Raw genomic sequence first — 161,625 nt, forward strand, 5'->3', positions numbered from 1 at the left:
CTCGCGGCTTGCGCCGCTGCACTTCCATCAAACGCCCACACTTATCGGCTGTTAATTTTTAAAGAACCTGTTCTGCCCTGCCTTTATTTCAGCAGCGCTGCGAAGCGTTTTGTTCGTCAGCAGCAGAGAAACGAGATTATGAGGCGTTTTTTTGTCGCCGTCAACAACTTTGTTCAAACTTCTCAACAAACTTGCGTGACGCTTACTGCAAAAAACCACCTCGACATCCCAACCAAAAATTCCGGACTCATCAGCGTCAAGCGCTTCGATCAACCTTCTTTTTCAGCCCCGTCTCGCGACGGGAGCCGAACTATAGCAAAGACCGTTTCGACTTGGCAAGCGGTTCCGCAAAACTTTTTGCGAAAAAGAAAAACGGCCCGCACATGGCCGGCCGTTTCTCGAATTCCGTCTTGTTGTTTTCTTGTCGTTTATCGGTGATATCCCGTTACCAACTCGACTTCATTTTTCGATCCTAGAAAAACCGCCACACGCTGATGCAGCTTTTCCGGCTGAATATCGAGGATGCGCTGCTCGCCATTCGTCGCGGCACCACCCGCTTGCTCGACCAGCATCGCCATCGGATTAGCTTCGTACATCAAACGCAGCTTGCCCGGCTTGTCCGGTTCACGTGCATCGGCCGGATACATGAAGATGCCGCCGCGGTTCAGGATGCGATGCACGTCCGCCACCATCGAGGCGATCCAACGCATGTTGAAATCCTTGCCGCGCGGGCCGGTGGTGCCGGCCAGCATTTCATCGACGTAACGCTTGACGGGCGGATACCAATGACGTGCATTCGAGGCGTTGATGGCAAATTCCTTAGTGTCGGCCGGGATCTGCATGTCGCGCTGCGTCATCACCCATGCGCCCATTTCGCGATCCAGCGTAAAGGAGTGCACGCCGTTTCCGGTCGTCAACACGAGCACCGTTTGCGGACCGTACAACGCATAGCCGGCCACGACCTGTTGCGCGCCCGGCTGCAGGAAATGCTCTTCCTTCGGCGTCGTCGTGCCGTCCGGCGCCTTCAGTACGGAGAAAATCGTGCCGATCGAGACGTTGACGTCGATATTGCTGGAGCCGTCCAGCGGATCGAACAGCAGCAGGTATTCGCCTTTCGGATAGCGATTCGGGATCGGATGGATGGTTTCCATTTCTTCCGATGCCATCGCCGCCAGATGGCCGCCCCACTCATTGGCTTCCAGCAGGATCTGGTTGGAAATGACGTCCAGCTTCTTCTGCACTTCGCCCTGCACGTTCTCGCTGCCCGCCGTGCCGAGCACGTCGCCCAGCGCCCCCTTGCCGACCGAATGGCTGATGGTCTTGCAGGCACGCGCCACGACCTCGATCAGCAGGCGCAATTCGGACGGAATGTTCTTGTGCTCGCGCTGCTCTTCGATCAGATACTGCGTAAGACTGATGCGTTTCATGTTTTCCTTTTTCTTCGTCAAATAGTTACGGCCCGCGCTCACGCACCGGCCAGCGACTTCGTAATCACTTCCTTCAAATCCTTGGACAGCTTGGTGCTGTCCGCCACGCGCTTGAGCGCCGCATGCATCTTTTCGCGCAGTGCCGGCGCATACTTGCGCCAGCGGTCGAGACTGCGCGCCAGACGGGCCGCCACCTGCGGATTGAGTGCATCGAGCGCCAGGACCTGCTCCGCCCAGAATTCATAGCCGCTGCCATCGGTTGCGTGGAAGCGGGATGGATTGCCGTTGCAGAAGCTGAAGATCAGGCTGCGCGCCCGATTCGGATTCTTCAGCGAGAATGCCGGATGCTTCATCAGCTCGCGGACAGCCGCCACGTCGGTCGTGCGGGCCATCGCCTGCAGCGAGAACCATTTGTCGATCACCAGCGGCTCCTGCTCGAAATCGCTGTAGAAGCGTGCCAGTGCCGCGGCCCTGCTCGCCGCCCGGCTGTTCGCCAACGCTGCCAACGCCGCCATGCGGTCGGTCATGTTGTTGGCATTGTCATACTGTTTTTGCATCAACGCATGGACTTCGGCGTCGTCGAGCTCCCCAAGATAGGACAGCGACAAATTACGCAATGCGCGTTTGCCGGCCGATGCCGCATCTGGACTGTACGGTCCATTCACCGCATTATCGCGATAGGCATTCAGCAACGCCGGCCGCAACGAATTTGCCAGCGACTGGCGCAGGAAACGCCGTGCTGCATGAATCGCCTGCGGATCGATGACATCCATCTGTTCTGCAACGACGGTTTCAGCCGGCAGATTCAGCGCCGTTTCGCGGAAAGCCGGATCGAGCGTGTCGTCCTTCAACGTGGCCGAGAAACTTTCTGCCAGCGCGTCATCCACCTGCAAATCGTCGCCCGATTGCGCCAGCGAGGTCAGCGCCAGCAAACGGCGCATGGCCAGACGCTGACCGGCTTCCCAGCGATTGAAGGCATCGCTGTCGTGCGCCATCAGGAACGCCAGCTCGTCATCGGTATAGTCGTATTCCAGCACCACCGGCGCAGAAAAATTGCGCAGGATCGACGGCACCGGTTTTTCCATCACGTTGCGGAACAGGAATGTCTGCGAACGCTCTTTCAGTTCCAGCACGACCGTCGTTGGCTGCTCTGTCGAATCACCCAGCGACAAGGGCATGTCGCGCCCTTTGCCATCCAGCAAACCGACCGAGACCGGAATCAGGAACGGCCGCTTTTCCTCCTGGCCGGCCGTCGGCGCACAGCTTTGCACCAGCGTCATTTCATAGGTGTACGCATCGGCGTCGTAGCGCGTCGTAACGGACACGCGCGGCGTGCCGGCCTGATCGTACCAGCGCTCGAATTGCGCCAGCTCACGGCGGTTGGCATCGGCCATCGCCGCACGGAAATCGTCGCAGGTGACGGCCTGTCCGTCGTGCCGCTCGAAATACAGATCCATGCCCTTGCGGAAGCCATCGCGGCCGAACAGCGTCTGGTACATACGCACAACTTCAGCACCCTTTTCGTAAATCGTGACCGTATAGAAGTTGCTGATCTCGACGAAGGAATCAGGCCGTACCGGATGCGCCATCGGGCCTGCGTCTTCCGGGAACTGCGCCTGCCGCAGCACGCGTACATCGTCGATGCGCTTGACCGCACGGCCGCTGTCGGTGCCGATCATGTCGGCCGAGAATTCCTGGTCGCGGAAAACCGTCAGACCTTCCTTCAGCGACAGCTGGAACCAGTCGCGGCAGGTGACGCGGTTGCCGGTCCAGTTGTGGAAATATTCGTGGCCGACCACGGCTTCGATGTTGGCGTAATCGACGTCGGTCGCGATGCGCGGATTGGCCAGCACGTATTTCGTGTTGAAGATGTTCAGACCCTTGTTTTCCATCGCGCCCATGTTGAAGTCGCCGACGGCGACGATCATGAAGCGGTCGAGATCCAGTTCCAAGCCGAAGCGCTTTTCATCCCAGCGAATACTGTTGATCAGCGAATCCATTGCATGCTGCGTCTTGTCCAGATTGCCTTCCTCGACCCAGACCTGCAGCAACGCCTCGCGGCCGGACTGCAGCTTGATACGCTCTTCCTGACAGACCAGATCGCCGGCAACCAGCGCGAACAGATAGGACGGCTTCTTGAACGGATCTTCCCACAGCGCGTAATGGCGGCCGTCACCCAGGTCGCCCTGTTCGATCAGGTTGCCATTGGACAGCAGCACCGGGTATTTGCGCTTGTCGGCGCGCAGCATGACCTTGTACTTCGCCATCACATCCGGACGATCGGGGAAATAGGTGATCTTGCGGAAGCCTTCTGCCTCGCATTGCGTAAAGAAATTGCCGTTCGAGACGTACAGCCCCATCAGCGAGGTATTGCGGTCCGGCCGGATCAGCGTTTCGATTTCCAGCACGACGTCGTCCGGCGCGGACGGAATGCGCAGCACGCCCTGCTCCAGCTGATAAGCGCGTTTGGTCAATATCTTGCCGTTCATGCGCAATTGCACCAGCTCGACCTCATCGCCGTACAGCGTCAACGTGCGGTCCGCAACGGCGTGATTGCGTTCGAACACGATGCGGGTCGCTACGCGCGTCGCAGCCGGGTCGAGATCGAAACCCATCTCGACGGTGCTGACCCAATGGCTTGGCGGTGTGTAGTCTTTACGGTAAATCGCGGCGGGGGTATCGGTGCGCATGGGAACGGTCTCGCAATGGCGTGAGCAAAATGGCATTTTACCCAAACGCCGGGATTGAAAACGGAATCAGCCAGTCTGACGCAAGCGGCGGCAAGCCTGCATTAGGACTATTGCAATAGCGATCGGTTCGCTCGCGGATACGGCTTTCCTGTGGGTTACAAAATGTAACGGCAGATTTTCGCAATACGGCTATGCTAGTCGTATTGCACAAGGAGATGGTAATGCGACGCTGGTTATGGATGGCAACGATATTGTCGAGTCTGCTGTTGAGCGGCTGTGCGTCGTTTGTACGCAGCGACGTGGTGGCCTTCCACGACTGGCCGGCCGAGATGCCGAACAAGGTCTATGTTTTCGACCGCACGCCTGAGCAACAGAACAATCTGGAATACCAGAGTTACGAAAATCTGGTACGCGCCGAATTGACCCGACTGGGCTTCGTCGAAGCGCAAAATCCGCGCGCTGCAATCCTCAAGGTGTCGATGCATTACAGCATCAATGGCCGCGACGTGCGCGTCGTGGAGCCGGTCGTCGATCCTTACTGGCCGTATGGCTACGGTTATCCCTACTACCCATGGCGCGGCTATTACAGCCCCTATTATTACGATCCGTTCTGGTACGGCCCGCCGGTCACGCAATACCGCGAGGTGCAATATCAGGTCTTCAGTCGCCAGTTGAACGTGCTGATCACACGGGTCAGGGATGGCAAGAAGCTGTACGACGTGACGGTGGACAGCGACGGTGGCAACGGCTCGCTGGCGTTTGCGATGCCTTACATGGTCAAGAGCGCCTTTTCGGAGTTCCCGGGCCGCAGCGGCGTGCCGCACCGCGTGAAACTGGAAATTACCGACAAGCCGGCAGCGGCGAACGACAAGGTGCAAACGGAACCGGCCTCGGCCAGCGCCCCGGCAAACAACTGATCGCAAACCGATTCCGGAAAGAAGAAGAACGAAACGGCGGCCTGCACATGCAAGCCGCCGTTTTCATTTCAACCGGGCCAGCCGGATTTGTCCAGCAGGTTCAGGTGTAATAAGCCAACGAACCGAACGTCACCGCCACAACCATCAGCACGGCAAACGCCAGCAGCAGCAACAACCGGCCGAACTTCGGTGAACCATCGGCACCGGACGGCTGCTCTTCCGGATGCTGCATCGGGTTTTCTTCGACAGGCATATCGGCTTTCTGCATCATGCGCTCCTCAGGGAATCAGAATGGTCGAGCCGGTGGTCTTGCGCGCTTCCAGATCGCGATGCGCCTGCGCTGCATCCTGCAACGCATAGCGCTGGTTGACCTCAATACCGATCTTGCCGCCTTCCACCATGCCGAACAGTTCTGCTGCCATCATCTCCAGATCGTCACGCCGGGCGGTATAGCTGAACACCGATGGCCGCGTGATGAACAGCGAGCCGCGCGATGCAAGCTCATTCAGGCTGAACGGCGGCACCGGACCGGAAGCACTGCCGTAGCTGACCATCATACCCAGCGGCGACAGGCAATCGAGCGAATCGGTGAACGTGTCCTTGCCGACCGAATCGTAGACGACCGGTACGCCTTCGCCGTTGGTGATTTCCTTCACGCGCTCGACGAAATTCTCCTTGCGGTAGTTGATCACGTGCACGCAGCCGTGCCGCTTCGCCAGTTCGGCCTTTTCGTCGGAACCGACGGTACCGATCATCGTTACGCCGAGCGCACGCGCCCACTGGCAGGCGATCAGCCCGACGCCGCCGGCTGCCGCATGGAACAGGATCGTCTCGCCGCCCTGCAGACGGAAGGTGCGACGGAACAGGTACTGGACGGTCAGCCCCTGCAGCATCATGCCGGCCGCGATGTCGAAATCGATGGACTTCGGCAGTTTGACGAGAATCTTTGCCGGCACCGTGCGCCACTGCGCATACGCGCCCGGCGGATGGCCGGCATACGCGACGCGATCGCCTGGACGGATGTGCGTGACATCCGGCCCGACCGCATCGACCACACCAGCACCTTCCATGCCGATACCGCCCGGCAGCGACTGCTTGTACAGGCCGGTGCGGAAATAAACATCGATGTAGTTCAAGCCGCAGGCCGCCTGCCGCACCAGCGCCTCGCCCGGCCCCGGCGGCGGCACGTCGACATCGACGTACTCCATCACCTCGGGACCGCCGTTCCTTTCTATCCTGATCGCTTTCATGAAGATCTCGCTTTCCAGAAATCGTGCCGGCACACATTCTGACCGAATCAGAAGGTTCCCGGATAGGCCCCGCCGTCGATCAGCAGATTCTGACCCGTAATGTAGCCGGCATGCGCACTGCACAGGAAGGCGCAAGCAGCACCGAACTCGTCGGGCGTGCCGAAACGCTTGGCCGGGATCGCATTGCGCCGCTTGTCGCCGACTTCTTCAATCGACTTCCCGGTCGCCTGCGAGGCGGACGAAAAGATCGCGGCCAGCCGATCGGTATCGAAGGCACCCGGCAGCAGGTTGTTGATCGTCACGTTATGCGCGACCGTGCGGCGCGCGAGTCCCGCGACAAAACCGGTCAGGCCGGAACGCGCGCCGTTCGACAAACCCAGCGTATCGATCGGCGCCTTCACCGCGCTTGACGTGATGTTGACGATACGGCCGAAGCGCCGCGCGATCATGCCATCGACAGTCGCCTTGATCAGCTCTATCGGCGTCAGCATGTTGGCATTCAGCGCCGCGATCCAGTCGTCGCGCGACCAGTCACGGAAATCGCCCTGCTTCGGTCCAGCGGCGTTGGTGACGAGAATATCCGGCTGCGGACAGGCAGCCAGCACCTGCGCACAACCGTATCCCAAGCCACGGCTGGCGCCACAGACCAGCGCCGTCTTTCCTCGTATGCCAAAATCCATCGTCGTCTCCTAGGTCTTTTTCTTCGATAGCAGATAAATGCCGCACAGCACCAGCACGGTGCCGGCGATCTGGATGCCGGTAATCGGCTCGCCGAGAATCCATGCAGCGAGAAACAAGATGGACACCGGCCCGATCATGCCCGCCTGCGATGCAGTCGGTGCGCCGATGCGCTGCACGGCGATCATCGTCAGGAACACCGGCAGCACCGTACAGAAAAACGCATTGAATGCCGACAGTCCGTAGACCGCCATCGGCTGTACCAGCATGCTCGCCGGCCGCAACAGAAAGAACTGCAGAATGCAGACTACGCTGGATACGCACATCGCATAGGCAACCAGCCGCATCGTGCCGACGCGCTTGAGCAATTCGCCCGACAGCAGCAGATACCACGCATAGGAAAGCGCAGCGCCCAGTACGAAAGCGCTGCCAAGTGCGACGTTGGCCCCACCCAGTCGTGCGTCGTGCACGAAGACCAGTACGGTACCCGCATATGAAATCGCAAGCGCCGTCCATTCCAACACGCTGATTTTCTTCTTCAGCAGGAAGACTGAAATCAGCAGCACGAAGGACGGCGTCAGAAACAGAATCAGGCGTTCCAGGCCAGCCGTGATGTACTGCAGGCCGAGAAAATCGAGAAAGCTGGAAAGGTAGTAGCCGAGCAGGCCAAGCAGCACGATCTGCCCGCGCTCGCGCCCGGTCAAAGGCAGTGATTGCCGCGCCTGCCAGAATGCAATCGCGGCGAAGAACGGCAGCGAAAACAGCATGCGGAATGCGATCAGCGTGACGGCATCGACGTCATAACGGTAGATCAGCTTGGCGACAATTGCCTTGGCGGAAAACAGCACGGCACCGGAAATGGCAATGGCTAGGCCGACCAGTAATTGTCTGCGTGCGGAAGAAGAGGAAGGATCGGCCATGCGGCGATTGTAGCGGCAGCCGGATTTCCCGGCTGGAAGCCGCCAACAGCGCCGAAAACAGCCGGAAAACGTCAGGTCAGAACAGATGACCGAGCTTGATCGCCTTGGTCGTCAGATAGCGTTCGTTGTGCGGATTGCGCGTGACGATCAGCGGCACGCGCTCGATGACCTTCAATCCCAGTTGCTCCAGCGCGGTGATCTTGCGCGGATTATTCGTCATCAGGCGCAGCGCCGAAATGCCGAGATGCTGCAGCATCGGTTGGCACAGCTTGTAGTTGCGCTGGTCAGCCTTGAAACCGAGCTGTTCGTTGGCTTCCACCGTATCGGCGCCGGCATCCTGTAATTGATAGGCGCGGATCTTGTTGACGAGGCCGATGCCGCGTCCTTCCTGACGCAGGTAGAACAGCGCGCCGCGCCCTTCTTCAGCGATCATCCGCAGCGCCGCTTCCAGTTGCGGGCCGCAATCGCAGCGCAGGCTGAACAATGCATCGCCGGTCAGGCATTCGGAATGGATACGCGACAGCACCGGTTCGCCGTCGGCGACGTCACCCAGCGTGATGGCGACATGCTCCTTGCCCGTTCCCGGCTCGACGAATGCGTGCAGCCTGAACGTCGCCCACGGCATCGGCAGATTGCACGAAGCGACGTAGTCGAGTTCAGATCCGGGGATATCCGCACTGGCGGCGGGGGCAAGGCTGGGTTTCATGGCGCAACGATATCATCATCAATCAAGGGCCGCCGAACGACGCGCCGCTACCGAAAAGTCGATTCCGGCAGCGACGCATTTTTGGCGAAAGACGAAGGATATCAGGCCGGCAGCAATTCGTTGATAGCCTTGTTTGTCTGTTCCAGCGCTTTTTCGACACCGACCGCGCCCATCGCCAGGCCTTCGCTGTGAATGAAGGTCACATCCTTCAGGCCGATAAAGCCCAGCACGGCGCGCAGATAGGTTTCATGGAAATCCATCGCTGCCGCCGGTCCCTGGCTGTAGACGCCGCCGCGCGCGGTGAAGATATAAACTTTCTTGCCGTTCAGCAGGCCGACCGGACCGTTCTCGCCGTATTTGAACGTCACGCCGGCACGCGCCACCTGATCAATCCAGGCTTTCAGGCCCGATGTGATCGAGAAGTTGTACATCGGTGCGCCAATGACGATGACGTCGGCATCGAACAGTTCCTGCACCAGCGTTTCGGACAGTTTGACGATCTCGCTCTGCTCGGCGCTGCGCTGCTCCGGCGCGGTGAAGAAGGCGCCCAGCGTCGTCTCGGTCAGATGCGGCGGCGGATTGATCGCGAGGTCGCGCTCGACGACGACGGCGCCGGCTTCCCTGGCTTTCCATTTGGCGATGAAGTCGCCGGTCACCTTGCGCGAGATGGAATCGTTACGGCGCACACTGCTGTTGATGTGAAGAATCTTGGTCATGATGGGCTCGCTTTCTTTCTCTGTTGCTTCCGTTGATGTTTGCCGCGTCTGGATCGACCGGCATTCCTTGTTCAAACACATTGCTGTGTCGTTGCAAGCATCGTAGGCCAGGTTTAATATTCAGAAAACCCACTTTATTTAACTCATTAGTATCGATTTTTTAGATATGAGAGATCCCGGCCTTCCTACACTGGACCAGCTGCGCGTCTTCGTCGCTGTCATCGACTGCGGCAGTTTTTCGCGGGCAGCAACGGAATTGCACCGTACGCAATCAGTCATCAGTTACACGATTGCCAACCTCGAAGCGCAATTGAACGTCGCCCTGTTCGATCGCAGCAAGCGCAAGCCGACGCTGACCGAAGCCGGCAAGGCGCTGCTGGCCGACGCGCGTACCGTCGGCATGAAGATCGATGCAATGCGCGCCCGCGCGAAGATGATGTCGCTCGGGCTGGAAGCGGAAGTATCGATCGTGGTGGATGTGATGTTTCCGAACTGTCAGCTGGTGCAGGCGCTGAAAGCCTTCCAGCAGGAATTTCCGACGGTCGGCCTGCGCCTGCGCATCGAAGCGCTGGGCGCGGTCAAGCATCTGGTCAGCGAGCGCATCTGCCAGATCGGCATCGCCGGCCCGATGCTGGATTTCCCCGACATCTTCCAGGCCCAGCAACTGGGCTACATCACGATGATTCCGGTCGCCGCGCCATCGCATCCGCTGGGGCAGATGCAAGGCGTCATTCCGACCGAAGTAGCGCGCGACTACACGCAACTGGTGCTGACCGATCGCAGCCAGCTGACGGCGGGGCAGAATTTCGGCGTGGTCGCGCTACGCGACTGGCGGCTCGGCGACCTAGGTGCCAAGCACATGCTGCTGCTGAATGGATTGGGATGGGGATCAATGCCGGAAGAAATGGTACGCGCCGACGTCAAGGAAGGCCGGCTGGTGCATCTGCAACTGGAACATTTGACTGCCGGCCAGTATTCGCTGCACATGATCAATCGTACTGACGACGCTCCCGGTCCGGCAGGACGCTGGCTGATGCGCTACTTCCTCGATCACGCGGCGGACCTGTCGGCCGCGCTTCCCGCCGACATGCAGCCGCGCCGGCGCGGCTGAAGAAGCGAAACCGAATCAGCGACTATCCGAGAATTGCATCGGCGCTATCGATGCATGGAAAACAAGATGCGGCGGTACATGCACGACAAGGCACGCAGGCAACACGCACGATACCGCCGGACTTTATCGCTTCAGGATGGAACCCAAAACGCCGCGGATGATTTCGCGTCCCACCGTCGAGCCTATCGTGCGCGCCGCCGATTTCATCATCGATTCGACGACGGTATCGCTGCGACGGCTTTTGCTGCGTCCGGTACGGCTGCCGGTACCGTTGCCGAACACACTACCCAGCATGTCGCCGAAACCCTCATCGGATTCATCGTCCTGCGAAGCGGAACGGCCGCCTTTAGCCGACGATGCATCTGCATCGGCATCCTTGTCCGCCATTTTTCCCGCCACGCGACCGCGCAGTTTTTCGTAAGCCGATTCGCGGTCGACGGCCTTGTCGTAGATACCCGCCACTACCGATTTGGCCTTCAACGCATCGCGTTCGGCTTCGGTCAGCGGACCGATCTGCGAAAGCGGCGGCAACACGAAAGCACGCTCGACGATGGACGGCCGTCCTTTTTCATCCAGGAAGGAAACCAGCGCCTCGCCGACGCCCAGATCGGTGATAGCCTGTGCGGTATCGAGCTTGGGATTCGGACGGAAGGTCTCGGCTGCCGCCTGCACCGCCTTCTGGTCGCGCGGCGTGTAGGCGCGCAGGGCATGCTGCACACGATTGCCAAGCTGGCCCAGCACCGTATCGGGAATATCGAGCGGATTCTGCGTGACGAAATAGACGCCGACGCCTTTCGAGCGGATCAGCCGCACGACCTGCTCGATCTTCTGCAGCAGCGGCTTCGGCGCTTCGGCAAACAGCAGGTGCGCCTCGTCGAAAAAGAACACCAGCTTCGGTTTCTCGAGATCGCCGACTTCCGGCAGATGCTCGAACAGTTCCGACAGCATCCACAGCAGGAAGGTGGAATACAGCCTCGGCGCATTCATCAGCTTGTCGGCCGTCAAAATGTTGACGACGCCGCGTCCGTTCGCATCGGTCTGCAGCAGATCGTCGATGTTCAGCATCGGCTCGCCAAAAAACTTGTCGCCGCCCTGCTCGTCGATGCCGATCAGCGCGCGCTGGATCGCGCCGATGCTGGCGGCGGAAATGTTGCCGTATTCGGTCTTGAATTGCGCCGCGTTGTCGCCGACGTGCTGCAGCATCGCGCGCAGGTCTTTCGTATCGAGCAGCAGCAGACCGTTGTCGTCGGCGATCTTGAAAACCAGTTGCAGCACGCCCTGCTGCGTATCGTTCAGATTCAGCATGCGCGCCAGCAGCAGCGGCCCGAGATCGGAAATCGTCGCGCGCACCGGATGGCCCTGTTCGCCGTACACGTCCCAGAACGAGACCGGCGCGCCGTGCCATTCGGGCTCCGGCAGACCCAGCATGTCCAGCCGTTCCTTGATGCGCACATTGGATGCGCCGGCCTTGCCGATACCGGACAGATCGCCTTTGACGTCAGCCATGAAGACCGGCACGCCGATATCCGACAATTGCTGCGCCAGCGTCTGCAGCGTTACCGTCTTGCCAGTGCCGGTGGCCCCGGTGATGCAGCCGTGGCGATTTGCCAGCGCCGGCAGCAGATGCAGTTCCTGTTCCTTGTTCTTGGCGATCAGCAGTGGGTTCGGCATGGTCTCATCCGTGTCGGATAGGTGGTTAGTGAGGCATTTCGCCTCATTTTGGCAGGCAGGCGATATGTTAAAATCGCGGTCTCATTATAGCCAAGAGTGGCTGATAAAAATCGTCGATGGCAAGGCGTGCCGGCGCAGACAGCAAGCATGGTCGGCAGGCTGGCGCAACGCCGCAAGCAGCGATTTTTTTTACCGGCCACGTAACTCATCTGGAAAGAAATTCGTCATGGCAGGACACAGCAAATGGGCCAATATCCAGCATCGTAAAGGCCGTCAGGATGAAAGACGCGGCAAGATCTGGACCCGTTTGATCAAGGAAATCACCGTTGCCGCACGCATGGGCGGCGGCGATCCGGCATCCAACCCGCGCCTGCGCCTGGCCGTCGACAAGGCCTTCGACGCCAATATGCCGAAAGACAACGTCACGCGTGCGATCCAGCGCGGTACCGGCACGCTCGATGGCGTCAACTATGAAGAAATCCGTTACGAAGGCTACGGCATCAACGGCGCCGCCATCATCGTCGACTGCATGACCGACAACCGCGTGCGCACGGTGGCGGAAGTACGCCATGCCTTCTCCAAGTTCGGCGGCAACATGGGCACCGAAGGCTCGGTCGCCTTCCTGTTCAACCATGTCGGCCAGTTCCTGTTCGCGCCGGGCACCGATGAAGAAAAACTGATGGAAGCCGCGCTCGAAGCCGGCGCCGAAGACGTGGCAACGGATGAGGAAGGCGGCATCGAAGTGCTGTGCCCGCCGAATGATTTCGCTACCGTCAAGGATGCGCTGGAAGCGGCCGGCTTCAAGGCCGAAGTGGCCGAAGTCGTGATGAAGCCGTCGACCGAAACCGTGTTCGAAGGCGACGACGCCGTGCGCATGCAGAAACTGCTGGACGCACTGGAAAACCTGGACGACGTACAGGAGATTTATACGAACGCCGTCATCAACGAAGCATGAAAACGGTGCAATAGAAAGCGGACAGGTTCCGCTTTTTTCTTGTATCGCATCCTTGCAGACGGCTTTTTAAACAACGCGCGGCATGCACGCCGCTTCGATCAGGCAGCAAACATCTCATGAAAATTCTGGTAGTCGGCTCAGGCGGCCGCGAACACGCCCTCGCATGGAAACTGGCGCAATCCGAACGCATCCAGATGGTCTATGTCGCACCCGGCAACGGCGGCACGGCACTGGACGGCCGCCTGGAAAACGTCGCGATCACCGATCCGGCCGCGCTGGCCGAGTTCGCGAAGAAGGAAAACATCGCGCTGACCGTGGTCGGCCCGGAAACCCCGCTGGCCGCCGGCATCGTCAACATCTTCCGCGACAACGGCCTGAAGATCTTTGGCCCCACGCGCGAAGCCGCACAACTGGAAAGCTCCAAGGATTTCGCCAAGGCCTTCATGAAGCGCCACGACATCCCGACCGCCGAATACCAGACCTTCTCCGATTTGCAGGCCGCGCACGACTATATCGACGCCAAGGGCGCACCCATCGTGATCAAGGCCGACGGCCTGGCTGCCGGCAAGGGCGTGGTGGTCGCGATGTCGCGTTCGGAAGCACATGCGGCAGTCGACATGATGCTGTCGGACAACAAGCTGGGCGACGCCGGCGCGCGCGTCGTCATCGAGGAATTCCTCGACGGCGAGGAAGCCAGCTTCATCGTCATGGTCGACGGCAAGAACATCCTGCCGCTGGCGACCAGCCAGGATCACAAGCGCCTGCTGGACGACGATGAAGGCCCGAACACCGGCGGCATGGGCGCCTATTCGCCGGCGCCCATCGTCACACCATCGCTGCATGCGCGCGTGATGCGCGAAATCATCCAGCCGACCGTGCAGGGCATGCACAAGGACGGCATTCCGTTCACCGGCTTCCTGTACGCCGGCCTGATGATCGACGACAAGGGCAATCCGAAGACGCTGGAATTCAACTGCCGCATGGGCGATCCGGAAACGCAGCCGATCATGTCGCGCCTGAAGACAGATCTGGTCGCCGTGATGGAACATGCCGTCAACGGCACGCTGGACAGCATCGAACTCGAATGGGATCGCCGCACCGCGCTGGGCGTCGTGATGGCCGCGCACGGTTATCCGGAATCGCCGCGCAAGGGCGACCTGATCACCGGCATCGCCGCCGAAACGCCGGACAGCGTGACCTTCCACGCCGGCACCGTGCTGGAAGGCGAAAAGCTGAAGACTTCCGGCGGCCGCGTGTTGTGCGTGGTCGGCCTCGGCGACAGCGTGAAGATGGCGCAGAAAAAAGCCTACGAAGCAGTCGACCAGATCCATTTCGACGGCATGCAGTTCCGCCGCGACATCGGTTGGCGCGCGCTGAAGCGTCCTTGATGCGGTCTTGATGCAGTCTGATGCACGCCACTCGCTTCTTCGCTGCATGATTCGTCGTTTTCTGCCACGCGTCGCACCGCTTCTGCTGCTGACGCTGCAAACGACGATGGTGCATGCAGCGGACGATGCAACGGTGGGCGATACAAAAAGAGGCCGCACCGCCTTCGCCAAATGCGCAAGCTGCCATGAAGTCGGCCGCGCGGCGCATGGCGGTTTCGGCCCGCAGCTGAACGGCATCGTCGGCCGGCAGGCGGGCGCCACCAGCGATTTCCGTTATTCGGCCGCGATGAAGCAGGCCGGCTTCGTCTGGACAGAAGACAAGTTGCGCGCCTTTCTCAAATCGCCCGACGATGTCGTGCCCGGCAACAAGATGCGTTTCTGGGGATTACGCAGCGACCGCGAAATCGACGATCTGCTCGCCTATCTGCGCACCTTTCCGCCGCTGCCACCGCGCAAACCGCGCAAGCACTAAGACGGCGCCTCCCGCGAACGCACATGGCGCAGAGTAAAATCCGCTGAACCCACCATCCAGATATCCATGACTTCTCCTGATACTGCCGCCGTACGCAACTATCTGCAGGGCCTGCAGACACGCATCGTCGTCGGGCTGGAACAGGCCGACGGCAAACCCTTCCTGACCGACAGCTGGCAGCGTCCCGAGGGCGGCGGCGGCATTTCGCGCATCATCGAGGAAGGCAATGTGTTCGAACGCGGCGGCGTCGGTTTCTCGCATGTGCTGGGCAGCAACCTGCCACCGTCGGCAGCCGCCAACCGGCCGGAACTCGCCGGTCGCAACTGGGAAGCGATGGGCGTGTCGCTGGTGCTGCATCCGCGCAATCCGTATGCGCCGACCGTGCACATGAACGTGCGCTGCTTCGTCGCCACGAAAGAAGGGGCGGAAGCCGTCTGGTGGTTCGGCGGCGGCATGGACCTGACGCCGTATTACGGTTTCGACGAAGACGCGCAGCATTTCCATCGCATCTGCCGCGATGCATTGCAGCCCTTCGGCGACGATCTGTACCCACGCTACAAGAAGTGGTGCGACGACTATTTCTACCTGAAGCATCGCAAGGAACCGCGCGGCGTCGGCGGCATCTTCTTCGACGACCTGAACGATGGCGGCTTCGACCGCTGCTTCGCCTTGCAGCGCAGCGTCGGCGATGCCTTTCTCGATGCCTATCGGCCCATCCTGCAGCGCCGCAAGGACGCGTCCTACGGCGAACGCGAACGCGATTTCCAGGCTTACCGCCGCGGCCGCTATGTCGAATTCAACCTGGTCTTCGATCGCGGCACGCTGTTCGGCCTGCAGTCGGGCGGCCGCACCGAATCCATCCTGATGTCGATGCCGCCCATCGTCAAATGGCGTTACGACTGGCAGCCGGAAGCCGGAAGCGCGGAAGCGCGGCTGTATTCCGATTTCCTGATTCACCGCGACTGGATCTGACGTGACGCAGACATCCCATCGCCGCTGCATCGTGCTGCTCGGCGGCAGCTTCGATCCGGTACACAACGGCCATGTCGCACTGGCCGATTACTTCGTGCGCTTGCTGCAACCGGACGAACTGCGCATCATCCCGGCCGGCAATCCATGGCAGAAACACGGCCTGCAGGCTTCGGCCAGCGATCGCGTAGCCATGGTGCAACGCGCATTCAATACGCAAAGTGTGCCGATCCTCATCGACCGCCAGGAAATCGAACGCGACAGTGCCACCTACACCATCGACACGCTGCGTGCGGTACGCGCGGAGTTGGGCGAGGATATTTCTCTCGTATTCTTGATCGGCGCCGATCAGTTGCAGCATCTGAATACCTGGCAACAATGGGAACAGATGTTCGACTATGCGCACATCTGCGCCGCCTCGCGCCCGGGTTTCGCCATCGATGCCGGCCATGTGCCGCAAGACGTGACCCAGCAGTTCGTAACCCGCGCCGGCACGCCGGACCGGATACGTGCCACACCGCACGGCCTGGCCTATCTCGCGACGGATCTGGAAGTCGACATTTCCGCCACGGCAATCCGCGCCGCCCTGCAGCGCGGCGAACGCCCTGATACTCTGGCCCCGGCCGGGGTGCTAGACTATATCGAACAACATCATCTCTACAGAAACTAATGGATATCAAGAAACTGCAAGCTCTGGTCATCGACGCGCTGGAAGACGTCAAGGCACAAGACATCAAACTGTTCGACACCGTGCACATGACCAGCCTGTTCGACCGGCTCGTGGTGGCATCGGGTACCTCGAACCGCCAGACCAAGGCGCTCGCCGCATCGGTACGTGACAAGGTCAAATCCAACGGCGGTGATATCGTCAGCATCGAAGGCGAAGACACCGGCGAATGGGTGCTGGTCGATCTGGGCGACATGATCGTCCACATCATGCAGCCGGCCATCCGCGCCTACTACCGCCTGGAAGAAATCTGGGGCGACAAGGAAGTCAGCCTGAGCGTGGCAAAGCGCGGTGCGAAGGAAGAAACGGCAGCCAAGAAAACCGCACGCAAATCGGCGGCAAAGGAAGACACGGAATCGGCGGCAAAGCGCAAGGCACCAACAAAGCCCGCCGCGAAGAAAACCCCTGCCAAGAAAGCTGCAACCAAAACAACAGACGCACCGGCAAAAAAGGCAATTGCGAAGAAAGTCGCAGTCAAGGCACCGGCCAAGAGTGCAGCAAAAAGTGCAGCCAAATCTGCAGTGAAGCCAGCAGGCAAGACCGTCGCGAAAAAAGCGACAACAAAAACGGCAGCGAAAGCGCCGGCAAAAAAAGCCGCCAAGAAGTAATCGGTAAACTGAATCGTCAACCTGATCGGATGTTTCCATGCAGTTGGTAATCGCGGCAGTCGGCCACAAGATGCCCGCGTGGATAGAAAGCGGCTTCGGCGAGTATGCGAAGCGCATGCCGCCTGACTGCCGCATCGTCCTGAAGGAAATCAAGCCGATCGAACGCTCCGGCAGCAAAACCGCCGAGACGGCGATGGCGCTGGAGCGGACCAAGATCGAAGCAGCCGTGCCAAAAGGCGCACGCATCGTCGCGCTGGACGAGCGCGGCAAGGATCTGACTTCGGTGCAACTGGCGCAGCATCTGACGCAATGGCAACAGGACGGCCGCGACGTCGTCTTCGTCATCGGCGGTGCCGACGGCCTCGATCCTGAATTCAAGCGCAATGCCGACATGCTGGTGCGTCTTTCCAGCCTGACGATGCCGCATGGCATGGTACGCGTGCTGCTGGCGGAACAACTGTACCGCGCATGGTCGATCACGCAGAACCATCCGTATCACCGTGTGTAGACGCGCGGCACGAAATACACGGAATGCACAGACGGACGAAACAGCGCACGCAGCCGACATGAACCCATGAAGCCGATCCAGCAGAAAATCTATCTCGCCTCCAAAAGCCCGCGCCGCCGCGAGCTGCTGCGCCAGATCGGCATCGATTTCGAATTGCTGTTGCTGCGCGATCAGACGCCACGCGGCCCGGAAGTCAGCGAAGAAGTATTGCCGAACGAGCGCGCCGAAGACTACGTTGCCCGCGTGACGCTGGAAAAGGCGCAGTTCGCGCAAAAGACGATGTGGTGGCGCAAGCTGCCGTCGCGCCCTATTCTTGCCGCCGATACCACCGTCGTGCTGGACGGCCGCATTCTCGGCAAACCGGCCGACGAAGCCGAGGCAATCGAAATGATGCGCGCACTTTCCGGCCGCACGCACCAGGTGCTGACGCACGTCGCCGTGCTGCACGAGGATCGCACCCATCAACTCACGCAACGCTCCGATGTCGCCTTCGCGACGCTGTCGGATGTCACGATACGCGCCTATTGCGCGACCGCCGAGCCCTACGACAAGGCCGGTGGCTACGGCATTCAGGGCCAGGCCGCGCTGTTCATCCAGGATATTGCCGGCAGCTATTCGGGCATCATGGGGCTGCCGCTGTACGAAACCGGACAATTATTGAAGCAGGCTGGCCTGCACATCCTATGAGCGAAGTCATTCTCGTCAACGTCACCCCGCAGGAAACCCGCGTTGCCCTCGTGCTGCAGGGCGCGGTACAGGAACTGCATGTCGAACGCACGCTGTCGCGCGGCATGGCGGGCAACATCTATGTCGGCAAGGTCGTGCGCGTGCTGCCCGGCATGCAGTCGGCCTTCGTCGATATCGGCCTGGAACGCGCCGCCTTCCTGCACGTGGCCGATATCTGGGATGCGCGGCCGCACGCCGGTCCGCCGTCGTCGCCGCTGCCGATCGAGCGCATGCTGCACGACGGCCAGACCATCACCGTGCAGGTCATCAAGGACCCGATCGGCACCAAGGGCGCACGGCTGTCGACACAGATTTCGATCGCCGGCCGCATGCTGGTCTACCTGCCGCAGGAATCGCACATCGGCATTTCGCAGCGCATCGAGAACGAAGCCGAACGCGAAATGCTGCGCGAAAAGGTGCAGAACCTGATGCAGCCCGGCGAAAAAGGCGGCTTCATCATCCGCACGATGGCGGAAGACGCCTCCGACGCCGACCTGCAATCCGACATCGAATACCTGCGCAAGACCTGGAGCAACATCACGCAGATGGCAAAAACGCGCCCGGCGCCGTCGCTGCTGTATCAGGATCTGGATCTGGCGCAACGCGTGATGCGCGATTTCGTCAACGACCAGACCGCGATCATCCAGGTCGACTCGCGCGAGAATTTCCTGAAACTGAAGGCATTCGCCGAAATCTACACGCCGTCGGTATTGTCGAAACTCGTGCACTACCCGGGCGAGCGCCCGCTGTTCGACCTGTACGGCGTCGAGGAAGAAATCCAGCGCGCGCTGGGACGCCGCGTCGACCTGAAATCCGGCGGCTACCTGATCGTCGACCAGACCGAGGCGATGACGACGATAGACGTCAACACCGGCAGCTTCGTCAACGGCCGAAATTTCGACGACACGATCTTCAAGACCAATCTCGAAGCCTCGCACGCGATCGCGCGGCAGCTACGGTTGCGCAATCTGGGCGGCATCGTCATCCTCGATTTCATCGACATGGAAAACGAGGACCACAAGACCGCCGTGCTGAACGAACTGAACCGCGCGCTCGCGCGCGACCGCACCAAGGTATCGGTATCGGGGTTCTCCGCGCTGGGCTTGGTGGAAATGACGCGCAAGCGCACGCGCGAATCGCTGGCGCACATCCTGTGCGAACCCTGCCCCGCCTGCGGCGGCAAGGGCCAGGTAAAGACCGCGCGCACTATCTGCTATGAAATCCTGCGCGAGCTGACGCGCGAAGCCAAGCAGTTCAATCCGCGCGAATTCCGCATCCTCGCTTCGCAGGTCGTCATCGACATGTTCCTCGAGGAAGAATCGCAGCATCTGGCGATGCTGAGCGACTTCCTCGGCAAGCCGATCTCGCTGCAGGTGGAAACCGTCTATCACCAGGAACAGTACGATGTGATTCTGCTGTAATCACGTTCCGCTGTATTTCTTCTATATCTCTGCTGCATCCCGATGCAGCAACAATCAAGCTATCTGAAAGCACGCCATGGCAAAGAAAGAAGAACTGGATGAGGAAACCCTCGCACTGATCAACTGGTGCATCGAGGTGGAAGGCTTTCTGGTGGCCGGCGGTGCGACCGTCGCACAAGCGCAGGAACATATCGAGGAACAGATCGAATGGTTCACCGACCTGTTCTATGACGGCCTGACGCCTGAAGAAGCGGCGAAGGAAGCGCTGGCTTGAGCATTCAAGAACCTGAGCAGTGGAAGACGAACGCAATCCATTCTGATCGGCCTGCCATTCATTCCGAAAACGGCTTCACCCTCTCCCCATTGGCTTGCCGGCAGACAGCGAAGCCGTAGTCGTACCGGAAATCAGTCGGGCTCTTTCGCAAACTGCAGGTGATACAGATTGGCGTACACACCGTTCTGCTCCAGCAGCTGCTGATGCGATCCCGTTTCAACGATGCCACCCTCGGCCAGCACGACGATGCGATCCGCGCGCTCGATGGTCGACAGGCGGTGCGCAATCACCAGCGTGGTCCGGCCGCGCATCAATTCATCCAGCGCCGCCTGCACTGCACGTTCGGACTCCGTATCCAGTGCCGACGTCGCTTCGTCCAGAATCAGGATAGGCGCATCCTTGTAGATCGCACGCGCGATCGCCAGGCGCTGACGCTGTCCTCCCGACAGGCGGCCGCCGTTGTCGCCGATCATCGTCTCCAATCCTTCCGGCAATCCGGCGATCACGTCTTCCAGATGCGCCGCCTTCGCCGCCGCCACGATGCGCGCATGATCCGGCTGCGGATCGCCGTAGGCGATGTTGGCCGCTACCGTGTCGTCGAACAGCACGACATGCTGGTTGACCATCGCGATCTGGCGACGCAGGCTGGGTAGCGCGATGCCGGCGATCGATTCGCCGTCCAGCCGGATTTCGCCTTCCGTCACCGGATAGAAGCCCGGCACCAGATTCACCAGCGTCGATTTGCCGCCGCCGGACATACCGACGAAAGCGACCGTCTCGCCCGGCATCACGGTCAGGTTGATGTCATGCAGCGCACGCTGCTGATGGCCCGGATAGGAGAAACCGAGATTGACGAATTCCAGCTTGCCGGCGGCACGCTGCGTCAGTTCACGACCATCGGTACGTTCCGGCCGCTCGTCGATCAGGCCGAACACCGCTTCGGCCGCCGTCAGGCCGCGCTGCAGCGGGCCGTTGACCTCGGCAATGCTCTTCAGCGGCGACAGCATCATCAACATCGCCGTGATGAAGGCGACGAAGCCACCGACCGTGGTCTGGTTCTGGCCGGACTGAATCAGCGCGATGACGATGACGATGGCGACCGCGCACGACGCCATGATCTGCGTCAGCGGCGTGGTGGCCGCCAGCGACGTCACCATGCGCATCGTGTAGCCGCGCAGCTTGTCGGCGCGCTTCTCGAAACGGCTGCGTTCGTATTCCTGGCCGCCGAAGATCTTGATGACCTGGCTGGCGCGCGCCGTTTCCTCGATCACCTGCGTCAGCTCGCCATTCACCTTCTGGTACTCGCGCGTCAGCCGGCGCACGCGCTTGCCGGTCAGGCGCACGACGGTGGCGATCAGCGGCAGCAGGATCAGCGCCACCACCGTCAGCCGCCAGTTCAGCCACAGCAGATAGGCCAGCAGGCCAAAGACCGTCAGCGTGTCGCGGATCAGCGGCACCAGGATCTTGGTGATCATCTCGATTACCTGCTGCACCTCGAACATCATCGAATTGATGACGCGACCGACCGGATGGCCGTTGTAGAAATTCAGCGGCACGTCCAGCATGCGGTTGAACATCTGCTGCCGCAGCGTGCTCAGCAGGCGCGACGTGATCCACGTCATCGTGTAGTTGGTGGCGAAGGTGGAAATCCCGCGGATGACAAAGATGCCGATGATGGCGACCGGCACCAGCCACAGCGAGAAGCTCGGCTTGCCGGTGAAACCCTTGTCCAGCAAGGGGCGCAGAATCGCGGGGAACATCGGTTCGGTGCCGGCGGTGATGATCATGCCGACGAAAGCCAGCAGCAGGCGGCCCTTGTAGGGCTTCAGCATGCCGAGCAGGCGTTTGATGTGTGCGGGTAACTTCATGGCTTGCGCCTCTCCGTGCGGTCCGTCATGGCGCGGACTCCGTGATTGATATGCATGTCGATGCGCTGGTTCGTATATTTCGTATGTTTCTTGTGCTTCGCATGACGCTTATGCTGTGCGCTCATTCGTAGGCGATCTGCACGTTCTGCTCCGAATACAGATCGATGAGCTTCTGCCGCGTCGTATCGTCGGGGTTGATGCGCCATTGATCGCCCAGGCGCAATTCCGATACACCCTTGGGATTGCTGTACTGCACGATCACCGGGCTGCCGTCCGGCCGCGCCGCAGCCTGCAGCGTCGCCATCAAGGCATTGACGTCGGCCGTGGCCTGCAGCGAGATGTTGATCGACTTCGCGTACTGGATGCGCGCGGCAGCGATGTCCATCACCTTCTCGGCCGTGATGCGCAAGCCGCCGGAGAAGCGGTCTTCCGACACCTTGCCCTGCACCGCGAGGAATTCATCTTCCTTGAACAGGTGACGATTGGCGTCGTAGACCTCGTTGTAGACGGTGACTTCCACCGGTCCGCTGCCATCGTCCAGCGTGGCGATCACCATGCGGCCGCGCTGCGTCATCTGCACGCGCATGCCGGCGATCACACCGCCAATCAGGCGCGGCTCGCGCGACGGCTGCAGATCGGACAAGCGGGTTCTTATAAAGCGACGCACTTCCGGCGCGTAGTAATTGAACGGATGGCCGGACAGATAGAAGCCGAGCGCCGCCTTTTCTTCCGACAATTTCTGCTTCTCGCTCCACGGCGTCGCCTTCACATAATCCGGCGGCGCTTCGTCGCCATCGTCGCCGCCGAACAGGCTGACCTGGTTGGCGGCGGCTTCGGCCTGCTCCGCACATTCCATCGCAAAGCCGACCGATGCCAGCAGGATCGCGCGATCGACGCCGAAGCAGTCGAAGGCGCCGCCGCGAATCAGCGATTCGATGGTGCGGCGGTTGATCTGCTTCTTGTCGACGCGCTTGCAGAAATCGAACAGATCGGTGAACGGTTTTTCCTGGCGCGCGACGATGATCGCATCGATTGCGCCCTTGCCAGAACCTTTGACGGCGCCGAGGCCGTAGCGAATCTGCGTTGCCTTCTTGCCTGCCTCGCCGACCGGTGTGAAGCGGTAATCGGATTGGTTCACGTCCGGCGGCAGCATCGTCAGGCCGCAGATATCGATCGCATCCTCGACCAGGATCTTCACCTTGTCGGTGTCGTCCATCGCGAGCGACATGTTGGCTGCCATGAACGCGGCCGGATGATGCGCCTTCAGGTAGGCGGTGTGATACGACAGCAGTGCGTAAGCGGCAGCGTGCGACTTGTTGAAGCCGTAGCCGGCGAACTTCTCCATCAGGTCGAAGATTTCGTCGGCCTTGTCGGCAGACAGATCGTTCTTCGCCGCGCCTTCGCGGAACAGTTCGCGATGCTTGGCCATTTCTTCGGCCTTCTTCTTGCCCATCGCGCGGCGCAGCAAGTCGGCGCCGCCCAGCGAATAACCGCCGATCACCTGTGCCATCTGCATCACCTGTTCCTGATAGACCATGATGCCGTAGGTTTCGGACAGGATGCTTTCGGTACGCGGATCGGGATACTCGAACTTCTCGCCGTGCTTACGTCGGCAGAAATCCGGAATCAGGTCCATCGGACCCGGACGGTACAGCGCCACCAGCGCGATGATGTCCTCGAAGCGGTCGGGCCGCGCATCCTTCAGCATGCCTTGCATGCCGCGGCTTTCAAGCTGGAACACGGCGACCGTCTTGGCCTTGGTCAGCAGTTCGTAGGAAGGGCGATCGTCAAGCGGCAGTTTCGCCAGATCGAAATCGGCCATCGCCGGATCGAGCTGCTTGATGTAGCGCACCGCGCGATCGAGGATCGTCAGCGTGGTCAAACCCAGAAAGTCGAACTTGACGAGGCCGACCGCCTCGACGTCGTCCTTGTCGTACTGCGAGACGACGCCGGCGTCGCCGCCCTGCGTGTACAACGGGCAGAAATCGGTCAGCTTGCCCGGCGCGATCAGCACGCCGCCGGCGTGCATGCCGATGTTGCGTGCGATACCTTCGACCTGCTGCGCCAGATCGAGCAGCTGCTTGACCTCTTCTTCCTTCTCCATGCGCTCGGCCAGCATCGGTTCTTCCTTGATCGCATCGGCGATCGTGACCTGCTTGCCGGGCTTGAACGGAATCAGTTTGGAGAGACCGTCGCAGAACGTGTAATTGAAATCGAGCACGCGGCCGACGTCGCGCACCGCGCCCTTGGCCGCCATCGTACCGAAGGTTGCGATCTGCGACACCGCTTCCTTGCCGTAGCGATCCTTCACATACTGGATCACGCGATCACGGCCTTCCTGGCAGAAATCGATATCGAAGTCGGGCATCGATACGCGTTCCGGATTCAGGAAGCGTTCGAACAGCAGGTTGTACTTGAGCGGATCGAGATCGGTAATCAGCAAGGAATACGCTACCAGCGAACCGGCGCCGGAACCGCGGCCCGGCCCGACCGGCACACCGTTGTTCTTCGCCCACTGGATGAAATCGGCCACGATCAGGAAGTAGCCGGGGAATTTCATCTTGATGATGGTGTCGGTCTCGAAGTGCAGGCGCTCGACGTAGCGCGGCCGCTGCTTCTCGCGTTCGGCCGGATCAGGATACAGATGTTCGAGCCGCGCTTCGAGTCCACGCTCGGCTTCCTGCACGAGAAATTCGTCGATCGACACGCCGTTCGGCGTCGGGAAGTTCGGCAGTTGCGGCTTGCCCAGCGTCAGCACCAGATTGCAGCGCTTGGCGATTTCGACCGAATTGCGCAGCGCATTCGGCATGTCGGCGAACAGTTCGGCCATTTCGGCCTGCGTCAGGAAACGCTGCTGCTCGTTGAAACGCTTGACGCGGCGCGGGTTGGCGAGAATCTCGCCTTCGGAAATGCAGGTACGCGCCTCGTGCGCGGTGAATTCCTCGGCCGACAGGAATTGCACCGGATGCGTGGCGACCACCGGCAGATTCAGCTTGGCGGCCAGTGCGACAGCCTGACGCACGTGGGCCTCCATGTTCGGCTGCCCGGCGCGCTGCACCTCGATGTAGAAATGGCCGGGAAACAGCTCGGCCCAGCGTTGCGCCGCACGTTCGGCGCCAGCCGCATTGCCGTTGTCGATGGCGATGCCGACGTCGCCGAAATGCGCGCCGGACAGCACGATCAGGCCCTTCTGCTCCTGCCGTGCAATTTCTTCCAGCCACTCCGGCCGGATTTCGGCGCGGCCGCGGTGGATATTCGTCAGCCAGGCGCGCGACAGCAGATCGCACAACTGCAGATAGCCGCCATGATTTTTCACCAGCAGCAACAGGCGGAAGGGCTTGTCGCGGTCGTTGTCGTTACTGATCCAGACGTCGCAGCCGACCACCGGCTTGATGCCGCGACCGCGCGCTTCCTTGTAGAACTTGACCATGCCGAACAGGTTGGCCAGGTCGGTGATCGCCAGCGCCGGCTGGCCGTCCTTCGCCGCGGCGTCGATCACGTCGTCGATACGCGTCAGACCGTCGACGATCGAGTATTCGGAATGCAGGCGGAGGTGGATGAATTGCGGGTCTGTCATGGCCGGTATTCTACCGCGATGCCCTCGCGATCCGGCATGCCGGCGCCGGCAAAGTTTATAATGGCGGCTTGCCCTTGCAGACCGGCGATGCCGCTATTGGCCGCATCCCAACCGTTATCCAAATCGCAAGGGCGGTCATCCGAAATACGCGCCATGCAAGCAACTTCCTCATTCGTCAACATCGCTGCCTACAAATTCGTCACCTTCGACGATACGGCGGAAATGCGCCCTGCCTTCCTGGAACAATGCCAATCGCTCGGACTGAAAGGCACGGTGCTGCTGAGCCCGGAAGGCATCAACCTGTTCCTGGCCGGCACGCGTGCAGCGATCGACGGTTTCCTGTCCTGGCTGCGCAGCGACGTGCGCTTTGCCGACATCGAAGTCAAGGAAAGCCTGTCCGACGATCAACCGTTCAACAAGATGCTGGTCAAGCTCAAGCGCGAAATCATCACGATGAAGCATCCGCTGATCAAGCCGGAGGAAGGCCGCGCACCGGCCGTCGACGCGAAGACACTGAAGTGCTGGCTCGACCAAGGCCACGACGACGACGGCAAACCGGTGGTGATGATGGATACGCGCAATGCGTTCGAAGTTGACGTCGGCACCTTCGACAACACGCTGGATTACCGTATCGAGAAATTCAGCGAATTCCCGGACGTTGTCGCGAAGCACAAGGAAGAACTGAACGACAAGACCGTCGTCACCTTCTGCACCGGCGGCATCCGCTGCGAGAAAGCCGCGATCCATATGAAGAACGTCGGTTACGACAGCGTGTATCAGCTGGAAGGCGGCATCCTGAAATACTTCGAGGAAGTCGGCGGCGCGCATTACACCGGCGACTGCTTCGTCTTCGATCACCGCACGGCGTTGAATCCGCAGCTGGAGCCGAGCAGCGTGCCGCTCACCTGCCCTGCATGCAAGAGCGTCGTATCGCCGCGCGAGCAGCTGTCGCCGGCATTCGTTGCAGGAAAATCCTGCCCGCATTGCTGCGACTAAGAAATAAGTAAGCGCTTAGCAAACATGAATCGGCAACGCATAGCGTTGTGCAACCCGATGTTCAAACGTACAACAACCGCATAATCAACGCACCACCAACGCATAACCAGCGAGACACACACCATGATCAATATCGGCGACATCAAGGTCGACAACAGCCTGCCCTTCGTGCTGTTCGGCGGCATCAACGTGCTGGAATCGCGCGATTTGGCGATGCAATCCTGCGAAGAATACGTGCGCGTGACGAGCAAGCTCGGCATTTCCTATGTGTTCAAAGCTTCGTTCGACAAGGCGAATCGCTCTTCCATCCATTCGTACCGCGGCCCCGGCCTGGAAGAAGGTATGCGCATCTTCGAAGACGTGAAGAAAGCCTTCGGCGTGCCGGTGATCACCGACGTGCACGAGCCGTATCAGGCCGCTACCGTTGCGGAAGTCGTCGACGTGCTGCAACTGCCAGCCTTCCTCGCGCGCCAGACCGATCTGGTCACCGCGCTGGCGAAGACCGGCCGCGTGATCAACATCAAGAAGCCGCAGTTCCTCAGCCCATCGCAGATGCGCAACATCGTCGACAAATTCCGCGAAGCCGGCAACGAACAGCTGATCCTGTGCGACCGCGGCAGCAATTTCGGCTACGACAATCTCGTGGTCGACATGCTCGGCTTCGGCGTCATGAAGAAAACCTGCGACAACCTGCCGGTGATCTTCGACGTCACGCACGCGCTGCAGCAGCGCGATCCGGGCGGCGCGGCCTCCGGCGGCCGCCGCGAACAAGTGCTGGACCTGGCGCGCGCCGGCATGGGCGTCGGGCTGGCCGGCCTGTTCCTCGAAGCACACCCCGATCCGAACGTGGCGAAATGCGACGGCCCGAGCGCGCTGCCGCTGGCAAAGCTGGAATCCTTCCTCGGCCAGTTGAAAGCGCTGGACGATCTGGTAAAGTCCTTCCCGGTGCTCGATATCGAAGCCTGACCCTCACACCGGCCGGCTGCATGCCGCTAGACGGATGATCGAGGGAACAATATAGTGGCAACGTTACCTTGACCATCCGGCTTCGGCCGCATGTGGATCGTGGCACCATGCTGCTGGACGATTTCCTTGACGATTGCCAGTCCCAGTCCGGTGCCGGGCGTATTGCTGCCGAGAATACGGTAGTACGGCAGGAAGATGTTCTGCATTTCCGCATCAGGAATCGATGCGCCGTCGTTCTCCACGCTCCACGCGATCGCATCGCGTCCGGATACCACCCGGACGACGATTTCGCCATCGGGCGAACCATACTGCGACGCATTTTCAATCAGGTTCTGCAACAAGCGCTGCAGCGTATACGGCGCGCCCCAGACCACGTCATCCTCCCCCGCTTCGAGCGCTACGTTCTGTCCGCGCCGCGTGATCAGCGGCTCATGCGCCGCAATCGTCTCGCAACTGATGCTGTTGAGCGATACTTTCTGGAATTTCTCCTTGCCGGTCTTCGCCGTAATCCTGCTTAACGCGAGCAACTGTTCGACCAGGTTGATCGTGCGGCGCAATCCCTGCAAGGCATCTGCCAGCGACTTTTCGCGTTCCTGCTGCGTTTCCGCATGCTGAATGTTTTCCAGATGCAGTTGCAAGGCAGCAATCGGCGTGCGAATTTCATGTGCAGCCGCATTCAGGAAGCGCTGCTCGCGGTCGAACGCATCCTTCACGCGCGACAGAAGATCGTTCAATTCCTGCACGATGGGCGCCAGTTCGTGAGGCGTCTTTTCAAGTTTTATCGGCTCCAGCGATTCCGGCTTCCGACGTGAAATCCGCGAAGCCAGTTCGCGCAACGGCCGCATGTTGATGAGCAGAATCAGGTTTGCCACCAGCAGCATGACGACACCGCCAATCAGATGCGGTATGCCGATGGCCAAACTGATGCCGTTCACCATTTCCCGCCTGACGGCATCCTTTTCTCCAGTGAGAATCCAGACATCGCCAGACGGCAAGGAAAAAGTGTGCCAGGTGGAGTTTCCTGCCTGATGGGTGCCGAAGCCCGGCTTGAAAGGCGCAAGAACCGTATCGGGGGCGGATTCGGAACGTGCCAGCAACATACCGTCCTTGTCCCAGACCTGAAAGGCGACCTTGGTTTCGTAATGGTGTCCGTAAGGATGCGGATTGTCGTCATGCGTTTTTTCCAGCGCTGACGGCAAGGTAATGACGATGGGATGGCTGATCGTGGCATGCTCCACCTGGCGCGCCACCAGCGCCTCCACCACGCGGGCGGACGTAGCTAAACGCGCGCTAAGCAATTCGTCCGATTCGCGTATGGCAAGGTGGCGAGCGACAAGACCGACGCCGCCGAAGATGACGAGCATCGCCAGTAGCGTCCAGCCAATCACGCGACGGCGTATCGAATAGCTGCCCTGCTTCATTCTTCCACCTGGCCAAGCCGGTAACCGACGCCGCGTATCGTCTTGATTACCTGCGGCGCAATTTTCTTGCGGATGTGATGCACGTGCACATCGATCGTATTGCTCTCGACACCCTCGCCCCATCCATACAGCGATTCTTCCAGCTGGGTACGGTTGAACACACGTTGCGGATTTTCCGCGAGATGCTTGAGCAGCATGAATTCGCGCCGGACCAGTTCGACCGGATGGTCGTCCCACAGCACCGAAAAGCTGGCAAGGTCCAGCGTCAACCTGCCCGCCTGCAGGCGGTTGCCGGTGGCACCGCTGCGACGGCGCTCGATGACGCGCACGCGCGCCAGCAACTCCGCCAGTTCGAACGGCTTGACCAGGTAGTCGTCAGCGCCCAGGTCTAGACCCAGGATGCGATCCTCGATGCCGTCGCGCGCGGAGAGGATCAGGACCGGCAGCATGTTGCCCGCGCCGCGCACGTTGCGCAGCACATCGGCACCATCCATCTTCGGCAGTCCCATGTCGAGAATGGCGAGGTCGAATGCGTTGTCGGCCAACGCATGCACCGCGCTGCGGCCATCGGCCACGTGTTCCACGGTGTGATGCATCTTCTCCAGCGCCAGCTTCAGGCCGGACACCAGCAGGGGATCATCCTCGACCAGCAGTATTCGCAATTAGGCTCTCCAATCATCCCTTGCGCTTGGCGGCGATCTTGTCCAGCAACTGATTGATTTCGCCGCGACGACCGGCATCGGCATCTTCACGCCCTTTGCGCGGCGCGGCCTGCAGCGCCTTGCGCAATGCACGCTCGGCGCCGTCCAGATCGCCTTCGCGGAACAGATAGTCACCGTAGAAATAATTCGAATCGATACCGTCCGGATTGATTTCCAGCCCCTTCTTCAGGTATTCGAGCGCTTTCTTGTTGTCGCCGAAACCGATCGGCCAGCCCGGCACCTGATAATACAGCGAACCAAGACTGGTATAGGCGGAACCGCCGAGCGCCTTCGGATCGATTTCCAACGCCTGCTCCAGCGATTTTTTTGCGCTCTTGACGGACGACAAGGCACCAAGGCCGCCCTTGGCACCGGCATAACTGGCTTCGACGATACCGTGCCAGATCAGCGCTTCTGCATGGTTCGGATTCTGCGCAACAACCTGGTCGGCTTCCTTGATCAGTTGCTCGAATTGCTTTTCCTGCTGGTCTTTCGGTGTCTGATATTTGATTTGCGCCCACTCATGCTGCAGCTTGGCGACGTCTTCGTCGACGCCAGCAAACGCCGTGGCGGACAGCAGCGCCGACGCACAGACAGCTGCGAAGGCGAATCGGGAGAATTGTGCAATACGGTTCATGTGTTCCTCGCTTTTGAAAAGATGATTGCCTATTCCGGCAAATGCTTGCGGATAATGCCGAGCTGGCCACGGATCGCCCTTTCCGGCAAACCCGGGAAGACGCGATTGACGAAAACAAAGAAAGACTCCTTGCCGCCCAATGTACGTTCACGCGCACTGCCGTTCAGGAAATCGACGAAGGCATGCGCGACATCCTCGGGCGTATCTTCCGCGGTTTTCAATTCGCGATTCATCGCGACGGCGGCATCGCCATTGATTGCGGTACGCGTGGCGCGTGGCGCGAAATAACGTACGTCGATCGTCGTATCCACCAGCTCGCGCCGCAACGCCTGCGAAAATCCGTACAGACCCGACTTGCTGGCGCAATAGGCCGCATAACCGGGAAAACCGATACCGCCCATCACCGAACCGATATTGACGATCTGCGCGCGTGCCGCACGCTTCAGCAGCGGGATCAGCGCGCGCGACAGCAGCATGGGCGCAATCAGATTGATTTCCATCATGCTGCGAATGACGTCGGGAGATTGCGTTTCGAACGCATGGAAGTCGTTGCTGCCGGCGTTATTGACCAGCAGGTCGATGCCACCAAGCGTGTCGCCGATCCGGACGATGCGCTCCAGCGTGGCGGATTGCGTCAGATCGCCGTCGACGATATATACCTTGTCGGCATCGAGTTGCGACCGCAGCGTTTCCAGCGCCGCCCGGTTGCGTCCCACGAGTATCAGATGCGCACATTGCGCCATGAGTGCCTTGGCGATTTCCTGGCCGATGCCGCCGGCGGCGCCGGTCAGTACCGCCCGATAGTTTTTCGAAGCAGCCATCATTTCCCTCCCTTGCCTGCCTGTGCCTTGCTGGGCAGGCTTCTGAAGATGTCGCCGTACAGCCTGTAGATCATGCTTGCGCAATGCACGACCGCTTCCTTGTCGCGCTCCTCTTCCAGCCGGTTCATCAGGTTGGCGAAAAACTGCACGTGTTCGAGGTCAAGACTGCCATGCGAATTCAGATAACTGAACGCCGCCGGCGGCAGACCGAGCACGGTCTGAATTGTTGCAGCAGCGTTGCTGGCCAGTGCGGTGCTCGTGCCTTCCAGCACATGCACCATGCCGAAGAAACCGACCGGATTGCGGCGGTCGATCTGGTGATAGGCATAGGCCACCATGGTCTCGGTTGCCGGATGCGGCATCGATTCGCGTACGCGATCGGCATCGCTGCCGCAGGCAGCGATGTCCGAGAGAACCCACTCTTCATGACCAAGCTCTTCCTCGATGTATTCCGCAATCGCGGTACGCAACCATTCATGTCGGCCATCGAGCCGGCTACCGCATGCCATCAGCAGCGGCACCGTATGCCGCACATGGTGATAAGCCTGCGTCAGAAAGGCGATGTACTGGCCGACGACGATGTCGCCACGCAATGCGTCCTGGATCACAGGAATCGAAAACAGCTGCTGCCGTTCCGCTTCCGTCTTCTGTTTCAAGATGTCGAAAAATTGCACGTCATGCTCCTGACTGGTCGAACAGTGGCAGCACCTGTTGCTCGTAGCGCTGCCAGATGGCCTGCCGGCGCAGGCGACCGTTTGCGGTCGCCAGTCCTTCGGCAGGGGAAAACGGGGCCACGGCCATCCAGCGCGCAATGCGTGCATAGTCGGGCAAGATGGAATTGGCAGTTGCCACCGCAGCCTGCATCGTGTGCGCATCGATGCGCGGCGACGCCGGCACGACCAGTGCCGCCAGCCACGGTTGCGCATCACCAAATACGATCGCCTGCGCAAAGGCGCCCGTACCCAGCAGAACCGATTCCGGCCACTCGGGCGATACGTTGCGGCCGTAACCGGTGATCAGCACATCCTTCTTGCGGCCGTCGATGAACAGATAACCTTCGTCGTCGAGATGGCCGATGTCGCCGGTCGGCAGCCATTGCGACGAGCTGCACGGCTGGCCGAGGTAATGCGTAGGTGGCATGCCGCTGACCTCGATCTCGCCGTCGGCGGCGATGCGCACCTTGCGATTCGACAGCGGCCTGCCGACGCTGCCGGCACGCTCTGCGCCGGGCAGATTCAACGCGACCACGGACGCGCATTCGGACAGGCCGTAACCTTCGTAGACAGGAAAGCCCTTGCGACGCGCCGCTTCGATCAAGCCCTGTGGCGTGCGTGCGCCGCCGACCGCGACGAACTTCAGCGATGCGATCCGCTCATCCTGCGGCTGCGCATACGCGACCATCGCCTGCAGCATCTGCGGCAACACGATGATGCTTTCAGCGCGATGGCGGCCGATCGCATCGAGGCAAGCCGACGCATCGAACCCACTGGCGCCATGCAGGCCGACTTCGGCCAGCGGTGGGCAGATCGTCTCGGCACCCGCCAGCAGCGCGGTATAGACACCCGCAATATTTTCCAGCAGCACGGCCAGCGGCAGCAGACAGAGATGTCGCCGGATGCCGAATGCGCCCAGTTCCGCATGCAACGCATGCGCGACGTCCCACTGCTGCGCCGCCTCAAGGCAGACACCTTTCGGCGCCGATGTCGTGCCGGAGGTGAACGTGATTTTCTGCACACCGTGCAAGGCAATCGCCGCGACGGCATCGGGACGTTCACACAAAGCCAGGCCGTGTTGCGCCACGACGCGCGTGAAACCCAGTTGCGCGGCCTGCTCCGGTTTTGCACAGTAGATTGCCTGCACGCCGGCACTCGCGATCACGTGCATCCATTGCTGCGGCGTGAAGAAAAGCGGCAGCGGAATCAGCGTGATGCCCAGTTCCTGTGTCGCCAGATCGATTGCAATCCAGTCTGGCGTGTTGTCGGCCAGAAGAGCGACCGGCGCGTCAGGCTGCGTGCGCGCCAGCAAGGCGTTGCGTTGTGCATCGATGCGCTGGCGAAATTCCGCCTGACGCAGAGAAAGGCCACTGCCGCTGATGCATACGCGATCGGCCATGTTGTGATCAAACCAGTTCTGCATAGCCGCTGCGAATGTCGCCGAACATGACGCTCGGACGGGTTGCGTAATAAGTTCCCCAGCTCTTGCCGCCATCCGTCAGACGCGCAGGATCGGCAACGCACAGCACATGCGGCTCCAGGCGTAACCGGGTAAAGGAATTCAGCAGGGCCGGCGTCGCGGTAAAGGCGACCCAGACCAGTCCCTGTTCGTGCAGATAGCGCGTCATGCCGACGATCAGCGCACGCGCCGCACCGACATGGCAGGCAGCCAGATTGCCGACTTCGACGATGTGTTGGCGGCAGACCGGCGTGCGCACGTGCGCGGCAATCGCATTTTCGAGCGGCGCATCCAGGTACTGTTCAAGAAAGGTCCGACCGTTGCGCGCCAGCGAATAGCCCATCGCCGCGATCCAGTTGCCGTCGGTGCCGCGGCAACCGATCAGCATGTCGCAAAAAGTATGGACCTGCGCGCCGTAGTTCTTCAGGAATACGGCGGCAATGTAATTCTGCAGGGAGAGTCGATCAGGATGGTCGCGCCCTATCCATTCGGCGCGGTGATGATCGTGACGTGTTTCGGCAGGTTTTCCTTCCGTGCCAGGGCCGGAAAATGCGGGACATTGCATGGCCATTCGATACCTCCACGGTATTGCGAGTGGCTGCAGATTAGAAGGTGAAAATTAAGCGGACATTAATTGAAGATGGCATTGATATGACATGCGCGCCGCCACTTGCCATTTAGCCAATTCGAACCGTACCACGAATGCGACCGATATGACTGCAGCCATCACACGTGCAATGCGCGTGATGACTGCAAAGATGGTCATCAGATCAGACCAGATCGAACACCAGCACTTCCGCCGAATGCCCATCGGCGATGTCGACCGATGCCGCATCGACTATCTTCAGCGCATCGCCAGCCTTCAGCACCACGCCGTTGACTTCTGCCTCGCCGCGCGCAATGTGCACATAGGCGCGACGTCCTTCCGCCAACGGCAGCGATGCGCTTTCCGCACCGTCGAACAGGCCGACATAGACCTTCGCATCCTGATGGATCAGCACCGAACCGTCGGCGGCATCCGGGCTGGCGATCAGGCGCAGGCGACCGCGCTTCTGTTCCGCAGGAAAGTTCTTTTCCTCGTAGCTCGGCGCAATGCCGTTCGCCGCCGGCTGAATCCAGATCTGCAGCAAGTGCGTTCCGTTTTCCTGTGACGGATTGAATTCCGAATGCTGCACGCCGGTGCCTGCGCTCATGCGCTGCACGTCGCCCGGACGAATCGTGCTGCCGGTGCCCATGCTGTCGCGATGCGCCACCTCGCCCTCCAGCACGTAGGTGATGATTTCCATGTCGCGATGGCCGTGCGTGCCGAAACCGGCACCGGCCGCGATACGGTCGTCGTTGATCACGCGCAGCGGGCCGAAACCCATGTGGTCCGGGTCGTAGTAATCGGCAAACGAGAATGAATGATGGGAATCGAGCCAGCCGTGGTTGGCGTGGCCGCGGTCTTCGCTTTTGCGGACTTCGAGCATGATGTTGTCCTTTCCGTGAGTTTTATTGTGTAACTGGGTTCCACTATAGACGCGCAAAGACAAATGAATAAGGGCATAATTCAGGGCAACTTATTCAAATATTTTGAATATTTAAATTTCCGCCATGAACCTCACGCTGGAAGCCATTCGCATTCTCGACACGATAGACCGCAAGGGCAGCTTCGGCGCGGCCGCCGTCGCACTCGATCGCGTGCCGTCGGCGCTGACCTACAGTGTGCGCAAACTGGAGGAAGATCTCGACGTGCTGCTGTTCGACCGGCGCGGCCATCGCGCCAAGCTGACGCCGGCCGGCCAGGAGCTGCTGAATGAAGGCCGCCACCTGCTGCGCGCCGCCGCCGAGCTGGAACAGCGCGTCAAGCGTACCGCCACCGGCTGGGAAGTCGAACTGCGCATCGTGCTCGACGCCCTCATCCCGTTCGAGCGGATGATGCCGCTGATCCGCGAATTCGACAGCCAGAATGCCGGTACGCGGCTGCGCTTTTCGACTGAAGTAATGTCCGGCGTCTGGGAAAAGCTGCTCGACGGCGAGGCCGATCTTGCCATCGGCGCATCGTATGACGGCCCGGAACTGATACGCGGCAGCAGCGGCTTCCGGGTACGGCCGCTGGGCGAGGTCGAATGGGTATTCGCCGTCGCGCCGGATCATCCGCTGGCCGCCCTGCCCGATCCCCTGCCGGCCGCGCTCGTGCAGCAGCACCGCGCCGTCGCGGTCGGCGACAGCGGCCGCATGCTGCCCGGCGTGACGGCCGGCCTGCTGACCGGCCAATCGACGCTGACGGTACCGACCGTGTGCGACAAGCTGGCGGCGCAACTGGCCGGCCTCGGCTGCGGCTACCTGCCGCGCAAATGGGCCGAACCGCATCTGGCGTCCGGCGCGCTGGTGGAAAAACAAACGGATGCAGTCAAACCCGGCGGCACGCCGCAATATGCGTGGCGCACCGACGGCCGCGGCAAGTGCCTGAAGTGGTTCCTGACCAGGCTGGCCGAACCGCATGTCCAGCAGATGCTGCTAGGGGCAGATGCAATGAAAAAAACAGGTAAGCGATGACTCACTCGATATCCCCCTCTTCCGGTTACATCGGCCGTTTCGCACCGTCGCCTAGCGGTCCGTTGCATGCCGGCTCGCTGGTCGCCGCGATGGCCAGCTATCTGGATGCGCGTACGCATGGCGGCCGCTGGCTGGTGCGCATCGAAGACATCGACGAAGCGCGTACCGTAGCCGGTGCAGCGGAAGCGATCCTGCATGCGCTGCAGGTATTCGGCATGCAGCATGATGGCGAGATTGTGGTGCAGAGCCAGCGCAAGGAACGGTATCAGGCCGCGTTCGACCGCTTGAACGGCTACACGTATCCATGCGGCTGCACGCGCCGCGAAATCGCCGATTCGCGACTCGGACTCGAACCCAGATTCGCCGCCGATGGTGCCGCCATCTATCCGGGCACCTGCCGCCACGGCCTCGCGCCGGGACGTACAGCACGTGCATTGCGTCTGCGCGTGCCGGACGTCGGCCAGCCGGATGAAACGATCGTCTTCGACGACCGCTGGCTCGGACCACAGACGCAACATCTGGCGACCGAAGTCGGCGATTTCGTGCTGAAACGCGCGGACGGCTTCTGGGCCTATCAACTGGCTGTCGTCGTCGACGACGCTGAACAGGGCGTGACGCATATCGTGCGCGGTACCGATCTGCTGGATTCGACCGGGCGGCAGATTTATCTGCAGCATTTGCTCGGCTATCCGACACTGTCTTATCTGCACGTGCCCGTCGTCGTCAACCAGATGGGAGAAAAGCTGTCGAAGCAAACCGGCGCGGCTGCGCTCGACCTGAACGATGCCGTCGGCGAATTGTTGCGCGCGGCGCGCTTTCTGCAACTCGCCGTGGAACGGACCGACTCGGTCGCGCATTTCTGGGACCAAGCGTTGGCCGCCTGGTCGCTACGCTTCGCTCGCGCGTGATGGAAATACGCTACTGGTAAGCCAGTTCCAGCTGCGCAATATCGAGTTTCCCCATCGTCATCATTGCCTGCATGGCACGCGTCACGCGTTCGCTGTCTGCATCGGCGAGCATCTCCATCATGCGACGCGGCACGATCTGCCACGACACGCCAAACTTGTCCTTCAGCCAGCCGCACCGGCCTTCGCTGCCGCCGGCCGACAGGCGTGTCCACAGCTCATCGACTTCGCGCTGATCGGCGCAATCCACGCTCAATGAAATCGCCTCGGTGAAAGGAAATTGCGGACCGCCGTTCAACGCGATGAATTGCTGCCCTTCGAGTTCGAACAGGATGGTCAGCACCTGCTCCTTCCGCTCGGGAACCGCATCGCCGTAATGCAGGATCTGCACGATGCGCGAATGCTTGAAGATACTCAGATAATGGCCGACCGCCTCTTCCGCGTTGAAATCGAACCACAGGCAGGGCGTGATTTTCTGTCTGTCCGTCATGTCAGTCTCCTTCGCAACAACAAGAACAGAAGGAAGCGAGACGATGCCGACATCGGCTTCTCATCGCCCCGGCTTTCCGAATGTCTTCGATAGCGGATACGCATCGACGTTCAAAAGCGTACCGCCAATAAAAAAGGGCACTTGCGTGCCCTTGCTCTCCCTTAGCGCTTGCCGCCCAACAGCGCGGCGACTTTCTGTTTCTGCGGCTTGATCGACGATTTGTTCTCCGCCGGTTTCGCTTCGCTTGCCGCCTCCGACGACGGCACGTAAGGCTGCGTGAAGAACGGGTCCAACGGTTGCTTGCGCGGTGCGGCGTAGGCGCCGCGTGCGCCCGGCGTATAGCTGTGGCTGCTATGCGTGTTGTGTGTACCGAGTGCTCCCTGATTGTTGCGGCTGCGGCCTTCTCCACGTCCGTCATCGCGATCGCGTTCACGGCGTCCGCCGCGTTCCGCTCCGCGATCACGGCCGCTGCGCGGCACGAAACCCGTCAGTTCGACCGGCACCAGTTTCTGCTTGGTCAGCTTTTCGATGTCGGCCAGCAGACGCGCATCCTTTTCCGAACACAACGACAGCGCATCGCCGGTTGCGCCGGCACGGCCGGTGCGGCCGATGCGGTGCACATAGTCTTCCGCGTTGTACGGCAGATCGAAGTTGATCACGCACGGCAGTTCGGCGATGTCGAGACCGCGCGCGGCGACGTCGGTCGCGACCAGCACTTCGACGCCGCCGGCCTTGAACTGCTCCAGCGCCTGCATGCGTTCCGACTGCGATTTGTCGCCGTGGATGGCCGATGCCTTGACGCCTTCGGCAACCAGATGACGCGCCAGGCGCGACGCGCCGATCTTGGTGTTCGAGAACACGATCACCTGCTTCAGGTTGCGCTCGCGAATCAGGTGCGAGACGGCATCGCGCTTGGCTTCCTCTTCGACCTTGTAGATGATCTGCGTGACGTTTTCGTTGGTCGCGTTGCTGCGCGCGACTTCGATCGTCACCGGATTCTTCAGGAAACTGCCGGCCAGCTTCTTGATCTCCGGCGAGAAGGTCGCGGAGAACATCAGGTTCTGGCGCTGCTTCGGCAGCAGGTTGATGATGCGTTGCAGGTCGGGCAGGAAGCCCATGTCGAGCATGCGGTCGGCTTCGTCCATGACCAGCATCTGCACTTGGCCAAGGTTGATGTTTTTCTGTTCCACGTGGTCCAGCAGGCGGCCTGGCGTGGCGATGACAATTTCAACGCCACCTTTCAGGATCACGGTCTGCGGCTTCATGTCCATGCCGCCAAACACCACAGTCGAACGCAGCGGCGTGTGCTGGGCGTAGGCTTTCACGTTGTCGGCCACTTGGTCGGCCAGCTCGCGCGTCGGCGTCAGGATCAACGCGCGCACCGGATGGCGCGCCGGCGAGGCGCTGGTATTCGCATGCGCCATCAGCAGCTGGATGATGGGCAGCGAGAAACCGGCGGTCTTGCCGGTGCCGGTCTGCGCCGCGCCCATCACGTCGCGCCCCTTCAGCACCACGGGAATGGCCTCGGCCTGAATCGGCGTCGGATGCACGTAACCCTGGTCGCTCAAGGCGCGCAGGATTTCCGGCGCAAGACCGAAATCCTGGAAACGAACGGTAGGTGCGGTAGATGGTGCAGATTGGTTGTCGGACATGGTGGTCGGCAGGTCCTGCCGCAGTGCAGGCGGGCGGATAAAAGGTGCAGCGGTGCCGCAGCGTCTTCCGCGAAGACCCGGTTTCTTTCAGATAGTGATTGGCTCGATGACGGCGAGGGAAATGCCCGGCCGCGACCGGGAGGAAAATCCGATGCGACGCTTCATTCCCGGCCGCCGCGGCCCCGCCTCGACGGAAAGCCGACATTATACGCCCGAAGCATAAAATCCGTGATTTATCAACGATTTGCAGGCAAACGGAAGCCGGCTGGCCGCAACCCGGAGGGCGCCCGGCTTCAGCGGCGGATCAGCGTCAGCGTATAGCGTGACGAGGTTCCCTTGCGCGCGGCGGCCCGGGTCAGGTAGACACGCACCGTATAGTCGCCGGCCAGCGCCACTTCATGCGTCCAGTGCGTCTCGCCTTCGATCATGCCGACATACAGCGCCGTTTCACTGCCGGGCGGCAACACATTGAACGCGGTGGAAGAAGCTGCAGACGCCTTCAATTCCACGTCCAGGGTATCGCCGGCTTCCAGATGGGCGACGTAATCCTGCACATCGCGCTGCGTGCCCTTCAACTTGCCGAGCAACTGCACCGGCGCGTCGTGCGATAGCGCGACCTCGGCAGCGGGAACGGCTTCCTGCGCAAGCGCGGCCGGCAGCAAAACCGGCAGACACAGTGCCAACAGGCACAGCACCAGCGAATAAAACCGCAGACAAAATGGCGCATATAGCGGCGGCAGATTGTGGGTTGCAGGCATGTTCGTGCGCATGCTCACATTCATGTTCGTCTCGCTTCGGATGAATTCAGCTCAGGGAAGCAGACGATAGCATGCGCCGCATCGCACCTCGCGGCATCACACCAACACCATCACACCACGCCTTGCCGCATCAGGCGTGGCGCACCGCCGCGCGATGCACGAATACCGCGCCATGCTCATCCGGCCCGCGTTCTTCCATCGCGATTTCGGCACGGATGAACGACATCGCAATGCGCAACGCCTTCTGCCGCGCATCGTAGGCGGAACGCTCGGTACGGCTGATCGTGCACGCGCGCGGCGAGGCGCCGCCATCGCGCCAGAAACGGAAACCGCCGCGCCACTGGCCAGACGCGAATCCCCAGTTCTGCTCTTCCACGAACACCTCGATCCGGTAGCCGCAATACTCGATGGCGGACATCTGGCTTTTCTCCTTGCATGCAATGAATGCCGGCAACGCAGGCCGACGCAAAGTGGCGAGTATATCCATATATGTATTTCAACTACATAATGATTTCGATCCCCGGACAGGCATTTCTTTTTATCCGCCGATAAATGCCGCTTATGAAGCAAGGCAAAAAATGCTGCAAGCGTTGCCCAATCATGGATTGGGCTTCAACTGCTGTGCATAGGTACGACATAGACACGCCGTGTATGGGTAATGGCCACATTCATGGCCGGATTTCACAGGCACGGAACATGCATAAGCAAACGTGTCATCCCATGTGTTCGCATCAAATACGTGCATCACTGTTTCGCGATGCGGGAAAATTTTCCCTCCCGGAAATTCCACGCAATTCCTCAAGGAAACGAAACGTCATCAGGTAACGTTTTCTTACAAATTGTCGCGGCAGTGTCTGATTCGCCCGACACGCATCGTTCGGTATCGTGAACGTACGGTGAAGCAATGGCGCAATCCGCTCCATCTCGCCGCCGATCAATGAAAAGGGAGAAGCCAAATGCCGCAACCACGTGTTCTTCTCGTCACCTCGGAAGCAGTGCCGCTGGTCAAGACCGGCGGCCTGGCAGACGTCATCGGCGCATTGGCTGCATCGTTATCGACATCCTATGTGGACGTCACCATCCTGATTCCAGGCTATCCGTCGGCCGTGCGCAATGCGCTGGGCGTGAAGAAGATCGCCGATCTCCCTGCACTGCCGGGCGGCGATGCCGAACTCTTTCTGGGCACGATGCCGGATACCGGCGTCAAGGTGCTGCTGCTGCGTTCGCCGCTGTTCGACCGGCGCACCGCCAATCCCTACGTCGACCACAGCGGCCACGAACTGGACGACAACGCGATCGCCTTCGCCTCGCTGGCGCACGCTGCCGTGCGCATCTGCGCCGGCCGCGCCAACTATCCGGTGCCGCACGTCGTGCAGGCCAACGACTGGCATGCCGGCCTGATCGCCGCACTGCTGAAGCTGGAAAACATCACCGACATCGGTTCCGTGATGACGATCCACAACCTCGCGTTCCAAGGCAACTATCCGGTCGAGATAGCGCCGCAAATCGGCATCCCGCAGGACATGATCACCGAAGACGGCATGGAATTCTGGGGCAAGATGAGCTATCTGAAGGCCGGCATCGCCTGGTCCGACTGCATCACCACCGTCAGTAAAACGTATGCGAAGGAAATCCTGACCGAGCGTTTCGGCTACGGCATGCAGGACATGCTGAACCGCCGCCGCCACGTGCTGCACGCGATTCCGAATGCCGTCGATCTCGATGTCTGGCATCCCGAATCGGACAAGATGATCAAGCGCAATTTCAGCGTCGACGATCTGGCCGGCAAATCCGCCTGCAAGCGCGATCTGCAGAAACAGTTCGGCCTGCCGATCCAGCAGTTCACGCCGCTGATGACAATCGGCAGCCGCATCACGCACCAGAAGATGGCAGATCTGATCCTGGCCGCGATGCCGCGCATCCTGCACGAACATCCGCATCTGCAAATCGCCGTGCTGGGCTGCGGCGAACCGCAATACGAAGAACAGTTCCACCAGCTGGCCGAACAGCATCCGGACCGCATTGGTGTCTTCATCGGCTACGACGAGCGGCGCGCACACGCGCTGCATGCCGGCGCCGACATCCTGCTGCACCCGACCCGCTTCGAGCCGTTCGGCCTGACGCCGCTCTATTCGATGCTGTACGGCACCATCCCCGTCGCCTCGCGCGTCGGCGGCCTGTGCGACACCATCGTCGATGCCGGTCGGGACTACCTGCCGGTTTCCGAAGCCAACGGCATCCTGTTCGACGGCGAGGAAACCGACGATCTGGTCGATGCGATCGCGCACGCGCTGCACCTGTATATGCGCCCGGCCGTCTGGCAATCGATGCAGCGCCGCGCGATGCAGGGCAACTATTCGTGGAGCGGTCCGGCCGCGCAATACATCCAGCTCTACGCGAAGATCGCACCGCTGCCGGCACGGCAGCTCTTTCTCGATCTGCTCAAGCCGCGCGCGAGCAAGCAACAGACCGTCGTGAATCCGTCCCACTACAAACTCATCGCATGAGGGGAACAGACGTACCGCAAACGGCACGCATCATGAAGGCAACGGCGACGATGACGACCATCGCCGCCGGTTGCGTTCGTGCGCGCTGCCGTACATGCACGTGCAGCAGATGCAACGCATGCCTGCATGCAGACAACGTTTCCCGCGACACAGCTTCACTGCTTTCCTTGCAGTTTTCTTCACCACGCACCGCACTGCTCTGATCATGGACAGCCAGGCCGTTCCGGGCTTGCGCCCGCCGCGAATCCATTGCATTGCCGCCGAAGACATCGTTCGCACCGCCGGCTGGCAACCCCTGCTCGTGCGCGTGGCGGCAATGGAATTCGACACCATCCTGCTGGCCGGCCATGCCCTCGCATCGTTTGCCGGCGAACAGGACGGCGACAGTGCGCTCACGCGCTTCGCAGGCGCATGCCGCGAAACCGGCTTGCGCCTGCTGCTCGATCTGGAACTGGACCGCTTCCCTATCGCGCACCATTGCTTCACACACCACGAGGAAAACTTCTTCCTGCCGGAACACGATACGCATGCACTGCCCGATCCGCGCTTCAGCGCGGCGCCACACGACGATCGCCATGCGCAACTGCGCATGGACGCGCCTGGCATGCAGCTCGCCACGCATTACTGGCAGACGCAACTGTCGCAATGGCTGGCAGCCGGCGTCGGCGGTTTCCGCTGCCTCGGCATCGCGCGCATGGCGCCTTCGCTGTGGCAGACGCTGATCGCGCACGCCCGCTCGACCGCCGGTGACACAGCCTTCCTCGCGTGGACGCCCGGCTGCACGCCGGAGCAACTGGCCGCGATCGCCGGCTGCGGCTTCGACGCCGTGTTCTCGTCCGATGCGTGGTGGGACTATCACGCCAGCTGGTTCGCCGAAGAGAACCGGCGGCTGTCGGCCGTGGCGCCCGTCATCGCCGTGCCTGAAGATCCGGCCGGCGGCCGCCTGATCCATCGCCTGCATCTGGACGACGCCGAAAGCGCGCGCCGCGCCTGCCTGCGCGCGCTACAGGTCGCCGCATTGGCTGGCGACGGCATCCTGCTGACCGAAGGATTCGCCTTCGGCGCCGACGCCGCGCTCGGCGAATTGCATCAGGACGCGCGCTGGCGCGAACAGCCGCTGTTCGACCTGACGCAGGAGATCGCAGCCGTCAACCATCGCCTGCATCGCCATGCAGACAACCTGCGCCAGCCGCTGCAGCAATTGTCCGCGCCGCATGCCGACATCGCGCTGCTGCTGCGGCAGAGCGAACCGTTCGCCTCGTCCCCCGCCGAACTGGCGATCGTCAATGCCGATACGCATCAGGAGCGGCACATCTCCGCCGCGCTGCTGCGCGAACGGCTGAGCGGCTGGGCGCTGCCGCTGCAACCGATGCAGCAGGGCGCCACGCTCACGCCGTCGGAAGTGCAGATGCACGAACTGCAGCCGGCGCGGCCCATCGTGCTGTCGACCGGCGGAAAAACCGCGACATTGCGCGAGACGCTGCGCGCCGCAAAGGCCCCGCGCATTGCCATCGAACACATCACGCCGGTCGTCGATCACGGCCGCTTCGTCGCCAAGCGCATCGCCGGCGATCCGGTTGCCGTCGAAGCCGACATCTTCGGCGACGGCCACGACAAGCTGGCCGCCGCCGTGCTGTGGCGCGCCGCCGACGACGAGACATGGCAGGAAGCGGCGATGATGCCGATCGGCAACGATCGCTGGCGCGCCATGCTGCCGCTGCAACGCATCGGCCGTCATCTGTTCGCCGTGTTCGCGTGGCGCGACGATTTCGCCACCTTCCGCGACGAACTGGAAAAGAAGCTGAAGGCCGGGCTCGACGTCACGCTGGAAATCCGCGAAGGCTGCCAGCTGATCGAAAAAACGGCAGCGCCGCATACGGGCACGCATGCGGATGCATTGAAGAAACTGCTGAAACAGCTGCCTGCAAAATCGTCCGTCAAAAAGAAAGCGGACGATGCCGAACACACGCTTGCACTGCTGCTGTCGGCCGATACGGCACAACTGATGCAGGCTGCCGATCTGCGCGCCTTCGGCACGCGCAGCGACGAATACTGCATCGATGCGGAACGGCGCGAAGCCGCCTTCGCCAGCTGGTACGAATTGTTTCCGCGTTCGCAGAGCGGCGATCCGTCGCGCCACGGCACTTTCGACGACGTGATCCGTCGCCTGCCAGCCGTGCGCGACATGGGCTTCGACACGTTGTACTTTCCGCCCATTCATCCGATCGGCAGCAAGAATAAAAAAGGAAAGAACAACAGCCTGACGCCATCGCCCGACGATCCCGGCAGCCCGTATGCGATCGGCTCCGAACTCGGCGGCCACGATGCAATTCATCCGCAACTCGGCACGCTGCAGGATTTCCGCCGGCTGCTGGTGGCCGCCGCCGAACACGGCATGGAAATCGCGCTCGATTTCGCGATCCAGTGTTCGCCCGATCATCCGTGGCTGAAGGAGCATCCGGGCTGGTTCGCGTGGCGGCCAGACGGCTCGATCCGCTACGCGGAAAACCCGCCGAAGAAATACGAAGACATCGTCAACGTCGATTTCTATGCGGCGAACGAAGACGATCCGGCAGTGCCCGACCTGTGGCTGGCTCTGCGCGACGTCGTGCTGCTGTGGGTGCGCGAAGGCGTGCGCGTGTTCCGCGTCGACAATCCGCACACGAAACCGCTGCCGTTCTGGGAATGGATGATCGACGACGTGCGGTCCCGCGCGCCGGACGTGATCTTCCTGTCGGAAGCCTTCACGCGGCCCAAGCCGATGTATCGCCTCGCCAAGGTCGGCTTCTCGCAGTCGTACACGTATTTCACGTGGCGCCACGGCAAGCAGGAATTCATCGATTACCTGAATGAAATGACGATGGGCGAACCGCGCGATTTCTTCCGCCCGCATTTCTTCGTCAACACGCCGGACATCAATCCGGTCTTCCTGCAACGCTCCGGCCGGCCCGGCTTTCTGATCCGTGCCGCATTGGCAACGACGCTTTCCGGATTGTGGGGCATGTACAGCGGATTCGAACTGTGCGAGGCGCAGGCGGTCACAGGGAAAGAGGAATATCTGGATTCGGAGAAATACGAAATCCGCGCGTGGGACTGGAGTCGCCCCGGCAACATCGTGCGCGAGATCGCGATGCTCAATCGCATCCGTCGCGCCAATCCAGCGCTGCACACGCATCTGGGCGTGCGTTTCCATGACGCATCCAGCGACGCGATTCTGTATTTCGCCAAGTTCACGCGCGATCTGCAGAGCGGCGACGACGAGCGTTTCGGCGACAACGCGCTGCTGGTGGCGATCAACCTCGATCCGTTCCACGCGCACGATGCCACGATCGACGTGCCACTGTGGCGCTTCGGCCTACCGGACGACGGCGCCGTGCACGTCGAGGAACTGACCAGCGATGCGCATTTCGTCTGGCACGGCAGGCAGCAGCAGATCCGGCTTGATCCGCAGCAACAGCCGTTCGCAATCTGGCGCATCCGCCCCGGCTGAAACCGCGACCGCAACACGCGCCATCGCAATACGGCGGCGCGACAGCAATACCGAGCAGACAGGGAAAGAACAATGACCGATCCGCGCACTGCACAACTTGCCGAACAGGACGCTGCCGAACCGTCAGTCCGCTTCACCGACGATCCGCTGTGGTACAAGGACGCGGTCGTCTACCAGCTGCACATCAAGTCCTTCTTCGATGCGAACAACGACGGTGTCGGCGATTTCGCCGGCCTGATCGACAAGCTCGATTACATCGCGCAGCTCGGCGTCAACACGATCTGGGTACTGCCCTTCTATCCTTCGCCGCGCCGCGACGACGGCTACGACATTGCCGCCTACATCGGCGTGCATCCGGATTACGGCACGATGGAAGACGCACGCCGCTTCATTGATGAAGCGCATGCGCGCGGCCTGCGCGTGATCACCGAACTGGTGGTCAACCATACGTCCGATCAGCATCCGTGGTTCCAGCGCGCGCGCAATGCGCCGCCGGGTTCGCCCGAACGCAATTTCTACGTGTGGGCCGACACCGACGTCGGCTACGACGGCACGCGCATCATCTTCTGCGATACCGAGAAATCCAACTGGACCTGGGACCCAATCGCCAACGCCTATTTCTGGCATCGCTTCTATTCGCACCAGCCCGACCTGAACTACGACAATCCGGAAGTGCTGAAGGCCGTGCTCGAAGTGATGGATTACTGGCTGGACATGGGCGTGGACGGCCTGCGCCTCGACGCCGTGCCCTACCTGATCGAACGCGAAGGCACGACCAACGAAAACCTGCCGGAGACGCACGCGATCCTGAAGACGATACGCGCGCACATGGACCGGAAATATCCGGACCGCATGCTGCTGGCCGAAGCCAACATGTGGCCGGAAGACGTGCAGCAGTATTTCGGCGACGACGACGAATGCCACATGGCCTTCCACTTCCCGTTGATGCCGCGCATGTACATGGCGCTGGCGCAGGAAGACCGTTTTCCGATCACCGACATCCTGCGGCAGACGCCGGACATCCCGGAAGACTGCCAATGGGCCATCTTCCTGCGCAACCACGACGAGCTGACGCTGGAAATGGTGACCGACCGCGAACGCGATTACCTGTGGAACCACTACGCGTCGGACAAGCGCGCGCGCATCAACCTCGGCATCCGCCGCCGCCTCGCGCCGCTGCTGGAACACGACCGCCGCCGCATCGAACTGCTGCACAGCTTTCTGCTGTCGATGCCGGGCACGCCGGTCATGTATTACGGCGACGAAATCGGCATGGGCGACAACATCCACCTCGGCGACCGCGACGGCGTACGCACGCCGATGCAATGGACGTCGGACCGCAACGGCGGCTTCTCGCGCGTCAATCCGCAGGCGCTGGTGCTGCCGCCCATCATGGATCCGATCTACGGCTTCCAGGCCAACAACGTCGAAGCGCAGCACAGTGATCCGTATTCGCTGCTGAACTGGATGCGGCGCATGCTGCAGGTGCGCGGCAAGCATCGCTCGTTCGGTCGCGGCACGCTGAAACTGATCTACCCGACCAATCGCAAGATCCTCGCCTACCTGCGCGAACATGAAGACGCGGACGGCAACTGCGAAACCATCCTGTGCGTGGCCAACGTCTCGCACGCGGCGCAGGCGGTCGAGATCGACCTTTCCGTCTTCAACGGCCGTGTGCCCGTCGAACTGCTGGGCGGCACCGCCTTCCCGCCTATCGGCCAACTGCCCTACCTGCTGACGCTGCCGCCGTTCGGCTTCTACTGGTTCATCCTCGCCAACGAATCAAGCATGCCGGCCTGGTATGTGCAGCCGGCGCAACCGCTGCCCGACTACCGCACGCTGGTGCTGCCGCAGGGCGCGCCGGATCTGGTGCGCGGCGCGGCGCGCATGACGCTCGAATACGACACGCTGCCGCACTACCTGTCGCTGCGCCGCTGGTACGCCGGCAAGCAGAAGCGGATCGAATCGGTGCACATCGCGCTCGCCACCACGCTGCCGATGCCGCCCGGCAAGCTGCCGATGATGCTGACCGAACTGGTGGTCGATGCCGACCGCAACGACGACCGCTACTTCCTGCCGCTCGGCGTCTACGCCGATGCCGACGACGGCGCCGCTTCCGGCCTGCCGCAGCAGCTGGCGCTGGCGCGTGTGCGGCGCGACCGCCGCGTCGGCATGCTGACCGATGCCTTTTCGCTGGATGCGTTCGCCTTGCGCATCTACGAACTGATACGCGGGCAGGCGAGCATCGAGACCGACGACGGCCGCATCGTCTGCAGCACCACGCCGCTGATGGAAAAGGTCACGCTGCCGGAACAATGCGACGTGCGCCGCATGACGGTCGAGCAGTCCAACAGCTCGCTGACGATCGCCGACACCGTCGTCGTCAAGGTGATCCGCCATCTGACCGCCGGCATCCATCCCGAACTGGAAATCGGCCGCGTGCTGACCGCGCGCGGCTATGCCAATGCGCCGACCATCCTCGGCGACATGACGCGCATCGGCCGCGACGGCACGCCGCACACGCTGATCGTGCTGCAGGGCTTCATCCACAGCCAGGGCGACGCCTGGCGCTGGACGCTGGATACGCTGGCACGCGCCGCGCAGCAGGCCGACGGCGTAAATGGCGATACGGGTACGACGGGTGCGCCTGCGGGCATTACCGCAACTGCGGCCGGAATTGTCGCAGTAACCGCCGCAGCACCCGGGACATCCGTGCCTGCAAACACAAACACGTCCGCCGAAACGCCGGAAATGGCCGAGATGGCCGATCCCATCATCGACCTGCTGCAGTTCGCCGCCACGCTCGGCAAGCGGCTGGCGGAACTGCATGCGGTGCTGGCGCAGGAATGCGACGACCCCGACTTCAAGCCGGAACACGCCACCGAAGAAGACTGCAAGCGCCTCGCGCACAACATCAAGCAGCAGCTGGAACGCGCGCTGGTGCTGCTGCACGAAAACGATGCGCTGGATGCGGACTTCTCCGCGATGGCCGCCAAGCTGTATCAGCAGAAGGATGCGCTGTCCGCGCTGGTCGATCGCCTCGCCGCACAGGCGGTCGGCATGCTGCGCACGCGTATCCATGGCGATTTCCACCTAGGCCAGGTGCTGGTCGCATCGGGCGATGTCTATCTGCTCGATTTCGAAGGCGAACCGCAGCGTTCGCTGGCGCAGCGGCGCGAGAAAAACAGCCCGTGGCGCGACGTCGCTGGCCTGCTGCGCTCCTACGACTACGCCGCCTATTTCTCGGCCAACAGCGGGCCTTCCGATCTCGGCGAAATCGCGCTGGCGCGCCGCCAGAAGATCCTGCAGCGCTACGTGCCCGAATCGCGCGCCGCCTTCCTCGATGCCTATACCGCCATCGCTCCCGACGCCACCGCTTCCGACGTGCTGCTGGACCTGTTCACGCTGGAGAAGACGGCTTACGAAGTCTGCTACGAAGCGGCCAACCGCCCGACCTGGCTGCCGGTGCCGCTGCGCGGCCTGACCGAACTGGCCGATCGCCTGTTGCAGAAAGACCAGCAAAAAGGATGAAGATGCCTGACGTATTCCCCGCGGCGCCGTCGGCAGTTTCCGCTGCCCATGCCGCATCCGCCATCGACGATGCCGTCCTCGCGACAATGCAGGGACGGCTCGCCGATCCGTTCGCCTTTCTCGGCCCGCACAGAAATGGCGATGTGATCGAAGTGCGCAGCTACCAGCCCGGCGCGATCGCCGTGCGGCTGCACACGAAGCAAGGCTGTCACGCGCTCGAACAGATTGCCGATACCGGCGTGTTCGTCGGCGCGCTATGCAAGGCCGCGCATGACATTCCGCCCTACACCTTGCAGATCGACTGGCAACATGCCGACGGCGACATCGCCACGTTCGAAACCGAAGACCCGTATGCGTTCGGCCTGCTGCTCGGCGATCTCGATCTGCATCTGATCGCCGAAGGCCGCCATCGCGAACTGGGCCGCTGCCTGGGCGCATTGCCGATGACGGTGGAGGGCGTGGCCGGTACGCGCTTCGCGGTGTGGGCGCCGAATGCGCGACGCGTATCGGTGGTCGGCGATTTCAATGCATGGGACGGCCGACGTCATCCGATGCGCCTGCGCGCGCCGGCCGGCGTATGGGAAATCTTCATTCCGCGCCTCGCTGCCGGCGAGCGCTACAAGTACGAACTGCTGGATGCGCACGGCCGCCTGCTGCCGCTAAAGGCCGATCCGGTTGCGCGCGCCACGGAGCTGCCGCCATCGACCGCATCCGTCGTCGCACCGGCCGCGCCGTTTCGCTGGAGCGACGACGCGTGGATGAAGACGCGCGCCGAACTGCCGAGTCTTTCGGCGCCGCTGTCCATCTACGAAGTGCATGCCGGTTCCTGGCTGCGCATTCCGGAAGAAGAAAACCGCAGTCTCGACTGGCACGAGCTGGGCGACCGCCTGATTCCATATGCGCTCGAAATGGGCTTCACGCATCTGGAATTCCTGCCGATCATGGAGCATCCGTTCGCCGGTTCATGGGGCTACCAGCCGCTGTCGCAATTCGCGCCGAGCGCACGCTTCGGCACGCCGGCCGCCTTCGCCAACTTCGTCGACCGCTGCCACAACGCCGGGCTCGGCGTGATCCTCGACTGGGTGCCGGCGCACTTCCCGTCCGACGCGCACGGCCTCGCGCATTTCGACGGCAGCGCGCTGTACGAACACGCCGATCCACGCGAAGGTTTTCATCAGGACTGGAACACGCTGATCTACAACCTCGGCCGCAACGAAGTGCGCGGCTTCCTGATCGCGTCCGCGCTGGAGTGGCTGGAACATTTCCACGTCGACGGCCTGCGCGTCGATGCCGTGGCGTCGATGCTGTACCGCGACTACAGCCGCAAGGAAGGCGAGTGGGTGCCGAACATCTACGGCGGCCGCGAAAATCTCGAATCGGTCGCCTTCCTCAAGGAACTGAATGACACCATCGCCGCGCGCTGTCCCGGCGCCTTGATGATCGCCGAGGAATCGACCGCATGGCCGGGCGTCACCGCGCCTGTGAAGAACGGCGGCCTCGGCTTCACCTACAAGTGGAACATGGGCTGGATGCACGACACGCTGCGCTACGTCAGCCACGATCCCATCCATCGCCGCTATCACCACCACGACATGACCTTCGGCATGGTGTACGCCTATTCCGAACATTTCGTGCTGCCGATCTCGCATGACGAAGTGGTGCACGGCAAGGGTTCGCTATACGGCAAGATGCCGGGCGACGACTGGCAGAAGCTGGCGAACCTGCGTTCCTATCTCGGCTTCATGTGGACGCATCCGGGCAAGAAGCTGCTGTTCATGGGCAGCGAATTCGGCCAGCTCGGCGAATGGAATCACGATGCTTCGCCGGAATGGCACCTGCTCGACGATCCACGCCACCGCGGCGTGCAGCGCCTGGTGCGCGACCTGAACCGGTTGTATGTCGAGGAGCCGGCGCTGCACGAAAGCGATGGTGAACCGGCCGGCTTCCGCTGGCTGGTCGGCGACGACGCGGCCAACAGCGTCTACGCCTTCCTGCGCCTGAGCGCGAACGCGGCGCCGCTGCTGATCGTCGTCAACATGACGCCGGTGCCGCGCAGCGGCTATCGCATCGGCCTGCCCGATCTGGTCGGCGATACAGGCGATGTAACGCACGCGACAGCCTGGGAAGAAGTGCTCAACACCGACGCCGCCGTCTACGGCGGCAGCAATCTCGGCAACGAAGGGCGCGTGACCGCGACCGATCAAGCGGCGCATGGCCATCCGCAATCGGTCGTGCTGACGCTACCGCCGCTGTCCACGCTCGTCTTCAGAAAGCATGCCTGACATGACTACCCACGCCAGCCACAGCCAGCACACCCAGCAATACCGCACGCGCATCCAGACCGGCAGTCCGTATCCACTCGGCGCCACCAGCGATAGCCACGGCACCAACTTCGCCGTGTTTTCCGCGCATGCCGATCGCATCGAACTGTGCCTGTTCGACGCCGGCGGCCGCCACGAAATCGCGCGCCACGTGCTGCCCGAATGCACGGATGAAGTCTGGCACGGCTATCTGCCCGACGTGCAGCCCGGCCAGCTGTACGGCTATCGCGCCTACGGCCCCTACCAGCCGGAGCACGGCCATCGCTTCAATCCGAACAAGCTGCTGATCGATCCGTATGCAAAACGGCTGCACGGCCAGTTGCGCTGGACCGATGCGCTGTACGGCTACCGCGTGGGCGGCACGCGCGGCGATCTCAGCTTCGACCGCCGCGATAGCGCGCCGGCCATGCCTAAGTGTGTGGTGGTCGACGACAACTTCCACTGGGGTCACGACACGCCACTGAACAAACCCTGGGACCGCACCGTCATCTACGAAGCGCACATCAAGGGCATGACGATGCGCGCCGAATGGATTCCGGCCAACGAACGCGGCACCTTCGCCGCGCTGGCCGATCCGGACGTGATCGATCATCTGGTCAAGCTCGGCATCACCGCGATCGAACTGCTGCCGGTGCACGCCAACGTGCAGGATCGCCGCCTGCTGGAAAAAGGCCTGCGCAATTACTGGGGCTACAACACGCTGTCCTACTTCGCGCCGGAACCGTCGTATCTGTCCGACGGTTCACTCAACGAAATGCGCCGCGCCATCCATCAGCTGCACGCAGCCGGCATCGAAGTCATTCTCGACGTCGTCTACAACCACACTGCCGAGGAAAGCGAGCTCGGCCCGACTCTGTCGTTCCGCGGTCTCGACAACTGCAGCTACTACCGCCTGCTGCCTGATCGCCTGCGCCACTGCATCAACGACACCGGCTGCGGCAACACGGTCAATCTGTCGCATCCGCGCGTGATCCAGCTGGTGATGGATTCGCTGCGCTACTGGGTGCAATCGTTCCACGTCGACGGCTTCCGTTTCGATCTCGGCGTCACGCTGGGACGCGAAATCCACGGCTTCGATCCCGGCTGTGGTTTCTTCGATGCCTTGCGGCAGGACCCGGTGCTGGCGCAAACCAAGCTGATTTCCGAACCGTGGGACATCGGGCCCGGCGGCTACCAGATCGGCAACCATCCGGCCGGCTTCGCCGAATGGAACGGCCGCTTCCGCGACGACGTGCGCCGCTTCTGGAAGGGCGACGCCGAGATGCGCGGCGCGCTGGCCGCACGCCTGCTCGGCTCGGCCGATCTGTTCGCGCATCACCGCCGGCGACCATGGGCCTCGGTCAACTTCGTCACTGCGCACGACGGCTTCACGCTGCAGGATCTGGTCAGCTACAACGACAAGCACAACGAAAGCAACGGCGAAGACAACCGCGACGGCGGCAACGACAACGAGAGCTTCAACTGGGGCGCCGAAGGCCCGACCGACGACGCAGGCATCCTCGTCACGCGCGAGAAGGTCAAGCGCGCAATGCTGATGACGCTGTTCTTCTCGAACGGCACGCCGATGCTGCTGGCCGGCGACGAATTCGGCCGCACACAGGACGGCAACAACAACGCCTACTGTCACGACGACGAACTGTCGTGGCTGAACTGGGAACAGGCGGAAAGCGAAGCCGGCCAATCGCTGCTTGCCTTCGTCACGCGCTGCATCGCGGCACGCGCCGAACGGCCCACGCTGCATGCCGCGCACTTCTACACCGGCGAGACGGAAATCCTGCCCGGCCTGCCGGATACGGACTGGTTCGACGAAAGCGGTACGCCGATGGATCAGGAAAACTGGGATTACGCCGAAGGCCGCCTGCTGGCGCTGCGCCGCGTCGCGCGCGCCGAACACAAGCGTGGCAAGGAAGGCGAAGTATCGGCCACGCTGCTGCTGGTCAACGGCCATTCGGAAGACCGCGAGTTCGTCCTGCCGGAACCACAGCTCGGCTGGAGCGTGCTGATCGATGCTGCAGACAGTGCCGCCGAAGCCACCCATGCCTCGCCCAACCATCCACCGCGCAAGCCGGAAGGTGGCCGCATCACCGTCGCCTCGCACAGCGCCATGCTGCTGGTAGCCGATCATGTCGAACTCTGAATCGTATTTTCAACCTTCACTTTTTGAGCCTGCGCTTTTCAAGCCAACATTCGGCGCGCAACTGCGCGCGGACGGCCATACGCGCTTCCGCCTGTGGGCACCGAGCGCGCGCGCGGCCAATGTCCTGATCGACAACGCCGCGCTGCCGATGCAGTCGCTGCCGCACGGCTGGTACGAGGCGACGATACGCTGCGGCGCCGGCACGCGTTACCGCTATGAAGTGATAGCCGAAGACGGCGCGATCCTCGCCGTTGCCGACCCCGCCTCGCGCGCACAGGCCGGTGACGTTCACGACGAAAGCGTGGTCGTCGATCCGCACGGCTACCGCTGGCTCTATCCGCTGTGGCGCGGCCGCCCGTGGCACGAGACGGTGCTGTACGAACTGCACGTCGGCATCATGGGCGGCTTCGAAGGCGTCACGCGCCAGTTGCCGGCGCTGGCCGAACTCGGCATCACTGCCATCGAACTGATGCCGGTTGCCGATTTCCCCGGCGCGCGCAACTGGGGCTACGACGGCGTGCTGCCGTATGCACCCGATGCATCGTACGGTTCACCCGAACAGCTGAAGGCGCTGATCGATACCGCGCACGGCCTCGGCATGATGGTCTTCCTCGACGTCGTCTACAACCACCTCGGGCCGGAGGGCAACTACCTCGGCGCGTACGCAAAGGATTTCTTCCGCGACGACATCCACACACCGTGGGGACAGGCGATCGATTTCCGCCGCCGCGAAGTGCGCGACTTCTTCACCGAGAACGCGCTGTACTGGCTGACCGAGTACCGCTTCGACGGCCTGCGCTTCGATGCCGTGCACGCGATCAGCGAACAGGACTGGCTGCAGGAAGTCGGCGCGCGCGTGCGGCAAGCCATCGGCAAGGAAATGCACAACGCGCGCCACGTGCATCTGGTGCTGGAACACGATGGCAACGCGGCGCACCTGCTGGCCGGCGCCGACGGCCCGACGGCCGATGCCCCCTTCGATGCACAATGGAACGACGACGGTCATCACGTGCTGCACGTACTGCTGACCGGCGAACGCGAACACTACTATCAGGATTACTGCGAGCAGCCGGCAGCACGGCTGGCGCGCTGCCTGGCCGAAGGTTTCGTCTATCAGGGCGAATGCTCGCCGCTGCGACATGGCGAACCGCGCGGCGAACCGAGCGCGGATCTGCCGCCGTCGGCCTTCGTGCTGTTCCTGCAGAATCACGACCAGACCGGCAACCGCGCCTTCGGCGAACGGCTGACCACGCTGGCGCGGCCGTCAGCACTGCGCGCAGCGATGGCGCTGGTGCTGCTGTCGCCGCAGATTCCGCTGCTGTTCATGGGCGAGGAAATCGGCGCCACGCAACCCTTTCTGTACTTCACCAGCTACGGCCAGGCATCGCTGGCCGACGCCGTGCGCCACGGCCGACGCCAGGAATTCGCCGGCTTCGCCGCGTTTGCCGACGAACAGGCGCGCGAACGCATTCCCGATCCGAACGATGTGCAAACCTTTGCGACATCCATCCCTACTGCCGACGATCGTGCTGGCGAATGGCATGCGTGGATGCATGCGCTGCTGGCGATACGCCATGCGCAACTGATGCCGCGCCTCGAAGGCTGCCATTCGCTCGGTGCCTGCGTATTGGAAAACGATGCGGGAAACGAGGAACATGCAGCCGCCGTCGCCGCGCGCTGGCAGCTGGCCGACGGCACCGTGCTGGCGGTCGCCATCAATCTCGCAGAGACAGACGTCAATGTGAAACTCGACGCCATCGCGAAGACCGGCGGCGCCGACCTGCTGTTCGAAACGTCCGGCACGCTGGCCGCGCTCGGCCGCGACTGCCTGCCTGCCGATTCCTTCATTGCCCTGCTGGAGCCTGCCGCATGAGCGCACAAGCCGACCGCCTCGCTGCTCGACAAGAAACATACGACGACGCCCCCGCCAGCGAGGCACTGCATCGCCTCGCGCAAGCCGCCGGCCTGTCGGTCGAGTGGACGGACGCCTTCGGCCATCGCCAGCTGGTACCGGCCGGCACGCTGCGCAAGGTGCTAGCGGCATTGCAACTCGACTGCAGCGACGATGCCGCCTGCGAGGCATCGGTGGCAACGCTGGCGGAGGAAGACCGGCAGCTGGCGATTCCGCCGCTGATCACTGCGGAGCTCGGGCAGAACATCGTGCTGTTGCCGCATGCGCAGGTGCATGGCCACCCTTACCGTCTGCATTTCGAGGACGGCGGCATCGCGGACGGCACCGTCTCCGGCGATACCGGCCAGCCGGCGCACCTGCCGGCGGTCGACCGCATCGGCTATCACCGCCTGTATATCGGCGCACCCGACGGCGAACAGCACAGCGTAACGCTGGCGGTCGCGCCGCCGCGCTGCTTCAGCGTCGCCGATGCCTGCGGCGATGCAGATGCACATCCGCATCTGTGGGCGCTGGCCGCGCAGCTGTATTCGCTGCGCAAGGACGGCGACGCGGCAAACCACAGTGCCGCAGAGAGCGCAAAGACGGCAGAGGCCGCGAAGGTTGCAGACACCGGCTTCGGCGATTTCTCCGCACTGGAAACGCTTGTGCAGTCGGCTGCCGCACACGGCGCATCGGCGATCGCGATCAGTCCGGTGCATGCGATGTTCAGCGCCAATCCTTATCACTACAGTCCGTACGGCCCGTCGAGCCGGCTGTTCTTCAACGTGTGGCACATCGATCCGGCTGCCGTCAGCGGCGCACAGGCATTGGCCGATGCGATTGCACGGCTCGACATTGAAGAGGAACGGCAGCGATTGCAAGCCTGCGAACTGATCGACTGGCCGGCAGCCGCACGCTGGAAGCTGGCCGTGCTGCGCGACCTGTTCGACCGCTACGACATCCGCAGCGACGACTGGAAAGAGTTCGAGACCTTCCGCCTCGAAGGCGGTGTCGCGCTGGAAGACCATGCACGCTTCGAAGCGCTGCATGCGACGATGCGCGCGCAAGGGGTCGAAGGCAGCTGGCGCGACTGGCCCACGCAGTTCCACGATCCGCGAGGCGACGCCGTCGCCTCGTTTGCCGAAGCGCAGGACAACGAAGTGATGTTCCACGCCTTCCTGCAATGGCAGGCGGCACGCGGCTTGCGCCATGCGCAGCGCGCTGCGCGCGACGCCGGCATGAAGATCGGCCTGATCACCGATCTGGCGGTCGGCGCCGAAAGCGGCGGCAGCCAGGCATGGAGCCGTCAGCACCAGATGCTGACCGGATTGTCCGTCGGCGCGCCACCCGATCTGCTCGGACCGCGCGGACAGAACTGGGGACTGGCCGCCTTCTCGCCGCGTGCGCTGCGGCAGTACGGTTATCAGGCCTACATCGAAATGCTGCGCGCCGCCTTCCATTACGCCGGCGGCGTACGCATCGACCACATCCTCGGCCTGCAGCGCCTGTGGCTGGTGCCGGAAGGGATGGACGGCACGCACGGCGTCTACCTGCGTTATCCGCGCGAAGACCTGATGCGCCTGATCGCGCTGGAAAGCCATCGCTACAAGGCGATCGTGATCGGCGAGGATCTCGGCACCGTGCCGCCGGGCTTCGGCGAATCGCTGGCCGAAGCCGGACTGATGGGCATACGCGTACTGTGGTTCGAACGCGAAGGCGATCGCTTTCGTCCGCCGTCGCACTGGTCATCGCACGCGATCGCCACTACCGATACGCACGATCTGCCGACGATCGCCGGCTGGTGGCAGGCACGCGACGTCACGTGGCGCGCGAAGCTCGATCTGCTGGCCGCCAATGCCAGCGCCGAGCACGAATACGCGGCACGCGCGCACGAACGCTGGATGCTCACGCATGCGCTGAACGAAGCACTTCCCGAGGTTTTTCCAGATACGCAAGTCGACGGCAATGCATCGCAGCCACCCTTGAACGCCATCCTGCGCTTCGTCGGCATGACGCCGGCACCGCTGGTGATCGTGCCGCTGGAAGACGTGCTCGGCCTCGACGAACAACCGAACCTGCCCGGCACCATCGACACGCATCCGAACTGGCGCCGCCGCCTGCCGCTGCCGGTGGCGACGATGCTGGATGGCGAAGTGGCGCAACGGCTGAATGTGCTCGCCGACGCGCGCCGGCAAAAAGAAGAAGAGTACAGAGAACAGAAAAGACAATCGGGAGAAAAAAACCGATGAGCATTCCCCGCGCCACCGCGCGCCTGCAGTTGCACAAGGATTTCACGCTGGACGATGCCTCCGGCGTCGTCGATTACTACGCGGCGCTCGGCATCAGCCATCTATACCTGTCGCCCATCCTGACGGCGCGGCCCGGTTCCACGCACGGCTACGACATCGTCGACCCGACGCGCATCAATCCCGAACTCGGCGGCGAACCGGCGCTGCGGCGTCTGATGCAAAAACTGCGCGGCGCGCGCATGGGCCTGATCGTCGACATCGTGCCCAACCACATGGGCGTCGGCGGCGCCGACAATCCGTGGTGGCTGCACGTGCTCGAATGGGGACGCCACAGTCGCTACGCGCGCTGGTTCGACATCGACTGGAATTCGCCGGACCCGATGTTGCGCGGCAAGATACTGCTGCCCTTCCTCGGCGACCAGTACGCGCAGACGCTGCGCTCCGGCGACCTGCAATTGCACTTCGATGCAGAAAGCGGCCAGCTTTATCTCGGCTACTTTGCGCACCGCTTTCCGCTGGCGCCGTGGACCTACGGCCTCGTGCTGCGCCACGGCGGCACGGCGATCCACGCGGCCACTGCCGGCTTCTCCGAAATCGATCCCAACAATGACGACGCCTGCGAGCGCCACGAACAGCGCTGCACGATATTACGCAACATCGCGCGCAGCGGCGAAGATATGGCCGCAATCGCGCAGGCGCTGACCGCATTCGCACCCGACGTGCAAGGCGGCGTCAGCCGGCTGCATCGCCTGCTGGAGCGACAGAACTATCGACTGACCTGGTGGCGCAACGCGGCAGAGGAAATCAACTGGCGCCGCTTCTTCGAAGTCAGCGACCTGGCCGGCATCCGCGTCGAACTCGACGACGTGTTCGACGCCACGCACGCGCTGATCCTGCGGCTGTATGAAGAAGGCCTGATCGACGGCGTGCGCATCGACCATGTCGACGGCCTGGCCGATCCGATCGCCTATTGCAGAAAGCTGCGCACCGCGTTGACTGCACTTGTCCCGAAGCGGCCGGCCGATGCGCCGGACGCGCATCCCTACATCGTCGTCGAAAAAATCCTGATGCACGGCGAAACGCTACGCACCGACTGGGCCATCGACGGCACCACCGGCTACGATTTCATGGAACAGGTCGGCGCACTGCTGCACGACGACAGCGGCGCCGCTTCGCTGGGCAAGATGTGGGCAGAACTGACCGGCGACAGCGACAACTTCGCCGCGCACGTCGCCAACGCGCGCCGCCAGTTGCTGCGTGAGAATTTCGTCGGCGAATTCGCCGCGCTGACGCGCGCCGTGCACGCAGTAGCGCGCACCGAACTCGACACCCGCGACATTTCGCAGGCGGCAATCGCACGCGTGCTGACCGAACTGCTGGTCGCCTTCCCCGTCTACCGCACCTACTGGTCGGAAGACGGTCGCAGCGATACCGACCGCGACGTCATCGAGCGTGCGCTCAACGAAGCGCGCCGCAATCTCGCCTCGCAGGATCTGTCGCTGCTCGACACGCTGATCATGCTGTTCGATACCGCCAACATCGATCCCGACGCCAGCGCCGATGCGCCGGAGCTACGCCGCCTTGCGGTGCGCCGCTTCGAGCAGCTGACGCCACCGCTGGCCGCCAAGTCGGTGGAAGACACCGTGTTCTATCGCTACGGCCGCCTGCTGTCACGCAACGAAGTCGGCGGCGATCCCGAATACTTCTCGTCGACTATCGACGATTTCCATGCGTTCAATCAGCAGCATGCCGCGCACTTCCCACATGCGCTGCTGGCGACCGCCACGCACGACCACAAGCGCGGCGAGGATGTGCGCGCGCGGCTGGCCGTGCTGAGCGAAATCACCGACGAATGGGAAGAAGCCGTACGCCGCTGGAAGCGCCTGCACACCGATCTGCGTGTGCGGCTACCGACCGAAGACGAGACGGTGGAACTGGTCGCACCGGCGCTCGACGCCGAAATCATGCTGTACCAGACGATCTTCGGCGCATGGCCGCCCGAACTGCGTGCCGACGACGTCGACGGCCTGCAGCGCTATGCGGAACGGCTGGCCGCATGGCAGCAAAAGGCGCTACGCGAAGCCAAGCGCCATTCGAGCTGGGCGATGCCGAACGACGATTACGAACAGGCTTGCCGCGGTTTCCTGATGGCGCTGTTCGACCGCGAAAAGAGCAGCGCCTTTCTCGACGAGATGGTCGAATGGGTGGAACGCACCGCCAGCGCCAGCATCGCCAACAGCCTGACGCAGACGCTGCTGCGCCTGACGTCTCCCGGTGTACCGGATCTGTATCAGGGCACCGAATTCTGGGACTTCAGCCTCGTCGACCCCGACAATCGCCGCCCGGTCGATTATGCGGCGCGCCGCCTGCTGCTGGCGGAAGCGTCCGACCTGCGCGACCTGCTCGATACCGATCCGCGCATCGGCGCACAACAGGCGCAGTCGAAGCACAAACTGATGCGACAGCTGAAGCAGCCGCTGATCCGCACCGCACTTGCACTGCGCGCCCGCGCACCCGATCTTTTTGCGCAGGGCGAATACATTCCGCTGCGCGCCGAAGGGCCGTTGGCCGAGCACGTCGTTGCCTTCGCAAGGCGATATCGGGGACATACGGTGGTAACAGCCGCGCTGCGCTGGAATCTGCTGCTGGTCGGCCCGGATCTGGCGCTGAAGGACGACGGCGAGCCGACGACGATCATGCTGCCGGACCTGCTGGCCGCCAGCATCGATCTGCTGTCGGGCCGCCGCCTCGCCGCAACGGCGCAACTCGATATCGCCGAGCTGTTTGCCGTACTGCCGGTGGCATTGCTCGATACGGGCACACTGGTATCGCACTGACGATCGGCCATCGGCAAGGCACATGGAGCCCTCACCGGCGCCAGCACCATCGAAGCCGGTAGCGCAAGGCAGGCGCATCAACAATCACTCCCAGCTGTCATCAAGGCGTCGGTTGGTTTGCGCCGTGCCTTGGTAAAGCCAGGACACGGCACGCCGGATCAATGACCGACAGGAATCGGATTGTCGACAATCGACTGGTTAAACGCATTAAACAATTCGTGTTCGCCCGAACCCGGGTTGTCACGCAACGCCGCGATCGCATCGACGTACACCTCGATCCGGTCGCTTTCCAGTCCGCGCATGGTCGCTGCAATGAAATCGGGCAGAGGCATGGCGCGCGGATCGCCGCTCTTGTGGATCAGATCGGTATCGACCCATGGCGGCGCGATCTCGATGACGCTTACACTGCTGTTGCGCAATGCAAAGCGTTGCGACAAGGCATAAGAGTGAATCGCCGCCTTGGTCGCGGAATACACGGCGTTGGTCGCAATCGGCACAAACGCCAGCACCGACGAATTATGGATAACCACCGCATCCAGTTGCTGTTTCAGGTGCGGCAGCAATGCTGCCGTCATGCGAACCGGGCCAAGGAAATTCGTTGCGACCGTTGCCAATACGCTGGCTTCATCCACGTCGCCTGCCGCATCGTCGAACGGCATGATGCCGGCGTTGTTGAACACGACATTCAATTTGGGAAAGTCGGCAATCAGCTGGGCTGCCACCGCCTTGATTTGTTTCGGGTCCTGGATGTCGAGTTCGATGCTGCGCATCCCCGGATTGGCTTTGGTAACTTCATCGAGCAGGGCCTTGCGGCGGCCACTGATGATGACCTGGTTGCCGCGCTTGTGGAATTCTTCCGCGATGCCGCGACCGATACCGGAAGCACCGCCAGTGATGAAGATGGTGTTTTGTGTGAGTTTCATGATGGTCCTTGGGTTGATGAAGTGAATTGAACAGCCTTCATTGTGCCGACCAGTTGATTATCCCTTATGACATAAAAACCTCGTTTTAGGACATTCCATGATATCGATATAAAACCAAACATCCCCATGAAACCTAGGCAGATAGATGTTTCACACAGTTATTCGCCAAAGTCCTAAAATGCGTTTTTTATGGAAAATAACTGCGGGAGCGCTTCGTGAGCAAACGTATCGGACTGGTGATCTATCCCGGCTTTCAGGCTCTGGATCTGGCGGCACTGACCGTGTTTGAATTTGCCAATCTGCTGAAGGGGGAGACGGCGTATGAATTTGCCGCGCTGTCACTGGAAGGCGGGGCGGTCCAAAGCTCGGTTGGCGTCGTGGTCGAGAGTCAGGCAATCGGATGGGGGGCATACGATACATTGATGATTGCTGGCGCAACGACCCTGCCTCCCTCCTACCCGGAACTGGAAGCCAAGCTGGTGGAGGCTGCCAGAGCAACCCGTCGTATCGCCAGCATCTGCACCGGGTCCTTCATCCTTGCCAATACCGGCTTGTTGAACGGCAAGCGCGCCACCACGCATTGGGTGCACGGCCGGCATATGCAGGAAAAGTATCCCGACATCCAGGTTGACGAAGAGAAGATTTTCGTCAAAGACGGCAACGTCTGGTCTTCAGCCGGCGTGACCGCCTGCATCGATCTGGCACTGGCATTGGTCGAAGCGGATCTCGGTGCCGAGATTGCCAAGAAGATCGCACGCATGATGATCGTTTATCACAAACGAACTGGCGGACAATCGCAATTCTCTGCGTTGAGTGATCTGGAGCCAAGCTCGGATCGCATCAAGGATGCCCTGCGTTTTGCCAGGGAGAACCTGCATAAGGATTTGACCGTGGACGACCTGGCCGAGCACGTGCACTGGAGTCCGCGCCATTTCAGCCGGGTATTTCAAACGCAAACGGGCATGGCCCCGGCCAAGGCCATCGAAAAGATGCGCATCGAGGCGGCACAGGCATTAATCGAGGATGGCCACTCATCGATCGGCCGTATTGCCGTGCTGGCAGGATTCGGCGACGAGGAAAGGATGCGTCGCGCTTTCTTGCGTACGCTTGGCCAGCCGCCGAAGGTATTCGTGCACCAGGTGAGAACGCGGAATGACAACGTGTACCTGAATTAATACAGGAACTGCGCAGCAAACGGGGCCATCTGCGAACCTGCCGCAGTCAAATCTTGCGTTGCTGCAGACCTTTTTCGTGACATGCCGCGGCATGCACCACCAAAAACCTCAGAGAGAAAATTCCGTTGGCAGCAGGCATCTTCCGTGCATCTGCCGCACATTTCTTGCGCATTGTTTCATTTCGCGCCTGCATTTCCTACAGCCGACTGCGGCGTTCGCCTATAGAGCGTCGGTCGGTGCTTTCCTAACATGATCCGACATTCCGCATGAGCTTCATCCATCGCGGATCGCGGGCGTTGTCGCCGCGCCCTTCATTTCACTCACCTCACTTCAGGAGACCGGACATGGCCAACAATCAAGGCAACAACCAGAGCGGCAATGCAGGCAGCACGAGCAATCGCGGATTCGCGTCGATGGACCCCGACAAGCAGCGCGCCATCGCCGCTCAGGGCGGACGCGCCGCGCATGCCAGCGGCAACGCCCATCAGTTCACGCCGGCCGAAGCCAGCGCGGCAGGCCGCAAGGGCGGCACCGCCAGCCACAGCAATCGCGCCGCCAAGCTCGGCAGCAGCGCCAACAGCACGCGCGGCATCGAGCAGCAGGAGAAATCGGGCGGCATGAGCCACAAGGAAAAATGAGCGCTGCCGATTGCGCGTCGGCGAGAGCCGGTCGTCTGCGCGGATGTGACGAGTGTCGTCCGGCAAACACCGTCATGGCCACACACTTTAGTACGCGAATACCGGCACGAATGTCGACCAGCAGTCGGTAGCCGATCGTCGACAGATACAGAAATGCCCGCAATCGCGGGCATTCTTTTTCATGCAACTGATGTACGGCAGACGTCCGGCATTTCCGAACGAAGCATCATGCCGCGTCAGCTCTTCTTGCTGCTCTGATTGCCGGACTTCTGCGACGAAGAACCGGAATTCTTGTTGCTGCTGCCAGTGCCGGCATTGCTTCCCATGTTGCTGCTTTTGCTGCCCTGGTTGGAGGCCTGACCATGCTGCTGGCTTTTCTGATTTTGCTGGTTCTGCTGTTGCTGGTTGCCCATGATGTTCTCCTTTATCGAAGAGTGGTTGCATTGCGGCCGGTGCGTCGCTCACATGCCTGTCGCAACGCACCGCCGAACAGTCATCTTCCGTGCAAGCGCGTCATCTGCGTATAGGCACATTCCGAATTTGAGGTAGGAATCCCTTTCTCGTTTCCCTCTACTTTTTGTGTTTTCTTGTCATCCGGCATCGCCGATGCACGCCTTGGCGCCGTGCACGCATTGATGTGCCACTTATGTGCGTCGTTTCACAGACTGCAGCACACGATGAACTTAAGGTAGTGATTCCAGTGGTGCTCCCTTCGATGCTTTCTTTTCACGCAATGCGCGTCATACAGGCATGCAGATTCTGATCGTCGAACATTTCCCCGTCGTGCGGGCCGGCATACGGCAGTGGCTGTCTTCGGAACCTGACCTGAACATCGTCGGCGAAACGTCCTCCGCCCGAGACGGCGTGCGCATGACCGACCAGTTGCGGCCGGACGTCGTGCTGCTGGACATCACGCCGCCGCGCCGCAACGGCTACGAAGCGCTGCTCGCTTTCAAGGAACGGTGGCAACGCCTGCCGGTGCTGGTCATCAACGGCAGGCCTGAGCATTTCTACACGGTGCAACTGATGAGCAGCGGCGCGGCCGGCTGCTTTCCGGCAGACGGTTCCGGCGAGGAACTGGTGCGCGCGATCCGCACCGTCGCCGGCGGCCGGCTGTACCTGGGCACGATGGCTCCAGCCGGCACCGACGACACAAGCAATGCCGAACAGCTGCAACTGCAGAGGGAGCTTGACGGAAAGCCGCGCGCACTGCACGAGAAGCTGAACCCGCGCGAATACGAAATCTTCCTCAGCGTCTGCCGCGGCGAGCGGCTGACGCAAACTGCGGACCGGCTGTCGCTCAGCCTCTCCACCGTCAATCGCTATCGCAAGCAGGTGCTGGCCAAGATCGGCGTCAACGATATCCCCGGCCTGATCCGCTATGCGGTACATCAGGGCATAGACAGTACGCAATATTGAGCTGAAATGCCCTGCGGAATCTTTGCCTTCCAAAAACTTTGTTGAGGCACAATGGTCAGTATGGGTAAGCCCATGCATTGAACAGGAACAGCAGATGCCTCGACACGATTCCGCATCACCGGCCCGCATCGGCGGGCTCGACATCGGCGGCACCAAGATGGCGGCCACTGTCGCCGACCGCAACGGCCCGCTGGCGCGCGTGACTGCGCCGACCGCCAAGACCGGCACCAACCGCGCGCCGGCGGAACAGGCGATCGCCCTGCTGCGCGACGCATGCCGCCGCGCCGGCATGCAGTTCGACGAACTCGATCATATCGGCGTCAGTTCCTGCGGACCGTTCGTTCGCCGGCACGGCATGATCGAGCTGGTCACGCCGAATATCTGCGGCGGCCTCGGCAAACGCGGCGAGCTGCCGAACGACTGGACCTCCGTGCCGCTGGAGGAAGTGTTGCGCGGGCAATTTGCCGACGTGCGCATCTGCAACGATTGCGTTGCCGCACTGTCCGCCGAACGAGCCTTCGGCCGGCTGCAAGGCGAAGACAATTGCGCTTACGTGACGTGGAGCACCGGCATCGGCTTCGGCCTGTGCGTGGACGGCAGGCCGCTGCACGGCAAGAACGGCAATGCGGGCCACGCCGGCCACATGCTGCTGACCGATCAATCCGACGCGCAATGCGGCTGCGGCAATTTCGGCGATACCGAAGCGCTGGCATCCGGCCAGAATCTGGAAATACGCTACCGGCGTTCCCCCGAAGAACTGTTCAACGCGGCGCGCGACGGCGACCAACAGGCGCGTGCCGCAGTCGCCGACGCCGCGCGCTGGTTCGGCCGCGCGCTTTACAACGTGACGGCCACGCTCGATATCGCCAAATTCGCCATCGGCGGCGCCATCTGGCATTACCACGGCGACTGGCTGGAACCGCTGGTGCGCAACGAACTGTGTTCGCATCTGCCGGCGCTGACATCCGGCGTATCGCTGCACGAACCCGGACTGGATTCGCTGGTGGCCGACATCGGTGCCTTGTATCAGGTCATGCCGGAAGACTGGTACGAACACTGGCGTACGCAACGTCCCTGGCAGCGCGCGCTGCTGCAAGGCAAGGACGAGGATTGACGATTACCGCAGGCGTGTGGACGGTATGACGATGTTCTGGCGATGTCATGCAGCAAGCCGCATCGCTTCGCACTTCGATGATCGTCGAAACCATATGCACATGCCCGCGAAACTGCACGCATCTTGTCGCAAGCCAGACAATCTTTAATCGTCTGTCTTGCGGCATGCACGGACAGGTTGTATCCGTGTTGATTTCTCCCCCACCTTCACTTGCGCCGCCATGGCGTGGCCGCCATCTCATCCGTCCACGCGATTCTTTCCATACGATTTTTTAGGCGTCAGCACTGCGCATTCGCATAGCCGGACACGAATTCGCGCATCTCCCCAGTCGCCGGATCGTAGACGTGGCGGCGTATCTTGCCGATGTCGCCGCCATAGACATGGATGCTGATCGAGACGCGATCGTCGTACAGGTTGGAAACACGATGGATGTCGCCGGCGGCCGGTGACAGCATCTCCACGTCGCCCGGACGCAATACCGTCTCGCCCAGACTGCGCATCGCCGCGCCGCCTTCATTTGCGGCGGCCGGAACGACAGCCGGCGCATAGCGCTCGCTGCGTTCCGCGCCGCGCAGCATGCCGATCAATCCCCATACCGTATGGTCGTGCACCGGCGTCTTCTGGCCCGGTCCCCAGACGAAACTGACGATGGAAAAGCGCTCAGCCGCATCGACGTGCAGCAGATATTGTCGATAGAACTGCGCATCGGGCCGGGCGTATTGAGGCGGCAGCCAATCGTCGCCTGCCACCAGTTCGCGCAGCAGGACGCTGCCTTCACGCAACACACGCTCCTCATCCGCGCCGGTTCCGGCCTTCATTTCGCCCGCTTTTTCGGTCGCGTTTTCCGCCAGCAACGCCTCGAAACCGGCGATCGTCAGCTGCAATCCCTCCAGACCCATTTCCGCCTCCTTTCGCACTGATATGACAGCTTGACACCACAAATACATACCACTAATATATCAGTCATACACAGTCATCGCCACCCATTCGAGGAGATCCATCATGATGAGCGAACGCCAGCGGAAATTCCGCGAACAATACAAGGCTGACATCAGCCCCCTTTACAACGGCCTGCTGCACATTACCGTCATGTACGGCGTCGGCATCGCCGCCATCTGGTATTGCCTGACCCAACTGGAGAATGCACGCTGGGAATGGCTGGTCGTGCTGCCGGTCTTCATCGCCGGCAACTTTGTCGAATGGGCAATGCACCGCTACGTCATGCATCGCCGCATCGACGTCTTCGCCCTGCGCGCGATCTACGAGCGCCACACACGCCAGCATCATCAGTACTTCACCGACAACGAGGTGACGATCGATTCCACGCGCGAATTCCGTATTGTTTTCTTTCCGTGGCGCGTGCTGGCCACGCTGGGTGTCGGCGGCCTGACGCTGGGCTACATCGCGTCCGTGGTCATCAATACCAACGCCGGCTACATCCTGTTCATCACGATGGTTGCGCAGTACCTGATCTACGAGACCTTCCATTACTGCTGCCACGTGCATGACAACTGGTTCGTGCGCAACATCCCCTTCATCAACACGATCCGCCGCCACCACACCGCGCATCACAATCTCGGCATCATGATGAAGTACAACATGAACCTCACCTTCCCGATCGCCGACTGGGCGATGGGCACTACCGACCTCGATCGCGGACTGGTCGGCCATCTGTTTAACGGCTACAGCGAAAAGCATGTGAAGGAAGAACTGAAGCCGATCATCCAGCGTTTCCGCAACGACGATTCGCGCGTGACGCTGGACGGGCCGGAACTGACTCAGGAAGAGGACGAAACGCTGAATCGCGGCCTCGTCCTGTAACAAAAAAACGGCCGACGATGCATCGCACCGTCGGCCGTTTTTTTTCCGTCAACCGGTTTAGTCCAGAGTGAGCGTCGCCTTGGCGAAGGATTCGATGTTGTCGAGCAGGCTGTCCAGCGCCTTGCCGGCGCCCTCGACATCCCCCTTCGCAATCGCACCGGCCACGTTCGCATGCAGGCGCGCCATCTCCGGCAGATCGGCCGCCTGCTTGTAGTGGAAATACCAGAAGCGGCGCGACAACCCGTGCATCAATCGCATCGCGCCTTCCGCGAATTCGTTGCGGGCGGACAGCAACGTCATTTCATTGAACTCGCGATCGGAACGCATGAACGTCACATCGTCATTGGTTTTCGAGGCCAGCATGAATTCGTCGTGCAGACGCGAAAAGATCGCCCTCTCCTCCAGAGTCGCACGGCGTGCGGCGCTGCGGCAGATCAGGCGCTCGACCTCGCGCCGCGTTTCCAGCAGCTTCAGTTGCTTCTTCAGATCGATTTCCGGCACCAGCAGGCCGCGCTGCGGCAACACCAGCAGCAGATGCTCGCGCGCCAGCCGCTGGATGGCTTCGCGGATCGGCGTGCGGCCGATGTCCAGCATTTCGCTCAGCGTCAGTTCGGAGATCACGGAACCGGGCGGAATACGCAGCGTGATGATCGCTTCTTCCAGCTGTTCGTATGCGAGATCGGTCAGCTTCGGCTTGGCTGCACGATGGCCGGCTGCGCCGCGTGCGGGAGTTGTTTTCTTTACGGATGGTTTCTGCGTCGTTTTTTTCGCAACGGTTTTTTTAGACGTGGCCATGTAGGAAATGGATCTATGTGTTGGGTATATGACTGATGTATCCGTATCGCAGATATGGACGAACGATTGAATTTTAAATGTATATCTCAAATATGGCGCATCTTTTTCATCGAGGAGCAGCAACATGAAACATGACGTCGCCTTTGCGGGCACAAACGGCAGCGCAATCGATCTCGTCGCGCTGCACGGCATACAGGGCACCCGCGCCAGCTGGCAGAAGGTGCTGCCGCCGCTATCACCAGACATGGCCGGCATGCACTGGGTCCTGCCCAATCTGCGCGGTCGTGCCGATGCATGGCGCGGCCAAGGTGTGCGGGACTACACGCTGGAAAAGTTTGCCGGAGACGTCTGCGACGTCATCGCGACCCACGTCTACGCGCCGCGCTTCGTGCTGGCCGGCTGGAGCATGGGCACATCGGTCGCACTGGCGACCTTCGACATGCTGCGCCGCGCCGGCCGGCCGCTGCCGGCTGCGTTGATCCTGATGTCCGGCAGCCCGGTACTGCAACAGGTGCAATGGTTCGGACGCGGCGACAGCAATGGCAGCGAAGACAACGACGGTGCGCTGCTACAGGAAATCGCCACACGCGAACAGCGGCTCGGCCTGCGCGAACCGGCCGACCGCAACGCCGTCGCCTGGACCTGGCAGGCGATACGCGACACCGACCAGCGCGCACTGCTGGCCTCCGTCGACGTTCCCGTACTCGTGCTGCATGGCACCGACGACGAGGATTCGCCGTATGCGCATGCAGGCCTGCTGGCCGACGGCCTGCCGAATGCGCGCCTGGTCCGCATCGATGGCGGCCGGCATGCGCTGCTTGCAGAACACACCGAACGCGTCGCCACCGAAATCCATACCTTTCTCTCGCAACATCAACTCACAGGAGCACCCCATGAGAATGCATGACCAGATTCATTTCTGTCCGCCCGCCCGCGTCGTCATCGGCTGCGGCAGCCGCCGCCAGTTGCCCGCCCTGCTGGCCCGGCTCGGCTATCGCCTCGGCGTGCTCGTCACCGACGCCTTCTTCAGCGGACAGACGCCGTGGGTGCGCGAATACACGGAAGCCGCCGCCGCACTCGGCATCGAGACCGTCGTCTTCGACGGCGGCCTGCCGGACCCGACCACCACACTATGCGACGACGCCACACGCGATGTGCGCGCGCGTCTCGGCGGCCGCCGCGCCGACCATGTGATCGCGCTCGGCGGCGGCAGCAACATCGATCTCGCCAAGGCAATGTGCGTGACCCTGCCCGAAGGACGGCCGGTCGACGAATTCAAGGGCGCGATGCCGGCTGCGCCGCTCGCACTGCCGCTGATCGCGCTGCCGACTACCGCCGGCACCGGCTCCGAAGCCACGCCCGGCGCGATCCTGATCGATCCGGAAAACGCCACCAAGATCGCCGTGATGGACAACGCACTGCGCCCGGCGATTGCATTGATCGATCCCGAATACACCTACACCTGCCCGCCGCGCGTGACCGCCGATTCCGGCGTCGATGCGCTGACGCATGCAGTCGAGTCCTACCTCACGCTGGATTCGTTTGACTTCGCGCGCGACGGCAATCCCGATCCCGGCTACAGCGGCCGCTCGTCGCTGACGATGCTGTTCGCGCGCGAAGCAATCGCGCTGTGCGCACGCCACCTGCTGCGCTGCTACCACGACGGCAGCGACCAGGAAGCACGCGTCGGCATGACCTACGCCAGCCACTACGCCGCGCTCTCTTACGGCAGCGCCGGCCTGAACGCGGTGCACGGCATCGCCTACGCAGTGGCTGGCCTGACGCACAAGACGCACGGCACGACCAATGCCGTGATGCTGCCCTATGTGCTGGATGCATTGCGCGAGACGCGCACGGCCGAAATGCTGGACGTTGCCCGTCTATTCGGCATCGACGAGCCGGATGAACACCGCGCCGTGCTGCTGTTGCCGGCCGTCATGCGCGATCTGGTCGCACAGCTCGGCATCCCGGCCAACCTGAAGGATTTCGGCATTGCCCGCGAAGAACTGCCGCGCCTGACGGAAGACGCGTTGGCCGTCACGCGGCTGGCCAAGGCATTCCCGGTACCGGATGTGGCGGCCACCTACGCCGGCATCGTGCAGCGCGCATGGGACGGCACGCTGGCCGCCGACCAACAATCCCGTGCGGAACCGGAAAAGAAACGGGCTTGAGAAGAATTGGCGGACGACATTGCACGGCTGCAAGCGTGCAAGTTGAAAGACAAAGCATAGAAAGCCGAAGCGTAAAGCGCTGTCGTGAAAAACGACGGCGCAAGAAGATGCAAAGCGCTTATGCAGGCACGAGGCAGACGCGAAGTCGGCATAAAGCAACATTGCGCGATGTCGCCGTGCAACACGAATTTCGCCGGCATTAAACCCGGCGGGCGAATGGTCGAAATGGCCTAGCGGACGTGCCGATTCGACGTACAACCATTGAAAAATATTAATGAATACTTTTTGTGTTCATGTAATATATTAGTTGAAGGTGGACCACCACCTCGCCTGCAGTACCCACAAGAAACGGGACAAAACGAGACGCAAGCCGGCAACAGCATGACTGAACCGGCGACCAAAAGGAGACAGGAAATGAACGCACCCAACATGGCCATGCGCCATGCAAACGTCGCCGCGCGGCTGGAACGGCTGCCGATGACGAGTTATCAGCGCTGGCTTTTTTCCATCATTGCCACCGCCTGGTTTTTCGATTCGATGGACCTCGGCATCATGACCTTCGTGCTCGGCTCGATCAAGACCGAGTTCGGTCTGTCGACCGCGCAGGCCGGCATGCTCGCTTCCTCCAGCTTTGTCGGCATGTTCTTCGGTGCGGCGATTGCCGGCATGCTGGCCGACAGGTTCGGCCGCAAGCCGGTATTCCAGTGGAGCATGGTGTTCTGGGGCGTCGGCAGCCTGCTGTGCGGCTTTGCGCAAAACGTCGAGCAGTTGATGATCTTCCGCGTGCTGCTCGGCTTCGGCATGGGCATGGAATTTCCGATCGGCCTGTCGATGGTGTCGGAAATCGTGCCGGCAAAAAGCCGCGGCCGTTACGTCGCCGTGCTTGAAGGCTTCTGGCCGCTCGGCTTCATCGCCGCCGGCATCGTCGCCTGGGTCGCACTGCCGCACATCGGCTGGCGCGGCATCTTCATCGCGCTCGCGATACCGGCCGTGTTCGTCTTCATCGTACGGCGCTTCGTGCCCGAATCGCCGCGCTGGCTGGAAAGCATGGGCCGCGTCGAGCAGGCCGATGCCGTCACCGCAGGCATCGAACGTCACGTCATGGCTGCCAGCGGTGCGCCGTTGCCGGCTGCCGGTATCGGCACGCCGCCCCAACCGGCAGACCGCCGCGCGCTGTTCGCCGAACTGTGGCGAGGCGCGTACGCAAAGCGCACCGTGATGCTGTGGGCGCTGTGGTTCTTCGCGCTGCTCGGCTACTACGGACTGACGACGTGGCTGGGCGCATTGCTGCAGCAGGCCGGCTACGAAGTGACGAAGTCCGTCACCTACACGATCTACATTTCGCTGGCCGGCATTCCAGGCTTCATCTTCTCGGCATGGCTGCTGGAAGTGTGGGGCCGCAAGGGCACCTGCGTGCTGATGCTGGTCGGCAGCGCGGTTTCAGCTTATGTCTACGGCCACGTCGCCACGGCGCAGGCGCCGGTCGCTCAGTTGATCGGTGCCGGCCTGTGCATGCAGTTCTTCCTGTTCGGCATGTGGTCGGTGCTGTATGCATACACGCCGGAACTGTATCCGACGCGTTCGCGTGCCACCGGCTCCGGCTTCGCATCGTCCGTCGGCCGTTTCGGCTCGCTGCTCGGCCCGTTCGCAGTCGGCGTGATCCTGCCGGTCACCGGTCACAGCGGCGTGTTCACGCTGGGCGCACTGTCGTTCGCGGCAGCGGCATTGGTCGTCATCGTGATGGGTGTGGAAACTAAGGGCAAGTCGCTGGAGGAAGTGTCGTTCTGATTTCCGATGCATGGCTGCCCGTATCCGAACGATGCGGGCAGCGCAAACAGGAACGTCAGCCGAGCTTGCGCCGACTTTCGTGTTCGCCCACGCGGCGCGCGAAATCGCAGGCGCCGGCCGACAGGCAGTCGATAGCCTCGGCAGTCGCGATCGCATCGCCCGATGCGATCGCCTCGGCCACATCGGCGTGATGACGGGCGCTGGTGCGCAGCATGTCGAACTGGCGAAAATAGCAGAACCAGAAACGGCGCGACAAACCCTGAATCAACAGCAGGCTGCCTTCGGTGAATTCATTGCGCGCGCAACGGCGCGACAGATCGTTGAACAGTTTGTCGGTACGGATGAACAGCAGTTCGTCTCCGGCGTCGGCGGCCTTGCGGAAATCCGCGGCAAGCGCGGCGAAACGCGCACGCTGCTCATCGGTTGTGCGACGCGCAGCGCTGCAGAAGGCCAGGCGTTCCAGTTCCTGCCGTACCTCCAGCAAACGCAATTGTGCGAACGCATCGATGTCGGTGATGCGGATGCCTTTCTTCGGCCGTACGACCAGCAGATGTTCCACCGCCAGTCGCCGCACCGCCTCGCGTACCGGTCCGCGTCCGAGTCCGCTCAGTTCACTCAGGTAGGCTTCGCTGACGACCGAACCGGGCTGCAGCTCCATCGTCACGATGGCTTCTTCCAGTCGACGATAGGCGCGTTCCGATGCACTCTCCTGCAGACCGGCGGCAACCGGCAGCGTCGTCGTCGATGCCTGCGCATCCATTGCCGGCAATCGCTTGCGGCGTAGCGGTGCGAAAAAATCCGTCAGGGCCTCCATGCTGCGTTCGAACTGCTCCTTTCCTTTGCTTCTTTTGTTTTCTTTATGCACAGCGCGCATTGATCCAGGCGGCAATGCCTTCCAGCGACCGGAAATCGTCGCAGGAACGGCTTTCGATGCCGCCGACCTTTTCGGCTTCATCGTATTCGGCAAACATCTTCGCCAGATTCTTGCCTGCGCCGACTTCCAGCACCACATTTGCGCCGCGTTCGACAACATTCTGCATGCAGGCCAGCCAATCCACCGGCTGCGCCAGTTGCGCCGCCAGCGTATCGGCAATGGCGGCAGCCGTCGACGTCGGACAACCGTCGACGCCGGCCAGTACGGCGACATCCGGCACTCGCAGCGGCGACGCCAGCACGGCGGCGCGGAAAGGCGCAACCGCATCGCGCATCAATGGCGTATGCGACGGCACCGCCACGTCCAGAAGTTGATGCCAGACGCCCTGTCGTTCCAATGCCTGTGCCGCCTGGCCGAGATCGCCGCGCCTGCCGCCGAGAATCATGTGATCGTCGGCGACGACGATCGCCTCGGCCAGTCGATATTCCCTGCACAGCGCGACAGTTTCGTCACGGCGCAAGCCCTTGACGGCCATCAGGCCGCCGTCAGGCGGCGCAACAGCATCCATGCATTCGGCACGCTGCGACACGATATGCGCAAGCCCTGCCGCCGTCCACGCGCCTGCACAGCCATAGGCCGCCATCTCGCCGGCGCTGTAGCCGGCGAACAGCAAGGGCTGCGGCACCATGGGCGACAGTGCCACCCAGTTCGCGACCGCCGCGGCGCACACCAGCAATTGTCCGTTACGATTGGAGAACAGGTCATCGCCACGATCATTACCGCTACGCGCCAGCGCGACGACGTCGATGCCCGCTGCCGTCGAATACGCATCCAGCCATTCTGCCGCAGTAGCCGACTGCAGCGCCAGATCGAACATCGCCGGATGCTGCGCCCCTTGGCCCGGGCAGACTATCGCCAGCGCTGCCATCCATCCCCCGACAAAATACGGTCGACCAGCAGCGTCGCCGCCAGCAGATCGGCACTGCCGCCCGGACTCAGTCTTCTTCTGACGAAGGCATCATGAATCGCACGCGCGCGCACCACCCAGTTCTCGCGCAAGACACCGCCGGCGGCCAGGAATTCGCGCGCCGCGCGATGCGCATAGGCAAGCCCCGGTGCATGGCCGCGATGCAGCAGGTTGGTATCGTCCAGCACGGCGAGGATCGCAAAGAATGCCTGCATGCGTGCCGCTCGTTCGCTGGCACCGTGTTCGCGCGCATGACGTAACGCCGGCAGGCCGACATCGAACACGTGCGGAAAACCCATCGCCGCTTCGCCGCGCGCACCACCTACCGCATAGCGGCGACAGGCGCAGCTGCCGTGCGAAGCATCGTCGGCGAGACTGTCCATGCGCTTGATGTCGTCCGACCACTGGCAAACGACGGTCGCAGACAGACTGCCGGCACCGCCGCCCTGCTCCCAGCGACCGGCCGCCGCACACAGGATGCCGAGATTGAAAATCGCGCCGCGATGTGTATTGACGCCGGCGGTCGCGCACAGCATGCGCCGTTCGGCATCGATGCCGAGTGCGCGCAGACGATCGAACGATGCGCCGGCGGCGCCGGCCAGATAGATCGTCGCGAAATAGCGGCGCAACGAAAACAGGCTGCGCACGAAGGTGGCGGCATCCATGTCGTCATGGCTGCCGGTGTCGATCTTGCTGACGAGGCCGGGCTTTGGATACAGGCACAGCTCGTCGTGCAGCGCGCGCAGCGCCAGCATGCTGATCTCGCGCGAACGACGCACCATGCCTTTCCACGCGTTCCGTGTACGCAATGCGCAGGCGATGCGGGGCACGCCGCTGTCCGCGACCGCCTCCGGCAGTCCACGCTGTATGTGATGAATGGCAGTCCAGTCCATATCCGGCAATGCCGCGACGCGCGCCGTATCCAGCCAGGCGTGCGCATGGCGACGCGAGATAGGCGAAAGCGGTGGCGTATTCGTCATGCAGGTTCCGCAGTGCGCACACGCTCGGTCACGTCGTATGCGGCGGTACGGCCGCCGCGCTGCGTACCCAGTTCAGCGCGCCGGTCCACGCCACCGGCCGGACGCTTCAGCGCCGCATCGAGACAGACGTCCAGCGGTTCGCGCCAGATGTCTTCCACGCAGCCGAGCGCAACGAAGTTGGCGACACCGGGGCCGAGAATGGACGTCGTGCGGCACAGTTCTTCCAACTCTTCCAGCGGCAGCTTGGTCACACGCGACATCGCCGGCAGCGCCATCACGCGGATCTGCGCATCTTCGACCGCATAGGTTTCGTCGGCCAGCATGCCGAGCGCGAGGAAGCCGCCGCTGACCGCTTCGCTGTAGACGACGCTGATCAAGCGATGCCCGCGCTGGCGCGCGACAGCGAAGCATTTTGCCAAGTGTGCAAGGCAGGCGTTGTTGCCGATCAGTTCGTCGAAGCGCGACAGTTGCTGCCCCTGCGTATCGACCAGCGCGAGGATGGGCCGGCCCGGATGTTCACGCACGACGGTGAGCACGCGCGCGGCCAGCTTCATCGCCAGCTGTGCACCGATGGCAGCATGATCGGTGGTGCCGACGACGGCGACAGTACGACCGCCGATGTTGCCACTGCCGTGCAGCACGCCGTCTTCCAGCCTCACGTCATGGCCGCCGGGGAACAGGCGGTCGCACAGGGTTTTCCAGTCAAGCATGATTGTTCTCCCGCGCTGCGTCGGCAATGCCGGTAAAGGTATCGATATCCATCAGCGGCACCCGTTGCGGCTCGGCGATGCCACGTGCCTGCCAGATCTGCGTCGCATCGCGACAGTCTGCGTAACGCTGCAGACGCTGCTGCAGCAGCGCGTGTTCCTGCTCCACCGCTTCCAGCGACAGCGGGCGCGGATGGCCAAGCCGGCGCTGAGCGGCGCTGCGGAATGCTGCCACGTCGTCGGGCACGATGTCGTCGGCATCGCCCATGATGTAACGGTGCTTGCCGCCCATCGTGCGCCACACCAGCGCGCGGTCGCGTGCATCGAATTCCTCGACGCCGTGCGCGGCCTCGATCACTTCCGGACCGGAAACGGCGAGCCGCCCCTCTTCCGAAATGATCACGTAATCACAGCACTTGGAAACGATGCCAAGGCCGCCGTAGCAACCATTGCCACCACCGATCAACACGATGACCGGCACGCCGGCCGCACGCGTATCGAATACGGCACGCTGGATTTCAGAGATGGCGGTCAGCCCCGCATTGGCTTCGTGCAGGCGCACGCCGCCGGTATCGAGCAGCAGCAATACCCCTGCTGGATGCTTGTCTGCCACACTTTGTGCGGCGCGCTGCAACAGGCCGACAATCTTGGCGCCATGCACTTCGCCGACCGAGCCACCCATGAAAGCGGGCTCCTGCGCAGCAATCAATATCGGTGCATTGCCGAGAAGGCCCTCGCCGATGACGACACCATCATCCAAAGCGACCGGCTGACCCAGCATCGGCAGATGCGGACTGACGCGGCGCTCCGACGGCGGCATGATTTCGCGGAAACTGCCGGCGTCGAGCAATGCTGCAATACGCTGTCGTGCCGTGCGTTCCAGATAGCTGCCGGCCGGGGCTCGCACCGCGCCGTCGCGTACATCCATGCAAGCGCTCATGCCCGGCCTCCGCATTCCTCGACTGCCTGCATCAGGCGCAGGCTAACGACGGCCGGCGTCGCACCCGCGTCGTTGATCGTAACGACGACGTCGCCGAGACGATAGCGTTCGGCAAACGCGCCGACTACCGCCTCCCAGGTTTCATCGAAGCCGTGCACCGAGGTGCTGATGACGAAGCGCACCTTGCCGTCCAGCTGCTGCGGTTCGAACAGTACTTCCAGGTTGCCCGAGCCCACCACACCGACGATGCCGGTCTGTATCGCACCGTGCTTGCCGGCGAACGGGCCGAGTTCGAAATTCAATGTCTGCATGCGACTATCCTCACCAGTTGCGGAACCTGCTCGGCGGCGCATACAGGCCGTCCGACCAGCGGACCAGATCCTTCATCGACCGCGCGGCGAGCAGATCGCGCGTGGCCATCGAAACGTCGATGCCGAGGTCTTCCGGCAACTGCACGATGCCGCGCATGCGCAGCTCGGCGACCTTTTCACGATCGCGCCCGAGGCCGACCGGCGTGAAGCCGGCCACGCCGCGTACCGCCTGTTCGCGCTCGGCCGGATTGGCGCAGCGGTGCAGGTGCGCGATACCTTCCTCGGTGACGAGATGCGTGACGTCGTCGCCATAGACCATCACCGGCGGCAGTTCGAGCGACAGTTCCTGCTGCAGTTGCCAGGCATCGAGCTTTTCGGTGAAGGTCGGCTGCATCTTGTCGCGGAAGGTTTCCACCATCTGCACCACCAGCTTGCGGCCGCGCGGCATCGTCGCGCCGGTCGCTTCCGCCGCTTCGCGCCCGGCCTTCAGCCAAGCATGGCTGGCGTGCCGCCGCGCGCGCGATTCGGAACCGAAGTTGGGCGCGCCGCCGAAGCCGGCGATGCGGTTCAGCGTCGCCGTCGAACTGTTGCCCTGCGTATCGATCTGCAAGGTCGAGCCGATAAAGAGATCGGCGTAGTGGCCGGCGATCTGGCAGAACACGCGGTTCGAGCGCATGCTGCCGTCCGGCCCGTCGAAGAAGACGTCGGGCCGCGCGCGCAGGTAATCCTCCATGCCGAGTTCGGAGCCGGCGCAGTGGATGCCGCGCACGAAGCCGGATTCGATTGCGGGAATCAATGTCGGGCACGGGTTGACCGTCATGTAGCTGCAAATCTTGCCGCGCAGGCCCAGCGATTCGGCATAAGTCGGCAGGACCAGCTCGATGGCGGCAGTGTCGAAGCCGATGCCGTGATTGAGACGATTCACCTCGTATGGCATGTACAGACCCTTGATGACCATCATCGCCATCAGAATCTGCGTCTCGCTGATCTGCGCCGGATCGCGTGTGAAGATCGGTTCGATGTAATGCGGCTTCGGCGCCTGCACGACGTAGGAAACCCAGCCGGCCGGCACGTCGATGCGCGGCACTTCGTCGACGATCTCGTTGACCTGCGCGATCAGGATGCCGTTCTTGAAGGCGGTCGCCTCGGCCGAGGCCGGTGTGTCCTCGGTGTTGGGACCGGTGTACAGGTTGCCGTGATGGTCGGCGCTCTGCGCGGCGATCAATGTCACGCGCGGCGTCAGGTCCATGAAGTAGCGGCCGTACAGTTCGAGGTAGGTATGGATGCCGCCGATGCTGACACGACCCGCCTTGATCAGCCGCGCCAGCCGCACGCCCTGTTCGCCCGAATAGCAGAAGTCCAGTTTGGACGCGATGCCGCGCTCGAATACGTCGAGCTGCGACGCCAGCGCGATGTTCGACTGCACGATGTGCAGGTCGCGCACGACAGTCGGGTCCAGCTTCGCCAGTTCCTGCGACAGAAAATCCGCATGCTTCTGGTTGTTGCCCTCGACGCAGATGCGGTCCCCCGATTCGATCACCGCGCGCAGCAGCGGCAGCAGCGCATCCTTGTCCACCAGCTTGCCGTTCGCATACGGTGCGCCGCGCTGCAGGCGCGCCGCCGTGTTGCGCTTCAGCGTATCCCAGTGCACGCCTTCGCCATGATTCATGTCCCGCTTCATGCCGTCACCTCGACGATCGCTTTACGCTTCGGCAGGATGCGCGAGATGATCGGCCAGAACAGCGTGAGCAACGCCAGCGTGCTGATGGTGCCGACCAGATAGTTGGACCACAGAATGCTCATGCCGCCGTGCGACAGCATCATCGTCTGGCGGAATGCATCCTCGGCACGGTCGCCCAGCACCATCGCCAGGATCATCGGCGCAAGCGGATAGTCGAGCTTCTTCAACACGTAGCCGAGCACGCCGAAGGCGACCATCAGCCAGACGTCGAACATCGCGCTGTGTACCGCATACGCGCCGATCGCGCACAGCAGGATGATGACCGGCGCGACGATCGAAAACGGAATGCGCAGGATGGCAGCGAACAGCGGCACCGTCGACAGCACGACAATCAGGCCGGCGATATTGCCGAGATACATACTGGCAATCAAACCCCAGACGAAATCGGCCTGATCAGTGAACAGCATCGGTCCCGGCTGCAAACCCCATACCATCAGGCCGCCGAGCAGCACGGCTGCAGTGGCCGAACCCGGAATGCCAAGCGCCAGCATCGGCAGCAACGCCATCGTGCCGGATGCGTGCGCAGCGGTTTCCGGCGCCAGCACGCCTTCCATGCTGCCCTTGCCGAACTTCTCCTTTTCCTTCGAAAAGCGTTGCGCGATGCCATAGCCCATGAACGATGCCGCCGTCGCACCGCCCGGCGTCACGCCCAGCCACGCGCCAACGACGAAGCTGCGGATCAGCGTGGCCCAGTAGCGCGGCAACTGCATCCAGGTTTGCAGCACCACCTTCAGATTGATACCGGCGGATTTGCCGCGGAAGGCCAGCCCTTCTTCCATCGTCAGCAGGATTTCACCTATGCCGAACAGGCCGATGACGACGATCAGGAAATCGACGCCGCGCAGCAGGTCGGACATGCCGAACGTCAGACGCAGGCCGCCGGTGATCGTATCCATGCCGACGGTGGCCAGCGCGAAGCCGAGCATCATCACGATCAGCGTCTTGAACGGCGAGCCCTTGCTCATGCCGACGAAGCTGCAGAACGTCAGCAGATAGACCGCGAAGAATTCCGGCGGGCCGAACTGCAGCGCGAACTTCGCCACCATCGGCGCGAGAAAGGTGATCAGGATCACCGAAAAGAATGCGCCGACGAACGAGCCGGAAAACGCCGTCGTCAATGCCTCCCCGGCATGCCCTTTCTGTGCCATCGGATAACCGTCGAAGGTGGTCGCCACCGACCACGGTTCGCCCGGAATGTTGAACAGGATGGAGGTAATTGCACCGCCGAACAGCGCGCCCCAGTACAGGCAGGACAGCAGGATGATGCCGGCGGTCGGCGTCATCGAAAACGTCAACGGCAGCAGGATCGCCACACCGTTCGGACCGCCCAGGCCCGGCAGCACGCCGATCAGAATGCCCAGGACCACGCCGACAAACATCAGCAGGATGTGGTTCATGGTGAGCGCCACCGAGAACCCGTGCATCAGATAACCGATTTCTTCCACGAATGTCTCCTTTGCGGCATGCGCCGCATATCGGTCTTTAAGTCGTTACGTCGGGTTCAGTAGCCCAGCGCGGCCTCGATCGGGCCTTTCGCCAATGGAACCAGGAACTGGATTTCGAACAGCCAGAACGTCACAGCCGTCACCGAGCCCGCCACCAGCACACAACGCAACCAGCCGTAATGGCCGAGCTTGCGCATGAAGCCGGCGATCAGCCCAAAGGCCGCCACGTAGATACCGAGGTAGTCGGTCGCCACGACGAACAGTACGATCGGCAGCAGGACCTGCAGTACCGGTTTCAGCTGTTCCCGTGTGACGAACGGCTCCGCGTCATCCGCGTCGCGATTCGTGCGCCATGCCTCCACCGCGACGCCAAGCGCCGCGACGCACAGGATGATGCCGATACGCAGCGGGAAATAACCGGATTGCGGGCCGCGCGGCCCCCATCCGGAACCGATCTCCAGGCTGCTCCAGATGACGACCCCGCCGATTGCGAAGAACAGCAATGCGCAGGCCAGTTCGGCGGCGGCGCGCTTGACGAGCACCGCCCCCCTTTCTTCGTTCTGCTCGTTCATTGCCGTCTCCTCAACGCTTCTCGATGAAGCCCGCCTTGTCCAGCAATTCGTGGTGCAGCTTGGCATCCTGCTCCAGGAATTTCTGGAAGGCGTCGCCAGTCAGGAATTTTTCCTTCAGCGCATTGCGCTGCAGATAATCCTTCCATTCCTGCGTCGCCACGACCTTCTTCATCTGATCCACATAGAAGGCCACCTGATCCGGTTTCACACCGAGCGGCATGTGCACGCTGCGCAGCATCAGGTAGGTGACGTCCAGCCCCTGCGACTTGCAGGTTGGAATGCTGGACCACGATTCCGTCTTCGTCAGCAGCGTGGTCTGCTTCATCGGCTCGTCGTCGAATACGCACAGCGGGCGCAGCTGCCCTGCACGCCATTGCGAGACTGCCTCCACCGGATTGTTCACGCTGGCGTCGATATGCTTGCCGACCAACTGCGTGGCGACGTCGCCGCCGCCCTTGTAGGGGATGTAGTTGAACTTGACGCCAGCCGCGCGCTCGATCGACGCGACGACCAGGTTGTCTTCGCGACGCGAGCCGGCGCCGCCGAAGCTGATCTTGCCCGGCTCCTTCTTCGCCGCAGCCAGGAATTCGCCAACCGTCTTGTAAGGCGATTCCGCGTTGACCCACAGCACGAACTCGTCCATTGCCAGGTTCGCCACCGGCGTCATGTCCTTCCAGCTGAACGGGATGTTGGCCGTCAGCGGCAGCATGTACATGTGCGAGGCCGACAGCAGGATCTTGTTCGGGTCGCCATTGCTCATCTTGACGTCGATGAAGCCTTCGGCACCGCCCGCTCCACCTTTCGGCATCACCACATAAGGCTTGGGCGACAGCTTGTATTTGACGACGATGCTGGAAATCAGCCGTGCCATCTGATCGGTGCCGCTGCCGCTGCCAGAAGGCAGTGTCATTTCGACCGCTTTGGTTGGTTCCCAGGCGAGCGCGGCGCTGGATGCCAGCATGGTGACCGCGAAGGCGGCGCACGCACTGGCGGCGTGTCTGCGTGTAAACATGGAATTGTCTCCTTTGTAGTGAGCCGCGTCCGCTTTCCCGGCAGCGCGACATGGGGCGATCTCCGCGCCCGTTGTTATAATCCACTAATATATTAGTTGTGTCAATCAACTTCGAATATTTTTATTTCGGCTGTTTTTTGATGAGTCATCGCCTGATAACGAATGCCGGCAACCGCATTCGCTACCGGAATGGACCGCAGCCACACCAGCCGGAAACACAGTGGAAATTCAGGCAGAAGCTGAGCGCCATCCAGTCCGAAGCCGGCTCCACGCCGTGCCAAAGGTGGGCATAGATCGAGCGAACATGGCCTCGCATGCCAACGCGGATTCCGAGCGCCCGCAACCTTCTTCTCCGCCAGTTGTCGCAGTGCTAGAGTGTCGTTGCGGCAGTCATCTTGTTTTACCCACCTCTCAAGGAGACAGGCATGAGCAAGGCAAATGGCGAAAAAGCTTCTCTGCTGGCAAGTTATCTGATCGAGGAACAATTGCGCGTGCTCCCCGTGGCTGCCGCGATGATCCTGCAACCGATAGACGGCGATTTCGAGCGGCATGCCGGAGAAAGCCTGCTGCTGCGCCGCAAGCGCACGACGCTGCGCACCGGTTCCGGCGGCAATATCGCGATGGAATATGCCGAACCCGGCACCGAACTGGATTTCCAGGGTTCGATCCGCACGCTGCGGGAAAACCCGCAGCAGAAGATCAGCTATCTGCGCGTGGTCGTCAGCAATGCGCTGCTGGCCGTGGGGCTGTTCCTGCGAGAGCATCAGATGGCCGAAATCCGCATTCCCGAGATCCAGTTTCTCGGTCATGTCGTCGATGCCATCCAGAATGCCAATATCTTCGACATCAATGACGGCTACATGCCGGCCGCCAGTTTCGACGACCTGATCATCGACAAGAGCCTGAACGGCAGGCCGCTTTTCGGCGACAGCAATACGCAAGGTTTTATGGAATTCGGCGACGCCATTGCCCTGTTGCAATGGCTGGCGCACTATCTGCGCGGCGAACGGAATTTCGTCAGTGGCGGGGATGCCGGCTGAGACGGCCTTTGCCGAGCCGCGCCGGCAACGCGCGGAAGTGAAGAAACAGGAGAGAAGCCGCCCGCAATGTCGGGCAGTTTTTTTACGACTAGCGGGAAGGTGACGGTGCCGCCACTGGTGCGGCAAACTTGCCCTGGTCCGGCTGCGCGGTCTTCGACGCCAACGCGCGGTTTTTTTCCGCCAGTGCCTTGATCAAACCATCGATACCGGACTGGCGAATTTGTTCGGCAAAGCTTTGCCGGTACGCCTGCACCATCCATACGCCCAGTACGTTGACGTCGTAGACCTTCCAGCCATCATCGTGCCTGATCAGCCGATAACCGAAATCGACCGGCTCACCGCGCGAATTGGTCGCATGTGCGCTGACGACGACGTCGGTCTCATCCGGCGCGGCACGCAGCGGATCGTAGCTGATCTTCTGGTCGCGCACCTGCGCCAGCGCACTCGCATAGGTATGCATCAGCAGCGCACGGAATTCGTCCTGCAACTGCTGGCGCTGCTGCGGCGTGGCCTGTCGCCAGTACGGGCCGGTCGCCAGCGACGTCGTGCGCGTGAAATCCAGGTGGGGCACGATCTTCTGCTCGACGAGACGCCGGATGCTCTCCAGGTCGCCGCGCTGGATGTCGCGATTCTCGCGTACCGCGGCCATCACCTCGTCGGTGACGCGGCGGATCATCTGGTCCGGTGCTTCCAGCGCTTCGGGGTTTTGTCGCGCGTCTGAAACTCGCTGCGCTGTTTGCTCCTGCTGCCCTTGCTGCGCCACGGCAGGAACGGCAACGACGAACAAGGAAACGGACCACAGCGCCAGCAGCATGCGTCGCAGCATGTCTTCTCCTACCAGTAGGCGAAAAGCATCAGCACGACCACGACTGCGATTACCGCGATCCACAAGGGCTTGCGGTACAGGAACATTCCGCGTCGGTCGGCTGCGCGTCGATTATCGTTTGGCGGCATAGCACTCCTTCAGGAAACGGGACCGGTCCTGCACATCGACGCTTTTGGCCTGCGCATCGCACGCCTTGGCGCGCGCATGCTGTTCGCCTTCGACGCCGGTCGCGCGCAACTTCCCGGTACCGTCCTGCGTGCATTCGCGCATCGCGTCGTTCTGCAGTTCGTACGACCTGCCGCCGGCGATTTCTGCGCACTCCTGTTTTCTCTGATCATACGGCTTGTCGGCCGCGTGTGCGCATGAGACCGACAAGCCTGCAGCCAGCGATATGGCGATGCATGCAATGCGGCAATGTGAAGGGAAGAAGCTGAACGGCATGGGAAACGTTCTCCTCGAACTCTTTCAGATTGCGATGGAATCAGTTTGCTATATGCCGCCCCGAATATCTGTCGGAAGACGGCGTCGACTGCTGTCGGAAATCAAGAGGAACGACAAAGCACCTTGTGTTGATTTTTACCGTAATGAAATTCATCGCTTCCAATCAGGGAGCTGACCGCCTCATCCGTAAACTTTTGTGCTTGCTCTAAGTTACTCGTAGCAAAACGCACGTTGAACCAAGCGCCACCCTTATCTCTCCAATATTTTTGGCAAGAAAACATGAAGAGTCGGAAGAGAGGAAACCATGCCGGAAATCCAATGGTCAGAAATCTTCACGTTTACAGTGTCTCCGTTCGAGCTGATGATCCGAGGTACGCTGATCTATTTCTTCCTGTTCTGCCTGTTCCGCTTCTTCGTGCGACGCGACGCCGGTTCGCTCAGCGTTTCGGATCTGCTTGTCATCGTCATCATCGCGGATGCAGCACAGAACGGGATGTCGGGTGAATACCGCTCCGTGATTGACGGCGCCGTTCTGATCGGCACGATCATTTTCTGGAATGCGGTGCTGAACTTCCTCAGCTTCCACTACGCACCCATCCATCGCTTTGTCGTGCCGCGTCCAGTCTGCCTCGTCAAGGACGGCATACCTCAACGGCATGCATTGCACCGCCAGCTGATCACCACCGACGAACTGAATGAAATGCTGCGTCAGCATGAGATCGAGGACATCTTGCAAGTCAAACGTGCCTATCTCGAACCAGACGGACAGATCACGGTGATTCGCAAAGAGGGTGACAAACAGAGCAGTTCCCAAGGCGGCACGTCGACCATGCCTCCGGGCGCCTGACAAACACCGGAGAAATGATCGCCGTTGCCTATCACAACTTCATTCTGTACCTCATTTCACGCAAGACACATTCTCTGACATATCATCGGCAGCGCGTCCGATAGTACCGTTTCGACGTCCTTTCTATCCTCCGGTTGATTGCACCATTTCGCATTCAGGTTTCACTTATCTGTTTCCAATATCTACTGGAGGAAATTCGCATGACGCGATTTTCGAACGGACTGCCGTCCTCATACGATGAAGGCGGCAGATTGCAACGGCTGAATGGCCTGTCGGTGATGCGGCTGCACGAACTCATGCTGATTGGAGAAAGACATCATCGCCACGATATCGTACCCACCGGCGTTTGGTACTGGGTAGAAGCCAATCACCATTACAACGCATTATTGTGGGATGAAGAGGACAAGGCCCGCCGTACCGACGTCGGCGACGAAGAGATCGCCGATGCCAAACGCGCCATCAACCGCTACAACCAGAAACGCAACGACGCCGTTGAAGCCTTGGACGAATCGATCCTGGCGGAATTACGCGGCACGCCGACCGCAGCCGACGCACGTCTGAACAGTGAGACGGCCGGCTCGATGATCGATCGACTTTCCATCCTCGCATTGAAGACTTTTCATATGCGTCAGCAGACGGAACGCACCGACGTCAATGCATTGCATATCGAAACCTGTCGCCTGAAATGCCAACGCCTCGCCACCCAGCGCAGCGACCTGGCGTTCTGCCTCGACCGTCTGCTGTCAGAAGCAATGCAAGGGACAGCGTACTTCAAGGTCTACCGGCAGCTCAAGATGTACAACGACCCGGCACTCACCCCTTCCCTGTACCGGCAATCAGTTACCGCCGAGGCCTGACGATGCAGGGCAGCGCGAAAGGGCATTGATCGATCCGGCAGGCGGCCTTACCGCCGGCAAGCGCTGCTCACCTCGACCAGGACCATCGCAAACCTGAGTCAACGCGCCGTCATTTCTCCGTATCGGCAGGAGGCAGGATTTGCTTGCTCTCGCCGGTCTTCTCCGCCTTGCCAACCGGCTTGTTTGCCGGATCATTCGCTACATGGACACCGGTACGCTGCTGATAGGTCTGGCTTTCCGGCCCGGTACCGGCGCGCTCAGGTTGCGCGACAGGAGCACGGTTTTGCTGCACCATGCGATCGGTATTCGACTCGGGTATTTTTCGCTCGCTCATCTCGTCTCCTTCCGCGTTCCGTTCATTCCCGGTTTGCATTCCGGCACGATCACTTTCCTTTTGCCGGCTGCTTCAGGCCGATGCGATTATCCTGCCCATCCGCATCCGGACTTGCCGCCATTTCCTCCTGCGTCGGCACCTTCGGCGAACCTGGCGTATTCGTCAGTACGCCGGATGCCGGCATATTCTTGCCCCGCTCGGCTTCGACTTCTTCCTTGTTCTGCATCGGCTCGTCATCGGGATAGCACTTCTCGCTGCCCTGCTCCATCATGACCTTGAATCGCTGCAAGTCCGTTTGCACGCGCCGGCTCAGTTCTTCCTCTTCCTGCGGCTGGCGTTGCGCTTCGGCATGCATGGTCATCTGAATCCGGCAATGTGCATCGTCGACCTTGCTGACAACGATCGTTCCGTCGTTACCGGCTTCTCCAACGTCACGCCACGCCAGCTTCATGTCGGGCTCGTTGATGGTGATCTGTGAATCCCATTCCTTCTCGGCACCGTGGCGTCGCGCGCGCCAGTGCAGGCGGTCGCGAGCTGTTTTCCTGACCTCATGGACGTTTTCCATGAACAACGGATACCTGTCGTATTGCAACCATTGCGAAAATGCGCTGCCGGCTGGCGCCGCCACATCAATCGTGTGTTCGATCCTCATCGTCATCTCCTTCGTGCCGTGTACTCATGGTTAACCTGAGAGTTAGCCTAAGGCATGGAGAAAATATGTCGGTGTGATAGCGAACGAAGAGGGAATCTTTGGAGGCAGGCTGCGTTTGCAGCTGAACGAAAAATCGAAGGATTTACAGAAAGCGGAAGAGCTTGCCAGCTAGGCACAGCGGGCTGATGCATACTCTGAAACAAAAAGGCTTACGCCGAAGCGTAAGCCCTTGTTTTGGCAGCCCCCCAATAGTCGAGCTGGGCACAACAGCTAAATGTGCATGATTCGCCTGCCGACACCGTCCATAGCCGCATCGCGGAATTGCTGCCGCATCACTGAATCGGCCGACTATTCTTTGCCATCATGAGAAGGTCAAGTCCAAACCGAGCTTCCTGACAAAGATGAAGGTGACAAGCGCCAAGCCCAGGAGCAATAGCACGAAAACTGCGGCTATCTTGCCGCCCGCGCATAGCACCGCGCGCATCTCCTTCTCCATCTGCTTCCCTTTTTTCCCTTGATCGTAATGCCACTTGATGGCGAAAAACATACCGATGCAGAGCACGAGAAGCTTGAAGGTAACGAAGACTATAGGGACCCAGTCCATTATTTGAGTATTTCCAGGCTATTACTTGACACTATCTATCGTGAGGAGGATTGCCTCAAAACACAGCATGACATCTCCATTGAAGTCAGCTTATTTTAGGTTAAGCAAATAGAGTTCAACATTGGACATAAAGCCCTAGGACATTATGTCTTTATTGCCTTATAGACCTTCTGTCTTGCGAACTGGAGGCGCCAAGTCAATCTCAGACTCGCCGCGCTTCTCCAAACCTGAAAAGCATTGAACTGCGAACGTTCTGGACAAGCGGAACGCCTCTTTTCGAATTGAGTGTTCATGCGATCATCGGTAAACTGGCGACCGCCTTTTACCCCGCTACCGCATGAATATCATTATCAAAGAAGAGTTGCGCGCCTATATCGATCCGCTCACACAGGATGAATTCGCCGCACTGGAACACAGCCTGCTGAACGAAGGATGCCGCGATGCTCTGGTTCTCTGGGGAGACATTCTGGTTGACGGCCATAATCGTTACGGCATCTGCCAGAAACACGGCCTTCCCTTCAATACCGTGCAAAACACGTCCTTCCAGTCCATGGACGATGTTCACTTGTGGATGATCGACAATCATCTCGGCAGGCGCAGCGTGTCCGATTTCCAGAGAGGCGTGCTTGCCTTGCGCAAGAAAGATATTCTGTCTGCGCGGCTGGTTCGGCAACAGGAAGAAAATCCGCCTGCCGATACAAGCGCTGAAATTCCTGCAAGCCCGGCAGAACCCAAACGCACATTATCGCGGCAGGAAATCGCACGCGCCGCACGCGTCAGTAACGTGACGCTGGGGCAAATCGAAAAAATCCAGAAATCGGCCGCACCTGAATTGATTCATGCCATCAAATCGGGAGAGATATCGATCAACGCGGCAGCTGTCGTCGCCACACTGCCAGCCGAAAAGCAGATCGCCGCAGCTGCCGGCGGAAAGAAGGAATTGCGTGAAACGGCAAGGCAAGTACGTGCGGCAAAACTTCCGCCCAAGCCGCGTCCTCTGCCTCCGCCCCTGCCGGAAGATGCATCCGCCGAACAGATCGAGATTCAGCGGTTATCGATCCTGGTGCTTGAACTGACGGAAGAACGCGATCTCCTTAAAAAGAAGGTACAGAACCTGACGATTGCACTCGCAGAATCGCGCAATGGACAATAAAGCATGAAATCGCATGCAGCAGGATTGCAGCAAAAATCCGCGCCCCAATGAAAAAAGGCTTACGCCGAAGCGTAAGCCTTTCATTTTTTGGTAGGCCTCCCCAGAGTCGAACTGGGCACCAACGGATTATGAGTCCGCTGCTCTAACCAAGCATGAGCTAGAGGCCCGTAACCTGGTTAAAGCTTAGTTGCCTTCGAGGAAGCTCTTCAGCTTGTCGGAACGCGACGGATGGCGCAGCTTGCGCAGCGCCTTCGCTTCGATCTGACGGATGCGCTCGCGCGTGACGTCGAACTGCTTGCCGACTTCTTCCAGCGTGTGATCGGTCGACATTTCGATACCGAAACGCATGCGCAGCACCTTGGCTTCACGCGGCGTCAGCGAATCGAGCACATCCTTCACCACACCGCGCATCGAGGCGTGCAGCGCTGCGTCCGAAGGCGCCAGCGTGTTGTTGTCCTCGATGAAGTCGCCCAGATGGGAATCGTCGTCGTCGCCGATCGGCGTTTCCATCGAGATCGGCTCCTTCGCGATCTTCATGATCTTGCGGATCTTGTCTTCCGGCATTTCCATCTTGATCGCCAGCGTTGCCGGGTCCGGCTCTGCACCGGTTTCCTGCAGGATCTGACGCGAGATGCGGTTCATCTTGTTGATCGTTTCGATCATGTGCACCGGAATACGGATCGTGCGCGCCTGGTCGGCGATCGAACGCGTGATGGCCTGACGAATCCACCACGTTGCATACGTGGAGAATTTGAAGCCGCGACGGTATTCGAACTTGTCCACCGCCTTCATCAGGCCGATGTTGCCTTCCTGGATCAGATCGAGGAATTGCAGGCCGCGGTTCGTGTACTTCTTCGCGATCGAGATCACCAGACGCAGGTTGGCCTCGGTCATCTCGCGCTTGGCCTTGCGCGCCTTCATCTCGCCGGCGGCCATCTTCTTGTTGATGGCGCGCAGGTCCGGCAGCGGCAGCACGACGCGCGCTTGCAGGTCGATCAGCTTCTGCTGCAGCTCCTTGATGGCCGGCACGTTACGGCCGAGCACGACGCTGTACGGATGATTGCCGTCTACTTCGCCATCGACCCAGGCGAGATTGGTTTCGTTGCCCGGGAAGACCTTGATGAAATGCGAACGCGGCATGCCGGAGCGGTTGACCGCGACGTCGAGGATCTGACGCTCGATCTGACGCACTTCCTCGACCTGAGCACGCAGCGTGTCGCACAGCTTCTCGACGACCTTGGCGGTGAAGCGGATGCTGAGCAGTTCGTTGGAAATCGTTTCCTGCGCCTTCACGTACGGCTTGGAGTTGTAGCCTTCCTTCTCGTAAGCCTTGCGCATCTTGTCGAACTGCGCGGCGATATCAGCGAACTTGGCGAGCGAATCGCGCTTGAGTTGCTCGAGCTGTTCGCTCGAGAAGCCCGCCGCGCCGCCGCCGGTATTGGTTTCCTCTTCTTCCTCTTCTTCCTCGTCGTCGCTTTCCTCTTCATCGTCATCCGACGAAGCCGCAGGTGCCGCCGCAGCAGCTGCCGGCTGTTCTTCAGCCGCGTTCGGGTCGACCAGACCATCGACGATCTCGTCGATCTTGATCTCATCGTTACCGATGCGGTCGGCCGCCTGCAGGATTTCAGCGATTGTCGTCGGACATGCGGAGATCGCCTGGATCATGTCGCGCAGACCGTCTTCGATGCGCTTGGCGATATCGATCTCGCCTTCGCGCGTGAGCAGTTCGACCGAACCCATCTCGCGCATGTACATGCGGACCGGATCGGTCGTGCGGCCGAAATCGGAATCGACGGTCGACAGCGCTGCTTCGGCAGCTGCTTCGGCTTCTTCATCACTCGCACCGCTGGCGACGTTGTCGGACAGCAGCAGCGTTTCCGCGTCGGGCGCCTGTTCGTAGACGGCGATGCCCATGTCGTTGAAGGTGCCGATGATGCCTTCGATCGCTTCCGGATCGATGATGTTGTCCGGCAGGTGATCGTTGATTTCCGAATACGTGAGGAAGCCGCGCTCCTTGCCGAGCTTGATCAGCGCCATGAGTTTCTGGCGGCGCGCTTCAAGTTCTTCCTCGCTTGCCTCGGCATCGGACAATGCATCCTTCAGCAGGGCCTTTTCCTTGGCCTTTCGATCACGCGCCTTGGCCTTGTCGGCGGCCTTCAGTTCGGCGCGCTCGACGGCGTTCAATGCGGCGATTTCATCGTTCTCCGGCTGGAATTCCTTCGGCTTGCGGCCGCGGCGGCCGGGTACCTTGACAGACGGCAGAATGTAGCCGGAGGTGTCGATCGCAGCCAGAGCGGCGGCGTCGGTCGTCTGGCTGACAGCCGAGACGTTGCGCGATTCGATCTTTGCTTCTGCTGCTTTGGTTTGTTTGCTTGCTGGTTTGACTTCGGATTTCTTTGTCACAGGCGCTTTCGATGGTGCTGGCTTCGCAACGACCTTGGTCGCGGCCTTGGCTGCAGTCTTGACAGGAGCCTTCACTGCGGTCGCAGTGCTCCTGGTTGCAGCCTTGCCTGCCGGCGTTGCTGCCTTTTTGCTGGGTGCGACAGCCTTTGCCTTGACGGGTGTCGTCTTGGCGGCTGCTGTTTTCTTCACAACGGATTTGGTCGACTTTGCCGCAGTGGCCTTCTTGGCTGCGGTCGGGGTTTTCGCGGGTTTCTTCATTGCGTTCGCCATTGGATCAACTACCAAGTGGGTTATGCCCCGGAACGTTGCTGCATTGTCCGGCAGGCAGATTTTGCGCATGCAACTTCGGCTTATCGCCCCGCGCAAAGTTAACTGTTTCCTTCTTTCGATTCACTACATTCGTGCTGTATTCACTGACGTAAGGCGTTGAATCGAAAGCCTTTCATTATAGCATATGGGGGTGCCATCCCCCTCTGTACAAGCGTGGTTTCAGTCGCGTCGCGCCATTTCCGCCTGCGCTTCGCGCCGCAATTGCTCTTGTTGCATGCTCAGTTCGCGATAACGCGCCTGCGCCTCACTGCCCGCCAAACCACCTGCCACCAGTTGCTCCAGCTCGTCGCGCAGCGCCTTCATGCGATTCTGGCGGATCGCGCCGGCTAGTTCCAGGCGAGCGGCATCCGGGTCCGATTCGGGCTCGGCGGCGATCTCGGCGATTAGCGGTTCGAAATCCGGACCGCTTGCACGCAGCACTTCCGCCAGCGTTGCAAAACTGGCATGCGGGCCGAGCGCATGCGCGGCCGTCACCAGCTGCGCCAGCATCTCCGCCGGATCGAACGCCGAATGCAGCAATGCATCCAGCGACGCCTGATCCAACTCGGACGCCAACGCCGGGTGCGCAACCAGCAGGCGCATGATCTGGCGCTCCAGCCCGACCGGTGCGGTACGCTTCGCGCGCGGCGGCGCCACGCGCGCCTTGGCTACCGGTTGCGCCAGTTCGAACAGCGCTTCGATTTCGGCCGGCGTGCTTTCGGTCAGTTGCGCCAGTCCGCGTACGATCTGCAGCCGCAATGCCGATGGCGGCAAGGCCTGCAGCAGCGGTTTCGCATCGAACTGCGCGCGCGCACGGCCTTCCGGCGTCCGCAGGTCGTTGTCGCCGGTCGCCAAGTTCAGCAAAAATTGCGAAAGCGGCATCGCATCCTGCACCTGCTTTTCGAAAGCATTTGCGCCCAGTTCGCGAATATAGCTGTCCGGGTCGTGCTCGCTCGGCAGGAACAGGAACTTGATGACCTTGTTATCGCCTGCATGCGGCAGGCAGGCTTCCAGCGCACGGCGCGCGGCACGACGGCCTGCTGCATCGCCGTCGAAACTGAAGACGACGCGATCCGTCTGGCGCAGCAATTTCTGCACGTGGATAGGCGTGCAGGCAGTCCCCAGCGTAGCCACTGCCTGCGGGAAACCCAGCTGCGCCAGCGCGACGACGTCCATATAGCCCTCCGTCACCAGCGCATAGCCGGCTTCGCGTATCGCCTGCCGTGCCTCGAACAGGCCGTACAGCTCGCTGCCCTTCTGAAATAAAGGCGTCTCGGGCGAATTCAAGTATTTCGGTTCGCCCGCATCGAGCACGCGTCCACCGAAGCCGATCACCTGCCCCTTGGTATTGCGAATCGGGAACATCACGCGGTCGCGGAAGCGGTCGTAGCGTTTGCGACCGTTGCGGTTGCCGTCTTCCTCTTCGGAGCGGTCGATCACCAGGCCGCTTTCGACCAGCGCGTCGGCCTCGTAATCGGGAAACACGGCGCGCAGACCATCCCAACCGTCCGGCGCATAACCGAGGCCGAAACGTGCAGCGATTTCGCCAGTCAGACCACGGCCAATCAGGTACTGCTTGGCGCGATCGGCCTGACGCAGTTGCTGACGGTAGTAGTCGCAGGCGCGCGTCATCGCTTCCGACAAGGCCATGCTTTTGGCCTGCTGTTCCGCGCGTTGCGCCGGCGGCAGGCGGTCTTCGCTCTCCGGCACGATCATGCCGACGCCCTGCGCCAGATCCTTGACCGCCTCGACGAAACCCATGCCCGAATACTCGATCAGGAAACCGATCGCAGTGCCGTGCGCGCCGCAGCCGAAGCAGTGATAGAACTGCTTGGTCGGACTGACCGTGAAGCTCGGGGATTTCTCGTTGTGGAAGGGGCACAGCCCCATGAAGTTGGCGCCGCCCTTCTTCAGCTGCACATAGCGGCCGACCACGTCGACGATATCGACGCGGTTCAGCAGATCCTGGATGAACGACTGCGGGATCACGCTTGTGCCTGGCGCGTTGCGATCGCCAACGCGATCAGGCTTTGGTCAGTGCTGCCTTCACCAGCGCGGAAACGGCCGTCATGTCGGCACGGCCGGCCAGCTTGCCCTTCAGGATGCCCATGACCTTGCCCATGTCCTGCGGGCCGGCGGCGCCGGTGGCAGCGACGGCTGCAGCGACTTCCGCCTTCACTTCATCGTTCGACAGCGCGGCCGGCATGTAGGCGGACAGCACGGCCAGTTCGGCCTTTTCGATATCGGCCAGATCTTGACGGCCGCCTGCCTCGAATTGCGTGATCGAATCCTTGCGCTGCTTGATCATCTTTTCGATGACGGCCTGCACCTGCGCATCGTCGAGTTCGACGCGCTCGTCGACTTCCTTCTGCTTGATGGCGGCGGTAATCAACCGGATAGCGCCAAGCTTGCCGCTATCCTTGGCGCGCATCGCGGTTTTCATGTCTTCGGTGATCTGTGCTTTCAGGCCCATTTTTGCTCCGCTTCGCTATCGGTTAATCATTCGACGCATCTATCGGTGAGTCTGCCACCTGCATCGATCGCACATTGATCTCATCGATCATAAAACGCCAAAACCCGCTGCGGACATCCGGAGCGGGTTTCAACCGATTTCCCAAACTGCGCTTCTTCTACGGATGCGCAGATCAGCGGGAAATCAGTACAGTTTCTTGGGCAGTTGCTGGCTGCGGATGCGCTTGTAGTGGCGCTTTACGGCAGCGGCGAGCTTGCGCTTGCGCTCTGCAGTCGGCTTCTCGTAAAACTCGCGCGCACGCAGATCGGTCAGCAGACCGGTTTTTTCGATGGTGCGCTTGAAGCGACGCATTGCAACTTCGAACGGCTCGTTTTCTTTCAGGCGAATCGTGGTCATGTAAAGAACCAATCCATGTTTGTGGTAGTGAGTCGTGCATTATAGCAGCCATGGTCGGCAAATGGAAGCCGGCCTGTTGTCCGCATACGCCACTGCATGCCGGCATGAATTGCCGAAATAGCAATTCTCACGATTGACGCATCCTGCCTTGCTCACTCGCCGTACAGCTGGCGGCTCAACTCCGCATCCCAATAGGTTGCTTCGATCTTGTGGCCTTCCGGATCGCGGACGAAGCAGCCGTAATACGGCTCGCCATACGCCGGTCGCGGACCCGGCGGCCCGTCGCCGGCCGCGCCCGCAGCAAGCGCCGCTTCGTAAAACGCATGCACCTGCGCCTTGTCGGCTGCGATGAAGCCGATATGAAAACCGTTGCCCACGCTGGCTGGCCGTCCGTCGTACGGCACATTGAGCCAGAACTCCGGATACTGGCGGCCATAGGCGACCGCGCCCGGATGCTCCATGATCACGCGAATGCCCAGCGTCGCCAGCACCGCGTCGTAAAAAACGCGCGCCTTGTCGAACTGGTTGGTGCCGATCGACACATGGGAAATGATGCTCGGGGAAGTACCGGAAATTTCGTCGCTCATACCGCCTCCTGTTTTGATGGAATGCAGCGATGCTAGCCGACGCTGCTGACAGTTGTTGTCAGCAATCGACACACCGGCAGAAATCATCAAAAATCAGCAATCAGATCGCCTGCCCGGCTGCCACGCCGGAAGCCCACGCCCACTGGAAGTTGTAGCCTCCCAGCCAGCCGGTCACGTCGACCGCTTCGCCGACGAAGTACAGTCCCGGCACCTTGTTCGCCATCATCGTCTGCTGCGACAGTTCACGTGTATCGACGCCGCCCAGCGTCACTTCCGCCTTGCGATAGCCTTCGGAGCCATTCGGCGTGATCGCCCAGCTGTTCAGCGAGGCGCCGAGTTGCCGCAACTGCTTGTCTTGCATGTCAGCAACACGCGCATCGGGACGGAAGCCGTTCGCCAGCAGCCATTCGTCGGCCAGCCGCGACGGCAGCCATTGCGCGAGCTGGTTGCCGAGATTCTTCTTGCTGGTCGCCTTGCTTTCGATCAGCGCTTCGGCGATATCGGTCTCCGGTGCGAGATTGATCGTCAATGGCGCACCATCCTGCCAGTAGCTGGAAATCTGCAGAATGGCCGGGCCCGACAAACCCCGATGCGTAAACAGCAAGTCTTCCTTGAACCAGCCGCGTGCCTTTTTTGCGCCCGTTTCGACTTCCACCGGCAGCGACACACCAGCCAGCGGCACGAAAGGCTGCCAGGACAATGCATCGAAGGTCAGCGGAACCAGACCAGCACGCGGTGCGACGATCTTCAGGTCGAATTGCTTGGCGATACGGAAGGCGAAATCGGTCGCGCCTATCTTCGGAATCGACAGGCCGCCGGTCGCGATGACGACGCTGTCCGCCGTGATCTCGCCGTGGTCAGTCTCGATGCGGAACCGCTCACCGTTCTTGCCGATCGCCTGCACCTTGCACGGCATGCGCCATGCAACATTGCCGAGCGTGCATTCGGCCTTCAGCATGCCGATGACGTCTTCTGCCGAGTTGTCGCAGAACAGCTGGCCCTTGTGCTTCTCGTGATACGGAATGCGATAGCGCTGCATCAGCGACAGGAAATCGCGCGGCGTGTAGCGCGCCAATGCGCTTTTGCAGAAATGCGGATTCTGCGACAGGAAGTTTTGCGGCGTCGCGTCGATGTTGGTGAAATTGCAGCGACCGCCGCCCGAGATGCGAATCTTTTCCGCCAGGCGCGATGCATGATCAATCAGCACGACGCTGCGGCCACGCTGACCGGCAACCGATGCGCACATCATGCCGGCGGCTCCTGCGCCGATGACGGCGACGTCGTAATGTTGGGTCATGGCTTGCCTGTCGCCCGGGCATCAGGCTGAAAATTGCAAAGCCGTGATTGTAAACGTGATGAGCGGCGAGCGATCAGATGTAATGCCATCCGCGACGGCATGACGACCGTCGCATCACCGAATCGGAAGAATCAGGCAGAAAGCCGTTGCGGTAGCGCCGCAGGCAAATCGAACGTCGCCTGCATCGCACAACGCACCACATCGCCGACAACGATGATCGCCGGACTGCCGATGCCCGATTGCGCCAGCGCGTCAGGCAGTTGCTGCAGCGTCGTGATCAATTGTGCCTGCGCCGCACCGGTGGCCGACTGGATCACGGCAACCGGCGTCTCGCCCGATTTGCCGCCGGTCAGCAAGGCCGACTGGATTTCGCGGCAACGCGCCACGCCCATATAGATGACCAGCGTCAGATCCAGTTTCGCCAGCGTGTTCCAATCGGGATTCGCATCCGGCGTTTTGCCGTGACCGGTGATGAAGACTGCGCCCTGCGTCCAATCGCGATGCGTGAGCGGAATGCCGATCGAAGCCGGCGCGGCAAGGCCGCTACTGATGCCGTTGACGACGTCAACCTCAATCCCCTGCGTCAGCAGATGATCGCGCTCCTCGCCGCCACGGCCGAAGATGAAGGGATCGCCGCCTTTCAAACGCACGACGCAATAGCCGGCCTGCGCTTCGGAGAGCATCAGGCGTTCGATGAATTCCTGCGGCGTCTGCTTGCAGCCGCCGCGCTTGCCGACATGCACGACACGCACATCGGCCGGCGCATGCTGCAGCACTTCGGGATTGACCAGATCGTCGATCAGGATCACATCGGCCTGCGCGATTGCCTTGACGGCTTTCAGTGTCAGCAACTCGGGATCGCCGGGGCCGGCACCGACCAGAAAAACCTTGCCGCGTTGTTGTTCCTGTTGCTGCACTGCGCCTTGCATTTTCGTTACCTTGGCCTGCTGTTTATCTGCCTTGAGATAAGCAAACACTGTTCCACCTGCTCCGCAATCGGTGCAGGGATGGGTTCCTCGCCGCGCAAGGCTTTTTCTATCCAGCGCGCCGTCACATCGGCCTCGCGTGAAGCCGGCAGCGGTGGCATTTCATCGACCGGCTCCTGCTTTTGCACCAGTACCGTGCATTGGCCTTCGTGTATCCACGTGATCTGCTGCGCGCGCTTCGCATTGGCGACCGTTTCGCCTTCGGTGCCGCGCATCAGAAAGACGTCGCCGCGCGATTGTGGTGCAGCCGTCGAGAAATATTCGGTCAGCGTCGTCAGGTATTCGGGATGCGTGTACGAGGTCAGCCGCAATGCCGGCTGCGCGAACGGCTGCATGATCTTCACCAGCGTATGCGTCGAATTGCGCACGCCGAGAATGCGGCGCATCGCCAGCAGATGCGACAGGCGCGGCGCAAGATCGTCGATCGGCATCAGCACCGGCGCACGACGCGCGAACTGCTCCGCTGCTTGCGCATGCGTGTGCGACAGCGGATAACCCATCTGCTGCAGGATTTCCGCCGTCGCCACACGCCCCGGATCGGTTGTCACGCCGTGGATGAAAACCGGCGCACCTTCACGTGCCAGCAGCAATGCCAGCAGCGGAGTCAGGTTCGGCATCTGGCGCGAACCGTTGTAGGTCGGGATCACGATGGGCGCATATTCACCGGCCGGCGCCTGCATCAGTTCGAACGACGCTTCGGCCGCTGCGAGAAAACCGTCCAGTTCGGCCACCGATTCGCCCTTGATGCGCATCGCCAGCATGATGCCGCCCATTTCCAGATCGGAAACCCGGCCGTCGAGCATCGCCGCGTAGAGTTGGTATGCATCGTCGCGCGACAGGCTGCGCGCGCCCTTCACGCCGCGGCCGATTTCCTTGATGAAAGGCGCGGCCTTGAATGGTTCGTTTGAAGTCGTCGAAGTATTCATGCGCGCAGGGTACACCGAAAGCGCTGTCGCCGGCAGCGGCAATGCAGACATCTCACGCCGCCTTCGCGTGCAGCGGCTGCTGTACGATCAGCTTCTTGAGTTCCGACACGCAGGAACCGCAATTCGTGCCACACTTCAGCTTCTGCTGCAGCATCGCCAGCGCATCGCCGCCCGCGTGCGACGCCAGCGCATCGGTGATTTCGGTTTCCGACACGTTCAGGCAATTGCAGACGATGCGGCCGCGCGACTTGAAACCCTGCGGCGGATTTGCCGTCGGCATCAGCAGCAGGCGGCCCAGCTTGGCGACCGATTGCTCCGCTTCCAGATACTGCTTCAGCCAGTGCTCGGCAGACAGATCGCCGGACAGCGACACCGCCTGCAGCGTGCCGTCGCCGATCAGGATGTGGCGGCCGTTGCCGCGCTTGTGGTCGTCGTAGCGCAGCACCTGCGCACCGACGATGCCGAAGCGGCTCTCGATATCGTCAATCAGGCTTTTCTCCGCTGCGTAATCGTCCGCCACGCGGAACAGCACGCCGACCTTGTCGCGGCCGAACAGCGTGCACGAGGCATACGCGAACTTGCGCATCAGCGGACGCAATTCCGACTGCAAGGTCAGCAATCGTGATTCCTCCACCCAACCGAACACAACCATGCGCCAAGGCAGTTCCGCCTTCAGAATCTTGACGGCCGCATGCTTCAGTTCCGGCTGCTTGGAACTCGGATCGTAGGCCGGCGTCGTCAATGCATTGACGCCGAACGTGCCGTCGCCGTTGCCGCGGCCGGACACGTATTCCTCGCCCCAGTGCATGCCGATGAAGGCCTGCCCGGCACGCATGTCGTCGCCGGCGACCGCCGACAAAATCTGCGAGCCGCGCTTGCTGGTCACGTGCACCAGGTCGCCATCCTTCAGCAGCCGACGTTCCATGTCGGTCTTCGACAGCACGACTGCCGGCTCCGGCGCATGCGAAAACAGTTGCGCGACGGTGCCGGTGCGGCTCATGCCATGCCATTGATCGCGCAAGCGCCCCGTCGTCAGATGGAAAGGGAAACGTGCATCGACTTTTTCCGCGACCGGCTGATAGACGGTATTGACGAATTTCGCGCGCCCCGATGCGGTAGCGAATATGCCATCCGCATACAGGCGTTGCTTGCCGGATTGTGCGCCTTCCGGATACGGCCATTGCTGCGGCCCCTGCTGTTCGAGAATCGTATACGACAGGCCGGTGATATCCAGATCGCGGCCGCGCGTCGATTCGCGATGTTCGTTCCAGACGGATTCCACATCGTCGTACGGAAACAGCGTGCGTTCGCGCTTCCACAATGCTTCGAGCCGGTGCGCGAAGCGCACAGCAATTTCCCAGTCGTGCAGCGTCTCTGCCGGCTTGTCCAATACCGGCTTGAAGCGCGTGATGCGGCGCTCGGAATTGGTGACCGTGCCTTCCTTCTCGCTCCACGTCGTCGCCGGCAGCAGCACGTCGGCAAAATCGCAGGTGGCCGTCGTGCGATACGCTTCCTGCACGATCACCAGTTCCGCTTTCTTCAGCGCTTCGCGGATCATCTTCTGCTCCGGCATCGATTGCGCCGGATTCGTGCAGACGATCCAGATGATCTTGATACCGCCGTCGCGCAACGCCTCGAACATCTCGACCGCGCTCTTGCCCGGCGTCGCTGGCACATCACCCACGCCCCACAGCTTTGCCACTTCGGCGCGATGGGCTGGATTGGCAATGTCGCGATGCGCAGACAGCAGCGTCGCCATGCCGCCCACTTCGCGTCCGCCCATCGCATTCGGTTGCCCGGTCAGAGAAAACGGCCCCGCGCCCGGCTTGCCGATCTGATGCGTCGCCAGATGCAGGTTGATCAGCGCCGCATTCTTCGCGGTGCCGGCCGACGACTGGTTCAAACCCTGGCAGTACAGCGACAGCGCGGCTTTCGATTCGCCGAACCAGCGCGCGGCGGTCACGAGATCTTCCTCGCTGATGCCGCAGGTTTCCGCAACGAACTTCGGCGTGTAGTCGCGCACCGTGCGCTTCAGTTCGGCGAAGCCTTCGGTATGCGCATCGATGTATGCCGGATCGATCAGGTCTTCCCACAGGCAGATGTGCAGCATGCCGTTGAACAGCGCGACATCGGTACCCGGCAGGATGGGCAGGAACAGATCGGCGTCGCGCGCGGTATCGGTACGGCGCGGATCGGCGACGATTACCTTCATCTCCGGCCGCGCCTTGCGCGCCGCTTCCAGTCGGCGGTACAGGATGGGATGCGCGTACGCCATGTTGGAGCCGACGATGAAAACGACATCAGCCTGCTCGATATCCTCGTAGCAGGCCGGCGGCGCATCCGCGCCCAGCGTCTGCTTGTAGCCGGCCACCGCGCTCGACATGCACAAGCGCGAATTGGTGTCGATGTTGTTGGTGCCGATCAAGCCTTTCGCCAGCTTGTTGAAGACGTAGTAATCCTCGGTCAGCAGCTGACCGGAAATATAAAAGCCGACGCTGTCCGGCCCGTGTTCGGCGATCGTGTCGGCGAATTTCTTCGCGAGGAAATCCAGCGTGGTATCCCAACTGGTCCGCTCGCGCTTCATGTCGCGCACGAGGCGTATTTCGGGATGCAATGCACGCGCCTGCTGCTGCAATGCATCGCGCGCAGTCAGGTGCAGCGTACTGCCCTTGGTGCACAGCCGCCCGAAGTTCGCGGGATGGTCAGGATCGCCGCGCACGCCGACGACTTGTGCGCCGTCGGTCTGCACGATGACACCACAGCCGACGCCGCAATAGCAGCAGGTCGCCTTGCTTTCCTTCAGCGCGGCAGGGGCCGTCACGTCGTTCATGCTGCGGCAAGTCCTTTCACCGCTTCGGACGGCGCGTTGAGTTCGGCGAGATCGAGCGACACATCGCCGTTTTCGACCTTCACGGCGAATTTCTGCGTGCAGCCTTCATCCGGCGCCAGCGCGCAGCCCGATTGCAGTTCGATGCTCCAGTTATGCAACGGGCAGGCAACACGCTCGCCGAACACGATGCCTTGCGACAGCGGACCACCCTTGTGCGGGCATTGGTCCAGCAGTGCAAAGACCTTGTTCTCGCTGTTGCGGAAGATCGCGACGTTCGGCTTGCCGGCGCGATTGACGACGCGCGATCCCAGTACCGGGATGTCTTCGACGCGGCAGATGACTTTCCATTGATTCGACATTTCTGTATTCCTTTTTTTGCGTGCGCGATCAGACCGACAGCGGCGTGAATTGACGGGTATCGACGTGCGCCTTCTCCGGCTCGTGCCACGGATCGGCTTCGCCGTCGAGCGAGAACAGCAGGCGTTCGTACAGCGCCTTGCGGTTTTCCTCGTCGTCCAGCACTTTCTTCTTCACATGATCCATGCCCACGCGTCCGACGTAATGCACGGTTCGTTCCAGGTACCAGCCCTCCTCGCGATACAGCTGCAGGAAGGCGCCGGCGTATTCCAGCACTTCCTCGTGCGACTTCACCTTGACGAAGAATTGCGCGACTTCTGTCTTGATGCCGCCGTTGCCGGCGATGTACAGCTCCCAGCCGGAATCGACGCCGATCACGCCGACGTCCTTGATGCCGGCTTCGGCACAGTTGCGCGGGCAGCCGGATACCGCCAGCTTGACCTTGTGCGGCGCATACATGCGCGCCAGCTGGCGTTCCAGCTCCTGGCCCATGCGCGTCGAATCCTGCGTGCCGAAGCGGCACCATTCGGAACCGACGCAAGTCTTCACCGTGCGCAAACCCTTCGCATAGGCAAGGCCCGACGGCATGCCGAGGTCGTGCCAGACGTCGCGCAGATCTTCCTTCTTCACGCCCAGCAGGTCGATGCGCTGGCCGCCGGTCACTTTCACGGTCGGAATCTTGTATTTGTCGACGACGTCGGCGATGCGGCGCAGCTCGGTCGAATTCGTCTCGCCACCCCACATGCGCGGAATCACCGAGAACGTGCCGTCCTTCTGGATGTTCGCGTGCGCGCGTTCGTTGATGAAACGCGATTGCGGATCGTCGACTGCATCCTTCGGCCACGTCGAGATCAGGTAATAGTTGATCGCCGGGCGGCAGCTGGAGCAACCGTTCGGCGTGCGCCATTCCATGAATTTCATCGTATCGGTCACCGTCAGCAGCTTGTTCGCCTTGATCGCGTCGCGCACTTCCTGATGCGTGTGATCGGTGCAGCCGCACATCGGCTTGACCTTGCTGGACGCCGAATAGTCGCCGCCGGCGGTCGCCATGATGATCTGCTCGACCAGGCCGGTGCAGGAGCCGCATGAGGCTGATGCCTTCGTATGCTTGCGCACGTCCTCGATCGTGAACAGGCCCTTTTCCTTGATCGCCTTGACGATGGTGCCCTTGCACACACCATTGCAGCCGCAGACTTCGGCGGTATCCGGCATCGCCGCCGCCTTGCTGAAACCTTCATGGCCGGTATCGCCGGGACGGCTCAGGTTCGCTTCGCCGAACATCAGCGCATCGCGAATCTCGCCGATGTCCTTGCCTTCGCGCAGCATGTTGAAATACCAGCTGCCGTCCACCGTATCGCCATACAGGCAGGCGCCGACCAGCTTGTTGTCGCGCAGTACCAGCTTCTTGTAGACGCCGCCGATCGGATCGGACAGCATGATTTCTTCCGTACCTTCGCCGCCGAGAAAATCGCCGGCCGAAAACAGATCGATGCCGGTGACTTTCAGTTTCGTCGATGTCACCGAACCCTGATAGCGGCCGATGCCGAAGTTCGCGAGGTGGTTCGCACACACCTTCGCCATCTCGAACAGCGGCGCGACCAGGCCGTAGGCAGTGCCGCGATGGTTGACGCATTCACCGACCGCATAGATGCGCGGATCGAAAGTCTGCATCGTGTCGTTGACGACGATGCCGCGGTTGCAGTGGATGCCGGCCGACTCGGCCAGCGCGGTATTCGGGCGGATGCCGACCGCCATCACGACGAGGTCGGCCGAGATCTCGCTGCCGTCGGCGAAGCGCACCGCTTTCACCCGACCATGACCGTCATTGATCAGTTCCTGCGTGTTCTTGCCGAGCAGGAAAGCCAGGCCGCGATCTTCCAGCGACTTTTGCAGCATCTTGCCGGCGGTCGGATCGAGCTGGCGCTCCATCAGCGTATCCGGCAGATGAACAACCGCGACGTCCATGCCGCGCAGCTTCAGGCCATTCGCCGCTTCCAGTCCCAGCAAGCCGCCGCCGATGACGACTGCATGCTTGTATTTGGTGGCCGCTTCGATCATCGCGTTGGTGTCGTAGATGTCGCGATAGCCGATCACACCCTGCAGATCCTTGCCCGGCACCGGCAGCATGAACGGATTGGAACCGGTCGCCAGCAGCAGGCGATCGTATTCGGCCGTCGTGCCGTCGTCGGCGATCACGACGCGCTTGACGCGATCGATCGTTGCGATCTTCTTGCCGAGATGCAGCGTGATGCCGTTCTCCTTGTACCAGTCGACATCGTTCAGCATGATGTCCTGAATCGTCTGCTCGCCGGCCAGCACCGGCGACAGCAGGATGCGGTTGTAGTTGGCATACGGCTCGGCGCCGAACACGGTGATCTCATACAGATCGGGCGCCAGTTTCAGCAATTCTTCCAGCGTGCGTACGCCCGCCATCCCGTTGCCGACCATGACCAGTTTCATTTTTTTCATTGCTGCATCTCACAGAAGAGTTGTTCCCGAATCTAAATAAGCAAAACAGATGCCAGTTCTGTTTCTGTGCGATTTCGTCCAGTTTTTTACTGATTCGCACCGTTTGCGATACGTCCTTGCACCATTCGCATCGCGATGCACCAAGACGTTTACCGATCCGCACAATCCGCACCTGATTGCACTCTGCTTGCACCCCGCCCTGCACCAGCCTCGCACCCAACAGGTGCATCGACAGAGAATTTGGTGCACCGCGCCGCCCATTTTTCTTCCGCATCCGCCAAACCGCTTTCCAAAACGGCTTCATATAAATGGCATAGCAATTGCATATTCAGCGCCGTCATCCATTCCACTCACGCGAGCGCATATGCAAAAGTCATCATTCTGGAAAGCCGGCCATACGCCGACGCTGCTTTCCGCCTTCTTCTATTTCGATCTCAGCTTCATGGTCTGGGTCATCCTCGGTCCGCTGGCCGTGCAGATCGCGGCCGACATCGGCCTGACGCCGGCGCAGAAAGGATTGATGGTGGCCACGCCGCTGCTGGCCGGCGCGTTGCTGCGCATCGTGATGGGCGTCCTGGTGGATCACCTGCAACCGAAGAAGGCTGGCCTGATCGGCCAGCTGATCGTGATGGCTGGCCTGTTGTGGGCGTGGCTGGGCGATCTGCATCACTATCACTCCGTGCTGGTGCTGGGCATCATCCTCGGCGTCGCCGGTGCGGCGTTCTCCGTCGCACTGCCGCTGGCATCTCGCTGGTATCCGCCGGAACACCAGGGCATGGCACTGGGCATTGCCGGTGCCGGCAACTCGGGTACCGCGCTGGCTGCACTATTCGCGCCGTCGCTGGCGCTGGCGTTCGGCTGGCAGGACGTGTTCGGCCTGTGCCTGATTCCGCTCGGCATTGCGCTGACGGTCTATCTGATCTTCGCCAAGGATGCGCCGTCCGCGCCGCCGCCCAAATCGCTGATCTCCTACTTGCAGGTGCTGAAGGATCGCGATGCGTGGTGGTTCATGTTCTTCTACAGCGTCACCTTCGGCGGCTTCTCCGGATTGGCGTCGTCGTTGACGATCTATTTCAACGGCCAGTACGGTCTGTCGCCGGTGACAGCCGGCTACTTCACCGCCGCCTGCGTGTTCGCCGGTTCGATGGTGCGTCCGTTCGGCGGACGCCTGGCTGACCGTATCGGCGGGATCAAGACGCTGTCGATCATGTACATGCTGGCAGCCGGCTTCTTGCTGATCGCCAGCATCGGCCTGCCGTCGGCTGCATTGGCAGCATTGGTGTTCGTGCTGGCGATGCTGTCGCTGGGCACCGGCAACGGCGCGGTGTTCCAGCTGGTGCCGCAACGCTTCCGCAAGGAAATTGGCGTGATGACCGGCCTGGTCGGCATGGCCGGCGGCATCGGCGGCTTCTATCTGGCTTCCAGCCTCGGCTATTCGAAACAGCTGACCGGCAGCTATCAGGGAGGATTGGTCGTCTTCGCCGCGCTGGCTATCGTCGCGCTGCTCGGCCTGACTTTCGTGAAGAGCCGCTGGCGCACCACCTGGGGCAGCGCCGCGATGACGAGTGCGAAGATCTGACCGTCATGCGCTCTCTTCCTCTTTCACCATGCCGCTGATACTGAACGCCGGCCACGCCACGCGCGCCGGCCAGAGACCGGTCAACGAAGACTTCGTCGGCATGGCCTTGCCGGACGAGCCCGAACTGTCGTCCAAGGGCGTGATCGCCGCCATCGCCGACGGCGTCTCCGGCAACGATGGCGGCCGCGAAGCATCCGAATACACGGTGCGCGGCCTGCTGTCCGACTATTACGCGACGTCCGACACCTGGCCTATCACGCAGGCGCTGGACCGCGTGCTGAAGGCGATCAACAGCTGGGTGCAGCATCAGGGCTCGATCCGCGCCGAACTGGCCGGCATGGCGACCACGCTGACTTCCATCGTATTGCGCGGCCGCTTCTATTACTTCGCGCATGCCGGCGACTCGCGCCTCTATCTGCTGCGCGACGGCGCACTGACGCGGCTGACCACCGATCACGTCTGGGATCGCCCCGAGATGCAGCATGTGCTGACGCGCGCGATCGGCCTCGATTCGCAACTGGCAGTCGACCACGGCATGGGAGAGTTGCACGAGGGCGACGTTTTCCTGCTGGCGACCGACGGTGTCTGGACTACCGTCAACGAAACCGCGCTCGCCGCGCAACTCGCCGAACTTGCGTCCGGCACACGCAATGCCGACAGCACGGCCAATGCGTTGATCGATGCCGCACTGGCCGCCGGCACGCACGACAACGTCAGCGCACTCGCGATCCGTATCGATGCCTTGCCGGAAACCGATCTGCGCGATGCTCTATCAGGCTCGCAGCAACTGCCAGTTCCGCCGAAACTCAAACCCGGCCAGACGATAGACGGCTACACAGTTGAAGAACAGATTCATGCCTCAGCCGCGACGCTGCTGTATCGCGTGACCGAACTGCCGCACGGCAGCAACCCACCGCGCAAGCTGGTACTGAAAACCTTGCACCCAGATCGCGCCGATGACGAGCACGAACGCACCGCCTTCGCGCACGAGGAATGGCTGGCCAAGCGCGTCGTCGCGCGCTTCTTCCCACAGGTCATCACGCCCGAACAAAAGAACTATCTGTACTACCTGACGACCTGGCACGACGGCAGCACGCTGCAGCAGCATCTGGATGTCGGCGAACACTTCACGATTCCCGACGTGATCGCATACGGCACGAAACTGGTGCGCGCAATCGGCGCACTGCACCGGCGCAGCATCGTCCATCGCGACATCAAGCCCGGCAACATCCATCTCGGCAGCGACGGCGAGCTGCGCATCCTCGATCTCGGCGTCGCGCAATCCGGCCTGGATGAGGTGCATGCCGCCGCCGGCGACGTGCGCGCGCCGCTGGCCGGCACGCCCTCCTTCCTTGCACCAGAGCAGTTCACCGGCGCGCCGCCATCGCGCCAGACCGATCTGTACGCAGTCGGCGTCACGCTGTATCAATTGCTGACGCGCCGCTATCCATACGGCGAGATCGAACCGTTCCAGACGCCGCGCTTCGGCGAACCGGTCGCGCCCGGCCGCTACCGTCCCGACCTGCCGCACTGGCTGGAGAACGTGCTACTAAAAGCCGTCGCGCGCGATCCGGCCGACCGTTTCGAGACGGCCGAAGAATTCCTGCTCGTGCTCGAACGCGGCGCCACGCGTCCGCTCGCCGCGCCAGCAGCCAAGCCGTTGGTCGAGCGCGATCCGCTGTCGCTGTGGCGCGCGGTCGCGTTGATCTCGGTCGTCGTCAATCTCCTGCTGCTGTATTTGCTGGTCGTCCGATAGACTGCGACGGCCTCGACCAATCCGTTTGCCACGTCCGAACGCCGCTCACGCCGCCTTCGCCGGATGCGCCTGACGGTGATACAGAAATTCCAGCACCGCCGTGCGACAGGCCGAATATTGCGCGTTCTGCGCCAGCGCAACACGCTCGCGCGGTCGCGGCAGGTCGACTTCCAAAATTTCGCCTATCGTCGCCGACGGCCCGTTGGTCAGCATCACGATGCGATCCGACAGCAGCACCGCCTCGTCGACATCGTGCGTGACCATGATCGTGGTCGAACCGGTGGCGGCAACAATCTTCAGCAGTTCGTCCTGCAGGTGCGCGCGCGTCAATGCATCGAGCGCGCCGAACGGTTCATCCATCAGCAATACTTTCGGTTCCATCGACAGCGCACGCGCGATGCCGACGCGCTGCTTCATGCCGCCGGAGATTTCGTTCGGCCGCTTCTGATCGGCATGCGACAAACCCACCAGCGCCAATGCCGCCTTCGTGCGCTCCTTCAGCTTCGCCTTGTTTTCGGTCGCGCCGAATACGCGTTCGACGGCGAGATAGACATTTTCATAGCAGGTCAGCCACGGCAGCAGTGAATGGTTCTGGAACACGACCGCGCGTTCCGGCGACGGCCCCGCAATCTCGCGATTGGCGCACAGCAGCGCGCCGCTTGTCGCCTGCGTCAGTCCCGCAATCAGGTTCAGCAGCGTCGACTTGCCGCAGCCGGAGTGGCCGATCAGCGAAATGAATTCGCCCTTGCCGACTGTCAGGTTGATGTCGCGCAGCGCGTTGAAGACGCCTTTTTTCGTATGAAAGGTCATTTCCGCCTGCTGGATTTCGATGAACTTGCCGTTGAGCGTTTCCATGATTTTTTCCTTTTCCGTAACGATCAGTTCTTCACATCTTCATAAGTGAAGGCTTTCGCCAGCCCCACCAGCAGTTGTTCGAGCGCCAGGCCGACCACACCGATGATGACGATGGCAATAATGATGTGCGCGACATTCAGGTTGTTCCACTCATCCCACACCCAGAAGCCGATGCCGACGCCGCCGGTCAGCATTTCCGCCGCGACGATCACCAGCCACGCAGTGCCGATCGCGAGGCGCACGCCGGTCAGCATGTAAGGCAGCACGGACGGGAACAGAATTTTCGTGATGACTTTCCACTCCGACAGGTTCAGCACACGCGCGACGTTCATGTAATCCTGCGGCACGCGTTGCACGCCGATCGCGGTGTTGATGATCATCGGCCAGATCGAGCAGATGAAGATCGCCCAGATCGCCGCCGGATCGGCGGCCTTGAACACCAGCAGGCCGATCGGCAGCCAGGCCAGCGGCGACACCGGCTTCAGCAGGCTGATGATCGGATTGAACATGCCGGATAGAAATCGGAAGCGCCCGATCATGAAACCAAGCGGAATGCCGACCAGCGCCGCCGTACCGAAGCCGACGGCCACGCGCTGCAGCGACGCCAGCACATTCCATCCGATACCCTGATCGTTCGGCCCGTTGCTGTAGAACGGATCGGCGAACAGCTCGGCAGCCGCCTTCAGCGTCACCGTCGGCGACGGGATGCCGTTGTTCTTGTACGAGATGATTTCCCATACGATGCAAAGGAACAGCACGCCGAACAGCGGCGGCACGATTGCCGGCAGGAAGCCGCGCAGCGAAACGCGGCTGGCCTTCGTCGCTTCCTTCCTTGCCGGTGCCGGCATCGTGACAACCGGCACGGCTGCCGTGGTTGCGGCTGCTGCCACAGCCGTATCGGCCTTGGTGCTCGCGGCCGGCTCGTTGATGGTTTGCATGATTGCACTCATGACGCTCTCCTATGCGCGGATCTTGAACGATGCTGCGTAAGCCTTCGGATTCTTGCCGTCCCAGACGGTGCCGTCGATCAGCTTGGACGTGCGCATCACGTCCTTCGGCACGCTGACCTTGGCCATCGCCGCCGCTTCCTTGTACATGTCGATGCGGTTGACCGACTTGGCGATGCCCAGGTAATCCGGATCGTCCTTCACCAATCCCCAGCGCTTGTGCTGCGTCAGGAACCACATGCCGTCCGACAGATACGGGAAATTGACCGCACCATCGTTGAAGAACTTCATGTAGTTCGGATCGTCCCAGGTCTTGCCCAGGCCGTTCGTGTAACGGCCCAGGATGCGCTGATTGATCACGTCTACCGAGGTGTTGACGTAGGACTTGGCAGCGATCGTCTCGGCCATCTTGTTCTTGTTCGACAGCGACGCATCGATCCAGCGGCCCGCCTCCAGCACCGCAGCCGACATCGCTCGTGCCGTGTTCGGATGTTTCGCGACCCAGTCGGACGTGGTGCCCAGTACCTTCTCCGGGTGATCCTTCCAGATTTCCTGCGACGTCGCCGCCGTGATGCCAATGCCATCAACGATCGCACGATGGTTCCACGGTTCGCCCACGCAGAAGCCGTCCATGTTTCCAATGCGCATGTTCGCCACCATCTGCGGCGGCGGCACCGTGATGACCTTCGCATCCTTCATCGGATTGATGCCGTAGCTCGCTAGCCAGTAATACAGCCACATCGCGTGCGTGCCGGTTGGGAAGGTTTGCGCAAACGTGTATTCGCGCTTGTTGGCCTGCATGTACTTCGCCAGCGAAGCGCCGTCTACCGCACCACCATCGGCCAGCGCCTTCGATAGCGAAATCGCCTGGCCGTTGTTGTTCAGGCTCATCAATACCGCCATGTCCTTCTTCGCGCCGCCGATGCCGGCATGCACGCCGTAGACGAGGCCGTACAGCACATGCGCCGCATCCAGTTCGCCGTTGATAAGCTTGTCGCGCACGCCAGCCCACGACGACTCCTTGCTTGGCGTGATCTTGATGCCGTACTTCTTGTCGAAACCCATCACCGATGCCATCACGACGGACGCGCAGTCGGTCAGCGGAATGAAGCCAACCTTCACTTCCGTCTTCTCCGGCTTGTCCGAACCGGCCGCCCACACGCCTCTGGTCGCCAGTCCGCCGAATGCGGTCGCCGCTGCCGCCGCCTTGATGATGGTGCGTCGTGTCGTATTGATGCTGTCGTCTTTCGTCGTCATGTTTTCTCCCGATGCGCGTTGGCGGATAAATGAAATCGCAATAAAAAAGCGTCCGCATCGCCACGCGCGAATTGCGCATGCGATGCGGACGCCTTTGTCCGGAAGGAAGCCGCCGCCGTTGGCTGCTTCCCCGTTATATATTCAGTACACCGTCATTGGTGCATTCCCCATACAGCAATGAACGTGCCAGCAGTTTTCCCTGCAACGGGCACCATTCATGCACGTTTGATGCGTCTTTTTCGTGCAGGCGGCATATCGACGCCACCAAACGATGCACGGTATTTACATTGATCTAGCCAAGCAGATCCGCCGCATCGATAAGGCGCTGCGCCAGTTCCGACAGGCGCAAGTTCTTGTCCATCGCCATCCGCCGCAACTTGCCGTACGCCTCGTCTTCGCTGATGCCATGCCGCTCCATCAGCAATCCCTTCGCACGCTCGACCGTCTTGCGCTCGGCCAGCTTCAGCTTGGTATCCGACAGTTCATTGCGCAGCTTCTGGTCCGCGTTGAAACGTGCCAGCGCCACGTCCAGCACCGGCTTGACGCGTTCGGAAGACAAGCCGGCGACAATATAGGCCGACACACCCGCCGCCATCGCCGCTTCCATGCTGGAGCGATCCTGATCCTCGGTAAACAACACGATGGGGCGCGGCGCCTCGTGCGTCGCCATCACGACATGCTCCAGCACATCGCGCGCATCGGATTCGGCGTCGATGATGACCATGTCCGGCTGCAGCTGCGCGATGCGGTCCGGCAGATGCATGTCGGCCGGGAACACCGCGACGATGTTGTAGCCGGCTTCCAGCAGGCCGATGCGCAATGCGCGTGCACGGCCGTCGCGCTCCAGCGCCATGTCGTCCGCTTCGCTGTCGGCCAGCGTATTGACGATGACGATGCGCAGCGAACGCCTGTCGGAGCGCGCATCCGGCAATGATTGCCTGCTTCCGGCGAGCGAAGAATCGATGTGGTCAGGACGAGTCATGGCAGTGTTCGGCCGTATGGCGCGGCGATGAAAAACGGGGAATACGCTACAATCCACGCAAGAACCACGCCAACTTCGCACCAACCTTCCCGCCCGGCTTTCTCCATGCTCGTTCTCGGTATCGAATCTTCCTGCGACGAAACAGGACTCGCGTTGTACGACACGCAACACGGTCTGCGCGCGCACGCGCTGCATTCGCAGGTACGCATGCACGAAGAATACGGCGGCGTGGTGCCGGAGCTGGCGTCGCGCGACCACATTCGCCGCGCCATTCCGCTGCTGGAAAAAGTGCTGGCCGACAGCGGCATCGCACGCGGCGACATCGACGCGATCGCCTACACGCAAGGCCCCGGCTTGGCCGGCGCACTGCTGGTCGGCGCATCGGTTGCCTGCGGCCTCGGCCTCGCGCTCGACAAGCCCGTGCTCGGCGTGCACCACCTGGAAGGCCATCTGCTGTCGCCGCTGCTGGCCAGCGATCCGCCGGAATTTCCGTTCATCGCGCTGCTGGTCTCCGGTGGCCATACGCAACTGATGCGCGTCGATGGCGTCGGCCAGTACGAACTGCTGGGCGAAACGCTGGATGATGCCGCCGGCGAAGCCTTCGACAAATCCGCCAAGCTGCTCGGCCTCGGTTATCCGGGCGGCCCGGCGATTTCGCGCATGGCGGAATTCGGCGATCCATCCGCCTACAAGCTGCCGCGGCCGATGCTGCATTCAGGGAATCTGGATTTCAGCTTTTCCGGCCTGAAAACAGCCGTGCTGACATTGGTGAAGAATCATCCGGCCAACATCTGCGAACAGGACAAGGCCAACATCGCGCGCGCCTTCGTCGATGCGATCGTCGACGTGCTGACGGCGAAGTGCGTCAACGCGCTGAAGCAAACGGGATTGAAGAAACTGGTGATCGCCGGCGGCGTCGGCGCCAACCAGCAGCTGCGCGAATCGCTGAACGCGGCTGCCGCCAAGCGGAAATTCCGCGTCTACTACCCAGAGCTGGAATTCTGCACCGACAACGGCGCGATGATCGCCTTCGCCGGTGCGATGCGTCTGAAGATCAATCCGAATGCGGCGAAGAAGGATTACGCATTCAACGTCAAACCGCGCTGGCCGCTCGACAGCATTCGCGAGATTTGAATGTGCAGTTTCAAACCGGTGTGCCACGCGGAATCACGGCGCATCTAGACTGCCACTTTGAAACAGCGGCGTTGATGCAAGAAGTATCGATCGCAGCAATCACCCAATAAAAAATCCGGCTTCGTGCCGGATTTTTTGTTTGCTTCATTACTTCGTTTATTTTTTCTTGCTGCCAAGGCGACTTTCCTTGCCCGCCAGCAGATTGCCGATATTCTTTGCGTGACGGAAGATCAGCAGCGCACTCATCGCCACGATCGCCAGCAACATGCCGTCGGTGCCGAACATCAGGCAATAGAAGAATGGCGCAAACACTGCCGCCACCAACGCCGCCAGCGAGGAATAGCGGAACGCATATGCGATGATCAGCCAGGTCGCCAGCGTCGCCAGACCGAGCCAGCCGTTGATCGCCAGCAGCACACCGAGCGCCGTCGCCACACCCTTGCCGCCCTTGAAGCGGAAGAACACCGGCCACAGATGGCCAACGAACACCGCCAGTGCCACCAACGCAATGCCGTTTTCGGCCACGCCGTATTGCGGCCCCAGGTATTTCGCCAGAAGCACCGCCACCACGCCCTTCAGGCAATCGCCCAGCAGCGTCAGGATCGCCGCCTTCTTGCTGCCGCTGCGCAACACATTCGTCGCACCTGGATTCTTCGAGCCATAGCTGCGCGGATCGGCCAAACCCAGCACCTTGCTGACGATGACCGCGAACGAGATCGAACCGATCAGATACGCCGCAGCAACAAACAACGCTGCAAACAACACAGTATTCATAGTTATCTTCTCAACTGATGGCCGCCATCGCGGCCGGAGCGGCGCTCACTATAAAGCACCGCACCTCATTATTCTGTTAATTATTTTCGCAGACTATTCCGGCAATGCGCACTGCACCGGCTTCGCACCCAGTTCGCCCGACAACGCAGCAGGCGCGATGCCAACCAGAAAGCCGCGCCGGCCGCCATTGATGTAGATGCGCTCCAGCGACAGGATGCTCTCTTCCACATACACCGGCATCGCCTTACGCGTGCCGAACGGCGACGTGCCGCCGATCAGGAAACCGGAATGCCGGTTCGCCACTTCCGGCTTGCACGGTTCGACCGACTTGCAGCCGATCTGTCGCGCCAGATTCTTCGTCGATACCTTGCAATCGCCATGCATCAGCACCACCAGCGGCTGCGCCTTCTCGTCCTGCATAATCAACGTCTTCACGACGGCGTGTTCGTCTACGCCGAGTTCACGCGACGACACCGATGTGCCGCCGTGCTCTTCGTAATCGTAAGGGTGCTCGCTGAATGTGACGCCGTGCTTGCGCAGCCATTGCGTGGCGGGCGTTTCGGAGACGTGGTCCTTTTTGGCCATGGTGCGGGTAATTCTAGGAGCTAAAAAAGGGGGACATTATGCCGCAAGACGCGCTTAGCACCTTCCTTCCCCATTCTCCGAACAGACATGCCATGCAGGATTGTTAATTTTCGCTACATACTATATTTATGGGATCAGATCTGGAAATCTTCATCCTACAATGCCAGCGAGAAATATTTCTCATACATGAATGTTTAGGCGGCCTCAGTCGGTCGATATACCAAGAACTACGACAGCATGCAGAGTTCCATATTTCAGCAAAAAATAGGCCGCATTTGTTTTTTGCAGAATTGATATCTAAATATAGTTAGACCTTTATGCGACTGTTTGCAGCCCTAGAGAACGACGCACATCAAGGTTGGGTGTGGCTGCAACGGAGCTCGTTACCCACCCGCTGTGTCATAAAGATCAAGAATTCGCAGAATGGGCGGAGCGTGTACTGTGAGGCGCTACAAATCGATGACAATTTTCTTAAACAGTACAACCAATCGCCGCGCTTCACGATATCTACGCCTACCGAAACATTGGTGATTGGGGCTTGGTACCGAGCTGGTCTTGGTGGGATTCAAACTCAGTCCGACGTCCCTTTGGAGGTTTCTGAGTGCAATTCCTGGTGGGGCAAGTTCAGGGCGTGCACCGGTCATCCTCAAATCGTTGTGCGTCTTGCTGCATGGCTGAGTGGCATCGGTTTGGCTCTCGGTATTGTCGGCCTCGTGCTGGGCATCATTAGCATCTGGCCATCACAAGACCTAACCAATCATTCCAGCGGACCGCCTTCGGCGGCCGCTGAATTTAAACGTTAGCCACCATGCCAAGCTACCCGAGAATTGATAAAAGCGAGGGTTTCATCCGGACCCATGAACTGCTTGAGCAATTGCAGTCTGATGTCGGACAGGCATATGAGACACTCGATACCGATCGCGAGTCTCAGTACTTGAGGCGATGCGTAGTCCGGGCGATCTTCTCTTTCATTGAAGCGTGCGTAGAGACAATCAAAGTAGAAGTCCGCTCAAACATTAGAACGAGGCTGTTCACGCCGGATCTGACCGAAAAAGAGAAAGAAACTCTTGGCTCTCTCCACGTCATAGGTGATAGAAAGACAGATAAGCAATTGCCACTTGATGCCAACATCAAGAGGACATTTCGCTTAGCCGCTAAAGTTTGGGGCCTTGATGGCTACCGGCTCACCACAGGCGGAGAAGACTTTGCGGATTTCCTTCGTGCCAAGGAGGCACGGAATCGTCTAACTCACCCCAGGACCTACTACGACATTCAAGTCACTGATGAGGATATGCACTGTCACACAGTCGCTTATCATTGGGCCTCGGGCGAGTTCAGTAGGCTTTTTCGCATCCGGATCGAGGATCTCGCCAGATCATTGCCTCCGAAGGATGCGAGCAGACTTCTTCAAGGTTCCGGCATCCAGAGTTCCGATGATGGCACCTAACAATTCATTCAAGCCGAACCCACTTCGTGGGTCGGCTCCATCAAGAATCACTTAGCCTCTTTGCTAGCTGCCCGCACCGGGCGTCGCTGAGCTCAAACGTTGGAGGTTTGCATATGCTCGATGCAATTATTTATGCAATTGGAGAAACAACCGCCTATCTAGCAGGAGCCATCATCGGCCGTACTTTTCGCCTAGAACCAAAACACGCTCAGCGCATTGGCGAAATAGTCGTTCTTGTTTTATTGACAGGAGGACTAATTGCTCTCACTGTTCTCTACTCCTAGCATCAGTCAACCAGACCTATCTCAACGTTAGTCGGATAAGCAAACTCTCTCAATCACCCACGCGGATGATGCAGTTTATGCAGCTGCTTCAACCTCTCCCGCGCCACATGCGTATAAATCTGCGTCGTCGAAATATCCGCATGCCCCAGCAGTAACTGCACGACGCGCAGATCGGCGCCGTGATTCAGTAGGTGTGTCGCAAACGCATGCCGCAAGGTATGCGGCGACAGCGGTGCATGAATGCCGCCCGTCACTGCGTATTTCTTGATCAGCGTCCAAAACATCTGCCGCGTCATCGGGCCGCCTCGTGCGGTGACGAACAGCGCGTCGGCTATCTGTCCGTTCAGGATCGCAGGGCGCGCCTCTTTCAGATAGCGTTCGATCCACGCGCGCGCTTCCTCGCCGAACGGCACCAGCCGCGTCTTGCTGCCCTTGCCGGTGATGCGCAGCACGCCTTCGTTCATGCCGACTTCTACCGATTTCAGCAGCACAAGTTCTGACACGCGCAGGCCGCTGGCGTACATCAGTTCGAGCATCGTGCGGTCGCGCAGGCCGAGCGGTGTGCCAAGATCGGGGGCACCAAGCAGAGCTTCAACCTGTGCTTCGGAGAGCGTCTTCGGAATGCGCGGCGGCTGCTTGGCCGAGTGCAGTTTCAGGCAGGGATCGACGGCGATGCGGTTCTGACGCAGCGCGAGTTGATAGAAGCGCTTCAAGACGGAGAGGCGACGATTCGATGTCGTCGCCTTCGTCATCGCATGCTTGGCGAAGAAGTAGGCGTTCAGGTCGTCCGGCAGTACGGCCAGCAGGGTCTTGTCGCGTTCGGCCTGCAGCCAGTCGGCGAACAGTTTCAGATCGCGTCGATACGCGTCCAGCGTGTTCTTCGACAAGCCGTCTTCCAGCCACAGCGTGTCGCAGAATTCGTCGATCTCCGCTTGGCTGGATGCAGGCACCGTCGCTACTGCCACCGTCTCCGGCAACGCCGCTTTTGCCGCTGCCGCCCTGCTCATCGGTAGCCTTCGACCTTTTCGTGCGCGAGCAGCCAGCGTTTGACGCCGAGATGGAATCCGGCTTCGTCATCAGTATTGCCGAATCCACCCAGCCCGCCGGCCGCCGTCACGCGATGACAGGGAATCACGATGGGAAACCAGTTCGCGCCGCACGCCTGCCCGACTGCGCGCGGTGCGGTGCGGATGTGGCGAGCGATGTCGCCGTAGGTCAGCACGCTGCCGCGCGGGATGCTTGATATCGCTTGCCACACCTTTTGCTGGAAGGCAGTACCGACCGTCGCTAGCGGCAGATCGAAGCGGTAATCGGGATCGTCGAGATAACGTTCGATCTGTTGCACCGTGCGTTCGGCGATGGCATCGTTCGGCGCTTTCTCGTTGAAGGTCGCGGGCAAATAAACCAGTTCGCGCACGCGCTTGTCTTCGGTACGGATACCGACTGCGCCGAACGAAGTTTCGACGATGGCAGAGAACAGATGATCGATGCCGGCGTTGCGCATAACGAATCAGAAATGGATGACGTAACGTACAGGATAAGGCAAAACGCTGGATGACGAGAAACCGCCGCAGACACATCGGTTTCCAAAGCGCAAAAATAAAAAGGGCGCATCTTGCGATGCACCCCCAAATTCCTTGCATTCCCGGCCGTTTATCGGATCGCTCCGTTGGCTTCTGTGGAACACATGTCTCCTCGGCCCTTTGGTACTGACATCCGTCTCAACATCGGATGACGCACCGGCCTTTATTCTTCTTTGAATGCTTCCTCTCGTTTTTTGCGCAACGCCGGCAGCAGAACCACGGCAAGTGCGAGAACGGCCATTCCTAGCATGACCGCGCTGATTGGACGCTGAACGAATACCAGCGGATCGCTGTGCGACAGCAGAAGTGCTCGACGCAGGTACTCTTCCATCATGGGCCCGATGATGAAACCCAGCAGCATCGGTGCGGGCTCGGCATCAAGTTTTGCGCAAATATAACCGAACAAGCCGAATAAAGCCATTAAATAAACGTCAAAATCGCTGTTGTTCAAACTGAACACCCCGATCGCGCAGAACATCAGGATGGCCGGGAAAAGGTAGTGATACGGCACCATGATCATGCGCACCCACAGTCCGATCATCGGCAAATTCAGCACGACGAGGAAGAAATTGCCGATCCACATCGATGCGATCAAGCCCCAGAACAGCGTCGGTTGTTCCGTCATCACGGCGGGTCCCGGCTGGATGCCCTGGATGATCATCGCGCCGATCATCAGCGCCATCACAGGGTTCGACGGGATGCCGAGCGTCAGCATCGGGATGAACGAAGTCTGTGCGCCGGCGTTGTTCGCCGCTTCCGGCGCAGCCACGCCTTCGATTGCGCCCTTGCCAAACTCCTTTGAATTTTTCGAGACTTTCTTCTCGATCGAATAGGCGGAGAACGACGCCAGCATCGCGCCGCCGCCCGGCAGGATGCCGAGTGCGGCACCCAGCCAGGTGCCGCGGAAGATCGGTGCGGCGACGCGTTTGAAATCTTCCTTGTTGAGCATCAGGCCCGACACTTTCTTCATCACCAGCGAGCGCGTTTCTTCATGCTCCAGGTTGCGGATGATTTCACCGATACCGAACATGCCCATCGCAACGATGACGAAGTTGATGCCGTCGGCCAGTTCAGGGATGTCGAAGGTATAACGTTGCGCGCCGGAGTTGACGTCGGAACCGATCAGGCCGAGCAGCAGGCCCAGCAGCACCATGCCAATGGCATTCAGCAGCGAACCGCTGGCCAGCACGACGGAGGCGACCAGACCCAGCACCATCAGCGAGAAATATTCGGCGGGGCCGAACTTCAACGCCATATCGGCCAGCGGCGGCGCAAACAGTGCAAGCAGGATCGTCGCGACCGTGCCTGCGCAAAACGAGGCAATGGCGGCAGTCGCCAGCGCCTTGCCCGCGTGCCCCTGGCGCGCCATCTGGTAACCGTCGATCGCCGTCACCACGGAAGACGATTCGCCGGGAAGGTTGACGAGGATCGCCGTCGTCGATCCACCGTATTGCGCACCGTAGTAAATACCGGCCAGCATGATCAGCGCCGAAATCGGCGGCAGCGTAAACGTCGCCGGCAGCAGCATCGCGATCGTCGCGGTCGGGCCGAGTCCCGGAAGGACGCCGACTGCCGTGCCGAGAAAGACACCGATCAGGCAGTACATCATGTTCGTCACCGTGAAGGCCGTGTCGAACCCTAATGCCAGGTTAGAGAATAATTCCATGTTCTTGCCTCTTCCTTATGATCTGTCGGTTCGTTCGATCAGCCGCCGAACCACGGGCCGAAGATGGGAATCGGCAAGCCGAGCAGCTTGACGAAAACCAGGATCGAGAAGATGGCCAGTCCCACAGCCAGTGCGATCCCGCCTTTCCAGTTGAATTTGGCGCTCGCCAGCGCGCTGACCAGCACGATCGCAATGACCGAGACCACCATGCCTGCGCCGCGGATCAGGAAGGCGAACAGGATGACGCCGGTCAGGATCAGGATCGTTTCCTTGATGGCGAATTTGCCGATCGGCTCGTCCGCTTCGCGGAAGAACGATCGCACGATGGCAGCCAGGCCGATCAAGGCCAGCAAGCCGCCGAGAACCGTGGGGAAATAGGCCGGGCCCATTCGGCCTGCCGTGCCCATCGGATAGTCGCGGCCGATGATGATCGCCGCCAGACCGACGATCATGAAGATGATGCCGGTCCAGAAATCCTTCGGATGTCGAATGAATGATGGCAAGTCGCTTCTCCCTCTTGATGCCCGTTTTGATACCCGTTTATTACCAGTTTATTGCCCGTGACATCCGGCCTGCGCGAATCATGCATGCCAGGTAGCCGGATCGAATCGATGATGCAGATAATGCCAGATTACTAAAATGCCGAGCCTGCATATCTGCAGCTCGGCATTGTTGGCGAACCCGGTGAATCCTCAGTCGGCGTAGACGCCTGCCTTCTTGATGATCGGCGCCCATTTTGCGATTTCGGATTTCAGGTGTGCACGCAGTGCTTCAGGCGTTGCCTGATCTTGTGCGACCGGCTCGGTGCCCAGATCGGCAAAACGTTGCTTGACCGTCGCATCCTTCAACGCAGTTTGCAGTGCCGTTGCAAGCGAATCGATTGCCTGCTTCGGCGTGCCTTTCGGTGCATACAGCCCATGCCAGACGGCGATCTCGAAACCTGGCAGGCCGGCTTCGCTCATCGTCGGCAGTTCCGGCAGCGACGGTACGCGCTTCTTCGTCGTCACGGCATAAGCCTTGACCTTGCCGCTCTTGATCTGGCTGGTGGTGTTCGTGGTTTGGTCGCACATGAAATCAACCTGGCCGCCGAGCAGATCGTTCATTGCCGGGCCGGTGCCCTTATACGGCACGGTCGTCAGTTCGGTATCGATTGCCGTCATGAACAGCATGCCGCACAGGTGCGAAGCGGAGCCGACGCCGGCATTGGCGTAGGTGACCTTGTCCTTGTTGGCCTTGACGTATGCCAGCAGTTCCTTGAAGTCCTTGGCCGGGAAGTTGCTGCGTGCGATGAAGGTCATCGGCACGTCGGTCACCAGGCCGATCGGCTCGAAATCGTTGATCGCGTTGTAGCTCAGCTTGCGGTACAGAGTCGGTGCCGTCGACATGCCGATGTGATGCAGGAAGATCGTGTAGCCGTCCGGGGCAGCCTTGGCCACGCGTGCCGCACCGATGGTGCCGCCGGCACCGCCGACGTTCTCGACGATGACGGTCTGCTTCAACGTGGTGCTCATCGATTGCGCAACCAGGCGCGCGACCGTATCGGTCGGACCGCCAGCGGAGAACGGCACGATCATCGTGATGGTCTTGGTCGGATAGTTTTCTGCATGGGCGAATGCGCTGGCGCACAGAGCCAAGCAAGCCACGGTCTTGAGGAAAGTTTTTTTCATGGGGGTGTCTCCACTCTAATGGTTATTGTTGGATGAAACGAACCGCTCTCAACTTGCCGCTTCCGCTTACGCATCGACGATGCAGCGCGGATATCGTTTTCGTTCCGCAGGGTACCGCATTGTAGGCAGCAAACCTTTCACCAAACTTGCGTGGCTAGCCTAAACCATTTCCCCGGCATACCGCAACAATGACCTTGCGATAGCCGGATGTTTCCTGTTTTGCAAAAGAATTGTGGCGAAAATGCCGTGATGGGGATCTGCGGCGTGATCTGCGCCGCCTGCGGTCGCTCTGCTCGCTCTTACCGCTTGCCTGCTTCCGACATGACGCTCATCACCGTCGAACGGCCGATACGGTTTGCCAGATCGGCACGTACCGGCTGCAGTGCCTTGTGCCAGGCTGCAGTTTCCTTGTCGTTCAGCACGCGAATGCGCGTTTTCTTGTTTTTCTTCAACCACGCAATGGCAGCGGCATTCTCCTGCGCGGCCAATTGATTAGCGTACACCGTCGCTTCCCGCATGGCGTTGCTGACGATGCCGCGCAGATCGGCAGGCAGGCCGTCCCAGAATTTCTTGTTGATGACAACGGCGCTTCCCATGTAACCGTGATTGGACAGCGTCAGGTTGCTCTGCACTTCGTAGAGCTTGCGCTCGACGAAGGAGGACGGTGTGCTTTCGGTGCCGTCGATCAGTCCGGCCTGCAGCGCCAGATAGACTTCGCCGGCATCCAGCAGGCGTGGCACCGCGCCCAGCGCTTCCATCTGTGCGTCCAGCGTCGGCGACGAATGGATGCGCATGCGCAAGCCCTTAAAGTCTTCCGGCATCTTCAGCGGCTTGTTGGCCGACATCACCTTGAACCCGCTGTTCCAGTAAGCCAGACCGACCATGCTCTTGCTTTCCAGCTTGTTCAGCAGATTGCGGCCGACCGGTCCTTCGGTGACGCGCGCAACAGATGCATCGTCGGTAAACAGATAGGGCAGATCGAAGACTTCGAATTCGCGCACGCCGGATTGCGTCAGCTTGACGATGGGCGGCGCGATCATCTGCACTGCGCCGAGCTGCAGCGCCTCCAGCTCGTCGGATTCCTTGTACAGATGGCCGTTCGGATAAACGTCCACGCGCAGCCGGTGGCGGCTGGCCTGCTCGGCCAGTTCCTTGAAGCGCTGCGCGGCACGCCCCTTGGCGGATTCGATCCGGTCCGTATGGCTGAACCCGATGACGATCGTCGATTGCGCAAAGGCAGTTGCCGCGGCAAACGACAGGGCCAACCCGAGCAGCAGCGCGGGCAGTTTCATTGCTGTTTTCATTGCACCAACGGGAGAATCTCTCATTGTGATTTTTATTGATACTATGCGCAGTCGCCCGCTTGCCGGCAAGTGTGGATAACCGCACACCCGCCCCCGTGAACCGTCGGTATTTTCAATGTATTTTCGGCGTATTGCAGTCTTCGCGCGATATCATCCGCGCATTACCGCCCGATCCGCATGACGTCGTCTCCTCGTATGCTCCGGGCGCATTGACCGTTTATGATAGCAAATCAACCTCGTCCTGCCGGTATCGCTTCTTCCAGCCGCAAATTGGCCTGGCGATGGCTGCTGCCGCTGTTCATCTCGCTGCTGTTCGTCACCACGCTGATCTGGCTGCCGCTGCATGAAAAACAGCAGGAAACCGCCGAACGCCAGGAACAGCTGATCGCCGATTCGCTGTGGGTCGAGCAGACGATCCGCTTCCAGCTGCAGCGCAACGAGGAAAGCCTGAAGCTGATGGGCGCCGAAGTCGCCGCCGGCTACCTGCGCGGCGCGCGTCTGCAGGAGCGGATGGAAAACCTGATACGCAACAATCATGAAATCCATCGCATCATCCAGCTCGATGCCCAAGGCAGGTTATTGGCTTCGACCGACGAGACGCTGATCTCATACGCAGAGCTGTCGCCGCCCTCCAAACTGGCCGACGAGCGCGCGCGCGTCACCCGCACGCCGTTGTACAGCCAACCGGCGCCAGACATCACAGGCCCTGTGATGCTCGATTACCACGTGCCGCTGTTCGTGCATAACAAATACATCGGCAGCCTGATCGTCAGCTATCTGGCCTCCAGCATCCTGGACGACATCGTGCCGTGGTGGTTCGCGCAGGACAACGAGATCGCGCTGACCGATACCAACGGCAACATCATCCACAAGCGCGCCTCCGGCGGCGCCGGACGCGGCTTCTACACGCATCGCCGCACATTGAACCTAGCCGGCGTATCGCTGCAGCTGACGACCAACAGCATCAAGAGCGCGCCCAAGCTGCTGCCCAGCCTGCTGGTGGACATCGTCATCCTGCTGTCGCTCGGCCTGATTTGGAGCCTGATCGCGTTGTGGCGCGACATCAACCGCCGCCTCGCCGCCGAAACGGCGCTGCGCGAACAGATCGCCTTCCGTTCCGCGATGGAAAACTCGCTGATCACCGGCCTGCGCGCACGCGATCTCGACGGTCGCGTCACTTACGTCAACCCGGCCTTCTGCGAAATGGTCGGCATGCCGGCCGACAGCATCGTCGGCCGCCTGCCGCCGATGTCGTACTGGGCACCGGAAGCGGTTGCCGAATATCACCAGCATTTCTCTCAGGTGACCGCCGGCACCGCGTCGCAGCAAGGCTTCGAGACCATCTTCATGCACGCCGACGGCAGCCGCATCCCGGTGCTGATCTTCGAATCGCCACTGGTCGACGACACTGGCCGGCAGACCGGCTGGATGGGTTCCATCCTCGATATTTCGGATCGCAAGCGCATCGAAAACCTCAACCGCCAACAGGAAGAAAAACTGCAGGCCAGCGCGCGGCTGGCGACGATGGGCGAAATCGCCTCCACGCTGGCGCACGAGCTGAACCAGCCGCTGGCGGCGATTTCCAGCTATACCACCGGCGCGCTGAACATGATCGAGCGCGACCGCGCCGTCGAGCACATGCCCGATGTCGGCATGCTGGAACACGCACTGCTGAACGCCAATGCGCAGGCGCAGCGCGCCGGCCAGATCATCCGCAGCGTGCATACCTTCGTGAAGAAGCGCGAACCGATGCGCACTGCGATCACGATCACCGAACTGGTCGGCAGCGTGATGCCGCTAGTCGAATTGCAGGCGCAGAAGTATTTCGTCGCCATCCGCACCAACATCCCGGCCGACCTGCCGCCGGTGCTGGCCGATCGCGTGCTGCTGGAGCAGGTACTGTTGAACCTGACACGCAACGCGATCGAATCGATGCAGGACACGCCGCTGGACAAACGCGTCCTGCGCATCGTCGCCACCGTCGATCAGGGCGTGCCGCCGTACGTCGGCGTCGCCATCAGCGACCACGGCCACGGCATTCCGCAGGAAGTAGCCGAACGGCTGTATTCACCGTTCTTCTCCACCAAGGCGGACGGCATGGGCATGGGCCTGTCCATCTGCCGCACGGCAATCGAATTCCATGGTGGCACGCTGACGCACGCCGATAACCCGGGCGGCGGCACGATCTTTCGTTTTTCACTGCCGACTGCCTCCGGCGACGTTGCAAAATAAGGCATTCGACCGGACAATTGCGCCACAGACGGCAATCGCATGGCGACATGATGCTTTGCCAATACCGCCCGCCCAATGCCGCGGGCGAGGACGACAGGACATTCCATGCTGCACATCATTGACGACGAAGAAGTAATCCGCGATTCGCTGCTGTGGCTCGCCAAGTCGCGCGGCATCGCCGCCGCCGCTTACGAAAGCGGCAAGACCTTTCTCACCGCACTGGACAACCAGCGCCCCGGCACCCAGGGCCAGTGCGTGCTGCTCGACGTGCGCATGCCGGACCTGAGCGGCATCGCGCTATTCGACCTGCTGGCCGCGCGCGGCCAGACGCAAGTGCTGCCCGTCATCTTCCTCACCGGCCACGGCGACGTGCCGATGGCGGTCGATGCGTTGAAGCGCGGCGCTTTCGATTTCTTCGAGAAGCCGTTCAACGACAACAAGCTGATGGACCGCGTGCAGGAAGCACTGCTGTCTTCCGAGCAGGCGTCGGCCAGCGCCGCGATCCACACGCGTCTGGCGGCGCTATCCACGCGCGAGCGCGAAGTACTGGACCTGATCCTCGAAGGCAAGATGAACAAGGTCATCGCCGATAAGCTGGGCATCAGCATGCGCACGGTGGAAGTGCATCGCGCGCACATCTTCGACAAGATGAACGTCAAGACCGCCGTCGAACTGGCACGGCTGCTGAAATAACGATGCCGGTACCGCGCGCGCCCCGCCTGCTGCTCCCCGCTCATCCGGTTGGCCGTCTTGCACACTAAGGCCGGCACTTCATGCACATCGTCAATCTCCTGCTGCCCGACTTCCTGCTGATCGCGCTCGGCGCAATCCTGCTGCGCATTACGAACTGGGGGCCGGCATTCTGGACCGGCGCGGAAAAGCTGATCTATTACGTGCTGTTCCCCGCGCTGCTGTTCTATTCGACGGCACGCGCACCGATCGACTTCGCCGCCGCCGGCCAGGTATTGCAGATCGCCATCCTGTCGTGCGTTGCCGGCATCGTGCTCGGCTGGCTCGGCAAGCCGCTGTTTGCCACCGGGCCGATGGTGTTCGAATCAGGTGTGCAGACTGCCTTTCGTTTCAATTCCTATATCGCGCTGGCGATCGCTGGCCGCCTCGGCGCGGAAGCGTCGTCGCTGATGGGCGTCATCATCGGCTTCGTCGTGCCGCTGTGTAATCTCGGCGCCGTGCATGCGCTGGTCAAGGACAAGCGGGGCCTGCCGCTGGAACTGGTGAAAAACCCGCTGCTGATGGCCACGCTGTCGGGCATTCTCTTCAACCTGCTCGGCTGGAAGCTGCCGGAACTGGCCGGTGCCTTCCTGTCTCGGCTCGGCAACGCATCGCTGGCGCTGGGCCTGATCATGGTCGGCGCGGGATTGCGGCTGGCCGGGCTGCATGCCGCGAAAGGACTGGCTGCGTGGTTCCTCGCCGTGAAGCTGTTCGCGATGCCGGCAATTGCGTGGGCGCTTGGCGCATGGATGGGGTTGTCACCCGCACACCTGCAACTGGTCGTGCTGTTCGCCGCGCTGCCGACCGCCTCCAGCTGCTACGTACTGGCCGTGCGCATGGGCGGCAACGGCGCCTTCGTCGCCTTCCTGATTTCGATCGGCACGCTGATCTCGATGGCGACGCTGCCACTTTGGCTGGCGCTGCTGCATTGAACTTCACCGTATTGGACGAATTCGCACAGCACGATTTCGCATTAAACGATTTATTTCCCGGCGGAACTTCTGCACAATGCGCGCATCACACACGCGCAACATGCGTGCGCTACGTTACTGACGAATGACATCCATGCCTTCTCATCTGACCGCCCATCTGCACGAGGAAGCCGGCACGCTGGCGCTTGGCGCTGCGCTCGCACGCGCGATCGTGCCCGGCCTGACGATCCATCTGCACGGCGATCTGGGCGCTGGCAAGACGGCACTGACGCGCGCGCTGCTGCATGCGCTCGGCCATGATGGCCATGTGAAAAGTCCGACCTACACGCTGGCCGAGCCGTATGCGATCGACGTGAACGGCCGCACGCTGCATGTCATTCATTTCGATCTGTACCGGATGGCAGGCCCGGAGGAATTTCTCGATGCAGGCTTTCGCGATCACTTCAACGATCGCAACATCTGCATCGTCGAATGGCCGGAGAAAGCCGATGGCGTGTTGCCGCCGCCCGACATCCGCATCTCACTCGCCATTGCCGGCGAAGGGCGTGATGTAGAATTGCAAGCGTTGTCCGATCAAGGTGCTGCATGTCTGAACCGACTGAATTTCGCTCCAAACCTGTGAACGGCAAACGGCGCCGCACGATCCTGAAAGCCGGCGGCACGCTGCTGATTTCCCTGCTGACTCCCATTACAGCACGCGCTGCGCAGATTCTCGCGGTGCGCGTCTGGCCCGCCGACGACTACACGCGCGTCACGCTGGAAAACGATTCCGAACTCAAGACGCGTCATTTCATCATCAAGGACCCGGAACGCCTGGTCGTCGACATCGAAGGCGTCGATCTGAATCCGACGCTGAAAAGCCTGGTCGCCAAGGTCCAGTCCAACGATCCCTACATCAAGCAGATCCGCGTCGGCCAGAACAAGCCCAATGTGGTGCGGCTGGTGTTCGACCTGAAAGAGGAAATCGATCCGCAGGTCTTCACGTTGAAGCCGGTCGGCGAATACCAGCATCGCCTGGTGTTCGATCTGTATCCGGCCAACCCACCCGATCCGATCGCAGCGCTGATCCAGAAAGGCCAGTGGTCGACATTGCCCGACGATGCGACCGAGATGCCGCCGCCCGTCGCACAGGCCGATCCACCTTATGCCAAGCCGAAATCCGAACGGCCGCCACAAGTCACGCGCATGCTGACGATCGCGCTCGACCCCGGCCACGGCGGCGAGGACCCCGGTGCAATCGGTCGGCGCGGCAGCTACGAAAAGAATGTGGTGCTGCAGATCGCCAAGCGACTGAAAGGCAAGCTCGAACAGCAGCCGAACATGCGCGTGATGCTGACGCGCGACGGCGATTACTTCGTCCCGCTGGGTACGCGCGTGCAGAAGGCGCGCAAGGTGCAGGCTGACCTGTTCGTCTCCATCCACGCGGACGCCTTCGTGCAACCGACGGCGAACGGCTCGTCGGTCTTCGTGTTGTCGGAAAAGGGCGCCAGCTCGACGGCGGCGCGCTGGCTGGCGAACAAGGAAAACGCGGCCGACCTGATCGGCGGCGCCAACATCAAGCATCACGACAGGCAACTCGCCAGCGTGCTGCTGGATTTGTCGACGACCGCGCAGATCAACGACAGCATGAAACTCGGCAAGGCCGTGCTGACGGAAATCGGCGGCATCAACCGCCTGCATAAAGGTTCGGTGGAACAGGCCGGCTTTGCCGTGCTGAAGGCGCCCGATATCCCGAGCATCCTTATCGAGACGGCGTTCATCTCCAACCCTTCCGAAGAAGCGCGCCTGAATGACGATGCCTATCAGGATCGCATGGCGGATGCGATCACCAACGGCATCAAGAAGTATTTCGCGGCCAATCCGCCGCTGGCAAAAAGCCGCATGCTGTAAAAAAGAAACCGGCAGCACGCCGGTTTCTTTTTTGTTTGCTCGATTCAGCGTTTCACCAGCCGCTGCCCCACCTTCCACAATGCTCCCAGCATCACCGGCACCGCCGCTGCGGCCACGCCGATCAGCACGATGGCGTTCAGATGATCGCGGATGAAAGGGATATTGCCGAACAGATAGCCGCCCGCCACCAGCAGACCGACCCACAGCACCGCTCCGGTGCAGTTGAACAGCTGGAATTTGGCGAACGTCATCCGCGAAATACCGGCGACGAACGGTGCGAAGGTACGCACCACCGGCACGAAACGCGCCAGCACCAGCGTCTTGCCGCCGTGCTTTTCATAGAAACCATGCGTGCGCTGCAATGCATGACGATCCAGCCAGCGGTAATCGTGCGTATAGACTTTCTCGCCGATCAGGTGGCCGATCCAGTAGTTGACCGAATTGCCGGTCACCGCCGCCACGATCAGCAAGGCGAGCAGCAAGCCGGCATGCATGCTGCCCGAGGCGCAGAAGGCACCGGCAATGAACAGCAAGGTATCGCCGGGCAGAAAGGGAAACACGACGAGACCGGTTTCGCAAAAGATGATCGCGAACAGCACCAGATAAATCATCGAACCGTACTGCGCGATGAACATGCCCAAATACTTGTCGACATGCAAAATCATGTCGATGAACTGCATGAAATCCATAACTCTCCTTGTTGGCCGCAGCATCATACACCAGCGCCGATGCGGCTTTCGGCGCAGCTCCCAGCACTACCTCGCCCACGACCGCATCGCCCTCGAACGGCGGGGGCGGCAAGTGCGACGGGCAGGTGCAACGGTATAATCCGACCATGCAATCCGCACATGATTCCCTGTCCGCAGCCGAGCCGGCATCGCCACGTCCGATCAGGCAACTGTCCGATCAACTGATTTCGCAGATCGCCGCCGGCGAGGTCGTCGAACGCCCTTCCGCCGTCGTCAAGGAATTGCTGGAAAACGCGCTGGATGCCGGCGCCACGCAAATCACCGTCAAGCTCGAACAGGGCGGCGTCAAACGCATCTGCATCACCGACAACGGCCGCGGCATTCCGCCCGAGCAGATGCCGCTGGCACTGGCGCGGCATGCGACATCCAAGATCGCCTCGCTGACCGAGCTGGAAAACGTCGGCACGCTGGGCTTTCGCGGTGAGGCACTAGCTTCGATCGCCTCGGTCGCACAACTGACGCTGACCTCGCGCACCGCCGATGCCGCGCATGCCTGGGAAATCACCGGCTCGCACGCCGGCACCGTCGCACCCTCTTCCGGCGCGCCCGGCACCACCATTGACGTGCAGGATCTGTACTTCAACACGCCGGCCCGCCGCAAATTCCTGAAGACCGAGCAGACTGAATTCGGCCATTGCGCCGAAGTCGTGCGCCGCGTCGCGCTGTCACGTCCCGACGTCGCATTTTCGCTGTCGCACAACGGCAAGACCGTCGATCACTGGACCGTCAACGACATCGCCAAGCGCAGCGCGCAAATTCTCGGCAACGAATTCTCCGGCGCGCGCCTGCCGATCACCGCAGAAGCGGGCCCATTGAAACTGTCCGGCTTCATCGGCCTGCCGACGGCATCGAAGGCACGCGCCGACGGGCAATACTTCTACGTCAACGGCCGTTTCGTGCGCGACAAGCTATTGATGCACGCTGTACGCGCCGCCTATGAAGACGTGCTGCACGGCGATCGCTATCCATCCTACGTGATCGCACTCGATCTCGATCCGGCGCTGGTCGACGTCAACGTGCATCCGTCGAAGATCGAAGTGCGCTTCCGCGACAGCCGTGCCGTGCACCAGTTCGTGTTCCACGCTGTCACACGCACGCTGGCGCAGACCTCGGCCACCGCACACGGTGCTACACCCTCTCCAACGCCGGCATCGAGCAATGTGCTGCCGTGGCTGCGCGAGCAGCAACAGACATCATTTGGCTCGCAGCTCAGCACCCCGTTCGGCACGCAACCGGGAACGCCATTCGGCAACAGCTTCGGTATCGCGCAAACGACGGAGGGTTACGGCGCATTGTTTGCCGACGGCGCCGCGAATACGTCAACCACGTCCGGCTTCAATGCACCGCTGCCGACCGCTTCCGCGATGTCGCAGGACGAGGAATTCCCGCTCGGTTTCGCACTGGCGCAATTGCATGGCGTCTTCGTGCTGGCGCAGAACCGGAAAGGCCTGGCGCTGGTCGACATGCACGCCGCGCACGAGCGCATCCTGTACGAGCAATTGAAGAACGCACTGGATACCGACGCGATGCAGGTGCAGCCGCTGCTGATTCCAGTCACGTTCCACGCGGACGGCGTCGAAGTCGGCACCGCCGAAGAAAATCGCGACGTGCTGCAATCGCTCGGTTTCGATATCGCCGTGATGTCGCCGACCACGCTGGCCGTACGCGCGATTCCGGCCCTGCTGAAGAATGCCGATGCGCAATCGCTGGCGCGCGACATATTGCGCGACGTGCGCGAATTCGGTGGCTCGCGCGTGCTGGTCGAACGCCGCAACGAATTGCTGGGCACGCTTGCCTGCCATACCGCCGTGCGTGCCAACCGCACGCTGACCGTGCCGGAAATGAATGCGCTGCTGCGCCAGATGGAAGCAACGGAACGCGCCGATCAGTGCAATCACGGCCGGCCGACCTGGGTACAGCTCGCGCTGTCCGATCTGGACAAGCTGTTCCTGCGCGGACAGTAATCGCTACCTGCGCATGCCCGCATCGCTTCCGCTCGCCGTCTCCATCATGGGCCCCACCGCGTCCGGCAAGACTGCCGCCGCGCTGGAAATCGCCGCGTGCATCCCGTCCGAAATCATCTCCGTCGACTCCGCCCTCGTCTATCGCGGCATGGATATCGGCACCGCCAAACCCAGCCGCGAAGAACTCGCGAGCGTGCCGCATCATCTGATCGACATCCTCGATCCGACCGAAGCGTATTCGGTCATGCAGTTCCGCAACGACGCGATCCGCCTGACCGGCGAAATCACCGCACGCGGCAAACTGCCGCTGCTAGTCGGCGGCACGATGCTGTACTTCAAGGGATTGAAGGACGGCCTCGACGATCTGCCGCAAGCCGATGCCGACATACGTGCACAGCTCGATGCCGAAGAAGCGGAACTGGGCACCCCGGCACTGCACGCACGACTGGCAACGATCGATCCGATCACCGCGGCCCGCCTGAAACCGAACGATTCGCAACGCATCCAGCGCGCACTAGAAATTTATCTGTTGACCGGCCAGCCGATGTCGTCGCTGCTGGAAAAGGCGCCGAAAAGTACCTTGCCGTTCACCCTGCTGCCGATCGCGCTCGAACCGAGCGACCGCAGCGTGCTGCACAAACGCATCGCAGCACGCTTCGACGCAATGCTGAAAGACGACGAATTGATTGAAGAAGTAAAAACGCTGCGCGCGCGCGGTGATCTACATCTCGGCCTGCCGTCCATGCGCTGCGTCGGCTACCGGCAAACCTGGGAATATCTGGAGGGGCTGTACGGCCTGGCGGACCTGCGCGAAAAGGGCGTCGCCGCCACCCGCCAGCTTGCGAAACGCCAGATCACCTGGCTGCGAGCCATGCCGGAACGGCATGTCGTCGATTGCCTGGCACCCGACGCGCCGGCGCAGGTACTGCGGGAAATCGCGCGTTTTACCGAAAATACCAAGAGCTGAACGGCTCAACGTCGTTTTTTGCCAGACAGGCAACGTTTCTGGCTGATGCCGATCTTGACAGCCACCGGCAGAAACGCCATAATTTCGGGCTCTACTGGTGATATAGCTCAGTTGGTTAGAGCACAGCACTCATAATGCTGGGGTCGGTGGTTCAAGTCCACCTATCACCACCAGAACGAAAAACCCCGCACCAACGAAAGTTGTGCGGGGTTTTGCTTTTTTGCAGATCGGGGGGGCCGATCCGCTTTGCGAATCACTCTTCCAGAATACTGCGCAGCATCCACGCTGCCTTTTCATGCACATCCAGGCGTTGCGTCAGCAAATCGGCCGTCGGCTGATCGTTCGCCTTTTCGACCAGATCGAACAACGCACGGCCGGTGCGTGCGGTCGACTCCTGCGCATTGACCAGATGGCGCACCATGTCCATCGCCTTCGGCACGCCGGCGACTTCCTTGATCGACGTGCGCTTGGCGAATTCGGCATAGGTACCCGGCGACGGATAGCCGAGTGCACGGATACGTTCTGCGATCTGGTCCAGCGCATTCCATTGCTCGGTGTACTGGTCGAGGAACAACGCGTGCAGGCTGGTGAACATCGGGCCGGTGACGTTCCAGTGGAAGTTGTGCGTCATCAGGTATAGCGTGTAGCTGTCGGCCAGCAGGGCCGACAGTCCTTCGGCGATCCTGGCGCGATCGCGTTCCGAAATGCCGATATCGATCTTGGTGACTTTCTTGCTGTTCTTCGTTGCCATGTGATTTTTCCCTCTTGATGAAATAAGCCTGAACGGCGTCTTCGTATGATACTGCGCTTTACCTGTCCGCGAAGCGCGCACCATGCGCGATCCGGCCATCAAATCACAGCATCAACGCGATATCAAACGACGACATTGCGCGGCGTACCGGCGACGAACGCTTCCACATTGTCGATCAGTTGATCGGCCAGCGTCTGCATTGCTTGCTGACTGGCCCATGCGGTGTGCGGCGTCAGGATGAAGTTCGGCAGACGCAGCTTCAGCAGCGGATTGTCCGGCTTGGGCGGCTCGACCGACAGCACGTCAAAACCGGCGCCGGCGATGCGGCCGGCCGTCAATGCTTCGGCCAGCGCGGCTTCGTCGACCAGGCCGCCGCGCGCAGTGTTGATCAGCAGCGCATTCGGTTTCATGCGGTTCAATTCGGCACGGCCGATCATGTTGCGCGTGGCGTCAGTCAGCGGCAGATGCAGCGAGAGAACGTCCGACGTTTCGATCAGTTCGTCCAGCGTGGCGGGCTTCACCTGTGCATCTTCGAACGGTGAACGATTGAAGGCACGCACATCCATGCCGAACGCCAGACCCAACCGCGCCACCGAACGCCCCAGTTCGCCGAAACCGACGATGCCGAGGCGGCTGCCGGACAGATCGTGGATCGGATGGTCGAGCAGGCAGAAGGTATTGGACTTTTCCCAGCGCCCGGCAGTGACGTCGTCCGAATACGCACGCAGGTTGCGGCGTAGCGCCAGCATCAGCGCAAACGTGTGCTCCGGCACGGCTGCACCCGCGTAATTGCGGATATTGGAGACGACGATGCCGCGTGCACGGCAGGCTTCAAGATCGACGACATTGGTGCCGGTGGCGGCGACGGCGATCATCTTCAGATCAGGCAGTCGCTCCAGATCGGCGGCGCGCAGCGGCACTTTGTTGGTGATGGCGATCGTCGCGCCGGCAAGACGCGCGGCGGCATCGACCGCATCGGTAGCGTCGTGCTCGGTCCAGTCATGCGTAAATGCAGGACGACGCACCTGGGCATCGATACTGGCGCGATCGAGGAAAACGATTTTCTGTGCTGGCATGCGAATTCTCTTTCTGTTCTGGCACATAGCGAAATGCCATCGGCGTGGCATGAAGATGCCATTATCCACTGCTGGCGGAATGGCGACGACGGCATAGCTTACGTTCCCGCCGCCGGCGTGCGGATTCAAAATATGCATGCTCCGCTATCGTTTTTTGCATGTCATCCGGCTGTCACGGCCACCATCGGCAGGGCGCCACAGCCCCGTCGCCGGACTACCCGCCGTGGTATGATGCGGCCAACACTTTCGCGCAGCTATTGCCGACATGTCATGCCGGGCGCAACGAAATCGCGCGACGGCCGGAGCGCTCCCGCTCCCATTCATCCCGATCGTCATTCACCATTGCAGAATGGATCCAGTCATGCGGATATTTCGTCTCCTGATCAGTTGCGTTCTTGCCGCCACCGCATTGCACGCTCATGCGTTCGAGCGGCCTTTTCCCGAAAAGGCCAAGCGCGGCGCCATGACGCCCGACAACTATCCGCGCGTGCTCATCAACGACAAGCAGCGGCATCTGTCGGCAGGCGCACGTATCTGGAGCCAGGACAACCTGATCGTGATGCCGGCGTCGCTGCGCGGCGAAGACATTCCGGTGCTGTACACGGAAGACAATGCCGGCGACATCGATCGCATCTGGATACTGACGTCGGACGAGATCAAGCGCATCGCCGACAAACCCGCGCCGAAGCCGCTGCCGAAACCGGTACCCGCCTCCGGGGCCGGAACTGACACGCAGGACACACAGTAACGCCGCAGCAGCATGCAGCAAGACCAGCAGTAATCACGCAAGCAACGATTCATGCAGAAAAAAGTATTTATCAAAACGTTCGGCTGCCAGATGAACGAGTACGACTCGGACAAGATGGCCGACGTGCTCAACGCCTCCGACGGCCTCGTCAAGACCGACCGGCCGGAGGATGCGGACGTCATCCTGCTCAACACCTGTTCCGTGCGCGAGAAGGCGCAGGAGAAAGTGTTCTCCGATCTCGGCCGCCTGCGCGAACTCAAGCGCAGCAATCCAGATCTGGTGATCGGCGTCGGCGGCTGTGTCGCGTCGCAGGAAGGCGACGCGATCGTCAAGCGCGCGCCTTACGTCGATCTGGTGTTCGGCCCGCAGACGCTGCATCGCCTGCCGGACATGCTGAAGCAGCGACGCTCGACCGGCCGCTCGCAGGTGGACATCAGCTTCCCGGAAATCGAGAAGTTCGACCATCTGCCGCCGGCGCGCGTCGAAGGCCCGACCGCGTTCGTGTCGATCATGGAAGGTTGCAGCAAATACTGCAGCTACTGCGTCGTGCCGTACACGCGCGGCGAGGAAGTCTCGCGTCGCTTCGACGACGTGCTGGCCGAAGTCGCCGGCCTCGAGGCGCAGGGCGTGAAGGAAATCACGCTGCTGGGGCAGAACGTCAACGCCTATCGCGGCAAGATGGAAGATGGCGAAATAGCCGACTTCGCCTTGCTGATCGAATACATCGCCGAGTTCAAGGGAATCGAACGCATCCGCTTCGTGACCAGCCATCCGAAGGAATTCACGCAGCGCCTGATCGACACCTACGCCAAGGTGCCGAAGCTGGTGAATCATCTTTATCTGCCGGCACAGCACGGCGCGGATCGCATCCTGGCCGCAATGAAGCGCGGTTACACGTCGCTCGAATACAAGTCGGTGATCCGCCGCCTGCGTGCGGTGCGACCGGACATCGCCGTGTCGTCCGATTTCATCGTCGGCTTCCCCGGCGAGACCGATGCCGATTTCGAAGGCATGATGAAACTGATCGCCGACGTCGGCTACGACAACAGCTTCAGCTTCATCTTCAGTCCACGCCCTGGCACGCCTGCAGCGAATCTGGAAGACGATACGCCGTACGAAGTGAAACTGGCGCGCCTGCAACGCCTGCAGGCAGTAATCGATGCCAACACGCGCCGCTACAGTGAGCAAATGGTCGGCACCGTGCAGCGCATACTGGTCGAAAGCGCATCGAAGAAGGAAGTCGGTGACCTGCAAGGCCGTACCGAAAATAATCGCGTCGTCAATTTCGCGGGCGGTCCGCACGCCGACCGTCTGATCGGGCAGATGATTGACGTCACCATCACGCAATCGAATGGCTACACCTTGCGCGGCGATATCGTCGTCGCGGTTGACGCTAACGCCTAACGTCCAACGCCTAACGCAGTTCAAACGCAACAAGAACGCTACGAAGAAACCAATTGAAAAAAAACGCCGTCCAACCGTCGTATTTCATCCCTGAGCCGCTGGATAACAAGCGTCTCGCTCACTTGTGCGGGCCGATGGACGAAAACCTGCGACAGATCTCCGCCGCACTCGACGTCACGATCTTCCGTCGTGGCGAAAAATTCATCGTCAGCGGCAGCAACGCAGAACGTGCCGTCACCGTGCTCGAACACTTCTACAAGGAAGCCAGCCGCGCGGTCCCGCTCGAGGAAATCCAGCTGGCGCTGGTTGAACAGCGTGCCGACATGGCAGATCACGATCTGCCGAAGGATGCACCCAAGGAAGATAAACAGGCCGCGATCGAATCGCCGATCCTGAAGACGCGCCGCCACGACCTGCGCGGCCGCACGCCACATCAGGTGCAATACCTGAAGGCGATCATGGATCACGACATCACCTTCGGCATCGGTCCGGCCGGCACCGGCAAGACCTATCTGGCCGTCGCCTGTGCGGTCGACGCGTTGGAACGGGACGCCGTCAAGCGTATCGTGCTGACGCGTCCCGCAGTCGAAGCCGGCGAACGTCTCGGCTTCCTGCCCGGCGATCTGGCGCAGAAGATCGATCCGTATCTGCGTCCGCTGTATGACGCGCTGTACGACTTGCTCGGCTTCGACCGCACGCAAAAGATGTTCGAGAAGCAGGCGATCGAAATCGCACCGCTGGCCTACATGCGCGGCCGCACGCTGAACCATGCCTTCGTCATCCTCGACGAAGCGCAGAACACGACGCCGGAACAGATGAAAATGTTTCTGACGCGTATCGGCTTCGGCAGCAAGGCTGTCATCACCGGCGACATCACGCAGATTGACCTGCAGCACAGCCAGAAGAGCGGCCTGGTCGAAGCGACCGACGTCCTCGGCAAGGTGCGCGGCCTCGCGTTCACGCACTTCAACAGTTCGGACGTCGTGCGTCATCCGCTGGTGGCGCGCATCGTCGATGCGTATGCGGCCGCGGCCAAGCCGGCAACAAAATCAGCTACGGCGCGCAGCAAGAAACCGTCATGACAAACAAGCTTTCGCTTTCGATCCAGTATGCGGACAAGCGTCTGCAGGACGTACTGACGCGCCCGCTGCTGCGGCAATGGGTCAAGGCCGCGCTGCTGGCACCGGCGCAGATCACGCTGCGCTTCGTCGACGCAGACGAAGGCCGCACGCTGAACCGCAACTACCGCGGCAAGGATTACGCCACCAACGTGCTGACCTTCGCCTATTCGGAAGGTGCGGAAGACGGCCTGGGCGACGTGCAGGCCGACATCATCTTCTGCACCGACGTGCTGGAACGCGAAGCCGCCGAACAGGAAAAGCCGCTGGCCGCACACGCCGCCCATCTCGTGGTGCACGGCATGCTGCACGCGCAGGGCTACGACCATGAATCCGACGAGGAAGCGGAAGAAATGGAAGCACTGGAAGTCGACATCCTGGCCACGCTGGGTTTTCCGAATCCCTACCTGCAAGCCTGATTGCCGTTCTGACAAAGATTCGCCCAGCGGCACAGGCATTTTGGAATCGGCACGACATTTGTTGTATCCTGACAGCCCAGAAACAACCACCGCAACGGCGCTCCGCCCATGCAAGACAGTCCCCCGTCGAACGGCAAATCCGGTGAGGTAAAGCCGCACCGCTCGCTGCTCGAACGCCTGACAGCCCTGATCGCCCCCGGACCGGACAGCCGCGACGAACTGCTCGCGACGCTGCACGATGCCCATGAACGCAACCTGATCGACGCCGATGCGCTGTCGATGATCGAGGGCGTCTTTCAGGTTTCCGAACTGACCGCGCGCGACATCATGGTGCCGCGTAGCCGGATGGACGTGATCGACATCACGCAGCCGATCGCCGAATGGCTGCCGATGGTGCTGGAAACCGCGCATTCGCGTTTCCCGGCCGTCGAGGGCGAACGCGACAAGGTAGTCGGCATCCTGATGGCGAAGGATCTGCTGCGCTATTACGCCGAAGAATCGTTCGACGTGCGCGCCAAGCTGCGCAAGCCGGTCTTCATTCCCGAATCGAAGCGACTCAACGTGCTGCTGGCCGAGTTCCGCTCCAAGCACAACCACATGGCAGTCGTGGTCGACGAATACGGCGGCGTGGCCGGCCTGATCACGATCGAGGACGTGCTGGAACAGATCGTCGGCGACATCGAGGACGAATACGATTTCGACGACGAGGAAGACAACATCATTCCCGTGCGCGACGGCAAGGACGGCCCGCGCTGGCGCGTGAACGCACTAACCGAGATCGAGGAATTCAACGAAGTGCTCGGTACCGCGCTCGACAATCCGGACGTCGACACGATAGGCGGCTTCATCACCGATCATCTGGCGCGCGTGCCGCAGAAGGGCGAGATTCTTGAAGTCGATCACCTGCGCTTTACCATCCTGCGCGCTGACGCTCGCCACATCCTGATGGTGATGGTCGAAAAACTGACGCCGCCGGCACCCGACGAGGACGTGATTGAAGACTGATCCGTCGGCGTGCTGCATGCCGCACGCGCCCTGCTCCCCCGTCGCGGCATAACGCATGGCATTTCCATTTTCCCTGCAGCCGTCGCCGCGTCAGGCACTTGCGCTGGCCCTGGTGGCCGGCGCGATCAACGTCTTTTCCTTCGCACCATTCGGTTGGTGGTGGCTGCAATTCCTCACGCTCGCGCTGCTGTTCCGGCTGACGCTGCAAGCGTCATCGGTCAAGCGCGCATTGCTGCTCGGCTGGATCTTCGGTTTCGGCTGGCTGGCCTGCAGCATCTACTGGCTGTACATCAGCATGCACGACTACGGCGGCATGCCGGCGCCAATGGCGGCGCTGGCCGTCGCACTGCTGGCTGCGGCGCTCGGCATCTTCAGCGGTGGCGCCTGCGGCTTTGCCACGTGGTTCGCCCGCCGCCTGCGTGCGCGGGATACCGTCACGCTGCTGCTGGTGCTGCCGGCTGCATGGGCGTTGAGCGAATGGCTGCGCGGCTGGATCTTCAGCGGCTTTCCATGGACAGTTTCCGGTTATGCGCACGCAAATGCGCCGCTGGCCGGCTTTGCTCCGTTGCTCGGCGTCTACGGCATCGGCTGGCTGGTCGCATTGATCGCCGGCTGCCTGGTCCTGCCGTTTCGGGAAAAATCGGGGTTGCTGCTGATGGTGGCCATACTGATCGCCGGCTTCGGCCTGCATCAGGTTTCCTGGACTGTGCGAAACGGCCAGCCGATCTCGGTGCGCCTATTGCAGGGCAACGTTCCGCAGGAAATGAAATTCGATGCCGAAAAGCTGGACGAAACGCTGGTTCTGTACGAAGACATGATCCGCGCCGCCCCTGCCGATCTGATCGCCACGCCGGAAACCGCACTGCCGCTGCTGCTGCACCAGCTGCCGCAGGATTATCTGCCGCGCCTGTCCGATTTCGCTACGGCGACCAACAGCCATCTAGCGATCGGCATTCCGGTCAGCGACGGCCCGCAGCAGTATGCAAACAGCGTGATCGGCATTTCGCCGGCGCCGGCCAGCCGCGCCGCGCCTGCGCTGTACCGCTACGACAAACACCATCTGGTGCCGTTCGGCGAATTCATTCCGTTCGGCTTCCAATGGTTCGTCGACATGATGCGCATCCCGCTCGGCAGCTTCACGCCCGGCGATGCCACGCCAGTGCCCTTCATCGTGCGCGACCAGCGCGTGCTGCCGAATATCTGCTACGAGGATCTGTTCGGCGGTGAAATTGCCAGCCAGCTGCGCACCGCACGTGCCGAGGCAAGCCCGGTACCGAGCATCCTGCTGAACGTTTCCAACATCGCCTGGTTCGGCGATTCGATCGCCTTGCCGCAGCATCTGCAGATCTCGCAGATGCGTGCCATCGAAACCGGCCGCCCGATGCTGCGCGCGACCAATACCGGCGCGACCGCCGTCATCGGTCCCGATGGCCGCGTGACGGCCGAACTGCCGCCCTTCACGCGCGGCGTGCTGACGGCGTCGGTGCAGGGTTATCGCGGCATCACGCCCTATGTGGTGGCCGGCAACGCCCTGATCGTCCTGCTTGCATTGTCCATGCTGGGCATGGCCTGGCTGGCGACGCGCCGCCGCGGTTCCTGACCCGCAAGCCGCCCTAATAGCGGGGAAAACCCGTTAAAATTCAGGGTTTCGGCAAATTCCCCTCGCGTTCGTCCCACGGGCGCCAACCATCCAGAAAAGATGCTCACATTTCAACAAATCATCCTGACGCTCCAGCAGTACTGGGATGCGCAAGGTTGCGCGCTGCTGCAGCCGTACGACATGGAAGTCGGCGCCGGCACCTCGCATACCGCCACCTTCCTGCGCGCGATCGGTCCGGAGCCGTGGAAAGCCGCCTACGTGCAACCGAGCCGCCGCCCGAAGGACGGCCGCTACGGCGAGAACCCGAACCGCCTGCAGCATTACTATCAGTTCCAGGTCGTGCTGAAGCCGGCGCCGGAAAACATTCTCGAGCTTTATCTGGGTTCGCTGGAAGCGCTGGGCTTCGATCTGAAGCAGAACGACATCCGCTTCGTCGAGGACGACTGGGAAAACCCGACGCTAGGTGCCTGGGGCCTGGGTTGGGAAGTCTGGCTGAACGGCATGGAAGTCACGCAGTTCACCTACTTCCAGCAGGTCGGCGGCATCAACTGCAAACCGATCACCGGCGAAATCACCTATGGCCTCGAACGTCTGGCGATGTATCTGCAGGGCGTGGACAACGTGTACGACCTGACGTGGACCGAAGGCAAGGACGGCAAAAAGCTGACCTACGGCGACGTCTACAAGCAGAACGAAGTCGAGCAGTCGACCTACAACTTCGAGCACAGCGACGCCGATTTCCTGTTCACCGCATTCGGCGCACATGAAAAACAGGCGCTGCATCTGATGGACAACAAGCTGGCGCTGCCGGCGTATGAACAGGTACTGAAAGCCGCGCACACGTTTAACCTGCTGGATGCGCGCGGCGCGATCTCGGTCACCGAGCGTGCTGCCTACATCGGCCGCATCCGCAACCTCGCACGCAGCGTTGCCAAGAGCTATCTCGACAGCCGCGCCCGCCTCGGCTTCCCGATGGCGAACCCCGAACATGCCGCCGAAGTGCTGGCCCAGATGGAAAAGGAAGCGGCATGAGCATGGATACACGCAATCTCCTCGTCGAACTGTTCGTCGAGGAACTGCCGCCGAAGGCATTGAAGAAGATCGGCGACGCGTTTGCACAGACGCTGTACGCAACGCTGCAATCGCAGGGCCTGCTGGAAAAGGACAGCGTGCTGACGCCGTTCGCTTCGCCGCGCCGTCTCGGCGTACATATCACGAACGTCGCCGACCAGGCCGACGACAAGCAGGTGACGCAGAAACTGATGCCGGTATCGGTTGGCCTTTCCGCCGACGGCAAGGCCACGCCGGCACTGTTGAAGAAATTGTCTGCGCTGGGCGCCGACGAATCGGCAGTCGCCAACCTGAAACGCGAATCCGACGGCAAGGCCGAAGCGCTGTTCTTCCACAGCGTCGTGCAAGGTGCAACACTGGCAGAAGGCCTGCAAAAGGCGCTGGACGACACGCTCGCCAAGCTGCCCATCCCGAAGGTCATGACATATCAACTGGCCGATGGCTGGGACTCGGTGAATTTCGTGCGCCCGGCGCACGGTCTCGTCGCACTGTACGGCAACGACGTGATTCCGGTTTCCGTGCTCGGTCTGAATGCCGGCAGCACGACGCACGGCCATCGCTTCGAAGCCGGCATCGATCCGGTCTACATCCGTCATGCGGATACCTATGCCGATCAACTGGCGAAGGAAGGTGCCGTCATCGCCGGTTTTGCTGAACGCCGCGCCGAGATCGTGCGCCAGTTGCAGGAAGCCGCCGCGAATGCTGGCGACAACTTGAAGCCGATCGAAGACGATGCACTGCTCGATGAAGTGACGGGTCTGGTTGAACGTCCGAACGTGCTGATCGGCCAGTTCGAGGAAAGTTTTCTCGACGTGCCGCAGGAATGCCTGATCCTGACGATGAAGGCGAACCAGAAATACTTCCCGCTGCTGGACGCGGGCGGCAAGCTGACGAACAAGTTCCTGATCGTCTCCAACATCCGGCCGGCCGATGCCAGCGCCGTCATCGGCGGCAACGAGCGCGTCGTGCGCCCGCGCCTGGCCGATGCGAAATTCTTCTTCGACCAGGATCGCAAGAAGACATTGGCATCGCGCGTCGACGGTCTGGCCAAGGTCGTCTATCACAACAAACTCGGCACGCAGGGCGAACGCATTGAACGCGTGCGCGCGATCGCAAAGGCGATTGCCGCCAAACTCGGCGTCGACGCGCAACAGGTCAACAGCGCTGCGCAACTGGCGAAGGCCGACTTGCTGACCGACATGGTCGGCGAGTTCCCGGAACTGCAAGGCATCATGGGCCGTTATTACGCCTTGCACGACGGCCTGCCGGCCGACGTCGCCGACGCGATCGAAGATCATTACAAGCCGCGCTTTGCCGGCGACGAATTGCCGCGCAATGCCGTCGGCACCGTCGTCGCGCTGGCCGACAAGCTGGAAACCCTGATCGGTCTGTTCAGCATCGGCCAGGTGCCGACCGGCGACAAGGATCCTTTCGCACTGCGTCGCCATGCACTCGGTGTGATTCGCATGCTGATCGAAGGCAAGCTCGCCATCGGCATTGATGAACTGATCGCTGCGGCAGAGCAATCTTTCGGAAAAATCGCTGCCGAGCATCGCGATGCCTTGCTGAACTTCATCTTCGATCGCCTCGCCAATACCTTGCGCGAGCAAGGCTACAGCGCACAGGAGATCGACGCCGTGCTGGCATTGCGTCCGCAACGCCTGGCAGACGTCGCCGACCGTCTCGCCGCCGTACGTGCCTTCGCTGCATTGCCTGAAGCCGAAAGTCTCGCTGCCGCCAACAAGCGCGTGACGAACATCCTGAAAAAAGTCGAAGGCGAAGTTGCTGCGAAAGTCGATACGACATTGCTGAAGGAAGAAGCAGAAGCCGCGCTCAATAACACGCTGGCAACCGTGACGCCGCAAGCCGATGCCGCCTTCGACCGCGGTGACTACACCGCCTCGCTGCAAGCACTGGCCGCGCTGAAAACGCCGGTCGATGCCTTTTTCGACGGCGTGATGGTCAATGCCGATGATGCCGCGCTGCGCAACAATCGCCTCGGCCTGCTGGCGACGCTGCATGCGGCGATGAACCGCGTCGCCGATATTTCGCGCCTGGCTTCCTGATCATCAACTCACGAAACGCGATCGTCATGCAGACATCTTCCGAAAAGCGTCCGATGAAACTGATCATCCTCGACCGTGACGGCGTCATCAACTATGACTCGGACGATTTCATCAAATCGCCCGACGAGTGGATTCCGATTCCCGGTTCGCTAGAGGCGATCGCACGTTTGAATCAGGCCGACTATCGCGTGGTTGTCTGCACCAACCAGTCCGGCGTGGCGCGCGGCAAGTTCAACATGATGACGCTGAACGCGATCCATCAGAAGATGCACACGGCAGCGCAGGCGGTCGGCGCCGATATCGATGCCATCTTCTTCTGTCCACATGCAGCGGACGACAATTGCGATTGCCGCAAACCCAAGGCCGGCATGCTGGAAGCGATCGGCAAACGCTTCGACGTCAGTCTGAAAGGCGTGCCGACCGTCGGCGATTCGCTGCGCGATCTGCAGGCAGGCTACATCGTCGGCTGCAAACCCTATCTGGTACTGACCGGCAAGGGCGAAAAGACCAGCGAAAAAGGCGGCCTGCCACCGAGTACGACGACCTATCCAAACCTTGCTGCCGTCGTCGACCATCTGCTGAAACCGGTTGCCGGAGAAAAATAATTCGCGAACGCCGAACGGCGCTTCGCTTGTGGAGATTCGATGTCCAACATTCTGCTGTTTGTCCGTTCGCTACTGTTCGCGCTGATCATGCTGATCGTGACGCCGATCTGGGCACTGGTCTGCTTCGTCTTCGCGCCGTTTCCGTACCGGACGCGCTACTTCGTCACATCGCGCTGGAACGTCTTCATCATCTGGCTCGCGAAGGTGTTGTGCGGTATTCGCTATCAGATCAAGGGCTGGGAAAATCTGCCTGACAGCCCGGCCATCCTGCTGTCGAAACATCAATCGGCATGGGAAACGATCTTCCTGCTGTGGAAGATGCCGCGTCCGCTGGTCTTCGTGCTGAAACGCTCGCTGATCTATATCCCGCTGTTCGGCTGGGCGCTGGCGCTACTGCGCATGATCCCGATCGATCGCAAGAACGGCAAGGATGCGTTCGCACAGGTCGCGCGCGAAGGTCGGCAGCGTCTGCAGGATGGGCAATGGATCATCATGTTCCCGGAAGGCACGCGCATCCCGGTCGGCCAGCAGGGCAAATACAAGATGGGCGGCACGCGCCTGGCGGTGGAAACGGACACCATCGTCGTGCCGATCGCATTGAACGCCGGCGAATGCTGGCCGCGCAACGCCTTCATCAAGCGACCGGGACTGATCACCGTATCGATCGGCAAACCGATCTCGCCGGAAGGCCTCAATGCGGCCGAACTCATGCAGCAGGTTGAAAATTGGATAGAATCCGAAATGCGTGTGATTTCTCCGCACGCCTATCCTGCCGACCAATCAACCCGCTGATACGCCAAGTCCATCCTTGAAGCTGCTGCGCCACACTTCGCCCGATCCGAAACAGCTGTCGCTGCAGCTCGATTTCTTTTCGCCGGACGTTTCCGCGCAGCCGCGCATCGATCAGCCCGCGCCAGTGCAGGAACCGGAAGGTCTGTTCCGACCGGCACCTGCCGCACCGCCTTCGATAAGCGAACCGCCGCGCCCCGTACCGCATGGCAAGCGCCGTGTGCAGATCGGCGAACACGCATTGGACTATGCACTGGTGCGCTCCAAGCGCCGCTCGATCGGTTTCATGATCGACGACGACGGCCTGCGCATCACGGCGCCGAAATGGGTGACGCTGACCGAGATCGAAAACGCCATCCACGAAAAGCAGCGTTGGATCTTCGCCAAGCTGAACGAACGCCGCGAGCGTTCGGCGCGACGTCTGCAGCCGCAGATGGAATGGCGCGACGGCGGCAAGCTGCCTTATCTAGGCAACGACATCACGTTGCGTATCCGCGCGACGCAATCGGCCGGCGCGCTGTACGACGCCGCAGCGAAGGAACTGACGATCTGCCTGCCTGCGGATGCGGGCGAGCAGCAACTGAAGGATCGCGTGCAGGGTTGGCTGCAACTGGAAGCCAAACGCATCTTCGGTGAACGTCTGCCGATCTATGCGGAGAAACTGGGCGTCGACTACCGCTCGTTTGCGCTCTCGTCCGCCACCACGCAATGGGGCTCGTGTACCGCGGACGGCCGCATCCGGCTGAACTGGCGTCTCGTACATTTCGCGCTGCCGCTGATCGATTATGTGATTGCGCACGAACTGTCGCATCTGCGCGAGATGAACCACAGCCCGCGCTTCTGGGCGACCGTGCAATCCATTTTTCCGGAATTCGAGGCGGCGAAGAAGGCGTTGCGTGATCATGCGCCGGAGACGCTGCCGATCTTTTGAAATCGCGTTTCGGAAGGCCTCAATGCAAAACGCGCCTTCGGCGCGTTTTTCTTGTCTGCGTATGCTTATTGCGTTTGCATTACGACGTTTGCCGTGATCGCCTTTTACAGGCTGACGAAATTCTTCTCGTCCTTGCGCTCGATGAATTCCACCTTGTAACCGTCGGGATCTTCGACGAAGGCGATGACGGTCGTGCCGCCCTTGACCGGACCTGCTTCGCGCGTCACCTTGCCGCCCGCCTTCTTGACCTCTTCGCAGGCCTTGTAGGCATCCGGCACGCTGATTGCCATGTGGCCGTAGGCCGTGCCCATCTCGTATTTGTCGACGCCCCAGTTGTACGTCAGTTCGATTTCCGCATGATCCGGATTGTTGCCGTAACCGACGAAAGCCAGGGTGTATTTGTATTCCGGATTCTCTTTCTTGCGCAGCAGTTTCATGCCGAGCACTTTGGTGTAGAAGTCGATCGAACGATCCAGATTGCCGACACGCAGCATGGTATGAAGTAGACGCATGGGAAATCCCCGTAAAAAATCCGAAGACTCGAATTTTATGCCGTTCCGGCATTTGTTGCCGGAAGGCTGATTCAGAGACGATTCGCCAGTGCTACGTAATGTTCGAGCGCGATCGCTTCCGGGCGCAATTGCGGATCGATACCGGCATCGACCAGCGCCGCTTCGTCGAACATGCCCGACAGGCAATTGCGGATCACCTTTCGCCGCTGCGAGAACGCCTGCTGCACGACACGTTCCAGTTTCTGCACGTCGCAAGCCAGCGGCTGTGCCAGCGGAATCATGCGCACGATCGCGGAATCGACTTGCGGCGGCGGATCGAAGGCGGTCGGCGGCACCACGAACATTAGTTCCATGTGATAACGCCATTGCAGCATCACCGACAGGCGTCCATAAGTCTTGCTGCCCGGCTCTGCCACCATGCGTTCGACCACTTCCTTCTGCAACATGAAATGCTGATCCTGCACCTGCGGCGCGATCTGTGCCAGATGAAACAGCAGCGGGCTGGAAATGTTGTACGGCAGGTTGCCGACGACGCGCAGCTTGCGTCCTGCCGGTACCGGAATCGATGCAAAGTCGAACTGCAGCGCATCGGCCGAATGCACGATCAACTTCTTTGGATCGAAGGTTTTCTGCAATCGCGTAACGAGATCGCGATCCAGTTCGACCACATGCAATTGCGCAACTTCGTCGACCAGCAGGCGCGTCATCGCGGCCAGGCCGGGGCCGATCTCGACCATCGTGTCATCCGGTAGCGGATCGATGGCACGAATGATGTCGTGCAGAACGGCATCGTCAGTCAGAAAGTTCTGGCCGAAGCGCTTGCGGGGAATATGTTTCATGAAGACAAAAAACGGTTGAGACAAACAACTTAGGTTGCAGCACCGGAAGCGGCCGCCATCGCCGCGGCAACGCGCATCGCTTCCAGCATGCTGCCATGATCGGACTGGCCGAGACCTGCGGCAGCGAGATCAAGCGCCGTACCGTGGTCGACCGACGTGCGAATAATCGGCAAGCCCAATGTAATGTTGACGCCCAGTCCGAAGCTGGCGTATTTCAGCACCGGCAGTCCCTGGTCGTGGTACATCGCCAGCACACAATCGGCATCCTTCAGATGGCGCTGCTGGAACAGCGTATCGGCCGGATAGGGGCCGCGTGCATCGATACCTTTTTCCTGCGCGGCCAACAGTGCCGGCTGAATAACGTCGATTTCTTCTCGTCCCAGATAGCCGCCCTCGCCTGCATGCGGATTCAGACCGGTGACGAGGATGCGCGGTTGCGCGATGCCGAATTTCTTCTGCAGGTCGGCATGCACAATGGCGAGAATGCTGCCGAGGCTGTCGATGGTGATGGCATCCGCCACGTCCCTCAATGCCAAGTGCGTAGTCGCCAGTGCGACGCGCAACGGCTGCTGCGTGGCGTTCGTCGCCAGCATCATCACGACTTGCGGCGTTGCCGTCTTCTCCGCCAGATATTCGGTATGGCCGGTGAAAGGCACGCCGGCATCATTGATCGTGCTCTTCTGCAGTGGCGCAGTGACGATGGCATCAAAGCGGCCTTGCAGCGCACCGGCGATCGCCACGTCCAGCGTCTGCAGCACTGCACGACCGTTTCGTGCGTCCAGCTGGCCAGCGACGACAGGTGCCGCCAGTGGACAATCGATGACGGCGATGCGATCGCGCGGAAAATCCGGGAAGCCATCGTTCTCGACCGCTTGCACTGAAATCGCGGACAACTGGATTGCCGGATTGATTTCGGCAGCCAGCATGGCGAGAAAAGCAGCATCGCCGATTAGCACGCTGCGGATGTCGCAGCGCGATTCCCACGCGGCACGAATCGAGATTTCCGGACCGATGCCGGCCGGCTCGCCGCAGGTAATGGCAATCGTCGGTCGCTTGCTCATGATGCCTCCCGATTCGGAAAGTAGGCGCGTCGTCTGTTCGGCCGTTGCCTGCGGATTATGAATCGATTACTGATCGTTCAGACGATATTCGACATAGGCTTCATCGCGTACCTGGCGCAGCCAATCCTGCACGGCGCCCTCCAGCTTTTGCGCGCGAATCGCCTGACGCGCTGCAGCACGTTTGCGCTCCTGCGATACGTCGTCGATCTTGCGTTCCTTGACGAGAATCAGGTGATAGCCGAAAGGCGATTCGATCGGCTCGCTGAGCTGGCCGACCGGCAAGGCATCCATCGCGCGCTCGAATTCCGGCACGGTGTCGCCCGGATAGATCCAGCCGAGATCGCCGCCCTTCGCCGCGGATGCGTCATTGGAATACAGGCGCGCCATTTCTTCGAAAGTGGCCGCATGGTTCTCGATACGCTGTTTGATATCCAGCAGCTTGCGCTGCGCATCGGATGCGGAAACCACCTGATTAACCTTGATCAGGATATGCGCGGCATGCGTCTGCTGCACGCTGACCGGCGCCGCGGATGGATCTTCCTGCCCTCCGCGTAACACGCTTGCTGTGCGCCGACCAACCAGCTTGAGAATGTGGAAACCGTTACCGCTCTTGACGACTGGCGCAATCTGTCCCTGCTGCACGTTTTTCACAGCATCGACGAACAGTTGCGGCAGGCGATCCTCCGAACGCCATCCGAGTTCGCCGCCAGACAGACCGTCCGGCGCATCCGAGTAAGCGGTCGCCAGTTTGCTGAAGTCGGTGCCGGCATTCAGTTGCGCGATCACTTCATCGACGCGCTTCTGGCTGGCAGCCAGTTGTTCTTCGGTCGCGTTCTCCGGCACGCGAATCAGGATTTGCGCGATGTTCAATTCCTGCGGCGCCGACGCAGTAGCGTTGTGTGCCGTCAGATAGGCATCGATCTCTGCATCCGATACCTGGATCTTGTTGTCGACTTCAACCTCGCGCAGGCGCTGCATCATCATCTCGTTGCGGATGTCTTCGCGAAAAGCGGAGTACTGCATGCCGTCCTGCTCCAGACGCTGGCGGAATTCCGTCATCGTCATCTTGTTCTGGTCGGCAATGCGCGCGACTGCACGATCGAGCATCGCGTCGTCGACCTTGATGCCGCGCTCTTTCGCCCGCTGCAACTGCGCACGTTCGAGAATCATCCGCTCCAGCAGCTGGCGATGCAGTTGCTCCGGCGGCGGCATCTGCCCACCCTGGCTCTTCAGCCTGTCCTCGATCACCTTCAGGCGCCGCAGGAATTCCTGGCGCGTGATGACGTCGCTGTTGACGACTACCAGGATCGCATCCGACAGTCGAGGCTGCGACCGTGCGGCAGGCTTGGCTGCATCCTGCGCATGGGCCAGCACCGGCAGGCAGCACGCGAACATCGCGGTCGCCAGTAATTGGCAACTGCGCGACAGGTAATTCTGAATACGGGTCATCGGATCGAAAGTACGCATGATTTACATACCGGAATGGTTGGTATCGGATTGGTTGCTGATAGGCTGATAGCCCGGAATGCTGCTGCGCAGCGCCGACAGCGGGTCGGAACCCAGCTTCGCCAGGCCGCTCAGCTCCAGCTGGAAGAACAGACTGGAATTGGATTCGCCGGTCGACGTCGGAATGCGCTGTGCAACGACACGGAAAATCCAGCAGTCGGCCTTGTATTCGAGGCCCAGGAGACCTTCGGACAGGCCGTTGGCGGGCGGCACATTCAATGGCCTCGTATTGCGTTCCGCATAGTTGTTGTCCAGCGAATAATTGACGCGCGCCACACCGTACCAGCGGTCGGCGATCGGCCACTGTCCTGAGACATCGATCTGGCGCAGTTCGTTCGGCACGTCGATGCGGTAGCTGAGGTTCAACACCTTCTTCGGTTCCGGCCGCCAGCTCATCGTGTAATTGGCACGCGTCACATCCTTCTGCGTCGCGCTGTACTGGATCGTCGCCTCCGCACTCAACTTCTCGGAAAACCGGACTGCAGCGGATGCCAAGAGGTCGGACTTGGTGTCGTTGTTCGAAACCTGGTTCGGCAGCGTCACGCGCTGGTCTTCGAAATAGAAGCGCTGGCCGATCGCCAGTCGCATACGCTCTGCGCCGTTCGCTTCCAGATAGCGCGTTACCAGCGCCGCCGTCAACTGATTTGCATCGCTGATGCGATCGTAGCCGACGAAACGGTTTTCGCTGAAGATCTGGGCGAAGCTCAAGTCGGCTTCACCGGTATCGAAGATCGGCGTACGGCTCTGATCGCGATATGGCGTCTTCACGTAAAACAGGCGCGGCTCAAGCGTCTGCGTCATGCTATTGCCGAACAAGCTCGCCTCGCGCTCGAAAACCAGGCCGCTGTCCAGAGAGAAAGTCGGCAACGCATATCCGGGGCTGGAATCGTATGTCAGTCCATTGTTGAACTGCGCTTCCGTATTCTGCAGGTTGTAGCTGGTGGCGGTCAGCGATACTTTCGGCGTGATGAAATAGCTGGGGCGGACGATCGGATAGGAAACCGATGGATTCACGACGAAGCGGTCGCCGCGCACATAGTCGGGATGCCAGAAACTGGTGGCCTGCACGGTCGTCGACCAGTCGAAACCGCCGACGTCGTATTGCCGTCCACTCCACGTCAATTGCGGCAAACGGTCATACGGCCGGGAAATCGGCGCATCCGGATCCTGCAGCACCTGATAGTTCGACGCACGCGCAGTAGCGGTCCAGAAACTGCCTTTGTAGCTGAAGTTCAAATCCCGCAACAGCAAGCGTTCGGTGCTGGTCGCCAAGTTTTGCGAAAAATCGCTTGGATAGTCGTCGTCCGAAGCCCCGTTCAAATTCCAGGAAAACGATGCCTGCGGCGTCAGCGTTTGGCGATGCTGCGACGAAATCGAGTAGCGATTGGTATGCGTCTCGCGGTCGTTGCCGAGATATTCGAACTTGGTTTCGCCCGAATAGTCGTAGCCCAGGTAACGCGCATCGCCGCCGATCATCAGGCCGCGGCGCGCAATGTAACGCGGCGACAGCGTGAAATCGCGATTGGGCGCGATATTGAAGTAATACGGCGTCATGATTTCCAGACCGCCGCGGCTCGACGTACCGATGCTGGGCGGCAGGAAGCCCGACTTGCGCGCGTCGGACAACGGGAAGGAAATGTACGGCGTGCCGATGATGGGCACATCCTTGAAATAGATGACGGCGCCATTTGCCGTACCGGTGTCCAGCCCCTTGTCGAAGGTCATCGTGCTGGACTTCAGGTACCAGTCTGGATCGGGGCCCTCGCAGGTGCTGTAGGTCGCGGTGGAAACCCTGGCACGTTCCTGCGATTCGAAATCGAGACGATCCGCCACGCCATGCGCGTTGTTCGCCTTCATGTGATAGGTCGGATTCTCGACGTACCCTTCGCCCGTATCCATCTTCAGGCGCATCTTGTCGCCGGTATAGCGGTCGCCGAAACGCGTCATGCGGACATTGCCGCTGGCCTCGACCTCGTCTTCCTCGATCCAGTAGGTGGCATGGTCGGAATTGACCGTCGTCTCGCCGCGCGTGATTTCGACGTCGCGCTCCAGCACGATTTCGCGATCGGGCCGGCCCGTCATCTGTTCGGCGCTGACATTGGTCGGCGCCTGATCGTCCGATGCCTGGCGCTCTGCGGCGGTCTGCGCGACCGCCGGCATGGCAACTGCCGCAACCGTCAACGACATCGCCAATCGCCGGGGGAAAAATGATGCAAACAGCCAGGTCATGAAAATAAGTTTTTGAGTACCATCGCTGGCGATTTTCCGACGATTCTGAATTGAATCCCTTATTATATGGGAACTCACCGTCCATAAACCGGATTAGCTTTTCCCCTCATGTCTGTCTCCCCACGCCCCGATTCCACCGAAGACGCCCGTCTGACCGAGCTGCAACACTGGCTCGCGTCGCTGACCGCCCCGCAACTTGCCGTATCCTCGCTGCGCCCCGCTTCCTCTGATGCCAGCTTTCGCCGCTATTTCCGCGTAGGCGGCGCCGATGGCGCCAGCTATATCGCAATGGATGCGCCACCGCCGCAGGAAGACGTGCGGCCGTTCGTCCACGTCGCCGGCGTGCTGGCCGAAACCGGTGTCTCGGTTCCCGGCATCCTGGCGCAGGACGTCGAACGCGGCTTTCTGCTGCTGACCGACCTCGGCTCGACCACCTATTTGCAACTGCTGAATCCCGACAACGCGCACAAGCTGTACATGGATGCCATCGAAGCACTCGTACTGATGCAGGCGCGCAGCCAGCCGGATGTGTTGCCCGAATACGATCGTGCGCTGCTGCTGCGCGAACTGAAGCTGTTCCCCGAGTGGTATGTCGGCCGTCATCTCGGCGTGACGATGACGGAAAAGCAGACCGCTGCACTCGACAAGATTTTCGAACTGCTGCTGGCCAACAACCTCGCCCAACCGCAAGTCTATGTGCATCGCGACTACCATTCGCGCAATCTGATGGTGCTGCCCAAAGGCAATCCGGGCATTCTGGATTTCCAGGACGCCGTCTATGGCCCCATCACCTACGATCTCGTCTCTCTGCTGCGCGATGCCTATGTGCAATGGGATGAGGAAATCGTGCTCGACTGGACCATCCGCTACTGGGAACATGCCCGCCGCGCCGGCCTGCCGGTCAATCCGGATATCGACGCCTTCTACCGCGATTTCGAATGGATGGGGCTGCAGCGCCACCTGAAGGTACTGGGCATTTTCGCCCGCCTGTATCACCGCGACGGCAAGGACGGCTATCTGAAGGACCTGCCGCTCGTGATGGAATACACGCGCAAGGTCGCCTATCGTTACAAGGAACTGGCGCCGCTGGTCAGGCTGCTCGACGAACTGGAAAACAAGGCACCCCAGGTCGGCTATACGTTCTGAGGCACTGCGCCTCGACCTTCGCATTTACTTCGCCATCACTTACCGCGACAGAAAATGAAAGCAATGATCTTCGCCGCCGGACGCGGCGAACGCATGCGCCCGCTGACCGATAGCTGCCCCAAGCCGCTGCTGAAAGTGCGCGGCCGGCCATTGATCGTCTGGCACATCCTGAATCTGGTGCGCGCCGGCATTACCGACATCGTCATCAACCATGCGCATCTCGGCCACCTGATCGAAGAAACGTTGGGCGATGGCTCACAATTCGGTGCACGCCTTTCCTATTCGCCGGAAGGCACGGCGCTGGAAACGGCCGGCGGCATCGCCCTGGCACGCCATCTGCTCGGCGACGAACCGTTCGTTGCCCTTGCAGCGGACATCTACTGCCCCCATTTCGATTTCGAGCAGGTCAAAAATGTGCTGGAAGACAACGACGTCTGGGGCAACCCGCATCCGATCGATCAGCGCGACGTCGCCTGGTTGTACCTGGTGAAGAATCCGGCGCACAATCCCAAAGGGGATTTTGCGTTGCACAGCTTTTCCATCGCCAACGAAGGCGAACCGCGCTACACGTTCTCCGGCATCGGTGTCTACCGGCCATCGATGTTCGACAGTATCGCCGCTGGCGAAACCGCCAAGCTGGCTCCGCTGCTGCGCGAATATGCGGCGCGCGGCCAAGTGGGCGGCGAACTGTATCGCGGTGCCTGGACCGACGTCGGCACGCCGGAACGTCTGGAACAATTGAACGCGCCATTGACAGGAAGAACATGATGAACTTCAAGGTTTACGCCGATCGACGTGCAGCGCTGCTCAAGCAGATGCAGGCCAAGGGCGGCGGCATCGCCATCGTGCCGACCGCGCCCGAAGTCATGCGTAATCGCGATGCCGATTACCCGTACCGTCACGACAGTTATTTCTACTATCTCTCCGGCTTCACCGAACCGGAAGCCGTCATCGTGCTGGTTTGCGGCGAACATGCAAATCAATCCATCCTGTTCTGCCGCGAAAAGAATCTGGAGCGCGAAATCTGGGATGGTTTCCGCTACGGCCCCGAAGCCGCGCGCGAAGCGTTCGGCTTCGACGTCGCCTATCCGATCGGCGCGCTTGATGTCGAATTGCCGAAGCTGATGGCCGATGCGCCAGCGCTGTTCTATGCGCTCGGCAATAGCGAGAAACTCGATGCGCAGGTGCAGCGCTGGCTGCAAGACGTGCGCAATCAGGCGCGCGCCGGCGTCGTACCACCCGCTTCTGCCTACGATATTCAAGTGTTGCTGGACGAAATGCGGCTGAAGAAGGATGCGACCGAGATCGACATCATGCAGCGTTCTGCAGATATCGCCGCCGCTGCGCATCGCCGGGCCATGCGCGTCGCCCGGCCCGGCTTGCGCGAATATCATCTGGAAGCCGAAATCCTGCACGAATTCCGCAACAACGGTTCACAGTTCCCGGCCTATGGCTCCATCGTCGCCACCGGCGCCAATGCCTGCGTTCTGCATTACCGCGCCAGCGATGCCGAACTGAAGGATGGCGACCTCGTGCTGATCGATGCCGGCTGCGAACTGGATAGTTACGCGTCCGACATCACGCGCACGTTTCCCGCCAACGGCAAGTTTTCGGGACCGCAGAAGGAACTGTACGAAATCGTGCTCGCCGCGCAAGCTGCCGCCATCGCGGAGATTGCACCCGGCAAACGCTTCATGGACGGCCATGACGCCGCCGTCAAAGTGCTGGCGCAAGGCATGCTCGATACCGGCCTGCTCGACAAGACCAAGGTTGGCTCGCTGGACAGCGTCATCGAAACCCGCGCCTACAGCCAGTTCTACATGCATCGCACCGGTCACTGGCTCGGCATGGACGTGCACGACGTCGGCGACTATCGCGACGCCTATCTGAACGGCAATGAACGACCATGGCGCACGCTGCAGCCCGGCATGATCCTGACGGTCGAACCCGGCATCTACGTACGGCCTGCCGAAGGCGTACCCGAGCAATACTGGAACATCGGTATCCGCATCGAGGACGATGCACTGGTAACGGAAAACGGCGTGCATATCCTGAGCGCGGCCGCACCCAAAACCGTGGCCGATATCGAAGCCCTGATGCAGCAGTAAGCCATGCACCTCGATTACGACATCGCGATTTGCGGCGCCGGCCCTGTTGGCCTAGCGCTGGCGGCCTTGCTCGTTGAATATGGCATGGCACCGCATCGCATCGCCGTCATCGATGCGCGCAGCGCCGAACAGAGCGCACGTGACCCGCGTTCGATTGCGCTTTCCTACGGCAGCCGTCAACTGCTCGAAACGGCACAGGCGTGGCCCGCCGGTACGACGCCTATCCATCAGATCCATGTGTCGCGGCGCGGCCATTTCGGCCGTACGCTGATCGATCGCGATGATTACGCGCTGCCTGCGCTTGGCTATGTCTGCCGCTATGGCGCCATCGTTTCCGCATTGGATGCGCGAGCAGCCTCGCTTGGCATTGCAGCGATCCGCCCAGCATCCGTGCTGGGCATCACGGAAACGCCCGATGCCGCCACCGTACACTTCAGCGAACGCAACGACCTGCATGCCGCCATCGTGGTGCAGGCCGAAGGCGGCGTCTTCTCCGATCAAACCCGCAAGGCGTTGCATCGCGATTACGACCAGACCGCGATCGTCTCGCATGTCACGGCCAGCGCAGCGATTGCGCATCGCGCTTTCGAACGCTTCACCGATGAAGGACCACTCGCATTGCTGCCGCAGGGTGACGGCTATGCGCTGGTCTGGTGTGCCCGTCCGCAAACGACAGCACGCCTGCTGGCGCTGGACGATCGCCATTTCCTTGCCGAACTGGGACAGGCATTCGGCACGCGCCTCGGCACCTTCATATCTTGCACACCGCGCCATGCCTTCCCGCTCGGACTGAACGCCCATGCGCCTTCCACCGCGCGCACGATCGCAATCGGCAACGCTGCGCAAACGCTGCACCCGGTCGCGGGACAAGGACTCAATTTGGGATTGCGCGATGCGGTCACGCTGGCTCGTGCATTGTCGCAACAGGCGCAGCCTGCCGCATTGCAGGAATTCGCCCAACAACGCCAACCTGACCGCAATCTCACGATTCATCTGACCGATCTGATGGCACGCGTTTTCGCCAGTGCGCCGGCGGGCAGCCTGTCGCAAACACTGCTGGGCTTGTCGCTGGGTCTGGCCGACGGCATTCGTCCGGCCAAACAATTATTGGCGGAACAGATGATGTTCGGGCGGCGCGGCTGAGTCCTTAATGAGTTATAAAAAATCCGCCCTTGAGGCGGATTTTTTATCGCTGAAGCGATGTATGCACACTACGTGAATGCGACGCAGATACGACTTAGTAAATATGAATACCTGCGTCGAATCGAATGAATCAGATAATCGGCAAACGCTCAGGTTCCGACTTCCGCGCGCTGGAATTCGGCCCAGTCCACCTGTGCCGCCATCCGGGAGCCGCCATCGGTCATCGTATCGAAGCAGCGTGCCTTGGTCGACTGAATTGCATCGATCAGGAAATCAGCATCGTAAGCTTTCAGCAGATGCGATTGATGCATTTCCATGTATTTCTTGATGCGATCGCGTTCGCAATCCAGGCTTTGCAGGCCGTGGAACGTTTCATCATCCCAATGCCAGCTCAGACCCAGCTCATAGAAAGCCGCGTTATACGCAGCGAGATGGCAGGCAACGGCGTCACGAATCGGGCATTGCTCAAGTGCGGTATTGATCATTGCACTCTCCTTCAAATTAGGATGTCTGTCTTTTGCGGAACCAGTCCGCAACACATGGTTTTGCAGACTTCAGATGCATCCTATGCCCATTATGGTATTACGGATAGTTAAAGTATTTAATGCGAACCATAATTCATAGAAAATGATTGGCAGACTATAATTTCTCCAAGAGAAGAAAAATCCCCTTTAATTACAGTCACTTATAACGTATATATCAAGTCGATCGATATGAATCGCCGCGATTTTCCTCCGCTATCGCCACCACAATAACCTTATAGGTGTCGGCAATTTGCATCACTTTGCCGTCCTATTCTTTCCCGCCAGGAAAACAATTCAGGAAATCGTGTCGCCTGCTGTGTCAACGTCGTCGAACACAATTCGGTCTGCGCCGCTCAGCAGCAGAAAATGACGCCCGCTGCAGCGGGCAAATAACGACATCTTCAACCGCTCTGCCACCATGTGCCCCATTTGCGTCGCACCCGAACGCGAGAGCAGGAATGGAATGCCCATCTGCGCACCTTTCATCACCATCTCGGATGTCAAACGGCCGGTCGTATAGAAAACCTTGTCGTCGCCCCCCATGCCGTCGTACCACATCCGGCCTGCAATCGCATCGACGGCATTATGACGTCCGACATCCTCGGCAAAGTGAATCAATTCGCCTTCGGCGGAAAACAGCGCACAGCCATGCACAGAGCCCGCCTGCTTGTAGACCGAGCGATGCGTTCGCACAGTTTCAATAATCCTGTACAACGTCGATTGCTTCAGGCGCGCATCTGCCGGTAGCGTGATGGCGTCAACTGCATCCATCCATCCACCGAATACGGTGCCCTCGCCGCTGCCGGTCGTCACGGTGCGTTCTGCCGTGCGTGCTTCGATATCGGCAATGCCGTTGCGCGTCACGACCACTGCCGCTTCCACATCCCAATCCACCTGGACAGACAGAATGTCTTCGATGTTCGCGATCAGGCGTTGATTACGCAAATAGCCCAGCGTCAGCGCTTCAGGAGCACCGCCCAGCGTCATCAACGTCACCAGTTCGCGTTTGTCGACATAGATGGTCAACGGCTGTTCCGCAGGGATGGCGATCGTCGAAGCACGTCCCCGCTCATCCATGACTTCGACGTCATGCGTCAATTTGCGGACAGCGTTGGAAAGAATAGGACGAGCATTCATAGACTAAGAAAAGAAGTATCTGTAAATCACGGGCAGACGATGGACGAACGCCATGCTATCCCAGAATGAAACAACCGGCACTGGCTTTGCAGCCAGTGCCGGTTGTCGATTACTACAACTGCAGTGAAGCAGTCGATCAGTTGGCAGCTGCCATGCCGTTGGTCAGATTGGCCAATGCCTGACCACCGCCGTAGCTGGACTGCACCGGAGGTGTACCGCCCAGAGTGATGCGGATTGCGCAGTACTTGAATTCCGGAATCTTGCCGAACGGATCCAGCGCTGCATTCGTCAGACGGTTGATCGCTGCTTCGTAGTAGCAGAACGGTACGAAGACTGCGCCGCGCGGCGAGCTGTCATCCGCACGTGCATACAACGACACTTGGCCACGACGCGATTCCAGCGTGATCAGATCGCCCGGCTTGCCGCCCATCGCAACCAGATCCAGCGGGTGGATCAGCGCGATCGGATCCGGCTCGATCGAATCCAGCACCGTCGCACGACGCGTCATGCTGCCGGTGTGCCAGTGTTCCAGCTGGCGGCCGGTGATCAGCACCATCGGATACTCGGTGTCCGGACGCTCGTTTGCCGGGATGATGTCGGCAGGGACGAAGCGTGCACGACCCGTTTCGCGCGGGAAGCTGTCGACAAACACGACTGGATCGCCCGGATCGCCTTCTTTCTCGCAGGGATAGACAACCGCATCTTCACGTTCCAGACGATCCCACGTGATACCGGCAATGCTCGGCATCGTGTGACGCATTTCGTCGAACACTTCCGACACGTGCTTGTAGTTCCAGTCGCAACCCAGACGTTGGCCCATCTGCTGGATGATCCACAGATCCTGCTTGGCATCGCCCGGCGGATTCACTGCCTGGCGGCCCATCTGCACGATACGGTCGGTGTTGGTGAACGTACCGGTCTTTTCCGGGAACGCGCTGGCCGGCAGGATGACGTCTGCCAGATAAGCGGTCTCGGTCAGGAAGATATCCTGCACGACGAGGTGATCCAGCGTCGCCAGTGCTTCACGCGCGTGGTTTGCGTCCGGATCCGACATCGCCGGGTTTTCACCCTGCACGTACAGACCGCGAATCTTGCCGTCGGTGATCGCATGCATGATTTCGACCACGGTCAAACCCGGGTTCGGATCGAGCTGCTCGACCGGCATCTTCCATGCCTTCGCGAAGTTGGCGCGAACCTTCTCGTCGGTAACCGGCTGGTAATCCGGGTACACCATCGGGATCAGACCGGCATCGGAAGCACCTTGCACGTTGTTCTGGCCGCGCAACGGATGCAGACCCGTACCCGGACGACCGATCTGACCGGTCATCAGTGCCAGCGCGATCAGGCAGCGTGCATTGTCGGTACCGTGAACGTGCTGCGATACGCCCATGCCCCACAGGATGATCGAAGCCTTCGACGTCGCATACAGACGCGCGACATAGCGCAGCGTTTCCGCATCGATGCCGCAGATCGGCGCCATCAGTTCAGGCGTGTAGCCTTCGACGTTCTTGCGCAGTTCTTCGTAACCGATGGTGCGGCTTTCAATGAAGTCCTTGTCGACCAGATTCTCGGTGACGATGACGTTCATCATCGCGTTCAGCATCGCGACGTCGGTATCGGCCTTGAACTGCATGAAGCGATGTGCAATGCGCGACATTTCCGAACGGCGCGGATCGCAGACGATCAGCTTGGAACCGTTACGCACGGCATTCTTGATCCAGGTTGCAGCAACCGGGTGGTTGACGGTCGGGTTCGCGCCGATGACGACGATCACTTCCGCCTTCGTCACATCCATCACCGGATTCGACACGGCGCCGGAACCGATACCTTCCAGCAGCGCAACAACCGACGATGCGTGGCACAGGCGCGTGCAGTGGTCGACGTTGTTGCTGCCGAAACCGGTACGCACGAGTTTCTGGAACAGATACGCTTCTTCGTTCGAGCCCTTGGCCGAACCGAAACCGGCCAGCGCCTTCTTGCCATGCGTGTCGCGAATTTCAACGAACTTGCCGGCGGCAGCAGCCAGGGCTTCTTCCCAGGTTGCTTCGCGGAAGACTTCCATCACGCGATCCGGATCCATTTCGAAGTCGCCTTTTTTCGGCGCATCCGCGCGGCGGATCAGCGGCTTGGTCAGACGATGCGGGTGATGCGCATAGTCGAAGCCGTAGCGGCCCTTGACGCACAGACGTGCATGGTTGGCCGGGCCATCGCGGCCTTCGACGTACAGAATCTTGTTGTCCTTGACGTTATAGGTCAGCTGGCAACCGACGCCGCAATACGGGCAGACGGAATCGACCTGCTTGTCCGGCACGTTCAAGCCAACATCGCGTGCCGGCATCAGCGCGCCGGTCGGGCAAGCCTGGACGCATTCGCCGCAGGCGACGCAAGTCGATGCGCCCATCGGATCGTCCATGTCGAACACGATCTTCGCGTGATCGCCGCGGAAAGCCAGGCCGATGACGTCGTTGACTTGTTCGTCGCGGCAGGCACGCAAGCAGCGCGTGCACTGGATGCAGGCGTCGAGGTTGACGCTGATCGCAGGATGGGAGAAATCCGGCGGCGTCTGTTCGCGCGGCGAGAAGCGCGGCTTACCGACCTTCATCTTCTCGGCCCAGTAATCCACTTCGTTGTTGCGCGTGTATTCGGTTTCCGGCATGTCCGACGACAGCAGTTCCAGCACCATCTTCTGTGCGGCAACCGCGCGATCGCTTTCGGTGTTGACCTTCATGCCGTTGGCCGGATTGCGGCAGCAGGACGGTGCCAGCACGCGTTCGCCATTGATTTCGACGACGCAGGCGCGGCAGTTACCGGCCGTGTCCATGCCTTCCTTGTAGCACAGGTGCGGAACCTCGATGCCTTCGCGCTTGGCGATCTCCAAGATCGTGTCCGTCGCGCGGCCGGTCACTTCGCGGCCGTTCAGTTCGAAGGTTACGGTCGGCACATCCAGTTGTGCCAGTTCGTTTCGGGTAATTGCGTTCATTTTCAGTTCACCTTATTCCGTAGCGGCTCAAGCCAACTCATGCGGGAAATACTTGACGACACAGTCGACCGGATTCGGCGCAGCCTGGCCCAGACCGCAGATCGATGCGTCACGCATGACTTGCGACAACTCTTCCAGCAGGCCCGTATCCCACTTCTCTTTCTTGATCAGGTCGGCCGTCTTGGCAGTGCCGACGCGGCACGGCGTGCACTGACCGCAGGATTCGTGCTTGAAGAATTCCATCATGTTACGTGCTGCCTGTACCGCGGTGTCCTTGTCGGACAGCACGATGACTGCAGCCGAGCCGATGAAGCATCCATACGGTTGCAACGTATCGAAGTCCAGCGGGATATCGTTCATCGTCGCCGGCAGAATGCCGCCCGATGCACCACCCGGCAGATAGCCGTAGAACTTGTGACCATCGGCCATGCCGCCGCAGAATTCGTCGATCAGTTCCTGGATCGAAACACCTGCCGGTGCCAGCTTGACGCCCGGGTTCTTCACGCGGCCGGATACCGAATACGAACGCAGGCCCTTGCGGCCGTTACGACCGTGCGACGTAAACCATTCGCCGCCCTTTTCCAGAATCTCACGTACCCAGTACAGCGTTTCGAAGTTGTGTTCCAGCGTCGGACGGCCGAACAGGCCGACTTGCGCCACATACGGCGGACGCAGACGCGGCATGCCACGCTTGCCTTCGATCGATTCGATCATCGCGGATTCTTCACCGCAGATATAGGCACCGGCGCCGCGGCGCAGATGGATTTCCGGCATGTTCGGAATCGGCGGATGCGCTTTCAGCTTGTCCAGCTCTGCCTGCAGCATCGTGCGGCAGCCATGGTATTCGTCACGCAGATAAATGTAGATCGTTTCGATGCCGACGGCCCATGCGGCAATCAGCATGCCTTCGAGGAAACGATGCGGATCGCGTTCCAGATAAACGCGATCCTTGAACGTGCCTGGTTCACCTTCGTCGATGTTGACGGCCATCAGGCGCGGACCTTTTTCGTTGCGCACGATGCGCCATTTGCGACCGGCCGGGAAACCCGCACCGCCGAGACCGCGCAGACCCGAATCTTCCATCGTCTTCAGCACGGATTCGACATCGCGTTCGCCGCTGATGCATTTCTTCACCAGCTCGTAGCCGCCAGCTTTCGTGTATTCGGCGAAATCGACGATCTCGCCAGCCGGCTGCGTCAATTGATTGTTGCCGACGGCGGCTTCCACTGCTTCCGTCGTCGCATGAATGATCGGGTTCTGGTGCACGACAGCAACCGGCGCCTGCTCGCAACGACCAACGCAAGGTGCTGCGATCACGCGCACTTCCTTGCCGAGGATCTTCGGCAGCTTGGCCAGCAGATCCTTCGCGCCGGCCATTTCGCACGACAGGCCGTCGCAGACGCGTACGGTCAATGCCTGCGGTGCGGTATCGCCTTCTTTAACGATATCGAAATGATGATAGAAACTCGCAACTTCATAAACCTCGGTCTGCGCCAGACGCATTTCCTTGGCCAATGCAGCCAGATGTGCGGAAGATAGATGACCGAACTTGTCCTGGATCTTGTGCAGATGCTCGATCAGAAGATCAGGCTGGCGCGATTCCTCGCCCAGCAACGCCTGCACTTCTTCCAGCGCGACCGGATCTACCCGGCGTCCTTTCGGCGCTTGCCGCTTCCGCTCTTTCGTGTTGACGACTTCCTGCACTGCAATTGGAATGACTTTGTGGTTCATGATTGTTCCTAAATCAGCGTACAAACTTGGAAAGCCGCGACTTTCCAAATACCGTTTTCATGCC

At 61.0% G+C, this 161,625-nt stretch carries 141 protein-coding genes and 2 tRNA genes; 64 read left to right on the forward strand and 79 right to left on the reverse strand.

What is annotated here, in order from left to right; all coding sequences use genetic code 11:
* Positions 1-438: hypothetical protein (locus tag ACO1VH_RS11015; protein WP_486244519.1), on the forward strand; the 438-nt coding region annotated here is incomplete at its 5' end.
* Here ACO1VH_RS11015 and ACO1VH_RS11020 read toward each other — a convergent pair.
* Together ACO1VH_RS11020 and pepN are read right to left on the reverse strand one after the other, a co-directional pair.
* On the reverse strand, positions 429-1,427 hold the full coding sequence (locus ACO1VH_RS11020; RefSeq protein WP_486244520.1) for a class 1 fructose-bisphosphatase: 999 nt from the start codon (positions 1,425-1,427) through the stop codon (positions 429-431). The genes ACO1VH_RS11015 and ACO1VH_RS11020 overlap by 10 nt on opposite strands.
* Positions 1,428-1,465: 38 nt before the next feature.
* Positions 1,466-4,117: an aminopeptidase N gene (gene pepN, locus ACO1VH_RS11025; protein WP_486244521.1), complete on the reverse strand. Its 2,652-nt coding sequence runs from the start codon at positions 4,115-4,117 to the stop codon at positions 1,466-1,468.
* Between the two features lie 221 nt (positions 4,118-4,338).
* Between pepN and ACO1VH_RS11030 the strand changes: the two genes are divergently transcribed.
* Positions 4,339-5,034: a DUF4136 domain-containing protein gene (locus tag ACO1VH_RS11030; protein WP_486244522.1), complete on the forward strand. Its 696-nt coding sequence runs from the start codon at positions 4,339-4,341 to the stop codon at positions 5,032-5,034.
* A gap of 100 nt (positions 5,035-5,134) precedes the next feature.
* On the opposite strand, the gene ACO1VH_RS11035 is transcribed toward ACO1VH_RS11030, so the two are convergent.
* From ACO1VH_RS11035 to ACO1VH_RS11060, 6 genes are all read right to left on the reverse strand, one after another.
* Positions 5,135-5,305, reverse strand: a complete 171-nt coding sequence (locus ACO1VH_RS11035; RefSeq protein WP_486244523.1) for a hypothetical protein — start codon at positions 5,303-5,305, stop codon at positions 5,135-5,137.
* Positions 5,306-5,312: 7 nt separating this feature from the next.
* Positions 5,313-6,284, reverse strand: coding sequence for a quinone oxidoreductase family protein (locus ACO1VH_RS11040; RefSeq protein ID WP_486244524.1), 972 nt, complete (start codon positions 6,282-6,284; stop codon positions 5,313-5,315).
* Between the two features lie 47 nt (positions 6,285-6,331).
* Positions 6,332-6,964 (reverse strand): SDR family oxidoreductase, encoded by a 633-nt coding sequence (locus ACO1VH_RS11045; protein WP_486244525.1) that lies wholly within the window; start codon positions 6,962-6,964, stop codon positions 6,332-6,334.
* A 9-nt stretch (positions 6,965-6,973) separates the two neighbouring features.
* A complete protein-coding gene (locus tag ACO1VH_RS11050) occupies positions 6,974-7,882 on the reverse strand; it encodes a DMT family transporter (protein WP_486244526.1) in 909 nt (302 codons plus the stop codon).
* 76 nt (positions 7,883-7,958) lie between these two features.
* Positions 7,959-8,588, reverse strand: coding sequence for a GTP cyclohydrolase II (gene ribA / locus ACO1VH_RS11055; RefSeq protein WP_486244527.1), 630 nt, complete (start codon positions 8,586-8,588; stop codon positions 7,959-7,961).
* A 101-nt stretch (positions 8,589-8,689) separates the two neighbouring features.
* On the reverse strand, positions 8,690-9,304 hold the full coding sequence (locus ACO1VH_RS11060) for an FMN-dependent NADH-azoreductase (RefSeq protein ID WP_486244528.1): 615 nt from the start codon (positions 9,302-9,304) through the stop codon (positions 8,690-8,692).
* 166 nt (positions 9,305-9,470) lie between these two features.
* Here ACO1VH_RS11060 and ACO1VH_RS11065 point away from each other — a divergent pair, with 166 nt between their 5' ends.
* Entirely contained in the window at positions 9,471-10,415 is a 945-nt protein-coding gene (locus tag ACO1VH_RS11065; protein ID WP_486244529.1) for a LysR family transcriptional regulator, read from the forward strand.
* Positions 10,416-10,538: 123 nt separating this feature from the next.
* Here the strand turns inward: ACO1VH_RS11065 and ACO1VH_RS11070 are convergent, their stop codons facing one another.
* Positions 10,539-12,086: a helicase HerA-like C-terminal domain-containing protein gene (locus ACO1VH_RS11070; RefSeq protein ID WP_486244530.1), complete on the reverse strand. Its 1,548-nt coding sequence runs from the start codon at positions 12,084-12,086 to the stop codon at positions 10,539-10,541.
* Between the two features lie 226 nt (positions 12,087-12,312).
* On the opposite strand from ACO1VH_RS11070, the gene ACO1VH_RS11075 reads away from it, so the two are divergent.
* The 10 genes from ACO1VH_RS11075 (at position 12,313) to ACO1VH_RS11120 (ending at position 20,134) form a co-directional block, all read left to right on the forward strand.
* Positions 12,313-13,041: a YebC/PmpR family DNA-binding transcriptional regulator gene (locus ACO1VH_RS11075; protein ID WP_486244531.1), complete on the forward strand. Its 729-nt coding sequence runs from the start codon at positions 12,313-12,315 to the stop codon at positions 13,039-13,041.
* Between the two features lie 116 nt (positions 13,042-13,157).
* Positions 13,158-14,429 (forward strand): phosphoribosylamine--glycine ligase, encoded by a 1,272-nt coding sequence (gene purD, locus ACO1VH_RS11080; RefSeq protein ID WP_486244532.1) that lies wholly within the window; start codon positions 13,158-13,160, stop codon positions 14,427-14,429.
* A gap of 106 nt (positions 14,430-14,535) precedes the next feature.
* The gene (locus ACO1VH_RS11085; protein ID WP_486244648.1) at positions 14,536-14,901 is read left to right on the forward strand and encodes a c-type cytochrome; all 366 of its coding nucleotides are present in this window, start codon (positions 14,536-14,538) and stop codon (positions 14,899-14,901) included.
* A 66-nt stretch (positions 14,902-14,967) separates the two neighbouring features.
* On the forward strand, positions 14,968-15,873 hold the full coding sequence (hemF, locus tag ACO1VH_RS11090) for an oxygen-dependent coproporphyrinogen oxidase (protein WP_486244533.1): 906 nt from the start codon (positions 14,968-14,970) through the stop codon (positions 15,871-15,873).
* Position 15,874: 1 nt separating this feature from the next.
* Complete coding sequence (locus ACO1VH_RS11095) at positions 15,875-16,540, forward strand: nicotinate-nucleotide adenylyltransferase (RefSeq protein ID WP_486244534.1); 666 nt, start codon at positions 15,875-15,877, stop codon at positions 16,538-16,540.
* Positions 16,540-17,205: a ribosome silencing factor gene (gene rsfS, locus ACO1VH_RS11100; protein WP_486244535.1), complete on the forward strand. Its 666-nt coding sequence runs from the start codon at positions 16,540-16,542 to the stop codon at positions 17,203-17,205. The genes ACO1VH_RS11095 and rsfS overlap by 1 nt, the downstream gene beginning before the upstream one ends.
* Positions 17,206-17,242: 37 nt before the next feature.
* The gene (gene rlmH / locus ACO1VH_RS11105) at positions 17,243-17,713 is read left to right on the forward strand and encodes a 23S rRNA (pseudouridine(1915)-N(3))-methyltransferase RlmH (RefSeq protein ID WP_486244536.1); all 471 of its coding nucleotides are present in this window, start codon (positions 17,243-17,245) and stop codon (positions 17,711-17,713) included.
* A gap of 66 nt (positions 17,714-17,779) precedes the next feature.
* Complete coding sequence (locus ACO1VH_RS11110) at positions 17,780-18,400, forward strand: Maf family protein (protein ID WP_486244537.1); 621 nt, start codon at positions 17,780-17,782, stop codon at positions 18,398-18,400.
* A complete protein-coding gene (gene rng / locus ACO1VH_RS11115; protein ID WP_486244538.1) occupies positions 18,397-19,860 on the forward strand; it encodes a ribonuclease G in 1,464 nt (487 codons plus the stop codon). The genes ACO1VH_RS11110 and rng overlap by 4 nt, the downstream gene beginning before the upstream one ends.
* Positions 19,861-19,936: 76 nt before the next feature.
* Positions 19,937-20,134 (forward strand): hypothetical protein, encoded by a 198-nt coding sequence (locus ACO1VH_RS11120; RefSeq protein ID WP_486244539.1) that lies wholly within the window; start codon positions 19,937-19,939, stop codon positions 20,132-20,134.
* Between the two features lie 131 nt (positions 20,135-20,265).
* Here ACO1VH_RS11120 and msbA read toward each other — a convergent pair whose 3' ends face one another.
* The 3 genes from msbA to ACO1VH_RS11135 form a co-directional block, all read right to left on the reverse strand.
* Positions 20,266-22,002 carry a lipid A export permease/ATP-binding protein MsbA gene (gene msbA / locus ACO1VH_RS11125; protein ID WP_486244540.1) on the reverse strand — a complete coding sequence of 579 codons (1,737 nt, stop codon included), beginning with the start codon at positions 22,000-22,002 and terminating at the stop codon, positions 20,266-20,268.
* A 121-nt stretch (positions 22,003-22,123) separates the two neighbouring features.
* Positions 22,124-25,579: a DNA polymerase III subunit alpha gene (gene dnaE / locus ACO1VH_RS11130; RefSeq protein WP_486244541.1), complete on the reverse strand. Its 3,456-nt coding sequence runs from the start codon at positions 25,577-25,579 to the stop codon at positions 22,124-22,126.
* A complete protein-coding gene (locus ACO1VH_RS11135) occupies positions 25,576-25,734 on the reverse strand; it encodes a hypothetical protein (RefSeq protein ID WP_486244542.1) in 159 nt (52 codons plus the stop codon). The genes dnaE and ACO1VH_RS11135 overlap by 4 nt, the downstream gene beginning before the upstream one ends.
* Here ACO1VH_RS11135 and ACO1VH_RS11140 point away from each other — a divergent pair.
* Together ACO1VH_RS11140 and kdsA are read left to right on the forward strand one after the other, a co-directional pair.
* Entirely contained in the window at positions 25,733-26,575 is an 843-nt protein-coding gene (locus ACO1VH_RS11140) for a sulfurtransferase (RefSeq protein WP_486244543.1), read from the forward strand. The two genes, ACO1VH_RS11135 and ACO1VH_RS11140, sit on opposite strands and share 2 nt — an antisense overlap.
* A gap of 123 nt (positions 26,576-26,698) precedes the next feature.
* Positions 26,699-27,541: a 3-deoxy-8-phosphooctulonate synthase gene (kdsA, locus tag ACO1VH_RS11145; protein ID WP_486244544.1), complete on the forward strand. Its 843-nt coding sequence runs from the start codon at positions 26,699-26,701 to the stop codon at positions 27,539-27,541.
* A 26-nt stretch (positions 27,542-27,567) separates the two neighbouring features.
* Here kdsA and ACO1VH_RS11150 read toward each other — a convergent pair whose 3' ends face one another.
* The 8 genes from ACO1VH_RS11150 to ACO1VH_RS11185 form a co-directional block, all read right to left on the reverse strand.
* Entirely contained in the window at positions 27,568-28,962 is a 1,395-nt protein-coding gene (locus ACO1VH_RS11150; RefSeq protein ID WP_486244545.1) for an ATP-binding protein, read from the reverse strand.
* Complete coding sequence (locus tag ACO1VH_RS11155; RefSeq protein WP_486244546.1) at positions 28,959-29,624, reverse strand: response regulator; 666 nt, start codon at positions 29,622-29,624, stop codon at positions 28,959-28,961. The genes ACO1VH_RS11150 and ACO1VH_RS11155 overlap by 4 nt, the downstream gene beginning before the upstream one ends.
* 13 nt (positions 29,625-29,637) lie before the next feature.
* Positions 29,638-30,300, reverse strand: a complete 663-nt coding sequence (locus ACO1VH_RS11160; protein WP_486244547.1) for a tetratricopeptide repeat protein — start codon at positions 30,298-30,300, stop codon at positions 29,638-29,640.
* A 29-nt stretch (positions 30,301-30,329) separates the two neighbouring features.
* Complete coding sequence (locus tag ACO1VH_RS11165) at positions 30,330-31,124, reverse strand: SDR family oxidoreductase (protein ID WP_486244548.1); 795 nt, start codon at positions 31,122-31,124, stop codon at positions 30,330-30,332.
* The gene (locus ACO1VH_RS11170; protein ID WP_486244549.1) at positions 31,121-31,795 is read right to left on the reverse strand and encodes an iron-containing redox enzyme family protein; all 675 of its coding nucleotides are present in this window, start codon (positions 31,793-31,795) and stop codon (positions 31,121-31,123) included. Before ACO1VH_RS11170 ends, ACO1VH_RS11165 begins: the two co-directional genes overlap by 4 nt.
* Position 31,796: 1 nt before the next feature.
* Positions 31,797-33,257, reverse strand: a complete 1,461-nt coding sequence (locus ACO1VH_RS11175) for an AMP-binding protein (RefSeq protein WP_486244550.1) — start codon at positions 33,255-33,257, stop codon at positions 31,797-31,799.
* Positions 33,241-33,858 carry a thermostable hemolysin gene (locus ACO1VH_RS11180; protein WP_486244551.1) on the reverse strand — a complete coding sequence of 206 codons (618 nt, stop codon included), beginning with the start codon at positions 33,856-33,858 and terminating at the stop codon, positions 33,241-33,243. Before ACO1VH_RS11180 ends, ACO1VH_RS11175 begins: the two co-directional genes overlap by 17 nt.
* Positions 33,859-34,063: 205 nt before the next feature.
* On the reverse strand, positions 34,064-34,762 hold the full coding sequence (locus tag ACO1VH_RS11185; protein ID WP_486244552.1) for a pirin family protein: 699 nt from the start codon (positions 34,760-34,762) through the stop codon (positions 34,064-34,066).
* Between the two features lie 124 nt (positions 34,763-34,886).
* Here ACO1VH_RS11185 and ACO1VH_RS11190 point away from each other — a divergent pair, with 124 nt between their 5' ends.
* Both ACO1VH_RS11190 and gluQRS read left to right on the forward strand, forming a co-directional pair.
* Positions 34,887-35,831: a LysR family transcriptional regulator gene (locus ACO1VH_RS11190; RefSeq protein ID WP_486244553.1), complete on the forward strand. Its 945-nt coding sequence runs from the start codon at positions 34,887-34,889 to the stop codon at positions 35,829-35,831.
* Positions 35,828-36,739, forward strand: coding sequence for a tRNA glutamyl-Q(34) synthetase GluQRS (gene gluQRS / locus ACO1VH_RS11195; protein ID WP_486244554.1), 912 nt, complete (start codon positions 35,828-35,830; stop codon positions 36,737-36,739). The genes ACO1VH_RS11190 and gluQRS overlap by 4 nt, the downstream gene beginning before the upstream one ends.
* 10 nt (positions 36,740-36,749) lie before the next feature.
* Here the strand turns inward: gluQRS and ACO1VH_RS11200 are convergent, their stop codons facing one another.
* The 4 genes from ACO1VH_RS11200 to ACO1VH_RS11215 all read right to left on the reverse strand — a co-directional run bounded on the left by ACO1VH_RS11200 (position 36,750) and on the right by ACO1VH_RS11215 (position 40,054).
* Positions 36,750-37,226: a VOC family protein gene (locus tag ACO1VH_RS11200; RefSeq protein ID WP_486244555.1), complete on the reverse strand. Its 477-nt coding sequence runs from the start codon at positions 37,224-37,226 to the stop codon at positions 36,750-36,752.
* Between the two features lie 161 nt (positions 37,227-37,387).
* On the reverse strand, positions 37,388-38,878 hold the full coding sequence (locus ACO1VH_RS11205) for a DEAD/DEAH box helicase (protein WP_486244556.1): 1,491 nt from the start codon (positions 38,876-38,878) through the stop codon (positions 37,388-37,390).
* A 293-nt stretch (positions 38,879-39,171) separates the two neighbouring features.
* On the reverse strand, positions 39,172-39,636 hold the full coding sequence (locus ACO1VH_RS11210) for a hypothetical protein (RefSeq protein WP_486244557.1): 465 nt from the start codon (positions 39,634-39,636) through the stop codon (positions 39,172-39,174).
* A gap of 130 nt (positions 39,637-39,766) precedes the next feature.
* A complete protein-coding gene (locus ACO1VH_RS11215) occupies positions 39,767-40,054 on the reverse strand; it encodes a hypothetical protein (RefSeq protein WP_486244558.1) in 288 nt (95 codons plus the stop codon).
* Positions 40,055-40,592: 538 nt separating this feature from the next.
* On the opposite strand from ACO1VH_RS11215, the gene glgA reads away from it, so the two are divergent.
* The 8 genes from glgA to treY all read left to right on the forward strand — a co-directional run bounded on the left by glgA (position 40,593) and on the right by treY (position 60,599).
* Positions 40,593-42,143, forward strand: coding sequence for a glycogen synthase GlgA (gene glgA, locus ACO1VH_RS11220; protein WP_486244559.1), 1,551 nt, complete (start codon positions 40,593-40,595; stop codon positions 42,141-42,143).
* 118 nt (positions 42,144-42,261) lie between these two features.
* The gene (locus tag ACO1VH_RS11225; protein WP_486244560.1) at positions 42,262-45,633 is read left to right on the forward strand and encodes a maltotransferase domain-containing protein; all 3,372 of its coding nucleotides are present in this window, start codon (positions 42,262-42,264) and stop codon (positions 45,631-45,633) included.
* Positions 45,634-45,705: 72 nt separating this feature from the next.
* Positions 45,706-49,164 (forward strand): maltose alpha-D-glucosyltransferase, encoded by a 3,459-nt coding sequence (gene treS, locus ACO1VH_RS11230; RefSeq protein ID WP_486244561.1) that lies wholly within the window; start codon positions 45,706-45,708, stop codon positions 49,162-49,164.
* 2 nt (positions 49,165-49,166) lie between these two features.
* A complete protein-coding gene (gene glgB / locus ACO1VH_RS11235) occupies positions 49,167-51,446 on the forward strand; it encodes a 1,4-alpha-glucan branching protein GlgB (RefSeq protein ID WP_486244562.1) in 2,280 nt (759 codons plus the stop codon).
* 1 nt (position 51,447) lies between these two features.
* Positions 51,448-53,622 (forward strand): glycogen debranching protein GlgX, encoded by a 2,175-nt coding sequence (gene glgX / locus ACO1VH_RS11240; protein WP_486244563.1) that lies wholly within the window; start codon positions 51,448-51,450, stop codon positions 53,620-53,622.
* Positions 53,609-55,495, forward strand: coding sequence for a malto-oligosyltrehalose trehalohydrolase (gene treZ / locus ACO1VH_RS11245; protein WP_486244564.1), 1,887 nt, complete (start codon positions 53,609-53,611; stop codon positions 55,493-55,495). Before glgX ends, treZ begins: the two co-directional genes overlap by 14 nt.
* Positions 55,492-57,762 (forward strand): 4-alpha-glucanotransferase, encoded by a 2,271-nt coding sequence (gene malQ / locus ACO1VH_RS11250; protein ID WP_486244565.1) that lies wholly within the window; start codon positions 55,492-55,494, stop codon positions 57,760-57,762. Before treZ ends, malQ begins: the two co-directional genes overlap by 4 nt.
* On the forward strand, positions 57,759-60,599 hold the full coding sequence (treY, locus tag ACO1VH_RS11255) for a malto-oligosyltrehalose synthase (protein WP_486244566.1): 2,841 nt from the start codon (positions 57,759-57,761) through the stop codon (positions 60,597-60,599). The genes malQ and treY overlap by 4 nt, the downstream gene beginning before the upstream one ends.
* 158 nt (positions 60,600-60,757) lie before the next feature.
* Here treY and ACO1VH_RS11260 read toward each other — a convergent pair whose 3' ends face one another.
* Positions 60,758-61,522, reverse strand: a complete 765-nt coding sequence (locus tag ACO1VH_RS11260) for an SDR family oxidoreductase (protein ID WP_486244567.1) — start codon at positions 61,520-61,522, stop codon at positions 60,758-60,760.
* 227 nt (positions 61,523-61,749) lie between these two features.
* Between ACO1VH_RS11260 and ACO1VH_RS11265 the strand changes: the two genes are divergently transcribed.
* A complete protein-coding gene (locus tag ACO1VH_RS11265; protein ID WP_486244649.1) occupies positions 61,750-62,697 on the forward strand; it encodes a GlxA family transcriptional regulator in 948 nt (315 codons plus the stop codon).
* Positions 62,698-63,041: 344 nt separating this feature from the next.
* Complete coding sequence (locus ACO1VH_RS11270) at positions 63,042-63,335, forward strand: KGG domain-containing protein (protein WP_486244568.1); 294 nt, start codon at positions 63,042-63,044, stop codon at positions 63,333-63,335.
* Between the two features lie 236 nt (positions 63,336-63,571).
* Here the strand turns inward: ACO1VH_RS11270 and ACO1VH_RS11275 are convergent, their stop codons facing one another.
* Entirely contained in the window at positions 63,572-63,748 is a 177-nt protein-coding gene (locus ACO1VH_RS11275) for a hypothetical protein (RefSeq protein ID WP_486244569.1), read from the reverse strand.
* 337 nt (positions 63,749-64,085) lie between these two features.
* On the opposite strand from ACO1VH_RS11275, the gene ACO1VH_RS11280 reads away from it, so the two are divergent.
* Complete coding sequence (locus ACO1VH_RS11280) at positions 64,086-64,754, forward strand: response regulator transcription factor (RefSeq protein ID WP_486244570.1); 669 nt, start codon at positions 64,086-64,088, stop codon at positions 64,752-64,754.
* Positions 64,755-64,848: 94 nt separating this feature from the next.
* Positions 64,849-65,868, forward strand: a complete 1,020-nt coding sequence (locus tag ACO1VH_RS11285) for an ROK family protein (protein WP_486244571.1) — start codon at positions 64,849-64,851, stop codon at positions 65,866-65,868.
* 278 nt (positions 65,869-66,146) lie between these two features.
* On the opposite strand, the gene ACO1VH_RS11290 is transcribed toward ACO1VH_RS11285, so the two are convergent.
* Complete coding sequence (locus tag ACO1VH_RS11290) at positions 66,147-66,686, reverse strand: cysteine dioxygenase family protein (protein WP_486244650.1); 540 nt, start codon at positions 66,684-66,686, stop codon at positions 66,147-66,149.
* A gap of 184 nt (positions 66,687-66,870) precedes the next feature.
* Here ACO1VH_RS11290 and ACO1VH_RS11295 point away from each other — a divergent pair, with 184 nt between their 5' ends.
* Complete coding sequence (locus tag ACO1VH_RS11295; RefSeq protein ID WP_486244572.1) at positions 66,871-67,689, forward strand: sterol desaturase family protein; 819 nt, start codon at positions 66,871-66,873, stop codon at positions 67,687-67,689.
* A gap of 57 nt (positions 67,690-67,746) precedes the next feature.
* On the opposite strand, the gene ACO1VH_RS11300 is transcribed toward ACO1VH_RS11295, so the two are convergent.
* On the reverse strand, positions 67,747-68,484 hold the full coding sequence (locus ACO1VH_RS11300) for a GntR family transcriptional regulator (protein WP_486244573.1): 738 nt from the start codon (positions 68,482-68,484) through the stop codon (positions 67,747-67,749).
* Positions 68,485-68,608: 124 nt separating this feature from the next.
* On the opposite strand from ACO1VH_RS11300, the gene ACO1VH_RS11305 reads away from it, so the two are divergent.
* The 3 genes from ACO1VH_RS11305 to ACO1VH_RS11315 all read left to right on the forward strand — a co-directional run bounded on the left by ACO1VH_RS11305 (position 68,609) and on the right by ACO1VH_RS11315 (position 72,443).
* A complete protein-coding gene (locus ACO1VH_RS11305) occupies positions 68,609-69,391 on the forward strand; it encodes an alpha/beta fold hydrolase (protein WP_486244574.1) in 783 nt (260 codons plus the stop codon).
* Entirely contained in the window at positions 69,378-70,655 is a 1,278-nt protein-coding gene (locus tag ACO1VH_RS11310; protein WP_486244575.1) for an iron-containing alcohol dehydrogenase, read from the forward strand. The genes ACO1VH_RS11305 and ACO1VH_RS11310 overlap by 14 nt, the downstream gene beginning before the upstream one ends.
* Positions 70,656-71,069: 414 nt before the next feature.
* Positions 71,070-72,443 carry an MFS transporter gene (locus ACO1VH_RS11315; RefSeq protein WP_486244576.1) on the forward strand — a complete coding sequence of 458 codons (1,374 nt, stop codon included), beginning with the start codon at positions 71,070-71,072 and terminating at the stop codon, positions 72,441-72,443.
* 55 nt (positions 72,444-72,498) lie between these two features.
* Here ACO1VH_RS11315 and ACO1VH_RS11320 read toward each other — a convergent pair whose 3' ends face one another.
* From ACO1VH_RS11320 to ACO1VH_RS11365, 10 genes are all read right to left on the reverse strand, one after another.
* Positions 72,499-73,257, reverse strand: coding sequence for a GntR family transcriptional regulator (locus ACO1VH_RS11320; protein WP_486244577.1), 759 nt, complete (start codon positions 73,255-73,257; stop codon positions 72,499-72,501).
* Positions 73,258-73,300: 43 nt separating this feature from the next.
* The gene (locus ACO1VH_RS11325) at positions 73,301-74,245 is read right to left on the reverse strand and encodes an ACP S-malonyltransferase (protein ID WP_486244578.1); all 945 of its coding nucleotides are present in this window, start codon (positions 74,243-74,245) and stop codon (positions 73,301-73,303) included.
* Entirely contained in the window at positions 74,227-75,066 is an 840-nt protein-coding gene (gene mdcB / locus ACO1VH_RS11330) for a triphosphoribosyl-dephospho-CoA synthase MdcB (RefSeq protein ID WP_486244651.1), read from the reverse strand. Before mdcB ends, ACO1VH_RS11325 begins: the two co-directional genes overlap by 19 nt.
* A 194-nt stretch (positions 75,067-75,260) precedes the next feature.
* Positions 75,261-75,974, reverse strand: a complete 714-nt coding sequence (locus tag ACO1VH_RS11335; protein WP_486244579.1) for a biotin-independent malonate decarboxylase subunit gamma — start codon at positions 75,972-75,974, stop codon at positions 75,261-75,263.
* Positions 75,967-76,911 carry a biotin-independent malonate decarboxylase subunit beta gene (locus tag ACO1VH_RS11340; protein WP_486244580.1) on the reverse strand — a complete coding sequence of 315 codons (945 nt, stop codon included), beginning with the start codon at positions 76,909-76,911 and terminating at the stop codon, positions 75,967-75,969. The genes ACO1VH_RS11335 and ACO1VH_RS11340 overlap by 8 nt, the downstream gene beginning before the upstream one ends.
* Complete coding sequence (gene mdcC, locus ACO1VH_RS11345) at positions 76,908-77,222, reverse strand: malonate decarboxylase acyl carrier protein (RefSeq protein ID WP_486244581.1); 315 nt, start codon at positions 77,220-77,222, stop codon at positions 76,908-76,910. Before mdcC ends, ACO1VH_RS11340 begins: the two co-directional genes overlap by 4 nt.
* A gap of 10 nt (positions 77,223-77,232) precedes the next feature.
* Complete coding sequence (mdcA, locus tag ACO1VH_RS11350; protein WP_486244652.1) at positions 77,233-78,891, reverse strand: malonate decarboxylase subunit alpha; 1,659 nt, start codon at positions 78,889-78,891, stop codon at positions 77,233-77,235.
* A gap of 8 nt (positions 78,892-78,899) precedes the next feature.
* Entirely contained in the window at positions 78,900-80,408 is a 1,509-nt protein-coding gene (locus ACO1VH_RS11355; RefSeq protein ID WP_486244582.1) for a tripartite tricarboxylate transporter permease, read from the reverse strand.
* A gap of 56 nt (positions 80,409-80,464) precedes the next feature.
* Positions 80,465-80,980, reverse strand: coding sequence for a tripartite tricarboxylate transporter TctB family protein (locus tag ACO1VH_RS11360; protein ID WP_486244583.1), 516 nt, complete (start codon positions 80,978-80,980; stop codon positions 80,465-80,467).
* 10 nt (positions 80,981-80,990) lie between these two features.
* Positions 80,991-81,992, reverse strand: a complete 1,002-nt coding sequence (locus ACO1VH_RS11365) for a Bug family tripartite tricarboxylate transporter substrate binding protein (protein ID WP_486244584.1) — start codon at positions 81,990-81,992, stop codon at positions 80,991-80,993.
* Positions 81,993-82,417: 425 nt separating this feature from the next.
* On the opposite strand from ACO1VH_RS11365, the gene ACO1VH_RS11370 reads away from it, so the two are divergent.
* A complete protein-coding gene (locus ACO1VH_RS11370; RefSeq protein ID WP_486244585.1) occupies positions 82,418-83,032 on the forward strand; it encodes a hypothetical protein in 615 nt (204 codons plus the stop codon).
* Between the two features lie 88 nt (positions 83,033-83,120).
* Here ACO1VH_RS11370 and ACO1VH_RS11375 read toward each other — a convergent pair whose 3' ends face one another.
* Entirely contained in the window at positions 83,121-83,858 is a 738-nt protein-coding gene (locus tag ACO1VH_RS11375) for an MlaC/ttg2D family ABC transporter substrate-binding protein (RefSeq protein ID WP_486244586.1), read from the reverse strand.
* 111 nt (positions 83,859-83,969) lie between these two features.
* Entirely contained in the window at positions 83,970-84,299 is a 330-nt protein-coding gene (locus tag ACO1VH_RS11380) for a hypothetical protein (protein WP_486244587.1), read from the reverse strand.
* Between the two features lie 304 nt (positions 84,300-84,603).
* Between ACO1VH_RS11380 and ACO1VH_RS11385 the strand changes: the two genes are divergently transcribed.
* A complete protein-coding gene (locus ACO1VH_RS11385; protein WP_486244588.1) occupies positions 84,604-85,146 on the forward strand; it encodes a DUF421 domain-containing protein in 543 nt (180 codons plus the stop codon).
* Positions 85,147-85,346: 200 nt separating this feature from the next.
* Positions 85,347-86,003, forward strand: a complete 657-nt coding sequence (locus ACO1VH_RS11390) for a DUF4254 domain-containing protein (protein ID WP_486244589.1) — start codon at positions 85,347-85,349, stop codon at positions 86,001-86,003.
* Positions 86,004-86,112: 109 nt separating this feature from the next.
* Here ACO1VH_RS11390 and ACO1VH_RS11395 read toward each other — a convergent pair whose 3' ends face one another.
* The 3 genes from ACO1VH_RS11395 to ACO1VH_RS11405 all read right to left on the reverse strand — a co-directional run bounded on the left by ACO1VH_RS11395 (position 86,113) and on the right by ACO1VH_RS11405 (position 87,596).
* A complete protein-coding gene (locus ACO1VH_RS11395; protein ID WP_486244590.1) occupies positions 86,113-86,337 on the reverse strand; it encodes a hypothetical protein in 225 nt (74 codons plus the stop codon).
* A gap of 49 nt (positions 86,338-86,386) precedes the next feature.
* Positions 86,387-86,989: an SRPBCC family protein gene (locus ACO1VH_RS11400; protein ID WP_486244591.1), complete on the reverse strand. Its 603-nt coding sequence runs from the start codon at positions 86,987-86,989 to the stop codon at positions 86,387-86,389.
* A gap of 361 nt (positions 86,990-87,350) precedes the next feature.
* A complete protein-coding gene (locus ACO1VH_RS11405; protein ID WP_486244653.1) occupies positions 87,351-87,596 on the reverse strand; it encodes a hypothetical protein in 246 nt (81 codons plus the stop codon).
* A gap of 334 nt (positions 87,597-87,930) precedes the next feature.
* On the opposite strand from ACO1VH_RS11405, the gene ACO1VH_RS11410 reads away from it, so the two are divergent.
* Entirely contained in the window at positions 87,931-88,746 is an 816-nt protein-coding gene (locus tag ACO1VH_RS11410) for a ParB N-terminal domain-containing protein (RefSeq protein WP_486244592.1), read from the forward strand.
* A gap of 88 nt (positions 88,747-88,834) precedes the next feature.
* Here the strand turns inward: ACO1VH_RS11410 and ACO1VH_RS11415 are convergent.
* The 12 genes from ACO1VH_RS11415 to nirB all read right to left on the reverse strand — a co-directional run bounded on the left by ACO1VH_RS11415 (position 88,835) and on the right by nirB (position 103,779).
* A tRNA-Ile gene (locus ACO1VH_RS11415) sits at positions 88,835-88,913 on the reverse strand.
* 16 nt (positions 88,914-88,929) lie between these two features.
* Entirely contained in the window at positions 88,930-91,407 is a 2,478-nt protein-coding gene (rpoD, locus tag ACO1VH_RS11420; protein ID WP_486244593.1) for an RNA polymerase sigma factor RpoD, read from the reverse strand.
* A 231-nt stretch (positions 91,408-91,638) separates the two neighbouring features.
* The gene (gene dnaG, locus ACO1VH_RS11425; RefSeq protein WP_486244594.1) at positions 91,639-93,447 is read right to left on the reverse strand and encodes a DNA primase; all 1,809 of its coding nucleotides are present in this window, start codon (positions 93,445-93,447) and stop codon (positions 91,639-91,641) included.
* Positions 93,448-93,481: 34 nt separating this feature from the next.
* Positions 93,482-93,931, reverse strand: coding sequence for a GatB/YqeY domain-containing protein (locus tag ACO1VH_RS11430; protein WP_486244595.1), 450 nt, complete (start codon positions 93,929-93,931; stop codon positions 93,482-93,484).
* Positions 93,932-94,114: 183 nt separating this feature from the next.
* Positions 94,115-94,327: a 30S ribosomal protein S21 gene (gene rpsU / locus ACO1VH_RS11435; protein WP_011870001.1), complete on the reverse strand. Its 213-nt coding sequence runs from the start codon at positions 94,325-94,327 to the stop codon at positions 94,115-94,117.
* A gap of 152 nt (positions 94,328-94,479) precedes the next feature.
* Complete coding sequence (locus ACO1VH_RS11440; RefSeq protein WP_486244596.1) at positions 94,480-94,914, reverse strand: VOC family protein; 435 nt, start codon at positions 94,912-94,914, stop codon at positions 94,480-94,482.
* 100 nt (positions 94,915-95,014) lie between these two features.
* On the reverse strand, positions 95,015-96,211 hold the full coding sequence (locus ACO1VH_RS11445; protein ID WP_486244597.1) for a BaiN/RdsA family NAD(P)/FAD-dependent oxidoreductase: 1,197 nt from the start codon (positions 96,209-96,211) through the stop codon (positions 95,015-95,017).
* Between the two features lie 131 nt (positions 96,212-96,342).
* Positions 96,343-97,140 carry a uroporphyrinogen-III C-methyltransferase gene (gene cobA / locus ACO1VH_RS11450; RefSeq protein WP_486244654.1) on the reverse strand — a complete coding sequence of 266 codons (798 nt, stop codon included), beginning with the start codon at positions 97,138-97,140 and terminating at the stop codon, positions 96,343-96,345.
* Between the two features lie 5 nt (positions 97,141-97,145).
* Positions 97,146-98,123: a DNA-binding protein YbiB gene (gene ybiB / locus ACO1VH_RS11455; protein WP_486244655.1), complete on the reverse strand. Its 978-nt coding sequence runs from the start codon at positions 98,121-98,123 to the stop codon at positions 97,146-97,148.
* 52 nt (positions 98,124-98,175) lie between these two features.
* Positions 98,176-100,953 (reverse strand): nitrate reductase, encoded by a 2,778-nt coding sequence (locus ACO1VH_RS11460; RefSeq protein WP_486244598.1) that lies wholly within the window; start codon positions 100,951-100,953, stop codon positions 98,176-98,178.
* A complete protein-coding gene (nirD, locus tag ACO1VH_RS11465) occupies positions 100,950-101,312 on the reverse strand; it encodes a nitrite reductase small subunit NirD (protein WP_486244599.1) in 363 nt (120 codons plus the stop codon). Before nirD ends, ACO1VH_RS11460 begins: the two co-directional genes overlap by 4 nt.
* A gap of 28 nt (positions 101,313-101,340) precedes the next feature.
* Entirely contained in the window at positions 101,341-103,779 is a 2,439-nt protein-coding gene (gene nirB / locus ACO1VH_RS11470) for a nitrite reductase large subunit NirB (RefSeq protein ID WP_486244600.1), read from the reverse strand.
* 364 nt (positions 103,780-104,143) lie between these two features.
* Between nirB and ACO1VH_RS11475 the strand changes: the two genes are divergently transcribed.
* Positions 104,144-105,358, forward strand: a complete 1,215-nt coding sequence (locus tag ACO1VH_RS11475; RefSeq protein WP_486244601.1) for a nitrate/nitrite transporter — start codon at positions 104,144-104,146, stop codon at positions 105,356-105,358.
* A gap of 28 nt (positions 105,359-105,386) precedes the next feature.
* Entirely contained in the window at positions 105,387-107,114 is a 1,728-nt protein-coding gene (locus tag ACO1VH_RS11480; protein ID WP_486244602.1) for a bifunctional protein-serine/threonine kinase/phosphatase, read from the forward strand.
* Positions 107,115-107,159: 45 nt separating this feature from the next.
* On the opposite strand, the gene ACO1VH_RS11485 is transcribed toward ACO1VH_RS11480, so the two are convergent.
* The 4 genes from ACO1VH_RS11485 to ACO1VH_RS11500 all read right to left on the reverse strand — a co-directional run bounded on the left by ACO1VH_RS11485 (position 107,160) and on the right by ACO1VH_RS11500 (position 111,026).
* Positions 107,160-107,969, reverse strand: coding sequence for an ABC transporter ATP-binding protein (locus tag ACO1VH_RS11485; protein WP_486244603.1), 810 nt, complete (start codon positions 107,967-107,969; stop codon positions 107,160-107,162).
* Positions 107,970-107,992: 23 nt separating this feature from the next.
* Entirely contained in the window at positions 107,993-108,919 is a 927-nt protein-coding gene (gene ntrB / locus ACO1VH_RS11490; RefSeq protein ID WP_486244604.1) for a nitrate ABC transporter permease, read from the reverse strand.
* 9 nt (positions 108,920-108,928) lie between these two features.
* Positions 108,929-110,173 carry a CmpA/NrtA family ABC transporter substrate-binding protein gene (locus tag ACO1VH_RS11495; protein ID WP_486244605.1) on the reverse strand — a complete coding sequence of 415 codons (1,245 nt, stop codon included), beginning with the start codon at positions 110,171-110,173 and terminating at the stop codon, positions 108,929-108,931.
* Between the two features lie 292 nt (positions 110,174-110,465).
* A complete protein-coding gene (locus ACO1VH_RS11500; protein ID WP_486244656.1) occupies positions 110,466-111,026 on the reverse strand; it encodes an ANTAR domain-containing response regulator in 561 nt (186 codons plus the stop codon).
* Positions 111,027-111,260: 234 nt separating this feature from the next.
* On the opposite strand from ACO1VH_RS11500, the gene tsaD reads away from it, so the two are divergent.
* The gene (gene tsaD / locus ACO1VH_RS11505) at positions 111,261-112,289 is read left to right on the forward strand and encodes a tRNA (adenosine(37)-N6)-threonylcarbamoyltransferase complex transferase subunit TsaD (protein WP_486244606.1); all 1,029 of its coding nucleotides are present in this window, start codon (positions 111,261-111,263) and stop codon (positions 112,287-112,289) included.
* A 156-nt stretch (positions 112,290-112,445) separates the two neighbouring features.
* Here tsaD and plsY read toward each other — a convergent pair whose 3' ends face one another.
* Both plsY and ACO1VH_RS11515 read right to left on the reverse strand, forming a co-directional pair.
* Complete coding sequence (gene plsY, locus ACO1VH_RS11510; protein ID WP_486244607.1) at positions 112,446-113,063, reverse strand: glycerol-3-phosphate 1-O-acyltransferase PlsY; 618 nt, start codon at positions 113,061-113,063, stop codon at positions 112,446-112,448.
* A 93-nt stretch (positions 113,064-113,156) separates the two neighbouring features.
* Positions 113,157-113,648, reverse strand: coding sequence for an aminoacyl-tRNA deacylase (locus ACO1VH_RS11515; protein ID WP_486244608.1), 492 nt, complete (start codon positions 113,646-113,648; stop codon positions 113,157-113,159).
* A gap of 808 nt (positions 113,649-114,456) precedes the next feature.
* On the opposite strand from ACO1VH_RS11515, the gene ACO1VH_RS11520 reads away from it, so the two are divergent.
* A complete protein-coding gene (locus ACO1VH_RS11520) occupies positions 114,457-115,095 on the forward strand; it encodes a hypothetical protein (protein WP_486244609.1) in 639 nt (212 codons plus the stop codon).
* Between the two features lie 337 nt (positions 115,096-115,432).
* Here ACO1VH_RS11520 and xerD read toward each other — a convergent pair whose 3' ends face one another.
* From xerD to ACO1VH_RS11550, 6 genes are all read right to left on the reverse strand, one after another.
* Positions 115,433-116,386 (reverse strand): site-specific tyrosine recombinase XerD, encoded by a 954-nt coding sequence (gene xerD, locus ACO1VH_RS11525; RefSeq protein WP_486244610.1) that lies wholly within the window; start codon positions 116,384-116,386, stop codon positions 115,433-115,435.
* A complete protein-coding gene (locus ACO1VH_RS11530; RefSeq protein WP_486244611.1) occupies positions 116,383-116,883 on the reverse strand; it encodes a methylated-DNA--[protein]-cysteine S-methyltransferase in 501 nt (166 codons plus the stop codon). The genes xerD and ACO1VH_RS11530 overlap by 4 nt, the downstream gene beginning before the upstream one ends.
* Positions 116,884-117,125: 242 nt before the next feature.
* Positions 117,126-118,628: a tripartite tricarboxylate transporter permease gene (locus ACO1VH_RS11535; RefSeq protein ID WP_486244612.1), complete on the reverse strand. Its 1,503-nt coding sequence runs from the start codon at positions 118,626-118,628 to the stop codon at positions 117,126-117,128.
* A 38-nt stretch (positions 118,629-118,666) separates the two neighbouring features.
* Positions 118,667-119,131 carry a tripartite tricarboxylate transporter TctB family protein gene (locus ACO1VH_RS11540; protein WP_486244613.1) on the reverse strand — a complete coding sequence of 155 codons (465 nt, stop codon included), beginning with the start codon at positions 119,129-119,131 and terminating at the stop codon, positions 118,667-118,669.
* A 189-nt stretch (positions 119,132-119,320) separates the two neighbouring features.
* A complete protein-coding gene (locus tag ACO1VH_RS11545; protein ID WP_486244614.1) occupies positions 119,321-120,295 on the reverse strand; it encodes a tripartite tricarboxylate transporter substrate binding protein BugD in 975 nt (324 codons plus the stop codon).
* Between the two features lie 299 nt (positions 120,296-120,594).
* Positions 120,595-121,587: a DctP family TRAP transporter solute-binding subunit gene (locus tag ACO1VH_RS11550; protein WP_486244615.1), complete on the reverse strand. Its 993-nt coding sequence runs from the start codon at positions 121,585-121,587 to the stop codon at positions 120,595-120,597.
* A 231-nt stretch (positions 121,588-121,818) separates the two neighbouring features.
* On the opposite strand from ACO1VH_RS11550, the gene ACO1VH_RS11555 reads away from it, so the two are divergent.
* The 5 genes from ACO1VH_RS11555 (at position 121,819) to ACO1VH_RS11575 (ending at position 127,382) form a co-directional block, all read left to right on the forward strand.
* Complete coding sequence (locus ACO1VH_RS11555) at positions 121,819-123,831, forward strand: sensor histidine kinase (RefSeq protein ID WP_486244616.1); 2,013 nt, start codon at positions 121,819-121,821, stop codon at positions 123,829-123,831.
* Positions 123,832-123,936: 105 nt separating this feature from the next.
* Positions 123,937-124,524, forward strand: coding sequence for a response regulator transcription factor (locus tag ACO1VH_RS11560; protein WP_486244617.1), 588 nt, complete (start codon positions 123,937-123,939; stop codon positions 124,522-124,524).
* An 80-nt stretch (positions 124,525-124,604) separates the two neighbouring features.
* Positions 124,605-125,492, forward strand: a complete 888-nt coding sequence (locus ACO1VH_RS11565) for an AEC family transporter (RefSeq protein ID WP_486244618.1) — start codon at positions 124,605-124,607, stop codon at positions 125,490-125,492.
* 133 nt (positions 125,493-125,625) lie between these two features.
* A complete protein-coding gene (gene tsaE / locus ACO1VH_RS11570) occupies positions 125,626-126,114 on the forward strand; it encodes a tRNA (adenosine(37)-N6)-threonylcarbamoyltransferase complex ATPase subunit type 1 TsaE (protein WP_486244619.1) in 489 nt (162 codons plus the stop codon).
* Entirely contained in the window at positions 126,078-127,382 is a 1,305-nt protein-coding gene (locus ACO1VH_RS11575) for an N-acetylmuramoyl-L-alanine amidase (protein WP_486244620.1), read from the forward strand. The genes tsaE and ACO1VH_RS11575 overlap by 37 nt, the downstream gene beginning before the upstream one ends.
* Positions 127,383-127,426: 44 nt before the next feature.
* On the opposite strand, the gene ACO1VH_RS11580 is transcribed toward ACO1VH_RS11575, so the two are convergent.
* Positions 127,427-128,071, reverse strand: coding sequence for a VTT domain-containing protein (locus tag ACO1VH_RS11580; RefSeq protein WP_486244621.1), 645 nt, complete (start codon positions 128,069-128,071; stop codon positions 127,427-127,429).
* Between the two features lie 146 nt (positions 128,072-128,217).
* Between ACO1VH_RS11580 and mutL the strand changes: the two genes are divergently transcribed.
* The 3 genes from mutL (at position 128,218) to ACO1VH_RS11595 (ending at position 131,235) form a co-directional block, all read left to right on the forward strand.
* Positions 128,218-130,095 (forward strand): DNA mismatch repair endonuclease MutL, encoded by a 1,878-nt coding sequence (mutL, locus tag ACO1VH_RS11585; RefSeq protein ID WP_486244622.1) that lies wholly within the window; start codon positions 128,218-128,220, stop codon positions 130,093-130,095.
* A gap of 13 nt (positions 130,096-130,108) precedes the next feature.
* Positions 130,109-131,062, forward strand: coding sequence for a tRNA (adenosine(37)-N6)-dimethylallyltransferase MiaA (gene miaA / locus ACO1VH_RS11590; protein WP_486244623.1), 954 nt, complete (start codon positions 130,109-130,111; stop codon positions 131,060-131,062).
* 96 nt (positions 131,063-131,158) lie between these two features.
* Positions 131,159-131,235 (forward strand) — tRNA-Met (locus tag ACO1VH_RS11595).
* 80 nt (positions 131,236-131,315) lie between these two features.
* On the opposite strand, the gene ACO1VH_RS11600 is transcribed toward ACO1VH_RS11595, so the two are convergent.
* Both ACO1VH_RS11600 and ACO1VH_RS11605 read right to left on the reverse strand, forming a co-directional pair.
* On the reverse strand, positions 131,316-131,813 hold the full coding sequence (locus ACO1VH_RS11600) for a Dps family protein (protein WP_486244624.1): 498 nt from the start codon (positions 131,811-131,813) through the stop codon (positions 131,316-131,318).
* Between the two features lie 122 nt (positions 131,814-131,935).
* A complete protein-coding gene (locus tag ACO1VH_RS11605) occupies positions 131,936-132,889 on the reverse strand; it encodes a D-2-hydroxyacid dehydrogenase (RefSeq protein WP_486244625.1) in 954 nt (317 codons plus the stop codon).
* A 361-nt stretch (positions 132,890-133,250) separates the two neighbouring features.
* On the opposite strand from ACO1VH_RS11605, the gene ACO1VH_RS11610 reads away from it, so the two are divergent.
* The 11 genes from ACO1VH_RS11610 to ACO1VH_RS11660 all read left to right on the forward strand — a co-directional run bounded on the left by ACO1VH_RS11610 (position 133,251) and on the right by ACO1VH_RS11660 (position 144,645).
* Entirely contained in the window at positions 133,251-133,637 is a 387-nt protein-coding gene (locus ACO1VH_RS11610) for a hypothetical protein (RefSeq protein ID WP_486244626.1), read from the forward strand.
* A gap of 51 nt (positions 133,638-133,688) precedes the next feature.
* Positions 133,689-135,041, forward strand: coding sequence for a tRNA (N6-isopentenyl adenosine(37)-C2)-methylthiotransferase MiaB (gene miaB / locus ACO1VH_RS11615; RefSeq protein ID WP_486244627.1), 1,353 nt, complete (start codon positions 133,689-133,691; stop codon positions 135,039-135,041).
* Between the two features lie 53 nt (positions 135,042-135,094).
* Entirely contained in the window at positions 135,095-136,123 is a 1,029-nt protein-coding gene (locus ACO1VH_RS11620) for a PhoH family protein (RefSeq protein WP_486244628.1), read from the forward strand.
* Positions 136,120-136,578 (forward strand): rRNA maturation RNase YbeY, encoded by a 459-nt coding sequence (ybeY, locus tag ACO1VH_RS11625; RefSeq protein WP_486244629.1) that lies wholly within the window; start codon positions 136,120-136,122, stop codon positions 136,576-136,578. Before ACO1VH_RS11620 ends, ybeY begins: the two co-directional genes overlap by 4 nt.
* 108 nt (positions 136,579-136,686) lie before the next feature.
* Complete coding sequence (locus tag ACO1VH_RS11630; RefSeq protein ID WP_486244630.1) at positions 136,687-137,583, forward strand: HlyC/CorC family transporter; 897 nt, start codon at positions 136,687-136,689, stop codon at positions 137,581-137,583.
* A 55-nt stretch (positions 137,584-137,638) separates the two neighbouring features.
* Positions 137,639-139,183: an apolipoprotein N-acyltransferase gene (gene lnt / locus ACO1VH_RS11635; RefSeq protein ID WP_486244631.1), complete on the forward strand. Its 1,545-nt coding sequence runs from the start codon at positions 137,639-137,641 to the stop codon at positions 139,181-139,183.
* A gap of 99 nt (positions 139,184-139,282) precedes the next feature.
* The gene (gene glyQ / locus ACO1VH_RS11640) at positions 139,283-140,215 is read left to right on the forward strand and encodes a glycine--tRNA ligase subunit alpha (protein ID WP_486244632.1); all 933 of its coding nucleotides are present in this window, start codon (positions 139,283-139,285) and stop codon (positions 140,213-140,215) included.
* A 2-nt stretch (positions 140,216-140,217) separates the two neighbouring features.
* Positions 140,218-142,320 (forward strand): glycine--tRNA ligase subunit beta, encoded by a 2,103-nt coding sequence (gene glyS, locus ACO1VH_RS11645; protein ID WP_486244657.1) that lies wholly within the window; start codon positions 140,218-140,220, stop codon positions 142,318-142,320.
* A 53-nt stretch (positions 142,321-142,373) separates the two neighbouring features.
* The gene (gene gmhB / locus ACO1VH_RS11650) at positions 142,374-142,925 is read left to right on the forward strand and encodes a D-glycero-beta-D-manno-heptose 1,7-bisphosphate 7-phosphatase (protein ID WP_486244658.1); all 552 of its coding nucleotides are present in this window, start codon (positions 142,374-142,376) and stop codon (positions 142,923-142,925) included.
* Between the two features lie 39 nt (positions 142,926-142,964).
* Positions 142,965-143,717, forward strand: a complete 753-nt coding sequence (locus ACO1VH_RS11655; RefSeq protein ID WP_486244633.1) for a lysophospholipid acyltransferase family protein — start codon at positions 142,965-142,967, stop codon at positions 143,715-143,717.
* A gap of 16 nt (positions 143,718-143,733) precedes the next feature.
* Positions 143,734-144,645 (forward strand): M48 family metallopeptidase, encoded by a 912-nt coding sequence (locus ACO1VH_RS11660; RefSeq protein ID WP_486244634.1) that lies wholly within the window; start codon positions 143,734-143,736, stop codon positions 144,643-144,645.
* A 104-nt stretch (positions 144,646-144,749) separates the two neighbouring features.
* On the opposite strand, the gene gloA is transcribed toward ACO1VH_RS11660, so the two are convergent.
* The 5 genes from gloA to ACO1VH_RS11685 form a co-directional block, all read right to left on the reverse strand.
* Entirely contained in the window at positions 144,750-145,157 is a 408-nt protein-coding gene (gene gloA, locus ACO1VH_RS11665) for a lactoylglutathione lyase (protein ID WP_486244635.1), read from the reverse strand.
* 71 nt (positions 145,158-145,228) lie between these two features.
* Positions 145,229-145,996 (reverse strand): 16S rRNA (adenine(1518)-N(6)/adenine(1519)-N(6))-dimethyltransferase RsmA, encoded by a 768-nt coding sequence (gene rsmA, locus ACO1VH_RS11670; RefSeq protein WP_486244636.1) that lies wholly within the window; start codon positions 145,994-145,996, stop codon positions 145,229-145,231.
* A 29-nt stretch (positions 145,997-146,025) separates the two neighbouring features.
* On the reverse strand, positions 146,026-147,057 hold the full coding sequence (pdxA, locus tag ACO1VH_RS11675) for a 4-hydroxythreonine-4-phosphate dehydrogenase PdxA (protein ID WP_486244637.1): 1,032 nt from the start codon (positions 147,055-147,057) through the stop codon (positions 146,026-146,028).
* A gap of 66 nt (positions 147,058-147,123) precedes the next feature.
* Positions 147,124-148,524 (reverse strand): peptidylprolyl isomerase, encoded by a 1,401-nt coding sequence (locus tag ACO1VH_RS11680; protein ID WP_486244638.1) that lies wholly within the window; start codon positions 148,522-148,524, stop codon positions 147,124-147,126.
* A 3-nt stretch (positions 148,525-148,527) separates the two neighbouring features.
* Entirely contained in the window at positions 148,528-150,750 is a 2,223-nt protein-coding gene (locus ACO1VH_RS11685) for an LPS-assembly protein LptD (RefSeq protein ID WP_486244639.1), read from the reverse strand.
* A 150-nt stretch (positions 150,751-150,900) separates the two neighbouring features.
* Between ACO1VH_RS11685 and ACO1VH_RS11690 the strand changes: the two genes are divergently transcribed.
* Genes ACO1VH_RS11690 through ACO1VH_RS11705 form a run of 4 tightly spaced genes read left to right on the forward strand, consistent with a single transcriptional unit; the run spans position 150,901 to position 155,189 of the window.
* Positions 150,901-151,938 (forward strand): aminoglycoside phosphotransferase family protein, encoded by a 1,038-nt coding sequence (locus ACO1VH_RS11690; RefSeq protein ID WP_486244640.1) that lies wholly within the window; start codon positions 150,901-150,903, stop codon positions 151,936-151,938.
* A 54-nt stretch (positions 151,939-151,992) separates the two neighbouring features.
* A complete protein-coding gene (gene murU, locus ACO1VH_RS11695) occupies positions 151,993-152,706 on the forward strand; it encodes an N-acetylmuramate alpha-1-phosphate uridylyltransferase MurU (RefSeq protein WP_486244641.1) in 714 nt (237 codons plus the stop codon).
* A complete protein-coding gene (locus ACO1VH_RS11700) occupies positions 152,703-154,046 on the forward strand; it encodes an aminopeptidase P N-terminal domain-containing protein (protein ID WP_486244642.1) in 1,344 nt (447 codons plus the stop codon). The genes murU and ACO1VH_RS11700 overlap by 4 nt, the downstream gene beginning before the upstream one ends.
* A gap of 3 nt (positions 154,047-154,049) precedes the next feature.
* Positions 154,050-155,189, forward strand: a complete 1,140-nt coding sequence (locus tag ACO1VH_RS11705; RefSeq protein ID WP_486244643.1) for a UbiH/UbiF/VisC/COQ6 family ubiquinone biosynthesis hydroxylase — start codon at positions 154,050-154,052, stop codon at positions 155,187-155,189.
* Between the two features lie 149 nt (positions 155,190-155,338).
* Here ACO1VH_RS11705 and ACO1VH_RS11710 read toward each other — a convergent pair whose 3' ends face one another.
* From ACO1VH_RS11710 to ACO1VH_RS11725, 4 genes are all read right to left on the reverse strand, one after another.
* A complete protein-coding gene (locus ACO1VH_RS11710) occupies positions 155,339-155,674 on the reverse strand; it encodes an HAD family hydrolase (RefSeq protein ID WP_486244644.1) in 336 nt (111 codons plus the stop codon).
* A 333-nt stretch (positions 155,675-156,007) separates the two neighbouring features.
* A complete protein-coding gene (locus ACO1VH_RS11715) occupies positions 156,008-156,850 on the reverse strand; it encodes a formate dehydrogenase accessory sulfurtransferase FdhD (RefSeq protein ID WP_486244645.1) in 843 nt (280 codons plus the stop codon).
* Between the two features lie 136 nt (positions 156,851-156,986).
* The gene (gene fdhF / locus ACO1VH_RS11720; RefSeq protein ID WP_486244646.1) at positions 156,987-159,830 is read right to left on the reverse strand and encodes a formate dehydrogenase subunit alpha; all 2,844 of its coding nucleotides are present in this window, start codon (positions 159,828-159,830) and stop codon (positions 156,987-156,989) included.
* 27 nt (positions 159,831-159,857) lie between these two features.
* Entirely contained in the window at positions 159,858-161,561 is a 1,704-nt protein-coding gene (locus ACO1VH_RS11725) for an NADH-ubiquinone oxidoreductase-F iron-sulfur binding region domain-containing protein (RefSeq protein WP_486244647.1), read from the reverse strand.
* Between the last annotated feature and the right edge of the window lie 64 nt (positions 161,562-161,625).

The sequence above is a fragment of the Oxalicibacterium sp. genome, assembly GCF_057353965.1.

What these genes read in the sequence shown, in the direction of transcription:
- treZ (WP_486244564.1), top strand. Translation starts at nt 53,609, where the DNA reads ATGTCGAACTCTGAATCGTATTTTCAACCTTCACTTTTTGAGCCTGCG.
- ACO1VH_RS11385 (WP_486244588.1), top strand. Translation starts at nt 84,604, where the DNA reads ATGCCGGAAATCCAATGGTCAGAAATCTTCACGTTTACAGTGTCTCCG.
- ACO1VH_RS11325 (WP_486244578.1), bottom strand. Translation starts at nt 74,245, where the DNA reads ATGGCAGCGCTGGCGATAGTCTGCCCGGGCCAAGGGGCGCAGCATCCG.
- ACO1VH_RS11500 (WP_486244656.1), bottom strand. Translation starts at nt 111,026, where the DNA reads ATGGCGCTGGAGCGCGACGGCCGTGCACGCGCATTGCGCATCGGCCTG.
- mdcB (WP_486244651.1), bottom strand. Translation starts at nt 75,066, where the DNA reads ATGGTGCGTCGTTCGCGCGAGATCAGCATGCTGGCGCTGCGCGCGCTG.
- ACO1VH_RS11035 (WP_486244523.1), bottom strand. Translation starts at nt 5,305, where the DNA reads ATGATGCAGAAAGCCGATATGCCTGTCGAAGAAAACCCGATGCAGCAT.
- treY (WP_486244566.1), top strand. Translation starts at nt 57,759, where the DNA reads ATGAGCATTCCCCGCGCCACCGCGCGCCTGCAGTTGCACAAGGATTTC.
- ACO1VH_RS11715 (WP_486244645.1), bottom strand. Translation starts at nt 156,850, where the DNA reads ATGAATGCTCGTCCTATTCTTTCCAACGCTGTCCGCAAATTGACGCAT.
- ACO1VH_RS11140 (WP_486244543.1), top strand. Translation starts at nt 25,733, where the DNA reads ATGCAAGCAACTTCCTCATTCGTCAACATCGCTGCCTACAAATTCGTC.
- ACO1VH_RS11020 (WP_486244520.1), bottom strand. Translation starts at nt 1,427, where the DNA reads ATGAAACGCATCAGTCTTACGCAGTATCTGATCGAAGAGCAGCGCGAG.
- ACO1VH_RS11050 (WP_486244526.1), bottom strand. Translation starts at nt 7,882, where the DNA reads ATGGCCGATCCTTCCTCTTCTTCCGCACGCAGACAATTACTGGTCGGC.
- ACO1VH_RS11725 (WP_486244647.1), bottom strand. Translation starts at nt 161,561, where the DNA reads ATGAACCACAAAGTCATTCCAATTGCAGTGCAGGAAGTCGTCAACACG.
- ACO1VH_RS11685 (WP_486244639.1), bottom strand. Translation starts at nt 150,750, where the DNA reads ATGTCGTTGACGGTTGCGGCAGTTGCCATGCCGGCGGTCGCGCAGACC.
- ACO1VH_RS11555 (WP_486244616.1), top strand. Translation starts at nt 121,819, where the DNA reads ATGATAGCAAATCAACCTCGTCCTGCCGGTATCGCTTCTTCCAGCCGC.
- ACO1VH_RS11690 (WP_486244640.1), top strand. Translation starts at nt 150,901, where the DNA reads ATGTCTGTCTCCCCACGCCCCGATTCCACCGAAGACGCCCGTCTGACC.
- ACO1VH_RS11225 (WP_486244560.1), top strand. Translation starts at nt 42,262, where the DNA reads ATGCCTGCATGCAGACAACGTTTCCCGCGACACAGCTTCACTGCTTTC.
- ACO1VH_RS11075 (WP_486244531.1), top strand. Translation starts at nt 12,313, where the DNA reads ATGGCAGGACACAGCAAATGGGCCAATATCCAGCATCGTAAAGGCCGT.
- ACO1VH_RS11060 (WP_486244528.1), bottom strand. Translation starts at nt 9,304, where the DNA reads ATGACCAAGATTCTTCACATCAACAGCAGTGTGCGCCGTAACGATTCC.
- msbA (WP_486244540.1), bottom strand. Translation starts at nt 22,002, where the DNA reads ATGAAGTTACCCGCACACATCAAACGCCTGCTCGGCATGCTGAAGCCC.
- fdhF (WP_486244646.1), bottom strand. Translation starts at nt 159,830, where the DNA reads ATGAACGCAATTACCCGAAACGAACTGGCACAACTGGATGTGCCGACC.
- dnaE (WP_486244541.1), bottom strand. Translation starts at nt 25,579, where the DNA reads ATGACAGACCCGCAATTCATCCACCTCCGCCTGCATTCCGAATACTCG.
- ACO1VH_RS11045 (WP_486244525.1), bottom strand. Translation starts at nt 6,964, where the DNA reads ATGGATTTTGGCATACGAGGAAAGACGGCGCTGGTCTGTGGCGCCAGC.
- ACO1VH_RS11290 (WP_486244650.1), bottom strand. Translation starts at nt 66,686, where the DNA reads ATGAAGGCCGGAACCGGCGCGGATGAGGAGCGTGTGTTGCGTGAAGGC.
- ACO1VH_RS11530 (WP_486244611.1), bottom strand. Translation starts at nt 116,883, where the DNA reads ATGCGCAACGCCGGCATCGATCATCTGTTCTCTGCCATCGTCGAAACT.
- hemF (WP_486244533.1), top strand. Translation starts at nt 14,968, where the DNA reads ATGACTTCTCCTGATACTGCCGCCGTACGCAACTATCTGCAGGGCCTG.
- gluQRS (WP_486244554.1), top strand. Translation starts at nt 35,828, where the DNA reads ATGACTCACTCGATATCCCCCTCTTCCGGTTACATCGGCCGTTTCGCA.
- ACO1VH_RS11315 (WP_486244576.1), top strand. Translation starts at nt 71,070, where the DNA reads ATGAACGCACCCAACATGGCCATGCGCCATGCAAACGTCGCCGCGCGG.
- ACO1VH_RS11165 (WP_486244548.1), bottom strand. Translation starts at nt 31,124, where the DNA reads ATGATGGCTGCTTCGAAAAACTATCGGGCGGTACTGACCGGCGCCGCC.
- ybiB (WP_486244655.1), bottom strand. Translation starts at nt 98,123, where the DNA reads ATGAATACTTCGACGACTTCAAACGAACCATTCAAGGCCGCGCCTTTC.
- ACO1VH_RS11535 (WP_486244612.1), bottom strand. Translation starts at nt 118,628, where the DNA reads ATGGAATTATTCTCTAACCTGGCATTAGGGTTCGACACGGCCTTCACG.
- pepN (WP_486244521.1), bottom strand. Translation starts at nt 4,117, where the DNA reads ATGCGCACCGATACCCCCGCCGCGATTTACCGTAAAGACTACACACCG.
- glyQ (WP_486244632.1), top strand. Translation starts at nt 139,283, where the DNA reads ATGCTCACATTTCAACAAATCATCCTGACGCTCCAGCAGTACTGGGAT.
- ACO1VH_RS11700 (WP_486244642.1), top strand. Translation starts at nt 152,703, where the DNA reads ATGATGAACTTCAAGGTTTACGCCGATCGACGTGCAGCGCTGCTCAAG.
- ACO1VH_RS11400 (WP_486244591.1), bottom strand. Translation starts at nt 86,989, where the DNA reads ATGAGGATCGAACACACGATTGATGTGGCGGCGCCAGCCGGCAGCGCA.
- ACO1VH_RS11575 (WP_486244620.1), top strand. Translation starts at nt 126,078, where the DNA reads ATGTCTGAACCGACTGAATTTCGCTCCAAACCTGTGAACGGCAAACGG.
- ACO1VH_RS11150 (WP_486244545.1), bottom strand. Translation starts at nt 28,962, where the DNA reads ATGAAGCAGGGCAGCTATTCGATACGCCGTCGCGTGATTGGCTGGACG.
- ACO1VH_RS11380 (WP_486244587.1), bottom strand. Translation starts at nt 84,299, where the DNA reads ATGCCGTTCAGCTTCTTCCCTTCACATTGCCGCATTGCATGCATCGCC.
- ACO1VH_RS11260 (WP_486244567.1), bottom strand. Translation starts at nt 61,522, where the DNA reads ATGAAACTCACACAAAACACCATCTTCATCACTGGCGGTGCTTCCGGT.
- ACO1VH_RS11275 (WP_486244569.1), bottom strand. Translation starts at nt 63,748, where the DNA reads ATGGGCAACCAGCAACAGCAGAACCAGCAAAATCAGAAAAGCCAGCAG.
- ACO1VH_RS11480 (WP_486244602.1), top strand. Translation starts at nt 105,387, where the DNA reads ATGCCGCTGATACTGAACGCCGGCCACGCCACGCGCGCCGGCCAGAGA.
- gmhB (WP_486244658.1), top strand. Translation starts at nt 142,374, where the DNA reads ATGAAACTGATCATCCTCGACCGTGACGGCGTCATCAACTATGACTCG.
- ACO1VH_RS11175 (WP_486244550.1), bottom strand. Translation starts at nt 33,257, where the DNA reads ATGCAGAACTGGTTTGATCACAACATGGCCGATCGCGTATGCATCAGC.
- ACO1VH_RS11410 (WP_486244592.1), top strand. Translation starts at nt 87,931, where the DNA reads ATGAATATCATTATCAAAGAAGAGTTGCGCGCCTATATCGATCCGCTC.
- rsmA (WP_486244636.1), bottom strand. Translation starts at nt 145,996, where the DNA reads ATGAAACATATTCCCCGCAAGCGCTTCGGCCAGAACTTTCTGACTGAC.
- ACO1VH_RS11085 (WP_486244648.1), top strand. Translation starts at nt 14,536, where the DNA reads ATGGTGCATGCAGCGGACGATGCAACGGTGGGCGATACAAAAAGAGGC.
- ACO1VH_RS11485 (WP_486244603.1), bottom strand. Translation starts at nt 107,969, where the DNA reads ATGGAAACGCTCAACGGCAAGTTCATCGAAATCCAGCAGGCGGAAATG.
- ACO1VH_RS11310 (WP_486244575.1), top strand. Translation starts at nt 69,378, where the DNA reads ATGAGAATGCATGACCAGATTCATTTCTGTCCGCCCGCCCGCGTCGTC.
- ACO1VH_RS11705 (WP_486244643.1), top strand. Translation starts at nt 154,050, where the DNA reads ATGCACCTCGATTACGACATCGCGATTTGCGGCGCCGGCCCTGTTGGC.
- tsaD (WP_486244606.1), top strand. Translation starts at nt 111,261, where the DNA reads ATGCTCGTTCTCGGTATCGAATCTTCCTGCGACGAAACAGGACTCGCG.
- mutL (WP_486244622.1), top strand. Translation starts at nt 128,218, where the DNA reads ATGCAATCCGCACATGATTCCCTGTCCGCAGCCGAGCCGGCATCGCCA.
- ACO1VH_RS11360 (WP_486244583.1), bottom strand. Translation starts at nt 80,980, where the DNA reads ATGAACGAGCAGAACGAAGAAAGGGGGGCGGTGCTCGTCAAGCGCGCC.
- glgA (WP_486244559.1), top strand. Translation starts at nt 40,593, where the DNA reads ATGCCGCAACCACGTGTTCTTCTCGTCACCTCGGAAGCAGTGCCGCTG.
- ACO1VH_RS11610 (WP_486244626.1), top strand. Translation starts at nt 133,251, where the DNA reads ATGCGGATATTTCGTCTCCTGATCAGTTGCGTTCTTGCCGCCACCGCA.
- ACO1VH_RS11430 (WP_486244595.1), bottom strand. Translation starts at nt 93,931, where the DNA reads ATGGGCCTGAAAGCACAGATCACCGAAGACATGAAAACCGCGATGCGC.
- ACO1VH_RS11295 (WP_486244572.1), top strand. Translation starts at nt 66,871, where the DNA reads ATGATGAGCGAACGCCAGCGGAAATTCCGCGAACAATACAAGGCTGAC.
- tsaE (WP_486244619.1), top strand. Translation starts at nt 125,626, where the DNA reads ATGCCTTCTCATCTGACCGCCCATCTGCACGAGGAAGCCGGCACGCTG.
- ACO1VH_RS11210 (WP_486244557.1), bottom strand. Translation starts at nt 39,636, where the DNA reads ATGCCTGCAACCCACAATCTGCCGCCGCTATATGCGCCATTTTGTCTG.
- ACO1VH_RS11065 (WP_486244529.1), top strand. Translation starts at nt 9,471, where the DNA reads ATGAGAGATCCCGGCCTTCCTACACTGGACCAGCTGCGCGTCTTCGTC.
- ACO1VH_RS11550 (WP_486244615.1), bottom strand. Translation starts at nt 121,587, where the DNA reads ATGAAACTGCCCGCGCTGCTGCTCGGGTTGGCCCTGTCGTTTGCCGCG.
- lnt (WP_486244631.1), top strand. Translation starts at nt 137,639, where the DNA reads ATGGCATTTCCATTTTCCCTGCAGCCGTCGCCGCGTCAGGCACTTGCG.
- ACO1VH_RS11365 (WP_486244584.1), bottom strand. Translation starts at nt 81,992, where the DNA reads ATGTTTACACGCAGACACGCCGCCAGTGCGTGCGCCGCCTTCGCGGTC.
- ACO1VH_RS11280 (WP_486244570.1), top strand. Translation starts at nt 64,086, where the DNA reads ATGCAGATTCTGATCGTCGAACATTTCCCCGTCGTGCGGGCCGGCATA.
- ACO1VH_RS11300 (WP_486244573.1), bottom strand. Translation starts at nt 68,484, where the DNA reads ATGGCCACGTCTAAAAAAACCGTTGCGAAAAAAACGACGCAGAAACCA.
- ACO1VH_RS11190 (WP_486244553.1), top strand. Translation starts at nt 34,887, where the DNA reads ATGAACCTCACGCTGGAAGCCATTCGCATTCTCGACACGATAGACCGC.
- ACO1VH_RS11070 (WP_486244530.1), bottom strand. Translation starts at nt 12,086, where the DNA reads ATGCCGAACCCACTGCTGATCGCCAAGAACAAGGAACAGGAACTGCAT.
- ACO1VH_RS11375 (WP_486244586.1), bottom strand. Translation starts at nt 83,858, where the DNA reads ATGCTGCGACGCATGCTGCTGGCGCTGTGGTCCGTTTCCTTGTTCGTC.
- ACO1VH_RS11030 (WP_486244522.1), top strand. Translation starts at nt 4,339, where the DNA reads ATGCGACGCTGGTTATGGATGGCAACGATATTGTCGAGTCTGCTGTTG.
- ACO1VH_RS11110 (WP_486244537.1), top strand. Translation starts at nt 17,780, where the DNA reads ATGAAGCCGATCCAGCAGAAAATCTATCTCGCCTCCAAAAGCCCGCGC.
- cobA (WP_486244654.1), bottom strand. Translation starts at nt 97,140, where the DNA reads ATGCAAGGCGCAGTGCAGCAACAGGAACAACAACGCGGCAAGGTTTTT.
- ACO1VH_RS11285 (WP_486244571.1), top strand. Translation starts at nt 64,849, where the DNA reads ATGCCTCGACACGATTCCGCATCACCGGCCCGCATCGGCGGGCTCGAC.
- ACO1VH_RS11135 (WP_486244542.1), bottom strand. Translation starts at nt 25,734, where the DNA reads ATGGCGCGTATTTCGGATGACCGCCCTTGCGATTTGGATAACGGTTGG.
- pdxA (WP_486244637.1), bottom strand. Translation starts at nt 147,057, where the DNA reads ATGAGCAAGCGACCGACGATTGCCATTACCTGCGGCGAGCCGGCCGGC.
- malQ (WP_486244565.1), top strand. Translation starts at nt 55,492, where the DNA reads ATGAGCGCACAAGCCGACCGCCTCGCTGCTCGACAAGAAACATACGAC.
- rng (WP_486244538.1), top strand. Translation starts at nt 18,397, where the DNA reads ATGAGCGAAGTCATTCTCGTCAACGTCACCCCGCAGGAAACCCGCGTT.
- ACO1VH_RS11680 (WP_486244638.1), bottom strand. Translation starts at nt 148,524, where the DNA reads ATGCGTACTTTCGATCCGATGACCCGTATTCAGAATTACCTGTCGCGC.
- rpoD (WP_486244593.1), bottom strand. Translation starts at nt 91,407, where the DNA reads ATGAAGAAACCCGCGAAAACCCCGACCGCAGCCAAGAAGGCCACTGCG.
- nirD (WP_486244599.1), bottom strand. Translation starts at nt 101,312, where the DNA reads ATGTCGAATCAATGGAAAGTCATCTGCCGCGTCGAAGACATCCCGGTA.
- glgB (WP_486244562.1), top strand. Translation starts at nt 49,167, where the DNA reads ATGCCTGACGTATTCCCCGCGGCGCCGTCGGCAGTTTCCGCTGCCCAT.
- ACO1VH_RS11440 (WP_486244596.1), bottom strand. Translation starts at nt 94,914, where the DNA reads ATGAGCGACGAAATTTCCGGTACTTCCCCGAGCATCATTTCCCATGTG.
- rlmH (WP_486244536.1), top strand. Translation starts at nt 17,243, where the DNA reads ATGCAGTTGGTAATCGCGGCAGTCGGCCACAAGATGCCCGCGTGGATA.
- ACO1VH_RS11180 (WP_486244551.1), bottom strand. Translation starts at nt 33,858, where the DNA reads ATGCAATGTCCCGCATTTTCCGGCCCTGGCACGGAAGGAAAACCTGCC.
- ACO1VH_RS11120 (WP_486244539.1), top strand. Translation starts at nt 19,937, where the DNA reads ATGGCAAAGAAAGAAGAACTGGATGAGGAAACCCTCGCACTGATCAAC.
- ACO1VH_RS11185 (WP_486244552.1), bottom strand. Translation starts at nt 34,762, where the DNA reads ATGCTCGAAGTCCGCAAAAGCGAAGACCGCGGCCACGCCAACCACGGC.
- ACO1VH_RS11445 (WP_486244597.1), bottom strand. Translation starts at nt 96,211, where the DNA reads ATGACCCAACATTACGACGTCGCCGTCATCGGCGCAGGAGCCGCCGGC.
- ACO1VH_RS11580 (WP_486244621.1), bottom strand. Translation starts at nt 128,071, where the DNA reads ATGGATTTCATGCAGTTCATCGACATGATTTTGCATGTCGACAAGTAT.
- ACO1VH_RS11600 (WP_486244624.1), bottom strand. Translation starts at nt 131,813, where the DNA reads ATGGCAACGAAGAACAGCAAGAAAGTCACCAAGATCGATATCGGCATT.
- ACO1VH_RS11515 (WP_486244608.1), bottom strand. Translation starts at nt 113,648, where the DNA reads ATGGCCAAAAAGGACCACGTCTCCGAAACGCCCGCCACGCAATGGCTG.
- ACO1VH_RS11160 (WP_486244547.1), bottom strand. Translation starts at nt 30,300, where the DNA reads ATGAACCGTATTGCACAATTCTCCCGATTCGCCTTCGCAGCTGTCTGT.
- treS (WP_486244561.1), top strand. Translation starts at nt 45,706, where the DNA reads ATGACCGATCCGCGCACTGCACAACTTGCCGAACAGGACGCTGCCGAA.
- miaA (WP_486244623.1), top strand. Translation starts at nt 130,109, where the DNA reads ATGCCCGCATCGCTTCCGCTCGCCGTCTCCATCATGGGCCCCACCGCG.
- ACO1VH_RS11605 (WP_486244625.1), bottom strand. Translation starts at nt 132,889, where the DNA reads ATGCCAGCACAGAAAATCGTTTTCCTCGATCGCGCCAGTATCGATGCC.
- ACO1VH_RS11305 (WP_486244574.1), top strand. Translation starts at nt 68,609, where the DNA reads ATGAAACATGACGTCGCCTTTGCGGGCACAAACGGCAGCGCAATCGAT.
- ACO1VH_RS11495 (WP_486244605.1), bottom strand. Translation starts at nt 110,173, where the DNA reads ATGACGACGAAAGACGACAGCATCAATACGACACGACGCACCATCATC.
- glgX (WP_486244563.1), top strand. Translation starts at nt 51,448, where the DNA reads ATGACTACCCACGCCAGCCACAGCCAGCACACCCAGCAATACCGCACG.
- ACO1VH_RS11040 (WP_486244524.1), bottom strand. Translation starts at nt 6,284, where the DNA reads ATGAAAGCGATCAGGATAGAAAGGAACGGCGGTCCCGAGGTGATGGAG.
- purD (WP_486244532.1), top strand. Translation starts at nt 13,158, where the DNA reads ATGAAAATTCTGGTAGTCGGCTCAGGCGGCCGCGAACACGCCCTCGCA.
- murU (WP_486244641.1), top strand. Translation starts at nt 151,993, where the DNA reads ATGAAAGCAATGATCTTCGCCGCCGGACGCGGCGAACGCATGCGCCCG.
- ribA (WP_486244527.1), bottom strand. Translation starts at nt 8,588, where the DNA reads ATGAAACCCAGCCTTGCCCCCGCCGCCAGTGCGGATATCCCCGGATCT.
- ACO1VH_RS11560 (WP_486244617.1), top strand. Translation starts at nt 123,937, where the DNA reads ATGCTGCACATCATTGACGACGAAGAAGTAATCCGCGATTCGCTGCTG.
- ACO1VH_RS11395 (WP_486244590.1), bottom strand. Translation starts at nt 86,337, where the DNA reads ATGAGCGAGCGAAAAATACCCGAGTCGAATACCGATCGCATGGTGCAG.
- glyS (WP_486244657.1), top strand. Translation starts at nt 140,218, where the DNA reads ATGGATACACGCAATCTCCTCGTCGAACTGTTCGTCGAGGAACTGCCG.
- kdsA (WP_486244544.1), top strand. Translation starts at nt 26,699, where the DNA reads ATGATCAATATCGGCGACATCAAGGTCGACAACAGCCTGCCCTTCGTG.
- ACO1VH_RS11630 (WP_486244630.1), top strand. Translation starts at nt 136,687, where the DNA reads ATGCAAGACAGTCCCCCGTCGAACGGCAAATCCGGTGAGGTAAAGCCG.
- ACO1VH_RS11335 (WP_486244579.1), bottom strand. Translation starts at nt 75,974, where the DNA reads ATGCTTGACTGGAAAACCCTGTGCGACCGCCTGTTCCCCGGCGGCCAT.
- ntrB (WP_486244604.1), bottom strand. Translation starts at nt 108,919, where the DNA reads ATGAGTGCAATCATGCAAACCATCAACGAGCCGGCCGCGAGCACCAAG.
- ACO1VH_RS11475 (WP_486244601.1), top strand. Translation starts at nt 104,144, where the DNA reads ATGCAAAAGTCATCATTCTGGAAAGCCGGCCATACGCCGACGCTGCTT.
- ACO1VH_RS11460 (WP_486244598.1), bottom strand. Translation starts at nt 100,953, where the DNA reads ATGAACGACGTGACGGCCCCTGCCGCGCTGAAGGAAAGCAAGGCGACC.
- ACO1VH_RS11520 (WP_486244609.1), top strand. Translation starts at nt 114,457, where the DNA reads ATGCCAAGCTACCCGAGAATTGATAAAAGCGAGGGTTTCATCCGGACC.
- nirB (WP_486244600.1), bottom strand. Translation starts at nt 103,779, where the DNA reads ATGAAAAAAATGAAACTGGTCATGGTCGGCAACGGGATGGCGGGCGTA.
- ACO1VH_RS11205 (WP_486244556.1), bottom strand. Translation starts at nt 38,878, where the DNA reads ATGTCCGACAACCAATCTGCACCATCTACCGCACCTACCGTTCGTTTC.
- rsfS (WP_486244535.1), top strand. Translation starts at nt 16,540, where the DNA reads ATGGATATCAAGAAACTGCAAGCTCTGGTCATCGACGCGCTGGAAGAC.
- mdcA (WP_486244652.1), bottom strand. Translation starts at nt 78,891, where the DNA reads ATGAATCATGGCGAAGGCGTGCACTGGGATACGCTGAAGCGCAACACG.
- gloA (WP_486244635.1), bottom strand. Translation starts at nt 145,157, where the DNA reads ATGCGTCTACTTCATACCATGCTGCGTGTCGGCAATCTGGATCGTTCG.
- ACO1VH_RS11390 (WP_486244589.1), top strand. Translation starts at nt 85,347, where the DNA reads ATGACGCGATTTTCGAACGGACTGCCGTCCTCATACGATGAAGGCGGC.
- ACO1VH_RS11655 (WP_486244633.1), top strand. Translation starts at nt 142,965, where the DNA reads ATGTCCAACATTCTGCTGTTTGTCCGTTCGCTACTGTTCGCGCTGATC.
- ACO1VH_RS11370 (WP_486244585.1), top strand. Translation starts at nt 82,418, where the DNA reads ATGAGCAAGGCAAATGGCGAAAAAGCTTCTCTGCTGGCAAGTTATCTG.
- plsY (WP_486244607.1), bottom strand. Translation starts at nt 113,063, where the DNA reads ATGAATACTGTGTTGTTTGCAGCGTTGTTTGTTGCTGCGGCGTATCTG.
- ACO1VH_RS11545 (WP_486244614.1), bottom strand. Translation starts at nt 120,295, where the DNA reads ATGAAAAAAACTTTCCTCAAGACCGTGGCTTGCTTGGCTCTGTGCGCC.
- ACO1VH_RS11270 (WP_486244568.1), top strand. Translation starts at nt 63,042, where the DNA reads ATGGCCAACAATCAAGGCAACAACCAGAGCGGCAATGCAGGCAGCACG.
- ACO1VH_RS11565 (WP_486244618.1), top strand. Translation starts at nt 124,605, where the DNA reads ATGCACATCGTCAATCTCCTGCTGCCCGACTTCCTGCTGATCGCGCTC.
- ACO1VH_RS11710 (WP_486244644.1), bottom strand. Translation starts at nt 155,674, where the DNA reads ATGATCAATACCGCACTTGAGCAATGCCCGATTCGTGACGCCGTTGCC.
- rpsU (WP_011870001.1), bottom strand. Translation starts at nt 94,327, where the DNA reads ATGACCACGATTCGCCTGAAAGAAAACGAGCCGTTCGAAGTTGCAATG.
- ACO1VH_RS11215 (WP_486244558.1), bottom strand. Translation starts at nt 40,054, where the DNA reads ATGTCCGCCATCGAGTATTGCGGCTACCGGATCGAGGTGTTCGTGGAA.
- ACO1VH_RS11200 (WP_486244555.1), bottom strand. Translation starts at nt 37,226, where the DNA reads ATGACGGACAGACAGAAAATCACGCCCTGCCTGTGGTTCGATTTCAAC.
- ACO1VH_RS11340 (WP_486244580.1), bottom strand. Translation starts at nt 76,911, where the DNA reads ATGAGCGCTTGCATGGATGTACGCGACGGCGCGGTGCGAGCCCCGGCC.
- miaB (WP_486244627.1), top strand. Translation starts at nt 133,689, where the DNA reads ATGCAGAAAAAAGTATTTATCAAAACGTTCGGCTGCCAGATGAACGAG.
- ACO1VH_RS11320 (WP_486244577.1), bottom strand. Translation starts at nt 73,257, where the DNA reads ATGGAGGCCCTGACGGATTTTTTCGCACCGCTACGCCGCAAGCGATTG.
- xerD (WP_486244610.1), bottom strand. Translation starts at nt 116,386, where the DNA reads ATGAGCAGGGCGGCAGCGGCAAAAGCGGCGTTGCCGGAGACGGTGGCA.
- ybeY (WP_486244629.1), top strand. Translation starts at nt 136,120, where the DNA reads ATGACAAACAAGCTTTCGCTTTCGATCCAGTATGCGGACAAGCGTCTG.
- mdcC (WP_486244581.1), bottom strand. Translation starts at nt 77,222, where the DNA reads ATGCAGACATTGAATTTCGAACTCGGCCCGTTCGCCGGCAAGCACGGT.